At 64.9% G+C, this 181,742-nt stretch carries 181 protein-coding genes and 2 tRNA genes (1 of these 183 running past the window's edge); 76 read left to right on the top strand and 107 right to left on the bottom strand.

Features of this window, described 5'->3' with window-relative positions; all coding sequences use genetic code 11:
• Positions 1-146 precede the first annotated feature (146 nt).
• On the top strand, positions 147-623 hold the full coding sequence (locus tag GUI70_RS01760; protein ID WP_161880533.1) for a hypothetical protein: 477 nt from the start codon (positions 147-149) through the stop codon (positions 621-623).
• Between the two features lie 95 nt (positions 624-718).
• On the opposite strand, the gene GUI70_RS01755 is transcribed toward GUI70_RS01760, so the two are convergent.
• Together GUI70_RS01755 and pdxR are read right to left on the bottom strand one after the other, a co-directional pair.
• The gene (locus GUI70_RS01755) at positions 719-2,140 is read right to left on the bottom strand and encodes a phytoene desaturase family protein (protein ID WP_161880532.1); all 1,422 of its coding nucleotides are present in this window, start codon (positions 2,138-2,140) and stop codon (positions 719-721) included.
• A gap of 39 nt (positions 2,141-2,179) precedes the next feature.
• Complete coding sequence (gene pdxR / locus GUI70_RS01750) at positions 2,180-3,649, bottom strand: MocR-like pyridoxine biosynthesis transcription factor PdxR (protein WP_161880531.1); 1,470 nt, start codon at positions 3,647-3,649, stop codon at positions 2,180-2,182.
• Positions 3,650-3,678: 29 nt separating this feature from the next.
• Here pdxR and GUI70_RS01745 point away from each other — a divergent pair, with 29 nt between their 5' ends.
• From GUI70_RS01745 to dxs, 6 genes are all read left to right on the top strand, one after another.
• The gene (locus GUI70_RS01745; RefSeq protein ID WP_161880530.1) at positions 3,679-4,137 is read left to right on the top strand and encodes a hypothetical protein; all 459 of its coding nucleotides are present in this window, start codon (positions 3,679-3,681) and stop codon (positions 4,135-4,137) included.
• Positions 4,134-4,529: a cupin domain-containing protein gene (locus GUI70_RS01740; protein WP_161880529.1), complete on the top strand. Its 396-nt coding sequence runs from the start codon at positions 4,134-4,136 to the stop codon at positions 4,527-4,529. Before GUI70_RS01745 ends, GUI70_RS01740 begins: the two co-directional genes overlap by 4 nt.
• Positions 4,526-4,963 carry a GNAT family N-acetyltransferase gene (locus tag GUI70_RS01735; protein WP_161880528.1) on the top strand — a complete coding sequence of 146 codons (438 nt, stop codon included), beginning with the start codon at positions 4,526-4,528 and terminating at the stop codon, positions 4,961-4,963. Before GUI70_RS01740 ends, GUI70_RS01735 begins: the two co-directional genes overlap by 4 nt.
• Complete coding sequence (locus GUI70_RS01730) at positions 4,960-5,544, top strand: pyridoxamine 5'-phosphate oxidase family protein (RefSeq protein ID WP_161880527.1); 585 nt, start codon at positions 4,960-4,962, stop codon at positions 5,542-5,544. The genes GUI70_RS01735 and GUI70_RS01730 overlap by 4 nt, the downstream gene beginning before the upstream one ends.
• Before the next feature lie 112 nt (positions 5,545-5,656).
• Entirely contained in the window at positions 5,657-6,331 is a 675-nt protein-coding gene (locus GUI70_RS01725) for a hypothetical protein (protein ID WP_237724633.1), read from the top strand.
• Between the two features lie 113 nt (positions 6,332-6,444).
• Positions 6,445-8,364 (top strand): 1-deoxy-D-xylulose-5-phosphate synthase, encoded by a 1,920-nt coding sequence (gene dxs, locus GUI70_RS01720; protein WP_438503452.1) that lies wholly within the window; start codon positions 6,445-6,447, stop codon positions 8,362-8,364.
• Positions 8,365-8,478: 114 nt separating this feature from the next.
• Here the strand turns inward: dxs and infC are convergent, their stop codons facing one another.
• Positions 8,479-9,129 (bottom strand): translation initiation factor IF-3, encoded by a 651-nt coding sequence (gene infC, locus GUI70_RS01715; RefSeq protein WP_161880582.1) that lies wholly within the window; start codon positions 9,127-9,129, stop codon positions 8,479-8,481.
• A 243-nt stretch (positions 9,130-9,372) separates the two neighbouring features.
• On the opposite strand from infC, the gene GUI70_RS01710 reads away from it, so the two are divergent.
• The gene (locus GUI70_RS01710) at positions 9,373-11,916 is read left to right on the top strand and encodes an amylo-alpha-1,6-glucosidase (protein WP_161880526.1); all 2,544 of its coding nucleotides are present in this window, start codon (positions 9,373-9,375) and stop codon (positions 11,914-11,916) included.
• Positions 11,917-12,079: 163 nt separating this feature from the next.
• Positions 12,080-12,754 (top strand): NUDIX hydrolase, encoded by a 675-nt coding sequence (locus GUI70_RS01705; RefSeq protein ID WP_161880525.1) that lies wholly within the window; start codon positions 12,080-12,082, stop codon positions 12,752-12,754.
• A gap of 12 nt (positions 12,755-12,766) precedes the next feature.
• Here GUI70_RS01705 and GUI70_RS01700 read toward each other — a convergent pair whose 3' ends face one another.
• The 7 genes from GUI70_RS01700 to GUI70_RS01670 all read right to left on the bottom strand — a co-directional run bounded on the left by GUI70_RS01700 (position 12,767) and on the right by GUI70_RS01670 (position 20,502).
• A complete protein-coding gene (locus GUI70_RS01700) occupies positions 12,767-13,195 on the bottom strand; it encodes a CoA-binding protein (protein WP_161880524.1) in 429 nt (142 codons plus the stop codon).
• A complete protein-coding gene (hemL, locus tag GUI70_RS01695; protein ID WP_161880523.1) occupies positions 13,192-14,553 on the bottom strand; it encodes a glutamate-1-semialdehyde 2,1-aminomutase in 1,362 nt (453 codons plus the stop codon). The genes GUI70_RS01700 and hemL overlap by 4 nt, the downstream gene beginning before the upstream one ends.
• A 111-nt stretch (positions 14,554-14,664) precedes the next feature.
• Positions 14,665-17,100, bottom strand: coding sequence for a DNA polymerase III subunit gamma/tau (dnaX, locus tag GUI70_RS01690; RefSeq protein ID WP_161880522.1), 2,436 nt, complete (start codon positions 17,098-17,100; stop codon positions 14,665-14,667).
• 58 nt (positions 17,101-17,158) lie between these two features.
• Entirely contained in the window at positions 17,159-17,542 is a 384-nt protein-coding gene (locus GUI70_RS01685) for a hypothetical protein (protein WP_161880521.1), read from the bottom strand.
• A gap of 122 nt (positions 17,543-17,664) precedes the next feature.
• Entirely contained in the window at positions 17,665-18,690 is a 1,026-nt protein-coding gene (gene trmB, locus GUI70_RS01680; protein WP_161880520.1) for a tRNA (guanine(46)-N(7))-methyltransferase TrmB, read from the bottom strand.
• Positions 18,687-19,448 carry an FAD-dependent oxidoreductase gene (locus GUI70_RS01675; protein WP_161880519.1) on the bottom strand — a complete coding sequence of 254 codons (762 nt, stop codon included), beginning with the start codon at positions 19,446-19,448 and terminating at the stop codon, positions 18,687-18,689. The genes trmB and GUI70_RS01675 overlap by 4 nt, the downstream gene beginning before the upstream one ends.
• 166 nt (positions 19,449-19,614) lie before the next feature.
• Entirely contained in the window at positions 19,615-20,502 is an 888-nt protein-coding gene (locus GUI70_RS01670) for a peptidoglycan-binding domain-containing protein (RefSeq protein ID WP_237724632.1), read from the bottom strand.
• 285 nt (positions 20,503-20,787) lie between these two features.
• On the opposite strand from GUI70_RS01670, the gene GUI70_RS01665 reads away from it, so the two are divergent.
• The gene (locus tag GUI70_RS01665; RefSeq protein WP_161880518.1) at positions 20,788-21,219 is read left to right on the top strand and encodes an acyl-CoA thioesterase; all 432 of its coding nucleotides are present in this window, start codon (positions 20,788-20,790) and stop codon (positions 21,217-21,219) included.
• Positions 21,220-21,227: 8 nt separating this feature from the next.
• Here the strand turns inward: GUI70_RS01665 and GUI70_RS01660 are convergent, their stop codons facing one another.
• From GUI70_RS01660 to GUI70_RS01640, 5 genes are all read right to left on the bottom strand, one after another.
• Positions 21,228-22,073 carry a sulfurtransferase gene (locus GUI70_RS01660; RefSeq protein ID WP_161880517.1) on the bottom strand — a complete coding sequence of 282 codons (846 nt, stop codon included), beginning with the start codon at positions 22,071-22,073 and terminating at the stop codon, positions 21,228-21,230.
• Between the two features lie 9 nt (positions 22,074-22,082).
• Positions 22,083-22,718 (bottom strand): SDR family oxidoreductase, encoded by a 636-nt coding sequence (locus GUI70_RS01655; RefSeq protein ID WP_161880516.1) that lies wholly within the window; start codon positions 22,716-22,718, stop codon positions 22,083-22,085.
• A gap of 99 nt (positions 22,719-22,817) precedes the next feature.
• Entirely contained in the window at positions 22,818-23,477 is a 660-nt protein-coding gene (locus GUI70_RS01650; protein WP_161880515.1) for an LrgB family protein, read from the bottom strand.
• Positions 23,474-23,878 carry a CidA/LrgA family protein gene (locus GUI70_RS01645; protein ID WP_438503451.1) on the bottom strand — a complete coding sequence of 135 codons (405 nt, stop codon included), beginning with the start codon at positions 23,876-23,878 and terminating at the stop codon, positions 23,474-23,476. The genes GUI70_RS01650 and GUI70_RS01645 overlap by 4 nt, the downstream gene beginning before the upstream one ends.
• Positions 23,875-24,576: a 5'-methylthioadenosine/adenosylhomocysteine nucleosidase gene (locus tag GUI70_RS01640; RefSeq protein WP_161880514.1), complete on the bottom strand. Its 702-nt coding sequence runs from the start codon at positions 24,574-24,576 to the stop codon at positions 23,875-23,877. The genes GUI70_RS01645 and GUI70_RS01640 overlap by 4 nt, the downstream gene beginning before the upstream one ends.
• 100 nt (positions 24,577-24,676) lie before the next feature.
• Here GUI70_RS01640 and hspR point away from each other — a divergent pair, with 100 nt between their 5' ends.
• The 3 genes from hspR (at position 24,677) to GUI70_RS01625 (ending at position 26,891) form a co-directional block, all read left to right on the top strand.
• Entirely contained in the window at positions 24,677-25,396 is a 720-nt protein-coding gene (hspR, locus tag GUI70_RS01635) for a heat shock protein transcriptional repressor HspR, fused homodimer type (protein ID WP_161880513.1), read from the top strand.
• Positions 25,389-26,282: a metallophosphoesterase gene (locus GUI70_RS01630; RefSeq protein ID WP_237724631.1), complete on the top strand. Its 894-nt coding sequence runs from the start codon at positions 25,389-25,391 to the stop codon at positions 26,280-26,282. Before hspR ends, GUI70_RS01630 begins: the two co-directional genes overlap by 8 nt.
• 111 nt (positions 26,283-26,393) lie before the next feature.
• Positions 26,394-26,891 (top strand): hypothetical protein, encoded by a 498-nt coding sequence (locus GUI70_RS01625; protein WP_161880511.1) that lies wholly within the window; start codon positions 26,394-26,396, stop codon positions 26,889-26,891.
• A gap of 9 nt (positions 26,892-26,900) precedes the next feature.
• Here GUI70_RS01625 and lepB read toward each other — a convergent pair whose 3' ends face one another.
• Together lepB and GUI70_RS01615 are read right to left on the bottom strand one after the other, a co-directional pair.
• Positions 26,901-27,485, bottom strand: a complete 585-nt coding sequence (gene lepB, locus GUI70_RS01620; protein WP_161880510.1) for a signal peptidase I — start codon at positions 27,483-27,485, stop codon at positions 26,901-26,903.
• A 50-nt stretch (positions 27,486-27,535) separates the two neighbouring features.
• Positions 27,536-28,792, bottom strand: coding sequence for a TCR/Tet family MFS transporter (locus GUI70_RS01615; protein WP_161880509.1), 1,257 nt, complete (start codon positions 28,790-28,792; stop codon positions 27,536-27,538).
• Positions 28,793-28,945: 153 nt separating this feature from the next.
• On the opposite strand from GUI70_RS01615, the gene GUI70_RS01610 reads away from it, so the two are divergent.
• The 8 genes from GUI70_RS01610 (at position 28,946) to GUI70_RS23920 (ending at position 35,914) form a co-directional block, all read left to right on the top strand.
• Entirely contained in the window at positions 28,946-29,989 is a 1,044-nt protein-coding gene (locus tag GUI70_RS01610; protein ID WP_161880508.1) for a bifunctional nicotinamide-nucleotide adenylyltransferase/Nudix hydroxylase, read from the top strand.
• A gap of 43 nt (positions 29,990-30,032) precedes the next feature.
• Positions 30,033-31,046 carry an ADP-ribosylglycohydrolase family protein gene (locus GUI70_RS01605; RefSeq protein WP_161880507.1) on the top strand — a complete coding sequence of 338 codons (1,014 nt, stop codon included), beginning with the start codon at positions 30,033-30,035 and terminating at the stop codon, positions 31,044-31,046.
• Positions 31,043-31,609, top strand: a complete 567-nt coding sequence (locus GUI70_RS01600) for a cyclin-dependent kinase inhibitor 3 family protein (protein ID WP_161880506.1) — start codon at positions 31,043-31,045, stop codon at positions 31,607-31,609. The genes GUI70_RS01605 and GUI70_RS01600 overlap by 4 nt, the downstream gene beginning before the upstream one ends.
• A 35-nt stretch (positions 31,610-31,644) precedes the next feature.
• Positions 31,645-33,042 carry a nicotinate phosphoribosyltransferase gene (locus GUI70_RS01595; protein WP_161880505.1) on the top strand — a complete coding sequence of 466 codons (1,398 nt, stop codon included), beginning with the start codon at positions 31,645-31,647 and terminating at the stop codon, positions 33,040-33,042.
• Positions 33,039-33,707 (top strand): hypothetical protein, encoded by a 669-nt coding sequence (locus GUI70_RS01590; RefSeq protein ID WP_161880504.1) that lies wholly within the window; start codon positions 33,039-33,041, stop codon positions 33,705-33,707. Before GUI70_RS01595 ends, GUI70_RS01590 begins: the two co-directional genes overlap by 4 nt.
• Positions 33,704-34,297 (top strand): nicotinamide mononucleotide transporter family protein, encoded by a 594-nt coding sequence (locus GUI70_RS01585; protein ID WP_161880503.1) that lies wholly within the window; start codon positions 33,704-33,706, stop codon positions 34,295-34,297. Before GUI70_RS01590 ends, GUI70_RS01585 begins: the two co-directional genes overlap by 4 nt.
• The gene (locus tag GUI70_RS01580; protein ID WP_161880502.1) at positions 34,290-35,279 is read left to right on the top strand and encodes an AAA family ATPase; all 990 of its coding nucleotides are present in this window, start codon (positions 34,290-34,292) and stop codon (positions 35,277-35,279) included. The genes GUI70_RS01585 and GUI70_RS01580 overlap by 8 nt, the downstream gene beginning before the upstream one ends.
• A 68-nt stretch (positions 35,280-35,347) precedes the next feature.
• Entirely contained in the window at positions 35,348-35,914 is a 567-nt protein-coding gene (locus GUI70_RS23920; RefSeq protein ID WP_202630359.1) for a TM2 domain-containing protein, read from the top strand.
• Between the two features lie 66 nt (positions 35,915-35,980).
• On the opposite strand, the gene GUI70_RS01570 is transcribed toward GUI70_RS23920, so the two are convergent.
• Positions 35,981-36,268 (bottom strand): hypothetical protein, encoded by a 288-nt coding sequence (locus GUI70_RS01570; RefSeq protein WP_161880501.1) that lies wholly within the window; start codon positions 36,266-36,268, stop codon positions 35,981-35,983.
• A gap of 221 nt (positions 36,269-36,489) precedes the next feature.
• On the opposite strand from GUI70_RS01570, the gene GUI70_RS01565 reads away from it, so the two are divergent.
• Positions 36,490-37,491: a serine hydrolase domain-containing protein gene (locus GUI70_RS01565; protein WP_161880500.1), complete on the top strand. Its 1,002-nt coding sequence runs from the start codon at positions 36,490-36,492 to the stop codon at positions 37,489-37,491.
• Between the two features lie 42 nt (positions 37,492-37,533).
• Here the strand turns inward: GUI70_RS01565 and GUI70_RS01560 are convergent, their stop codons facing one another.
• Complete coding sequence (locus GUI70_RS01560; RefSeq protein WP_161880499.1) at positions 37,534-39,891, bottom strand: transglycosylase domain-containing protein; 2,358 nt, start codon at positions 39,889-39,891, stop codon at positions 37,534-37,536.
• 86 nt (positions 39,892-39,977) lie between these two features.
• Between GUI70_RS01560 and gcvT the strand changes: the two genes are divergently transcribed.
• The 5 genes from gcvT (at position 39,978) to GUI70_RS01535 (ending at position 46,696) form a co-directional block, all read left to right on the top strand.
• Positions 39,978-41,051 carry a glycine cleavage system aminomethyltransferase GcvT gene (gcvT, locus tag GUI70_RS01555; protein ID WP_161880498.1) on the top strand — a complete coding sequence of 358 codons (1,074 nt, stop codon included), beginning with the start codon at positions 39,978-39,980 and terminating at the stop codon, positions 41,049-41,051.
• An 86-nt stretch (positions 41,052-41,137) separates the two neighbouring features.
• On the top strand, positions 41,138-41,500 hold the full coding sequence (gcvH, locus tag GUI70_RS01550; RefSeq protein ID WP_161880497.1) for a glycine cleavage system protein GcvH: 363 nt from the start codon (positions 41,138-41,140) through the stop codon (positions 41,498-41,500).
• A 21-nt stretch (positions 41,501-41,521) separates the two neighbouring features.
• Positions 41,522-42,004 (top strand): AAA family ATPase, encoded by a 483-nt coding sequence (locus tag GUI70_RS01545; protein ID WP_202630358.1) that lies wholly within the window; start codon positions 41,522-41,524, stop codon positions 42,002-42,004.
• 23 nt (positions 42,005-42,027) lie between these two features.
• A complete protein-coding gene (gene gcvP / locus GUI70_RS01540) occupies positions 42,028-44,907 on the top strand; it encodes an aminomethyl-transferring glycine dehydrogenase (protein WP_161880496.1) in 2,880 nt (959 codons plus the stop codon).
• 601 nt (positions 44,908-45,508) lie between these two features.
• A complete protein-coding gene (locus GUI70_RS01535) occupies positions 45,509-46,696 on the top strand; it encodes a branched-chain amino acid ABC transporter substrate-binding protein (protein WP_161880495.1) in 1,188 nt (395 codons plus the stop codon).
• 313 nt (positions 46,697-47,009) lie between these two features.
• Here GUI70_RS01535 and GUI70_RS01530 read toward each other — a convergent pair whose 3' ends face one another.
• From GUI70_RS01530 to GUI70_RS01495, 8 genes are all read right to left on the bottom strand, one after another.
• Positions 47,010-47,369, bottom strand: coding sequence for a hypothetical protein (locus GUI70_RS01530; protein ID WP_161880494.1), 360 nt, complete (start codon positions 47,367-47,369; stop codon positions 47,010-47,012).
• 1 nt (position 47,370) lies between these two features.
• On the bottom strand, positions 47,371-49,227 hold the full coding sequence (locus GUI70_RS01525) for an APC family permease (RefSeq protein ID WP_237724630.1): 1,857 nt from the start codon (positions 49,225-49,227) through the stop codon (positions 47,371-47,373).
• A 330-nt stretch (positions 49,228-49,557) separates the two neighbouring features.
• Positions 49,558-50,262, bottom strand: a complete 705-nt coding sequence (locus GUI70_RS01520) for a DUF6766 family protein (RefSeq protein WP_161880492.1) — start codon at positions 50,260-50,262, stop codon at positions 49,558-49,560.
• A 485-nt stretch (positions 50,263-50,747) separates the two neighbouring features.
• Positions 50,748-51,557 carry an alpha/beta fold hydrolase gene (locus GUI70_RS01515; protein ID WP_237724629.1) on the bottom strand — a complete coding sequence of 270 codons (810 nt, stop codon included), beginning with the start codon at positions 51,555-51,557 and terminating at the stop codon, positions 50,748-50,750.
• 488 nt (positions 51,558-52,045) lie between these two features.
• Positions 52,046-53,209: an epoxide hydrolase family protein gene (locus GUI70_RS01510; RefSeq protein WP_161880490.1), complete on the bottom strand. Its 1,164-nt coding sequence runs from the start codon at positions 53,207-53,209 to the stop codon at positions 52,046-52,048.
• A 252-nt stretch (positions 53,210-53,461) separates the two neighbouring features.
• Positions 53,462-54,124, bottom strand: coding sequence for an NAD(P)H-dependent oxidoreductase (locus GUI70_RS01505; RefSeq protein WP_161880489.1), 663 nt, complete (start codon positions 54,122-54,124; stop codon positions 53,462-53,464).
• A 289-nt stretch (positions 54,125-54,413) separates the two neighbouring features.
• The gene (locus tag GUI70_RS01500) at positions 54,414-54,872 is read right to left on the bottom strand and encodes a hypothetical protein (protein WP_161880488.1); all 459 of its coding nucleotides are present in this window, start codon (positions 54,870-54,872) and stop codon (positions 54,414-54,416) included.
• A 263-nt stretch (positions 54,873-55,135) separates the two neighbouring features.
• Positions 55,136-56,371, bottom strand: a complete 1,236-nt coding sequence (locus tag GUI70_RS01495) for an MFS transporter (protein ID WP_161880487.1) — start codon at positions 56,369-56,371, stop codon at positions 55,136-55,138.
• Between the two features lie 561 nt (positions 56,372-56,932).
• Here GUI70_RS01495 and GUI70_RS01490 point away from each other — a divergent pair.
• The gene (locus GUI70_RS01490) at positions 56,933-58,774 is read left to right on the top strand and encodes an HD domain-containing phosphohydrolase (RefSeq protein WP_161880486.1); all 1,842 of its coding nucleotides are present in this window, start codon (positions 56,933-56,935) and stop codon (positions 58,772-58,774) included.
• A 27-nt stretch (positions 58,775-58,801) separates the two neighbouring features.
• Here the strand turns inward: GUI70_RS01490 and GUI70_RS01485 are convergent, their stop codons facing one another.
• Entirely contained in the window at positions 58,802-58,975 is a 174-nt protein-coding gene (locus GUI70_RS01485) for a hypothetical protein (protein WP_161880485.1), read from the bottom strand.
• Between the two features lie 191 nt (positions 58,976-59,166).
• Positions 59,167-59,817, bottom strand: a complete 651-nt coding sequence (locus GUI70_RS25185) for an MBL fold metallo-hydrolase (protein WP_161880484.1) — start codon at positions 59,815-59,817, stop codon at positions 59,167-59,169.
• On the opposite strand from GUI70_RS25185, the gene GUI70_RS01475 reads away from it, so the two are divergent.
• A complete protein-coding gene (locus GUI70_RS01475; RefSeq protein WP_202630367.1) occupies positions 59,716-60,498 on the top strand; it encodes a hypothetical protein in 783 nt (260 codons plus the stop codon). The genes GUI70_RS25185 and GUI70_RS01475 overlap by 102 nt on opposite strands.
• A gap of 261 nt (positions 60,499-60,759) precedes the next feature.
• Here GUI70_RS01475 and GUI70_RS01470 read toward each other — a convergent pair whose 3' ends face one another.
• Complete coding sequence (locus GUI70_RS01470) at positions 60,760-61,683, bottom strand: MBL fold metallo-hydrolase (RefSeq protein WP_161880482.1); 924 nt, start codon at positions 61,681-61,683, stop codon at positions 60,760-60,762.
• 628 nt (positions 61,684-62,311) lie between these two features.
• Here GUI70_RS01470 and GUI70_RS01465 point away from each other — a divergent pair.
• A complete protein-coding gene (locus GUI70_RS01465) occupies positions 62,312-64,126 on the top strand; it encodes an ATP-binding protein (RefSeq protein WP_161880481.1) in 1,815 nt (604 codons plus the stop codon).
• 432 nt (positions 64,127-64,558) lie between these two features.
• Here GUI70_RS01465 and GUI70_RS01460 read toward each other — a convergent pair.
• Positions 64,559-64,633, bottom strand: a tRNA-Val gene (locus tag GUI70_RS01460).
• 24 nt (positions 64,634-64,657) lie between these two features.
• Positions 64,658-64,733, bottom strand: a tRNA-Ile gene (locus GUI70_RS01455).
• A gap of 129 nt (positions 64,734-64,862) precedes the next feature.
• Here GUI70_RS01455 and GUI70_RS01450 point away from each other — a divergent pair.
• A complete protein-coding gene (locus GUI70_RS01450) occupies positions 64,863-65,189 on the top strand; it encodes a PadR family transcriptional regulator (RefSeq protein ID WP_161880480.1) in 327 nt (108 codons plus the stop codon).
• Between the two features lie 326 nt (positions 65,190-65,515).
• Here GUI70_RS01450 and GUI70_RS01445 read toward each other — a convergent pair whose 3' ends face one another.
• Complete coding sequence (locus GUI70_RS01445) at positions 65,516-65,977, bottom strand: hypothetical protein (RefSeq protein ID WP_161880479.1); 462 nt, start codon at positions 65,975-65,977, stop codon at positions 65,516-65,518.
• A gap of 137 nt (positions 65,978-66,114) precedes the next feature.
• Here GUI70_RS01445 and GUI70_RS01440 point away from each other — a divergent pair, with 137 nt between their 5' ends.
• Positions 66,115-66,471, top strand: a complete 357-nt coding sequence (locus tag GUI70_RS01440) for a hypothetical protein (RefSeq protein WP_161880478.1) — start codon at positions 66,115-66,117, stop codon at positions 66,469-66,471.
• Between the two features lie 59 nt (positions 66,472-66,530).
• Here the strand turns inward: GUI70_RS01440 and thrS are convergent, their stop codons facing one another.
• A complete protein-coding gene (thrS, locus tag GUI70_RS01435) occupies positions 66,531-68,480 on the bottom strand; it encodes a threonine--tRNA ligase (protein ID WP_161880477.1) in 1,950 nt (649 codons plus the stop codon).
• Positions 68,481-68,792: 312 nt separating this feature from the next.
• The gene (locus GUI70_RS01430) at positions 68,793-69,125 is read right to left on the bottom strand and encodes a hypothetical protein (protein ID WP_161880476.1); all 333 of its coding nucleotides are present in this window, start codon (positions 69,123-69,125) and stop codon (positions 68,793-68,795) included.
• A gap of 47 nt (positions 69,126-69,172) precedes the next feature.
• On the opposite strand from GUI70_RS01430, the gene GUI70_RS01425 reads away from it, so the two are divergent.
• Positions 69,173-69,799 carry a response regulator gene (locus GUI70_RS01425; protein ID WP_161880475.1) on the top strand — a complete coding sequence of 209 codons (627 nt, stop codon included), beginning with the start codon at positions 69,173-69,175 and terminating at the stop codon, positions 69,797-69,799.
• A 426-nt stretch (positions 69,800-70,225) separates the two neighbouring features.
• Here the strand turns inward: GUI70_RS01425 and GUI70_RS01420 are convergent, their stop codons facing one another.
• From GUI70_RS01420 to GUI70_RS01310, 24 genes are all read right to left on the bottom strand, one after another.
• On the bottom strand, positions 70,226-71,098 hold the full coding sequence (locus GUI70_RS01420) for a class I SAM-dependent methyltransferase family protein (protein ID WP_161880474.1): 873 nt from the start codon (positions 71,096-71,098) through the stop codon (positions 70,226-70,228).
• 88 nt (positions 71,099-71,186) lie between these two features.
• Positions 71,187-71,861: a lysophospholipid acyltransferase family protein gene (locus tag GUI70_RS01415; RefSeq protein ID WP_161880473.1), complete on the bottom strand. Its 675-nt coding sequence runs from the start codon at positions 71,859-71,861 to the stop codon at positions 71,187-71,189.
• A complete protein-coding gene (locus tag GUI70_RS01410; protein WP_161880577.1) occupies positions 71,861-72,805 on the bottom strand; it encodes a phosphatidate cytidylyltransferase in 945 nt (314 codons plus the stop codon). Before GUI70_RS01410 ends, GUI70_RS01415 begins: the two co-directional genes overlap by 1 nt.
• A 5-nt stretch (positions 72,806-72,810) precedes the next feature.
• Positions 72,811-73,413 (bottom strand): CDP-alcohol phosphatidyltransferase family protein, encoded by a 603-nt coding sequence (locus GUI70_RS01405; protein WP_161880472.1) that lies wholly within the window; start codon positions 73,411-73,413, stop codon positions 72,811-72,813.
• 52 nt (positions 73,414-73,465) lie between these two features.
• On the bottom strand, positions 73,466-73,768 hold the full coding sequence (locus GUI70_RS24920) for a cation:proton antiporter domain-containing protein (protein ID WP_272952762.1): 303 nt from the start codon (positions 73,766-73,768) through the stop codon (positions 73,466-73,468).
• A complete protein-coding gene (locus tag GUI70_RS01400) occupies positions 73,753-74,619 on the bottom strand; it encodes a cation:proton antiporter domain-containing protein (protein WP_272952761.1) in 867 nt (288 codons plus the stop codon). Before GUI70_RS01400 ends, GUI70_RS24920 begins: the two co-directional genes overlap by 16 nt.
• A gap of 102 nt (positions 74,620-74,721) precedes the next feature.
• Complete coding sequence (locus tag GUI70_RS01395) at positions 74,722-75,555, bottom strand: alpha/beta hydrolase (RefSeq protein ID WP_161880471.1); 834 nt, start codon at positions 75,553-75,555, stop codon at positions 74,722-74,724.
• Positions 75,552-75,986: a type II 3-dehydroquinate dehydratase gene (gene aroQ / locus GUI70_RS01390; RefSeq protein WP_161880470.1), complete on the bottom strand. Its 435-nt coding sequence runs from the start codon at positions 75,984-75,986 to the stop codon at positions 75,552-75,554. Before aroQ ends, GUI70_RS01395 begins: the two co-directional genes overlap by 4 nt.
• 79 nt (positions 75,987-76,065) lie before the next feature.
• Positions 76,066-77,112, bottom strand: a complete 1,047-nt coding sequence (gene aroB / locus GUI70_RS01385; protein WP_161880576.1) for a 3-dehydroquinate synthase — start codon at positions 77,110-77,112, stop codon at positions 76,066-76,068.
• A 4-nt stretch (positions 77,113-77,116) separates the two neighbouring features.
• Positions 77,117-77,884, bottom strand: coding sequence for a shikimate kinase (locus tag GUI70_RS01380; protein WP_438503450.1), 768 nt, complete (start codon positions 77,882-77,884; stop codon positions 77,117-77,119).
• Positions 77,885-77,918: 34 nt separating this feature from the next.
• On the bottom strand, positions 77,919-79,073 hold the full coding sequence (aroC, locus tag GUI70_RS01375) for a chorismate synthase (RefSeq protein WP_161880469.1): 1,155 nt from the start codon (positions 79,071-79,073) through the stop codon (positions 77,919-77,921).
• A gap of 132 nt (positions 79,074-79,205) precedes the next feature.
• A complete protein-coding gene (locus GUI70_RS01370; protein ID WP_237724627.1) occupies positions 79,206-81,647 on the bottom strand; it encodes a type II secretion system protein GspD in 2,442 nt (813 codons plus the stop codon).
• Between the two features lie 3 nt (positions 81,648-81,650).
• A complete protein-coding gene (locus GUI70_RS01365; RefSeq protein ID WP_161880468.1) occupies positions 81,651-83,480 on the bottom strand; it encodes a hypothetical protein in 1,830 nt (609 codons plus the stop codon).
• Positions 83,477-84,142: a GspMb/PilO family protein gene (locus tag GUI70_RS01360; RefSeq protein ID WP_161880467.1), complete on the bottom strand. Its 666-nt coding sequence runs from the start codon at positions 84,140-84,142 to the stop codon at positions 83,477-83,479. Before GUI70_RS01360 ends, GUI70_RS01365 begins: the two co-directional genes overlap by 4 nt.
• The gene (locus GUI70_RS01355) at positions 84,139-84,819 is read right to left on the bottom strand and encodes a fimbrial assembly protein (RefSeq protein ID WP_161880466.1); all 681 of its coding nucleotides are present in this window, start codon (positions 84,817-84,819) and stop codon (positions 84,139-84,141) included. The genes GUI70_RS01360 and GUI70_RS01355 overlap by 4 nt, the downstream gene beginning before the upstream one ends.
• Positions 84,812-85,990, bottom strand: a complete 1,179-nt coding sequence (gene pilM, locus GUI70_RS01350) for a type IV pilus assembly protein PilM (RefSeq protein WP_161880465.1) — start codon at positions 85,988-85,990, stop codon at positions 84,812-84,814. Before pilM ends, GUI70_RS01355 begins: the two co-directional genes overlap by 8 nt.
• 240 nt (positions 85,991-86,230) lie before the next feature.
• A complete protein-coding gene (locus GUI70_RS01345; protein WP_237724626.1) occupies positions 86,231-86,935 on the bottom strand; it encodes an SDR family oxidoreductase in 705 nt (234 codons plus the stop codon).
• A gap of 58 nt (positions 86,936-86,993) precedes the next feature.
• A complete protein-coding gene (locus GUI70_RS01340; RefSeq protein WP_161880464.1) occupies positions 86,994-88,424 on the bottom strand; it encodes an arabinose isomerase in 1,431 nt (476 codons plus the stop codon).
• A 199-nt stretch (positions 88,425-88,623) separates the two neighbouring features.
• The gene (gene rhaS, locus GUI70_RS01335; RefSeq protein WP_161880463.1) at positions 88,624-89,622 is read right to left on the bottom strand and encodes a rhamnose ABC transporter substrate-binding protein; all 999 of its coding nucleotides are present in this window, start codon (positions 89,620-89,622) and stop codon (positions 88,624-88,626) included.
• 35 nt (positions 89,623-89,657) lie between these two features.
• The gene (gene rhaS / locus GUI70_RS01330) at positions 89,658-90,662 is read right to left on the bottom strand and encodes a rhamnose ABC transporter substrate-binding protein (protein WP_161880462.1); all 1,005 of its coding nucleotides are present in this window, start codon (positions 90,660-90,662) and stop codon (positions 89,658-89,660) included.
• Positions 90,663-90,739: 77 nt separating this feature from the next.
• Positions 90,740-91,720: an ABC transporter permease gene (locus tag GUI70_RS01325; protein ID WP_237724625.1), complete on the bottom strand. Its 981-nt coding sequence runs from the start codon at positions 91,718-91,720 to the stop codon at positions 90,740-90,742.
• A complete protein-coding gene (locus GUI70_RS01320; protein WP_161880461.1) occupies positions 91,717-92,736 on the bottom strand; it encodes an ABC transporter permease in 1,020 nt (339 codons plus the stop codon). The genes GUI70_RS01325 and GUI70_RS01320 overlap by 4 nt, the downstream gene beginning before the upstream one ends.
• Positions 92,733-94,262 (bottom strand): sugar ABC transporter ATP-binding protein, encoded by a 1,530-nt coding sequence (locus GUI70_RS01315; protein WP_237724624.1) that lies wholly within the window; start codon positions 94,260-94,262, stop codon positions 92,733-92,735. The genes GUI70_RS01320 and GUI70_RS01315 overlap by 4 nt, the downstream gene beginning before the upstream one ends.
• The gene (locus tag GUI70_RS01310; RefSeq protein ID WP_161880460.1) at positions 94,255-94,584 is read right to left on the bottom strand and encodes an L-rhamnose mutarotase; all 330 of its coding nucleotides are present in this window, start codon (positions 94,582-94,584) and stop codon (positions 94,255-94,257) included. Before GUI70_RS01310 ends, GUI70_RS01315 begins: the two co-directional genes overlap by 8 nt.
• A gap of 133 nt (positions 94,585-94,717) precedes the next feature.
• Here GUI70_RS01310 and GUI70_RS01305 point away from each other — a divergent pair, with 133 nt between their 5' ends.
• The 7 genes from GUI70_RS01305 (at position 94,718) to GUI70_RS01275 (ending at position 103,144) form a co-directional block, all read left to right on the top strand.
• The gene (locus GUI70_RS01305) at positions 94,718-95,494 is read left to right on the top strand and encodes a DeoR/GlpR family DNA-binding transcription regulator (protein WP_161880459.1); all 777 of its coding nucleotides are present in this window, start codon (positions 94,718-94,720) and stop codon (positions 95,492-95,494) included.
• Positions 95,495-95,561: 67 nt separating this feature from the next.
• Complete coding sequence (gene rhaI / locus GUI70_RS01300) at positions 95,562-96,776, top strand: L-rhamnose isomerase (RefSeq protein WP_237724623.1); 1,215 nt, start codon at positions 95,562-95,564, stop codon at positions 96,774-96,776.
• A 54-nt stretch (positions 96,777-96,830) separates the two neighbouring features.
• Complete coding sequence (locus GUI70_RS01295) at positions 96,831-98,918, top strand: bifunctional aldolase/short-chain dehydrogenase (RefSeq protein ID WP_161880458.1); 2,088 nt, start codon at positions 96,831-96,833, stop codon at positions 98,916-98,918.
• Positions 98,919-98,927: 9 nt separating this feature from the next.
• Complete coding sequence (locus GUI70_RS01290; protein WP_237724622.1) at positions 98,928-100,331, top strand: rhamnulokinase; 1,404 nt, start codon at positions 98,928-98,930, stop codon at positions 100,329-100,331.
• Positions 100,328-101,119 (top strand): (Fe-S)-binding protein, encoded by a 792-nt coding sequence (locus GUI70_RS01285; protein ID WP_161880456.1) that lies wholly within the window; start codon positions 100,328-100,330, stop codon positions 101,117-101,119. The genes GUI70_RS01290 and GUI70_RS01285 overlap by 4 nt, the downstream gene beginning before the upstream one ends.
• Entirely contained in the window at positions 101,116-102,537 is a 1,422-nt protein-coding gene (locus tag GUI70_RS01280; RefSeq protein WP_202630356.1) for a lactate utilization protein B, read from the top strand. The genes GUI70_RS01285 and GUI70_RS01280 overlap by 4 nt, the downstream gene beginning before the upstream one ends.
• Positions 102,530-103,144, top strand: coding sequence for a LutC/YkgG family protein (locus tag GUI70_RS01275; RefSeq protein ID WP_161880455.1), 615 nt, complete (start codon positions 102,530-102,532; stop codon positions 103,142-103,144). The genes GUI70_RS01280 and GUI70_RS01275 overlap by 8 nt, the downstream gene beginning before the upstream one ends.
• Positions 103,145-103,155: 11 nt before the next feature.
• Here GUI70_RS01275 and GUI70_RS01270 read toward each other — a convergent pair whose 3' ends face one another.
• The 5 genes from GUI70_RS01270 to GUI70_RS01250 all read right to left on the bottom strand — a co-directional run bounded on the left by GUI70_RS01270 (position 103,156) and on the right by GUI70_RS01250 (position 106,717).
• Entirely contained in the window at positions 103,156-103,740 is a 585-nt protein-coding gene (locus tag GUI70_RS01270) for a cob(I)yrinic acid a,c-diamide adenosyltransferase (RefSeq protein WP_161880454.1), read from the bottom strand.
• A gap of 60 nt (positions 103,741-103,800) precedes the next feature.
• Positions 103,801-105,321, bottom strand: coding sequence for a 4-alpha-glucanotransferase (gene malQ, locus GUI70_RS01265; RefSeq protein WP_161880453.1), 1,521 nt, complete (start codon positions 105,319-105,321; stop codon positions 103,801-103,803).
• Positions 105,322-105,589: 268 nt separating this feature from the next.
• Positions 105,590-105,901, bottom strand: a complete 312-nt coding sequence (locus GUI70_RS01260; RefSeq protein WP_161880452.1) for a DUF503 domain-containing protein — start codon at positions 105,899-105,901, stop codon at positions 105,590-105,592.
• A 7-nt stretch (positions 105,902-105,908) separates the two neighbouring features.
• The gene (locus GUI70_RS01255) at positions 105,909-106,130 is read right to left on the bottom strand and encodes a heavy-metal-associated domain-containing protein (protein ID WP_161880451.1); all 222 of its coding nucleotides are present in this window, start codon (positions 106,128-106,130) and stop codon (positions 105,909-105,911) included.
• A 71-nt stretch (positions 106,131-106,201) separates the two neighbouring features.
• The gene (locus tag GUI70_RS01250; protein ID WP_161880450.1) at positions 106,202-106,717 is read right to left on the bottom strand and encodes a DUF1999 domain-containing protein; all 516 of its coding nucleotides are present in this window, start codon (positions 106,715-106,717) and stop codon (positions 106,202-106,204) included.
• A gap of 236 nt (positions 106,718-106,953) precedes the next feature.
• On the opposite strand from GUI70_RS01250, the gene GUI70_RS01245 reads away from it, so the two are divergent.
• The 13 genes from GUI70_RS01245 (at position 106,954) to GUI70_RS01185 (ending at position 119,122) form a co-directional block, all read left to right on the top strand.
• Complete coding sequence (locus GUI70_RS01245; RefSeq protein WP_161880449.1) at positions 106,954-107,358, top strand: hypothetical protein; 405 nt, start codon at positions 106,954-106,956, stop codon at positions 107,356-107,358.
• Positions 107,359-107,373: 15 nt separating this feature from the next.
• Positions 107,374-108,051 (top strand): aminoacyl-tRNA hydrolase, encoded by a 678-nt coding sequence (gene pth / locus GUI70_RS01240; protein ID WP_161880448.1) that lies wholly within the window; start codon positions 107,374-107,376, stop codon positions 108,049-108,051.
• 324 nt (positions 108,052-108,375) lie between these two features.
• Positions 108,376-108,750, top strand: a complete 375-nt coding sequence (locus GUI70_RS01235) for a P-II family nitrogen regulator (protein ID WP_161880447.1) — start codon at positions 108,376-108,378, stop codon at positions 108,748-108,750.
• A gap of 82 nt (positions 108,751-108,832) precedes the next feature.
• On the top strand, positions 108,833-110,152 hold the full coding sequence (locus tag GUI70_RS01230; protein ID WP_161880446.1) for an ammonium transporter: 1,320 nt from the start codon (positions 108,833-108,835) through the stop codon (positions 110,150-110,152).
• Positions 110,153-110,443: 291 nt separating this feature from the next.
• Positions 110,444-110,761: a V-type ATPase subunit subunit G family protein gene (locus GUI70_RS01225; RefSeq protein ID WP_161880445.1), complete on the top strand. Its 318-nt coding sequence runs from the start codon at positions 110,444-110,446 to the stop codon at positions 110,759-110,761.
• Positions 110,758-112,803, top strand: a complete 2,046-nt coding sequence (locus GUI70_RS01220) for a V-type ATP synthase subunit I (protein WP_161880444.1) — start codon at positions 110,758-110,760, stop codon at positions 112,801-112,803. The genes GUI70_RS01225 and GUI70_RS01220 overlap by 4 nt, the downstream gene beginning before the upstream one ends.
• Positions 112,804-112,856: 53 nt before the next feature.
• Positions 112,857-113,174 (top strand): ATP synthase subunit C-like protein, encoded by a 318-nt coding sequence (locus GUI70_RS01215; RefSeq protein ID WP_161880443.1) that lies wholly within the window; start codon positions 112,857-112,859, stop codon positions 113,172-113,174.
• A 3-nt stretch (positions 113,175-113,177) separates the two neighbouring features.
• Complete coding sequence (locus tag GUI70_RS01210; RefSeq protein WP_161880442.1) at positions 113,178-113,738, top strand: V-type ATP synthase subunit E; 561 nt, start codon at positions 113,178-113,180, stop codon at positions 113,736-113,738.
• A 10-nt stretch (positions 113,739-113,748) separates the two neighbouring features.
• On the top strand, positions 113,749-114,732 hold the full coding sequence (locus GUI70_RS01205) for a V-type ATPase subunit (RefSeq protein ID WP_161880441.1): 984 nt from the start codon (positions 113,749-113,751) through the stop codon (positions 114,730-114,732).
• Positions 114,729-115,091 carry a V-type ATP synthase subunit F gene (locus GUI70_RS01200; protein ID WP_161880440.1) on the top strand — a complete coding sequence of 121 codons (363 nt, stop codon included), beginning with the start codon at positions 114,729-114,731 and terminating at the stop codon, positions 115,089-115,091. Before GUI70_RS01205 ends, GUI70_RS01200 begins: the two co-directional genes overlap by 4 nt.
• A 123-nt stretch (positions 115,092-115,214) precedes the next feature.
• Positions 115,215-116,978, top strand: coding sequence for a V-type ATP synthase subunit A (locus tag GUI70_RS01195; RefSeq protein ID WP_161880439.1), 1,764 nt, complete (start codon positions 115,215-115,217; stop codon positions 116,976-116,978).
• Positions 116,975-118,384 carry a V-type ATP synthase subunit B gene (locus GUI70_RS01190; RefSeq protein WP_161880438.1) on the top strand — a complete coding sequence of 470 codons (1,410 nt, stop codon included), beginning with the start codon at positions 116,975-116,977 and terminating at the stop codon, positions 118,382-118,384. The genes GUI70_RS01195 and GUI70_RS01190 overlap by 4 nt, the downstream gene beginning before the upstream one ends.
• Positions 118,385-118,459: 75 nt before the next feature.
• Positions 118,460-119,122 carry a V-type ATP synthase subunit D gene (locus tag GUI70_RS01185; RefSeq protein ID WP_161880437.1) on the top strand — a complete coding sequence of 221 codons (663 nt, stop codon included), beginning with the start codon at positions 118,460-118,462 and terminating at the stop codon, positions 119,120-119,122.
• 49 nt (positions 119,123-119,171) lie between these two features.
• On the opposite strand, the gene GUI70_RS01180 is transcribed toward GUI70_RS01185, so the two are convergent.
• Positions 119,172-119,741, bottom strand: a complete 570-nt coding sequence (locus GUI70_RS01180) for an HD domain-containing protein (protein WP_161880436.1) — start codon at positions 119,739-119,741, stop codon at positions 119,172-119,174.
• The gene (locus GUI70_RS01175; RefSeq protein WP_161880435.1) at positions 119,738-120,670 is read right to left on the bottom strand and encodes a nucleoside hydrolase; all 933 of its coding nucleotides are present in this window, start codon (positions 120,668-120,670) and stop codon (positions 119,738-119,740) included. Before GUI70_RS01175 ends, GUI70_RS01180 begins: the two co-directional genes overlap by 4 nt.
• Before the next feature lie 147 nt (positions 120,671-120,817).
• On the opposite strand from GUI70_RS01175, the gene GUI70_RS01170 reads away from it, so the two are divergent.
• From GUI70_RS01170 to fabF, 6 genes are all read left to right on the top strand, one after another.
• Entirely contained in the window at positions 120,818-121,867 is a 1,050-nt protein-coding gene (locus GUI70_RS01170; protein ID WP_161880434.1) for a beta-ketoacyl-ACP synthase III, read from the top strand.
• Positions 121,864-122,769 carry an ACP S-malonyltransferase gene (gene fabD, locus GUI70_RS01165; protein ID WP_161880433.1) on the top strand — a complete coding sequence of 302 codons (906 nt, stop codon included), beginning with the start codon at positions 121,864-121,866 and terminating at the stop codon, positions 122,767-122,769. Before GUI70_RS01170 ends, fabD begins: the two co-directional genes overlap by 4 nt.
• Positions 122,770-122,822: 53 nt before the next feature.
• Positions 122,823-123,281, top strand: coding sequence for a hypothetical protein (locus tag GUI70_RS01160; protein WP_161880432.1), 459 nt, complete (start codon positions 122,823-122,825; stop codon positions 123,279-123,281).
• On the top strand, positions 123,278-124,033 hold the full coding sequence (fabG, locus tag GUI70_RS01155) for a 3-oxoacyl-[acyl-carrier-protein] reductase (RefSeq protein ID WP_161880431.1): 756 nt from the start codon (positions 123,278-123,280) through the stop codon (positions 124,031-124,033). The genes GUI70_RS01160 and fabG overlap by 4 nt, the downstream gene beginning before the upstream one ends.
• Positions 124,034-124,185: 152 nt before the next feature.
• Positions 124,186-124,416: an acyl carrier protein gene (gene acpP / locus GUI70_RS01150; RefSeq protein ID WP_161880430.1), complete on the top strand. Its 231-nt coding sequence runs from the start codon at positions 124,186-124,188 to the stop codon at positions 124,414-124,416.
• A 109-nt stretch (positions 124,417-124,525) separates the two neighbouring features.
• On the top strand, positions 124,526-125,779 hold the full coding sequence (gene fabF / locus GUI70_RS01145) for a beta-ketoacyl-ACP synthase II (protein ID WP_161880429.1): 1,254 nt from the start codon (positions 124,526-124,528) through the stop codon (positions 125,777-125,779).
• Positions 125,780-125,818: 39 nt separating this feature from the next.
• On the opposite strand, the gene GUI70_RS01140 is transcribed toward fabF, so the two are convergent.
• From GUI70_RS01140 to pstS, 5 genes are all read right to left on the bottom strand, one after another.
• On the bottom strand, positions 125,819-126,466 hold the full coding sequence (locus GUI70_RS01140; RefSeq protein ID WP_237724621.1) for a phosphate signaling complex PhoU family protein: 648 nt from the start codon (positions 126,464-126,466) through the stop codon (positions 125,819-125,821).
• 121 nt (positions 126,467-126,587) lie between these two features.
• Positions 126,588-127,346 (bottom strand): phosphate ABC transporter ATP-binding protein PstB, encoded by a 759-nt coding sequence (pstB, locus tag GUI70_RS01135; RefSeq protein ID WP_161880428.1) that lies wholly within the window; start codon positions 127,344-127,346, stop codon positions 126,588-126,590.
• Between the two features lie 29 nt (positions 127,347-127,375).
• Positions 127,376-128,245, bottom strand: a complete 870-nt coding sequence (pstA, locus tag GUI70_RS01130) for a phosphate ABC transporter permease PstA (protein WP_161880427.1) — start codon at positions 128,243-128,245, stop codon at positions 127,376-127,378.
• A 33-nt stretch (positions 128,246-128,278) separates the two neighbouring features.
• A complete protein-coding gene (pstC, locus tag GUI70_RS01125) occupies positions 128,279-129,274 on the bottom strand; it encodes a phosphate ABC transporter permease subunit PstC (protein WP_161880426.1) in 996 nt (331 codons plus the stop codon).
• 159 nt (positions 129,275-129,433) lie between these two features.
• Positions 129,434-130,465 carry a phosphate ABC transporter substrate-binding protein PstS gene (gene pstS, locus GUI70_RS01120; protein ID WP_161880425.1) on the bottom strand — a complete coding sequence of 344 codons (1,032 nt, stop codon included), beginning with the start codon at positions 130,463-130,465 and terminating at the stop codon, positions 129,434-129,436.
• A gap of 202 nt (positions 130,466-130,667) precedes the next feature.
• Between pstS and GUI70_RS01115 the strand changes: the two genes are divergently transcribed.
• Positions 130,668-131,642: an MBL fold metallo-hydrolase gene (locus tag GUI70_RS01115; RefSeq protein WP_161880424.1), complete on the top strand. Its 975-nt coding sequence runs from the start codon at positions 130,668-130,670 to the stop codon at positions 131,640-131,642.
• Positions 131,643-131,709: 67 nt separating this feature from the next.
• Here the strand turns inward: GUI70_RS01115 and secD are convergent, their stop codons facing one another.
• The 9 genes from secD to truD all read right to left on the bottom strand — a co-directional run bounded on the left by secD (position 131,710) and on the right by truD (position 141,958).
• The gene (gene secD / locus GUI70_RS01110) at positions 131,710-133,995 is read right to left on the bottom strand and encodes a protein translocase subunit SecD (protein ID WP_161880423.1); all 2,286 of its coding nucleotides are present in this window, start codon (positions 133,993-133,995) and stop codon (positions 131,710-131,712) included.
• 62 nt (positions 133,996-134,057) lie between these two features.
• Positions 134,058-134,396, bottom strand: a complete 339-nt coding sequence (locus GUI70_RS01105; RefSeq protein WP_161880422.1) for a hypothetical protein — start codon at positions 134,394-134,396, stop codon at positions 134,058-134,060.
• A 160-nt stretch (positions 134,397-134,556) separates the two neighbouring features.
• On the bottom strand, positions 134,557-135,408 hold the full coding sequence (locus tag GUI70_RS01100; RefSeq protein WP_161880421.1) for a carbohydrate ABC transporter permease: 852 nt from the start codon (positions 135,406-135,408) through the stop codon (positions 134,557-134,559).
• Between the two features lie 75 nt (positions 135,409-135,483).
• On the bottom strand, positions 135,484-136,410 hold the full coding sequence (locus GUI70_RS01095) for a carbohydrate ABC transporter permease (RefSeq protein ID WP_161880420.1): 927 nt from the start codon (positions 136,408-136,410) through the stop codon (positions 135,484-135,486).
• 197 nt (positions 136,411-136,607) lie between these two features.
• Positions 136,608-137,867 carry an ABC transporter substrate-binding protein gene (locus GUI70_RS01090; protein WP_161880419.1) on the bottom strand — a complete coding sequence of 420 codons (1,260 nt, stop codon included), beginning with the start codon at positions 137,865-137,867 and terminating at the stop codon, positions 136,608-136,610.
• A 314-nt stretch (positions 137,868-138,181) separates the two neighbouring features.
• Complete coding sequence (locus tag GUI70_RS01085) at positions 138,182-139,930, bottom strand: ATP-binding protein (RefSeq protein WP_161880418.1); 1,749 nt, start codon at positions 139,928-139,930, stop codon at positions 138,182-138,184.
• A gap of 60 nt (positions 139,931-139,990) precedes the next feature.
• Positions 139,991-140,464: a DUF3293 domain-containing protein gene (locus tag GUI70_RS01080; protein WP_237724620.1), complete on the bottom strand. Its 474-nt coding sequence runs from the start codon at positions 140,462-140,464 to the stop codon at positions 139,991-139,993.
• 22 nt (positions 140,465-140,486) lie between these two features.
• Positions 140,487-140,870, bottom strand: a complete 384-nt coding sequence (locus GUI70_RS01075; RefSeq protein WP_161880416.1) for a hypothetical protein — start codon at positions 140,868-140,870, stop codon at positions 140,487-140,489.
• Positions 140,867-141,958 (bottom strand): tRNA pseudouridine(13) synthase TruD, encoded by a 1,092-nt coding sequence (gene truD, locus GUI70_RS01070; RefSeq protein ID WP_161880415.1) that lies wholly within the window; start codon positions 141,956-141,958, stop codon positions 140,867-140,869. The genes GUI70_RS01075 and truD overlap by 4 nt, the downstream gene beginning before the upstream one ends.
• A gap of 442 nt (positions 141,959-142,400) precedes the next feature.
• On the opposite strand from truD, the gene GUI70_RS01065 reads away from it, so the two are divergent.
• Positions 142,401-142,970: a CAP domain-containing protein gene (locus GUI70_RS01065; RefSeq protein ID WP_161880414.1), complete on the top strand. Its 570-nt coding sequence runs from the start codon at positions 142,401-142,403 to the stop codon at positions 142,968-142,970.
• A 76-nt stretch (positions 142,971-143,046) separates the two neighbouring features.
• Here the strand turns inward: GUI70_RS01065 and GUI70_RS01060 are convergent, their stop codons facing one another.
• Positions 143,047-143,757: an ABC transporter ATP-binding protein gene (locus tag GUI70_RS01060; protein WP_161880413.1), complete on the bottom strand. Its 711-nt coding sequence runs from the start codon at positions 143,755-143,757 to the stop codon at positions 143,047-143,049.
• Between the two features lie 152 nt (positions 143,758-143,909).
• On the opposite strand from GUI70_RS01060, the gene GUI70_RS01055 reads away from it, so the two are divergent.
• Entirely contained in the window at positions 143,910-144,557 is a 648-nt protein-coding gene (locus tag GUI70_RS01055) for a GNAT family N-acetyltransferase (protein WP_161880412.1), read from the top strand.
• An 8-nt stretch (positions 144,558-144,565) separates the two neighbouring features.
• Here the strand turns inward: GUI70_RS01055 and GUI70_RS01050 are convergent, their stop codons facing one another.
• From GUI70_RS01050 to GUI70_RS01025, 6 genes are all read right to left on the bottom strand, one after another.
• Positions 144,566-145,360 carry an ABC transporter ATP-binding protein gene (locus GUI70_RS01050; protein ID WP_161880411.1) on the bottom strand — a complete coding sequence of 265 codons (795 nt, stop codon included), beginning with the start codon at positions 145,358-145,360 and terminating at the stop codon, positions 144,566-144,568.
• A 16-nt stretch (positions 145,361-145,376) separates the two neighbouring features.
• Positions 145,377-146,324: a branched-chain amino acid ABC transporter permease gene (locus tag GUI70_RS01045; RefSeq protein WP_161880410.1), complete on the bottom strand. Its 948-nt coding sequence runs from the start codon at positions 146,322-146,324 to the stop codon at positions 145,377-145,379.
• Positions 146,325-146,820: 496 nt separating this feature from the next.
• A complete protein-coding gene (locus GUI70_RS01040) occupies positions 146,821-147,795 on the bottom strand; it encodes a branched-chain amino acid ABC transporter permease (RefSeq protein ID WP_161880409.1) in 975 nt (324 codons plus the stop codon).
• Positions 147,796-147,881: 86 nt separating this feature from the next.
• Complete coding sequence (locus GUI70_RS01035) at positions 147,882-149,039, bottom strand: ABC transporter substrate-binding protein (protein ID WP_161880408.1); 1,158 nt, start codon at positions 149,037-149,039, stop codon at positions 147,882-147,884.
• Between the two features lie 108 nt (positions 149,040-149,147).
• Positions 149,148-150,848: a DNA polymerase/3'-5' exonuclease PolX gene (locus tag GUI70_RS01030; protein WP_161880407.1), complete on the bottom strand. Its 1,701-nt coding sequence runs from the start codon at positions 150,846-150,848 to the stop codon at positions 149,148-149,150.
• Between the two features lie 274 nt (positions 150,849-151,122).
• Positions 151,123-151,923, bottom strand: coding sequence for a histidinol-phosphatase (locus tag GUI70_RS01025; protein ID WP_161880406.1), 801 nt, complete (start codon positions 151,921-151,923; stop codon positions 151,123-151,125).
• A 143-nt stretch (positions 151,924-152,066) separates the two neighbouring features.
• Between GUI70_RS01025 and GUI70_RS01020 the strand changes: the two genes are divergently transcribed.
• Entirely contained in the window at positions 152,067-152,819 is a 753-nt protein-coding gene (locus tag GUI70_RS01020) for an AfsR/SARP family transcriptional regulator (RefSeq protein WP_161880405.1), read from the top strand.
• Positions 152,820-152,834: 15 nt separating this feature from the next.
• Here GUI70_RS01020 and GUI70_RS01015 read toward each other — a convergent pair whose 3' ends face one another.
• Positions 152,835-153,272: an acyl-CoA thioesterase gene (locus GUI70_RS01015; RefSeq protein WP_161880404.1), complete on the bottom strand. Its 438-nt coding sequence runs from the start codon at positions 153,270-153,272 to the stop codon at positions 152,835-152,837.
• A 455-nt stretch (positions 153,273-153,727) separates the two neighbouring features.
• Between GUI70_RS01015 and lon the strand changes: the two genes are divergently transcribed.
• The 7 genes from lon to GUI70_RS00980 all read left to right on the top strand — a co-directional run bounded on the left by lon (position 153,728) and on the right by GUI70_RS00980 (position 162,356).
• The gene (gene lon / locus GUI70_RS01010) at positions 153,728-156,223 is read left to right on the top strand and encodes an endopeptidase La (RefSeq protein WP_161880403.1); all 2,496 of its coding nucleotides are present in this window, start codon (positions 153,728-153,730) and stop codon (positions 156,221-156,223) included.
• 73 nt (positions 156,224-156,296) lie between these two features.
• Complete coding sequence (locus GUI70_RS01005) at positions 156,297-156,665, top strand: hypothetical protein (RefSeq protein ID WP_161880402.1); 369 nt, start codon at positions 156,297-156,299, stop codon at positions 156,663-156,665.
• Positions 156,666-156,754: 89 nt separating this feature from the next.
• Positions 156,755-158,794 (top strand): single-stranded-DNA-specific exonuclease RecJ, encoded by a 2,040-nt coding sequence (locus tag GUI70_RS01000; protein ID WP_161880567.1) that lies wholly within the window; start codon positions 156,755-156,757, stop codon positions 158,792-158,794.
• On the top strand, positions 158,779-159,474 hold the full coding sequence (locus GUI70_RS00995; protein ID WP_237724619.1) for a SanA/YdcF family protein: 696 nt from the start codon (positions 158,779-158,781) through the stop codon (positions 159,472-159,474). Before GUI70_RS01000 ends, GUI70_RS00995 begins: the two co-directional genes overlap by 16 nt.
• Positions 159,475-159,585: 111 nt before the next feature.
• Positions 159,586-160,329, top strand: coding sequence for a hypothetical protein (locus tag GUI70_RS00990; protein ID WP_161880401.1), 744 nt, complete (start codon positions 159,586-159,588; stop codon positions 160,327-160,329).
• Between the two features lie 103 nt (positions 160,330-160,432).
• Positions 160,433-161,662 (top strand): toxic anion resistance protein, encoded by a 1,230-nt coding sequence (locus tag GUI70_RS00985; RefSeq protein WP_161880400.1) that lies wholly within the window; start codon positions 160,433-160,435, stop codon positions 161,660-161,662.
• Between the two features lie 16 nt (positions 161,663-161,678).
• Positions 161,679-162,356, top strand: coding sequence for a trimeric intracellular cation channel family protein (locus GUI70_RS00980; RefSeq protein ID WP_237724618.1), 678 nt, complete (start codon positions 161,679-161,681; stop codon positions 162,354-162,356).
• Positions 162,357-162,423: 67 nt separating this feature from the next.
• On the opposite strand, the gene GUI70_RS00975 is transcribed toward GUI70_RS00980, so the two are convergent.
• The 6 genes from GUI70_RS00975 to GUI70_RS00950 all read right to left on the bottom strand — a co-directional run bounded on the left by GUI70_RS00975 (position 162,424) and on the right by GUI70_RS00950 (position 166,100).
• On the bottom strand, positions 162,424-162,615 hold the full coding sequence (locus tag GUI70_RS00975; RefSeq protein WP_161880399.1) for a hypothetical protein: 192 nt from the start codon (positions 162,613-162,615) through the stop codon (positions 162,424-162,426).
• A gap of 84 nt (positions 162,616-162,699) precedes the next feature.
• Positions 162,700-163,095: a nuclear transport factor 2 family protein gene (locus tag GUI70_RS00970; RefSeq protein ID WP_237724617.1), complete on the bottom strand. Its 396-nt coding sequence runs from the start codon at positions 163,093-163,095 to the stop codon at positions 162,700-162,702.
• A gap of 28 nt (positions 163,096-163,123) precedes the next feature.
• On the bottom strand, positions 163,124-164,251 hold the full coding sequence (gene mqnE / locus GUI70_RS00965; protein ID WP_161880398.1) for an aminofutalosine synthase MqnE: 1,128 nt from the start codon (positions 164,249-164,251) through the stop codon (positions 163,124-163,126).
• A gap of 58 nt (positions 164,252-164,309) precedes the next feature.
• A complete protein-coding gene (locus GUI70_RS00960; RefSeq protein WP_237724616.1) occupies positions 164,310-164,990 on the bottom strand; it encodes an SMI1/KNR4 family protein in 681 nt (226 codons plus the stop codon).
• A complete protein-coding gene (locus GUI70_RS00955; protein ID WP_161880397.1) occupies positions 164,987-165,538 on the bottom strand; it encodes a GNAT family N-acetyltransferase in 552 nt (183 codons plus the stop codon). Before GUI70_RS00955 ends, GUI70_RS00960 begins: the two co-directional genes overlap by 4 nt.
• Positions 165,539-165,557: 19 nt before the next feature.
• On the bottom strand, positions 165,558-166,100 hold the full coding sequence (locus tag GUI70_RS00950) for a hypothetical protein (protein ID WP_161880396.1): 543 nt from the start codon (positions 166,098-166,100) through the stop codon (positions 165,558-165,560).
• A gap of 82 nt (positions 166,101-166,182) precedes the next feature.
• Between GUI70_RS00950 and GUI70_RS00945 the strand changes: the two genes are divergently transcribed.
• Genes GUI70_RS00945 through GUI70_RS00935 form a run of 3 tightly spaced genes read left to right on the top strand, consistent with a single transcriptional unit; the run spans position 166,183 to position 168,645 of the window.
• Complete coding sequence (locus GUI70_RS00945; RefSeq protein ID WP_161880395.1) at positions 166,183-166,944, top strand: class I SAM-dependent DNA methyltransferase; 762 nt, start codon at positions 166,183-166,185, stop codon at positions 166,942-166,944.
• Entirely contained in the window at positions 166,941-167,924 is a 984-nt protein-coding gene (locus tag GUI70_RS00940; RefSeq protein ID WP_161880394.1) for an NAD(P)H-dependent glycerol-3-phosphate dehydrogenase, read from the top strand. The genes GUI70_RS00945 and GUI70_RS00940 overlap by 4 nt, the downstream gene beginning before the upstream one ends.
• Before the next feature lie 34 nt (positions 167,925-167,958).
• Positions 167,959-168,645 (top strand): hypothetical protein, encoded by a 687-nt coding sequence (locus tag GUI70_RS00935; RefSeq protein WP_161880393.1) that lies wholly within the window; start codon positions 167,959-167,961, stop codon positions 168,643-168,645.
• 34 nt (positions 168,646-168,679) lie between these two features.
• Here GUI70_RS00935 and wecB read toward each other — a convergent pair whose 3' ends face one another.
• From wecB to GUI70_RS00915, 4 genes are all read right to left on the bottom strand, one after another.
• Positions 168,680-169,813 carry a non-hydrolyzing UDP-N-acetylglucosamine 2-epimerase gene (gene wecB / locus GUI70_RS00930; protein ID WP_161880392.1) on the bottom strand — a complete coding sequence of 378 codons (1,134 nt, stop codon included), beginning with the start codon at positions 169,811-169,813 and terminating at the stop codon, positions 168,680-168,682.
• A 10-nt stretch (positions 169,814-169,823) separates the two neighbouring features.
• A complete protein-coding gene (locus GUI70_RS00925; RefSeq protein ID WP_161880391.1) occupies positions 169,824-170,966 on the bottom strand; it encodes an MraY family glycosyltransferase in 1,143 nt (380 codons plus the stop codon).
• A gap of 141 nt (positions 170,967-171,107) precedes the next feature.
• Positions 171,108-171,758 carry a uracil phosphoribosyltransferase gene (gene upp, locus GUI70_RS00920; protein ID WP_161880390.1) on the bottom strand — a complete coding sequence of 217 codons (651 nt, stop codon included), beginning with the start codon at positions 171,756-171,758 and terminating at the stop codon, positions 171,108-171,110.
• A gap of 205 nt (positions 171,759-171,963) precedes the next feature.
• Positions 171,964-172,218 carry a hypothetical protein gene (locus GUI70_RS00915; protein WP_202630354.1) on the bottom strand — a complete coding sequence of 85 codons (255 nt, stop codon included), beginning with the start codon at positions 172,216-172,218 and terminating at the stop codon, positions 171,964-171,966.
• A gap of 43 nt (positions 172,219-172,261) precedes the next feature.
• Here GUI70_RS00915 and GUI70_RS00910 point away from each other — a divergent pair, with 43 nt between their 5' ends.
• On the top strand, positions 172,262-172,630 hold the full coding sequence (locus GUI70_RS00910) for a hypothetical protein (protein ID WP_161880389.1): 369 nt from the start codon (positions 172,262-172,264) through the stop codon (positions 172,628-172,630).
• Between the two features lie 57 nt (positions 172,631-172,687).
• Here GUI70_RS00910 and GUI70_RS00905 read toward each other — a convergent pair whose 3' ends face one another.
• Together GUI70_RS00905 and GUI70_RS00900 are read right to left on the bottom strand one after the other, a co-directional pair.
• Positions 172,688-173,497 (bottom strand): phosphotransferase, encoded by an 810-nt coding sequence (locus tag GUI70_RS00905; protein ID WP_237724615.1) that lies wholly within the window; start codon positions 173,495-173,497, stop codon positions 172,688-172,690.
• A 94-nt stretch (positions 173,498-173,591) separates the two neighbouring features.
• Positions 173,592-174,635, bottom strand: a complete 1,044-nt coding sequence (locus GUI70_RS00900; protein ID WP_161880387.1) for an HD domain-containing phosphohydrolase — start codon at positions 174,633-174,635, stop codon at positions 173,592-173,594.
• Positions 174,636-174,794: 159 nt separating this feature from the next.
• Here GUI70_RS00900 and GUI70_RS00895 point away from each other — a divergent pair, with 159 nt between their 5' ends.
• The gene (locus GUI70_RS00895) at positions 174,795-175,883 is read left to right on the top strand and encodes a S1C family serine protease (protein WP_161880386.1); all 1,089 of its coding nucleotides are present in this window, start codon (positions 174,795-174,797) and stop codon (positions 175,881-175,883) included.
• A gap of 61 nt (positions 175,884-175,944) precedes the next feature.
• Here the strand turns inward: GUI70_RS00895 and GUI70_RS00890 are convergent, their stop codons facing one another.
• From GUI70_RS00890 to GUI70_RS00860, 7 genes are all read right to left on the bottom strand, one after another.
• The gene (locus GUI70_RS00890; RefSeq protein WP_237724614.1) at positions 175,945-176,757 is read right to left on the bottom strand and encodes a CAP domain-containing protein; all 813 of its coding nucleotides are present in this window, start codon (positions 176,755-176,757) and stop codon (positions 175,945-175,947) included.
• A gap of 165 nt (positions 176,758-176,922) precedes the next feature.
• On the bottom strand, positions 176,923-177,339 hold the full coding sequence (cdd, locus tag GUI70_RS00885; RefSeq protein WP_161880385.1) for a cytidine deaminase: 417 nt from the start codon (positions 177,337-177,339) through the stop codon (positions 176,923-176,925).
• Complete coding sequence (locus GUI70_RS00880; RefSeq protein WP_161880384.1) at positions 177,296-178,657, bottom strand: hemolysin family protein; 1,362 nt, start codon at positions 178,655-178,657, stop codon at positions 177,296-177,298. Before GUI70_RS00880 ends, cdd begins: the two co-directional genes overlap by 44 nt.
• Before the next feature lie 226 nt (positions 178,658-178,883).
• Complete coding sequence (locus GUI70_RS00875) at positions 178,884-179,273, bottom strand: diacylglycerol kinase (RefSeq protein WP_161880383.1); 390 nt, start codon at positions 179,271-179,273, stop codon at positions 178,884-178,886.
• Entirely contained in the window at positions 179,270-179,743 is a 474-nt protein-coding gene (gene ybeY, locus GUI70_RS00870; protein WP_161880382.1) for an rRNA maturation RNase YbeY, read from the bottom strand. Before ybeY ends, GUI70_RS00875 begins: the two co-directional genes overlap by 4 nt.
• A gap of 180 nt (positions 179,744-179,923) precedes the next feature.
• Complete coding sequence (locus GUI70_RS00865) at positions 179,924-180,469, bottom strand: hypothetical protein (RefSeq protein ID WP_161880381.1); 546 nt, start codon at positions 180,467-180,469, stop codon at positions 179,924-179,926.
• A 34-nt stretch (positions 180,470-180,503) separates the two neighbouring features.
• Complete coding sequence (locus GUI70_RS00860; protein WP_161880380.1) at positions 180,504-181,142, bottom strand: hypothetical protein; 639 nt, start codon at positions 181,140-181,142, stop codon at positions 180,504-180,506.
• Positions 181,143-181,279: 137 nt separating this feature from the next.
• Here GUI70_RS00860 and GUI70_RS00855 point away from each other — a divergent pair, with 137 nt between their 5' ends.
• Positions 181,280-181,742, top strand: partial view of an N-acetylmuramoyl-L-alanine amidase family protein gene (locus GUI70_RS00855; protein ID WP_237724613.1) — the start only. It continues 668 nt past the right edge of the window; only the first 463 of its 1,131 coding nucleotides appear in the window; the start codon lies at positions 181,280-181,282; its stop codon lies beyond the right edge, outside the window.

Below are 181,742 nucleotides of genomic sequence, written 5' to 3'. Positions count from 1 at the left end.
AGGCGACGTTCTTCGAGTTGAGCTCGGGTGAGGTGCGATGGGAGCCAACGGTCAGTCATCCAATCATTCTACCGTCGTTCACTTCAGCCGAGATCAATAAAGCTGGTCTGGTGAATTTATGCACGCCACGATTAAGCTGTGGACTGATGATCTTCTCTCCATCTGAACACCCGGCCCTGTGGTCTGCCCTCCTTGCCCTGCCCGTGAGCTGGGACGCACTGCCCAAGCAAGGTGTGACGCTGTCCGGGGGCGCTCACCTCTTGCGCCAGAACGCACCGGACGGCACGCTTTATCTGAACGTGACGTTCCACGAGTCCGAGGATTTTCAGGCGCTGCAAGACGGACGCGGCGACTATACCGAGGAGGAGCTCGACGACCCTGACGCTGTGATCGAGCAGCGCTGGGCCGAGGCGCGTGAGGTGATGTGGAACGTGATCGCCGAGGCGGCGCAGGTGCTGGGCGAGCCTGCTGAGGCCCAGGAGGACGCTCCGGGGCGAGTGAACTGGTTGCTGGCCGACCGGACGATTTCCGTGGGACTGTTCCAGGCCGACCGAGACTGCCCGGTTGAAGTCTGCTTATGGCTGCTGCCGCCTGGTCTCACTGCCGACAGCCTGGAACTCTAAGACAATCCTGCCTGGCACTCGGGCCGCAGGAGAAGAATGGGCCAAGCCTCACTCGCTTCCTGCGCCGTGTCCTCCGGTGACGCTTCCAGCTTGGTCTAGAGGCCCGCTTGCCCCTCTCTCAGGGCCAGCCGCGCCGCCCAGTACCCGGCCATGCCGTGAACGCCGCCGCCGGGCGGGGTACTGGCGCTGCACAGGTACACGCCCCTCAGCGGCGTGCGGTACGGCTGGGCACTCAGCACCGGGCGCGCGAGCAGTTGCCAGAAGTTGTTGGCTCCGCCGCTCACGTCGCCGCCGACCAGGTTGGGATTCCAGGCTTGCAGGGTGCCGGGGGTGCTGACGGTGCGCTTGAGGATCAGCCGTGAGAACCCGGGGGCCGCGCGCTCGATCTGCGCTTCGAGTTGCGGCAGGGCGTCCTCGCGGCTGGCGTTGGGCACGTGGGCGTAGGCCCAGACGGTGTGCTGACCCGCCGGAGCGCGGCTGGCATCGAAGAGAGTGTGCTGGGCCAGCAGCACATACGGCTCAGCCGCCACCCGGTTCTGTCCCGGTGCAGCCTCGGCACGAACAAGATCGGTCAACTTGCCACCGAGATGCACCGTTCCGGCGCGGCCCACCAGCGGATCGGTCCAGGGCAGCGGCCCGCTGAGGGCGTAGTCCACCTTGAAGGCTCCGGGGCCGTAGCGAAACCGGCGAAGCTGCCGGGCATAGTGTTCCGGCCAGTCGGCCATTTCCAGCAGCGCTCTCGGCCCCACGTCGAGCAAGGTGAGGTCCGCAGGTGGCAACTCGCGCAGGCGCCGGACAGGATGTGAGAGCATGACCTCGCCGCCGAGGAATTTGAAATACCCGCTCAGCGCGTCGGCGAGCGCCTGCGCGCCGCCTTGCGGAAACGGCCAGCCGCGTGCGTGGGCCGCGCCGCCCAGCATCAGTGCGAAAGCGCTGGAGGCCGGGCTGGTCAGCGGCCCGGCGCTGTGGGCCGCCAGCCCGCCCAGCAGGGAGCGGGCCTGCTGGGTCTGGAAGAGTCGCGCCAGCAGTGCCACGGGCGGGAGGGCGCGCAAACCGAAGCGGGCGAGCAGCACCGGGTGCTTGGGCAGGTGCGGCAGCGGCCTGAGAAACTCGCCCATCAGGTCGTCCCAGCGCTCGACCAGCGGTGTCATCAGGCGGCGGTACAGCCCGGCGTCTGCGCCCAGTCCCTCGGCTGTCTGCTCCAGGCTGCGGTGCAGCAGCGCGGCTCCGGCGGGCAAGGGGTGGGCCAGCGGCACCTCCGGATGAATCCAGCGCAGCCCGAAAGCGTGCAGTGGCAGCGTCTGAAAAAACGGACTGCTGACGGCCAGCGGATGCACGGCGCTGCCCAGGTCGTGCGTGAAGCCCGGCAGGGTCAGCGGGCCGCTGCGAACCGAGCCGCCCAGCGTGTCCGCGCCTTCCCAGAGGCGCACACGCAGCCCGGCCTGGGCCAGCAGGACGGCGGCGGCCAGGCCGTTGGGGCCACTGCCGACCACATTGACACGGGTCAGATGCGTCATACCCGATGATGACGAACCGGGCCGAACGGCGGGTGTAAGCTAGCCCGCTGCGGCCTTCTGAACTTGCTCATGGATCGCCCCCACGATCAAGGCCGCGCCGCGTTCCAGGTCGGCGCGACTCAGGCCGCCGTAGCCCAGCAGCAGCGCCTGCGCCTCAAAACTGCGGCTGTACTCGCCCAGGGTGGCGACTTCCACGCCGCGCCGCCGCAGGGCACGTTGGACCTCGGCGGCGTTCAGCGGCGCGGCCAGGTGCAAACAGGCGTGCAGTCCCGCTTCGATGCCGCCCAGCACGGCGGCAGGAGCCAGCGGTTGCAGGAGGGTGCCCAGTACCGAGCGCTGCGCGGCGTAGTGTCGCCGGACGCGCCGCAGATGCTGGTCGAGGTATCCGCCCAGCACGAAATTCGCCGCCGCCTGCTGCACCGCCCAGGGACTGCCCAGATCCGAGAAGCGTTTGGCCTGCACCACTGCATCAACCAGCGGCCTCGGCACGCCCAGATAGCCCAGCCGCAGTGAGGGGGTCAGCACCTTGCTGAGCGTGCCGAGATAAATGACCCGTCTGCCGCCCTCGGCTTCGTCCAGACTGGCCAGGGCGGGCAGCGGCGGCGCGTCGTAGCGAAATTCGCCGTCGTAGTCGTCTTCCAGAATCAGGGCGTCGTGCTGTTTGGCCCAGGCCAGAAGTTCCAGGCGTCTGGGCAAGCTCATCCGCACGCCGAGCGGATACTGGTGGCTGGGCGTCACGTAGATCAGGCGGGCGGCAGGATTCAGGGCGGCGACCTGCAAACCGTCGGCGTCAACTGGACAGGGCTGCACCTTCAGGCGGGCGCGTTCGAACACCTGGTACACCTGCGGATAGCCGGGGTCTTCGACGGCCACCCAGGCCCCCGGCGGCAGCAGCGAGGCCAGCAGGCCGAAACTCTGTGCCGCGCCGCTGGTAATGATGAGTTGCTCGGCGCTGAGGTGGTGGCCGCGTGTGCGGCCCACGAAGGCCGCGAGTGCGCCGCGCAGCCGGGCGTCGCCTGCCGGGTCGCCGTAGTCGCTGGGCGGCACTTGACGGGCCACGGCATTCCAGCACGAGCGCCAGGCCCGATTGTCGAGCAGCGAAAGGGTCGGTTGACCCAGCTCGAAGTGCAGGGCGCTCGGCGCGGCGACCGGTTTCAGGTCGACCTCGGGCCACCAGGCAGGCGCACCCGAAACGGCAGAGCGCGGCCTCATGACCCGCAGCCCGCCCGCCACCCGCGTGGCGCTGCCCACCGCCGCTTCCAGGGTGCCGTCGGCCAGCAGCTCGGCGTAGGCGTTGACGACTACGCCCCGCGCCACGCCGAGCTGCTGGGCCAGGGTGCGGCTGCCGGGAAGGTGGGTGCCCCCCGGCAAGCGGCCCGATAGAGCGGCCTGACGGAGCTGCTGGGCCAGCTGAGCGTGCAGCGCCGTTTCCGCGCCGCGCCGAAGGTCCAGCGAGAAAGGGAGGTCGGCAACTGGTCTCCTCGAATGCGCTGGAAGTGGTGCTTTCATACGGGCCACTTTACCGCTAGCCTGACTGCATGACCCAGCAAAGCAGCGATTTCGAGTTTCTGTACGGTCAGTGGCAGGTCCGGCACCGGCGCCTCAAAGAGCGGCTGGTGGGCTGTCAGGACTGGGAAGCATTCCGCTCGGTTTCTCGGGTGTACGGATTGATGGGTGGCCTGACCAACGTGGACGAGAGCCAGCGCTCGGACGGTCGGTGGGTGGGCATGAGCATCCGGCTTTTCGAACCCCTTTCGAAGCAGTGGAGCATTTACTGGGTCGGTCCCGACGGAGCGTTGCAGCCGCCCGTGATGGGCCGCTTCGAGGACGGCGTGGGCACCTTCTACGGCGACGAGGAAAGCGCGACCGGACGGCTGCGCTGCCGCTTTGTCTGGTCGCAGATCGGCACCGCCCATCCCCGCTGGGAACAAGCGCTCAGCCTGGATGACGGGCAAAGCTGGGAAACCAACTGGATCATGGAGCATACTCGGCTATGAGCAGGCCCCCACCAGAAGGATCCGCTTCAAGTGGCGTTTCCATCGCCCAGGCCCGGCAGGCGCTTGAACTCGCTTCGCCGCTCAGTGCGGAGGTGTTCCGGCGCGGTACTTTCAGCGCTGAACTGTATGCGCCGCGCGGCAGGGACCCGCAGACGCCGCACCTGCAAGATGAGGCGTATATCGTGGTCAGCGGCTGCGGCACGTACGTGTGTGGAGTCGAGCGCCTTGCTTTCGGGCCGGGTGATTTCCTGTTCGCCGCCGCCGGACAAGAACACCGCTTCGAGGCGTTCAGCGACGATTTTGCCGTGTGGGTCATCTTCTACGGCCCACACGGCGGTGAGCGGCCGGACAGCCGCTGGGTGCTGGGCCAGCAGATTCGGGAGCGAGCATGAAGATCCGTGAACTTCAGGGCAACGACATTGCGCTCGGCCACGCGGCCATGTTCGAGCTGCGTGGCCAGCGCCCGGCGCTCGCCTCGGCGCAAGCGTTTCAGGACTGGGTGACGCAGGCCGCGGCGCAGCAGGGCTACCGCCTGGCCGCCGCCTTCGACGACGCGGCCCAGGCCCAGGCGGTCTGCGGGTTCCGAGTGCTGGAGATGCTGTATTCGGGCCGCCAGCTCTACATCGACGATCTGAGTACCCTGCCCGCCGCACGGGGCCGGGGCCACGCCCGCGCCCTGCTCGAATGGGCTGAGGCCGAGGCGAGGCGGCTTGGCTGCGAGAGCCTGCACCTCGATTCGGGCGTGCAGCGCTTTCCGGCGCACCGGCTGTACCTCAAGGCGGGCATGGACATCACGGCGCACCATTTCGCCAAAGGGCTGAAATGACGTACTACGATCCGCGCAGCCGCAACCCCGCCACCAGCCGCCGCCCGCTCAACCGCCAAGGTGACGCCTGGATTCGTGACCTGCTGGCCCGGCTTCAGCTCTGCCGCATCAGCACGCTGTGGGTGGGCGAGGACGGTGAGGCCTTTCCCTTCATCAACCCGACCAGCTTCGTCTACCGTCCAGCAACGCACGACATCATCTACCACTCCAACCTGGCCGGACGGCTGCGGGCCAACACCGAGAACTCGGCCCGCGCCACCTTCGAGGCCTCCGAGATAGGCCGCTTTCTGCCGAGCAACGATCCGCTGGAATTCAGCGTGCAGTACCGCAGCGTCGTGGCCTTCGGCAGCTCGCGGCTGCTGGTCGGTGAGGAGGCCCGCGAGGCCCTCTATACCCTGTGCGCCCACATCTTTCCGCACGTTCGCCCCGGCGCCGAGATGCAGCCGATCGGTGACGAGCAACTGGCGCGCACCAGCGTCTACGCCCTGGCCGTCGAGCGCTGGAGCGGTAAGGAAAACTGGGCCGAGCAAGCTGAGCAGACCCCCGACTGGCCCGCCCTGCCGCCGGAACGGCTGACCTGAGGCCGGTTTCTTCCTGTTCCCCCTGACCGCGCTCCGCGTCGTCCCCTAACCTTTGGGAATATCTCAACAACCCTGACAAATGGCTGCCGCCACGCCCGCTATGCTAGAGGGCATGATGCGCCCACTCCTCTTCCTCCTCGCGCCACTTCTGACCGGGGCGCTGCTCGGCAGTTGCGCGCCCCGGCAGACGGTGGCGGCGGCTCCCATCACCGCTCAGACGCCTGTGAGCAGCGTGTCGTTTTACCCGAAGGAAACCGGGCTGGCCTGGAGCTACCTGCCGGAAGGCGAGAGCGGCGGCGTGCCGTATGTCCTCAAGGCGCTCGGCCCCACGGTGTTCGGTGACGCGCCGGTCTCGGCCTTCGAGCTGACCGGGCGCGGCGCGCAGCAGACTTCCTACCGCCAGATCGACGCCAGCGGCCAGAAGTTGCTGGGCTTTCGCAAACCCGGTCTGACCGTCACGCTCGCGCCCGCCTGGCAGGAGTGGCCCGCCGAGAGCGCCTGGAAGCTGGGCCTGAGCTGGAGCGGCACCACCACCGCCCGGCTGCGCTCGGACGACGGCAACGTCGACCAGTCCGGCACCATCACTTACCGCTACGAAGTGATTGACCAGCGCCAGGTGACGCTGGCGGGGCAGACCTACCGGGTCTGGGTGGTCAACCGCCAGATCAGCGACACGCTGGGCGGGCTGTTTCCGGCGTCCGAGACCATCTGGTTTACCCCCTACGTCGGCGATGTGCGAACCGCCGAGGCGCTGCTGCTCACCGGGCGCAACTTCAAGAACAACTGATGGCGGGCAGCCACAGGAGGGCCAAGATGAGCGCCAGGAAACCCGATTCCCAACAGATGTCGCCGCGTCCGCTGCCGGGTTTGGGCGTGAGTCGCGCCGAGCTGAACCGGGCGATGCCGGGAGCGCTGGCGATGGCCCGCCCGGCGGGCAGCGCTACCCCGCTGCTCGACCGGATCGACTCGCCCGCCGACCTCAAGCACCTTCAGATGGACCAGCTCCCGCAGCTCACCGCCGAACTCCGAGACGAGATTGTGCGGGTGTGCAGCGTGGGCGGGCTGCACCTGGCCTCCTCGCTGGGAGCCACCGATTTGATCGTGGCGCTGCATTACGTGCTCAACTCGCCGCGCGACAAACTGCTGTTCGATGTGGGCCACCAGGCGTATGCCCACAAGATCCTGACCGGACGCCGCCACCTGATGCATACCCTCAAGAAAGAGGGCGGGCTGTCGGGCTTTACCCGCGTGTCCGAGTCGCCGCACGATGCCATCACGGTGGGGCACGCCAGCACCAGCCTGGCCAACGCGCTGGGCATGGCGATGGCCCGTGACGCGCTGGGCCAGGACCACAAGGTGGCCGCCGTGATCGGTGACGGCGCGCTGACGGGTGGCATGGCGCTGGCAGCCCTCAACACCATCGGAGACAAACAGCCCGACATGCTGATCGTGCTCAATGACAACGAGATGAGCATCTCGGAAAACGTGGGGGCCATCAACCGTTTCATGCGCGGTTTGCAAGTCCAGAAGTGGTTTCAGGAGGGTGAGGGCGCGGGCAAGAAGGCGGTCAGCGCCATCAGCAAGCCGCTGGCCGAGCTGATGAGCCGCGCCAAGAGCAGCACCCGGCATTTCTTCGACCCGGCCAGTATCAATCCGTTTGCGGCGATGGGCCTGCGCTACGTGGGACCGGTCGACGGCCACGACGTGATCGAGATGGCCTGGCTGATGGAAAAGCTGCTCGACCTGAGCGGCCCGACGCTGCTGCACGTGGTGACCAAGAAGGGCAAGGGCCTGGACTTCGCCGAGGCCGATCCGATCAAGTGGCACGGCCCAGCCAAGTTCGACCCGGTGACGCACGAGTTCGCGGCAGGCAAGGCCACCTACTCGTGGAGCAACGCCTTCGGTGACGCCGTGACCGAGCTGGCCCGCCAGGACCCGCGCCTCTTCGTCATCACGCCGGCCATGCGCGAGGGATCGGGGCTGGTCGAGTACAGCAAGGCCCACCCCAAGCGCTACCTCGACGTGGGCATCGCCGAGGAAGTGGCGGTCACGGCGGCGGCGGGCATGGGTCTCCAGGGACTGCGGCCCATCGTGGCGATTTACTCCAGCTTCCTTCAGCGCGCCTACGATCAGGTCGTGCATGACGTGGCCATCGAGCACGTGCCGGTGATCTTCGCCATCGATCGGGCGGGCGTGGTCGGCGCAGACGGAGCCACCCACAACGGCGTGTTCGATCTGTCGTTTCTGCGCAGCATTCCCGGCATGAAGATCGGCCTGCCCAAAGACGCCTTTGAGCTGCGCGGCATGCTCAAGGAAGCGGTGCGGGTGGGCGGGCCGGTGGCGATCCGCTACCCGCGCGGCAACACCCCCCGCGTGCCGGAAGGAACTTGGCCCGATCTGGCCTGGGGCACCTGGGAGCGCCTCAAGGTCGGTCAGGGAGATGGTCAGGGCGTTGTCGTGCTGGCGGCGGGCAAGGGCCTGGAGTATGCCCAGGCGGCCCTCGAGGACCTGCCGGGCGTGGGCCTGATCAACGCCCGCTTCGTCAAGCCGCTCGACACGGCCATGCTGCGCGAGGTGGCCCAGTCGGCCCGCGCCCTGGTCACGGTGGAAGACAACAGCGTGGTCGGGGGGTTCGGCTCAGCGGTGCTCGAAGAACTCAGCCGTCTGAACCTCAGCGTGCCGGTGCGGGTGCTGGGCGTGCCCGACGAGTTTCAGGAACACGCCAGCGTGGAGCGGGTGCATGCGCTCTCCGGCATGGACGCCCAGGCCATTCGGACCGTGCTGGCCGAGCTGGGCGTGGACGTGCCGATAGAGGTCTAGCAGGACGAGGAAAGGGCCGGGGCAGTGGTTCTGTTCCGGCCTTTCGCTGTACCCAGACCACAAAAAAGTCCACCCCGCAGGATGGACTTCTCAGCGTTTACCTGCCCGTGTCGCTCAGGCGCTGGCGGGCGCTGGGCTGGTCGGCTCCGGCGCGGCCACGCTCTCGGCAGGCGCAGCGTTGACCGCAGCAGCGTCAGCACTCGCGGGAGCGGCGTGCTCCGACTCGTGGCCAGTGCTCTCACCAGCAGGTTTGCGGGGCGCTTTGGGAATCATGATCATGTTCATGTCCATGCCCATCATGTTGGGGGGGCTTTCCGGCTGCCCGACTTCCGCTAGGGTCTCGGCGACCCGGTGCAGAATGCGCTCGCCCAGCTCCGGGTGGGTGCGCTCGCGGCCACGGAACATGATGGTGACCTTGACCTTGTGGCCTTCCTCAAGGAAGCGCTTGACGTGGTTGGTTTTGGTCTTGAAATCGTTGGCGTCGATCTTGACCCGGAACTTGATGGCCTTGACTTCCTGCGAGCGCGCACGCTTGCGGGTGTCTTTTTCGTTTTGCTGCTGCTCGAAGCGGAAACGACCATAGTCGAGCAACTTGCAGACGGGCGGTACGGCCTGAGGACTGACCATCACCAGGTCTAAATTCTGCTCGCGCGCCATGGTCGCGGCTTCTCTGGTGTCGATGATGCCGATCTGCTCTCCCTCGGCTCCAATCAGGCGAATCTGGCGAACCCGGATCTGGTCGTTGACTTTATGATCTTTCGCTATAGCGCATCACCTCCGCCGCGCCCTGCTGAATCCGCGCTGTCTGCACGGCGAGCGGGGCGGCTTGTCTTGAAACGGTGGTCTCGTCGTGCAGGCGGCAGTTGGTCGCTGTCGCTGGGGCAGCCACGAAGATCCATCAGACCCCTCATTTTAGCACGGCGCTGCCGGGGCGCAGCGAGGTAGAGCACGCTTCAGCAACCGGCTCCGGCACCCGCCTGCTCCTTGCGCGCTACTCTGAAGCCACTAATGGCCGAACCCGTTCCCCGCTCCACCCACCGGCTGGGGCCACAAGCAGCCCGCGACCTCACGCGCGAGGTGCTGCTGCCCGACGGCCTCGGCGGATTTGCCCTCAGCAGTCCCGCCGGGGTGCCGACCCGCTGCTACTCGGGCCTGAGCGTCTCGCACCGTCCGCCGGGCGAGCGCCGGGTCATGTTCGTGACGGCCACCGAATGCCTGCAGGTCGGCCCCCAGCGCTGCGACCTGCACGCCTTCGAGGTGGCCCCGGGCACGCTGGAAGGCCAGGGCCTGAGTGTGCTCAGCGGCGTGACCCTGCGTGATTTGCTGCCCGAGCGTGAGCAGATGGCCCTGGGAATGAGCATCCGGCGGCGCAGTGTGGTGCCCCGGCACTCTGGCGCGCTGGTGCTGCTCTACGAGATCGACGCCCCGCACCTCAAAGCAGGCCAGCGTGCGACCCTGACGCTGGGCGGCGTGCTGGTCGACCGCGACATGCACCGGGTGCATCTCCAGACCCCCGAACTCAGCTTCGAGTGCCTGGAGCGCGAGGTGCGGGTGCGCGGCGAGTCGCACCAGGCCCGCCTGCGCCTGCACGCCGGGGACATGGCCATGACCTCCCTGGCTCCGCGCCCGCTGCCGCAGCGCCTGCACTTCCGGCTCGATACGGCGCGCGGCGCACCCGATACCGAGCGGGCAGTGCGCGCCGACTTCTGGGAGATCGAGCTGCGGCCCGGCCTCAACCAGCTGGCGCTGGTCGTGGAGGGGCTGGCGACCCGCATCGACGACCCCTGGGCCGCCTACGCCACCGAGGCCGCGCGCCGCGCCGGGCTGGTCGATCAGGCCTGGCAGGCCAGCGGCGTGCCCGACGACGTGGTGGCGACCCTGGCGGTGGCCGCCGACGCCTTCATGGTGCGCCGGGCCAGCACCGATAGCCTGAGCGTGATCGCCGGGTATCCCTGGTTCGCCGACTGGGGCCGCGACAGCTTGATCGCCCTGCCGGGATTGCTGCTCAGCACCGGGCGCATCGAGGAAGGGCTGGGGGTCATTGACACCTTCGCGGCGTCGCTGCGCGGTGGCCTGACCCCCAACAACTTCTTCGACGACGGGCAGGGAGCCGGGTACAACACCGTGGATGGCGCGTTGTGGCTGATCGTCAGCCTGGAGAAACTGGTGCGCCGCGCGGCCAGCGCCAACCTGACCCGGGTGGCGCTGGGCATCGTCCGCACGGTGGTGGGCGAGTATGCGCGCGGCACCGGGTACGGCATCGCGCTGGACCCGGCAGACGGTCTGTTGCGGGCGGGTCTGCCCGGTACCCAGCTCACATGGATGGACGTCAAGATTCACGACTGGGTGGTCACGCCCCGGCACGGCAAGGCCGTCGAGATTCAGGCGCTGTGGCTCTCGGCCCTCGGTGCGGAGTTGCGGCTGTCCCGCTCGCTGGGTGAGGTGGCCGAGTTCGGGGAGGTGCTGGCACTGGCCCGCACGTCGTTCTCGGCGTTCTGGAATCCCGAGAACGGCTACCTGTTCGACGTGCTCGACGCTGATTCGGGTGCCCAGGTGCGGCCCAACGCACTGATCGCCCTGGCCCTGCCCGATACCCCTGCCGATCCGTCGCAGGTGGACGCGGCGCTGGACGTGGCGGCCCGCGAACTGCTGACGCCCCTGGGCCTGCGCACCCTCAGCCCGCTCGATGCGGCCTACCTCGCCAACTACGGCGGCGACCAGCTGGTGCGCGACGCTGCCTACCACCAGGGCACCGTCTGGCCCTGGTTGATGGGGGCCTACACCGACCTGCTGCTGTCGCGGGGCCGGGTGGCTGAGGCCCGCGCTGCACTTGGCGGGCTGCGCGGCCACCTCTGGGAAGCGGGCCTGGGATCGGTCAGCGAGGTGATCAGTCCCGCCGACCTCACGCCGGGCGGCTGCTCTTTTCAGGCCTGGAGCGTGGCCGAGCTGCTGCGTGCCCACATCGCCGTCAGCCGGGCCGAGCGTGCCCTCAGCGCGCCCAGGGGCCTGAGCATGCTGGACGCGCCACCAGTGGCCGATTCTCCTGGGGTTGGTTTGGCCAGTCCGGGTCAGATCAGTGCCAACCTTGGCCGTACCAGTCCGGTCAGTCCAGGTCCAGCGAGTTTGCTGGCTGCGGCCACGCCGCGCCGCTCAGTTCGCATCGGCAGCGCACGGTCTCTCAGCTTGCCGCCGGACGGCATGATCGGCGGCTCCAACCTCGGTCCGTCTGGCCTGAGTGCCGGGTTGCTGGGGCTGGTCGGCTTGCCGGGAATGCTGCCGGAAGTGCAGGGCCTGAGCCTGGCCGCGCCAGAGCCAATGGATCCGGGTCCAGTCGAGCGCACCCCTGGCCCCACCACCGCAAGTGCAGGCGAGGACCGGGCCACGCCGCGCGAGCCGCAAGCTCCAGTGCCCGCCGATTCGCCCGTCCATGACGAGCTGATCATGCCTGCACTGACGGACTTCGACCTCCCGGCCCCGACTCCCAGTCCGCCGCTGACGCCCACCCCGGCGCTGAGTGTGGAGGACCCCGACGTGATCGAGCCGCTGACCTGAGCGGCAAGCGCGGGTTGGCTGGCCTGCAATCGACCGATCCGGTGCGGGTTCGGTTTGACGCGCCGCGTCCGGGCGTCTAAAGTGAAGGTGTCATGGATACACTTATCCCCGCTGCGCTGCTGGCCCGGTCCGCCGTTCGGTTCGCGCCGTCTTTGGGCGGGCCGTGACGCTGAGTCTGCCGCCGCAGGCCACCCAGGTTGGGCTGGCGGTGGATGTGGCGGCCTTCGCCATTCATGAGGGCTGCCTGCATGCCCTCTTGATCGAGCGTGCCACCCTGCCGCACCTGCAGACCTGGGCGCTGCCCGGCGGCTTCGTGCATGTCGGCGAGGAACTGCACGAGGCCGCCCTGCGCGAGTTGCGCGACGAGACCAGCATCGAGCTGGAGCCGCGCCACCTGGAGCAGTTCTACACTTTCGGGGCGATTGGTCGCGACCCGCGCGGGCGAATCGTCAGCGTGGCGCATCTGGCGGTGCTGCCGCACGGCACCGTGCATGTGATGGGCGGGGCCACTACCCTGCACGCCGACTGGTTTCCGGCGCACGCGCCGCCGCCCTTGGCCTTCGATCACGCCGTGATTCTGGGCCGGGCCATCAAGCGACTGCAACTGCGGCTCGAATACGCCAACCTGGCGCTGGAATTCTTGCCGGAAACCTTCACCCTGCCCGAGTTACAGGGCGTTCACGAAGCGATTCTCGACAAGGCGCTCGACAAGCGCAACTTCCGCAAGCGGCTGCTGGCCCAGGGCATCCTGACGCCCAGCGGCGAGCGCCGCAGTGGGGTGGGCCGCCCGGCGCAACTTTACCGCCGGGCCAAGGGCGCACGCACCGGACTGCTGTAACTTCGCGCCTGGCTACAAATACTGTCGGTGGTCGCTCAGCATGCAGCGGTCCTGAATCACCATGATGCCGCGCGCGCTCAGCTCGGCGGCCACCGCGTCGTCTCGGATGCCGAGCTGCAACCAGACCACCTTGGGCAGCGGATTCATGCCCAGAATGTCAGGCAGATGCTCGCGCACCCTGTTGCTGCGCCGGAACACCTCGACCACATCGATCGGCACGTTCAGTTCAGCGAGGCTGGCGACCACCGGGTGATTGAAGGCCGAAACGTGGCGCGAGGCCAGCGCCGGATTGACGCCGTACACCTTGTAGCCCTGCCGGTCCAGGTATTCCGGCACGTAGTGGGCGGCCTTGACCTCATCGGGGTGAAAGCCGATGACCGCCACCGACTTGCTGTCTTCGAGCACCTGCATGATGTCTTTGGGGTCGGTCAGGATAGTCATGCGGGCTCCTTGAGGTGGGCAAAGGCGCGCTGGGCGGCGCTGAGGGTAAAGTCGAGGTCGGCAGGGGTGTGGGCCGACGAGACGAAGATGCTCTCGAACTGCGAGGGGGCCCAGTAGACGCCCCCGGCGAGCATGGCCCTGAACCACTGGCCGAAGGCGGCGGTGTCGGCGCGCGCTGCCTGGCCGTAGTGCTGCACCTCGCCTTCCAGAAAAAAGGCGGTGAGCATGCTGCCGATGGTGTTGACAGTGAGCGGCACGCCCGCCTGGGACGCCAGATCGCTCAGCCCGGCTCCCAGCGCGGCGGTGTAGCGCTCCAGCCGTTTGTAGATGCTGGGGTCGCGCTCCAGCTCACTCAGGGTCGCCAGGCCCGCCGCCATCGCCAGCGGATTGCCGCTCAGCGTTCCGGCCTGGTACACCGGACCGAGGGGCGAAACGAAATCCATGATCTCGCTTCTGCCGCCGTATGCGCCCACCGGCAGGCCGCCGCCGATGATCTTGCCCCAGCAGGTCAGGTCGGGCTTGAGACCAAGCAGCCCCGTCGCCCCGCCGAGCGAAAGCCGGAAGCCGGTCATCACCTCGTCGGCGATCAGGAGCGCACCCGCCGCCTTGACCCGGTGCAGGGCTGCCAGAAAGTCGGCGTGGGGAATCAGCACGCCCGCGTTGCCGACCACCGGCTCGAAGATGACGGCGGCGATCTCATGGCCGCGCTGGGCCATCAGGTCGTCCAGACCCGCCGCGTCGTTGTATTCGGCCACCAGGGTCAGCGCGGCGTACTCGGGCGGCACCCCAGCGCTGCTCGGCGCGGCCCCGCCCAGCGCCGCTGCGTTGGTCATCAGCCCGCTGCCCGCTTCCACCAGCAGGGCGTCGGCGTGGCCGTGGTAGTTGCCCCGAAACTTGAGGGTGTACTTGCGGGCCGGTTCATGCTGGCCGACAAAGCCGCGCGCCAGCCGCAGGGCGCTCATGGTCGCCTCGGTGCCGCTGCTGACGAAGCGGACCTTCTCGGTGCCGGTCAGCCGGGTGACGAGTTCGGCCAGCAGCACCTCGCGCTCGTTGGGTGCGCCGAAGCTGGTGCCGAAGGGCAGGGCGTCCTGAATGGCCTGCCGCACGGCTGGGTGGTTGTGACCCAGGATCATCGGTCCCCAGGAGCCGATGTAATCGAGATACGTCTGACCGTCGGCGTCGGTGAATGTGGCCCCATCGGCGCGGGCGATGAAGCGCGGATTGCCGCCCACCGACTTGAAGGCTCTGACCGGCGAGTTGACCCCACCGGGAATGACCCGCTGGGCGCGCCCGAAGAGGGCGTCCGAGTGGGCCGTGAGAGAAGTGGCGGGGGCGGGCGACTCAGGCGGAAACGTCATGCCTCCACGGTACGACGCCGGGCCGTGAGGGAAGCGAGGGAAGCGCACACAAACCCGCCCAGACCAAGAGGAAATGAAGAGGAGGTTGAGGTGGACCAGTCGAGGGGTGTTTCAGGCCTGCGCCGCGCCGTCCACTTCATCCACCGTGTCTTCGCCCTCGCTGTCGGTTTCAGCCACCGCCACCTTCTTGACCTTGCCGATCTCCTTGACCCGCCCTGAAAAGAGCCGGGTGACTTCGAGGTAGTTGGGGTGGGCGCGCACGTCACCTGCCGGGGCGCTGGCCATCTTGGTGGGCGCGGTCTTCGGGCGGTTCGGCAGGGGGGCGCGTTCGGGCACGCTCTGGAGGCTCGCAACCGGCTGAGCTGTCTGTGCGGACTGAACCGCCTGATCTGGGGGGGCGGGTTGGCCGGTTGTTCTGGCCGCGCTGCTCAGCGCCACCGGGCCGCCCAGGTCGTCCCAATCGGGTTCCTGGCTGATCGGCTCCAGCGGAATGTAGAGTTCGCGCTCGTGAGACGTCGGCGGCGCCGTTTCCGGCAGGGGATTGGTGCTGGGCGGCGCGGCCACCGAGTCAGCAGCATGGCGCTGGGCGGGCCTGGCCCGGTCCGGCAGCGGCGCGGGTGCGGCGTCGTCCGGCGAGGGCGGAAAGGGTTCGGGACGGATCGGCTCAGGCCGGGCCGTTCCGGTGCTGGCGGGTGCGGGGCGCGGGGTGCGAACGGTCGGCTCGAAGTCGGGCAGATCGGGCACCGGGTCGGCCAGCACATCGGGCAGACTTGGCTCGGGCGCGGTCAGCGTGGCGCTGCGGGGGCTGGTGGCGGGGCTGCGGCGTCCGCTGGGCGCGAAGTCGGGGATCGCCTGAACGGGCTGGGCGGCGACCTGCGCGCCTCTCTGCCCAGAGAGGGCCTGAGCGGATACGGCCTGGGCTTCGGCAGGCGCAGGGCGGAGAGCGGGTTCAGCTGTGTGCGGGGCCTCAGACACGGGCGCGAAGCTGGCCCCCGCGCTGTCCGGCCCGCCCAGTTTCAGCTTGCGGTTGTGGTCGGGCGAGATCAGCTCGAAGACCACCGGGCCGAAGACCCGCAAGACCAGCGCGCCGACCTCGTCGAATTTCTGGTAGACCTGGGTGGCGTGAAACTTGCCGCGTGCGTCGTAGCTGAGGCTGACATACCCGGTTTCGGCGTGCATCCGGGCAGGCTTGAGAAAGGCCCGCATCTGCATCTTGGCGAGATTGATCACGTCGGCCCAGTTGCCGCTTGGGGCAGCGGCTGGAGCCGGGACGGAAGCACGCGGTACGGCAGCGCGTTCCGCCACCGGAGCTGGGGTGCCGGTCGAAGCGGAGGTACGGCTGCCCGGACTCGACTCGGCGGGGTCGGCCAGGGGTGCGCGGCTCCCGGTGCCTGCCCCAGCCGCTTGAAGTGCCCGGACGTCCTGTTCGAGTCGCGAGAGGCGCGCGGCGTCGGCAGCGCTGAGTCCCGCTGCGCCGCTTCTGGGCTGCGCGTGCGCGGCGGGTGCGCTGCCGACGCCCTCGCCCGCGATCAGGGCGTGGGTCAGGGCCAGCTCCAGGCTGAGCTGATCGGCTCCCCGGCTGAAGCGGGCTTCCTGAGCGTCAAGCGCGGCTTGTAAGCGCAGCAGACGGGGCACCTCGGCACCGTTGAGCTTCTCGCCTTCCAGCCCCAGCTCGGCGTGCAGCGCTTCGCCCAGTGCCGTGACCAGCCCCTCGACCACCGTGCGGGCCGCGTAGCCGTCGCGGTAAAGCGCTGCCGCCCCGGCCAGCAGCGGCCCGGCGTCGAGGTTGACCAGCGAGCGGGTCATCTCGCGCATCCGCTCGGAGGGCGGCAACCCCAGCGCCGCCTCGACGCCGCTGCGGGTGATGACCTGTCCGGCAGCCAGCATCCGCTCCAGCAGGCTCTCGCCGTCGCGCATGGCACCGTCGGCCAATCGCCCGATCAGGTTCAGGGCGTCCTCGTCGGCCTGCGCGCCTTCCTGCGTGACCAGCCCGGCCAGTTTTCCGGCGATCTCCGGAGCGGTCAGCCGCCGGAAGCGGTAGTGCTGGCAGCGCGACAGGATGGTCGGCAGGATCTTTTCAGGCTCGGTGGTCGCCAGAATAAAAATCACGTGTTCGGGCGGCTCTTCAAGCGTTTTCAGCAGCGCGTTGAAGGCGGCCCGCGACATCATGTGCGCCTCGTCCAGAATGTAGATTTTCTTGCCGCCGCGCATGGCCGACAAGCCCACCTTCTCGCGCAGATCGCGCACGTCGTCGACGCTGTTGTTGCTGGCTGCGTCGATTTCCAGCACGTCGGGGTGGTTTCCGGCGCGTACGCTCAGGCAGCTCTCGCACTCGCCGCAGGGCTTCTTGCCGGGCGACTGGCAGTTGGCGGTCATGGCGATCAAGCGGGCCGTGGTGGTCTTGCCCACGCCGCGCGGTCCCGAGAACAGGTAGGCGTGACCGACCCGGCCCGCCTCCAGCGCCGAGCGCAGCACGTCCTTGACATGTTCCTGGCCCACCACCTGTTCCCAGGTGATCGGTCTGGCCCGCTGATAAATGGCGCTCACGGCGTCAGTTTACGGCGCACGGGCCACGCGGCGCAGTGAGGGAGGGCAGACTCGGGCTTCACCGCGTGCCGGAAGCGGGTTGGCTGTGGGCGGCGGGCGCAGGATTCAGCTGCGCTTCGCCGCGCCACTGGTAGAGGGCGGCGGCCGCCGTGACCAGCAGCAGGGTCAGGCCCAGGCTCAGCCAGTCGCTCAGGCCAGGACCCGTCGCCGCGCGGCTGCGGCTGGCGGCACTGGAGCGGGCCGCTCTGGGCCGTGGACTCGTCGGGGAAGCCGGGCTGGTCGCCCTGGCGCTCTTCCCTCTGGCCGGGTCTCCTTGGGAGGGCGCGGGAGACGGAGCTGGGCCGCTTGGCTCCGCTACGGGCTTCGCCTCGGCCTGCTTGGCGCGGGGCCGGGCCGGGCGTTTGGGCGGGCGCTTGTCTCCGCCGACCTTGGCGTCGGTCATACGCCGCGCTCCCGACTGGGGCAGCAGGGGAGAATCGGTGAACTGGACGACGCTAAGCTGATCACAGAATCAGTATACCCGAATCTGGCCCAAACGAAACTGACCTGGACGGGAAGCCGAAGTCAATATCCCAGATGCCGCACCACGCTGCCGCGCTCGACGAGCCACTCGCTGAGCGCGCCCACCGCCGCCTTGACGCCCGGAGTGATGATTGGGCCGCCGAATTTGCCGAGCCGTACCAGCAGCGAGCCTTCAGCACGCAGCGTCACGTTGATCAGCACTTCCTGGGTCAGTTCGCCCTCCACCACGTGCGCCAGTACCGTGAACTCGTCGCGTCTGAGGCTGCGGTAGGCGTCGAGCAAAACGGCGGTGCCCGCAGCAGCGTCTGGGCCGGGAACGCGCACCGCCCGGCGCTCGAAGGCGTCGAACAGGGTGCTGAAGTCGGTGCCGGGAGGCAGGCTTTCCAGAATGGCGTGGGGCACGTGGGCGTCCTCCAGGGAAGAATGCTGAGCCGGCAGGGCGGCGGGAAAGTGGCTGAGGTCGCCGTGCGGCACAGCCGGTTGGGCCGTTGCCACGAAGCGCACATGCTGCGCTCTGAGGCCCAGCCCCTGCCACTTGAGGGCGTACTTGGTGTGCAGGGCGGCGGCGGGCGGCTCGCCCTGCTCCGGGCGCATCACGCCGCTGAGTTGGGCCTCCTGCAGCGCGAAGTCGAAATACTCGTCGTGGTCGGTGGTCAGCAGCACGGCCCCGCCGGGCTTCAGGCGGCTGGCGGCTAGGCGAAAGAACCCGGCGCGCAGCAGGCGGTGGTCCTGGTGCTCGGCCTTGGGCCAGGGATCGGGAAAGTTGACGACAATAGCGCTGAGCGCACCCGCCGGAACGACCTCGCGCAGCAGTGGCAGGGCGGGCAACTTGGTGAGGTGGGCGTTGCTGAGACCGGAGAGCCGCAGCCTCCGCGCCGCTTTCAGCAGGCTCTGGCCGCTGAGTTCGGCCCCCAGGTAGTTGGGTGCTTGCGGCTGGGTGCGGGCGTACTCGGGCCAGAAGCGCCCGTCACCGAAGCCGATTTCCAGCACCCAGGGCAAATCCGGCGTCTCAGGATACAGGCGGCGGGCCGTGTCGGGAAAATGGAACTCGCCCAGGCGCATGATCACGCTTCACTCTCCGGCAGTCCGCCTGCCAGCAACTCAGCGGCCAAACTCGCCGCGTCGGTGAGCACCGAGGCATACGTGTGGTCGCCCGGCGTGCAGCGGCCCAGCGCATACACGTTGTCCATGCGCCGCACCCGGAAGCCGTCCAGTTCTCCCGGCGCGAGAATCTGGAACCGCACCTCGTAGTCGGGCGCGTCGGCGCGGCTGTGGGCCTGGCCGGAAGCGTAGGTCAGGTAAAGACCGTGGGCGCTCAAATCGTCGGCCAGAAAGTCGTAGGCGACCTCACTGAGCCGCCCAGCTTCCTCCATCGTCTCGCCGATCAGGAGCCGGCCCTTCAGAAACGCGCCCACCGCCATCACCACCGCCCCGGCCCGCAGTGTCGGGCCCTCCCAGCTGGAGAGCTGCACCTCGCCCGGCAGTTCATTGAGTTCAGTCACACAGGATTGCAGCAGATGAATACCCGCCGTGCGCTCAATCTCGGCCTTGAGGCGGCAGTGAAACACCCAGCCGTCAGTGTCGGGGGCTATCTGCTGCTTGACCTGGGCCAGCAAGCTGCCCGCCGGAAAGTCGGCTCCGGCCACATCCGGCTGATACAGGTTGCCGAGGTGGTCGAGCGCCTGCGACACCAGCAGAACGTCCTGGCCCGCGCGGGCCAGCCGCCAGCTCAGTTCGCTGCCCGCCAGGCCCGCGCCGACGACGGCCACATCGTAGCGGTGGCCTGGCTGCGGCTGGCTGCGCGGAGAGGAGAGGGGTTTGAACATCGGATAGGGAGTGTAGCGCACGGGCCGGGCCGCTGTGTCCGCTCATACAGATTCCGGGTTTGCTCCTCCCGGTCCTGAGCACAGCAGACGCCCTTGAGTCCGCCTGCCCGCTCGGTCAGTTCTCACCCGTTCTCTGAAACGGTTCGAGTCGGCGTCCGTTCCAGGTTTATTTCTCCGCCCTGAACTTCCTGGCGTCCGGCGAGAAGAGGACATTCCAGGTGGCCCGGTCAATGACGCCCGTCACTTTGAGCTGGTTGGCACCTTGGAAGTCGCGCACCGTCTTGGCGGTGTTGGGGCCGTACCAGCCGTCGCCCTGACCGCCCGTGCCGCTGAGGGTCAGGGCGATCAAGCGGTTCTGGGCCGCGCGCACGTCGGGACCGTTGAGGCGCGGGGCCACCAGTTGCAGCGTGCGGCGGAAGGCCGGGCCGCTAATGGGGGGCGCTGGCACCGCCTTTCGGGGGGCGCTGCCGTTGGCGCTGGGCGAGGTCGCCTGAAAGGTGGAGGTTTTGGACACGGGCGGCGCGGCGGTGGCTACTTTGGCGGCGGGCGAACTGGCTGCTGGAGTCGTCGCCTGTGGGGTCGGCTGCTTGGTCGATTGGGGCGTCAGGGCGGCGGCAGGCACGGTGGGTGCGTCGAGGTACACCAGGCTGCGCCCGCTGGCCGCCTCGTCGCCGGCAACGCGCAGATACACCGTGCCGCTGGGCATCTTGAGCCAGTTGAACACCGTGCGCTGGTCGTCGCGGCTACGCCACACACCGTAGAGGTCCGCGCCCAGGGCCGCGCCGAGCTGAGCGCGCACCGTCTCCACCTCGCCCGCCACACCCACGCAGCGCTTGCCCGGCGTGCCGATGGGGGTGTAAGCGGCGGGGCAGTTTCGTAGCACGCCGTCGAGCGTCTCGGCCACCTTCAGGGCAGCGGCGTCGATGTCGGCGGGCGTCGGCACCCCGGAGAGCGGCGCGTCGCTGGCCGAGGTGGGCGGCAGGTTGGCGGCCAGCATGCCGGGCCACCAGCCGGTGATAAGCAGCAGGGCAGTCAGGAGGACGGGACGCTTCACCCTTCAGAAGTAGCACAACCGGCATGACCGGCAGTTCGAGACCGGGTGCAGACGGACCCTGCTGTTTTCTCACCCTGCTGTCAGAGACTGGAGCCGTTGACGATAAAGTTGCCTGTCGTTCACGTCCGGGCGGCGCAGCCAGGCCTGAGGGCAGTTGTCCAAAGAGACGCCTGAGCTGGAAGCACGCTCAACTCCTCCTTCTCTCCAATGCTTTACACGCACGCGCGGCGTCGGCTGGGCGCTTTTCTCGGGCAGCGCAACGAACAAACGCTCTAGACTTTCCGCATGTCACCTCGTCCACCGCCCAGTCGCGCCGACTACCGGGTGTTCACGGCCCTCCAGACCCGCTGGGCCGACAACGACGTGTACGGCCATGTCAACAACGCCACCTACTACAGCTACTTCGATACGGCGGTCAACGCCCATCTGATCGGGGCCGGGGTGCTCGATATCCAGGCCGGTGAGATGATCGGGCTGGTCGTGGAAACCGGCTGCGTCTACTTTCAGGCGGCGGCGTTTCCGGAGCCGCTCAGCGCGGGCCTGCGGGTCGCCCATCTGGGCCGCAGCAGTGTGCGCTATGAGCTGGCCATCTTCCGCGAGGGTGAGCAGACGGCCTCGGCAGCGGCCCATTTCGTGCATGTTTATGTGGACCGCCTGACCCGCCGCCCGGTGGAGGTGACCGGAGCGCTGCGGGCGCTGCTGGAAGGCTGGCAGTAAGAACGAACTCAATCCTCGCCGGTCGCCACCGGCCGGGCGTCGTCGCTGATCCAGTCGCTCCACGACCCGGCGTAGAGGCGCGTGGTCGGTCCCGGTATGCGCCCGGTGAGCGCCAGCGCCAGCAGATTGGCCGAGGCCGATACACCGCTGCCGCAGTAAAGCACCACGTCGCCCGCCGGAAAGCGCCCGGCCTGCTCGGCGGCAGCCTTGAATGTGCCGTCTGGGTTCAGCCCGCCCGCCCAGTCGAGGTTGACGGCACCGGGAATGTGCCCGGCTTTGCTGTCGATGGGTTCTGTCTCGCCCCGGTAGCGTGGGGCAGCGCGCGAGTCGAGCAGCGACACCGTGCCGGGCAGCGTGGCCACCTCGTCGGCACTCGCCAGCCAGTCCGCCTGTACCTGCGGCGTGAAGCTGGCGGGTGGGTGCGCGGCCTCCTCGGTACTCACCGCGCCGCCCGCCGCCAGGTAAGCAGGCCAGCCGCCGTCGAGCACCTGCACTCGCGTATGGCCCAGCCACCCCAGCAGCCACCAAGCGTGTGCGGCGTAAAAGCCCTGGCCGCTGCTGGGATCGTCGTAGATCACCACCCAGTGGTCGTCACCGATGCCCTGCGCGCCCAGCCAGCTCGCCAGCGTCTCGGGATCGGGCAGCGGGTGACGGCCCCCCGCGCCGTCCGGGCGCACCTCACCGCTGAGGTCGGTTTCCAGGTCGGCGAACACCGCGCCCGGCACATGTCCGCCCAGGTAGGCCAGCCGACCCGACAGCGGATCAGCCAACGCGTAGCGGGTGTCGAGCACGCGCAGATCGGGGTCGCCGAGGCACTGGAGCAGTTCAGGGGCGCTGATGAGTGGCGAGGACATACCCCCAGTCTAGGAGGAGACCGGCAGTGACGCCACCGCCTCGCCCACCGGAGTCGGGCCGAAGGTGATCTCGAAAGTCTGGCCGAGGCTGCCCGGCGCGTTTAGGCAGGCCACGACCACGCGGGCCACGTCCTCGCGGGGAATCTGGCCCCCCTGCACCTGGCGGCCCAGTGTGATCTGTCCGCTGCCCGGCTCGTTGCTCAGCCCGCCGGGGCGCACGATGGTGAAGTCCAGTCCGCTGTGCTGCACGTGGGCGTCCGAAACGGCCTTGACCTTGAGCACCTGTATCAGAAACGGCGGCATCTGTTCGGGACGGTCCACGCCCATGCTCGACACCACCACCAAGCGCCTAGGGCCCTGCTGAACCAGGGTGTCGGCCACCTTTACCAGGGCGTCGCCGTCGATGGCCTGAAAGTTGCCGCTCGTGCCCGCGCCCGCCGCCCACACCACCGCGTCCGCGCCGTCGAGGACCTGCGTCCACTCGCCCGTCAAATCGCCCATGATGGGATTTGCGCCGTGCAAGCTGAGCATATCGGCCTGTTCCTGGGTGCGGACCAGTGCCCGGATGTCATGGCCCGCCTGACTCAGTTGACTCACCACATGCCGCCCCACGCCGCCCGCCGCTCCGATCACTGCAATCTTCATGAGGCGTAAGGTAGTGCGCTCGCCCATCAGACCGGGTCCGGGAAAGATTGGAGGGGGGTAAAGGTCAGGCCAGGGCAAAGTCAGGTTCAGTGGTCCTCGTTACCGGCTCAGCAGCGCCACCAACACGCTGATCAGCAGCGCCGCCAGACCCATGCCGATGCTGCTGGCCACGCCCACCTGCTCGCCCTCCTCGCGGGCGCGGGCGGTGCCGATGCCGTGCGCCACGCTGCCCATGGCCAGGCCGCGTGCCAGCGGGCGGCGCACCCCGATGAAGGTCAGAAAGGGCGGCAGCACCACCGCGCCGATCAGCCCCGAGAGGACGGCCAGGGTCGCGGCCAGGGTGGGCGGCGCTCCGGTGTACTCGGCCAGAACCACCGCCACCCCGCTGGTCGCGGGCGCGGTGATCAGTGCGCGCTGCGCCTCGGTGCTCAGGTGCAGCATTCTGGGCAGCCAAGTGTCCAGCCCCACCGCCGTCAGGGTTCCGGCCAGGCTACCCACGATCAGGGCCGGTCCCTGGCGGGTCAGCAGCGCCCGCTGGCGGTAGAGCGGCACGGCCAGCGCCACCACTGCCGGAGACAGCAGCAGCGAGAGGGGACGCGCCTGCGCTGTGTACTCGGGATAGGGCGTGCGGCTCAGGAGCAGCGCCAGGGCAACGATCAAGGTGGCGATCAGGGTGGGGTTGATCAGCGGGCTGCGCCAGCGCGTCTGTGCCCACAACCCCAGCACGAAGGCCGTGATGGTCAGGGCCAGCCAGATCATGCCTGCTGCTCCGACTTGAGCCAGCGCGCGGCGATCAGCCCCGTGACGCCCGCCCCGGCCAGCAGCCCGGTGAGCATCACCAGCAGCCACAGCCCCCAGGCGGCCCCAGCGCTGAGGTAATCGGTAAAGCCCACCGTCGCGGGCACGAACAGCAGCCCCAGCACGCCCAGCAGGTGATCTGCCGCGCCCTCCAGCCAGCTCAGCCGCACCACCCCCAGCCCCAGCGCGAGCCACAGCAGCAGCAACCCCAGCACCGGGCCGGGCACCGGCACCCTGAGCAGCCGGGCCAGACCCTCGCCTAGTGCCGCGAAGCCCATCAGCAGCCCCAGCCCCAGCAACCAGGCGGCCAGCGGCGAAAGGGCCGCAGGTGGCCGCGAGGTGGGCAACGGCGAAGCGCTCAAGCGCTGGTCTGGTCGCTCAGGCGCGCGAGCATGCCGCGCACCACCTGCTTGGCGTGGCGGGCCACCAGTGGCATGAACTCGCGGTAATCCACCTGGGCGTCGTGGTCGGCGGTGTCGCTCACCGAGCGGATCACGACGAACGGCACGCCGTGCTTGGCGCAGACCTGGGCCACCGCCGCGCCCTCCATCTCGGCGCAGGCCGCCCCGAAGGTCTGCCACAGCCACTGCACCTTCTCGCGCGAGGCCACGAACTGATCGCCGCTGGCAATCCGCCCCTCCACCGCCCGGATGCCCTCCAGTTCGCGGGCGGCTTCCAGCGCCAGGTCGCGCAGCGCGCCGTCGGCTTCCCAGCTCAGCGACTCGCCCGGTACCACACCCAGTTCGTAGCCCAGCGCCGTCACGTCCACGTCGTGCTGGATACAATCGGTGCTCACCACGATGTCACCCACCCGCAACTCGGGATGCACCCCGCCCGCTACCCCGGTAAAGATGACCTGGGTCGCTCCCGCCGCGATGAGGGCCGCCGTGGTCATGGCCGCGTTGACCTTGCCGATGCCGCCCTCGGTGATCAGGACCGGGTGGCCGCCCAGCACGCCGCTGTGCAGGGTCACGCCCGGCGAGAGCTGCTGGCGGTGGTCTATGAGGTCGCCGATGAGCAGCGCCACTTCTTCTTGCATCGCGCCGATAATTCCGATCATCTGGGCAGTCTAGCGGCCCGGCCCGGCCCATACCCCCCAGCGGCAGATGACACACTTCGTCCCAATCACACAATCTGCCTGACGTATACTCAAGGAACCGATGGCCTCCGACACCAAGCAACGTCCCGTGTATGTGATCAGCATTGCCGCCGAACTGGTGGACATGCATCCGCAGACGTTGCGGCTCTACGAGCGCAAGGGCCTGATTCGTCCGGGGCGCAGCAGCGGCAAGACCCGGCTGTATTCCGAGCGCGATATCGAGCATCTGCGCGAGATCCGCCGCCTGACTCAGGAACTCGGTGTCAATCTGGCGGGTGTCGAGGAAGTCATGCGGTTGCAGCACGAACTCGACGACATGCAAGACGAGTTCGAGCAGGAGATCGAGCGCATCGAGAACGAGATCCGCGCCCAGGTGGCCCAGCCGCTGCCCGCGCCGGGCCAGCCGCTCAGCGCCCAGGACCGGCCTGTGTATGTGATCAGCATTGCCGCCGAACTGGTGGACATGCATCCGCAGACGTTGCGGCTCTACGAGCGCAAGGGCCTGATTCGTCCGGGGCGCAGCAGCGGCAAGACCCGGCTGTATTCCGAGCGCGATATCGAGCACCTGCGCGAGATCCGCCGCCTGACCCAGGAACTCGGCGTCAATCTGGCGGGCGTCGAGGAGATCATGCGGCTGAGGTTCGAACTCGACGCCAACCGGGGCCGTCTGGAGCACCGCATCGCCGACATTCAGCAGGACATCACCGATCGCATGACCCGCTGGCGTGAGTTGCCCGCGCCCCCCGAGGCCCCCGGCGGGCCGGAAGAGTTCCGTGATTAGCTCGCCTGGCAACGGACCAGCGCCCAGGCCCAGCGCGCCCCCGAACATCCTGCCGATGTCGGAGACCCTCTGGGTGGTGGGCGATATCCATGGTGCGCTGGGCAAGCTCAAGCTGCTGCTGCTGCGTGCGGGCCTCACCGATTTCGACGGCTCGTGGCGCGGCGGTGAGGCGCATCTGGTGTTTCTGGGCGATTACCTCGACCGGGGCGAGGACGGCGCGGGCGTGATGCGACTGGTGCGCACCTTGCAGCGCCAGGCCACGCTGGTGGGGGGGCGGGTCGATGCGCTGCTCGGCAACCACGAGGTGATGTTTCTGGCCGCGATGCTGTTTCGCCAGAAAGACCCCCGCGACGATCTGGGCTTTTACGAGTACTGGCACAGCAATGGCGGCCAGCCGCGCGACATGGCCCGCATCGAACCCGGTGACCTCGGCTGGCTCTCGGAGCGCCCAGCCATGCTGCGGGTCGGTCCCTGGCTGATGCAGCACGCCGACAGCGCCATGTACCTCAAGCTGGGCCGCAGCGTGCCGGAAGTCAACGCCAAGGTGGCGGCCAAACTCGCTTCCAGCGACCCCAAAGTCTGGCAGGAATTCCTGAGCGCCTTCGCCGCGCGCATGGCCTTTGCCAGTCCGGAGGGCGGGCCGCTCATCCGGCGAGTGATGGACACCTTCGGCAGCGAGCGGGTCGTTCACGGCCACACGCCCATCAATCTGCTGCTCGGCAGCCAGGGCGAGGAACCCGGCGCGCCGTTGCCCTACGCGGGTCGGCAGTGCCTCGACATCGACAGCGCCATGGCCTACATCCCCGGCGCGGGCTTTATCACCCGCCTCGACGCGCAGGGCATCGCCGAGGTCGTGACGTACCCGCCACTGAGCTTCGCCCGCTGAGGTGCCGCTGGTGCTGGCCGTGATGGATGCCTGCAAAGCGCGGGAAGACGATTCAGATTGACTTCAGACGCCGCGTGCCTACCGGGGCCAGAACGTTGTCAGACTGTGGGCATGGCAGAGTTCAACGGACGCATCGGCGGCCTGACCCAGGGCTACGACATTCACGCCGACTGGGACGGTGAGAGACTGCACGGACGCATCGGCGGCACCTTCAACGGCAAGGACATCGACGTGCGGCTCAGGGGCGATCAGGTCAGCGGGCGGATCGGCGGCCACTTCGGCGGCTTCGACGCGGACGGCGAGGTGAGCGACTCGCACGTGCAGGTGCGCCTCGGCGGGCGCATCGACGGCGACGACGTGCGCCTCGAGATCAGCGGCAACCGCGCCCAGGGCCGCTTCTCGGGCCGCCTGGACGGCAAGGACCTGAACCTGACGCTGGGCGGCCAGCACCTGACCGGGCGCATCGGCGGCACCTTCGACGGCAAGGACGTGAACATTCAGATCGGCGGGGTGCCGCTGGCCCTGGCTGTGCTGGCGGCGGCCTGCGCTTACAAGGCGCTGGAAGACGAACAGAACGACGCGGCGGCCAGTGCGGGCCACTCCAACTGAGCCCCTGGCTTACGGCCCGCCCACCCGCTCCGGCGGCCACAGGCTCAGATTGGCCGTGCCCGCCACGTCGCTGACGCTGACGGGGCCGTAGAAGCGCGAATCCACGCTCTCGGCCAGCAGGCGGTTGTCGCCCAGCACGTAGAGGGTGTTGGGTGGCACCTGCACAGCGGCCTCGTCCTGGGCGGCGGGGCCGCTGGCATGCGTATCGGCCACCGCCCGCCCATTGACCCGCAACTGGCCGCCGATGATTTCCACCGCATCGCCGGGCAGGCCCACCACCCGCTTGATGTTGTAAGGCCGGTGGCGCAGGCTCCAGCGTCCCAGCACGTCCAGCGTTTCCCAGGCGTACTCGCTTCCCGGCGGAGCCTTGAAGATCACCACGTCGCCGCGCCGGTAGGGCAGGGCCGTCAGCCGCCAGGCGTGGCCCCAGCGCGGAAATTTGAGCAGCAGCATGCCCTGGCCGGTGTGCAGCGTCGGATTCATGCTGTTGCCGTCCACGCGGGCGATCGTCAGGCCGAAGGTGGAGACGAGCCACAGGAGCAGCAGCGGCAAGGCGGCTTCCTTCCACAGCCGGGTGCGCCAGAAGCGGATCATCGGGGCTGAGTGTAGGGCGCGGGCGTGAGAAGCTGCCGCCCGGCCGGCCCTCACGCCGGATTGGCGGGCGCGGTTTCGGTGCTCACCGCTTCGGGCGGGGCGGGGAGGTGGCGCAGGGCATTCCAGGCCAGCAGCAGGCCGATCAGCGAGAAGAACGCGCCCATCAGAAACGCCGCGCCCGGCAGTTTGAAGGCCGCGCCGCCGCCGTTGAAGTAGGCGTAGACCCAGGTGGCCAGCAGCGGCCCGACCACGCCCACCAGACTGTTGACGGCGGTAAGTGCACCCTGCACCTTGCCCTGCTCGGACTCGCCGACCTGGCGGCTGATGATGCCCTGCAAGGTGGGACCGGCCAGTCCGCCGAGTGCGCCCGCCACCAGCGAGATGTACAGCAGCAGTGAGGTCTTGGCGAAGGCCAGCACCAGCATCTCGATCAGGCCCATCGTCAGACCCAGCACAATGGCCCGGCGCTCGCCCAGCCAGCGCACCGAGATGCTGATCAGGCCGCCCTGCACCACCGCTGTCATCAAGCCGAAGACTGCCAGCGCCAGACCGTTTTGCAGTGGGCTCCAGCCCAGCACGCCCTCGGTGTAGAGCACCCAGGTGGAGAAGATGGTCTGCCCAGCCAACCCCAGCGCGATCAAGGCACCGGCCATCTTCAGGATCAGCGGGTAGCGGGCCAGCGCCGCGAGCGGCTTGAAGGGATTGAGGTCCTGGCGGCTGAGGCGCACACCGCGCGATTCGGGCGGCAGCGATTCCGGCAGCACGAAGTAGCCGTAGAGCATGTTGAGCAGCGCCAGCCCGGCGGCGAACATGAACGGCACCCGCAGGCCGTAGTCACCCAGCAAGCCGCCCAGCGCCGGTCCCAGGATGAAGCCCACCCCGAAAGTCGCTCCCAGCTTGCCGAAGTTCTTGGCGCGGTCCTCGGGCGCGGAAACGTCGGCGATGTAGGCGTTGGCGACGGTCAGGCTGGCTCCGGTGATGCCCGCGACGACCCGCCCGAGAAACAGCCACCACAGCGTGGGCGCAAAGGCCAGCAGGAGGTAATCCAGCCCGATACCGAGCAGACTCAGCAGCAGCACCGGGCGGCGGCCATAGCGGTCTGACAACGTCCCCAGAATCGGCGCGAAGACAAATTGCATGACCGCGTAGATGGCGGTAAAGATGCCGATGTAGCGCGCCCCTGCCGCTGCCGACCCGGCCAGCTCCTTGATCAGCAGCGGCAGCACCGGGATGATCAGTCCGATGCCCATGATGTCGATCAGTGCGGTGATGAGGATGAAGGTCAGGGCGGCTCGGGGCCTTTGCATCCGATCAGGCTATCAAAATTAGGTCAGGGCAGAATCGGCCAGATGGCGGAGGATGGGGGATGGGTGAGTGGTGAGTGGATAGGCAGAAATCCGGGTGCGGATGTCACCTTTTGATCTCATTTAACTCATAAATAGTCATTTAGATTATGAGACATGAGTGATTCATCCTCCCCCCAACGTACCCGCAGACGCACCTTCGGGGTGTATATCGGACGCTTCGAGCCGCCACACGCCGCGCACCTTGAGGTGATGCAGGAAGCGCTGATGCAGGTGCAAAAGCTGATCGTGGTGATCGGCTCGGCGCGGGCAGCCCGCAACGCCAAGAACCCGTTTACCGCCGAGGAGCGCCAAGCGGTCATCGTGGAGTTGCTGCGTGAGGTGGGGATTCGGCCCAGCCGGGTGTTGTTCGTGCATGTGCGCGACTACTACTACAACGAGTCGCTGTGGCTCAGCGAGGTGCAGCGCGGCGTGGCGGCCCACACCCACGGCAGCAGCGACGTGGCGCTGATCGGGCACCTCAAGGACGAGAGCAGCTATTACCTGCGGTCGTTTCCGGCCTGGGAATTCCTGCCGACGCATGTGGTGAGCTCGCTGAGCGCCACTGAGGTGCGCCGCGCCTACTTCGAAGACGATCTGGAACGGGTACGGAGCATCGTGCCGCCCGCCGTGTGGGTGTTTCTGGAGCGCTTCCGGCAGACGCCCGACTTTGCCGAGTTGCAGGCCGAGTACCGCTACGTGCAGGACTACCGGGCAGCCTGGGCAGGCACGCCGTACCCGGTGGTGTTCGTGACCACCGACGCGGTGGTGATCCGCAGCGGACATGTGCTGGTGGTGCGGCGCGCCGAGCAACCTGGGCGCGGGCGGTTGGCGATGCCCGGCGGGTTTCTGGACACTGCTGAGACACTGCTGGCCTCCTGCATCCGCGAGGTGGTGGAGGAAACGGGCTTGCAGATCAGCGATCTGGCGGCGTACCAGCGTTCGCAGGCGGTGTTCGATTATCCGGGCCGCAGCCTGCGGGGACGCACCGTCTCGCACGCTTTCCAGTTCGATTTGGGCATCGGGCAACTGCCGGTACTCCGGCCCGGCAGTGACGCCGCTGACGCCTTCTGGTTGCCGCTGAGCGAGGCGCTCTCGTCGCCGGAGTTGTTCTTCGAAGACCACCACGCCATCATCGAGCACTTTCTGATGCGGGGTTGACAACAGTTTGCCTGGCAACCACGGCCCACCCAAAGGAGTTTCCATGCCCCATGTCTCCATCCCAGACCAGATCGGCGGCGTTCTCTTCGGCGCAGCTTACGGCGACGCACTGGCCGCACCCACCGAGTTCATGCTCAGCCTGGCGCATATCCGACAGTCGTTCGCGCCCAGCGGCCCCACCGACATTCACGCGGGCCGCGTCACTGACGACACCCAGATGATGTTGGCGGTGGCCCGCGCTCTGCTGGGCACGTCCGAACAGACGCCCGCCGCGCTGGAAACGGCGCTGAGGGCCGAGTTTATTGCCTGGCTCCATGATCCCGAGAACAACCGCGCTCCTGGCCACACCTGTCTGACCGCCTGCCATCACTTGCAGCACGGTGGGGCGTGGCAGACCGCCACCGTGACCGGGAGCAAGGGCTGCGGAGCCAACATGCGGGTGCAGCCGGTAGGATTTATTGCCGACGACCGGATTCGTGCGGGCGCGGCCCAGCTGCAAGCTGCCCTGACGCACGGCCATCCCACTGCCCTGGCCGCTGCCGACCTCACCGCGCAGACGATCTGGTTGCTGATCTCGGGGACTGCGCCCGCACAGCTGCCAGGGGCGCTGACGGCTTACGCGCAGGCTCAGCGCAAGGTCTACCACGCCGAATGGCTGGGCGATCTCTGGCAGCACTACGGGGCTTCCAGTCCTCAGGCCTACACCTCACAAGGTTGGGACGAGTGCCTGGGCGTGCTGGCCCGCCTGGACGCCGCGCTCACTTCCGGCATCTCTGACGACGCCGACCCCTGTGACTTTACCGGAGAAGGTTGGATCGCCGAGGAAGCGCTCGCCACCGGGCTGCTGTGCTTCCTGCTGACCCCGACGGACCCGCTGGAGAGTCTGCGCCGCGCCGCCGTCACGAAAGGCGACAGCGACTCGCTGGCCTGCCTCGCCGGGACGTTTGCCGGGGCGTACTTAGGGCTGGGGGCGTTTCCGGCGGAGTGGCAGACGCGAATCGAGTATGCGGGCGAGTTGCAGCGCTGCGCGACGGCGTTTGGAGGAGTGTGGCAATGAGCAGCGTACAGACCAGTCAGAACAACCCGATGCGGATCATCTGGATCGAGGACAAGACCGCCGCCCCGCTGTGGCCTGGACACCTGGGCCTGACGATTGCGCCGAGCAAGAAAGGCGCGTCACTCTTCAGCAGCGTGGTGCATCAGCGCGACCTTGCCATCGACTTCGCCGCGCTGAAAGCTGAGCAGGTAGACCTGCTGGTCAATCTGATGGAGGAGGATGAGGGAGAGCGCTACGGCATGGGCCAGTACGACGAGCTGGCCCGGCAAGCCGCTCTGACAGTGCGCCGCTACCCGATTGTGGATCAAAACGTGCCCAGCGACCCGACCACCTTCGCTGCCCTGGTAGACGAGCTGTACGCCGAGCTGCAAGCTGGAAAAACCATCGTGGTGCATTGTCTTGGCGGACTGGGGCGCTCCGGCACGCTGGCGGCCTGCTTACTTATTCGGGCTGGCCTGGGCGCTCAGCAGGCCATTGATCTCACCCGCAGTTGCCGTCCGGGGGCCATCGAAAACAGGCAACCGGAGTTCGTGAAGCAGTACGGCGCAGCGCAGCGCGGCTGATCGTCCTCTTCCACACCACAGACAAGGAGCACACCATGAATCCCCTCGCCGACAACAACATCATTCTCGACACCGACAGCTACAAGGCCAGCCACTTTCTTCAATACCCCAAAGGCACCCGCAAGCTGTTTTCCTACCTGGAATCGCGCGGCGGACGCTACCCGGCCACCCGATTCTTTGGCCTGCAGTACATCCTCAAGCGTTCCCTGAGCGTGCGCGTCACTGCCGAGATGGTGGAGGAAGCCAGAGCGCTGATCACCGCGCACGGCGAGCCGTTTCCCTATGACGGCTGGATGCACATCGTCAACAAGCACGGCGGCAAGCTCCCGCTGGAAATCCGCGCCGTGCCGGAGGGCATGCTCGTGCCCGTGCACAACGCCCTGATGACCGTCACCAACACCGACCCCGAAGTGTCCTGGCTGCCCGGCTGGTTCGAAACCATGCTGATGCGCGTCTGGTACACCACCACGGTCGCCACCCAGAGCTACTACCTGCGCGAGATTCTCAAGACCGCGCTGGAGCAAACCTCCGACCGGGCCGCCGAGGAACTGCCGTTCAAGCTGCACGACTTCGGCAGCCGGGGCGTATCAAGCCGCGAGAGCGCGGGCCTGGGCGGGCTGGCGCATCTCATTAACTTTCAGGGCAGTGACACGCTCGAAGCGCTGCGGACTGGGCGCAACTACTACGGGGCCGACATCGCCGCCTTCTCCATTCCCGCCGCCGAGCACAGCACCATTACCAGCTGGGGTAAGGAACACGAGGTCGACGCCTACCGCAACATGGTGGAGAAGTTCGGCAAGCCCGGCGGCGTCTACGCGGTGGTAAGCGACAGTTACGACCTCAAATACGCTATCAATACTCACTGGGGTGAAACGCTGCGCCAGCAGGTCATCGACAGCGGCGGAACCCTGGTGGTACGGCCCGACAGCGGAGATCCGGCGGCGATGGTGCGACTGGCCGTTCGCGCGCTGGCGGCCAAGTTCGGCACGACCACCAACAGCAAGGGCTTCATGCTGCTCAACCACGTGCGGGTCATTCAGGGCGACGGCGTGGACGAGGACTCAATCCGCGAGATTTTGCAGAACTTGATCGTGGACGGCTTCTCCACCGAAAATGTCACCTTCGGCATGGGCGGGGCGCTGCTGCAAAAAGTGGACCGCGACACCCAACGCTTTGCCTATAAGGCCAGCGCCGCGCTGATTGACGGTCCCGAGGGCGAGTACTTCCAGCCGATTTACAAAGACCCGGTGACCGACCCCGGCAAGCGCAGCAAGGACGGCGTGCTCGATCTGGTGCGCGAAGGCCAGCGCCTGGTGACGCGGCAGTATCAGACCTTCGACACCGCGTATCCGGACAGCGTGATGCGCGTGGTGTACCGCGACGGCGAAGTGCTGGTGGACGAGACGCTGGATGTGGTGAGGGGGCGGGCGTGAGCCAACACCTGGAGCGGCTTTTGCCAATCCTGTCGACCATTCCCGGCGTCAACATCCCCGTGACGGTTCTTCAAGGCGTCTACATCGCGGCCAGCCAACGAAAAATAGAGCAGCTTGAAGGTGCTCTGCAGTATGAAGTTGGTCTGCTCAACCAGAAAGTCATGGCTGGACAACTCACTCTGGACAGGGAATATGTCAAGTCCGATTCCTTTACAGCCAACGTGATTCAAGCTGTCAGGGCCGCAGAAGTTGCTGAGACGGAAAACAAACTTCACTTCATCGCCCGCGCTCTGGCTGGCTGCTCGCTGAGCTTTCCACGCCCTCAACTGGACAAGTTTCAAACGATGCGGATTATTGAGAGTATGTCGGACCGGGAATTACGAGTATTTGTCGAGTATTTCCAGATCCTTGATCCGATTGATCCTTACCAGGATTTTATTCCCAATGATTCCCAGGTATCAGTGCATGGTCTTTCACGGCAGGAATTTGTTGCTTCTCTGCTTGGGCTTGAGCAACTTGGACTCATTTCAAAGGAAAATTTGACGGACAGACAAGGAGAATGGGTGGACACCCCATATCAATCTGGGTCGGGTTTTGCTTGGAAATTGACGGCCCTGGCGCGGCAGGTTGCCATACTGAGCCGCGTGGGGTTTGAGGAACCATGAATATCAACTGGCTCACCAGTCTCCCGCCGCTCTTCCTCGACCTCTCCGGCGCGTTCGCCGTTCTCGTCTCCCTTTACTACCTGTTCGCCAAGGCGCGGGCGTACTGGCACTGGTCGAATGCCTCGCTGCTGCCGTACTTCCTGCTGTTTGTCGGCGGTGGTCAATGGATGCTGGCGGGCTTGCAAGTCACCTACCTGCTGTTCGGCATTCACGGCCTCTACCTCTGGCACCTGGAGGCGCGGCGCGACAGGGGGGAGCTGACCTTCAACGAGCCGCTGTGGTACGGCGTGACCTGGGTGGCGAGCCTTGCTATCTTCACCTACACCACCGTCGCCACCGACTTCTCGCAGTCCTGGAACTGGATGCAGTTCGCGGCGGTCACGCTGGCCCTCGTCGCCAACTTCGCTACTACCCGCAAATGGGCCTGGAGCTGGCCGGTGTGGGTCACGGTCAACGCGGTGCAGGCGGTCTACTTCTGGCACACGGCGTACTGGGCCTTGTTCGGCCTGCAATTTATTCTGGGGGCCATGAGCGTCTACGGCTACTTCGCCTGGAGAAAGGACGAGAGGCGCGTGGTCGAGTTTGCCTGAGCACTTCCAGCACGGCCTGATCGTCGGCAAGTTCGCTCCCCTGCACGCCGGACACGAGGCGCTGATCCGCTTTGCGCTTGCCCGGTGCCAGCGGGTCAGTGTGTGGGTCTACAGCCGCCCCGACTTCCCGAGTATGCCCTCGCCCCTGCGCCGGGGCTGGCTGCGCGAGGTCTTCCCGGCCCACCTGTTTCCGCAACTCACTCTGCTCCCCGACGCGCCCAACCCGCCGCTCAACGACGCCCCCGACGCCGAGCATCAGCAGTATGTCAAAGTCGTGCTGGACACCTGGAACGTGCGCCCGGATGTGGTCGTCACCAGCGAAGCCTATGGCTCCCCGCTGGCCGAGTGCCTGAACATCGCTCACCTGCCCTTCGACCCAGAGCGCCGCCAGACGCCGACCAGCGGCACGGCCATCCGCGCCGACGTTCACGCCTCGCGGCACTTCCTGAACCCGCTGGTCTACGCGCATTTCGTGGAGCGGGTGGCCCTGGTCGGCGCGGAGAGCACGGGCAAAAGCACCCTGGCGGCGGCGCTGGCAGGCGACTTCGGCAGCCACTTCGTTCGCGAGTATGGCCGCGACATCTACGAGCGCGAGGACGGCCACCTCACCCCCGAACACTTCCTGGAAATCGCCCTGGGCCACCGCGCCCTGGAAGATGAGGCCGTCCGCACGCCGGGCCAGGGCCGTTACCTGTTCGTGGACACCACCGCCGCCACCACCCTGATGTGGTCGTACCTGGTGTGCCGCACCGCCCTGCCCGAGTTGCACGCCCTGGCCGACGCTGCCAAGGGCCGTTACGCCCACACTTTTCTGTGCGCCGACGACTTCGGCCACCAGCAAGACGGCTGGCGCAGTAATACCGAGGTTCGCAGCGTGCAGCAGGCCTTCATCGTGCAGGACCTGGAAACGCGGGGCGTGCGCTTCCACAAAGTCGGGGGCGAGTTGGCCGCCCGCATCGGGCAGGTGCGCGCCACTCTCTAAGCTGCAACTTTGGATGGACGCGGGGCGCAGACGCTTCCACTAACCTTCTTTTCACAGGAGGCTCCACCATGACCCAGCCCGATTCCGAAGGGAGCAGTATCAACCTCAACAAGCCCGACCCGGCCAACGAACTGCGGATTGATCCGCCCCACACCCAGCCCGCATCGCACGACGTGCCGGGCTGGGTCAACGAGGCGACCCAGCAGGCCCAGCAGACCCACACGCCGCCGCAAGTGCCCCAGCCGCAGCCTGACTTCAACGCCCGCCAGCCCGCCGAGCGCCTGACTGGCGACGCCGCGCCCCTGAACATCGTGCCGCAGAGCGAGACCGGTACCCGCAAACTGGTGGCCGGGTTGCTGGCGATTTTCCTGGGCGCGTTCGGGGCGCACAAGTTCTACCTGGGCCGCACCACGCCGGGCCTGATCGTCTTGCTGGCCCACATCGGCGGCTGGTTCGTGACATTGGTGCTGAGCATCCTCACGCTGGGATTGGGCGCCATCATTCTGGTGCCGCTGATGGGCCTGGTGGCCTCAGCGCTGTGCATCGTCGGCCTGATCGAAGGCGTCGTGTACCTGACCCGCAGCGACGAGGAATTTGCCCAGATCTACCTGATCGGCAAGAAAGACTGGTTCTGAATCGGCTGGCCGTTTTGCTCAGTTGCCGCGCCGCGCTTCCGCTGAAGTGGGCGCGGTGTTTGCTGCTCAGAGCGCCGGAAAAAACAGCTTGGTGTCTTCCGGCACCCAGTAGGCGTGGGTCTCGTTGGTGCCAGGCACACAGAACATCACGGCCTCGAAGGGCAGGTCTTCGGACTGCACCACGCCGATGTTCCAGCGGCTGCGCTCCGATCCCCAGATGGCCACCCGGCCCAGCGAGGTCTCGCATTCGAGGTACTCGCCCTGTGCGGCGCGGCACACTGGCCCGACAGCGAGAACGGTCAGATGTCTGGGGTCGGCTTGCATGGTCCCAGCAGACCACAGTGGCTCTGACATGCGTCTCACACCGCTCAGGCCGCACCGTTTCCGAAACATGCAGTGCATAAATTTGACTTCGCCCTCATACTGCGCTATTATTTTCTTACCACCGCCAAAAAGGGCGGATTTTTTTGATCTGTGTCTGCCAGTCGGCGCTGGTCTTTAGCGCCGTTTATGCTAGAGGCATGGCCGACCGAACCTTGAACGCCCTTTTGCATCTGCTCGTCCGGGGCTGAGCGGTGTTTCGCCCGGACGAGGCCAGTCAGACGGCCCGGCAACTGACCCAGACGTTCCCTGATCTGGACGTCCACCGTCTGGCGGCGGCGCTGCGCCGGTTGCTGCGGCCTGGCGGGGTGGTGGCCGTCTCGCAGGGCACAGAGCGGGTGGTGCTGGGCCTGCATCAGCAGCCACAGCGCAGCTTCGAGATTGCCAGTGTCACCAAGCCGTTCACGGCGGCGCTGGCCTTCCAGTTGGCCGGGCAGGGCCCCCTCGATCTGGACCTTCCACTGGCGCGACAGCTCAGCCGCTTCCGGAGTTACCCACCGCACATCACGGCCCGCGCCCTGCTGACACATACGGCGGGACTGCCGCTGCACCCGCTGCGCGGCTCACTTGGCACCCTGCGCGACTTTCACGATCCGTATGGCCGCCTCAGCGCCGAGGCGGTGCTGGCCTCGGGCCGCCGCTGGAGCTGGCTGGGCCGTCAGCAGGCCGGGCGGCTGGCCTACTCCAATTTCGGCTACGGGCTGCTGGCCCTGGCGCTGGCCGAGGCAGCAGGGCTAACCTATCCGGCGGCGCTGCGAACCTGGGTACTTGAGCCGCTCCATCTGCACCGCACTGATTTCGCGCCGCTGACGCCGCTGGCCGCGCCACACGGCCTGCTGGGCAGTCGCCGGGTCAGCGGGTTTGGCGGCCTGACCGGAGCGGGCGGCTTGTACAGCACCGCCGACGATCTGCTGGGTTTTGCCGAAGCGCACCTGAGCAACCAGCTGAGCGGCTGGGCCAGCCTGAGCCGTCCGCCGGGGCTGCCACCCCATCTGGTGGGTGTGGCGGGCGGCTGGTTGGTGGCCCGCTGGCAGCGGGAAGCGGTGTGGTGGCACGACGGCGTGGCACGCGGCACCCGGGCGGCGCTGGGCTTCTCGCCCGACAGCGGCCGGGCGGCGGCGGTGCTCGTCGGCAGCGGGGTGCCGCTGCTGGGCGGGCGGGCTGGTCCGGCGGCGCTGCTGGAGGTGCTGCTGTGATTTCCCCGGCTCGGCAGCTCAGTGAGCGGGTCAGTCGGCACTTCAGTTAAAGGGCGGCGCTTCTGGCGGGGCAGGCTGGTCCTGGCTGGCCGGGCCGTTCTGGGATGGATCGTTTTGGGCTGGGTTACCTTGGCTCTGATCGTCCTGGGTCGGCGCTGTGTCGGGAAAGCTGGGTTCCGGCTGCGGCACGATCTGCACCTCGCCCTGATTGCCCTGAAAATCCACACTGGGATCAGCCGCGCCGTCCGGGGTCGCGGGTACCAGGTCTTCAGGCTGCGGGTAGGTTGGCTGGGTGGCCGGGTCGACCGCAGTGGCGGGGACAGGTGACTGGGTGACGGGGGATGAGATTGTGGGCGGCTGATTCGTAGACGCCTGATCCGCAGAAGGCTGGGGTTCAGACGAGGGAGGTTGCGGCTGGGCGTCCTGCTTGGTGACCGGTTGGATCCGGAAGGCCATGTTGACGCGCCGCACCACCGCGTACTCGATGCCCGGCGGCTCCTTGAATGCCGACGCCGGGGTGCCTTCCAGCGATCCGGCGACGGCCTGCTGCCAGATCGGCGCGGGAATGGTGCCGCTGTAGGCCCAGGCCGGGAGCGAGCCGCTCGCCTGCTTGCCCACCCAGACGGCTCCGGTCAGCGTGGGTGTGGTGCCAACAAACCACAAATCCTTGATGTCGTTGGTGGTGCCGGTCTTACCCGCCACCTGACGGCCCTCGATGCGGGCGTTGTAGCCCAGACCGCCCTGAAAGCGGTCGAGGTCGTCGACCACGCCCCGGATCATGTCGAGGCCCAGCCAGGCGGTCTGGGTGTCCCACACGCGCGTGGGTGTGGGCGCGGGCCGGGTATAGATCACCGCGCCGCGCGCGTCCTCCACCCGGCGTACCAGGCTCGGTGCGAAGTAGTTGCCGCCGTTGGCAAAGGGCGCGTAGGCGGCGGCCATTTGCAGCGGGCTGGACTCCAGCGTGCCGATGCTCAGCGAGAGTCCGGCATCGGCGGGCGGTGTCATGCCCAGTTCACGCAATTTGTCGGCGAATTTGTCCATGCCGACTTCCTGTCCCAGCCGCACGGTGGGCAGGTTCAGCGAGTGGTCGAGGGCGTACCGCAGGGTGACTTGCCGCCCGGTCCAGCGCCCGTCGTAGTTCTGCGGCTGATACTCGCCGGTCAGCGGCGAGTCGAGCACTGTGTCGGACTGCTTCCAGCCCTGCGAGAGCGCCAGCGTGTACAGGAGCGGTTTGATACTGCTGCCCACCTGCCGCCGCGCCTGCACCGCGTTGTTCCAATCCGTTGGGCGGCTGCCGGTCAGCTTCTGGCCCACCAGCGCCCGTACTTCGCCGTTACTCGGGTCGAGGAGGGCAATGCCCAATGTCGCGCCGTCAGGCAGCTGGGCGTTCAAGCTGGCGCGCTCGGCGGCCTGCTGGTCGGTGAGGTCCACGGTGGCGTACACCTTGCCGCCGCCGTAGAGCGCCTTGCGGCCAATCTGTCCGGCCAGAAACTGTTCGAGCGCCTGCATGAAGTGAAAGGCGCGGGGCTGCTGGGCCGCCGGAGTGTTGTCGAAGAGGCTCTGGGGCCGCTCCAGCTTGGCCGAGAGCACCTGGCCGTTCGCGCCCCAACCGACGCGCCAGCCGGAAGGGTAGATCGGTTGCCGCCACGCCGCGTCGGCCTGGGCCTGGGTGGCGCGGCCATCTTGCACCATACGCGCGAGCAGGTCTTTCATCAGCGGGCGGTAGCCCAGAAAATCTTTATAGCGGGTGTTGGGCGCGGGAATCAAGGTCGCTAAGTAAGCGCTCTCGGCCAGGTTGAGCTGCGAAGCACTCTTGCGAAAGTACGCCTGCGCCGCCGCCGAAATGCCGATGATGTCGCTCTTGCCGCCGTCGCCCCAGTAGATGACGTTGAGGTAGGCGTTGAGAATCTGGTCCTTTGTGAACTGGTTTTCGAGCTGGTAGGCCAGCACGGCTTCCTTGAACTTGCGCTCGGCGGTGCGCGCACTTTTGAGGTTACTCAGCAGGGTATTCTTGACCACCTGCTGGGTGATGCTCGAGCCGCCTTCCAGATCGTTCTGGAAGATGCCCTTGAGCAGCCCGCGCCCGATGCCGATGAGGTCCACGCCGCCGTGGTCGTAGAAGCGGCGGTCCTCGCTGGTCACGACAGCCCAGCGTGCCCACGAGCTGATCTGCGCGAGCGGCAGGAGGTCGCGGTTGACGCTCTGGCCGCTGGTGAGCGTGGGGGTCAGGGTGGCGACCAGTTTGTTCTGGCGGTCATAGACGCGGGTGGTGCCGCTGAATTCCAGCACGTCGAGGTCGTCCACGCTGGGCAGGTCGCGCCCCCAGGCGTACCACATCCCGGCTGCCGCCAGCCCGGTCAGCACCAGCAGCAGCAGCAGGATTCTGAAAAAGACGCGCATATGAAAAAGAGCATAGCGCCCGCCCCTGAACGTGGCCTAAGCCGCAGAGGTGATGGGGAGGCGGTGGGCGGCGCTAGCATAGCGTCATGGACAATGCTGATCAGACGCCCCTCAAGCGCACGCCCCTGCACGCCGCCCACCTGAGGGCCGGGGCCAGAATGGTGCCGTTCGGCGGCTGGGACATGCCGGTGCAGTACGCCGGGCTGAGGGCTGAGCATACGGCGGTGCGAGGTGGTGCGGGCATGTTCGACGTGTCGCACATGGGCGAATTCCGGGTGACGGGGCCGGACGCCGAGAAGTTCTTGCAGTTCGTGACAACCAACGACGTGAGCAAACTCAAACCCGGACGCGCTCAGTACAACTGGCTGCCAGGCGAGTCGGGTGGCTTGATCGACGACATCTACATCTACCGGGTGGCCGCCGAGGAGTTTTTGATGGTTGTCAACGCCTCCAACATCCAGAAGGACTGGGCGCACCTGCAAGCCCAACTCGGCCAGCACGATGCCCGGCTCAGCGACGAATCCGAACAGTGGGGATTGATCGCCGTGCAGGGGCCGCTGAGTGAGGAGAAGTTGCAGCCGCACACCGCTGCCGATTTGAGCGCCGCCAAGAAGAACAGTTACTTTGCCGCCCGACTGTTCGGCATGGACGTGTGGCTGGCCCGCACCGGCTACACCGGTGAGGACGGCTTCGAGGTATTCGTGGCGGCGGGCGAGGCCGAGCGGATGTGGGACAAGCTCCTGGGCATCGGCCTGGTCCCGGCGGGCCTGGGCGCACGCGACACCCTGCGGCTGGAAGCGGGCTTTCCGCTCTACGGGCACGAGTTTTCCGACAGCATCCACCCGCTGAGCAGCTCGTATACCTGGGTCGTCAAGGAGAAGACCCACCTGGGCCGGGCGCACATCAGCGCCGCGCCTGAGGTCAGGCTCATCGGGCTGGCGCTCGATAAGGTGCCGGTGCGCGAGGGCTATCCGGTGTTCGCGGGCGGCCAGCTGGTCGGCACGGTGACGAGCGGCAGCAGCAGCCCCACCCTGGGCCACCCGATCGCCATGGCGTTGGTGAACGCCGGGAGCGCCGACGCCGACGAATTCGAGGTGGAGGTGCGCGGCAAGCGTCACCCGGCGCGGCGAATGGGTCTGCCGTTTTACAAGCGGGGTTGAGCGCAGGGGCCAGCCCGAACCAGTCAGCTGCGGACAACTCGCTTTTCCCTACACATCCTCGCCTCAAATCAGGGAGAATAAAGCCCATGAACACTCCAACTGACCTCAAATACGCTGCCAGCCACGAGTGGCTTTCCCCCGACGGCACGGTGGGCATCTCCGACTTCGCGCAGGACCAGCTCGGCGACGTGGTGTACGTGGAATTGCCGGAAGTGGGCCGTGAGGTCAAGGCCGGGGAGACCATCGCGGTGGTGGAGAGCGTCAAGACAGCGTCCGACATCTACGCGCCCGCCAGCGGCACCATCACCGCCGTCAACGACGCGCTGGGCAACGCCCCCGAACTGGTCAACAGCGGCCCCTATGAGGACGGCTGGCTGTTCAAGCTGGACGTGAGTGAGGAAGGCGACGACCTGATGGACGCGGCGGCGTATGAGGCAGCCAACGGTTAAAGCGGGAAGTCGGCGTTGAAGGTGAAGCGCATCCTGATCACGGGCATGTCGGGTACGGGTAAATCCACTGTTGTCGGTCGGTTACAGGCACGCGGATTTGAGGCCGTCGATACCGATGAGGCCCAGTGGTCTGAATTCGCAGCTGCTCCCGGCGACATCGAACCGGGGTGGGTCTGGCGCGAAGAGAGGATGCGCAAATTTCTGGCTGTTCCGCGCTCGCAGTCCGTGTTCGTGAGCGGCTGCGTGTCCAATCAGGGAAAGTTTTACCCGGAATTCGATCATGTGGTGCTCTTCAGCGCACCCACCGAGATCATTCTCAAGCGGCTGGAAAGTCGCACCAACAACGCCTACGGAAAAGTCCCCGCCGAGCGAGAGGAGATTCTGGGCTATCTGGAAACCGTCGAGCCGCTTTTGCGGCGTGGGGCAGATCTAGAAATCAATACTGCCGAGTTCTCTGCTGAACAGATCACCGAAAAGCTGATTGCTCTGACACGTCAGTCCTAACAGTCATTTTGACAAGGAGTTTCATGCGTTCCCCCCAGTTGCGTACCCTCAGTGACCTGCTCCAGACCGACGACTTCGCCCGCCGCCACATCGGCCCCAGCCCCGCCGAGCAAGCCGAGATGCTGCGTGAGCTGGGCGCTGACACTCTGGAAGCGTTCATCGGCTCCGTCGTGCCTGCCGCCATCGTGCGTGAGGACGAGATGCAGGTGGGCGACCCGGTCACCGAGGCGCAGGCGATTGCCGATCTGAAGAAGGTGGCGAGTAAGAACAAGGTGTTCAGGAGTTACATAGGGATGGGCTACAGCGGCACGCACACGCCGCCCGTGGTGCTGCGCAATATTCTGGAGAATCCCGGCTGGTACACCGCCTACACGCCGTATCAGGCCGAGATTTCGCAGGGGCGGCTGGAAATGCTGCTCAACTTTCAGCAGATGGTGATGGACATGACTGGCATGGAGGTCGCCAACGCCAGTCTGCTTGACGAGGCTACCGCCGCCGCCGAAGCCATGACCCTCGCCAAGCGCACGGCCAAGGCCAAAGGCAACGTGTTTTTCGTGGCCGACGACGTGCATCCGCAGACGTTGGACGTGATTCGCACGCGGGCCGAGTACTTTGGGTACGAGGTGGTCGAAGGCGCGGCAAATGCCGAATTGCCGGAGGACACCTTCGCCGCACTGATCCAGACGCCCGGCACCTACGGCGACTTGCACGACCTGACCCCCATTGCCGAGAAGTTGCATGCGTCGCAGGCTGCCCTGATCGTCGCCACCGACCTGTTGGCCTGCGCCCTGGTGACGCCGCCGGGTGAGCAGGGGGCCGACATTGTCATCGGCAACTCGCAGCGCTTCGGCGTACCGATGGGCTTCGGCGGGCCGCACGCGGCATTCTTGGCTTGCCGCAGCAGCTATCAGCGCTCCATGCCGGGACGGGTGATTGGGGTCAGCAAGGACAGCAAGGGCAAGACCGCCCTCAGAATGGCGATGCAGACCCGCGAGCAGCACATCCGGCGCGAGAAGGCCACCAGCAACATCTGCACGGCCCAGGCACTCTTGGCGAACATGGCCGCCGCCTACGCGGTGTGGCACGGGCCGGAAGGCGTGAGGACGATTGCCGAGCGGGTGCATCTGCTGACGGGCATGCTGGCGAAGGCACTGCAAGGTGCGGGATTGAAGCCGAGCGAAACCTTCTTCGACACGCTCAGCTTTGAGGGCGATCAGGCGGCTATTCGGATGCGGGCCGAAGTGAAGGCGATCAACTTCCGGTACAGCGGTGGAAAAGTCGGCGTCAATCTGGATGAAACCGTTACCGTTCAAGACCTGGCGGACATCATCGAAGTCATTACGGGCGAGGCGGCGGATATGGCGGCGCTGGAAGCAGGTGCAACCGAGGGCATCCCCGCCAGCCTGCGGCGTACCTCTGATTTCCTGACGCACCCCACCTTCAGCGCCCATCACAGCGAACATGCCATGCTGCGCTACCTCAAGCTGCTGGAGAACAGGGATTACAGCTTGACGCACGGGATGATTCCGCTGGGCAGCTGCACCATGAAGCTCAACGCCACCACCGAGATGATTCCGGTGACGTGGCCGGAACTGGGGGGCATTCACCCATTCGCACCCACCGATCAGACCGAGGGCTACGCCGAGCTGCTCTCGGAGCTGGAAAGCTGGCTGGCCGACATCACCGGGTACGACGCCGTGAGCCTTCAGCCCAACAGCGGAGCGCAGGGCGAGTACGCGGGCCTGCTGACCATTCGCAAGTACCACCAGAGCCGGGGCGACTCGCACCGCACCATCTGCCTGATTCCTGCCAGCGCCCACGGCACCAATCCGGCGAGCGCGGCCATGATGGGCATGACGGTGGTGGTGGTCATGACCGACGCGGATGGCAACATCGACTTTGCAGATTTGAAGGAAAAGGCCGAGCAGCACAGCGAAAACCTGGGTGCACTGATGATCACCTATCCCAGCACGCACGGGGTATTCGAGGAGAACGTGCGCGAGGTCTGCGAGCTGATTCATCAGCACGGCGGGCAGGTCTACCTCGACGGAGCCAACATGAACGCGCAGGTAGGCCTCACCAGCCCCGGCTTCATCGGCTCGGACGTGAGCCACCTGAATTTGCACAAGACCTTTGCCATTCCGCACGGCGGCGGCGGGCCGGGCATGGGGCCGATTGGGGTGAGGGCACACCTAACGCCGTTTTTGCCGAACCACAGCATTCGCCCCACGTCGGACAGCCACACGGGGGCCGTCAGCGCCGCGCCGTATGGCAGCGCCAGCATTCTGCCGATCTCGTACCTGTACATCCGGTTGCTGGGGGCGGCGGGGCTGAAGCGCTCCAGCGAGGTCGCCATTCTGAACGCCAACTACATTGCCCACAAGCTGCGCGGCGCGTATCCGGTGCTGTATTCAGGCCAGGACCACGACGGCAAGGGCGGGCGGGTGGCGCACGAGTGCATCATCGACATCCGGCCCCTCAAGCAGGCCAGCGGGATTACCGAGGAAGACATTGCCAAGCGGCTGATGGACTACGGTTTTCACGCGCCCACCATGAGTTTTCCGGTGGCGGGAACCCTGATGATTGAACCAACCGAGAGCGAGCCGAAAGCCGAGCTGGACCGCTTCGTGGCTGCCATGCTGGGCATTCGCCGCGAGATTCAGGAAGTAGAAGACGGGTTGATTGCCGCCGAGGAAAGCCCACTAAGGCACGCGCCGCACACGCAGGATGATTTGATTGCTGGCGAGTGGAACCGGGCCTACAGCCGCGAGGTGGCAGCCTTTCCCGCGCCCGCGCAGAAGCACTGGAAATACTGGCCGAGCGTGAACCGCGTGGACAATGTGTACGGGGACAGGAATTTCGTGTGTAGCTGCCCGCCGATGGAGGCGTGGGTCGGGGTCTGATTTGACAGAGTGGAGCAACTTGGACTTTCCCTAGCCCTAGCCTCCGCTTTTGCTTGGTGGTGGGTGGGGGGTGGGGGCGAGAGGCGGTCTTCAGTACGAGGGCTAGTGCATGGTCAAACTTTTCGTGGCTGGTGCGGGCAGCTCTGACTTTCAAATATTCCTCGGTCATCAGCGTGGCGACTGTCTTGGTAACGATCAAAGAAACTAGCTGATTGATAAGATCGCTGTTTTGCGGCTTGAACGTGGCGTTATCCAGAACGCCACGATTCATTCGGCGTCCCTCGAAACCGGGACTCCGTTGATTGCGTAGACGATCTACTGGACGCTTCCTAGCGTAGAGTTGGCCTGAGCTTATGCATATAGTCGTGTGCGTGTCCGCGTTGGTGCGCAGGTTCGAATAGGCGGCGGTCATCAATCAGGCGGCCGGGGCCGTGCCCATCTGGAAATTCTCATGCGAACGGTGCGGTCCTCCCGTAAGTGCCGTGTGACACCTCAGCGCCGACACTACGGCCCAGAGTAGAAAGCGACTTCGTGGCGTCGCCCTGGATGATGCTGCTCCACTGGCCCCGCCCTGCCCGGACTGAGTTCTACGGAGAATCCGATGTCCATACCCCCCGCTGCTTTGCCGCTTGCCCTCCTGACCCTGGGTCTGCTGGGTACCCTCGCCAGCGCCGCGCCGCTCAAAATCGCCTCTGTCAGTCCACTCAGCGGCGGTCTGAGTGGTAGTGGCACCGAACTCAAGCGTGGCGCGGAACTCTCGGTCCAGCGTCACCTTCAGGAATTCAAAGAACTGGGCTACGAACTCAGTCTTGTCTCGTTCGACGACCAGGGATCGCCCATCGCCGCCAAACCGCTGGCCCAGCGTATCGCCAGCGATGCCAGCATCCTCGGTGTGGTCGGCGCGTACAACTCCAGCGTCTCCAATGTTCTGGGCGAGGCTTTCGCGCCCAGCAAACTGGCCATCGTCACCATCAGCACCAACGACAAGCTGACCACCAACAGCTGGCCGAACTTCAACCGGGTGGTGGCTCCCGACGGCGCGCAGAGCGTCGCGGCAGCCAGTGCCCTGATCGAGCGGCAACCGGGGTCTATCTACGTCATCTCCGATAACACCACCTACGGCAACGGCCTGACCAAGAGTCTGGTGCAACGGCTCAATGGCAGCAACGTCAAGGTGGCCTGGTACGGCGGCGTCAGCACCGACAGCGAGATTGCCAGGGTCGTTCAGCGGGTCAAGGGCAGTGGGGTGGGCACCGTCTACTTCGGCGGCACCGACGACGTGGGCGGGCGACTGGTCAACGCCTTCAGCGCGGCCAAGCTCAAGGTCAACCTGATGGGCAGCGACGGCATCGATTCGCCCAACTTCATCCGCCAGGTCTCGGGACGGGCCGCCAACATCTCCTACACCACGGTCTTCGGACCACTTTCACTGTTTTCCAACAGTGGGGATTTCAGCGCCCGCTACCAGGCACGCTACAAGGTGGCGGCCAGCGGCGTGGCCGCCTACGCTTACGACGCTGCCGAGGCGCTGCTGGGCGGACTGAAGGCCGCGGTCATCAGCGCCAAGGGTGTCCCGAGCCGCGTGCAGGTGAGCAGCGCCGTGCGGAACGTCAGCCTCCCGGCCTGCTTCGACATCGACAAAAGCGCCTGCAAGACCATCAGCGGGGCGATCTCGTTTAGCGCCACTGGAGAGCGGCAGAAATCGACGGTGCTGGTGATGAAGTACGACGACATGCTGCAAACGAAAATGACCAAGATTGCTTCGGTAAATGCCAGCGATTTGAAGTAGCTGCGAGTGTTCCTACCGCTGCGGAGCGCTGACGCTGGGCGTCTCTGGTCTGACTTATCGCCCTAACCCGGATCTGCGGATCAGGCGGTAGGGTACAGCTATATCGATGGGGCAAAAGGGCCGGTGCCAAGTGGCGCAGAAACGTTACCGACTGAAATGCGAAAATCCGCACTGTGCGGGTCTTTTTTGGTGGGCGGTATAGGACTTGAACCTACGACCTCTCGCGTGTGAAGCGGGCCAACAAGCCCAACCCACCGCCTACTTCCAGCCAGACCTATTTCGTTTTGTCTACTCTAAAGCGGTGTTTTGGGAATCATAGGACTTCGCGACTCTCAGCGATAAATCGCTTTGTCCTTGTTATGTACGTGAATCTCACGATCGCCCAGCCTGGTGTAATTAATTCATTTACATAAATCAAATGGCTCTTTTCGTTATTTACGAAGCAACCAAGACCAAGACCGGTAAGGCCGCCACCCACGTCCGCGAGTGGGATGCCGAGAAGATAGCCGCGTTCCTGCAGGAAGGTTTGGAGGTCTGGGCAGCGGATAAGTACCCGGACTTCGAGATGCGCAGGGCCGTCTCGTGCCAGGGGGAGATCCGCTTCGAGAACCGGAAGCCGGAGAAGAAGCATGCCGAGGAGCTGCGCGCTGAGATCGGTGAGGAGATCGGCCAAATCATGGAAGGCACCGAGCCAGAAGACTATCTGAGCGAATCAGCGGTCCACCACCCACATGGACAACAGGACGGCGCTTGGCATCTGGCTCTGCCTGGCGAAGAATTTCATGGGTGAGCGGTAGGATGTCACCCTCCCCGGCAATCAGAAAGCGTAGGGCATTTCGCACCGGTGGGTCCTGGTCCCACTCGAAGTAAACGTGTGGCGGTATGCCAACCAGGTCACAGACATGAAGTAAAAAGGCTGCCAGAGCATTTGGGACGCTGGCCCCACGCGCCCGTAAAATCTGGTGACTCCCGACCTGAACACCTTTGACCTCGACCACATCGCTGAACTCGCTGGCGTCATCAACCTGAACTTCGAGAAATAGCAGCCGATCACCGCTGGGCAGATGGGTAGCGTAGGCGACATCGAGCTCTTTGAGCTGGTACTCACTTATGTCGCCCGCATCCAGACGGTTGGCGATGAAGCGCAGTGGTTGCCCACCGTATTGGGTCAACATCATTCTGGCCGGTTCATCAAGGTCGATCCGTTCCGTGCGCAACTCGGTAGAACGCGAAATACGTGATGTGATACTGACCACCAAGACAGCCAGAATGAACAGCAGCGCGATATAGAGGCCCTCAGGCTGGCTGAGAACAGTCACAATACTGGTATAGATAAAAATGAGGCTGATCAAGCTGAACATCAATCCCAGAGCGCGTTCCCGCTGCCGAAAAGCTAAGAGGGTGACGGCCACCGCCTCTGAAGTCATCAGGGCCAGCACACCGGTGGCATATGCTCCAGCTTGAGCGTCCACATTGGCTTTGAAGGCCAGAGTCACCAGAAACGCAATACTGATGAACACCAGCACCAGTGGCCGGTTGGCGCTAGTCCAGTCGGGGACCATACCGTAGCGGGGCAGGGAGCGCGGCACGATATTCAGCAGCCCAGCCGTCGCCGAGGCACCTGCGAACCACAGAATCAAAATGGTGCTCACGTCGTAAACCGTGCCGAATGTTTCGCCGAATTGGGTGTGGGCCAAGAAGAAGAAGGCCGGAGCACGGCCACTCGCCTCGCCAGCCAGTTGAAAAGCTTTCGCGGGAATTAACAGGGTGGTGACCGAGCTGCTGAGCAAAAAGACAATCATGATCAGCGCGGCGCTGGTCAGCAGCTTCCTGGCATTCCGAATACGGCCGGTCGGCTGCGCCTCAGTGTCACTCGCTTCACCTTGCACCAGCGGCATGACTACCACCCCGGTCTCGAACCCCGACAGCCCCAGCGCCAATCTTGGGAAGACCAGCAGCGCTGCGCCGATCAGGGTCAGGGGATTAGCGTAGGTGTTTCCCAACGCAGCCCACCAATCGGTGAGGACATGCGGCTGGGCAAAGACGAGTTGCACGCCTTTACCCACGACGATCAAGGTCAATCCCAAATAGATCGTGACCAGAACCACCGCAATGCCGATCGCTTCTTTAAAGCCTTTCAGAAACACTGCGCCCAGCAAAGCGATCAGCGCCAGTGCCACCAAGACTTCCCTACCAGCAAACCAGGTTTTGAGCAGCGGGTTCTCGGTGAGGTGAGCAGCGGCGGCGGCTGAGAGAGTGATGGTAATAACAAAGCCGGTGGCTACAAAACCGATGAGGGCCAGCACAAGGAGCTTACTGGACCAGAAACTCAAGAGACGTTCGAGCATGCTGATCGAGCCGTCACCGTGGGGGCTCTCGCCTGCTACCCGGCGGTACATCGGCAGCGCGCCAAAGAGCGTCACCAGCACCAGTACCAGGGTGGCGAATGGCGATAAAGCGCCCGCCGCGAGAGCAGCAATGCCTGGCTGATAGCCGAGGGTTGAGAGGTAGTCAACCCCGGTCAGATACATCACTTTCCACCAGGGGTGGGTGTGGTGCCGCGCCTGCACTCCCTGCTCACGTTCATAGAAGCCCTCAGGCTCAGGTGTGCGTTGACTATCCTGGAGGAGCCAACGTCTCAAGGTTGAGGATTTCGGCTGAGGATTTGGAGTCAAGGTCATCGTTTTCCATTACGGGGTGGATGTCATGGAAGACACCGAAGCCTGAATTCACAACAAAAAGCTCCTGCTCCTGCTACTTGGCCGGGGCGGGCATTTCTTGAGCGACATCAAACCAAGATTGACAGGGCCTCAGGCAAGGCCGTACTCAGCTCAGCGTCCCGTGAAGTTCTCAAAGAACTGCTAATCCCCAGTCTGACGATGTGGCGCTTCCACCGCCTTGGACTGCGACGACCCGATTTGACGCAGGAATATAGTCAGGACCACCAGCGTCCCGATGGCCAGAAATTCGCTTTGCCAGTTCTGGAAGGATTGAAACCAGAAGTCCGGTTTCCCAAGAAAGGTGAGAAAGCTCACAGGGTGTTCGCCGTGCAGCTGCTGTTCATGGTTGAAGACATGGTGGCTGGCCACAGCATGGAGAAGCATCGCCCCCCCGAACAACGTGAGCAATGTCAGACTCAAAGAGTTGCGGTACAGGGCCAGAATCCAGCCACGACGCTTCACCGGTCCAGGAGCCTGAGCCGGATCAAGGGGTTTTTCGTCCGTATCTTCGTCAGGGTAGGGGTTGGAATCGGCTGAGCCACGCTGTTTGAGGTAAATGGTGAGGATGACATAGACCCCCATCTGAAGGAACTCGCTTTCCCAGTTTTCAGCCGTTGCTGACCAGAATTCGCTGCTCTTCAAGTACTGCAGGAAAGGAACGGCAGTTTGATGGTGCGGCAGTTGGTCTTCGTTGAAGTTTGCCCAACCTGTCAGTGCCTGAGCGAGCCAGAACAGCAGGAAGCAACTGAACACGACGATTGAGAGGGCATTCTCGGCCCAGAAGCGTCGGAGACCCTGTGGAGGCTTTCGTTCGTCTAAAGCCCCAGAAGATGGATTGGTGGACATGTTGAGAAGAGTGTAACTGGGTGGCGTGGCACTCACATCAGCGCGCCCCTGAAAAGGGCCTTGTCTCCTGTGCCGCTGTTATAGCAAGCGCCAGGATGTCTTTTACAGACTCGTCACCTTCTCCTTCGGCCAGATCTGCTCATCGTTGACCGATCTGATCGGTAATAGCTCACGGTCGACTCGGACTGAAGGTGGCAGGGTGGATGACGTGAGTGACGCCGACGAGCTGTAAGTCCGCTGGGCCGCTGCTCTCTTTGCGGAACTGGCGGCCGAGATGTTTACCCCTGAGCAGCATCGGCTGGCCCTCAGGACGCAATGGCTGATGTCGCTCCTGCGGGCGGTCCAACGCAGGGAGGGTCAACCTGATCTGGAAGCCGAGGAGGCTTCTAAATCGGCTGTGGCTGAGCTGACACCCATGAAAAAACGCTCCCTACACGACCGCCGAGGCGAGTGCAAGGAGCGCGCAACTTGAATAATCGTTCTGTTTAGTGAATCCCGCTGAGCCAGTTCACCATGGCGGCATTCACTTCGGCAGCCTTCTCGTAAGTCAGGGCATGGGCCGCACCGGGAATGATCACCAGGGTGGAGTTGGCGATGTTCTGCTGCATCTTTTCCGAGAACTCCGGCGGGTAGACCGTGTCCTCGCGGCCTTCCAGAATCAGGGTCGGCACCGTGATGGTTTTCAGGGTCGGCACCGAGTCGGGCCGGGTCGACAGCACGTTCGCGCCTGCCACGTCGCCCGCCACCGAAGCCTCCTTGACCAGGCCGCCGAGGAATAAGGCCTGGTCCGGCATCTTCTGGCGTGTTTCGCCGGTCAGCATGTCCTTGAGCAGTTCGCCCACCAGCGACTGCGGTCCGTAGGTGACGGCTTTCTGGGCCATGCCCTTCCAGATGTGCTGCTCGACGATGCCCGCTGGATTGGCGATGGTGTCGATCAGGATCATGCCACTGAAACGCTCCGGGGCCGTGCGGTACATCTCGAAAACGATCGGGCCGCCCATGCTCATTCCGCCGATGACGGCTTTAGGGACGTTCAAGGTATCAAGTACCGCCAGAGCGTCTTTGGCGTAGGTTTGGAGCGAGCCTGGATCTTCGGTGGGTGCTGTGCTTTTCCCAAAGCCGCGCAGATCGATGGTAATGACCTTGTGGCTTTGACTCAGGGCGTCACGATTCTTGGAGAACAATTCGCCACTGAGGGGATAGCCGTGGATCAAAAGAACCGGCGACCCCTGGCCCTGAACGACGTAGTGGATGCGGGCACCGTTGACGTCAGCGTAGCCATCCTGCATCGGCATTGAACCGGCACCACCTGCGAATGCTACCGAGATGGTCAGTAGAGTGGTGAGGATTGCAAGAGAGAATTTTGGTTGCATGCTGATCACTTTGGCTGGAGCGGCTGGGGAAAGCTATTGATGCAACGCCAACCGTATGTTGCTCGAACCTTAAGGAGCTGACGGGGGTGAAGGGCTACACCTTCAACCGGCATGACCTGCCTCCAGCATCGGCCAAGGCGGGGCTTGGACTTGCGGACTTGTGGCCTCACCTGAGTTCGCCTGTAACATTCGGTGGGGTTGCAGCCTCCGAAACCAACGAACATGGAGTGCCAATTATTGGCGCGCCGCCTAAGTCAGTGCGGTACGCACGACAGTCCGTTCAGAAAGCTGGGCCAAGGAGGAACAGTGTGCTGAGCCGACTAGGATCGCAGCGTTGGCAGTTGGAAGAGGAAAAGGCTTGCTGACGCGACCTTTCCTGTATTTGAACCCCATCGTCCGAAAACGCTGTTTCAGCGTGGCTCCCGCAAGGGCCGGAAGGCCGCACGAATGTCTGCGGCGAGCAGCTCTGGTTCTTCCATCGCCGCAAAATGTCCGCCCCGAGGCATGAGCGTCCAGCGGCGAACGTCATAGACGCGCTCAACCCAGCTTCTGGGCGGCATCGGCAACTCGCGCGGAAACACGGCGACACTCAGCGGTGGCCGTACACGCTGGCCGGGGGCAAAATGCACGGGCTGCCGCTGATTCTCGCGGTAAAGACGAACCGACGAGCCGATGGTATTGGTAAACCAGTACAGCGCGATGTTGGTCAGAAGTGCGTCCGGAGACACCCCCTGGCCGCCCAGGTCTGTCCAGGCACGGAATTTCTCAGCGATCCATGCGGCCAAGCCTACAGGTGAATCACTCAGGCCGTAAGCAAGCGTCTGTGGCCGGGTGCCCTGAAGATGTCCGTAGCCACCCTCCTCTTCAGTCCAGGCTGCAGCTCGCTTCAGAAAATCGGCTTCCTCGACCGTCTGGAGCGGCTCACCCTCGCCCAGCGGTGGTCGGTACGATCCGGGAATGTAATTCAGGTGCAGGCCGAGAACCTGCTCTGGATAATCAAACCCGAGCCAAGTCGAGACGCCCGCTCCAATGTCGCCCCCTTGTGCCCCGAAGCGGGCGTATCCAAGACCATCCATCAATTCGGCCCAGAGCGCCGCGATCTGCCGACTGCCCATGCCGGGTGCCTGGGGAGCGTCGGAAAAGCCGTATCCGGGCAAAGAGGGCGCGACCACATGAAAGGCGTCGTCCGGGTTGCCCCCCAAGCGCCCTGGGTCAGCGAGCAGTGGCACGAGGCGTTCCATCTCGGCGAATGAGCCGGGCCAGCCGTGGGTGAGTACCAGCGGCAGCGGTGCAGGGCCCGTTCCGGGCTGGTGGATGAAGTGAATATTCAGCCCGTTAATCAGGGCGTGGTACTGGGGCAGGAGGTTGAGCTGCGCCTCTCGCGCCCGCCAGTCGAACGTTTCCTGCCAGACCTGACTCAGATTCCGAACGAAGTCGATGTCGGCCCCGTAGTCCCAGCCCCCGTTGTCCTGATCACCAGCAAACGCTGCGGGCCAGCGTGTCGCCTGAAGGCGAGTCTTCAGCTCCGCGAGTTGCTGATCTGGAACGGCAATCACGAACGGGCGGATATCCATCGGTCATTCAATGTAACACTCGGATGGACGTGAAGCGGGGGCATGGTAGCCGTCTCAGTCGCTTCTCTTCAAGTGTCTTGAGCGCCTTCAGGTGTAGAAGTCCGCTGAACCTGTCACCTCTCGGAAGGCGAAAGTCAGCGGTGCAGTCACGTCCATAAGGAGAGAAGACTCCAATTTTCCTGGGAAGCGCCGAACCTCCTGTGAGGCATTGGTCAACACCGTGAAAAGCGTCCTTCTAACAGGTCACCCGTGTTATCCAAAAATGATCGGGCGTGTGTCCAGAGTACTCAACGCCAGGCGCACTTGACCGAGTTGCTGTTGCCGAGCTTCTGGCGTGCCGCGCACCGGAGCAAAACTGATCACCGGGGCGAGCACCTGAAAGCCGCAGAACCACAACATGCCGTGCTGAATATGAAACAGCAGCACGTCCAGCTCGCCGTCCCTTGCCCCCGGCCCAAAATGTTCTTCCAGGCTTCCAGTGGTGAATAGGAGCAAGGCACGTTTGCCCCGGAAGCCGCCCTCGGCGAACGTCCCTATGCGTCCGCCATACGCGGTACCACGCACGAAGACTCGGTCTACCCAGCCCTTGAGTAGGGCTGGCAGTGAGAACCACCACAGAGGAAAGGAAAACACCAGCAGATCGGCCCGCCTGAGCTTTTCAAGCTCGGCAGCAATGTCCGGCGCGAAGGTATTCGACTTTGATGCCTGCTCCTGCGCCAGGGGCGGTTTGAAGGGACCTTCAACGTCATGAGTAAAATCGTGACGATTCAGCTCTGCGTCCCAGTTCATGGCGTAGAGGTCGCTGACTTCCACGGTATAGCTTTGGGCTTGTAGCGCCCTTACGGCTTCGCTCATCTGAGCGTTGCAAAACGATTTTGCTTCTGGGTGGGCATGGACGATCAGGGCATGAGGCATACGAGCCAGATTGACACGGAAGGTTGAACGAAAAACGTCCCCACTCTCGGCGTTCGGCCACAGTGGGGGCGTTCATTGGTGGACGTATGAGGTCTCCGCTGGACGCCCGTGTCCTTCGAAATCAGCGAATACGAAGCCCCGTCAGGCCGCTGATCCCTCGCCTGGGCGACCAGTATCCCGCGACTCGGCAGGACGGACATCCGGCCAGCCAGCCTCCCCGACCCACCCCCTGCGGGAAAGCAGCAGAAAGTCCCCACATTGAGCAGGGACTGTGGGGAACAGCAGGCGTTTACTTGGCTTTACGCACAGCCTTTGCTGCCGCTTTCGGTGCAGCCTTGCGCCCAGCGCGGCTACTGCCCAGTTGCTGGCCCTTGTCATAGCTGGCCTGCATTTTCTGCCGGGTCTCGGCAGCCAGCGCCTTGAAGTCCACCAGGCCAGAGCTGATGTTTTCCACACTGGTCTTGATCTTGCCACCGGTACGGTTCGCGGCCAGACCACGGTTCACCTCTTCAAACCAGGTGTCGAACTCCGGGCTGGCCTCGAAAATCATTTCACGCACACTACGGCTGTACGTTTCATCGCTGTTGCGTCGGCTGAACGCTTTAGGCAGCTCGAAGCGTTCAGTATTCAGGTAGGCTGCTTCGAACTGTCCCTCGCGCACCGACTCCTTGAAGGCTTTGACAAAGCTGTCACTGCGCTGGGGATTGGCGAGTTTGGCGACCTGCTCACTGAGTTTCAAATAAGGCATGGCTTGGAGTGTAGCAGAGTCCATTCTGCTTATGGGTGAAGATATTTTGTGTTCGGGAGCACTGAGTCATTCATACTCTTTGCCTTTGGAGATACCTTGTTGCTGGAGAGGTTGCCTACCCTCATAGATAGCTGTCTCTGAGTGCTTGAAGTGTGGCAGTTTTCAAAAGTGTTCAAGCCACGTGACACAACAAGCAGGGCAGAGTTTGAAAATCCACGCAAGCGCTGTGCAGAGCGGATACTGGACTCCGCTCCGTTCTGTCTTCAGTCCGCGGCTTCTGCGTGCTGCGCCGTGTCTGGTGTGCGGCTGCAGGTCAGTACGGCCAGTGCCAGCACCACCACGACTGCACCCGCCGCAAACGTCGGGGTGCCGCCGAGCCGCGAATACAAGGTGCTGCCTGCCAGGGGTCCGGCCACCTGCGCCAGCGACTGTACACCCTGCGCGCCGCCCTGCACCCGCCCTTGCGCTTCATCTGGAGCTGAGGCTGAGAGCAGCGAGGCCAATGTCGCATTGAAGATGCCCTCACCCGACGCGAACAGAATCACACCCAGGTAGAGTAGCGGCGCAGATGCCGTCACCGGCACCAATGCCAGCAACGTCATGCCGACGATCCCCATCGAGAGGCCGAGCTGCGACACCCGACGGTCCCCAAAGCGCTTGAGCAAGATAGGGAGCAGCAGGCCCTGCGCCACGATGTCGCACACGCCCACCACCATGAACACCGTGCTGACCTGCCCTGGTCCCCAATGCAGACTGTCACGGGCCATCAAGGTGAGGACCACCTGCATCAGCGAGAAGGGCAGGATAAACAGCACGCTCACCGTCACCAGGCGGCGCACGATCGGCAGTTCCAGGGCGCCCCGCAGTTGGGTGAGCGGATTGAGATGCGAGGCGTCGAAGTGCTTGGTGCGGCGCGACGCGGGCAGGCTCTCCGGCAAAATGAAGTAACCCCACAGCAGGTTGAGTGCGCTGACAGCGGCAGCAGCGTAGAAGGGTGCGCTCAGGCCCAGATGGGAGAGCAGACCGCCGATGGCCGGGCCGATGATGAAGCCCGCACCGATGGTGGCACCGATCTGCCCGAAGACCTTGCCACGCTCTTCTTCTGGGGTGGTGTCGGCCACATAGCCGAAGAGGGTACTCAAGCCACCAGCGGTCAGGCCGTCGATACCCCGGCCCAGGAATAGCATGAACAGGCTGCCCCCGATGCCGAAGATGACGTAGCCGATGGCCGAGCCGAGGAGAGAGAGCATCAGGATGGGCCGCCGTCCGTAAGCGTCGCTCAGGGTGCCCAGGACTGGAGACGAGAAGAAGGTGAGGAACGCGTAGATGGCAGCCAGCCAGCCGATGACCGTGGCCTGCTGGTGGATATTAGGCACGTACTTGGCAACCACGAAGGGGAGCACCGGGAACACCAGCGAGAGGCCCATCGAGAAGAGGAAAGCCGTGAAGAGGAGAAAGAGGATCGGCGGACGCTTGGGAGCAGGGGAAATCTCGGTCATGGGCTCAGGGTAGACCGCCGACCCTGCCGGATGATTGTAGAAATGCGACATGCCCCAGTCCCACGCCGGAAAGGGGCAGGATCGGGAGTGGATTGTTGGTTGTGCGTTGCACAACGTTGAGGTGCGCCCAAAACTGCTCCGGGTCAGGATGGAGCCTCCGTCGGGTGTGAGGTTCGGACGGAAACTCCGGAAAGCGCTGGAGCTTGAGCAGCTGCCACCAACGACTGAAGTGCGGCATGTTGTGCAGTCGTTGGGGGAGGGCCACGAATCGGTGATTTTTTCGTGCGGATGCAGCAACTTTGAAGGGATATGAGCTGCTGCCGAGCCAGCGAGAAGGGTGACGGCGTCAGGCAGGGGCAGCAAAGATGCCATTGGGACATCACACAAACACCGTCCCAATGGCATCTTTGGCTTCCGAATCGATCCCCATCTGCGGTAATTAGATAATAAACTGGTTAACCTCAATTTGGTCTGGACCGTGATTGCGCGCTTAGAAGTTCAACACCTTCTCGACTTGCTCGCTGTCATGGCGTTGTAGGACATTTTGCCTTATGCTGAAAGGTGTCCAGCGTTCTCAATCCTCAGGCTTTCGATCTTGTTCAGGACGTCATGTACATTTTGGATGCTGCCAGATGCTTCATCTATGTGAATGCTTTCACGCTCAAGTCATGGAACGTCCAGCCGTATGAGATATTGGGTAAAACGCTTGAAGAGGGATTGCCCATGCGTCCGCCACAAGATGTCATCGACATCTATCAGCATGCCATCAATGCCCAGGAACGCACCGAGTTCGAAACCTTTGGTCATCGGCATGGTGGCTGGGTCGGCGTCATTCTGTATCCACATGAAGGTGGCGTGATCGTTCATGTCCGTCGTCTCCTCCAGGTTGCACCAACGAGTGACGCCTTAAAACACGATGCGCTTACGGGCTGCCTCACCCGGCAGGCCTTCCTGCAAGCCCAGGAATTTACTTCCTTACCGGCAGTTCTGGCGCTCATCGACCTGAATCGCCTCAAGGCAGTGAATTCACTCCGGGGACACAGTGGAGGCGATCGACACATCCGTCAGGTGACACACAGCATCTTGGAACGCCTACCGGAGGGTGCGCTCATGGGTCGGTGGGGGGGTGACGAGTTTATTATTCTGGTGCCGGGTGCTGACATCACTGCTTTGGAAGACCTCCTGGAGCAGATTGAAGAGAGTGTACCAACTCCCTTCCCAGGTGTACCCGCATTTAGTGCCGGTCTGACCATCTGGCATGCGGGCAACCCATACGAACGTGCCTTTGCCCTCGCCGATGAACGGTTGAACGAGCGCAAAGAGCGACTGAATGAAACAGTGCCGGGTGACTGGGAAGCACTGGCCTTCGTCGAGTTCTCCAAATACCTTGAAACGCTCCACGATCCGAATGATATTATTCAGCATTCACTTAAAAATCTGCTTCACTTACTGGATTTCGACCTTGCCTTAAGTACTTCCTGGGAAGAGGACGCCCAATATGTCACTCACCAAGCGAGGCGGTCCAATACTCCGGCATGGGATATTCCTCTTCACGTTCGGGAGCCTCTTTCTGGACTGGCCCGCGAGGTGCAGCGCACTCAGCAGACGGTCTGGAGTACGGACTATCCTTCAGAACCCGACAGTCGTCCAGCCCTGGTGAAACTTGGTGTCAAAAGCATCATCTTGACACCAGTACGCAGCCAGGGAAAGATCACCGCGATGTTGACGCTCCTGACGATGGACCGCTGGCAGACCATCACATCCCATATGCGAAAAGTAGTGGAATTAACGGCTCTACGTTTGGAGCATGCTTTGGAACTCCGTCGAGTGGTCCGCGAAGTTCACACGACGCTCGAAGCGGGTCTGCTGACACTTGGTCTCGTCTTGGAGGCGCGTGATCTCGAAACGCATGGTCATACCAAACGGGCAGTCAAGTGGGCGGCTCAGCTTGGTGTTGCCCTTGGACTTCATCCCGTGGACCTGAATTCTTTGCAGGCGGGTGCGTATTTGCATGATCTCGGGAAGCTCGTCATTCCGGACGCTATCCTCCAAAAACCTGGCGAGCTTACGCCAGAGGAGTGGGGCATTATGCAGACACACACAGTGAGAGGTTGGGAGCTGGCGTCGCGGCTGCCTGGTCTTTCAGCGGCAGTGCTGGCTGTGATTCGCTTCCACCATGAACGCTGGGACGGCACCGGTTACCCCGACAGCTTATCCGGTGAAGAGATACCGCTGGCGGCACGCATCTTTGCCGTTTGTGACGTGTACGATGCTCTGATCAGCAAGCGTCCTTATAAGGACTCCTGGCACCCTAGAGAAGCCATCCGAGAAATACAGAGGCAGTCTGGTCGGCACTTCGATCCTCAAGTGGTCAAAGCATTTTTGGCAGTTGCGTTAGGGTGATCTGACCTTCCCTCGTGCTCCCCACTCTCAGCTTCCCAGCCCTGTGGCGGCTGGCCACTGAACCGCGCGGTCTTCACCACCGGCAGGATCTGATTCAGCATCTGTACTGCCCAGCTTGACATTTCCCTTGGCACGGATGCTGGCCATGATTGCCAAGCGCTGATCCGGCATGAACGGCAGCTCTCTAGAGGTCGAATTCATCTCCTTGAAGCTCTCGCCGTAGCTGATGAGCGACTATAAGGTGTCCCTCCAGGGATGGGCGCATTGCCCTCCTGCTGTGCTGCATGGACGCGACGCTGAGGAAAGATGATCTGCTCAACATCGTCCACAAGCCATTCGAGAATTCCAGCTGCTCTCCCTCCAACAGGAGCCCACCCGTTGCTCAGACCACATTAGGTCAGCTGCTGAGCCAAGGCTTCAAGCTTCGCTGGACCATAGAGGGGCGGTCCATGACCGAACAGTGTGAGTGCTGGTGCCAGGGCTGCCACACGCTGGATACTCTGGCGATTCCGGGCCTGATCCGCAGTGAAGGCCCGGAGCGGCTCTCCCAACCGCTCACGACCCGTCCGAAGGTCCAGATTCATGAGCACATCACCTGCAAGCAGCACCCGGTCGCGTTGCCGCCAGAACCCCAAATGGCCGGGAGAGTGACCGGGCAGTTCCAACACCTCGAATCCGCCGACCTCATCACCTTCTCGCAGCCGCCGGACGACGGGATATGTAGGCCCACGCCAGAACCGTGCCTGAAGGTGATCGACGAGAGAGCGGGGGTGGTAAGGCTGTGCCATGACGTCTGCCTCAGCAGGGCTGGCCCACAACGGCAGGTCCAGCGCCAGGCACAGCGCAGCACTGGCACCCTGATGATCTGAATGCGCATGGGTCAAGGCGTGGGCCCGTAAGGAACGGCCACGCAGCTGCTGAGCCAGCCGAGTACTGGAGGATTGGATGCCAGCATCGATCAGTACGTCGCCGATCAGGTAAGCGTTGATGGTCCGGCCAAACCAGGCGGGCAGCAGAAAAACATCTGGAGCAACAGGAAGCATGACCCCAGGGTCGGGGTACGCTCAGGTGAAATGCAATCACTTCAATCACCTGTTCCTTCGCTCGTGCTGGAGGATCCTGCCGCGATTCGCCCGCTGTTCGACGCGCGGCAGCGCACAGCACTACTCCCGTTTCTGGGTCGAGGCTGCACCGTTGCTTCCGCTGCCAAGCAGACAGGTGAGCATGCCAATACCATGCTGGCCCGCGTACGCCGCTGGGAGCGCCTTGGTCTGGTGTTCGCGGTGGGTCGGGAACGGCATGCTCGGGGGATCCAGACTATCTACCGCTGCACCGCAGATACGTTTTTTGTGCCTCACCGATTCACTCAGGCCGAAGATCTGCCCGCCTTGGCCCAGAGCCTCCATACCCCTGATGTGGTGGCCTTATTCACGGCTTATGCGCAAGCCGCCTCAGCGTTCCCCGCTGATGCTGAGTGGGGCATTCACTTTGCTCGGCAGGGCGAGCGCTGGGCGATGCAGCCCCAGCGCTGCCCAGAGACCGATTGCGATCCACTGGATGATCACCTCCCCGCCGCACTGCTCCAGTACGCTGAACTGCGTCTACTTCCTGCGGAAGCCAAAGTGCTCCAGCATGAACTGGCAGCGCTTCTGCGCCGCTTCGAGACGACTCAGTCAAAGGAGAATCAGGGGAGAACCTACCATCTCTTTGTCGGCCTGGCCTAGCAGACTGTTGTGCTTCCCCTGTGAAAATCAGCACCTCAACCAACTGACGCGGCATCTCCTGCGGCCAGAAGGGCAACATGTCGCAGAGGTTGCTCAAGAAGTCAGTAGCGCCTGTGGGCCCCTTGTTTCAGTTCCCTGTAACAGCACTGCCACCTCTGTTGAGCGCCAGCGAACACGAAGTCCAGTCCGCTATCCCGTCGATGTGCTGAGGATGCTCCGCTGTTTCCCCGAGACAAGGTGCTCATCAAATACCCCGTGCCTTCAATTCGTCTCCAGGTCGAAACGCATCAAGTCGCGGCCTACAGTAATCCGGCCACTGAAGATCTCAGACATTCCTGTGATGTATGCCGTTTCAGCTTCTGAAGTCGCTTGAGGCACAGGAATATGGTGCGTGAGGACAAGATGCTGGACCTGGGCCTCCTGGGCAATTTTGGCGGCTTCCAAAGTCGTGGTGTGGTACTTGGCAGGATTGGTCACCTGAATAGCCTGATCCGGATTCTCTGACGCAATCTCAGTGAGCCACAGTTCATTGTAGGCGTCGTGAATCAGCAGGTCCGCTTCCCGGGCATGCGCAGCAGTGCTCGGCATGGGCCGAGTGTCTCCACTGATGACCACACGCTTACCCCGGTACTCGATGAGGTAACCCAAGGCGGGTTCGACTGGCCGGTGATCTACCGCGAACGCAGTCACCCTGACGCTGTTCTGGTCAAAGACAAGGCCACTATTCTTTTCGAAGAACTCAATATCGGCACCTGCCGCATCGGATTTGTTGTAGGCCACTCGGAGGCCAATATCATAAGCGAGGGCATCGTAGAACTTTCCGATGATTTCACGGGTCCGGGTAGGCCCATAAACGCGCATGGCCTGACTGCGGCCCGGAATGACACCGACGTGAGTCCGCCAGCTACTGATAAAGAGGTCAGGGAAACCAGCGTTGTGGTCATAGTGATGATGGGTAAAAAACACGTCACGCACGCGCTGGGGCATCAGTCCGGACGAAATGAGCTGACGCACCGTATCGCTGCCACAATCGAACAATAATACCTGTCCTCCTGCGGCCACGGCCACGGCAGGCTTGGCGGCTCCAGGATAGGCACGTGGGGTGCCGGTTCCCAGAAGAATGACACTCAGAAGACCTTCTGCTACTGGCGCGATGGGGGTGTCCTGGATGAATGGGTGAGGCATGGGACTCTCCTTTTAAGTAGACCGGAAGCTTTATAGGGGAAACAGGCAAAGCTGCGGCTGCACCTTGCCAGACAGGTCACTCACACGAATTCGCCTCTTCCGCCGATTGGCAGGGCATTCTGGCATGCTGGAAACCCACCTCGGTTAGCCGCTGTTGCCACGCGCCATTCTTGTGCGAGGTAAAGCCCGCTCACTTGAGCGGAGGGCTGGTGTGGGAAGGCGAGCTGCCCCCAGTCGAGGTCGGGTTTCTGAAGCACGATCAGTTGCCCTTAAGGTTCCTCGGTGATCGGTGCTTGACGCCTGGCTTCCGGGCGCTTAAGACGCTGCACTTCGACACGTCGACGCCTGATTTCGGCGCAGCTCGTAGGGAGACCCTGGCTAGCCGGAACAGCAGCCTTTGGGCAGGGCCAGGATCGGGCGGAGGCCAAAGAACGAAACGAGGGGACGCTGCCCGGTCTTATCTCCGCTCGTGTTCGCCACTTAAAGGCGGGATGAGAGTGGATTGGCTGGTTTTGGTGCGACACACCGAAGTGACACCGTTCTGTTAGAGCATGTGCAAACAGCTGATTGCACACGGCCTTAAGAGTCCGACAACAGCAACCTGAGGCCCGAGCGTTTATGTTGAGTCATGACTGCCCTGCCTGACATCGATCTCGATTCCTCTACCAACTTGGTGGAGTACCTGCAAGAGATCACTGAGGCGCTTGCCGCGACCAACACGCAACGGGAAGTGATCGAGATCGTCCTCACGCCGGCTGTTCAGGCGCTCAGAGCCGTCGCCGGGATCGTCCTTCTGGTGGACCAGGCCGACCAGCAGATGAAAATCGCCGGCAGCCAGGGCTACGAAGATGTCACGCTCACTGTCTGGCAAGAAGGGCCGCTCGAAGATCACCAGTTGATTTCGGACATCCTGCGTATGAACGAGGCGAGGTACTTCGAGCACGCGGGCGCATTGAAGGAGGCCTATCCAGAGGTCGAGAGCCGCACCAGCGTGCCCTCAGCAGTTGCCAACGCGGCGCTCCCCATGTTCCTGGATCATCGGCCACTTGGAATCATCGTGCTCGACTTTGAGGAACCGCACGAATTCACCGAAGCGGAAAGGCGCTTTCTGAAGATCCTGTCGGCCCAGTGTGCCGTCGCTCTTGGACGCGTAGAGGCAACCCGAATGTTGGAAACCCGTGTTGAAGAACGCACCCAGCAACTGGAGGACGAACGCGCAGCCCTGAATGCGTTTATGCATTTCACTGAGGTGGTCGGGAGCGAAACCAATGTCGAGGCCCTGGTCTGCCAGGCGATCACTCTGCTGGGCGCGACCTGTGATGTCGAAACCGCTTACTTTGAACGTGAGGGCGAGCTTTTCAAGGCCACACTCTGGGACCCCTCAGCCGATCCCAATCTCCTGCCATTATTGCGCCAGGGGTTCCAACTGGAGCACTCCAGTATCGCCAAAGTGCTCCGGCAGAACACCGCCGCCTTCGTCGACCACTGGAACGGCACCGGACTGTTGATCAGCGAGTCAGGAATCTACCAGGCTGTGGCTGGCTACCCCTACTTCGTGGCGGGGGAACTGCAGAGTGTGCTGATGATGGGCTACCGGACGTCGGATACCTGGGCTGAGCGTGAGAAGGGGATCTTCCGAGCAGTAGGGCACAGCCTGGACCTGGCACTGGACCGCGCTCAGCAGGCCCGGACGGTAACGGCCCAGCGAGACGCACTCGACTTACGGGCACAGGAGCTCATGAGCTTGACCCAAGACCTTGAGACCTTCTCGTACTCGGTGTCGCATGACCTGCGCACCCCAGTGCGGCACATGACCGGCTTTCTACAATTGGCTCGCACTTCGCTCGATGGCAAACTCGATGAGCGTAGCGCACGCTACCTCGACATGGTTGAGCAGGCTGGGCAGCAAATGAATACCCTGATCGACGCCCTGTTGCACCTGTCAAGCGCTGCCCAACAGACTCTGCGGCCGAGAGTCATCGACCTGAACGGACTTATGGCCCAGATCCAGACCACCCTGCTCCCAGATCAGCTGACCCGGAATGTTCGCTGGGAGGTAGCGCTCCTGCCGCAAGTGTGGGGAGACTGGAACGCTCTGACACAAGTGCTGACCCAGTTAACCGAGAACGCCTTGAAGTTCACCCAGACGCGTGATCCGGCCATCATCAGGGTCTGGGCGGAGGATCAGGGCGAGAGCTGGGGTGTGTTCGTACAAGACAATGGCCTGGGCTTCAATCCGCGCTACCAGGACCAGCTGTTTAACCTGTTTCAGCGGCTCCATAGCGCTCATGAAGTCAGTGGGACGGGTGTGGGGCTGGCAAGCGTGCGCCGCCTGATCCTTAAGCACGGGGGTCAGGTATTTGCCAAAGGGCAGGTGGGCCAGGGAGCCACCTTCGGCTTCACCCTACCCAAGGACGGTCCATCCCGGACACACCAGAGGTGACCCGAATGATCCATGACATCACTATAACTTCAAACACCAAGACGCAGTAATAGACCTCCTGCGAAAGTCACGGTTGACGGGCAATTGAGTGGTTACACAGGACCGCGATCAGAGTGGCATGTCAGGAAAAGCGTCGTCTGCGATGACGGTACACGTCCTTAAGCACGCGGAAGATCTTCAGACGCCGAATGACATGCTCCACTCGCAGGTGGGTGGAGGCCAGCACCCGGTTTTCCTAGCGCTCTTGAGGGGTTAGCGGGCTGCACTTCGTCTGCGACCCGGTACACCTCTTCCGTAATTCACGGCCCTTGCCTTGACCCAGTGCCGAGAGGGTCCAAAACTCAACGGTTGCAAACTCGGTTGCACAGCAGGAAAAGTGCGCCAAATGGGGGAGAGCTGAAATGCGAAAACCCGCACTGGGCGGGTCTTTTTTGGTGGGCGGTATAGGACTTGAACCTACGACCTCTCGCGTGTGAAGCGAATGCTCTACCACTGAGCTAACCGCCCGTTTTGCTTTGCCCTTACGTTTCTTGGTGGGCCTTGCCGGATTTGAACCGGCAACCAATCGGTTATGAGCCGACTGCTCTGACCGTTGAGCTAAAGGCCCAGATCGAAGCGAGGGGAATGATAGCAGCGCGCTGGGGGGTTGTCAAACCCGCGCTGAGGGAATTGCAAAGTCGCCCGGATTGCTCCGCTCTATAGGCAGACAAAGTAGTTCGTTTCCCAGGAGTGATTCATGGCTGCAGATAAATTACGTGGACACATTGACCTGATTTTGCTGACGACGTTGGAAGGCGGGCCGCTCTATGGTCTCAAGATCATTCAGGAAGTGCAGGCCCGCAACGGTGGCGCGTTCTTCTTCAAGGAAGGCACGCTCTATCCGGCGCTGCACAGGCTGGAAAAGCAGAAACTGATCGCGGTGAGTGCACAGCTCAGCGACATGGGTGGTCCGCCGCGCAAGGTCTACCGTCTCACCGAGAGCGGCGAGAAGCGGCTGCGCGAGGAGCAAACCGGATGGCGCAGCTTTTCGAACGCCATGCAGACGTTCGGTGGCAGTGCATGAGCGAGGTCGAACGCTACCTCAAGAGCGGGCCACGCGGGGGGCTGCCGCGTCAGCAGAGGAGGCCCATTCATGCTGAGAGCTGGAGAGTCATATTTTCGAACGGGTGCGCGCCCTCCAGACGCAAGGGCTGGCTCAGGAAGGAGCTACGACACGGGTGCTGCGCCATAGATCGTCATCGGGCAGTGCCAGATCCGCAGTTCACTAGGCTGGCGTTTCTTGAAGGAGACCCAGACCGGCGCTTTATTGACCCGGATATCAGCTTTCAAGCGAATGATCGGCTTGATCCCCAGACGTTTGAGCGTGCAAGACCGTCCTGGCCGATGAACTCACGATCCGCGAGCAGTCCCAGACGCTTGCCCTGCAGGAGCGGCATCACCTGACTTGAAAGCGCCGTTCGGGTGACGGTCTTGCTGTTGCCCCTGTGGGGCAACAACGTCCAGTCCATCGGAAAACTGAACGTTCTCCATCTCACGCTGAGGATCACGAAGTTCAGGTCGCGCTGCCTCCCATTTCCAGTGGGTTCGATCCATGATCAAGATCAACTCCGGCTCATGCTGAAGGTGATTGAGGATCAAGGCGGCGATCAGTTGTTGCTGCGCTGGCCAGTCGAACTGCACGAACCGCTTGAGACGCTGGTATAGCGTCTCCTCGCTGCCCGGTAAGCGGATTCGCGAGACCAATTGATCCAGGTAGACCGTGCGGCCCTCAGTCATGGCCAGAATCAACGCCGTCAGCACGGTGAGTCGGCGAGGGTCAATCGGAAAATGTGGTCCGAGCAGGGTGAACAAGTGATCTTGTGGGTGTTGGCTCTAGACTGTTCTCATCGCGGAAAACACCGTACCGGAGCCGACTTTTCTTGGCTACCCCTGACTTTTGACCCCTAGAGAGCGGCGTTGCTTCATCAAGAGGTAATGGAGAGTGGTTTATGGACTGGGAGCCGTTCTTCGAAACAAAAGGGCACAAAATTCTCCTCATTGTCCATGATTTGATTCCGCGAGAGATTTATACTCTGGCCATAAAGCGGCGAACTCCACAGAATCTCCTTACGTTTAAAGGCTTTTTCCTCAGCTCGTATATGACCCATGCTGATGCTTCTGGAACGTCAAAGTTTTTCAACTTCAGTGCCAGCGACAAACCAGGAATGAAAAACTTTCGTTTTGCCGATTCTGCAAAAGCGTGGGAGAAAGCTCCAAAGAATACGGCTATTCTTCTCAAGCTCAATCCGACGTTCAAACGCCCACCCGAGGTCATCCCAAGAACAGGAATTCTCACTACCAAATAAGTACAGATGAAAAGATCGCCGCTCACCCCTCAAAGGTTGGCGGCGGTTCTCTACCTACCTTACGCCCGCGTTTGGTACCTCTCCAGCAATTCGGCCTTGAGGTCGCCGAAGCCCACGCCCTTGCGCTCTTTGTGGCCTTCGGGGGTGCGCTCCCGCACGCTGACCGCCCGTTCCTCCTGCTCCTTGTCACCCACGATCAGCATCACCGGAATCTTGGACAGCTCGGCCTGGCGCACCTTGGCGTTCATCCGGTTGCTGGAGTCGTCCACCTCGGCCCGTAGCCCGGCGGCATGCAGCTCGGCGCGGAGTTCCTCGGCGTAGGCATTGTGCCGGTCGGCAATCGGAATGATGGCGATCTGGCGCGGAGCCAGCCACAGCGGGAAATCGCCGCCGTAGTGCTCGATCAGAATGCCGACAAAGCGCTCCAGCGAGCCGAATGGGGCGCGGTGAATCATCACTGGGCGGTGTTCCTGACCGTCCTCGCCGGTATAGCTGATGTCGAAGCGCTCGGGCAGGTTGTAGTCCACCTGAATGGTGCCGAGCTGCCACTCGCGCCCGATCACGTCGCGCACCACGAAGTCGAGCTTGGGGCCGTAAAAGGCTGCGTCGCCTGGCTCGATGCTGTACGGCAGACCTACCTCGCTCACTGCCTCGATGATCTGCGCCTCGGCGGCGCTCCAGTTCTCGTCGCTGCCCACATACTTGTCGCCCTCAGGATCACGGGTGCCCACCCGGAAGCGCACGTCGTTCATGCCGAAGGTTCGCAGCACCAGCACCGTCAAATCCAGCACGTCCAGAAACTCTTTCTTGAGCTGGTCCGGGCGGCAAAAGATATGGGCGTCGTCTTGGGTAAAGCCGCGCACTCGCGTCAGGCCGTTGAGTTCGCCAGATTGCTCGTAGCGGTAGACCGTGCCGAATTCGGCCAGCCGCACCGGCAGGTCGCGGTAGCTGCGCGGCTTGCTGGCATAAATGCGCACGTGGTGCGGGCAGTTCATCGGCTTGAGCATGTACATCTCGTCGTCCACGGTAATCGGCGAGAAGTTGGAGTCCGAGTAGTTCTGGTAATGCCCGCTGGTCTTGTACAGCTCCAGATTGCCGATGTTCGGCGTAATGACGCCCTGATACCCGCGTTGAAACTGCTGCTCGCGCAGGAAGCGGGTCAGTTCCTCGCGCAGCACCGTGCCGTTGGGCAGCCACAGCGGCAGGCCCTTGCCCACCAGGGGGTCAATGGTGAACAGCTCCAGCTCGCGGCCCAGTTTGCGGTGGTCACGCTTCCTGGCTTCTTCCAATCTTTCCAGGTAAGCGTCCAGCTCTTTCTGGGTCGCGAACGCCACCCCATAAACGCGCTGCATGATCGGGTTCTTCTCGCTGCCGCGCCAGTACGCGCCCGACGTGCTCGTCAGCTTGAAGGCGGCGGGCAGCTTGCCCGTGCTGGGAAAGTGCGGCCCCCGGCACAGGTCTACGTACTCGCCTTGGGTATAGAAGGTGATCGGCTGATCGTCCGGCAACTCCGAGATGAGTTCGACCTTGTAGGGGTCGTAGCCGAACTGTGCCAGCGCCGCTGCCTTGCCCACGTCCGAGCGCGTGATCTCCAAATTGCGCCCGATGATCTCGCGCATGATGGCCTCGATTTCCGGCAGGTCTTCCTCGCGCAGCGGCTCGGGCAAATCAAAATCCTGATAAAAGCCGTTCTCGATGCTCGGGCCCACCCCGCGTTTGACCGCTTCTTTGGGAAAGCCCTTGCGTTCGTAGTACTCGCCCACCGCCTGACTCATGGCGTGGGCCAGCGAGTGCCGAAACACGCTCTGGGCCTGCTCCGGATTCTTTTTGGTGATCAAGCTGATTTCGGCCCCTTCGGGCAGGGGCGTCACCAGATCGGTCAGCACCCCATTGGCGGTGGCGGCCAGGGCGTCCTGGGCCAGACGCGGGCCGATGGCCTTGGCGGCGTCCAGGGCGGTGGCGTGTTCGGGAAGATCTAACTGTTTACCGTCGGGTAAAAAAACGTGCATGGGAACTCCTGTGGGGCATGGGTTGAGGCTGGCCCGGTCTGGACGCAGGACAGAAGAACGCCCGAGAGCAGAAACTGGCTCTCAGGCGCTTCTAGTTCGGGTCAGCCGCAGGGCTATTTTTCGAGCAGGATTTGAAGACAGACCCGTGCCAGGCATCATCAGACCGGAATGATGGAGGAAGGGCCGCATGGATTCAGTCTAGCAGAGGAGATCACGCAGAGCGGCCACTGCTCCGAGCCGTTGGTAAAAGGTGTGGGGGAAAGGCTCGGGTCTCCTTTCCCTGCATCCGCTATGTTGAATGGACCGACGGTCTCAGGCCAGCTGAGGCTGGGTGGCGGGCTGAATCAGCTGGCCACGAACGGTCACCAGCGTGATGCGGGTCATGACCATCACCAGCGCCATCAGCACGAACCCTGCTCGCCAGGCTTCCGGCCCGGTGATCTGGTTGTGAATGCTGAAGTTCACGATCCAGGCCTGAACAGCCGGGTTGTACGTCGCTAGTTCGGCAAAGGCCACCCGCAGACCCGTCGCGGCCACCCAGATCGAGGCGTAAAGCCAGCCCGACTTGACCATCACCTTGTTGCCCTGACGAAAGACCTGAGAAGCGCTGCTGGCCAGCCCCCCGAAGATCACGCCCAGGGCCACGTGGCCCGCTTGCCCCGCGCCCTGACCTCTCCAAAGGCGGCTTCCCTATGACCATCACCCTCGCCATCGTTGACGATCAGCCGCTGATGCGCTTCGGCCTGCGCTCCCTCTTTGAAACCGACGACGACTTCGAAGTGATCGGTGAAGCGGGCAACGGCCTGGAAGCCCTGGGCCTGGTCGAGCGCCTCAACCCCGACGTGGTGCTGATGGATATTCAGATGCCGGAGCTGGACGGCGTCAAGACCACCGCCCGGCTGCACGAACTCGGCTCGGCAAGCCGGGTGCTGATCCTGACCACCTTCGACACTGAGAACTATGTGCTGGACGGAATTCGCGCCAGGGACAAAGGGTACTTGCTCAAAGATGTGCGGTCCCAGGAACTCTTCGACGTGGTGCGTCGGGTGGCGGCGGGCGAGGTATTCATTCAGCCGATCGTGGTCAGCAAGTATCTGCACCTGCTGACCACCCGCCAGCAGGAACTGGAGCACCTTAGCCCCCGGGAACTGGAAACGCTGCGTCTGCTGGCAAAAGGCCTGAGCAACAAGCAGATTGCCCGGGGCCTCGGGATCAGCGAGAGCACCGTCAAGAACCATGTTAAGAGTGTGCTGTCCAAGATGCAGGTCAAAAACAGGACCGAAGCGGCGCTCAATGCGGGGAAATGGACGGGAGAGTAGCGGACTCCCGCTGTGTTGCTCAGCTGAGTTGGCGGACCTCACCGCCTCCACTGAGGCATTCGCGCTAGCGGTCACTGAGGAACTTCAGGATCGAGGTACTCATTCTCAGCCATTCAGGCCCGCTGGCTGCGGCATAGAAGCTGCCGGATATCGAGCGATAATTTTTCGAGCAGCTTTTGCTAAGAATTCCGGTCAATCAGTGATGCAATCGCGCCGGGGAGCCTACCAGACAAGCTGATGCTAGCAGAGCCAGAGCCCCCGTGCTTCTGGAGCCTGGTTCGGGTCGTGCTGCCCATCACCGCCCACAGTTCCTCTAGGCCGCGAACAAGGTGCACTCAAGTCAAGACGTGGGCTGGAAGAAGGCAGCGCTCGAAAACACTTTTGGAGACGTACGCCATGAGTTCAAGCTTCCAGTTTGAACGGGACTCAAGCCGCCTTCCTCGCCAGCACCACTCCGAAAATGCCCTGCGGCTCCATCCACTTTGCTCTGGTCGTAAAGCCGCCCTCGCTGGCCCAGCCCTCGATCAGTTCGGCGCTTCTCAGGCGCATCACCCACATATCTCCGGTGTTGGACGGCAATGTGCGGGCGGTGAACTCCACCTGCGGGTGGGTCGGCTGCAAGGTGTAGATCAGCGTGCCGCCGAGTTTGAGCACCCCGCTCAGTTGCCTGAAGTGCTGATGAATCAGTTCGTCGTCGGCCAGAATCTCGTGCAAGCCCGACACGACGGCGATGTCCATCAGGCCGCCTTCGGTTGCTCGCTGCGAATCCGCGTCGCTGAAGGCGTCGGCCCGCTGGTACGTTACGCCACGCACCCCGAGCTGCTGGCCCAAGGCCTGGGCGCTGTCCACGTTCACCTGGGCGTAGTCGCGCAGAGTCGCTTGTACCGTCACGTCAGGGCGGCTCGCCTGAAACTCCTCCAAGACTTCCAGGTCGTATCTTCCGCCGCCGCAGGCCACGTCAAGCAGGCGCAGCGTGCCGCCCGCTGCTGGGGCCTGTTCGCGCAACGCCGCCCGCAGCGCGTCCTTGACCAGCCCGCCGCGTGCCCGGATACCAGTCCAGCCTGGCGCATTGAGGTAGATGCGGTCGATCAGCTTGCCGAGTGGCCCCGTGCCGGTGGGGATGTTCTGGTAGACGTGCTCCAGCATCACGCCCGAGTCGAAGCCGTGCTGAAAGCCGATGCTCAGGCCCCGGCTCAGCGGACTCGCCAGCTTCATGACGCGGCGCACTGCGCCGTAATACCAACGCTTGGGGCTGACGAGGTGCAGTGGACGGGCCAGCTCTTCGTAGGTTGGAGTCATGGCTGATGCTACCAACTGACAGAATGTCAGCAATTGAGGAGAAGGTGAAGGGAGCTTGGGACTTTCGTCCCGGTGGCGTGTGGGACGGCTAATCCCAAACGGAGGTCGGCAGTTCGGCGTCGAGCTTGTCGATGGCGGCCTCCACCGCTGCCGTGAAGGCGGGCTTGTTTCTCGGATCGGCTTGCACTGCCTCGCCCACCGCCGCGTACAAGTTCAGCGGCACCGGAATCCACTCGCCCTTTGGTAGCGCGTGGCCCAGCCCCCGCAGCGCCACCGGAATCACCGGCACGCCCGCGTGGCGGCGGGCCAGGTGGGCCAGCCCGGTCTTGAAGGCCTCGCGCACTTCCGGCTGGCCGCGCGTGCCCTCGGGAAACAGCAGCACGATCTCGCCGCGCTCCAGGGCAGCGCTCAGCGGCGCGAGCGGGTCGGCGCGGCGGCCTCCCTCGTGGTGGCGCTCGATCAGGATGGCCCCGATGAGATGCTGGGTGACCCAGCGCACCACGCCCGCCTTACCGAAATAGTCGGCAGCGGCGGCGGGCCGCACCCGCCCTAGCGTCGAGAGCCGGAACAGCGAGAGCAGGAGCAGGGTGTCGAGGTGACTGTTGTGGTTGGCGACCACGATGGCCGGACCCGTCTGCGGCAGGCGTTCGCGGTGGCGCATCCCCAGGCCGAAGCCGATCAGCAGCGCGGGCCGAACGATCGCCGCGAAAAACAGCGGGCGCACCCAGGTTGGCAGACCAGCTGGGTCGGCGGCGTCGGGCATCAGCGGTACGGCCCGTAGACGAAGTAGTAGATGAAGTGGAAGAACACCGGGGCCGTGAACATCAAGCTGTCGACCCGGTCCAGAATGCCGCCGTGACCGGGAATGAGGCTGGACGCGTCCTTGACGCCCAGATCGCGCTTGACCGCACTCATGGTCACGTCCCCGATAAAGCCGACGGCGGGCAGTAGCAGGCCCAGAATCAGCGCTTCCCAGCGGTTCAGCGGCGTGATGATGGGCGCGATCAGCACTGCCAGCACGGCGGTGGCCACCAGCCCACCCAGAAAGCCCTCCCAGGTTTTGCCGGGGCTCACCTGCGGCACGATCTTGCGCTTGCCGAAACTCTTGCCGCTGACATACTGCGCCACATCGTTGAACTGCGTCACCAGCACCACGTAGAGCAGCAGGCCCACCCCACCCGCTGGATGCAGGGGCGGCAAGACCAGCAGGTAGGCCAGGTGGCCCAGGCAGAACACCGTCAGCATCAGGCCCCAATGCAGCGTCGAACTGGCCCGCAGAAAGTTTTGGGTGATGCCGGTGAGCATCAGCCGGAAGGGGAGCAGCAAGAACAGGTACACCGGGAGGGTGATGATGAACATGCCGTAGCGCCCGGTGAAGACCCACAGGTACTGCAGCGGAATCGCCAGGTACACCCACAGCAGCACCTTGCGGTCGGCGCTGCGCTGCGGCACCAGGCTGAGATATTCCTTGAGGGCCAGATATGACAGCAGCATCACGAAGGCGATGCCCACCCGTTTGCCCACCAGCACCGCCAGCACGAACAGCCCGGCCATGACCCACCAGGCCCGCACCCGCGAGATCAGCTCAGGGCTGCCTGACCGGCCCCGCAGCCTCGGCACGACTTCCGAGATGAAGGTGGCGACGATCAAGAGCAGCAGAATGAAGCCCAGCACCGCGCCCACACCGCCGCGCAAGGTGTCCAGCATGGCGCTCACGCCGCTTCCCTGAGGGCGCGCCGAACCCGGTTGGCGATGGTCAGCGCCGCCAGGGCACACAGCACCAGCAGCACCCCGGTCAGCCACCGACCCGGCGCGAGGCCGAAGCCGAGCAGCAGCGCCAGCACGCTCAGCCACAGAGCGCGGTCACTCTTGCCCAGCGGCCCGTCGTAGCGGCGGCTGGCTCCATTGGACGGCCCCAGCGCTCCGGCCAGCTCGCCAGCGGCGCTGAGGGTCACTAGCACGGCGGCGGGCCAGCCGAACGGCAGCAGCGTGAACGGCAGATACAGCGCCGAATCGGACACCACGTCGCCGAGTTCGTTGAGGTACGCCCCCAGGCGGCTCACCTGCCCTTTCTCGCGGGCGATCAGGCCGTCGATGGCGTTGAGGGCCATCCGAATGAGCAAAAACAGGGGCAGCAAGAAGAATACCCAGCGCCCTCCGTGCGTGATATTGAGCGCCAGACCCGCGCCCAGCACCACCGATAGGAACATGGCACCCAGCGTCACGGTGTTGGCGCTGATCCCTGAGTCGGCCAGTCGGTAGGCCAGCGGGCGCAGCAGTTTCTGGAACGCGGGCTTGGCGGCGTACAGGGTCATGCATCTTCCTCCGGTGGGTGGTGCGGCCAGTCTAGGTCAGGCGTGGCCCAGTTCACGGCGCGTCGGCAGCCTGGGCCGCCGCATTGAGCCTGCCGGCCAGTCCTGGCAGCGTCAGCCCCTGCATTAGCATGCTGAACACCACCACCGCGTAGCTGAGCACCAGAAAAGTGCCGCGCAGTGGATTGTCGGGCAGATTGAAGGCCAGCGCCAGGGTCACGCCGCCGCGCAGGCCCGCCCAGATCATCACCCGGCGGGTATAGGGCGGGAAGTGCTCGCGCTTGTCGAGCAGCGTCACCGGCAGCCACACGCCCAGCGCCCGGGCCAGCAGGCTCAGCCCGATCACCGCCGCCGCCACAGTTGCAGCAGCGCCGAGAGCATCAGCCCGCTGGCCGCCACCGTGACCGGAGCGCTGATGCCCAGCCACTGGGCCAGGGCGTTGCCGCCCACCACCATCGCCAGCGTGATGGTCAGTCGGGTGTTCTCGTCGCGCGGCACGTTGCGGATCAGCACCATCGCCACCAATCCCAGGCATGCTCCCGCCAGCAGCCCGCCGAGCATCTCGCGCAAAAACAGCAACGCGGTGCTGAGCGCGGTGACGGTCTGCGCCGCTTCCCCGGCGGCGGGCAGGGCGGCGGCCACCAGCACCGTAAAGGCCACCACGCCCACGCCGTCGTTGAACAGACTCTCCCCGGCAATCAGGGTTTCGGTGGTCTTGGGCACGCGGGCGGCCTGCAACATCGGCAGCACCGCCACCGGGTCGGTGGGCGCGATGATGGCCCCGAACAGCAGCGCCAGCGGCCAGGTGATGGGCAGCCCGGCCCAGTGCAGCAGTCCGTAAAAGCCCGCACCCAGCAGCAGCATGGTAATCAGGGTGGTGATCAGGGTCATGGCGATGACGGCCAGGCGCTTGCGAAACAGCAGTTTCACGTCGATTTGCAGGGCGCTGGAAAACAGCAGGAAGCTCAGCAGCCAGTCGAAGACCAGCGTGCCGAAGGGAATCGACTCCACCAGCGCCCGGATGCGCCCGGCGGTGGGCCAGCCGAGCGAGTCGGCCAGCGCCACGCCGCCCGCGATGACCAGGCCGCTGATCAGCATGGCGATGGTGGGCGAGAGCTTCCAGAACCAGCTGTTGAGGTAAGAGAGCGCCGAGATCAGCACCATGAAGACGCCGAACAGCTCGCTGGAAGACAGGGCGGCGGGCGACATGCCCGCAGTCTAGGGTGTCAGACGGATTGGCCTAATTGCCGGGAACGCGCCGGATGGTTCTCTAGTTCGGTTCGTCGGATCCCACCTGTCAGATGAACCGGTTCAATCGGAGTCCATCCCGCCCAGCAAGAAGCGCAGTGCTTCCGGCAGCCGCACCTTCCAGGCCGTCTCGCGGTGAATGCCTTCCGGGTCGGCCTGAAAGCGCAGGCGTTCGCCCATGCCCTTTGCCAGCAGCAGATCGCGCATGGCGTGGGCGTCGTCCCAGTAGGCCTGCTCCTGCTCCGGGTGATCGGTGCCTTCCTTGCCGCCGATGTCGAGCCAGACCTTGCCCGCAATGGCTGGACTGCTGCGCACCCGCTCGAACGCCTCGCCCGCACAGGCCCAGAATGCCGGACTCATCACGCCAGCATTGCCGAACACCTTTGGACGAGTCAAGAGCGCGTGCAGACTGATCAGCCCGCCCATGCTGGAGCCGAGCAGCACCGTGTGGGCCGCGTCCGGCAGGGTCCGCAGATGATTGTCGGCCAGTGGCTTGACGGTATCGGTCAGGAAGTCGAGGTAGGCGTCGCCGCCCCCACCGCCCTGGACTTCCGGCGGAAAGCCGGGGTGGCGCACCGGGCTGTACTCGTGGTAGCGCCGCTCGTTGGCGTTGGGAATGGCGACGGCGATGGCTTCCAGGCCCTCCGCCGCCAGTGCGGTGAGCGTCTCGTCGGCCCCCCACTCGCTGAGGTTGTAGCTGGTGGCCGTGTCGAAGACGTTCTGACCGTCGTGGAGATACACCACCGGGTAGTGCTTGTCCGGTTGCGAGGCGTAGGAGGGTGGCAACCAGGCCAGGATGGTGCGCGGCGCGTGGTTGGCGTCGCCGACGCCCTCCCACCGAAGCAGGGTGCCGGTCACGGTGCTGCTTGGCAGGGCAGCATACGGCTCCCAGCTCACTGGCCCACCTCCTCGATCAGAAATTCCATGGCAAAGCGGTAGCCAGCAAAGCCCAGGCCGCTGATCTTGCCCTTGCAGACGGCGGCTGTGACGGACTTGTGGCGAAACTCCTCGCGGGCGTCCACGTTGCTGATATGCACTTCCACCACCGGCACGTTCTGCCCGGCGATGGCGTCGCGCAGAGCGTAGCTGTAATGGGTCAGCGCACCGGGGTTGATCACGATGCCGGTAAAACCGTGCTCCTCGGCGTCTTGAATCCATTCCAGCAGCTGGCCCTCGAAATTGCTCTGGCGGCAGGTGACGGTAGTGCTCAGCTCGCTGCCCCACAGCTCGCACTGCCGTTCGAGTTCTTCCAGGGTGAGAGTGCCGTAGACACCCGGTTCACGCTTGCCCAGGCGGTTGAGGTTGGGACCGTTGAGGACGAGTAGCATGGGGATACCTCGCTGTTGAGCGCCTCACCTTTGAGGGGGCGGGAAGCCGTGGCGTTGCAGGGTGGAGGAGTGAAACGAATTAAGCGCTTGACCTGACGTCCTCCACCCAGGCTTCAAACGCACCTCTCAGCACCGTTGAAGGCACCCGCGCCAAGTAGGGCCGCGCCAGATCATGCAGCAGCACGAAGCGTACCCCCTCGGCGTCGGCCTTCTTGTCGCGGGCCATGTAGGGCCAGACGTCTTCAAAACTCAGTGTGGGCAAGGCTTTGGGTTGCTGGTACTTCAGAAAGGCCAGGGTGTGCGGCGCCAAATCCTGGCCGCCCATCTCGCGTGACAGCAGTGCGGCGTAGTGCATGCCGTAGCCCACTGCCTCGCCGTGCGTCGCGGCCTGATGGGTTACGGCTTCCAGCGCGTGCGCCAACGTGTGCCCGAAGTTGAGGTGGGCACGCTCGCCCTGCTCGGTCAGGTCGCGGGTGACGACCCCGGCTTTGACGGCGATGGCGTCGGCGATGGTGTGCAGCAAACTGGTCTGGCCTGGCGCGAAGTCGGGCGAGAGCACCCGCGCCAGCAAGCTGGGATCGGCAATCAGGCCGTGCTTGTAGGCCTCGGCGGCACCCTCGCGGAAGGTGGCGGGCGGCAGGGTCGCCAGGGTGTCCACGTCGGCCCAGACCTGCCGGGGTGGCCAGAATGCGCCGACCAGATTCTTGCCTTCCGGCAAATTCACGCCGGTTTTGCCGCCCACCGCCGCGTCCACCATGCCCAGCAGGGTGGTGGGCACCGAGTAATACGCCACCCCGCGCAGGTAACTCGCCGCCGCAAAACCGGCCAGATCGGTGACGGCCCCACCGCCCAGGCCTACCACCGCGCACGCACGGGTCAGGTTGGCCTGGGCCAGTCTGGACAGCACGCCGGAGAGGACAGCGAGGGTCTTGCAGCCGTCGCGGGCGGGCACTTCGACCATCACGATGGGGGAGAGAGCGGCCTGCACCTGCTCAACGAACTGCGCAGGCAAGTCCGCTGGATAGATCAGAGCCACCTGCTTGTGCGGCACGCTGAGGCGGGGGAGCAGACCGGAGCCGACCTCCACGCTGTAGGATTGCGCGCCGCCGACCTCGATGCTCCGCACCTGGTCAGTCGCAGGCACGCTCCACCTCCATCAGTTCCAGGGCCTCGCGCTCGTCGTCGGCGTCCTGGCGGGCGACCTGCTGGGTTTCCTGCCACTCCCACAGCCGCTCCACGATCTCGGCCACGATCTCCTCGGAAGGCCGCCCGTCGCTATGAACGTGAATGGTGCCCTGCTGGTACGCGCCCTCGCGCTCCAGCATCAGCTCGGCGATGCGGGTCAGGGGATCGGGCACGTGCAGCAGCGGGCGGTCACTGTGCTTGGTGCGGGCGTACACGGTTTCGGGTGTGGCGGTCAGAACCACCACCGGGCCTCGGCGCAGCAGTTCGCGGCGGTTACTCTCGTGAACGAAGGTGCCGCCGCCCAGACTGACGACGGCGTGCTCCAGCCGGGTCACGCGGCGCACCACTTCCGATTCGCAGGCGCGGAAAAAGCCCTCGCCGCGTTCGGCGAACACCTCGGGAATGGTCTTGCCCACCACCTTGGAAATCAGTTTGTCGGTGTCCACGAAATGCAGCGAGAGTTCGCGTGAGAGTTCCCAGCCGATGCGGCTCTTGCCCGTGCCCATAAAGCCCGCGAGCGCCAACCAGCTCACGGGGCGGTCAATCAGGCTGGGCGGATTCATACGTTGCAGTCTAGACGATTGCGCCGCGCCCAGACCCAGAGCCTTCTCACCGTCTGGGTGCGGGGGGAGGCCGGCTGGCCCGGCCTGCGGCACGTCCTGGAGGTGGGCCAGCAGGCCCGCCTCCAGCGCTGCCTCGGACCACAGGCTCACCTCCCGCACCCGTCCAGCCGCGCCCAGGCGATCATCAGTACTGCTGCGCGTAGGCCCGCGCCGCCTCCAGGCGTTCTCGCAATTCCGGCAGGGTGTCGCCGCCGAACTTCTCCAGCACCGCGTCGGCCAGCACCCAGCCGATCACCGCATGCAGCACGATTCCGGCAGCGGGCACGGCGGAGGTGTCCGAGCGCTCCTTGGCGGCGTCGGCAGGTTGATGGCTTACCACGTCGACGGTGGGCAGCGATTTCATCAGGGTGGCGATCGGCTTCATGGCCGCCCGCACGATCAAATCTTCGCCGTTGGTCATGCCCGCTTCCAGGCCGCCCGCGCCGTTGGTTTCGCGGCGGTAGCCGTGGCCGCCCTCGCCCAAATACACCGCATCGTGAACCTTCGAGCCCGGCACGCGGGCGTTGGCAAAGCCGGTGCCGATCTCCACACCCTTGATGGCCTGGGTACCCATCACGGCGGCGGCGATGCGTCCGTCGAGCTTGCGGTCCCAGTGCACGTAGCTGCCCAGCCCCGGCGGCAGGCCCCGGAAGCGGATCTCGACGATGCCGCCGAGGGTATCGCCGTCCTTCTTGGCCTGGTCAATCCGCCCGCGCATCTGCTCCTCAGCGGTTTTGTCGAGCACCCGCAGGTCAGAGGCCTCGATCTCCGCCAACCGGTCCCAGCCGAAGTCACCGCCCGCGTCAAAGCCGCCCAGATGGGTCACGTAGCTTACGCCCTCGATGCCCAGTTCCGAGAGCAGTTTGAGGGCCACTGCGCCCACCGCCACCCGCGCCGTCGTCTCGCGGGCCGAGGCGCGTTCCAGCACGTCGCGCAGGTCCTTGTGGCGGTACTTGATGCCGCCGGTCAGGTCAGCGTGGCCGGGCCGGGCCTCGGTCAGCGCCTTCTTGCGCGGCTCGTTGCCAACTTCGGGCGACATGATCTCGGTCCAGTTGCGGTGGTCTTTATTTTCGATGACCAGCGTCACAGGTGCTCCGGTGGTGCGTCCGGCCCGCACGCCGCTCATCAGCTGGACCTCGTCGGTCTCGATCACCATCCGCCTCCCGCGTCCGTAGCCGCCCTGGCGCTTTCTGAGCATCGGGTCGATGTCGGCCTTGGTAAGCGGCAGTTGGGAGGGCAGACCCTCGATGATGGCCGTTAGTTGCGGTCCGTGCGATTCTCCGGCGGTCAAAAACCTCATGCCCTGACTGTAGCAGGGGCCGGGCAGGCGTTTGCGGGCGCTGAGCAGACGAGGAAGGGGCAGACGCGGCGGACCGCAAAAACAGACCCAGCGCACTAAAGCGGCTGGGTCTGAGAGGAGGTAAGGGGGAAGTTATTTGATGACGGTGCCTGTGATGACGACCATCAACTGGCTCTGGGTCTTGATGGTTTCCTTCTGTCCGAAAGCGGCACCGACGACCGGCAGACTCGACAGGAAGGGAACGCCCCGGTTAGTCGAGGTTTCGTTGGTGCCGAGCAGTCCGCTGAGCAGCAGGGTCTGACCCGACTTGAACGTCACGATGCTCTGCGCCTCGCTGTTGGAGAAGTCGAGAATATTGGGCAGCGAGGCGCCGGTGATGGCGGTTTTGGGCTGATTGATCTGGCCACGTACCCGCAGGGTGATGGTGCCGTCTGGGGCGACCTGCGGATCGAAGAAATCGAGATTGATACCGTAGTCGATCTGCTTGGTGATGTTGCCGCTGGCCGAGGGAATGTTGAGTTCCAGTCGCCCGCCGCTCTTGATGCTGGCCGCCGCTGTGCTGGAGGCGTTGGTGGTGCCACCTCCCCCTACCGTGCCCAGCGAGCGCTGACCGCTCTGCATGGTAATCGAGCCGTCGTAGATGCGCTTGGTCTGGGTCTGGGTCTCCAGGGCATTCAGGGTTGGCAGCAAGTTGAAGCCGCCGACCAGGGCGCGGGTGGGGTCGAACGAGGCGGCCAGACCGGTTGCCCCAGAGCTGATATTGAAGCCGCCGAAGCCTACCTTCCAGTTAAGGCCCAGGGTGCGGGCGGCGTCCTCGGTGATCTCCTGAATGCGGACCTGCACGTTGATCTGCGGCACCACTTGATCGAGGCTGGGGATGAGGGCCGCAACCTGTTCGACCTGCGCTGCTGTACCGCGCACGATCAGGGTGTTGGTCCGCTTGTCGGCAATGATGGTGGCGGCGTTGGGATTCTGGGGAGTGGTCGCGGGTTTGGTGGCTGTGGGTTGAGCGTTGGCTGCCGCGTTGGGTACTGAAACAACTGTCGAATTGCCGTTGGCATCCACTGCATTGACCGGGACATTGGGCAAGCTGCTGACATCGGTAGCAGAGGCTGTCAACGCGGTTTGCAGGGCGTTGTCCAGGACTGCCTTCAGCTCCTCTGCGCTGGCGTTGACCAACTGGAAGACCTTCTGCTGCACGGCAGGGCCACTCGCCACGGCTTTATCCACGCTGCCGAGCAGGGCGGTGGCGGCGTCGAGCTGATCCTGGGTGCCGTTGAGCACCAGCTGGCCGGTGGTGCCCACGGGCGTCACCTTAAGGGCGGGGAACTGGACGGTCAGCAGTGCGGCGATGTCTTTCTGGTCACCCTTGACGGCGTAGACCTGCTGGCGCACGTCTGGGTTGGCCTGCACCGAGGGCGCTTTATCGACCTGGCTGAGCAGCGCCAGGGCGGTGTCGAGCTGGCTTTTCTGACCGCTCAGCACCAGTTGGCCCGTCTGCCCGACGGGCGTCACCTTGAGTGCTGGAAACTGCGCAGTGAGCAGCGCGGAGACATCAGCCTGCACACCCTTGACGGTGTAGATCTGCTGCACGTCCGCCGCAGCCTGCACCGATACCGGTACCGGCACCGGCTTATCTACCTGTGCCAGCAGGGCCAGCGCAGCGTCAATCTGATTCTTCTGACCGCTCAGTACCAGTTGCCCGGTCTGCCCAACGGATGTGACGGTGATGGCCGGATACTGGGCGGCAATGACCCCAGCAGCGTCGGCCTGCGCGCCTTTGACGTTGTAGATGAACTGAATGACCGGGCTGACTGGCACGACCGCTTTTGCCAGTTCCGGCGGCTGAGAGGCGATGATCTGGTTGACCAGTGCCTCGACCTGCGCCACTTCCTGATTGTTGCCGCGCACGATCAGGCTGTTGGACGTGGGTTCGCCGACGATCTTGAGGGTGGGCGAGTCGAGCACGATGTCGCTGACGGTCGTGGTGGTCGGGGCCGAATTGGTCTGATTGGCGGTGTTGGTGGCCGTGCCCTGCGACTGAGCGGTGGTCTGGCGCGTGCCGAAGGCCAGCTTCACGCGCTCCTCGACTTTCGCGGCGTCGAGCGTCTTGGGCAGCAGCAAAATGCGCTGGATCGGGTTCTTGCCGACCCGCAGCACTTCGCTGGAGCCGAGCTTGACGACCTCGTAGTTCAGTCCGTAGACGTCCATCAAAAAGGGCCAGACCTGATTGAACGGTTTGCCGACAAAATCGTAGGTGAGCAGGGTCGAGGACGCGCCGGGCTGGGGGGCCTGGGGGGTGGCGGTGTCGCTGCTGACGGTGCCCGAGCCGCTCCCGACGCCGGGGGTGATCAAGCTGTCGAGGGCCGGGTCGAGAATCAGTTCGTAGCCCGCCGACTTGGCGATGGCCGTGAGCAGGGCCATCAAGCCGGTGCCGTCGCGCACGATCTTGAAGGTGACGGTGGCCTTCGACAACCGCGCGTCGGTGCTGACGGCGCTTCCGGTCGAGGCGCTCTGGGCGCTGGCCGCGCTGAGCGCGAGGGTCAAAAGCAGGATCAGGCTACGGTTCTTCATGGCTCACCTTTTGTCGAGTTGGAGGATTTTGGTGGTGTTGTCGAGGGCCAGCGTGGCGCTTGAAGCGCTCACTTCGCGCACAATGATGTTGGTATCGGGAATGTTCTGGCCCACCGAGACGACCACGAAGCCCCGGTCGGTTCTGAAGACGGCGGTGTTGAGCGGCCCCAGCACGGCTGAACTGAAGCTCAGGTTGCGCTCCTGGACATAGCGCTCCAGGGAAGTCGGGGCGCTGGGCGCGGCGGGCGCAGCGGCGACGGGAGCGGCGTTGTCGAGCTGGGTGATCACGCCGGGGGTGGCCGGATTGGTGCCGGGGGTGCTGGCGCTGCCCGCCGCGCCGCTGAGCGGGCTGGTATCGGTGGACAGGCCCGGCAGCCCGCTTACGCCCGGCACACTGATGCTTGCCTGGGCCTGAGCGCGCGCCTGGGCAGCCTGCAGATCGGCCTCGCGCTTGGCTTGCTGGGCAGCGGCGAGCTTGGCCTTGGCGTCGGCGACGGCCTGTGCTCTGGCGGCCTTGTCGGCTTCCGATTTCTGGGCGGCGGCGAGCTTGGCGGCGGCGGCCTGCTGCTCGCGCAGTGCCTTGGCCTGGGCCTGCTCAGCTTTGAGCTGGGCAGCCTGGGCCTGCCGGGCTTCGAGTTGCGCTTGTTTCTGGGCCTGCTGCTGGGCAGCGGCCTGCTGCGCGGCGTCGCGTTTGGCCTGAGCGGCGGCCTGCTCGGCGGCGGCCTGTTGCTGGGCCGCTTGCTGTTTGGCCTGCTGGGCTTGTTCGGCGGCGGCTTGCTGTGCGGCCTGGCGCTGGGCCAATTCCTGCTGTGCGGCTTGCTGCGCGGCCTGCTGAGTGGCCTGGCGCTGGGCCAGTTCCTGCTGCGCAGCTTGCTGCTGATCTGCCTTTGCCTGTGCTGCTTGTGCTCGTGCTGCCTGAGCTTGGTCTGCCGTGGGCGCGCCACTCTGGATGTTGGGCGGCGGCAGAATGCCGCTGATGCGCGGGCCACTGCTGGGCGCGTTGTCTGCGCTGGCCGCACTGCTGTTGCCGCTGGGTCGGGACGCGCTGTCGGCCACCACGATGGGCGCACTGGGCAGCACCCCGGCAGTCCGCACCGGCGGCGTGATCTCGGCGGTGGGCGTCGCGGCAGGCGTGGACGGGGTCGCGGCGACCGGCGCGGCAGGGGTGGCGGCCGAGTTGGCGTCAGGCACCACCGTCAGTGGGCTGAAGGGATTGACCACCGGCACGGCGGCCAGCGGCTCGTCCGGGTTGATGCCCACCGGAGGACGCTGCACTTCCGCATTGGTCTCGCTGCCGGGAACATCGGTGACCACTGAAGGGCTGCCGGGGGCCGCAGGCGTGCCCGAACCGTTGGTTGCCGGGGTGGTGTCCCCGCTGCTCAGCGGCGGAATGACCAGCACGGCACTGGTGCGCGCAGGCGTCACGCCGCTGGTCACGGCCGTGCCGGGAGCGTCCGAGCTGGTCTGGGTGGGGCTGGCCTGGCTGGGTGCGGCGTTGTTCGGAGCCTGGGTGAGCGTGCCGGACAGCGGGGCGCGGGCGGTGGGCGTCTGCGGTGCAGTGCTCGGGGAACCCGTGGCCGACCCTGACGTCTTCGGACCGGTGCTGGCCGAAGTGGTGCTGGGCTGGCTGGCCTGGGCGCTGCTGCCGACCTGGGGTGCTTTGGTCTGGGCTGGATTGGTCTGTACCGGGCTGCTCTGGGTCTCGACGGCCTGGGCCTGCGCGCCCGCTTCGCGTCCGGTGTTCCAGGTGTACCAGCCGCCCACCAGGGCCACCAGCACCAGCACCGTCAGCAAAATCCGCATTTCCGGCGAGAGCTTGAGGGGAGCTTTCACGATTTGCCTCCGGTGGTCGGCGCGGCGGGGGCGGCGGGCGCAGGTGTGCCCGGTGTCGTACCGGAAGCCGGATTGGCTGGAGCGGGCTGGGCCGCCGAGGGGTCAAAGGTGTAGACCGTCATGTTGACCACGCCGTTGAGCAGCGGATCCGTGGCGTTGGGCGCAGGCAGGGTCATGTTGACGCTGGTGACCTTGGAGAAGCGGCCCATCGTTTCCACCGAGCGCAGGGTGCGAAAGATCGGCGCGAACTGGCCCTGCAAGCTGACGTTGAGGTTGACCGCCTGCACGCCCGGCGGCAGGTTGGTTTCGGTGCCGCCCTGCACGGTCACACCGTCGAGCTTGCCGCCCGCTGCGCCCACGCTGTCCTGAATGTCGCGGATGACCTGCCCCATCCGCACGGTGCTGGGCAGCGCCCGCACGAACACATCCTGCTTGTCTTCGAGCGCCCGCACATCGGCGCGCAGGCCCGGCAACTGGCTTTGCTTGGTTTGCAGGTCGCTGAGCTGGGTGCTGCTGGTGTCGAGGTTGCTCTGCAGCTCCTGGATGTTTTGCTGGCGGGCCTGAAACCGTGTGAAGTACCAGAGCACCAGCACCAACAGGCACAGACCCAGGACGATAAAGAACACGTCGCGGGGCTTGAGTTTGGGCAATTGCGCGTTCATTGTTTGACTCCGTTTGCCGGAGTGGCGCTGGGCGCGGCAGGCGCGGCGCTGCCGGGGGCTGCCGCGGGCGCAGTGGTGGCCGCTGCGCTCACGGGCGTGCCGGAGAGCTGCCCCACGGTGGCCGAGAAGGCGAAGTCGCTGGTGTCCGCGTTGCGCTGGGTGTTCTTGAAGTTCACGCCGTAGTTGTCCTGGTCGTAGGCGTTGAGGAAGTTGACCAGGGCGCTGGTGCTCAGTGCGGTGCCGCTCAGGTCGTATTCCTTGTCGGCGGGCTTGCCGTTGTAGAGACTGGCTGCGCCGTTGGCCGTCTGGTGCATGCTGAGGCTACTGAGCGCCACGCCGCCGGCCTGGGGCAGCTGCGCCACGAAGCGCGCCAGATCAGTCGACCAGTAGGTTTTGCCAGTGCTCAGGCTCTGGGCCGTCTGGCTGATGGCGGTGAGCCGGGTCTTGTCGGCGGTCAGGCTGCGGTACTCCGGAGCCACTGATGACTGCAAGGCGCTGATCTGGCCGTTCTGGTCATCGAGCTTGTTTTGCAGGTTGCCGACCTGGGTGCCCACCACGATCTCGGGAATGGCGATCGCCAGCAGGGTCACAGCCGCAGCGGCAGCTGAAGCGTACATCCAGACGTTGGGTTCGGTGCGGCGGCGGTACTGCGGCGGAAGGAGGTTGATCTCAACCACGCGAATTCACCCCCCGGAGGGCCAGGCCCAGCGGCACGGTGAATTCCGGTGCGTTGGTCTGGAGGTAGCCGGTGTCCACGCTGGCCTGGTCGGTCTGCACGGTCAGCCAGGGGCTGGCGACCTCCACCCGGAAGCCCAGCGCGTCGCTGATGGCGGCGGCCAGGCCGCGCAGCTTGGCTCCGCCCCCGGCCAGGAAGGTCCGGTCGATGACGATGTCGCCCGACTGCACCCGGTAGAACTCCATTGAGCGCCGCACCTCGGTGATCAGTTCGCCCAGCACCGGGCGCACCACCTCGAAGACGCGCGCCGGGCTGTACTGCTCTCTGGCATTGTCGAAGTTGAGCAGGTCTTCCTCATCCTCGGTCGGGGTGGTGGCGGTGGCATAGCCGATCTTGACCTCCTCGGCCGAAGCGAAATCGAGGTCGAAGGCTTTCTGCAGGGCGGTGGTGAAATCGTCGGCGGCCACGTTGATGTTGCGGGCCATCAGGACCCTATCGCCGCGCACCAGACTGATGACACTGCTGCTCGCGCCGATTTCCATGACCAGCGCCACCTCGCCGCCCTCGGTGTAGTTGGTGCCGGTGAGGGTGCTCTTGGTGAGGTGCTCGCCAAGCAGGTTGCCGCGTAGGGCGCGCAGGGTGCAAAACGACTTGAGGTCGATGACGGTGGGTTCCAGGCCCGCCAGCCGCAGGACTTCCACCTGCCGGGCAATTGCCTCGGTGGGAGCCGCCGCGATCACCACTTCCATCTGGCCGTCGTCGCTGGCACCGGGAATGTCGCCCAGCACATCGAAGTCAAGACTCACCTCGTCGATCGGGTAGGGGATGTAGCGCTCGGCCTCCCACTTGATGGCTTCTTTGAGTTCCTTGGGGTCCATGCGCGGCACCATGATGTTGCGGGTCACGGCCTGCTGGTTGGGCACCGCCGTCACGACGTGCTTGGTGGTGATGCGGTGCTGCGCGAGCAAGCGCTTGAGTTCGCTGGCGACAGCCTGCGGCTCGATCACCAGGCCGTCGCGCATGCTGCCAATCGGGGTCGGAGTCATGACCGCGTGTTGCAACACCGGGGGCGAACCGGGCTTGAGAACCACCACTTTGATGGAACTCGTCCCGATCTCGACCCCGATGGCCACCGGTTTTGGATTGATGAGCCGTTGTAGAAAACTCGACATGCTGCCTCCAGGAGTTGCGTTGATTTTACCATTTCCTCACGAATGTTCATGTGGAAGGGCCACTCCTGCATCTGGTGAAAGAGAGCGGAAGGGGGCGCGACGTGGGCATCAGATCATGTTCGCGCTTTCAATTTTCTGACAGCCGCGAAAAAGCTGCCGGGGCCGTCTGGAAGCCCAAAAAGCCGCGCTCCTGGCCGCAAGGTGGGCCGGAGCGCGCAGAGAGGAGCAGTGGAGCGGGTTTTACTTGCGTGGCGGCTGGGCGGGGCGCACCTCGACGCGGCTGGGCAGCGTGCGGGCGGGCATTTTCACCAGGTCCATCACGATCTGGGCGATGTCTTCGGGCTGAATTTTCCAGGCATCCTGTTCGGAAGGGGTGTGACCGCCGAAATGGGTCGCCACCGAGCCGGGCATGATCTGGGTGACCTTAATGTTCAGGGGGCGTAGGTCGAGCATCATCACTTCCGACAGACCGTTGAGACCGAATTTGGAAGCGTTATAGGCTCCGCCGCCCGCGAAAGGATTTTTGCCCGCCAGGCTCGAGAGGGTGATTACGTAGCCGTGCGACTCCTTGAGGTAGGGAATGGCCGCCTTGACCGTGAAGAAGGCACCGGTCAGATTGGTATCGATAACGGCCTGCCAGTCCTCGGCGCTGAGGTCCTGAATCGGAGCGAAGTGGCCCACCCCGGCATTGACGAACAGCACGTCCAGCCCACCGAACGCCTCGGCGTGGGCTTTGGTGACCTGCTCGACGCTGGCGAGGTCGCGCACATCGCACACCACGCCGCGCGTGCCCTCGCCGAGCTTCTGGGCCGCCGCCTCGATCTCAGTTTGGTCACGGCTGGTGATGGTGACGCGGTAGCCTTCCTGCACCAGCGCCTCGGCGGTGGCGTAGCCGATGCCCTTGCTGCCGCCGGTAATCAGCGCACTTTTCATCTTGGAGGTCATGGCCGAAATCTAACACGCGGGGGGCGCTGTTCTACAGGGTTCTCCAGGCCGCAGCCGCTCAGCACACCTGCACCACCTCCAGCCCCAGCAGTGCGCCGAGCTTGTGCAGTTGCCCGGCCAGATGCCCCACCCCGACCGCGCAGTGGTGGGCGGGTCCCTGGGTGTTCCAGGCTTCCACGAAGCGCCGCGCGCCCACGGAGAAGCGGTAGCGGCTGTTGGTGTTGCCGATTTCCAGAATCGGTCCCGCCATGCTCTCGCCCTCAGCCACCAGGAGTTTGAGGCGGCTGCCGCTCTCCACCACCGACAGCAGCGTCACCGGGCCGCGCTGCACCGACATCTCCACGCTCAGGCCGCGCCCGACCTTGCCGTGATACACCTCCAGCGGGCGCACCCGGGTCTTGCCCTGGGCGATACCGATGTGGCCGGGTCCGTCGTGCCCCATCAGCACCACGTCATCGTTGAAGTCCAGCGCGTAGTACTCGGTGAACGAACCGCCCGCGCCGAGGGCGTCCATGATCTTCATGGCCTGGACATTCTTGATTTCAAACTCTCCGGCCACCGGAATGCCGCGCGCGGTCAGCAGCGAGCAGCCCAGAATCACCGAGCTGATCACGTCCTCGTTCTCGTGGCCCGGCACCGACTCGGCGAAGTAGGCCAGCGAACCGAGGTCGTGGCGTTCCACCAGGCGGTCGAGCGCCACACTGGTCCGGGCAGCGCGAATCAGTTCGGCCGGGTCGCAGTCCGGTTGAATCTCAAATTCATGCTGGAACAGGGCCACCCGCTCGCCCGCCTCAGCCTCGCTCACGTTCCGCCGCAGGACCGCGAGTTCGTCGAGTTCCACCATTTCCAGGTGGGTGCCGAAGGTAATGGCCTGCAAGGTGGGGTCCGAGTAGATGTCGAGCATGCCGTTGTAGTAGCGGCCCATCAGCCCCAGGCGGGTGTGGGCCATGATGTGCGCCACGCGCGCCGCCGCCAGCCAGCCGTCCACCTCGCTCCAGACGTGCGCGTCGCCTTCCAGTACGCCGGTCACCTGAAAAAAGGGCAGCCCGGCGCGGGTCAGCACGTTGGCGATTTCCGGCACCGGGCAGGCCGAGCAGTAAGCCAGCCACTCGCCGGTCATTTTCGTGCGGTCGCCCAGCGCGTTGAAGCGGGCATAGTCGATGGCCGCCGTGGGTTGCAGATTGAGAATGATCACCGGCACGCCCGCCCGCCGGAGCACCGGCAGCACGGTGGAAGAGAGCGCGTAGGTCGTGACGTATAGAAACAGAAGGTCCACGTCGCCCTGCCGGAAAGTGTGACCAGCGGCCAGCGCTTTTTCGGGCGAGTCGATCAGGCCGAGGTTGACCACTTCCACGCCGGGGCGCGTGAGGTGGTCGGCCACCTGCGAGACGTAACCCCTGAGCCGGTCTTCTAATCCTTCGAACTGCGGCCAGTAGGCTTCCAGACCGATGCCGAAGAGGCCGACCTTGAGCGGATAGGTGGGGGGCATGAGACTCCTTGTCATCGCTGCTTGTGGCCTATGAACACAGCGGGAGAGGGCAGGCGGGCATACGGCGGCCGCCGCAGAGAGCAAAGGAACGTCGGAAAGCAAAACCGCCTTCGCCCGGTGGGGAGCGTTGGCGGTTCAAAAGGCAGGGCTGGGTCAGGTGTGCGGTGCGCTTTTTCCCACGCCCCACTGCCCACGGGCCTCAGAAATCGAACTTGTCGATGTTGGCCTTGTCGAAGGTGTAGGGCGGCCCCAGCACGATCTCGCCGTTCTTGCCGACGGTGTACTTGCCGAGTTTGCCCGCCGTGAACGTCTCGCCCTGCTTGCCGGTGATCTGGCCGCTGGCCAGTGCCGCCGCCGCATAGGTGGCGAGGTAGCCCACGTCGCCGGGGTTCCACAGCTGAAAGGCCGAAACGGTGCCGTCCTTGACAAACGAGCGCATCTGGTTGGGGGTGCCCAGGCCAGTCAGCATGACCTTGCCCTTTTGCGCGCTGGTCGAGAGGTAACGCGCGCCCGCCGAGATGCCCACCGTCGTCGGCGAGATGACGCCCTTGAGGTTCGGGTAGGCCTGAATCAGGCCCTGCATCTCGGTGAAGGACTTCTGGTCGTCGTCGTTGCCGTAAGCAATCTTGACCAGCTTCATGTCCTTGTACTTGGGCAGCTTGAGTTCTTCCTGCATCCACTTGATCCAGGTGTTCTGGTTGGTGGCGTTGGGCGTGGCCGACAGAACGGCGATGTCGCCCTTGTAGTTGATCAGCTTGCCGAGCAGTTGCACCTGGGCGCGGCCAATGCCTTCCGAGTTGGCCTGGTTGATAAAGAGGGTGCGGCCCTCGGGAGTGGTGTCGGAGTCCATCGTAACGACTTTCATGCCGCTCTGCATGGCCCGCTTGAGGTAGGGAATCAGGGCGTTGGCGTCGTTGGCCGCCAGAATCAGGGCGTCCTGGCGCTGGGCGATGGCGGTGTTGATGTAGCTGACCTGAGAACTCGCGCCCGCGTCGGAGGGGCCCACCACCTTGGCGCTGGCCCCGATCTCCTTGGCCGCGTCCAGGCCGCCCTTGGTCTCGATGACGTTGTAGGGGTTGTTGATGTTCTTGGGCAGCAGGGTGATCTTGAGGCCTTTCTTGAGGGCGGGGGTCTGGGCCAGGGCCAGCGTGCTGAGGCCGAGGGCCAGGGCGGACAGGAGCAGGGTGCGCTGTTTCATAAAACCTCCGGAACACATGAATCTGAAAAGAGAGATCAGAAATTGAACTTGTCGATGTTGCTCTTGTCGAAGGTGGTGGGCGGTCCCAGCACCACTTCGCCGTTCTTGCCGACGGTGTACTTGCCGAGCTTGCCCGCCGTGAAGGTCTCGCCCTCTTTGCCGGTGATCATGCCGCTGGCGAGCGACCCGGCGGCGTAGGCGGCCAGGTAGCCCAGATCGCCGGGGTTCCAGAGTTGGAAGGCCGTCACGGTGCCGTCCTTGACAAACGAGCGCATCTGGTTGGGGGTGCCCAGGCCGGTCAGCATGACCTTGCCTTTCTTGGGGCTGGTAGAGAGGTAGCGTGCCGCCGCCGCCACGCCCACGGTGGTCGGCGAGATCACACCCTTGAGGTTGGGGTAGGCCTGGAGGAGGCCCTGCATCTCGGTGAAGGACTTCTGATCCTCGTCGTTGCCGTAGGCGATCTTGACCAGCTTCATGTCCTTGTAGGCGGGCTTCTTGAGTTCATCCTGCATGATGGCGATCCAGGCGTTCTGGTTGGTGGCGTTGGGCGTGGCCGAGAGAATAGCGAACTCGCCCTTGCCGCCCATCAGCTTGGACATCAGCTCGATCTGCCCCTTGGCGATGCCGTCACTCTTGGCCTGGTTGATGAAGATGTTGCGTCCGTCTGGCGCGACGTCCGAATCGAAGGTGACGACCTTGATGCCCTGGGCCATGGCCCGCTTGAGGGAGGGCACCAGCGCGTTGGCGTCGTTGGCGGCCAGCACGATGGCGTCCTGGCGCTGGGCGATCAGGGTGTTGATGTAGCTGACCTGCGAGCTGGCCCCGCCGTCCGACGGCCCCACCGCCTTGCCGACGCCGCCGAACTCCTTGATGGCCGCCAGGCCACCGTTGTCGGTGGTGGTGAAGTAGGGAATGTTGATGATCTTGGGCAGAAAGGCGATCTTGAGATTCTTCTTGAGGCTGCCGGTCTGGGCCAGGCCTACGGCGCTGAGCAGGCCGAGGCTGAGGGTCAGGGCGGACACGGTAAGGCGCTTGTTCATACTTCCTCCAGGGCGTGTTGGGAGCCGGGTAAGGGGCAAAAGTAGGTTGAATCAGGGTGCGGTCAGGCCGCCTGGCGCTAGCTCACGGCTCTCCCCCTGGCCCGGCGCTCACGGGCCGAGCGCACCCGGGCGAGCAGGTTGGGCAGCAGCACCGAGAAGATCAGCAGCAGGCCCGTCACGATGGTCAGAATCTCGTTGGACACGTCCACGATGGTCAGTGCGCCGTTGATGATGCCGATCAGAAAGACGGCGGCCACCGTGCCCACGACGCTGCCCTTGCCGCCGAAGATGCTGACCCCGCCGAGCAGCACCGCCGCGATGACGCTGAGTTCGAAGCCCGAAGCGTTGTCGGCCCGCGCACTGGCAAAGCGGAAGGTGTAAACCGTTCCGGCCAGCGCCGACATCAGGCCCGAGAGGACGAACAGGCTCAGCTTGACCCGCGTGACCTGGAGTCCGGCGAAACGGGCGGCGATCTCGTTGGCCCCGATGGCGTAGAGGCTTCTTCCGAAAGCCGTGCCGTGCAGCACAATGGCGGTGATGACCGCCAGCACCGCGAACAGCGCCATCGGTATGGGAATCTGGGTGCCGGGGATACTGCCGAAGCCCAGGTTGGTATAGAAGGCCGGAAAGTCGGCGATGGCCTTGTCGCCCAGCACCACGTAGGCCAGCCCCCGGTAGAGCGCCAGCGTGCCGATGGTGACGGCCAGCGAGGGCAGCCCCAGCCGGGTGACCAAGAGACCGTTGAACAGCCCGGCCAGCCCGCCGACTCCGAAGGCCGCCAGAATTGCCAGCGGCATCGGCCAACCCGCCGCGAAGAGTGCGCCCAGCACCGCACTGCACAGTCCCAGGATGGACGCTACCGAGAGATCGATCTCGGCCACCAGAATGATCAGGGTCATGGTCAGCGACATCAAAGCGACCTCGCTGAAATTGGCGGTCAGGAACGACAGATTCGAGGCGGTCAGAAAGTCGGGTGAGAGAAGTGCGCCGCCGAACAGGGCCACGAACACCAGCACGATAACGCTCAGTTCCCAGCCGAGCAGACCGCGCCGCTTCACGATTGCCTGCCCTTGGCCGCCCGCCGCGCCGCACTGCGCGAGGCCAGCATGTCGAAGCTGATGGCCGCCAAGAGGAGTGCGCCCTGAATGGCCTGCTGGTAAAAGCCCGGTGCCCGCAGCGTGACCAGGGCGCTGCCCATCACGCCGAGGAGCAGCGCTCCGACGCCCGCACCGAAGAGGGTGCCCACGCCGCCGTTGATGCTGACGCCGCCGACCACCGCCGCCGCGATGACCTGAAGTTCCAGGCCGGTTCCGGCAGTGGCGTCCACCGTACCGAAGCGGGCCAGATACAGCACCCCGGCCAGCCCGGCAATCGCGCCGCTGAGGGCGAAGCCGATCATGGTGCGGCGCTTGACGTTGATGCCCGCCAGCACCGCCGCCTCCGCGTTGGACCCCAGTGCGTAGTACTCGCGTCCGCCCCGGTAGTTGCCCAGATAGATGCCGAAGCCGAGCATGACCACCAAGACCAGCAGCACCAGATTGGGAATGCCCAGCACGCTGCCGGTGGCAAAACCCAGGAAGGCGGGCGGCAGGTTGGAGGCGTTGATCTGCCCGCCGTGCACCACCGCGTAGGTGACGCCCCTGAAGACATACAGTGTACCGAGCGTGGCGACCAGCGCCGGGACTTTGCCGTAGGCGACCAGCAGGCCGTTGACGCTGCCCAGCACTGCGCCCAGCAGCAGTCCGAACACGAAGGCCAGCGGCAGTGGCAACCCCGGAAAGGCCACGAACAGCGAGCCGGAGAGGAAAGCGCTGAGGCCCACCACGCTGCTGACGCTCAGATCGACGTGCTTCATCAGCAAGATGATGGTCTCGCCCACGACCACCAAAGCGATGATGGCGACGTTGAGAAACAGGTCCTTGAGGCTGCCGAAACTCAGGAACAGCGGGTTGATGGCCGCCGTGCCGAGCGTGACGATCAGCAGCAGCGCCACCAGACTGACCTCACGCACCCGCAGGAGCCGAGCAAACCAGTTCTGGGACGGAGCGAGCGTGGGGGCGGCGCGTCCGGTCATGCCGCTCCCTCCTGGCGTTTGTGCTGCCCGGTCGCCAGGTACATCACGGCCTCCTCGCTGGCCTGGGCGCGGCTGACCTCGCCCACCAGTTCGCCCTCACGCATCACCAGAATGCGCCCCGCCATACCCAGCACTTCCGGCAGATCGCTGGAAATCATCAGCACCGCCAGTCCTGACGCGGCCAGCTCCGACAAGGTTCGATGCACCTCGGCCTTCGCGCCCACGTCGATGCCGCGCGTCGGCTCGTCCACGATCAGCACGCTGGGATTCGTCGCCAGCCACTTGGCCAGCACCACCTTCTGCTGGTTGCCGCCCGACAAGCTGCTGGCCGGGTCGGACAAACTGTGCGCCTTGAGCCGCAGCTTCTCGGTCCACTGGCGGGCATTGTCGGCCTCGGCGGCGCGGTCCATCAGCCAGCCCTTGCGAAGCCGGTTCAGGATGGCGAGGTTGGCATTTCTCTCGATGCTCATGTCCATTACCAGTCCTTGCTGGCGGCGGTCTTCCGGCACCAGGCCGAGGCCTGCGGCCATGGTCGTCTGCGGGCTGAGCGGCGTGAGGACATGCCCGTTCACTTTCACCTCGCCCGCCTCGCGCGGATCGATGCCGAAGATGGCCCGCGCCACCTCGCTGCGCCCGGCCCCGACCAGCCCCGCCAGCCCGACGATCTCGCCCCGGCGCACTTCAAAACTGATGTTCCTGAAGACACCCGGCTGAGTGAGGCCGCGCACCGAGAGTGCCACCTCGCCGAGCTGTGCCTCGCCGTGCGGGTACAGTTCGCCCAGATCACGCCCGACCATCTGCCGCACGACTTTATCGGTGTCGTACTCGGCAATGGGGCCGCTCGACACCCACATTCCGTCGCGCATGATGGTGACGCGCTGGCACTCGGCGAAGACCTCCTCCAATCGGTGGGTGATGAACAGCACCGCCGCGCCGCGTGCCCGCAGGCTTCGGACCACCTTGAACAGGCGTTCGGTTTCCGACAAGGTCAGCGCCGCCGTCGGCTCGTCCATGATCAGAATGTTGGCGTTCAGGGACAGCGCCTTGGCAATCTCGACGAGTTGCTGATCGGCGATGCTCAGGCCGCGCACCCGCCGGGCCGGGTCGAGGTTGACGCCCAGCTCGCTCAGAATCTTCGCCACCTGCTGGCGCATGGTCGCCCGGTCAATCCGGCCCAGACCTGCCAGCGGTTGCCGCCCCATCAGCACGTTCTCAGCCACGCTGAGGTCGGGAAAGAGGGTCGGTTCCTGATAAATGATGGCGATGCCCGCCGCCGTCGCCTCGCCGGGCGAGTGGAAATTGGCGTCCTGCCCGCCGACTTGCAGTGCGCCACTGTCGCGGCGGTGAACTCCGGCCAGAATCTTGACGAAGGTGGATTTGCCCGCCCCGTTCTCGCCGAGCAGGGCGTGCGCTTCGCCGGGAAACAGCTCGATGCTCACGTCCGAGAGCGCCTGCACCGGGCCGAAGGCTTTGCTGGCATGGCTGAGGGTCAGCAGCGGCGGTGTGCTCGTCGGCGTCTCAGTCAAGGTGAAACACCTCGTTCAACTGCAAAAAGCCCTGATCGGGCGTGCCTTCGAGGTCCACGAAGAAGGAAGCCATCTCGGCTTGCCAGCGGGCGTTGACCTCTGTCTTCGCCATGCCGGACTGCGCCGCTGCCAGATCGGGTGTTTCAAAGTAGCCGACGAGCAGGCCGTCATCCTTCAAGAAGAGGGAGTAGTTGTGCCATCCCGTTTCCGAGAGGGCCGCGAGCATGTCGGGCCAGACCGATTGGTGGCGGGTTTTGTATTCGTCCAGACGCTCCGGGCGCACCTGGAGCAGAAAGCAGACTCGGTGATGCGGTGTCGACATAAGCTCCCAGAACGCAAAGAGACGTGGGGTGGCAAACGGGTGGGTCAACTGTGAACTGGCCCCATTCAACACCACTTCACAAAAGATTGCAAGAGCTTGTTATTTTTTGTGCCTTTGATGTTAGGATATGACTATGCCAAGCGACAATGTGGCTCCCTTGCCGGGGAGGCAGCAAGACATCCTGCGCCGCGCCCTGAGCGAGAAGGTGGTGCGGATCAAGGATCTGGCCGCCGAGTTTGGCGTACATGAAATGACGGTGCGCCGCGACCTCGATGCGCTGTGCGAGCAGGGTAAGCTGCTGCGGGTTCACGGCGGCGCGCAACTGCTCGACAAGACCAGCGAGGAACTCTCGCAGTCGATGCGGGCCGCGCAGAACGTGGACGCCAAGGAGCGCATCGCCAGAGCAGCCCTGGGCCTGATCCACGACGGTGACACGTTGGCGCTTGACGCCAGCACGACCTCGCTGGCGCTGGCCCGCTTGCTGCCCGCCCGCAAGGTGCAGGCCATCGCCTGTAGCCTCGACGCTGCCAACGTCCTTTCCGCCGCTGGCGTGCCATTTCTGATGGTCGGCGGGAACTTTCATGCCCCTGCCCGCTCGTTCGTCGGGGCGTTTTTCACCGACGCCATGCAGCGCCTTCATCCCGACCTGGTGTTTTTTTCGGCCAAGGGCTACGCGCCGGGGGCAGGGTTCACCGACCCGCACCTGCCGGAAGTCGGAGCCAAGCAGGCCCTGATTCGCAGCGGCAGCAGCGTGGTGGCGCTGCTCGACAGCAGCAAGCTGGGCCGCCGGGCGCTGGCGACGATTGCCACCCACGCCGATATCAACACCCTGATCACCGAGGCCGAGCCGACGCCCGACCTGCGCCGCCAGCTCGATGAGGACGACATTCAGCTGATCGTGGCCGAGTGATAAGAAAGCCCTTGAGTCAGCCCATCAGACCCGATCTCATTTCCGCTTCCCTGCCCAAAGGAGCCACATGACCCCCGCCCGCCTGACTCCCGATCTCCTGCAAGCTCTCAAAAGCCAGCGCATTGAGACCCCCTCGTGGGGCTACGGCAACTCTGGCACCCGCTTCAAGACCTTCGCCGCTCCCGGTGCGGCCCGCGACATCTGGGAGAAGCTCGACGACGCTGCCGAGGTCCAGCGCCTGACCGGTATCGCGCCCGGCGTGGCGCTGCACATCCCCTGGGACGAGGTCGAGGACTACGGTGAGCTGGTCAGGTACGCGGCCCAGCGCGGCCTGACCCTCGGCGCAATCAATCCCAATGTCTTTCAGGACGAGGCCTACCGGCTCGGCAGCGTCACCAATCCGGATGAAGCGGTGCGCGAACAGGCCATCGCGCATCTGCTCGATTGTGTTGAGGTGATGAAGAAGACCGGCAGCCGCGACCTCTCACTGTGGTTTGCCGACGGCACCAACTACGCCGGGCAGGACGATCTGCGCGCCAGAAAGCACCGGATGCGCGCAGCTCTGAAGCGCGTTCACGACGCCCTGCCCGAAGGCACACGGATGCTCATCGAGTACAAGCTGTTCGAACCGGCCTTCTACGCCACCGATCTGTTCGACTGGGGCGCGTCGTATGCCCACTGCCTCGCTATCGGCGACAAGGCCCAGGTGCTGGTCGATCTCGGGCACCACGCACAGGGCGTCAACATCGAGCAGATCGTGTCTTTTCTGCTCGACGAGGGGCGGCTGGGGGGATTCCACTTCAACGCCCGCCGCTACGGCGACGACGACCTGATCGTGGGCACGTCCAACCCGTTCGAGCTGTTCTGCATTTACGCTGAGCTGGTCTTCGCCGCGCAATCAGCCGACGACCTGACCTGCCGCACCGCCCAGAACCTGGCTTACATGATCGACCAGAGTCACAACATCGAGCCGAAGGTGGAAGCCATGCTGCAAAGTGTGCTGAATTGCCAGGAAGCCTACGCCAAGGCGCTGCTGATCGACCGGGACCTGCTGAAAGAAGCGCAGGGCCAGGGTGATGTGCTGGCCGCCCACCGCGTGATGATGGACGCTTTCAAGACCGACGTGCGCCCACTCTTGATGGAACTCCGCGCCGAAATGGGCCTCAACCCTGAGCCGATTCAGGCGCACCGGGCGGGCGGTTATCAGGAAAAAGTTGCTCGTGAGCGCGGCATCCAGACCGGCGGCGGCGGCTATCCGGTCAAGGAACAAGTCAGAAGCTAACCCGCTGGTCTGTGCCATCACCCACGTTCTAAAACCCAATCTGCAAGGAGCCTTATGACCGACACCCAGCCGCGTTCAACCCTGATCGAAAACCGCTGGAACGACGCCGACGCGCCCAACTCGGACGGCCTCACCTCGCTTTCCTACCGCTCCAACCTGCTCGGCTCGGACCGCACCCTGGTCAATATCTACGGCGGCAACACCAGCACCAAGAGCGTGGAGAAAGACCACCTGGGCCGCGACGTGACGGTGCTGTGGGTCAAGGGGTCGGGGTCGGACATCGCCACCATCACCCCAGCAGGCTTTGCTGGACTCAAGCTCGACGAGGTGCTGCCCCTGTTCGACCGCGCCGAGATGACCGACGAGGAGATGACGGCTTACCTCGACCGTACCGCCTTCAAGGTGGGCCGCCCGCGCCAGAGCATCGAGACGCTGCTGCACGCCTTCGTTCCGGCCAAACACGTCGACCACACCCACCCCGACGCCCTCATTGCCATCGCCTGCACACCCAACGGCCCCGACGTGATGCGCGAGATCTACGGCGACAGGGCCGCCTGGGTGGACTACATCCGGCCCGGCTTTACCTTATCGCAGCAGATCGGCGCAGCGGTGCGCGGCAATCCCAAGCTGGAAGCTGTCGTGATGGGCAAGCACGGTCTGGTCACCTGGGGCGACACGTCCAAAGCGAGTTATGAGAAGACCTTGCAGATCATCGGTGAGGCCCAGGCCTACCTCGACGCCCATGCCGAGGCCCAGCCGTTCGGCGGTGCGAAGGTTCAGAGCGTGCCGGACGATCAGAGAAATGCGCTGCTGACAGCGGTGCTGCCGCTGCTGCGCGGCGCGATGAAAGGAGCGCGTCCGGTGATTCTGGACGTGGACACCTCGCCGAACATTCTGGAATTCGTCAACTCCAATGCCGCTGCTGGACTCTCGCAGGTGGGCGCGGCCTGCCCGGATCATCTCGTGCACACCAAGCGGGTGCCGCTGTACCTCGCCTGGACGCCGGAGCAAGGACTTGACGGCCTCAAAGCCGCAGTACAGGACGGCGTACAGCGCTTCAAGACCGAGTACGCCGCCTACTTCGACGCCAACAAGTCGGAGGGCGACGTGATGTTCACGCCCTCACCGCGCGTGGTGCTGATTCCGGGGCTGGGCATGGTGACCAGCGGTCCCGACGCCCAGGGAGCCGACGTCTCGCGTCAGCTGTATACCCGCGCCATTCAGGTCATGAAGTCGGCCAGCAGCCTCAGCGGCTTCGTGAGCCTGTCGGCGGCCGAGAGCTACGCCATCGAATACTGGCCGATGGAACTCTACAAACTCAGCCTCAAACCCGCGCCCAAAGCGCTGGAAGGCCACGTGGCGCTGATCACGGGCGCGGCCAGCGGTATCGGGCGGGCGATTGCCCACCGGCTGGCGGCGGACGGCGCGCATATCGTCGTCGCTGACTTGAACGCGGACGGCGGCCAGACGGTGGCGGAAGAAGTGACCAAGCAGCGCGGTTACCGCCGCGCCACCAGCGTCGGCATGAATGTGACCGAGGAGGAGCAAGTCATCCACGCGTACCGCCACGCCGTGCTGACCTACGGCGGCGTGGACATTGCCGTCAACAACGCGGGCATCGCTTCCAGCGCCCCGATCGAGGACACCTCGCTGGAGATGTGGAACCGCAACCAGAGCATTCTCTCCACCGGTTACTTTCTGGTGGCCCGCGAGGCGTTCCGGCTGATGAAATCGCAGGGCACGGGCGGCAATCTGGTGTTCATCGGCAGCAAGAATTCGGTGGCGGCGGGCAAGAACGCGGCGGCTTACAGCGCGGCCAAGGCCGCTGAGTTGCACCTGGCCCGCTGTCTGGCCGAGGAGGGGGGTGCTGCGGGCATCCGGGTCAATTCGGTGCTCCCCGACGGCATCCTCGCCGGGAGCAGCATCTGGGACGGCAAATGGCGGGCCGAGCGGGCGGCGACCTACGGCATTGAACCCGACAAGCTCGAAGAGTTCTACCGCAACCGCACCACCCTCAAGGTGAATGTGCTGCCTGAGGACATCGCCGAGGCGACCTACTGGTTGACCTCGCCCGCTGCCGCCAAAACGACCGGCGGCGTGATCACGGTGGACGGCGGGGTGCCGACGGCGTATGTGCGCTGAGGACACGTGGTGACTTCCCGCTCCTCCCGCCACATTGCCATTGACCTGGGAGCCTCCAGTGGTCGGGTTGCCCTGGGGACCATCGAAGGCGGCAAGCTCCAGGTCAAGATCCTTCATCGCTTTCCCAACGGCGGCGTCCCGGTGCGCGGACAGCTCTATTGGGACATTCTGGGCCTGTGGCGCGAGATTCTGCACGGCCTTAAGCTGGCGTCAAATCACGGTCAGATTGCCAGCGTGGGCGTCAACTCCTGGGCGGTGGATTACGGCCTGATCGATCAAGGCGGTACCCTGCTCGGTCAAGTTCACCATTACCGCAGCTCGCGCCTCAGCGGTGTCATGGAGAGGGTGCGGGCGCAGCTCTCCGATGAGGCCATCTACAGCGACACCGGCATTCAGTTTCTGCCGTTCAACACGCTCTATCAGCTGGCCGCCGAAGCGCCTGAGACACTGGAGCGGGCCAACAAGTTACTGATGATTCCCGATCTGTTGCACTTCTGGCTGTGCGGGTTGGCTGTCACCGAGCGCACCAACGCCAGCAGCACGCAGTTCTACAACCCTCAGACTGGAGGCTGGGCCGCCGGGTTGCTGGACGGCCTGGGCATCCCCACCCAACTGTTGCCGGAAATCGCGGAATCCGGCACGGCGCTGGGCCAGCTAACCCCGGAGGTGGAGCGCGAAACCGGGCTGAGCGGCGTTCAAGTGATCTTGCCCGCCACCCACGACACCGCCTCGGCAGTGGCGGCGGTTCCAGCGCAAGGCCAGCGCTGGGCCTACGTGTCCAGCGGCACCTGGAGCCTGGTCGGCATCGAGACGCCCCGGCCCATCATCAGTGAGCGAAGCCTGGCCGAGAACCTGACCAATGAGGCGGGCGTGGGCGGCCGCACCCGCCTGCTCAAGAATCTGATGGGGCTGTGGATCATCCAGCAGTGCAACGAGGTCTGGAAGCTGGACTACGCCGACCTCTACGCTCAGGCCGCCGAAGTCGAGCGCGGCCCAACCATCAATCCTGACGACGCCCGCTTTCTGCCGCCCGGCGCGGATATGCCTGAGCGGGTGCGGACCGCGTGTGCCCAGAGTGGCCAGACCCCGCCCCAGACCCCCGCCGAGATCACCCGCTGCGTCCTCGGCAGCCTGGCATTCAAGACAGCCCAGATTCTCAGCACGTTGGAAGAAGTCAGCGGCCAGCAGATCGACACCGTGCACGTGGTCGGCGGCGGCTCGCAGATCACGCTGCTCAACCAGTTGATCGCCGATGCCAGTGGCAAAACCGTGATCGCAGGCCCGGTGGAGGCCACCCTGATGGGCAACCTGCTGATTCAGGCGGGCCTGGCCCCCAGTGATTTGCGCCGCACCGTGCGAGACTCGTGCGAGTTGCAGACCTTCTCGCCAAATGCGGCTCCGGTTCAATCATGAACATAGACCTCTTCATCACCTGCCTCAACGACGCCCTGTTTCCCCAGACCGGGCTGGCGACGGCGCGGCTGCTGCGGCGACTGGGGCACACCGTCCATTTTAACGAGGCCCAGACCTGCTGCGGCCAGATGCATTTCAACACTGGCTACCAGAAAGAGGCCCTGCCGCTGATTCGCAAATTCGTCAACGATTTCCGCGACTCGGAAGTGATCGTGGCCCCCAGCGGTTCCTGTGTGGCCTTCGTGCGCGATCTTTACCCCAGGGCGGCGGAGTGGGCCGGGGATGACGGGCTTTTACAAGAAGTCACCGAACTGGGCAAGCGCACCTACGAACTCAGCGAGTTTCTGGTCAGGGTGCTGGGGGTGGAGGATGTCGGCGCGTACTACCCGCACCGCGTCACCTACCACCCGACCTGCCACGCGGCGCGGCTGCTGCGGGTGGGCGACGCGCCGCTGAAATTGCTGCGTAAGGTGCGCGGCCTGACCTTGATTGAGCTGCCTGCCAGCGATCAGTGCTGCGGCTTCGGCGGCACCTTCAGCGTCAAGAATCCGGAAACCAGCACGGCGATGCTGGCCGACAAGGTGCAGAACGTGTTGGGCACCGGGGCCGAGTTGTGTACGGCGGGCGACAACTCCTGCCTGATGCATATCGGCGGCGGCCTGAGTCGCCTCCAGAGCGGCGCGGGCGTGGTGCATCTGGCCGAGATTCTGGCGAGTACCGAGTCAATGGGTGCTGGAAACTCGGAAACCATCGGCGCGATGCAGGTCAGCGCGGAGGCCCTGCTGTGAGCGCCGGAGGCATTCGCCCGCCGCGCCCGTTTCCCGATGCGGCCCGCGAAACCTTGCAGGACACCCAGATGCGGCGCAACCTCAAGCACGCCACCACCACGATTCGTGAAAAGCGCCTGCGGGCGGTGGCTGAGCTGCCCGATTGGGAAGAGATTCGCACACGCGGCGCAGCGCTCAAGGATGTCGCCCTGGCCGACCTGGCCGAGCACCTGCTGATGCTGGAGGCCAGCGTGAAGCGGCGGGGCGGGCAGGTGCACTGGGCCCGGGACGGGAAGGAAGCCCGCCGTATCGTGGCCGACCTCGCCGCCGCGCACGGCGCGAAGGAAATCATCAAGGTCAAGAGCATCAGTAGCGACGAGATCGAGCTGAACGCCGAGCTGGAAGCGCGGGGCATTCACGCCGTCGAGACTGATCTGGCCGAGCTGATCGTACAACTCGCTGGGGACACACCCAGCCATATCCTCGTTCCGGCCATTCACAAGAACCGGGCAGAGATCCGTGAGCTGTTCCGGCGCGAACTCGGTGCCGACTTGCCCACCGACGAGCCGAAGGTGCTGGCTGAGGCGGCTCGGCTGTACCTGAGAGAGAAATTCCTGACCACCAAGGTGGCCGTCTCCGGCGCGAATTTCGCCATTGCTGCCACCGGAACAGTCTGCATCGTGGAATCGGAGGGCAACGGGCGGATGTGCCTGACCCTGCCGGACGTGCTGATCTCGGTGATGGGCATCGAGAAGGTGCTGCCCGAGTGGGCCGACATCGCGCCGTTCATGCAACTGCTGCCGCGCAGTTCGACCGCCGAGCGCATGAATCCCTACACCAGTTTCTGGAGCGGCGTGACGCCCGGCGACGGCCCGCAGGAATTCCATCTGGTCCTGCTCGATAATGGGCGTACAGACGTGCTGGCCGACAAAGTGGGCCGGGAAACCCTGCGCTGCATCCGCTGTTCGGCCTGTCTGAACGTCTGCCCAGTGTACGAGCGGGCGGGCGGCCACGCTTACGGCAGCGTCTACCCCGGCCCCATCGGCGCGATTCTGACGCCGCAACTGCTGCAACTGGAAGACGACAACGCCAACTCGCTGCCCTGGGCCAGCAGTCTGTGCGGGGCCTGTTATGACGCTTGCCCGGTCAAGATCAACATTCCCGAAATCCTGATTTACCTGCGCGGACAGATCACGCCGCACAAAACACCAAATGCGGAGAGTATCGCTATGAAGACGGCGGCCTGGATTTTCAACGAGCCGTTCCGCTTCGAGGGCGCGCTCAAACTGGCCCGCATCGGTCAGGGACCACTGGTGCAGCACGGCGCAATTCACGCCCTCCCCGGTCTGCTCGGCGGCTGGACGAGTTCGCGCAACCTGCCCGCCTTTCCGGCCAAGTCCTTCCGCGAACTGTGGCGCGAAGAAGGCCAACATGGGTAACGAGGCCCGTCTGGAGATTCTGACCCGCATCAACCGGGCAACCGCAGCGGGGGAGAGGCCCCAGGTTGAGCGAACCGCCGTTCCTGCTTCTGTCCGCCCCCACGCCGAGATCGTGGCCCAGTTTGCCGAGTACGCCGCCGAGTACCGCGCCGAGGTTCACCGCGTTTCCGAAGCTGAGCTGGCTGCTCTCCTCACCAAGTTGCTGGCCGCACAGAACGTGCTGGTTCCCGAGGGGTTTCCCGCTCAGGTTCTCCTACAACTCACGCCCCGCAAACCGCAGGCCACCCACGCCGACCTCGCCGCCTACGACGCTGTGCTGACCACCTGCGCCGTCGCTATTGCTGAAACCGGCACCGTTGTTCTTGATCACGGTCCCGGCCAGGGGCGGCGGGCGCTGACCCTGATTCCGGACCGGCACATCTGCGTGGTGCGCTCCGAGCAGGTCGTCGAGAGCGTGCCGCAGGCGGTGGCTGCTTTGCAAGCGGCAGTGGAAGCTGGGCGGCCTCTGACCTGGATCAGCGGGCCGAGCGCGACGAGCGACATCGAACTCAGCCGTGTGGAGGGCGTTCACGGCCCGAGGCGACTGGAGATCGTGCTGGTGGAGTAAGCGCTCGGCTCTTACTCCGCCGCCTTGCGCCTCGGCTTGACCTTCCAGGCTTCCTCGCTTAGCCCAGCGCGGGCGTTCACGGCGCGGGCCATCACGAACAGCAGATCCGAAACCCGGTTGAGGTAGATCTGGGCCTGAAGGTTGGCTTCCTCCACGTCCATCAGCCGCAGCACATCGCGCTCGGCCCGCCTCGTCACGCTGCGGGCCACGTGTAGGCTGGCTCCCACGGGTGTGCCGCTGGGGTGAATGAAGTGCGTCAGCGGGGCCACGCCGTCCTGGTAGCGGTCGATCACCGTTTCCAGGTAAGCCACGTCCTGCTCGTCCATGCGGGCGATGTTCTTGGCGTAGGGACTGTCCTGGCGGGTGGCGAGGTCGGCGCCCAGGTCGAACAGGGCGTTTTGCAGGTATTCGAGATCGGTTTCCGCGTCGGCCTGCGGCGTGTGAGAGCGGGCGTTGTGGGCGCGCGCCAGGCCCAGCACGCTATTGAGTTCGTCCACCGTGCCGTAGGCCTCCACGCGGGGGTGGGCTTTGCTCACGCGGTCTGCGCCGTAGAGTCCGGTCTGGCCGCCGTCGCCGGTGCGGGTGTAGAGTTTCATGCCGTCAGGGTAGAGCAAACGGCCCACCTGACTCTGAACGAACGCCCACGACTTTTCGCTCTAGATTTTGCGCCCGGTCCGCTCGGTCAGGTCGCGGAGCTGTCCGGCCAGTTCGTGAGTCACCACGCCGCTGCGGTAGCGCCAGGTCCAGTTCTCGGGGCCGGTGCTGCCCGGCAGGTTCATGCGGTCCTCACTGCCCAGGTTGAGCAGGTCTTGCAGCGGCACCACCGCCAGGTTGGCTTTCGACCCGAAGGCGATCTCGGTCAGCATCCAGGCGAAATCCTCCTCGCTGGGGTCGCTGTGGGTATACACCCGGAAGGTATGACGCTCGTCCTCGCCCGCGTTGCGCCACCAGCCGCGCGTGGTGTCGTTGTCGTGGGTGCCGGTGTAGACGACCTGGTTTTCTTTGAGGTTGTGCGGCAGGAAGGCGTTCACGGCGAAGTCGCCGCCGCCGAAGGCGAATTGCAGCACCGCCATGCCCGGCAGGCCGTAGTCGTCGCGCAGCGCTTCCACGTCCGGCGTGATGACGCCCAGGTCCTCGGCGATGATCGGGAGGTCGCCCAGCGCTTCCTGCACGGCCTTGAACATCGGATGGCCCAGTGCGGGCTTCCACTCGCCGATCATGGCCGTCTCAGCGGGGTACGGAATTTCCCAGTACCCGGCAAACCCCCGGAAGTGGTCGACCCGGATCAAATCGTAGAGTTTCAGGCTGGCCTGAAAGCGGCGAATCCACCACCGGAATTTGTCTTTCTGCATGGCGTCCCAGTCATAGAGCGGATTGCCCCACAGCTGGCCGGTGTCGCTGAAGTAGTCCGGCGGCACGCCCGCCACCACCGTTGGCTGGCCCTCGTCGTCAAAGAAGAACTGCTCGGGGTTGGCCCAGGCGTCCGAGGAATCCATCGCCACGAAAATGGGAATGTCGCCGATGACCTGCACACCCTGGTCGGCGGCATAACTGCGAATGGCCGTCCACTGCTGGAAAAACAGGAACTGCTGGAAGGAGTAGCGCTCGATTTCGCGGTTCAACCGGGTGCGGGCCTCGGTCATGGCCCCAGCCTCGCGTCTGCGAATCGGCAGCGGCCAGGTGTTCCAGGGCAAGCCGCCCTGCTCGTTTTTCAGCGCCATGAACAGGGCGTAGTCTTCCAGCCAGTGCTGCTCGCTGGCCTTGAAGGTGCCGAACTCGGCGTCGAGTTCGCCCATCTCGCCCTCGGCCCGGCCCGCCTCGAAGTGTGAGAAGGCCCGGCTGAGCATCTGGTTGCGCCAGATGTACTGCAAGCCGAAATCCACCCGGTCCTTGCCGAAGTCCGGCACGGCGTCAAAGTCCACGTCGAGTAACAATTCCTGCTCGCGCAGGGTATCGAGGCACACCAGATAGGGGTTGCCCGCGAAGGCCGAGAACGCCTGGTAGGGGCTGTCGCCGTAGCCGGTGGGGCCGAGCGGCATGACTTGCCAGTAGTGCTGCCCGGCAGCCGAGAGCCAGTCGACCCAGCGCCGGGCCTCCTCGCCGAGTTCACCGATGCCGTAAGGGCCGGGCAGGCTGGTGGGGTGCAACAAAACGCCACTGGAACGGGAAATACTCATGCAGTCTCCTTGACTGGAAGCGTCGCCCCTCGCGCTCTAACGTGCGCGTCGCGGTGGGGCTGGAACCACTTCCACTGATAGCCGGGATTGTAGCAAGGCGGCGGCGCGCGCAAAGATACACCCCAGGACAACGGGCCTTAAGGAAACGGCGCTCCGGAAAAATGGCCCCCAGCACCACGTGGGTGCAGGAGGCTGGAAGGTCTCTGGAGGTTCTTGACGGGTGGACTGAGGTCAGTGGCAAACTTTGCCTGACTCCGGACCGCGCCCCTCAGTCCATCACGTCTTCAATCGGTACGATGCCCCGCTCCTCACTGGTCACCCGGTATTCGCCCTGGGCAACCACGAAGTCGGCGGCGAGTTGCAACGTCTCCTCGACCCACTGGTGGTCGTTGCTGACCGTCACCACCCCGATGATTTCCCAGTCGTGGGCGTCCAGACCGTCGAGGCGGGCCACCGTCACCGGAAAGCGGGCCTTGAGCCGCTCGACGACGGGCCGCACCAGCGCGCGCTTTTCCTTGAGGTTGCTGACCCAGGGCATTTCCAGGCGCAGGGTCAGGCTGCCGATGTAGCCCAGGCTCACCGGAGCCTCAGAGCATCCCGGCCAGAAAGCCCTGCTTGCGAATGGCCCGCAGCAGATCCATCACGGTGAGGGCCGTGGGGTCGTACTGCACCGCGATCTGGGCCTGGTCCGGCTGGGCCTGGGTTACGCCGGGCATGCTGAGCAGCACCTTCGAGATGCGCTCGCCCGCTTCCTTGTCCATACCGCGCACGCCGATCAGCACGCGGGCCTTGTTGGTTGCTTGTGTCATTTCCTTTCCTCCCTGACCATTCTTTTATTGTGAAGGTTGATCAACGCGGCTGCCTACCTGTTTTTCGCCTTTCAAGTGTTCGGTACATTGGGGGCCGTCGGGGGGGGCGTCAGGCGTTCGCCGGGGGCGCTGGCGTGGCGGCTGCCCAGGTGGCGCACCGCGTAGCGGCCCAGCACATGCGCTTCCTCGGTGTGGGCGGCGGCTTCGAGTTCCGGCGTCAGCGGAAAATGCACCTCGTAGACGGCGGTGTCGTAGGCGCTCTTGACGCAGGCGTGCAGCAGCCCGCTGGCCGTTTCGGGCGGCGCGTCGTGGGCCAGCAGCACCTGCACCACCAGCACCACCGGCCTATCACCCTGCCATACCGGTTGGGCCAGCAGCAGCCCCAGAACCTTCCCATCCTCCTCGGCCACAAAACTGTGTTCGCTGCGCTCGAAGAATTTCAGCGCGGGCAGCGACGTGCGCAGCCGCCCCTCGCGCTCGCGCTCCTCAAGCGTATCGAACGTGGGGTCGAGGCGGCGCTGCACGTCCAGGTCAAGCGCCTCAAGGGCCACGAAGTCGTCGGCTGAAAAGATCCGGTAGCGCAACATGCCTTCAAGCTAGCGCCTGCCAGGCATCGAGAATGAGGCGGAGACGAACCTGAGCGGGCGGGCGTTCTCGAAGGAACCCGCAGCGCTGCGAAGCCGCTCTACACGCGTGCTGCCCACGACGACTGCCTGTTCACGACGTCGGCTACCCTCGCTATTGCTTTTCCAACTGAAGGTTAAAAGCCAAGCGGGTGCGTCCGGCTGGCCGCGCTTGGTCAGCGTGTGGCACACTGCTGGGCATGACTGCCGAACCCGTCCGTGCCCGCCTGGATGACCTGGCCGCCGCCCTGCGTCAGTTTCACTCGGCCCTGCTCGCTGTCGCCAAGAGCGAATACGAATTCATGCACGGCCCGATTGCCTCGCCGTACACCTTCTTCAATCTGGTGACCGGCGACCCGGCCTTTCAGTGGCTGCGTCCGCTCTCGGGCCTGATGTCCACGTTAGACGAGGTGATCGACCAGAAAAATGTGGTGCTGACCGAGCGGCAGTTTACCGACGCGAGCCAAGCGTACGGCCTGCTGCTGAGCAGTGCCGACACCCGTTTCGCCGAGTTTCGCAGCGGCTATCAGCGGGCCAGACATGACCCCCAGGTGCAGGCCGCCGAGGCGCAGGTGCGTCAGGTGCTGGACGGTCATGTCGCCTGAGCCGAGCCTGGGCGTATGAAGCTGATCGTGGCCCTGGGCAATCCCGGCTTGCAGTACGCCCAGACCCGCCACAACATCGGCTGGCGGGTGGCCGACGAACTCGTGCGTCAACAGGGCGTGGGCTGGCGCTCCGGTGACCACGCCGAGCAGGCCGAGTTCCGGGTCGTCGGCGAGAAGGTCATTGTCGTCAAGCCGCAGACCTTCATGAACGCGTCCGGCAAGGCCGTATTGCCGCCGATGCAGTTCTATAAACTCAGCCCCGACGCCCTACTGGTCATGCAGGACGACCTCGACAGTCCCTTCGGGCTGCTGCGGCTGCGCGTCGGCGGGCGGCACGGCGGTCAGAACGGGGTGCGCGACATCATCCGGGTGCTGGGCACCGAGCAGTTTGCCCGCCTCAAACTGGGCATCTCGCGTCCGCCTGCAGGCCGCGACCCCGCCGACTGGGTGCTGAGCAAGTGGACGGAGGCTGAGCAGCCCACCCTGGACGAACTGGTGAGGCTCGGCGTGCTGGCGGCCCTCAAGTGGATCACGGCGGGTCCCAAAGAAACCCAGGCCGCCTACAACAGCACCGATCTGCGGCCCAAACCGCCCACTCCCGAGGTACCTGCTCCCCAGTCGCCCGCTCCCGAGTCGTCGGGTTCTGGTCCGAACCGTGCCGCAGCCGTGTCAGAGCTGGAGTCATTGGACTGAGCTGTACCACAAACGATCCTTCGAAGCCGGTCGGCGCCCAGCGCCGACCGGCTTCGACATGTTGCCACGGGAAAACGGCCAGCGCCCCGCAAGAGTCACTTTCAGGGCGTGATCAAAAAAGTAGACACTCTGCAATTCTGACTCCATAAAATGCTATTTAGCTATCTAAGTAATACAGATTGTTCGTAGCTATCTGGACATCTGGCCATTTTGGCGTTGACAGTCTGCACATCTGCCCTTAACCTGCTTTTAAGTTGGGTTGCCAAACCGGTCCCCACCCCCTCGTTTCCCGGTGCACCAGGCCAACAGACTTGAAGGAGCGGCATGAAACTGATTACCGCAGTGATACGGCCCGAACGGGTGCAGCAGGTCAAGGAAGCGCTGTTTCAGGCGGGCATCAGCGGCCTGACGCTCAGCCGGGTCAGCGGGCACGGCGGCGAGCAGGAGATCATCGAGCACTACCGGGGCACCCGCGTGATGGTGGAGTTCAGAGACAAGGTGGAGGTCAAAATGGCCGTCAGCGAGCCGTTCGTGGACGCCGCCATCGAGGCCATCTGCAAAAGCGCGCGCACCGGTGAGGTCGGTGACGGCAAGATTTTCGTGCAGCCGCTCGAACGGGTGATTCGTATCCGCACCGGCGAGGAAGACAACAGCGCCCTGACCCCCATCAACGAAAAGAAGCTCGCGCCGGTCTCGTGACGCCGCTCTCTTCTGTTTCCTCTGTCCTTCTTCGCCGCACCGCCGCTTCCCGGCCTACGGGCCACCCTTTGAAAGGAGAATCATGCTGCTGACTCCACCTCTGCTCAGGCGCTCGCTGCCGCTGCTGACCTTGCTCGGCGCGGGCGCGGCGCTGGCCCAGGCCGCCAAGGCCCCCGCCTTCAACACCGGTGATACCGCCTGGATGATCGTGGCCGCCGCATTGGTGCTGTTCATGACGCCGGGCCTGGCCTTCTTCTACGGCGGCCTGACGCGCTCGCAGAGTGTCCTCAACACCATGATGATGAGCTTCGTGTCGATCGGCATCGTGCTGGTGCTGTGGATGCTGGGCGGCTACAGCATCGCCTTCGCACCGGGCAACGCCTTCTTCGGCAACTTGAGTGCGGCAGGCTTCAATGGTCTGGACAATGCGGTCAACGGCACCATCCCCTCCTACGTCTTCGCGGCGTTTCAGGCCATGTTCGCCGTCATTGCCCTGGCGCTGATCTCCGGCGCGGTGGTCGAGCGCATGCGCTTTGGGGCCTTCTTGCTGTTCGGCGGGCTGTGGAGCCTGCTGATCTATTCGCCGCTGGCCCATATGGTCTGGGGCGGCGGCTGGCTGGGCGTGCGCGGGGCGCTGGATTTCGCAGGCGGCACCGTCATTCACATCGCAGCGGGGGTCAGCGCCCTGGTCGCCGCCTTCGTGCTGGGGCCGCGTATCGGGCATGGCCGCACCGCCCACGTGCCGCACAACGTGCCGTTCGTGCTGCTGGGCGCGGCGATCCTGTGGTTCGGCTGGATCGGCTTCAACGCGGGCAGCGCCCTGGGCGCCAACCAGTCGGCGGCCCTGGCCTTCATGACTACCTGCGTCGCCACCGCCGCTGCCATGCTCACCTGGCTGGTCTGGGAAAGCGTGCGCGGCGGCAAGCCCACTGCCGTCGGCGCGGCCACCGGCCTGGTTGTCGGTTTGGTTGCCATCACCCCGGCCTGCGGCTTCGTCTCGCCCTGGGCCTCGCTGGTCGTCGGCATCGCCGGAGCCACCGCCAGCTTCTGGGTCGTGCAGTTCAAGCAGTCGCTGCGGGCTGACGACGCCCTTGATGTGTTCGCCTGCCACGGCGTGGCGGGCATCGTGGGAGCTTTGCTGACTGGCGCACTGGCCTGGACCACCGGGCAGGGCAAGCCCGTGGGCGAGCAGCTGCTGATTCAGACCGAGGCGGTGCTGTTTACGGTGGTCTTCTGCGGCGTCGGCAGCTTCATCCTGCTGAAATTGGTGGGGCTGGTTACGGCGCTGCGTGTCACGCCGGGCCAGGAGATCAGCGGCATCGACATCTCCTCGCATAGCGAGCAGGGCTACGCCGAGTCCGAGTCGGGCCTCAGCGCCCCGGTGATGATCGGCGGCGACTGAAGTTCCTGCCAGTTTCTCCTCCGTAATCCAATTCCTGACCTCCGGTCCCGGCGCAGCTTGCCGGGGCCTTCATGTGGCTGTTATCTTTTTGGACTGAGGCCAACGACACCCCCGCTCCCAAACCGGGATTGATGTCCTTAAAAGTGGCTGGGGACGCTGTGATAAGATTTTCGCTGAGCTTGACAGTTCAAGGAAGTCGGGCCAGATCAATGCATGTCTGACCTCACCGCAGCCACTCCAGGGGGCGGGGGGTCATGTGCCACGAACCGCACCACAAGAAGGAGGGAAGATTTGGACGCCTCAAGTCGGGTTTTAAGTGAACTTGCCAGTCGTGAGCAGGCGCTCGATGCACAAATCGAGTCGGCCCGCCAGGACGCCGCGCGTGAGATTGAGGCCGCCGAAGCTCAAGCCGCGCGCATTTTGCGGGAAGCCGGGGAGCAGATCAAAGCGCTCACCGCCCAGCGCGAGCAGGAGATGGAGGCCGAGTCGCAGCGCATTCATGCCGAGGCCCAGGCCCAGGCCAAGGAGGAGGTGCTGACGATCCACACCTGCTCGAACGCCAAGATGGGGCAGGCGGTGGAAACCATCTTGCGGGCGGTGCTGCCGTGATCAACACCATGCAGCAGATCGTCATCGCGACCCGCAAACGCGGCAGCCGTGACGTGATCGAGGCGCTTCAGGACGTGGGCGTGCTGCACCTGGTGCCGGTGCAGGGCAGCGGTGTGCTGAGCGCTGGCCCGCTGACCGGCGAGGATGCCGAGTTCCGGCGTGAGAGCGAGCGGCTGCTGGCCCGCGCCGAAACCACCCTCACCGAACTCGGCGCGGTGCGGCGCGTGCCAGGCAGCGCCCCGGCTGAGACGCAGTGGCCCGCCCTGCTCGAAGAGGTCGCTGGTCCCGCCGCCGAGCTGTCGCGGCGTCGGCAGGCGCTCGACGGCGATCTGGATGTGGCGCGCACCTATGGCCCCGCCGTCAAGGCGCTCAGCGAACTGTCCGGCGGCTTAGATCGCAGCCGCCGGGTCAGCCTGGTGCCGTTCCTTTACCAGAAGCCAGAGGACCTCGGCGCACTTCAGGCCGCCTTGCAGGGCAGCCTCGACGGGCGTTTCGAGGTGGCAACCCGCCCGCTTTCAGCCAGCGGCTTCGTGGGTGCGGTGGCGACCCTCGGCATCGACCGTGACGCGGCCCGCGCCGCTCTCGGCAAGGCCCGGCTGGGCGAGCTAAGATTGCCGGGCCGCTTCGACGGCCAGCCGATCAGCGACGTCGATGCCGAGCTGAGCCGCATTCAGCGCGAGGGCGCGTCCCAGCGTGACGCCCTGGAGCGCGAGCGGGTCAGCCTGGCTGAGCGCTTCGGCCCCACACTGTTCGCCGTGCGCGACGCCCTGAGCGATCAGGTCGCCATTCACGACGTGCAGGGCATGAGCGCGCGCGGCAAGTACAGCCTGGTGATGCAGGGCTTCGTGCCCGATGACCGGATTTATGGCCTCAAGTCGGCGCTCGACCGTTTCGGCGACGCCGTGAGTTACGAGTTGCACCCGCTCGACTCGCACCACACCGCCAGCGTTCCGGTCGAACTCAAGAACACACCCTACAGCAAGAATTTTGAGCTGATTCTGGGGATGTTGCCGCTGCCGCGCTACGGCAACTTCGATCCCACTGGTATCATCTCGTTTTTCTTCCCGCTGTTTTTCGGCTTCATCATTGCCGACATCGGCTACGGGTTGCTGTTCTTTATTGTCGGCACCTGGTTTGCGACCAAGGCCAAGCGGGGCGAGGGCGTCAATCTCGCCGCCATGAACTCGTACCTCTCGCCCGACGTGATGGGCAAGCTCGGCGTGATTATTCGCACCATGAGCACCTGGGCCATTTTCTGGGGATTCCTCACCGGCGAGTTCTTCGGCAATCTGGCCGAGCACCTCCACATCTTCTATGTCAACCATGCCTGGATTCAGAGCATCTGGGGCATTACTGTGCCCGGCGAACAGGAAAGCGGTCTCTTGCCAATTGTCTTCCCGCGTCTGGCTTCTTATTTCACCAACACCGCGCTCATCAGCACCTTGCTGATCGGCATGGCCATGGTGCTGTGGGCCTGGCTGATCCGGGTGCAACTCGCCAGCCGTCACGGCGACAAGAACCACCTCTGGGAAGCCATCGGCATGCTCGGCGGTCTCGTCGGGCTGATCAGCCTGGGCTTTCTGTCCAAGGGCGGCAACCAACTGGTCAACGCCGCCATCTACAAGGACTTCAGCAGTCCGTTGCTGATCGTCATGTACATCGGCTTCGCGGTGTTCCTGCTGGGCATGATCATGTCGCGCGTCTTCCTGATGATCATCGAGATTCTCTCGCAGGGCGGCAACATCATCAGCTTCGCCCGTCTGTTCGCCGTCGGCGTGGCCGGAGCCATTCTCGCCAACCTCGCCACCGATCTGGGCTGGGGCCTGTACGAGAAGATCGGTATCCTCGGCATCATCGTCGGGGTGGTGCTGGCCTTGCTGGTTCACGCCTTCGCGCTGGCGATCACCATCATCGGTCACGTCTTGCAGCCGATCCGTTTGCACTTCGTCGAATTCCTGACGCCCACCGGCTACCACAACGAGTCCGGCGTGCCGTACAACCCGCTGCGCCGCCTTTCGCCGGCCAGCCTCAGCAAGAAATGACCTTCGATCTTTCCGCCCCGTTCCAGATGACCCCCACTCAAAGGAGTAACCGCATGACCAAGACCAACAAGATCGCCCTCGCTGCCCTCGTCTTCGCCCTCGCCAGCACCGGCTTTGCTCAGGAAGCTGCGGCCCCGGCGACCACCGCTGCCAACGCCAACGGCGGTTTGATTGCCGTCGGCGCAGGCCTGGCCCTGGGCCTGGGAGCCATCGGTACCGGCCTCGCGCAGGGCCGGATCGGTGCTGCCGCTGCGGGTGTGACCGCCGAGAACCCGGGCCGACTGGGCCTGATGCTCCTGTGGTTCGCTATCCCCGAAACCCTGGTGATCTTTGGTCTGGTGGGTTTCTTCATCCTCTCAGGCAAGATCTAAGCGATGGCGCTCGATAAACTGCTCGAAAACGAGGCGCAGTCGGAGATCGAGCGCATCCGCGCTGAGGCGCGTGACCGCGCTGGAGCCATCGTCCGGGGCGCGCAAGAACAGGCCCAGACCCTGATCGAGAGCCGCACCCGGGCGCTGGAAACCCAGATGCAGGCGTCTTTGACCCGCGCGCGCTCCTCGGCGGATCTGGAGCGCAGCGCCTCGCGGCTCAACGCGGGCGAGAGCGGCATGAGCCGGGCCTTTCAGACGGCCCAGCACGAACTGCTGGCCGTGACCCGCGCGCCCGAGTACAGGGACATTCTCTCGCGGCTGATCGCTGAGGCCCGTGCTGTGGTGCCCAACGCCGAGGCAATTGAGGTTCACCCGAACGAAGCCCACGTGGCCCGCGAACTCGTCACCGATCTGGAAATCCGCGAGAACTACGCGGTGCAGGGCGGCGTGCGGGTGGTCGCCAACGGCGGCAAGAGCGGTGTCACCAATACCCTGCAAGGCCGTCTGGAGAGACTGCGCGACTCGCTGGCCCCGCAGGTCAGCCGCCTGCTCTCGGAGAGCTGAGGAGGGCGCTATGGCCGACGATTACGGCTACATCAATGCCCGCATTAAAATGATGCGGACCCAGCTGCTGGGTGAGCGGGCGCTCGACGCCGCGCTCGGCGCGCAGAGCTACCCCGAATTCCTGCGGCTGTTGAGCGAGTCCGAGCTGTCGGGCGACCTCGCGGCGGCAACGGCTCAGGGCGCGGGTCTGCCGGAACTCGACCAGGGATTGTCCAAGAACTTCTTCGAAAATGTGGAGAAAGTTTACCGGCTGGCCGACGGCGACGCCAAAACCGAGATCGGCGTGCTGCTGCAAAAGTGGGACCTGGTCAACCTCAAGTCGATTGCCCGTGGCCTGACCAGCGGGCGCAGCGGCGAGCAGCTCTCGGCCAGCCTGATTCCCGGCGGCACCATTCCGATGACCACCTTGCAGACCGCCTTGCAGGGCGGCGACCTCTCGGCGGCGGCCACTGCGCTGACCCTCACCGGTCATCCGCTGGCTCCGGCCTTCCGCGAGGGTGTTTCGGCCTACAGCGCCAGTAACAAGCTGCTCGATCTGGAAGTCGCGCTCGATCAGGCGTATTACCGCTACGCGCTGCGGGTCTCGCGAAACACCTCACTACGTCGGTATTTGTCGCAGGAAGTGGACGTCACCAATGCGCTGACCTCGCGCTCGCTGCGGGGTTCAGGAGCCAACCCGGCCCTGTTCGTGGAAGGCGGGCGCAACATCGACGCGGGAACCTTTGCTCGCCTCACCGAGGGTGACCCCAGCGGTGCGGGTGAGATGGCCCCGATTCTGGAAGCAGCGGGGCCTGCCGAGGCCGAACGCGCCGCGCGCGACGTGCTCGACAACGCGGCCCGCAACGCCGCGGCGGGCGATCCGCTGGGCGTGGGCGTGGCCATTGATTACCTGCGCCGCAAGGAACAGGAAATCGCCAAGCTCCGTCTCATCGGGCGCGGCAAGTTCTACAACGTGCCCAGCGAGCAGATTCGTCAGGAGGTGGCGCAAGCATGACCCAGGCGACTGCAAAAGCAACCACCGGGACCAGCCAGAGAATCGTGGTGCTGGCCGACAACGAGACCGCCACCGGCTACCGTCTGGCTGGGGCACAGGTCGTGGAGGCCACCCCGGCTGACGCCCAGGCCAAGCTCGAAGATCTGATCGTCAGCGGCCGCTACGGTCTGGTGGCGGTGGACACCGGCCTGATTGCCGACCCGGCCACCAGCACCGCCCGGATCATGCGCGGGCGCGATCTGCCGATCATCTTGCCGATTCCCAGTCTCAGCGACGCCTTTTCCACCGAACAGGTGGACGCCAAGGCCTACATGGGCAAACTGGTGCGCGAAACCATCGGCTTTGACATCAAGCTGTAAACAGACAGCCATAAACAGGGCCAAGGGTCGGAAGGTCTGCGGTGTTCGGTTACTGAAGTCCTTCCGATCTTCCCGTAGACTTTCAGACCCTTTGACCTCTAGACCTCTTTTTAAGGAGTAACCATGACGCAACACAAGCAAGGCGTCATCGAGCGCATCGCCGGACCGGCCGTGATTGGCCGGAACATGTACGGCGCGAAGATGTTTGACATCGTTCGCGTCGGCGACGAGCGCTTGGTGGGCGAGATCATCCGGCTGGACGGCGACACCGCCTTCGTGCAGGTCTACGAGGACACCTCGGGCCTGACCGTCGGCGAGCCGATTGTTTCGACCGGCTTGCCGCTCTCCGTCGAACTCGGGCCGGGGATGCTCAACGGCATCTACGACGGCATTCAGCGCCCGCTCGACAAGATCCGTGAGCAGTCCGGCGACTTCATCGCGCGCGGCATCGAGGTCAGCTCACTCGACCGCACCAAGAAGTGGGCCTTCACGCCCAGCGTGCAGGTGGGTGACGAGGTCGGCGGCAGCGCCATCCTCGGCACGGTGCCGGAGTTCTCCTTTACCCACAAGATCCTGACGCCGCCCGACAAGAAGGGCCGCATCAGGAGCATCGTGGCGGCGGGCGACTACACCATCGACGACACCATTGCCGAACTCGAAGACGGCACCGCGCTGCGACTGGCCCACTACTGGCCGGTGCGGGCGGCGCGTCCGGTGGCCCTCAAGAAAGACCCCAGCCTGCCGTTTTTGACCGGCATGCGGATTCTGGACGTGCTGTTTCCGCTGGTGATGGGCGGCGCGGCGGCGATTCCCGGTCCCTTCGGCTCAGGCAAGACCGTGACCCAGCAGTCGGTCGCCAAGTACGGCAACGCCGACATCGTGGTGTACGTGGGCTGCGGTGAGCGCGGCAACGAGATGACCGACGTGCTGGTCGAGTTCCCCGAACTCGAAGACCCCAAGACCGGCGGGCCTTTGATGCACCGCACCATCCTGATCGCCAACACCTCCAACATGCCGGTGGCGGCGCGTGAGGCCTCGGTCTACACCGGCATCACCCTGGCCGAGTACTTCCGTGATCAGGGTTACTCGGTGTCACTGATGGCCGACAGCACCTCCCGCTGGGCCGAGGCGCTGCGCGAGATCAGCTCGCGCCTGGAAGAAATGCCCGCCGAAGAAGGCTACCCGCCGTACCTCTCGGCGCGTCTGGCTGCCTTCTACGAACGGGCCGGCGCGGTGCGCACCCTGGCGGGCGAGGACGGCGCGGTCAGCGTGATCGGTGCGGTTTCGCCGGCGGGCGGCGACATGTCCGAACCCGTGACCCAGGCCACCTTGCGCATCACCGGCGCGTTCTGGCGACTCGACGCGGGCCTGGCCCGCCGCCGCCACTTCCCGGCCATCAACTGGAACGGCAGCTACAGCCTGTTCACCCCGATTCTCGACAGCTGGTACCGCGCGAACGTGGCCGAGGATTTCCCCGAACTGCGTCAGCGCATTCAGAACATCCTCCAGCAGGAAGCCAGCCTTCAGGAAGTCGTGCAGCTCGTCGGCCCCGACGCCCTGCAAGACAGCGAGCGTCTGGTCATCGAGGCGGGCCGCATGCTCCGGCAGGACTTCCTCCAGCAGAACGGCTTCGACCCGGTGGACGCCTCGGCTTCCATGCCCAAGAACTATGGCCTGATGAAGACCATGCTCAAGTTCTACGACGAGGCCGACGCCAGCCTGAAAAACGGTGCCACCATCGACGAGATCATTCAGAATCCGGTGATCGAGAAGCTCAGCCGCGCCCGCTACGTCGCCGAGGCCGACTTCATGGCCTACGCCGAGGGACTGATGGATGAGCTGGACATCACTTTCAAAGCCAAACCGGCCCAAGGAGTCAACGCGTGACCCTGCTCCAGAAGGAATACAACGACGTCGCCTATATCTCCGGGCCACTTCTGTTCGTCAACGCGGCGTCCGACCTGGCCTACAACGCCATCGTCAACATCAAGGACGGCAACGGGCGTATTCGCGGCGGACAGGTCATCGAAGTGTCCGACGAGCACGCCGTCATCCAGATTTTCGAGGACACGCGCGGCTTGGATTTGGCCACCGCCTCGGTGAGTTTAGTCGAAGACGTGGCCCGTCTGGGCGTCTCCAAAGACATGATCGGACGCCGCTTCGACGGCCTGGGCCGCCCCATCGACGGCCTGCCCAACGTGATCGCCGACGAGCGCCGCAGCATCAACGGTCAGGCCATGAACCCAGCCTCGCGCGCCAAGCCCGAGGAGTTCATCCAAACCGGCATCAGCACCATCGACATCAACACCTCGCTCATTCGCGGCCAGAAGCTGCCGATCTTCAGCGGAAGCGGCTTGCCGCACAACGAGCTGGCCGCCCAGATCGCCCGTCAGGCCAAGGTGCCCGGTTCGGAAGAGCCGTTCGCGGTGGTCTTCGCGGCCATGGGCCTGACCCAGCGCGAGGTCAGCTTCTTCACCCAGGAATTCGAGCGCACCGGGGCACTCGCCCGCGCCGTGCTGTTTCTCAACAAGGCCGACGACCCCACCGTCGAGCGCATTCTGACCCCGCGCATGGCCCTGACCACCGCCGAGTACCTGGCTTTCGAGCACGGCTACCACGTGCTGGTGATCCTGACCGACTTGACCAATTACTGCGAAGCTTTGCGCGAGATCGGCGGCGCACGCGAGGAAATTCCCGGACGGCGCGGCTTCCCCGGCTACATGTACACCGATCTGGCCTCGCTGTACGAGCGCGCGGGCGTCATTCAGGGCAAGCCCGGCTCGGTGACCCAGTTGCCGATCCTTTCGATGCCCGATGACGACATCACCCACCCGATTCCTGACCTGACCGGCTACATCACCGAAGGGCAGATCGTGGTGGACCGCACGCTCAACAGCAAGGGCATCTTCCCGCCGATCAATCCGCTGCCCAGCCTGTCGCGCTTGATGGGCAACGGCATCGGCAAGGGCAAGACGCGTGCCGACCACAAGAACGTTTCCGATCAGCTGTTTGCCGCCTACGCCAACGGCCTTGATCTGCGCAAGCTCGTTGCTATCACCGGTGAGGACGCGCTGACCGAGAACGACAAGCTGTTTTTGCGCTTTGCCGAGGATTTCGAGAACTACTTCATCGGCCAGGGTGGACAGGACCGCAGCATCGAGGACTCGATGACGGTGGCCTGGGGCATTCTGAGCAAGTTGCCGCAGTCGCAGCTGACGCGGATCGGCAAGGATTCCATCGACAAGTACTACGGCACCAAGGTCGACGAGATGTGGAAGGGCAACCGGATGTAAAGCGCTCGGCTGGGGGATGCAGGGCTACGCTCTGCCTGAATTCCCCAGCCCACACCCCGAAGAGGAGGTGAATGTATGGCAGATATCAGTCCTACCCGTAGCGCCCTGCTGGCCGCCAAAGCCAGCTTGAAAACCGCCACCAGCGGTGCAGATTTGCTCAAGCGCAAGCGCGACGCCCTGATCGGCGAATTCTTCGCGCTGGTCAAGGACGCGCTGGCCGCCCGCGAGGAATTGTCGGGCGTTAGCAAGGGCGCGTATGTCTCGCTGTTCTCGGCCAAAGCCTGGGACAGCCCCGAGGCCGTCGAGAGCCTGAGCTTGGCGCAGGGCAGCGAGTACAGCGTCAATATGGAAATCGAGAGCATCTACGGCGTGAAAGTGCCGAAAATGCAGATTCCTGAGCGCAGCACCGCCGCCGCCTTCAGCCCCATCAACGTCGGCTCGCGCACCATCCAGGCCGCCACCGACTTTCAGACAGTGATGGGCGCGCTGGTGAAGGTAGCTGCCACCGAGACCAAGCTGCGGCGCATCGGCGAGGAGATCAAGAAGACCTCGCGCCGTGTCAACGCGCTGGAACAGGTGGTCATTCCCGGCGTGCTGAACGACATCCGCTTCATTCGCGGCGTGCTCGATCAGCGCGAACGCGAGGAGAGCTTCCGCTTGAAGAAGATCAAGGCCAAGCTGGAGCGTGAGGCCGCCGCCGATAAGAAAGCGGCCAAGGAAGCGCAGGCCGCCGACTGAGCGTTGCTTTATAACGAAACCGCCGTTTCCTGATGGGGACGGCGGCTTTTCATTCCTCCGGCGAGTCGGCCAACTTGAGGGCGGCGGCTCGCAGGTGTGTCTGTGCTGCCGCTTCCAGCCCAGTGAATTCTGGGGTGCTGTAGATCCGCTCGCGGCCCAGAAAGTGCTGCAAGACGGCTTGCCGCCCGCTGCGGTAAGCGGGCCAGGGTACGAACGCATATTCCTGCCGGATGGCCCGCTCATATTCCCAGAACTCGGCCTCAGAAGCGCCGAACACCGCCAGGTCGGCGTCCACGAGGAGGGTGGCAGCGGCTGAGCCTGGGGGTTGGTCGTGTTTGGTCGCCAGAATCAGCGCCTCGACTTCCCGCTGAAGTTCCTCCGTTGTGTCCTGTTCCGCCAACCACTTCCCGAACGCCTGTGCGCTGCGGGCCTCGTTGTCATTCCGGGCCGGATCGTAAATCAGATCATGCCCCCAGACGGCCAGTTCCAGTGCTGGCGTCAGGGCGCGGCGCTCCTCGAGGGCGCTCAGCATGGCTTCCACGTGCCGAAGGGTGTGGTAGGCGCGGTGAGGCTCGGCGTAGAACGGCGTGCAGAAGGCCCGCAGCGCCGCTACGTTCACGGGAGCTGTTCCAGCGCCTGGGCGATCAAGGCATAAATTCCGTTCTCGTCGGCCTGCGTCACCAGTTGTACGTTCGGCTCGCCGTCTGCCCGTACCGTTTCGCCAAGCCCTTCGCCGCTGTCGGTCAGGATTGCCACGCGGGCCGCCTCCCACCCGAACAGCTCAGGAGCGAGCATCAGCGCCGCCGTGCAGGGGTCATGCAGTGCACCGACGCTCTGGCCCAGCTTGCCGATGCGGTCGAGGTAATCGTCGAGCAGCGCGGCGCAGGTCTGGGCAGCGGCGGTGCCGACCGTGGCGAGTTGACGCGCCCGTGCCCGCGTGACCTGCACCTGCCGGGTCAGGTTCAGCCCGAGCAGCCAGAGGTTCGCCCCGGCCTTCAGGACCACGTCGAAGGCGTGGGGATCGGCGTAGGCGTTGAACTCGGCGCGGGGAGTGGTATTGCCGAGTTTGGGTGCGCCGCTCTCCAAGCTGCCGCCCATCACGATGATCTGCCGGGCTTCCTTCAGCACGCCGGGTCTGAGCCGCTCGGCCAGCGCCAGATTGGTCAGCGGTCCGGTGGCCAGCAGGGTCAGCTCGCCGGGCTGGGCGCACAGCTGCCGGACCAGGGCCAGGGCAGCATGCTCGGCTTTGACGGGCCTGGCCGGCTCGGGTAGCGGCACGCCTCCCAGCCCGCCGACGCCGTGGATCTGCGGCGCGTACACCGGCTCGCGCACCAGCGGACCGAGCGCTCCGGCGTAGACCGGCACCTCGTCCCGGCCTGCCAGCGTCAGCAGGGCGCGGGCATTGTGGGTGGTGGCGCTCAGCGGCGCGTTGCCGTGCGTCGTGGAGACGCCCAGCAGCTGCACGTCACGGCGGCCCAGCAGGGCCAGCAGGGTGATGGCGTCGTCGCTGCCGGGGTCGCAATCGTGGAGCGTCGGGAAGGAAGTCATGGAGCTTATTATCGGCGGTTGATGACTGTTGTGGCGACTCGGGGATTGGCTTGTGGCTGCCGCACCGTCCACGCCCTGTTTTCACGACTCTGCAATTCATTGAACAGCTGTTCAAAGAATGCTAGGGTAGTTGGCGGAGGATCTACCATGTCGCAGCCTGCTGCTCCAAGATCAATGCCGTCCATCGGCATCACCGCCGTGGGAGCCTACGCCCCCGACAAGATCGTGACTAACGATGATTTCGCCGCCCGGCTGGAGACCAACGACGAGTGGATCGTCTCGCACACCGGCATCCGCGAACGGCGCTTTGTCAGTGAGGGCGAGTACAGCTCGGTGCTGGGCGTGCGGGCCGTGCAAAATCTGCTGGAGCGATTCCCCGACGCGCTCGCGGGGGTGGACGCGGTGGTGTGCGCCACGGCCACCCCCGACGCGCTGTTTCCCTCGACGGCGGCGCTGATCGCCGGGCAGCTCGGATTGCGCGGCGCGGCGGCCTTCGACGTGTCGGCGGCGTGCAGCGGCTTCGTCTACGGCTGCTCAGTGGCGCACGGCCTGATCCTGGCGGGCGCAGCCAGCAAGGTGCTGATGGTCGGCTCCGACACCCTTAGCCGGGTCGTGGATCAGGATGACCGGGGCACCGCCATTCTGTTCGGCGACGGCGCGGGCGCGGTGGTCATCGGCGAGGTGCCGCCGGGTTACGGCTTCGAGTCGTTCGTGCTAGGAGCCGACAGCTCGGGTGCTGACAGCCTTTATATTCGCTGCATGGCGACCGAGCTGCCCAGCGGTCTGAAGATGGGTGAATTCACCGGCATGAATGGCCGCGAGGTGTTCAAGTTCGCGGTGCGCGTGATGGTGGACAGCAGCAAGGCGGCCATGCACAAGGCCGGACTGAGTGCCAGCGACGTGGACTGGCTGATTCCCCACCAGGCCAACATCCGCATCATCCAACCGGCCTGTGATCGCCTGGGCATTCCACTCAGCAAAACGGTGGTCAATCTGGAGCGCTACGGCAACACCTCCGCCGGGTCGGTGCCGCTGGCCCTGGCTGAGGCCGTTCAGGACAGGCGCATCAAAGACGGCCAGCAGGTGCTGATGGTGGCTTTCGGCGGCGGCCTGAGCTGGGGCGCGGGGACGTTCAGGTGGTATGACAGCACCAAGCATCAGGCAGCCAGAGCAGTGCCCGCCGAGGTGACGACATGAAGATCGCGGCCCTCTTCCCGGGTCAGGGATCGCACGCTGTCGGCATGAGCGCCGACTTGCTGACTGACTTTCCCACTGCCCGCGACGTCTTCGGGGCAGCCGAGACGACGCTGCCGGGCCTGTCTGCCCTGATTGAGGCGGGGCCGCTCGATGCCCTGACCTTGACGGCCAACCAGCAGCCCGCCCTGGTGACGGCCAGCCTCGCCGCTTACCGGGCCTGGCAAGCGCACACGGGCCTTACGCCCTTCGCGGCGGCGGGGCACAGCCTGGGCGAGTACAGCGCCCACGTTGCCGCCGGGACCCTGAGTCTGGAAGCGGCCCTGCGGCTGACCCGCAGGCGCGGCGAGCTGATGCAGGAAGCCGTGCCGGTTGGCGTCGGTGCGATGGCCGCCATCATGGGCGACCCGGGGGCGGTGGAGGAAGTCTGCGCAGGGCTGGAAGGCGTGCAACCCGCCAATTACAACGCGCCCACCCAGACCGTCATTTCCGGCGAGAAGGCGGCGGTGGATGAGGCGGCGGCCCAGCTCAAGGCACGCGGTCTCAAGGCCATTCTGCTCAAGGTCAGCGCCCCTTTTCATTGCGCGCTGATGCAGCCCGCCGCCGAGGCGCTGGCCCCCGACCTGCGGGCCGCTCAACTCGGCCAGATGGCCTTTCCGGTGGTGGCCAACGTGAATGCCGAGGCTGTCAGCGATTCTTCAATCGTGCCGGAGCTCCTCATCGACCAGATCACCGGCAGCGTGCATTGGGTGCAGAGTATTCGCCAGCTTGCCGAGCTGGGCGCGGACGTGTTCGTGGAGTTCGGCCCAGGCACGGTCCTGACCGGCTTGGTCAAACGGATTTTGCCCGAAGCTCGGGTGATGAATTTGGGCACGCTGGCGCAGGTGCAGGCATTCGAGCTGTGAGCGCTGTGCTTGAGCTTGTGGCGTGGCCAGTCATCAGAGACAATGCATCCACCGTGAAAAAACTTGTCCCGGCGATTCCGGTGGCTGGAGCGGCCACCGCGTGCAGCCGGGAAGTCGGGTTCAAACCGGTTCCCGTTTCCTTTGCCGCCCATCCCAGCGTGCTGCGCGGAGCGTGGAGCGCTGACGTCTCGGCCAGCCAGGCATTGAAGCTGCAACTGACCGCCACCGACGACACGACCCGTCAGTACCAGGTGTCGGGAACCGGCAGTCTGGGCAGCGAGGCGCTGACGGTGTCGGGCAGCGTGGCGGGCGGGTCATATCATAGCTACTTGAAAGCTCAGCTCATGCCGGCTCCGGAAATGGCGCAACTGACGTTGCAGCGCTCGGGCCTGGCCGACTTGAAGTTGAGGTGTTTCGCCTACGGCAACGACGCGGTTTCTTTTCGCTGGGCCTGGCAGTGCTCGTTTCCAGACACATCTACCTCATTCAAGCTCACCAAAGAGGCCTCATGACCAACCTCCATTCCACCCAACGCGTCGCCCTTGTCACCGGAGCCGGGCGGGGTCTCGGCAAAGCGATGGCCCTCAAGCTGGCCGGTGACGGCTTTGCGGTGGCTGTCCACTACGGGCGCAGCAGCCAGGAAGCCGAGGCCCTCGCCAGTCAGATTCGCGTTTCGGGCGGCGTTGCCCAGACTTTCATGGCCGACCTCTCGCTGCCGGCCAACGCGGGCAAACTGGTCGAAGACGTGGCGGCCCAGATGGGCGGGCTGCATGTGCTGGTCAACAACGCCGGAATCACCCGTGACGGCCTGGCCATCCGTATGAAAGACGAGGACTGGGACGCCGTGATTCAGACCAATCTCAGCAGCGCTTTTGCCGCCTGCCGGGCCGCCATCAAGATCATGATGCGCGCCCGTGCTGGGCGCATCATTAACGTGTCCAGCGTGGTAGGGCTGATGGGCAACCCCGGTCAGGCCAACTACGTGGCCAGCAAGGCAGGCCTGATCGGGCTGACCAAGGCGCTCGCCAAGGAGTACGGCGGGCGCAACATCACCGTGAACGCCCTGGCCCCCGGCTTCATCGCCTCCGACATGACCAATGCCTTGAGTGAAACGCAGAAAGCGGGCTATGTGGCCGCCATTCCGCTGGGCCGCCTGGGACAGCCGGAAGACGTGGCCGCGCTGGTGGGCTTCCTCGCCTCCGACGCGGCGGGCTACATCACCGGGCAGGTCATCGGGGTGGACGGCGGGCTGTACCCGCACTGAACCTGTACCCGCATTTTGCAGGGAGGCAGCCCGCATAATGGGCAACTCCAGGCTTCTTCTCTGATTTAGACTCGGCGCTGGCTTCTTCCTCCGGTTGCCCGGCCCGTGTAGACTGTCGCAAGCTGAAAGCACACCACTCTGGAGGAACTAGCATGGATACTTACGAACAAGTCAAGAACGTGATTGTGGACAAGCTCGGCGTTGAGGCCGACAAGGTCACCCCCGAGGCCCGCTTCGTCGAGGACCTCGGCGCGGACAGCCTGGAGACCGTCGAGCTGATCATGGGCCTGGAAGACCAGTTCGGCGTGACCATCAGTGACGAGGCCGCCGAGAACATCCGCACGGTGCAGGCCGCCGTGGACTACATCGGCAGCCAGCAGTAAGGCTGAGGCCACACACCCCGGGCCGGGGGAAATCGGGGGCGGATGCGGAGAGCCGCGTTCGCCCCCGATTCTGGTTCACCCCGGTAAGCGGGCAGCAAGGTTGGAGGACATGACGATGGACATCAAACGAGTGGTCATCACCGGACTGGGACCGGTCAGCCCGATTGGCCTGGGGGCCAGCACCTTCGCCGCGGCGCAGCGGGCGGGCAAGAGCGGCGTCGGCCCGATTACCCATTTCGACGCCAGCATGTGCCGGGCGCAGATCGCTGGAGAGGTTCACGACGACCTCAGTCCCTACATCGAGGCGCGGGAAGGCAAGAAGCTCGACCGCTATGTGCAACTGGCGCTGGCTGCCGCTGAGCTGGCCGTGAAGGATAGCGGTTTCAGCAAGGAAGATCTGGCAGGCGAGCGCACCGGCACGCTGGTTGGCAGCGGCATCGGCGGCATGAAGACCTTCGAGGACCAGGCCAAGCTGATGGTGGAGCGCGGTCCCTCGCGCATCAGCCCGCTGTTCATTCCGATGATGATTGCCAACATGGCCACCGGGCACGTCGCCATGCGCTTCGGTGCCACCGGGCCGAGTAGCACGGTGGTCACCGCCTGCGCCACCGGCTCGGGCGCGATCGGCGACGCCTCGCGCATCATTCAGCTCGGCCTGGCCGACGTGATGCTGGCGGGCGGCGCGGAAGCGGCCATCACGGGACTGAGCATTGGCGGCTTTGGCAACATGCATGCCCTGACCGCCTCGCACAACAATGATCCCGAGCGCGCCAGCCGACCGTTTGCCGCTAGCCGAGACGGCTTCGTGCTGGGCGAGGGCGGCGCGGTGGTGGTGCTCGAAGAACTGGAACACGCCAAGAAGCGCGGCGCGACCATTTATGCCGAGGTGGTCGGCTACGGCACGTCCGCCGACGCCTACCACATCACCATGCCCGCGCCGGAAGGCCGGGGCGCGCAGATCGCCATGCGTCAGGCGCTCAAGTCGGGCGGCGTGAACCCCGAGCAGGTCGGCTACATCAATGCGCACGGCACCTCCACTCCGGCCAACGACCTCAATGAGACGCTGGCGATCAAGAGCGTTTACGGCGACCATGCCTACAAGCTGGCGATCAGCAGCACCAAGTCCATGACCGGGCACCTGCTGGGCGCGGCAGGAGCGATGGAAGCCATTGCGGTGGCCCAGGCGCTGCACGACGGTATTCTGCCGCCGACCATCAATCTGGCGGGCGACCTCGACCCCGAACTCGATCTGGACTTCATTCCCGAGGGGGCCAGGGAGCAGCGGGTGGACTACGCCATGAGCAACTCATTTGCCTTCGGCGGCCAGAACGCGGTGCTGGTGTTCAAGCGCTGGGCCGAGTAAAAATCGATTCGGGAGCAGGCCAGGGCGACCAGGTTTGGTTCAGTCCCCGGCCTGCAACATGTTGGCTTCCAGCCGCTCGGCCACGTTGACCACATGGTCACCCAGCCGCTCCAGGCTGCGGGCCATCCGGGTGGCGGTCAGCGCCGCGCCGATGTCTTCCGGGTTTTCCAGAATGCGCGTCAGTGAGGCGCGTTGAAGTTGCTCGTAGAGGGCGTCGACCTGCTCGGAGTCGAGCCGCATCACATCCCTGACTCCGGCCAGGTCACGCTCGGCGAAGGCGTAGGCCAGCCGCTCCAACATGCTGCTGAGCAAGCGCGCCATCGGCAACACGTCTTGCAGCGCCGCCGTCTGGGCCAGCGGTTCGAGCGCTTCCAGATCGCGTCCGACCTGCCGCCCGTAGTCGCCGACCCGCTCCAGATCGGCCAGGCTGCGAAACACCATCACGTAAAAGTGCAGCTCGGTCTCGGTCAGGGGCCGGGCCAGGGCGCTGAGGCACAGTTCCTCGAGTTCGTCTTCCAGCAGGTCGGTCTCGCGCTCCAGTTCGGCGGTGCGGCTCGCCAGGCCCGCGAACGCGCCACGACTCACCGCGCCCTGCAAGAGTGACATCTGCTCGAGCGTGATGCTGAGCATCCGCAGAAAGCGGGCAGTGAGTTGCGCCCGGGTGGGGGTGTGGGGGCTGATGGTCATGAAACTCAGTCTGCCTTGCCTGGGTGAAGGGGATGTCATGAACGGGCGGCGAGGTGGTTTAGAAACCGGCAAGAAGAGCGAGGCCAAATGGTCTCGCTCCAGAGGAAGACTGCGGTTCAGTTTAGCCGAAGCGGCCCGTGACATACGCCTCGGTGCGCTCGTCGCGCGGCGAGGTGAAGATCTGGTCAGTCTGGCCGTGCTCGACGAGGTCGCCGTTGAGGAAGAAGCTGGTGGTGTCCGAGACGCGGGCGGCCTGGTGCATGTTGTGGGTCACGATGATGATGGTTGTGACCTTTTTGAGTTCGGTCATCAGGTCCTCGATCTTGGCGGTGCTGGCCGGGTCGAGTGCCGAGGTCGGCTCGTCCATCAGCAGGATTTCCGGCTCGACGGCCAGGGCGCGGGCGATGCACAGCCGCTGCTGCTGCCCACCCGACAGCCCGGTGGCGGGCGACTTGAGGCGGTCTTTGACCTCGTCCCACAGCGCCCCGCCGCGCAAGGAGCGCTCGGCGATTTCCATCAGGGCCCGCTGATCGCGCATTCCGGCCAGCTTGAGGCCGCTCACCACGTTGTCGAAGACGCTCATGGTGGGAAAGGGATTGGGTTTTTGAAACACCATGCCCACTCGGCGGCGCACCTCCACCGGATCGATGCCGCTGGAATAGATGTCTTGGCCGTCGAGCAGAATCTGGCCTTCCACCCGTGCGCCGGGCGTCAAATCATGCATCCGGTTGATGGCGCGCAGGAAGGTGGTCTTGCCGCAGCCCGAAGGGCCAATCAGGGCGTTGACGCTGCCCTTTTCGACGTTCAGGTTGACCTGTTTGACAGCCTGTTTGCTGCCGTAATAGATATCGACGTTGCTGGCGGTGAGAAGCTGGGTCATGGAGAGTCCTCTGGGGGGAGCTTTGAGGGCTAGCGGCGCGGCCGGTTGGCGAAGCGCGCCAGCAGCGAGGTCACGAAGATAAGGGTGATCAGCAAGAGCGCTCCGGCCTGGGCCAGCCGCTGGTTTTCGTCGTAGGCGCTGGTGGCCCCGATGTAGATTTGCAGCGGCAGGGCGCTGGTGGGTTGCAATGGATTGAGGTTGACCAGATTGCTGCCAAACGCTGTGAACAGTAGCGGGGCAGCCTCACCCGCCACGCGGGCCAGCGCCAGCATCAGCCCGGTGATGATGCCGCCACTGGCGGCGGGCAGCACGATGCTCAGAATGACTTTCCACTGCGGCAGGCCGAGCGCCAGCCCCGCCTCGCGCACCGAGAGCGGTACCAGCTTGAGCACTTCCTCGGTGGTCCGCACGACAATCGGCACCATCAGCAGACCCAGCGCGATGCCGCCCGCCATGGCGCTGAAATGCCCCATTGGTTTGACCACCAGCGCATACACGACCAGGCCCATCACGATGGCGGGAATGCCGCTGAGCACGTCGCTGAGCATCCGGATGGTGGGCATCAGGCGGTGACGCGGGAACTCGGCCAGGAAGATGCCGCCCGCCACGCCCACCACGACGCCCAGCACAGCGGCCATCGCCAGAATCAGCAGCGAGCCGGTAATGGCGTTGGCCCAGCCGCCCCCTGCCTCGCCCTCGGGGGCGGGGTTCTTGAGAAAGAAATCGAGGTTGAGTGCTCCGACGCCCTTGATCAGCAGAAAACCGAAAATCAGGATCAGCGGGGCCACCACCAGGGCCGTGCCGAGGCCGATCATGACGCCCATCAGGGCATTCTTGGATTTGCGGCCACGGCTCAGGCCGCCTCGGGTCAGTTGCGGGGTCAGGTGTGACACGGCCATCTCACGAACTCCTTTTCAGTAGTGGCGTGGGCATCACAGCCCCTTCGGCGTCATCCGCAAGATGATGCTGCGGGCAATCAGGTTCACAAACACGCTGACGAAGAAGAGGGTCAGGCCCAGGCCCACCACGCTGGCGCGCTGCAACCCTTCGCGGGCGTCGCCGAACTGGTTGGCGATCATCGAGGCCATCGTCGCGGTCGGCGACCAGATGCTCTTGATGATCTCGGGGGTGTTGCCGATGACCATCGCCACCGCCAATGTTTCGCCCAGCGCCCGACCCAGCGCCAGAATGACCCCGCCCATAATGCCCGCGCGGGCATACGGCAAGATCGCCAGGCTGATGACTTCCCATTTGGTCGCGCCCAGCGCATACATGGCCTCGCGCTGATCGGCAGGCACCAGCCGGATGACGTCGCGGGCCACCGAGGCGGTGAACGGCAAAATCATGATGGCGAGAATGGTGACAGCCAGCAAAAAGCCCAGGCCAGTGGGCACCTGCGGCATGAAGAAGCAGGGCAGTGAGGTTTTATTACTGTTGAACAGCTCGATGCAGTGGCCAGTCAGGTCCGGGTTGCTGGTATACAGCCACAGCTGCACCTGCTGAAACAGCGGCTTGAGTGCAAAGAGCGCCCACAACCCGTAGACCACGCTCGGTACGGCGGCCAGCAGTTCAACCAGGTAGCCCACCGGATTCGCCAGCCACTTGGGGGCGTACTCGGCCACGAAGAGGGCCGAGGCAATCGCCAGCGGCACACTGATCAGCAGGGCCAGAAAGCTGGTCAGCAGTGTGCCCATCACCAGGCTCAGCGCGCCGTACTCGCTGGTCACCGGGTTCCAGACGTTGGTGGTCAGAAAGCCCAGGCCGAACTCCTGGATGGCGGGCCACGACTGCTGGCCCAGCAGCACGATGCTCAGCACGAAGGTCAGGGCGATGATCAGTGACAGGCCGATGATGACCGTGCGGAAGATGCCGTCACCTCTGGAACTGAGACGCGGCAGCTTCACTTTTCTGGGGAGCGTTTCATTCATGCGTGGCCTTTGAGGCGCGTGGTAAGGGCGCGTGAAAGTATTTCACCTGCTGGGTGTCAGGGCCAGGTCAGCTTGAGCAAAAAGTCACGGTCTGGTGGCCCCGTCAAAATCGGAGCGCCCCGAAAAGAGCGCCCCGCGTGGAAGGTCAGGTGATTGAGATCAGAGCTTCGCGCCGCCGTAGGTCACGCTGTTCAGAATGGTCTTGGCTTTATTGACCACATTGGCGGGCAGCTTGGCGTAATCGAGCGGCTCGTTGTACTGCTGCCCCGCCCCGACCATCCAGTTCAGCAGGTTCTTGAACTCTTTGGCCTGGGCCTGGGTGCGGTTGCCGTACTTCTGGTCCTGGTAGAAGATGACGTAGGTGAAGCTGGAGATCGGGTACGCGCCCGCGTTGGCGCTGTTGGTGATGCTGACGCGGGTGTCGGCGGGAATGACTACACCCTGGGCGGCCAGCGCGGCGGGGCCGTTGTCGGGCACGATGAACTTGCCCGCGTGGTTTTGTACCGAGCCGAACAGCAGCTTGTTCTGCTTGGCGTAGGTCAGTTCGACGTAGCCGATGGAGCCGGGGGTGCTTTTCACGATTCCGGCCACGCCGTCGTTGCCCTTGCCACCCACCCCTACCGGCCACTGCACGCTGTTGGCGCTGCCGACCTTGGTCTTCCACTCGGTGCTGATCTTGCTGAGGTAATCGGTAAACACGGCGGTGGTGCCGGAGCCGTCGGAGCGGCGGGCCACCGTGATCGGCAGCGCGGGCAGCGTGACGTCGGGGTTGAGCTTCTTGATGGCCGGATCGTTCCACAGCTTGACTTTGCCCAGGTAGATGTCGGCCAGCAGCGGGCCGGTGAACTGGAGCTGGGTGGTCACGCCGGGGACGTTGTAGGAGGCCACCACTGCGCCGATGGCGGTGGGAATGTGCAGCAGCTTGCCCGGAGCGGTCTTCATGGTCTCGTCGCTCATGGGGTTGTCGCTGGCTCCGAAGTCCACGGTGCGGGCGATGATCTGCTGCTGGCCCGCGCCGGAGCCGACGGACTGGTAGTTCACGTCGGTGTTGTTGGTCTTCTTGTACTCGGCGAACATCTTGGTGTAGAGCGGGTAGACGAACGAGCTGCCCGCGCCGGTAATCGTTTCGGCAGAGGCGGCAGCGGCGGTCAGGGTCACCAGGCCGAGGCCCAGGGTCAGGAGCTTCTTCATGCCTCACACTCTGCTGGCCATTTGTCAGCCCCAGGTCACTGGCGGGTCATGGTTTTGTCAGCTCATGACGAGGGTGCTGCTTTGCCCAAGAGCGGGAAGAGGAAAATGGGTTCGGTCGGTGTCGTGTCAGGCCTGGGCACAATTCGGGCAGGGGCGCCCAGCAATTTTGCACCGGGTCCAAGAAGGAGTGCTAGCCTGGGTCATGACCACTGCCGCCCACCCGCCCGCGCTGCATCACCTGGGCGGCACCCTCTACGCCGCCCAGATTCCGATTCCTCTGCCGATGAAAACCGTGACGGTGCTGATTGACCTCGCGCCGCCCGTGACCCTGATTGACACCAGCATCCACACGCCTGAGGCCCAGCAAGCGCTGGAAGGCGCGCTCAGCGAACTGGGACTGCACTGGCCCGACATCGAGCGCGTCATCGTGACCCATATTCACCCGGACCACTACGGTCTGGCCGGGCTGATCGAGGAGCGCAGCGGCGCGTCGGTGCAGCTGCTGGAGCAGTCCATTCAGCAAGAATGGCTCTGGTCAGACTGGAACACGCATTTGCCCGCTCAGCACCGCTTCTTTGCGGAGCATGGGGCGCCGCCGGAGTTCGGTGTCGGTGAAGCGCAGACCGCCGAGTGGGTGCGCCCCGCCGTCCGCCTGATGCCGTTGCTGGAAGGGCAATCGGTGCCGCTGTCGGGAGCCGAGTGGCAGGTGCTGTGGTTGCCGGGGCACGCTGACGGCCATCTGGGGCTGTGGCAACCCGAAACGCAAACGCTGATTGCGGGCGACGCCATTTTGCCGCGCATCACCCCCAACATTGGCTTGTACGTGGACGGGCGGCCCGATCCGCTGGGCGACTACTTCGCCACGCTCGAAAAGCTGCAGGCACTCAACCCGGTGCGAGCGGTGGTGGGCCACCACGGGCCGGTGATGGAGGGCGTGGCGGCGCGGGCGCGGGACATCAGCGAGCACCACCTGGAGCGCCTGGACGAGTTGCTGGCCGCCGTGCGCGAGCGGCCACGCCACGCTTACGATCTGAGCTTCGTGCTGTTTGCCCGCGAGTTGCCGCTCACGGGTCGGCGTTTCGCCGTGGCCGAGACGCTGGCCCACGCCGAGTATCTGCGGCTGGGCGGCGCGATTGACCGCAGCCTGGAAAACGGTGTCTGGGTGTATCACGCCTGAAGCGCCGGAGCAGGCAGCAGAAAAGGCGGGCCAGCTTTTCAGCCGCCCGCCTTGAATTTGAGGAGGTTTACTTCGTGGTCGGTGTCGCTGCGCCGGCCACGGCCTTCTTGCCCATGCGCTCTTCGAGCAGTACCACCATCGGGGCCACGATGTAGATGCTGGAATAGGTGCCGATCAGGATGCCCACGATCAAGGCAATCGAGAAGTCGCGCAGCACCGGGCCGCCGAAGATCAGCAAGCTGAACAGCGGCAGCATGGTGCTCACCGAGGTCATGACCGTGCGTGAGAGCGTCTGGTTGATCGAGATGTTGACGATCTCGCGGTAGCTCTTGCCGCGCAGCAGCTTCAGGTTCTCGCGGATGCGGTCCGAGACGATGATCGAATCGTTGAGCGAGTAACCGATGAGGGTCAGGAGTGCGGCCACCGAGGCAATATTGAATTCCAGCCGGGCGACGGCGTACAGGCCCATCACGATGGCCACGTCGTGCAGCACGGCGATGATGGAACCGAAGCCCATCACGAAGTCGAAGCGGAACCACACGTACACCAGAATCAGACCCAGGCCCACCAGCACGGCGTAGATGGTCTGCTGGGTGAGGTCTGCGCCCACCGACGGTGACACCGTCTCGGTCTGCCCGACCTGGCCGCCCGGCAGCGCATTGATCTTGGCGCTGATGGCCTTGACCTGATCGCTGTCGAGCTGCGGCACCTTGATGGTGTAGGTGACGCCGCTGGTGGTGGCGCTGAGTTCGCGCTGAATGCTGGTGCTCTGCCCGGTCACAGTGGGCACCCCTGCGCTGGTCACAGCAGTCCGCATCTGCTCGGTAGTGGTGCTGGGCGCGGCCTTGGCGGTGATGCTGGTGCCGGAAACGAAATCGACGCCGAAGTTCAGGCCCTTGACACCCACGAAAATCGCGCCCGCGATGGCCAGCAGAATGCTTGCGGTGGTGATGTAAGGAGCCGCCTTGATGAAGTCCACTCTGGGCACGCCGATGCGAAACGGCGCTTTGAAGTCGCGCTTGTTGGCCAGCGCGTAGAGCATCCACTTGGCGAACACCAGATTGGAAAAGGCCGAGGCCACCACGCCGATGATGAGCGTGACGGCAAAGCCCTTGACCGGTCCCGAGGCGTAGTTGTAAAGCGCCAGCGCCGAGAGCAAGTGCGAGGCGTTCACGTCCAGAATGGTGAGGGTGGAGTGCTCGTAACCCACGTTGATGGCGTTTTTCAGGCCCTTGCCCCGGCCCATTTCCTCCTTGATGCGCTCGAAGGAAATCACGTTGCCGTCGACCGCCGCGCCGATGGTCAGCACCAGTCCGGCGATGCCCGGCAGGGTCAGGGTGGCCCCGAAGCCGCCGAGCAGGCCCAGGATGGTCACCGAGCTGAACAGCAAGCCCAGCGCCCCGACCAGCCCGAACCAGAAGCCGTAGTAGAAAAACAGCATGCAGAAGACGGCGGCAATCCCCACCAGTGCAGCAATCGCGCCGCTGCGGATGGCGTCTGCGCCCAGCGTCGGCCCGATGGCGCGCTCCTCGTCGACCTTGATCTTGATCGGCAGTGAGCCGGACTTGAGGACCAGCGCCAGGTTGGTGGCATCCTCAGAGGTGAAGCTGCCGGTGATCTGGAAGTTGTTGTAGAGCGCCGACTGGATGGTCGCCACCGATTTGATCTGGCCGTCGAGCACCACCGCCATCGACTTCTGGACGTTGCGGCCCGTGAAGTCGCCAAAGGACTTGGCGTCCTTGGGGTTGACGTTGACATTGACCTGCCAGACGCTGGGCCGCTGCTGATCAATGCCCGCCGTCGCGCCCGAGACGATGCCGCCGGTGGCCTCGACGGGGCCTAGGTCGGAGAGCTTGTAGCCGAGCGACGCCGGGTTGCGCTGCAATTCTGCCGGGTCCTGCTTGGCTCCCGGCTTGACGATATGAAAGTCGAGCTTGGCCTGCTGCTTGACGATCTGACGGGCGCTGTCTTGCACGGCGGGGGTGGCTCCGGGAATTTCCACGACCACCCGTTTGCCGCCCGACACCGTCACGGTGGGTTCGGTGACGCCCAGCGTATTGATGCGGTTTTCGATGATGGTCTTGACCTGCTCGAGCTGGTCTTTGGTGGCGACGCCCGTTTCCGGCGAGAGCGACATCCGCAGCCCGCCTTCGAGGTCGAGGCCCAGGGTAATGAACTTGAAGTTGCTGCCCCACAACTCGCCGGGATGCTCGCGGTGCTGCCAGGGCCGCCAGATAAAGGCGATACTCAGCAGCAGCACGGCGAAGATGGCGAGGGTGGTAGTCAGGGCGTTGCGCCGCTGCGGCGCGGCCTTCTTGCGGCGCACAGGCCGTTTGGGGGTGTTGAATGTCATGCAGGCTCCGGAAACATTAGGAAAGGGCACAGGAGAACGGGGGCAGCGGGCGGTGTGGGCGCTCAGCCACCGTCGGTCTGCTGCCGCCCCAGCGCCGTCAGGTCCGGCGTCCCTGCTGGCCGCTGCGCGCCTCCCAGCAGCACTTCCGTGCGCCGAAGTACTGGCAGGGCCACCTCCGGCACCGCATCCGGCGCGCTCAGCAGGCCCGGCCCCGGCGTGGGCGCGGGCATGGCCCGCAGTTCCGGCAGCGCCGTCTGCCCCGCCGACATCAGGGTGCGCGGTCCTTCCGGATGCGTGACCTGATTGCCCCACACCGCCATCAGCGAGAAGGCGGCGATCAGCCCCGGCCACAGCTTCAGGAAGCGGGCCAGCACGGGGGAGAGGAGCAGGGTCTTCTTCATCTTCTTAATGGTCGGTCAGCAGATTACTATAGCAGCGCTGAGCTGACGCTGTTCTGGCGCAGGTGACCAAGTCGCCGGACAATTCAGCGGGGAAATCTAGCCGCCGCAAAAAGGAGCCGAGCACTTGGCCCGGCTCCTGCAAGGTGCAGCTTCTCTGGCGTTAGCCCTTGACCGCGCCTGCCGTGAGGCCCGAGACGATGTTGCGCTGGAACACCAGCACCAGGATGATCAGCGGCACCGTCACCACGATGCTGGCGGCCATGATCTGGCCCCAGGGCTGATCGAACTGGGTGGCTCCCGAGTAGTTGGCGATGACCACCGGCACCGTGCGCTTGGTGCTGGTGAAGGTCAGGGCGAACAGGTACTCGTTCCAGGCGTTGATGAAGGCCAGCAGGCCGGTCGTGACCAGGGCAGGCATCATCACCGGAAACAGCACCCGGAACAAAGTCTGGAGCGGCGAGGCCCCATCGACCAGTGCGGCTTCTTCCAGCTCGCCGGGAATGTCGCGCACGAAGGAGGTCAGCACCCACACCGTGAAGGGAATGGTGAAGATCAGGTAGCTGAGAATCAGGCCGCCGGGGTTGTTGTAGAGATTCAGCGAATTGATCAGGGTATACAGACCGCCGAGCACCGCGATCTGCGGAAAGACGCTGACCGCCAGCACGATGTAGAGAATGGCCGACTTGAACTTGAACTTGAATCTTCCCAGCGCGTAGGCAGCGAAACTGCCAAACAGCAGGGCGATGGCCACCGCGCCGACGGCGGTGATGAGACTGTAGAGCAGACCCAGCCGGAAGTTGGGATTGGCGAACACGTCGGCGTAGTTGCCCAGCGTGGACGGCGCGGTCATGAACTGGAGCGGCTGCAAGAACAGATCGCCCGCTTTGCGAAAGCTGGTCAGCACCGCCCACAAAAACGGCACGAGCAGATACAGTGTGATCACGACCACCAGCACGTAAAAGCCGACGCGCTGGAGGTAATACAAAGTCGGGTTGGTGCGTTTCAGATACATGGCTGCTCCCCTCTGCTCAGTCGTCCGGTGTACAGTTGCCCGTTATTCAATCGAACTCGGCCAAACGAAATCGGCTCAGTCGAACTTCACGCGGAAGGCGGTCACGTAAACGACCACGATCACCATGATGATGATGAAGATGGCAATCGAGACGGCGCTGCCCAGGCCGAGCAACTGGTTGTCGATCAGCGCCTGCCGGGCGTAGGCGGTCATCGAGAGCCGCGCCGCCGAGACGTTGCCGACCATCACCGACATGATGTCGAAAACGCGCAGGGCGTCCAGGCTGCGAAACACCAGTGCCACCAGCAGCGCCGGGCGTAGCAGCGGCAGGGTCATACGCCAGAACTGCGTCCACTTGCTCGCGCCGTCCATGTCGGCGGCCTCGTACATGTCGCTCGGCAGGCTTTGCAGACCCGCCAGAATCAGCAGTGCCATGAACGAGGTGGTTTTCCAGACGTCCACCGCGATCATGGCCCAGATCGAACTGGTGGGATTGGCCAGCAGCGCCGTGCCGCCCAGCAGGCCGCGCCCGATCAGCCCGAACGAATCGTTGTACATGTAGGCCCACATCTGTGCCGAGACGACAGTCGGAATGGCCCAGGGCACCAGCATGGCGGTTCTGAGAAAGGCCCGGCCCGGGAAAGCGCTGTTGACCACCAGCGCGATGATCATGCCGAAGACCGTTTCCAGGAACACCGACACCACGGTAAACAGCAGCGTGTTCGACACCGCGCCCCACCATTTGGGGTCTTGTAAAAAGCCCAGCGCCACGCCCTCGTCGGTGGTAAACCAGAAATTGCCCAGCCCCAGGAAGGTGCGCTGATCCGGCGAGGTGAGGTTGGCATCGAACATCGAGAAGAAGATGGTGCGGTACAGGGGATACCCGGCGACCAGCACGATGGCGATCATGGTGGGTAAGATCAGCCAGATGGCCTGCCGGGCACGCGCGGCCTCGATGCCTCGCTGCCGGACCGGCGCTGCCGTGGTCTTGATGGTGGTCATGTGGGGCCTCCTGTGGAAATCGTGGAGCGGTGCTTGCCGGGGGGCAGGTGCGGGCGAGCCGTCTGAGCGCTGGAAGATGTCTGGGAGGCTCAGTCTAGCGTCAGTTGGGCATCAGGTTGCCAAACCAAAAAGTGGGGAACGTCCACGAATTCTGGACGTTCCCCATCAGACCCAGCGGCAGGGGTCTGGGTGAACGCTTACCAGCCGCGACCCTTGATGCGGGCCAGGTCGGTGCTCAGCTGCGCCACGGCGGCGGTGCCGGTCATCTTCTTGTTCAGCACGTCGCTGACGGCGGTGCTGAACGCCTGCGAGACCTGGTTGTACTTGCCTTTGGTGGGGCCGGAGGGACGTGCCACAGCGTTGGTAAAGACGCTCAGCAGGCTGCCGAAGAAGGGGTTGGCCTTCAGGATGTCCTTGTCCTGGTACAGCGCGCTGATGGTGGGGTTGTAGGCCCCCTCGATGGCGCGGATCTTCTGCTCGGCGGGGCCGGTTAGGTAGCGCACCAATTCGATGGACGCGGCCTGATTCTTGGAGTACATACTGACGCCGAGCTGCCAGCCGCCGAGGGTCGCGGCGGGGCTGCCACCGGGGCCTGCAGGCAGCGGGGCCACGCCGATATTGCCCTTGACCTTGCTGTCCTCACCCTGACCGAGCGCCCAGGCGTAGGGCCAGTTGCGCATGAAGGCGGCGTTGCCCGACTGGAAGATGCCGCGAGCGGGTTCCTCGTCGTAGGTGGTGACGCCCTTGGGGCTGACGGTGCCGACCCAGCTCGCCGCAGCGTTGAGTGCAGCGGCCGCACGGGGGTTGTTGATGGTGATCTTGCCCGCGTCGTCCACGATCGCGCCGCCGCCGAACGAGGCGACCCATTCCAGCGCGTCGCAGGTCAGGCCCTCGTAGTTCTTGCCCTGGAAGACGTAGCCGGCAAAGGCCTTGTTGGTCTTCTGCTCACCGGCCTGGATCTTGCTGGCCATGGCGGCCAGTTCAGCCCAGGTCTTGGGGGCAGCCGAGTAGCCGTACTTCTTCATCAGGTCGGTGCGGTAGTACAGCAGGCCCGCGTCGGTAAACCAGGGCATGGCCACCAGCTTGCCGTTGACGGTATCGGCGGCGATGATGCCCTTGAAGTTGGCATTGACCTCGGCGGCAGGGATCTTGCCCTTGAGGTCCACGAAGTGCTGCGAGAGCAGGCCGGGCCACACCACGTCGAGCTGGTAGACGTCGATGTCGCTGCTCTTGGCGGCGAGCTGCTGCTGGTAGAGGCCCAGGCGGTCGTTGGTCAGGTTGGGGCTTTCGAAGACCTTGACGGTGTTGCCGGTCTTCTTGGCCCAGCGCGCCGCGCCGTCTTTGCAAAGCTGGAGTTCCTGACCGACGGAGCCGCAGGCGAGCGTGACGGTGACGGCCTGCGCCGATCCGAAGGCGGCGACAGTGGTAAGGGCGAGCAACATGGCGGGTTTCTTCATGTATTCCTCCGTGTGGAGTCGCCACCTTTGCAGAGCCTGCCTGGGAAGGTCATGGTCTGTGTGCGGAAGCGCTTCCACGTTTGAGCGTTTGGTAGAGGAAGAGTACACCCCAGGCTCCGGCTTGTCAATGTGATGAGCGCCGCTGGGGCGCGTTCGGCACGGTGTTGAGGGCACAGTGAGAGGTAGGGTCAGGAGGCCATCAGGAGGCAGCGGACCCGGCGCTGGGTGAAGAGAAACTTAAGACTGACCCTGGCCCGTTGCGCCCGCCGTGCGAGTGTTTGCCCTCAGTGCAGGGCGGCTCGAACCGGAGTGCTTTACATTTCGGGGAGGTGGTAGCGGACGCGCGGTCCCCGGCCCACCTTGCGAAGCTGCCCGGCCAGACTCAGGCGGCGCAGCACCCGCCAGGCACTCTGGGCGTTCAGATCGCCCTCGTTACGCAGATCGCGGTTGCACACGCCTTCCGGACGGCAGGCCAGGGCCAGGGCCAGCTGCTCCAGCGCGGCCCGGCTCAGGGCCGCCTGTCGCATCACCGGCGCTGGCTCCGGCCCAGACCTGGAGGCTGGTCTGGACGACCTGGAGAGGGCTGCCGACTCCGGCCCGCTTTGCTCCGCTCCGAAGTTGCTGGGCCTGGAGCGGCCCGGTTGTTGCTCGCGTAGCGCGGCCAGCGACCGCGCCGAGAGGCGGTTGATGCGCTCCCGGCCCATGCGTTCCGAGACGATCAAACCGCGCTCCTCCATCATGCCGAGAAGCCTCGGCGTACGGTCTTCAGGCAGTTGCAGAGCGCGGGCGAGCTGGGCGCGGCTGGCCTGGCCTTCTCGCCCCAGCAGCGAGAGCACGATCAGCATGTCCAGCGACAGGGTCTGCATCTCCTCTTGCTTGCGGGCCACGAAACGCACGAACGGCGCGTTGAAGCCGGGGTTGTGCAGGCTCAGGCTCACCGCGTCGGGGTAGGTCAGGTACTCGGGCGGCTCCTTGCCGCAGCGCAGCATCATGGCGTACATCTTGTCCACCCCCACCCCGGCCCGTTCGACCAGGCCGAGCCGGGCCAACGCCTCGGCTAGCAGCGGATTGCGGCGCTTGGGTTGGTGGCGCAGGATATTGGCCGCCGTGATGCCGCCACTCAGGCCGCCGGGATTCATGATGTCCAGCCGGTCTGGGTAATGGTGCACATGCACCACGTCGCGCAACTGGTAATCGCGGTGGGTCAGGGCATTGAGCAGCGCCTCGCGGTAGACCGCCTCGTCATGGTCCCAGACTTCGATCCGAAAGAGGCCCACCTGCACCGGTGTGAAGCTGTTGCGCGCCTGAATCAGCTCCGATAAGCGGGCCAGCGCCGCCGTGAGCGGGCGCAGCAGGTCCTCTCTGAACTGAAATTCCACGTCGCTCTCGGCGTGGTGGTAGTAGCAGACCTCGGCTTGCGGCAGGTGCGCCCGCAGCGCGCGCTCAGTTCCGGCCAGTAGAATCCCGGCGATGGTGGGGCGCAGTTCCTGAGCCGCGCCGCTCGGCACGATCAGCCCCAGTGCCTGGAGAAAATCGAGATCGGCCAGTTGCGAGAGTGCGCCCCGGTGCGAGATCGAGCGCAGCCGGGCCACTTCCAACGGATCGAGGTCGGCCAGGCTGGCCGTCACCGGCACGCTGGCGGTGTAATCCTGCTGGGCGCTGATCGGAGCCTCGGCAGGCGAGACCGGCACGAAGGTCTGACCGTTCCAGCCGCTGACCGAGCCATCGGGGGCCGAAAGCAGGTAGAGCGCCTGCGGCACATAGATGCTCAGCGCCGCTTGACCCGCGTCGGTCTGGGCGCGCTCCACGTTGACGCTCAGCCGCCCGCCACTGAGGGCGAAAATGGCGTGGGTGACCTGCAGGGGGTGCAGTTCGGCGCTGCCCTCGCCCGCCTCGACTTGAATGACGCCGCCGCGTGTATTGGCCAGTGCCACTGCGTAGCGCGCCAACTCGTCGGGCGTCACCCCGGCGCTGAGGTGAATCTGTGCTGGGAGGGGCTGGGCTGACACCGGCTGGGCTGGCAGGCTCTCCGGGACCGCAGCGGGCGGGGTGGGCGGGGTCATGGGCGAGCAGTATACCCGCACCGTCCAGTTTGCTGACGTGCCGGGTCGGCGGCAATCGGCTCAGGGTGGTCCACTCGGCCGATCAGGGACCAGCCAGCGTCGCTCCAGGCGCAGGCCCGCGCCGCTGCTCAAGTCGCTCTTGAGATCACCCTCACACCACACCAGCGCGGCCCGCTGGCCGACGCCCCACAGCACGGCTGCCTGCCCAAAGAGCTGGCCCAGCCGGGCAGCCCGCCGCAGCCCCAGTCCCGGCACGATCAGGCTCGGCTCAGCCCACTTGCCCTCGCCGTTGACCCCCTCCACTAGCGGCCAATCCGTCAGGGCAGCACGCAGCAGCAGCTGCGCTTCGGCGTTGCTGGCCGGGTCTCGCCGCTGGCCCTGTGGATTCCAGGCGGTCAGAATGGCCCAGCGCTGCCCCGGTGCGGTCCATGACGGTCCCGGTCCTGGCCGTTGGCGCAGGCGCAGGCGCTCACCAGCGGTGCCGTAACGGGTGTCCAGAAAGGCCCGGCGCAGCGCCGGATTGGGGTGGGCCACCACCTTCAAGTCTGGCGGAAGCTCAGCGGGTCGCTGCCGTCACCATGGCGTCCACGGCGATCAGGTCGGTCTGCCCGAAGCGCAGCAGTACCTTGACGCGCTTGCCCGGCTTGAAGGTGCCGCCCAGCACCACCCGGTAGGCGCTGCTCTGCGAGATGGTCATTGGCCCGCTCAGCGGAATCTCCTTGACCACCTGGCAGCGTGGCGCGCACCGCAGCAACTTGGCGTGTCCCGCGTCCGCCCAGACGCCGGTGAGGCTCGGCGCGTTGCCCGGCAGCAGGTGGGCTTCGAGCAGCACGCCGCCGAAGGTGGGCCGCAGGGTGGCCGAGTCGGCGCTGGGCGCGGCAACGCTCCAGCTGCCCAGCACGCCACCGAGCAGCAGCGCGCGCAGGAGGGGAGGTTTCACCCGGCGTCTCCAGCATTGTCTTCGTCGCTGGGGTCAGTCTCGTCGGGGTCGTCTGCTAGGCCCGGCGCGTCCACGTCCGTCTTCATCAGTTCGCGCAGCACCGAGGTCGCGAAGCTGCCCTTGGGCAGGGCGAAACTGACCGTGTAGCCGTCGTCTTCGGGCTGCAGCTGGGCGTCTTCCATGAAGATGCGGATGAGACGGCGGTCGCCCTTGCGAGACGCAAAGACTTCAGGCGTCAAACCGAACTCGCCCAGCACTTCCAGTTCCAGCGCGCCCGCGTCCAGGGTCAGCGGCTTGGTTTTGCGGCCGAACAGCGTGCCGGTGGCGCTGACCTCGCCCCGCTCGGCACGCGGCGACTCGGCCTGGGCATCTTCGACCAGAAAGACCCCGCCGGTATCGCGCTTCTTGGCCATATCGCCGCTGAGCAGTTGATCAAACAGCCCGCGCTCCAGCCGCAGACTGACCGTGCGGTTGAACACTGCGCTCTGCACGCTGCTGCTCAGAAAGCGCCGCACCTGGGGATCGCGCAGTTCCGATTCGCCGCGCAGCACTTTCAAGCCCTCCTCGGCATTCAGTCCGCCGAGGCCGAAGCGCTGCGGGCCGAAGTAGTTGGGCAGCCCCAGGCGGCCCAGCAGGTCCAGGGTGGCCTGCGCCTGCCCGGCTGTGCCTGCCGCGCCGCGCACCCTCACCGTGAAGCGGTTGCCACGCAGGTGGCCCAGCCCCAGCTTGTTGGTGTGGCGGCTGGCCTTCAGAATCCGCACGCCCTCCAGCTGGAAGTCACCCAGCCGCGACTCGAACTTGGCCGGGAGGCTGATCCACTGCCGGGTCACGGCGTGGCGGTCTTTGAGGCCCGCGATGCCCAGATCCCTGGTCTTGACGCCGAGTTGCCGGGTGAGTTCGCGGGCCAGATGGGCGGTCGTGTGGCCGACTTTCTCCAAGTGCAGGTAGAGGTGATCGCCGCTGCCGGAGGGCAGATAGGTGGGGCGCTCCTCGACCACGAAATCCTCGGGCCGCGAGCGCAGCACGCCGCCGCTGCCGGGGGTGGGAGTCAAGGCGCGCAGGGCTGCCCAGGAAAAGATCAGGTTCACAAGATCTCCACCATACTCCCGACCGGCATGAGAGGCGCGAGGTGAGGGTCAATCGGCTCGGCAGATGAGGCCAGCGCTACAACTCTTACAAAGTCTGAAAAGCTGCTCTGGGCGCAGTAAAACCCACTCGAAAACGGCGCTCTGTCTTTCCCCAGAAATCTCAGACTCGATGAGAAATCACTCATAAACCGATATGAAAGCGAATTTTTCGGCTCGCCACCTTCACCTTTGGCCTGCTGTCGTCTTCTTCGCCACGTTTGGCAAGTCTGCCGCTACCGTGCTGGACGGCGTCGTCATGGCATTGATCACCACCTGGTGCACGAAGGCCACTGCATCTCACCGAAAGGTGAGGGAGCCGCAAGGGACGAATTTCTACTCTAGGACCAAGAACAGTCCCGCTTTCCTCTTCTTTCTTCCTCGTTGCCCCCTCTGGAGATATCCCATGACGCGTCCTTTAATGGTTCTGACCCTCGGCTTTTTCGCCCTCGCCCTGACCGCCTGCGGAGGAGCCAATCTGCCCGCCGCGCTGGGCAGCAACGAGGTGTCGGGCGGCCTGACGGCCAGCAGCAACAAGGACGCCGGACCGCAGGACATGACGGCAGAAGAGCGCATGGTGCTGGAGCAGACCAACCAGGCCCGCGCCAAAGCCCGCACCTGCGGCGATCAGTCGTTCGCGGCAGCAGGTCCGCTGACCTGGAACGGCTACCTCGCCAAGTCGGCCCGCGCCCACTCGCAGGACATGGCCAGCAAGTCGTACTTCAGCCACGTCGGTCCGGACGGCAGCACCCTGGTCACGCGCAACGAGGCAGCGGGCTACGGCAGCTGGCAGGAACTCGGTGAGAACATCGCGGCGGGCTACGCCATCGCCGCCGTCGTGCAGGGCTGGATCGACAGCCCCTCGCACTGCAAGACCCTGATGGACCCCAAGTACAAGGAACTCGGTGCGGGCTACATCTACCAGCAGGGTGCTCAATACGGCACCTACTGGACCCAGGAGTTCGGCACGCGCTGAAGCATTGAGAGGGGCAGGGCAGCGCGGGGGCCAGGGATAGTTTCTTCCCTGGCCCCCGTGCTCGATCTGTCAAGCGTCAGCCGCCCAGGTAGGCGTGCAGCACCCGCTCGTCGCCCACCAGATCGCTCGACAGCCCGCTGAAGGTCACCTGTCCGGCTTCCATGACGTAAGTACGGTGGCTACTTTGCATCGCCAGCCGGGCGTTTTGCTCGACCAGCAAGATGGTGACGCCCTGGGCGTTGAGTTCCTTGATGATGGCGAAGATTTCCAGGACGATAATCGGTGCGAGGCCTAGGCTCGGTTCGTCGAGCAACAGCAGCTTGGGGCGGCTCATCAGTGCCCGGGCGATGGCCAGCATCTGCTGCTCACCGCCCGACAGCGTGCCCGCCAGCTGGTTGCGCCGCTCGCCCAGACGCGGGAAGCGCTCGAACATCCGCCTGACGTCGGCCTGAATGCTTGCCGTATCCTTACGGATGTACGCGCCGAGTTCGAGATTGTCGGCGATGCTTTGGCGCGCGAGCACCTGCCGACCTTCGGGACTCTGGGCGATGCCGTAGCGCACCACCGCGTCGGGCGCGGCGCGCGTCAGGTCGTGGCCGTCGAACATCAGGCTACCGCTGCGGGCCTTGAGCATCCTTGAGATGGCCCGCAGGGTGGTGGTCTTGCCCGCGCCGTTCGCGCCGATGAGGGTGACGATCTCACCGGCCTCGACGGTCAAGGACAGATCGCGCACGGCCTGAATCGCGCCGTAGTTGACGCTGAGGTTGATCAGTTCTAGGAGAGGCAAGGGAAGGCTCCTTTCGGGTGGGCGTGTGGAGAAGACGGAGGGGAGGGGACGGGTTCTTCGCGCTGCCTGCGGAGGGCTAACCGCGTACTGAAGGCTGTGATACGCCGTTTGACGCATGGCTTGTCTGGACTTCCCCGTGTTCTGATGCTGTCATGTCCACCACGCTCTACCCACCGCTCAATCTCAGGATCATCACGCCCAAGCTGGAGCTGCATGGAGCGACCGACGAACTGCTGGCCCAGCTGCTTCCCATCGTTCGTAAGGGCGTGGTCGCAGGGCCACTTGATCCGTTCGATGATCCCATGTCTTTATACGAGGACAATCCGGTGCGTGAAAGGAAGTGGCTCCAGGCCATCTGGCGCGGGCGCGGCACTGTCAGTCCCGGTTCCTGGCGCTTGTACTTTGTGGTCATGCTGGACGGACAGGCCGTGGGCATGCAGGACTTAATAGGCGTGGATTTCGACACCTGCCGAACCGTCGCCAGCTTTTCCTGGCTGGCTCCGGGCATTCGGCGACAAGGTCTGGGGCGTGAGATGCGCGCGGCTATTCTTCACCTCGCTTTCGAAGGCCTCGGAGCGGCGGAAGCGGCCAGTGAAGCGTTCTTCGATAACCCGGCGTCCAACCGCGTGTCCGGGAGCATGGGCTACCAACCGAACGGCAGCAACTGGGCCACCCGGCGCGGCGAGCCAGCCGTGTTGAACCGCTGGCGTCTCGGGCGAGGCGACTGGGCACAGAATCGCCGCAGCGATATCGAACTGATCGGTGTGGAGGCCTGCAAAGCCGTGTTGTACATCAAATAAACCCATGCTCACGACCCCAGGTACGCCTCGATCACCTTGGGGTCGCGCTGCACGCTGGCCGGGTCGCCCACCGCGATCAGCTCGCCGAAATTGAGCACCGCCACCCGGTCACACAGATTCATGACCAGTGGAACGTGGTGCTCGATGACCATCACGGTGAGGTCGAAGCGGTCGCGCACTTCGCGGATGAAGCTGGTCAGGGCGCTTTTCTCGGCGGTGTTCATGCCCGCCGCCGGTTCGTCGAGCAAGAGGGCGCGCGGCTGGGTCGCCAGGGCGCGGGCAATTTCGAGCCGCCGCTGGTCGCCGTAGCTGAAATTGGCCGCCTGCTCGCCTGCCCGGTCACTCAGGCCCACCAGATCGAGCAGTTCCCAGGCGCGCAGATTGACCCGGCGCTCCTCGGCCCGGTCGCGGCCAAACACCCCGGCCCACAATCCGGCGCGGGTGCGGGCGTGCTGGGCGATTTTGACGTTTTCGAGCGCCGAGAGCGGCCCGAACAGCCGGATGTTCTGGAAGGTGCGACTGATGCCCGACTCGGCGATCTGGTGCGGCGCGAGGCCGGTCATCGTCTGGTCGCCGAAGCGCAGCGAGCCGCTGCTCGGCGGGGTCAGGCCGGTCATCAGGTTAAACAGGGTGGTCTTGCCCGCGCCGTTGGGGCCGATCAATCCGAAGATCTCGCCACGGCGCACCTGAAACGATACGTCGCCCACCGCCACCAGACCGCCGAACCTGCGGGTCAGGTGCTGGGCGTCGAGCAGCACCGGGGCGTCTTGCGCCGCGTTCTTGGGGGGAGCAGAGTCGCTCATGTGGTCTCCATAGTGTTCACGTCGTCTCCGACGTGTACGGCGGCCCGGACGGTCCCTCGCTGAGTGGTGGGGGGGTGGGCCGGGTCGGGGGCCGGGGTTTGGGGCTGAGGCTGCCCACGATGCCCTGCGGCAGATACAAGCTGACCACCACCAGCACCAGCCCGTTGATGACCAGCCGCCAGTCCGCGAGGCCGCGCAGCACTTCCGGCAGTGCCGAGAGCAGCGCGCCGCCCACCAGCGGTCCCCACATGCTGCGGCTGCCGCCGATCAGCACGTAGGCCAGGTAGGCGATCGAGGCGTCGAAGGTGCCCTGCTTGGCGTTCCAGACATTGAGAAACGGCGCACTCATCGAACCGACGATACCCGCCAGCACCGCGCCGATGACGAAGGCCAGCACCTTGTAGCGCGTTGGCGACACGCCCATCGCCCCCGCCGCCAGTTCGTCCTCGCGGATGGCCCGGAACGCCCGGCCCGTGCGCGACTTGGAGAGCTGCCGGAAGAAGATCAGCGTGACCACGAGGAGCGGCAAGAACAACCACAAATATTGCCAGCGGTCCACGAAGCCGAAACTCTGCGGAATGCCAAAGATGCCCGTCGCGCCGCCGGTGATGCTCAGGTTGAGTGATAGCACCCGCAGAATCTCGACGAAGGCGATAGTCGCCAGCGCCAGATAAATGCCGCGCAGCCGCAGCGCGGGCACACCTACGATGACGCCCAGCAGTGCACAGGCCAGTGCCGCGAGCAGCCAGGTCAGTGGGTAGATGCCGTAGCCGAGCGTATCTCGCCAACTGGCGAAGGCCGGATTGGTCAGCATGATGGCGGCGATGTAGCCGCCCAGCGCATAAAAGCCCGGACTCGCCAGCGAGAGCTGCCCGGCCATCAGCGGCGCGTACAGGCTCAGGCCCAGCAGCCCTTGCTGAAGCATGGTGGCGATGAGAAAGCCGTACTGTTGCAGAAATTCCATGCAAGTCCTTTGAGGAACTGGAAGGTAGGGAGTGGGCAAGGGGATCGTCAGGTAGTCAGACGTGTGAGGTTTTAGAATGAACGTTCTGTTTTACTTTTCGGTACAAGCCATCCCTACTGGCCAATCATCTAAAATGAAAAAAGCGTACTACTCTCTAACGTGCAACGCTATTGGATTTCTCCTGTGTTGCCTGGATATCAAGCAAGTGCCTCAATTCATCCAAAGCCTATTGACCGTCGTATTATCCTTTACTACTCTGATCATCAATAAAAATCGAAATGGGACAGTGGATCTAGGGAGTGACTCGAAGTCTGCTAAAGTCCAATCTCTATTTTACTCGATATTGCAACATTACTGCTCCTCGAGTATAGTAATGCTGGGTTAGCCAATTTTATTTCGACTTGGGTCATTGGTAATGGAATTGGGCTGGTGCTGATCGGTATAATCGGAAAGTTGAAAATTAGGCGGCTTCAATAATTTGCCGTAATCAACATCCTTATACCTTCTGAATCTGTGCCCGGCCCAGGAGACCCTGGGGACGCACCAGCAAGATGATAAACAGCAGCGCGAAGGCCACCGCTTCCTTGTAAGCGCTGTACTCGGCGGGCACGAAAGCCTCGGCCAGCCCGATGACCAGCCCGCCCACCACCGCGCCGGGAATGCTGCCCAGCCCGCCCAGCACGATCACGGCCAGTCCCTTGAGGCCGTAGGTGACGCCGAAGTACGGCCCGGCGATCCCAAACGAACTGCCCACCAAAGTGCCGGCCAGCCCGCCCAACAGTCCTGCCAGAAAGAAGGTGATGACGATGAACCTGTCCACGCTGATGCCCAGCAAGGACGCCGTGCCGGGGTTCTCGGCCACCGCCCGCAGCGCCTTGCCGATACGGGTGCGCCCGATGACGAGGCCCAGGATCAGCAGCAAGACCATGCTGACGGCGAAGATAATGACCTGTACGGTGCGGATGATGATGACTTTGTCGCCCAGGTGAAACAGGAGCGCGGACGGTAGGTCGCCGTAGATGCCTTCGGGAAACGAGTAGCTCTCCGCGCCCACCAGAATCTGAATCAGGTTGACGATGACCAGCGCCACGCCCAGCGAGCTGACCAGCGCCAGCAGCGGATCGGCCCCGCGCGTTCGCATGGGCCGGAAGGCCAGCCGCTCGATGATCACCCCCACCACCCCCGCCAGCAGCGAGCCGATCAGAGCTGAGAGGGCAAACCCCCAGGCGCTTCCGGCCAGCGGCGAGCCGTTCGGAAAGAGGTTGAGACCGCGCAGCAGGCCGTTATTCTCGAACTGCCCGGAGATCAGGGTGTAGGTGAAATACGCTCCCAGCGTGAACACGGCTCCGTGCGCGAAATTGATGATGCCCAGAATCGAGAAGATGAGGGTGTAGCCCAGCGCGAAGATGGCGTAGACGCTGCCGATCGCCAGGCCGTTGAGAATATTTTGCAACAAGCTGCTCAGTTCCAAGGCGAAGCACTCCTCTGCGTCAAAAAATCGAGAAAGGACCAGCCGCGTGGGACAAAGCGGGCGGCTGATCCTTTCGGGTTCAGGGTTTACTTCAAAAAGACGAAGCTGCCGTTCTTGGCGTCTTGCATCTTGATCTGCGCCACGTAGAAGTCCTTCTGGTTGACCTCGCCTTCCTTGTCAAAGGAGATTGCGCCGAGCGGCGTGTTGTACTTGCCCACCAGCACCTGCTTGTTGAGTTCGATACGCAGGTCGCTGAGGTTCCACTCGCCGATCTTCTTCTTGCGGTCGATGACCTTCAGTGCGTCCACGAACACCTGCACGCCGGTATACGCCTGGGCGGCGAACTGGGGCGGGTCTTTCTTGTACTGGGCCTTGTATTCCTTGACGAACACCTGGTTGGCCGCGCTCGGCTGGGCGGGGCTGTAGGCCTGGGCGATGATCACGCCGTCGCAGTACTTCTGGCATACCGGGAAGATGTTGGAGGTGTTCAGGCCGTTGCCGCCGATGATCAGGCCCTTGTAGCCGAGCTGGCGCAGCTGCTTGACCAGGTTGCCGCCGTCGTTGGCCAGGCCCGAGATGATTACCAGATCAACGCTCGCGCCCAGCACTGCCGTCACCTGGGTGGTGAAGTCGTTGTCGGTGGTCTGGAATTTTTGCACCGTCGAGACGGTCAGACCGAGGTCCTTGGCGGTCTGCTGGAAGGTGCCGGTTTCGGACGTCGAGAACACGTCGTCCTGGGCAAACAGCACCGCGACCTTCTTGATCTTGGAATCGAGCTTGAGGGCCTGCTTGATGGCGTTGGGGGCCACCACGGCCACCGGGGCCGAGACGCGGGCCACGAAGTCGCCGATCTGCGGAATGCCCTTGGCGGTGTTGCTCGGCCCCAGCACCGGCACCTTGGCGCGGTCGGCGATGGGATCGGCGGCAAACGCCTGGGTCGAGAGCGTCGGCCCCACGATGCCCACCACGTTGTCCTTGCTCACCAGGTTCTGAAAGGCGTTGATGGCCCCAGCCACATCGCCGCCGGTGTCTTGAAACACCAGCTTGATCGGCGTGCCGTTGACGCCGCCGCGCGCGTTGATCAGCTTCTCGGCAAATTTCGCGCCGATGACTTCTTCCTGACCCAGGAGGGCGGTGTTGCTGGTCTGGGCCACGGCGATGCCCAGCGGGATGGGCGTGGCGACCTTCTGGGCGGAGGCGAGGGTGAGCGAGGAGAGCAGGAGTAAGCTGAGGGTTCGTTTCATATGGCCTCCAGACCCCGGTTGCCGGGATCAAGTGTGTTAAGAATGGCTTTATCTTGCCACGTCAGATTGTCATGTCAAGCGAATGGACGCTGCACTCCACGCGGGGATTTACCTGCGCCCGGCCCGCTGCGCGGCCACGAAGGCCAGAAACCCGGCTTGCGGGAGGGTATTCACCACGTCGGCGGGCCGAAGACCGGCCTTGCGGGCGATGAGCGCGCCGTACGTCGTATCGCCCAGCCCGTGAACGGCGTGTGCATCGGTGTTGACGGCGAACTTGAGGCGGTCCCGGTAGCGCAGGGCAAATCGCCAGTCGATGTCCAGTCGGTAGGGGCTGGCATTGATCTCGACCACCGTGCGGTGAACCTGGCAGGCGTCCAGCACGGCGTCCAGATTGACCGGGTAGCTGGGACGGCGCAGCAGCACTCGGCCGGTGGGGTGGCCCAGCACGGTGATCAGCGGGTGCGAAGCGGCCCTGATCAGGCGCTCGGTCTGGGCTGCCTCGCCCAGCGTGAAGTGACTATGCACCGAGGCCACCACGTAATCGAGTTCCGAGAGCAGATCGTCACCGAAATCCAGTGAGCCGTCCTCCAGAATGTCCACCTCGCTGCCCGCGATGATCGGCAGTCCCGCGCGCTGCAACTCGCGCACTTCCCTGAGTTGTTCGCGCAGCCGCTGCGGCGAGAGGCCGTTGGCGTAGAAAGCACTTTGTGAGTGGTCGGCGCTGCCCAGGTAGCCGCCGAGTGCCTGCGCCGCCTCGGCCATCTCGCGCAGGCTGGCCGCGCCGTCGCTCCAGGTGGAATGGGTGTGAATCAGGCCTTTGATCTGCTCAGCCGTAATGAGTTCGGCGGGCGGCGGCAGCTGCTGCCAGACCTCGTCGTGCTCGGGTTCGCGGTACTCGGCGGGGCGCAAGGGGAGCTGCAGCGCGTCCAGCACGTCCTGCTCGGTGGGCGTGTGGAGCGTCTCGCCACTGCCCTGTTTGCCCTTATGCAGGCCGCGCCCATTCAGATCAAACCCCTGCCTTGCCGCCTCGGCCCGCACCCCCTCGCGGTACGGGCGGCTGCCGCCCATCATCAAGTCGAGTGCGCCGCGCACCTCAGCGGCAGCGTAGGCAATCTCGATCGGCACGCCTTCCCAGCGTCCGGCCAGCACCGGGCGCTTGTCCACCTGTTCCAGCGTCACGTCCGCCAGCACGGCCCGAATCTGCTCCGGCGCAGCGCTCACCGTCACCCGCACGCTGCGGGCCGTTTCCAGATTCCGGCGCACGTCGCCACTGAAGCGGGCATCCAGGTGTGAGAGCCGCCGCACCAGTTCGCCCGCCAGGTCGCGGGCGGTATTCATCCGCTGCCGGCCCTGCGAGGCCAGCACGAACTCCACCGCCTCCAGCAAGGTCGCCGCCGTCTTCGCGCCGAAGCCCTTGAGGGCGGTCACGCCGCCGTCATTCAGCCCTTCTCGCAGCGCTTCGAGCGAATCGAATCCGGCCTGCCACAGCGAGCGCACCTTCTTCGGCCCCAGGCCGCGCACCTGGAGCAGATCAACCACACCGGGCGGCACCTGGGCGGCGGCCTCATCCAGCGGCTCGAAGCGCCCGGTCTGCATGGCGTCCACGAGTGCTCCGGCCAGCGCCGCGCCGACCTTGGGAATACCCTTGAAGTCGCTCTGGGCGGCGGCAGGCCAGTCGGTCAGCGTCTCGATGCTGCGGGCCGCCGAGCGGTACGCCTGCGCCCGGAACGCGTCTGCGCCCAGCACGTCGAGCAGATCGGCGGTGGTTTCCAGCGCGGCAGCGGCGGCCTTTTTGTCGAAGGAGGACATGGGGGTAGGCTAGCTCACCGGGTGGGGGTTTTTGGGCTTTTGCCGCTGCCTTTCCCCTGGATCCTCGCCGGGGGAGAGGAGAGCTTGCCGATGCGCCAAAGCCCTCAGGATGGAAGGCAGTCTTCGTTTGCTTCTTGCTTGCGGCTGCTTGTCCCAGCTCCTGGGACCTGGCGGCCTCAAGACACCGGGACAGCGCCGCTCGCACACTGTGGGGCAGAGGTGAATCTCCATGCCCACTTGCCGCGCCAAGCGTGACGCCCGCCAACTTGCTGCTTCAGCCCGCGCTCTGCCGCTCGCGCCCGGCGTAAGTCACCACCTCGCCGCCGACATCGTGAATCTCCTTGAGGGCGTCTTGAAAGCGCCAGCCCACCTCGCCCGGCGTATGGGCGTCGCTGCCCAGCACGAAGGGGATGCCGCGCGTGGCCGCCGCCCGCACCAGATCAGGGGCCGGGTACGCCTCGGCCACCGGCTTGCGCCAGCCCGCCGTGTTGAAGTCGAGCGCGAGGCCCTGCGCGGCGATCACGTCCAGCGCGTGCAGGGCGCTCATGCCGTCCGGGTCGAGATGCCCGAACTTCTTGGGCAGATCGAGGTGGCCGATGGCGTCGAACAATCCGCTGCGCGCCGCACCCTCCACCAGCGCGTAATAATCGCGGTACAGGTTGGTCAGGTCGCGCCGCTGGTACTCGTCGACGAACTCGGGGTTGTCAAAGCCCCACGCGCCGAGGTAGTGGACGCTGCCGATCACGTAGTCCCAGGGGTGCGCCTCCAGCACCTCCCGCACGTAGGCTTCGGTGCCGGGGTGAAAGTCGGCTTCCAGACCCAGCCGCACGCTCAGGCGGCCTTTGAACTCCTCTTGCACGGCCAGCACCGTCTGCACATACTCGCCGAGCTGCGCGCGTTTCATGCGCCAGGGAGCGTCGTACCAGGCGGGCATCGGCACGTGGTCGGTAAAGCAGAGTCCGGCCAGGCCGAGGTCGAGCGCCGCCTGCGCGTACTCGCGCGGATGACCGGTGGCGTGGCCGCACAGCGGCGTGTGCAGGTGCGAGTCGTAAAGGTGCGCAGGCAACGGGGTCATTGGCACAGCCTAGCTTGGCTGGCCCGCGCCCGGCGTGAGGTGCCCGTCACGTGCTCGTCACGGCTGTGTTACGCCCTATACGCACAATGATGTCAAGCCGAATTACGTTGAGCGTCCACTCACGCCGTCAGGGGGAAGAAACGATGCCGAATGCCGAACCAGCCAATGCCGAACCGATGAGCGCCGTGCAAATCAGGGTGATGGGAGCGCCGTCGGTGCAAATCGGCCCCCGGATCGCCCCCTTCAAGACCCGCAAGGCGCTGGCGCTGGCGCTGTATCTGGCGCTGGAAGGCCCGCAGCCGCAAGACACCCTGCTCGAACTGCTGTGGCCCGATGCGCCCAACAGCGGCTCGCTGCGCACGGCGGCGCTGCATGTCAGGCAGGCGCTGGGCCAGGAAGCCGGGCGGCTCCAGACCCACTGGTGCGGGCTGTCGCTCGATCTCAGCGGCGCGCAGCTCGATGTGTCCGTGCTGGGCCGCCTCGACACGCAGGCGGCGCTGGCCTGGCCCCACAGCGCATTTCTGGCGGGCCTGTACCTGCGGGGCAACGCTGCCTGGGACACTTACCTGACCTGGCGCGGCGAGCTCCTGCGCGACGCGTACGATCAGCGTCTGGCTGAATTGTTCGCAGCGGCCATGCAGGCGGGTGACTTCGCCCAGGCCAGCGCGCTGGCGAGTCGCCGCTGCGATCTTGATCCGCTCTCCGAGACGGCCTGCTCGCAGTGGGCCTCGGCCCTGCACGCTGCCGGACTGCGCCGCCGTGCCCAGGACGTGCTGGAGGCTTTCGCGCGGCGCTTCGAACAGATGTTCGGCCCGAATGCGCTGCCCACCCGGCCTGCCGAGGTGCTGAACATCCAGCCCCCCGCCCGCTGGCTCGTCGGCGCGGCGCGGGCCTGAAGCGCCGGTCATCAGCTAGTTGCGGGCGCTGCCGCCCGGTGGCGGGGTCAGGGGCGGCACCGCCACCGGGCGGCCATCCAGGTCCACCGCCACGAACACGAAGGTGCCATTGGTCGCCAGCTGCTGCTCGCCGCTCGTCAGGTTCTCGCGGAACACGTCCACCCGCACGGTCATGGAAGTGCGCCCCACCCGGATGACCTGGGCTTCCAGGGCCAGTGCGTCCCCGACCCGCACCGGCAGATGAAAATCCACCGCGTCCATGCGGGCGGTCACCACGTGGTGCTTGGAGTGGCGCACGGCGGCCACCGAGGCGGCCTTGTCCATCAAGGACAGCACGAAGCCGCCGAAGGCCGTGCCGTGATAATTGGTGTCCTTGGGAAACACCAGCTCGAGCATGCGCGCTCCGCTTTGCGGTTGGCCGGGCAGGGGAGGAGGAAAGTCGTCGCGGCTCATGCCGGGCAGTCTAGAGCATCCATCGTAAAAATTTTAGGACCGAGCAAACTTGTAAAGCTGCGCAGCAGAGCGAGTGGAGGACGTGCCAGAGCAGGTGAAAGTGGAGTGGGGTTTATTTCCCGGTACACGGAAGAGACAGATGCTCTAGCGGGTGCGGGCAGGCGCTTGCCCTGGCCAACCGCAAAGCCTAAACCCTGCGTCAGCTTCGGGTGAGGGTTATGTCAGGCCCGCCAAGTTAAAATAACAACGTGTCAGGCAGCATTGTCTCTCTTTGGCACGGCGGCACTCACCAGTGGTCCGGTTGGCGCTTCCCACTTGTAATCGCTGCGCTTACTTGATAGCATAGCACTCAAGTTATCTGCGCTATTGAGATGGCCGGACAGCCGCCGCATTCAGTGGAACGGTTGCGAGATGATCCACAGTAGCGTGTTTTTCACGGAAGAAAGGAGCCTTTCATGCCGACCGACAAAAGCCCGACCCCCATCATTCCCTTCAATATCCCCGTCTGCCCGGTTCGCGGCAGCGTGATCTACCCGACGATGGTGCAGCATATTGACGCCAGCCGCGCCATCAGCATCGCCGCTATCGAGGCCGCGATGGAAGAAGAAAAAGTCATCTTGATCGTCTCGCAGCGTGACAAGGACGTGGACGACCCGACCGGCGAGGACCTCTACGACGTAGGGACGGCCTGTAACGTGCTGCGCGTGCGCAAGAACCCCGACGGCACGGTGCAGATGCTGGTCACAGCCCTGGCGCGCGTGCGGGTGGCCCGCTACACCCAGACCGAGTACCTGCGCGCCGATGTGCAGGAAATCGTCAGCAAGCCCGGCAAGCCGGTGGAACTCAAGGCACTGACCCGCGAACTGAGCGAGAAGTTCGAGAGCGTCATCCAGGGCGGCAAGGGCCTGACGCCCGACGCCGTGCAAGCTATTCAGAGTAAGGATGATCCCAGCGAACTGGCCGACTTTATCGCCTTCCACCTCGATTTCCGATTGGAAGACAAACAGGCCGTGCTGGAGGAAGCCACCCTCACCGGACGGCTCAAGAAGGTGCTGACGCTGCTCGACGCCGAGCAGGAAGTCATGGCCGTACAGCAAAAGATCCGTGCCCAGGTCAAGGAAGAAATCGACCGCAACCAGCGTGAGTACTACCTGCGCGAGCAGATGAAGGTCATCCAGAAGGAACTCCACGGCGGTGAGGACGGCGAAACCGACGAGACCGAGGAGTTGAGGACCAAGATCGAGGCGCTGGGCCTGAATCCGGACGTGAAAAAGGAAATCGACCGCGAGCTGAACCGCTTGTCGCGGATGCACCCCGACGCCGCCGAGGCCAGCGTGATCCGCACCTACCTGACCTGGGTGACCGAGTTGCCCTGGAACGTGCGCAGCGACGATCAGCTCGACGTGAACGAGGCCGCCCGCATTCTCGACGACGACCACTACGGCCTGGAGAAGGTCAAGGACCGGGTGCTGGAGTACCTGGCGGTGCGCCAGCTGCGCAAGTCGCGCGCCGAGCGCGGCGAGATTGACGCCAGTGACGTCAACAAGGGACCGATTCTGGTCTTCACCGGCCCTCCCGGCGTTGGCAAGACCTCGATCGCCCAGAGCATCGCCAAGGCGCTGGGGCGTAAGTACGTCCGTATCGCCCTGGGCGGCGCGCGCGACGAGTCCGACATCCGGGGCCACCGCCGCACCTATATCGGCGCGATGCCCGGTCGCCTGATTCAGGGCCTGCGCACGGCAGGAACCAAGAATCCGGTGGTCTTGCTCGACGAGGTCGACAAGCTCGGCAGCGGCCACCAGGGCGATCCCAGCTCGGCGCTGCTGGAAGTGCTCGACCCGGCCCAGAACTTCAACTTCACCGACCACTACCTGGGCGTGCCGTTCGACCTCAGTGAGGTCATGTTCATCGCCACCGCCAACTACCCCGAGCAGATTCCGCCCGCGCTGATGGACCGTATGGAAGTCATCGACTTTTCGAGCTACATCGAGGCCGAGAAGCTCGAAATTGCCAAGCGCTACCTGATGCCGCGTCAGCTCAATCAAAACGGGCTGAAGGGCAACCAGATCCAGATCACCGACGCGGCCCTGGAAAGATTGATCTCGAACTACACCCGCGAGGCCGGAGTCCGCAATCTGGAGCGCGAGATCGGCACGGTGGCCCGCAAGGTGGCCCGCAGACTCGCAGGCGGCGACGCCAAGCGCGTGAAGGTCACCGACAAGGAACTCGACCGCTACCTGGGCCAGAGCCGCTACACCCCCGAAACCGAGGCCCGTGAGGACACCGTCGGGCTGGCGACCGGGATGTTCTACACGCCTGTCGGCGGCGACATCCTGTTCATCGAGACCTCGGTCAGCCCCGGCAAGGGCCTGCTGCTCACCGGGCAGATCGGCGACGTGATGAAGGAATCGGCCAGAGCGGCCCTCACCTACATCAAGACCAATGCCGAGCGCTTCCACATCGACAAGGACAAGATCGACAACTCGGAGATTCACGTTCACTTCCCGGCGGGTGCGATTCCCAAGGAAGGCCCCAGCGCGGGCGGCGCGATTGCCACCAGCTTGATCAGCGCCCTGTCGGGCATTCCGGCGCGGCACGACGTGGCCATGACCGGCGAGATCACCCTGACGGGCCGTTACCTGCCGATCGGCGGCCTCAAGGAGAAGGTGCTGGGCGCGCGCCGGGCGGGCATCAAGCACATCATTATGCCCAAGTCCAACGAGCCTGATCTGCGCGACATCCCGCTGCACCTGCGCTCCTCGATGGCCTTTCACCCCGCCGAGAACCTCGATCAGGTGCTGGACGTCTCGATCGTCGGCGGCCTGGCGGCCCTGGAACGCGGGGTGCAGGCCGCGCCGAGCGGCGGCGAGGGGGGTGGCGAGAGCGGCGAGCCGGTCAAGCGTGCGCCGCGCCGCAAGCGCAACGTCGGTGAGGCTCCGGCCTCGGCCTGAATTCAACCCCTCTGCAGCTTTCGCCCCCGCTTCTACGGGGGTTTTTGCTGTCAGGGGGCGCTAGACTCCGGCCATGCGTTTCGTGCAGTTTCTCCAAGTGCTACTGCTTTTGCTGCTCGGCGGCTACCTGCTGCTGGTGTCGCTGGAAAATCCGGGGAGGGTGAGATTGCCGCTGCCGTTTGCCGACGGCGAGGTGCTGCTGCCCACCGGCCTGGCACTGGGGCTGGCGCTGCTGCTGGGGGCGGTGTACTGTGCGCTGCTGCTGCTGCCGCCGCTGGCCCGACTCCGGCAGCGGCGGCAGGCCGACATCCGCCGCCGCCGCCAGGCCGAGGAGCGGCTGCAACTGACCCTGCGCTCCCGCCTGGGCGAGGCTGCGCCGCTGGCGGTTCAGCCCTTCTCAAGCCCGCCCACCCTCTCCGTTCCTGCCGAGGCCCAACCTTGAATTCCACCCCGAAGTCTGCTGCTGCCCACCTTCCTGACCCCCACTGGCTCCTCAGTCCGCCCGCCAGTCGCGCCGAGCTGCTGCGGGTCATGGCCGAGTTCGAGGTTTCTCCCATGCTGGGGCAGGTGCTCTCGGCCAGGGGGCTGAGCCGCGCCCACCTGACACCGGAGCTGACCCTGACGCCCAATCCAGGGTTGCTGGAGGCGGCCGAGCGGCTGGTGCAGGCGGTCAAGGCCGGAAAGCGCATCCGCATTCACGGCGACTACGACGCCGATGGGGTGAGCGCCACGGCGACGCTGGTCTGGGGCCTGCGCGAGGTGGGCGCGAACGTTCACGGCTTCATCCCGCACCGGCTCAACGAGGGCTACGGCGTGCACCCCGACCGGGTGGCCGAGCACGCCGAGGCCGCCGACCTGCTCGTTACGGTGGACTGTGGGGTGACCAATCTGGAGGAAGTCAAAAGTCTGCTCTCAATGGGCGTGGAGGTCATCGTCACCGATCACCACTCGCCGGGGCCGGACTTCCCGAGTTGCCTGGTGGTGCACCCCAAACTGACGCGCGACTACGACCCGGCCATTCACAACCTGACCGGAGCGGGCGTGGCCTACCACCTGCTGTGGGCGGTGTACCGGCAGCTCGGCCTGCCCGCACCCCTTCACCTGACGCCGCTGGCGACCCTTGGCACGGTGGCCGACGTGGCCCCGCTGGTGGGTGAGAACCGGGCGCTGGTGGTGGCAGGCCTCTCTGAATTCGGGCGCACCGAACTGCCCGGCCTGCGGGCGCTGATGAACGGCAAGAAGACCGTTACTGCCCGCGACGTGGGCTTCGTGCTGGCCCCGCGCATCAACGCGGCGGGCCGGATGGGCGAGGCCGACGTGGCGCTCTCGCTGCTGACCACCACCCACAAGCTCGAGGCCGAGAAGCTCAGCACCTACCTGGACATCAAGAACGGTGAGCGGCGGGTGCTGCAAGACCGGATGTTCAAGGAGGCCCTGCAACTGGCCGATCCCGAAGACCCGGCCCTGGTGATCACCAAAGACGACTGGCACCCCGGCGTGATGGGGATCGTGGCCAGTAAGCTGCTCGAAACGTATTACCGGCCGGTGTATATCGCGGCGCAGGGCAAGGGGTCGGTACGCAGCACGCCGGGCATCTCGGCGGTGGCGGGCCTCTATGCCTCGGCCGATCTACTCAAGCGTTTTGGCGGGCATCCTGGCGCGGCGGGCTTCTCGCTGGACATGAACCGGTTCGCCGCGTTCCGGGGCCGCATTCACGACTATGCCCGGCAGTTTCCGCGCCCGCTGCCGACAGTGGCGCTCGACGCGCTGCTGCCCGCCGGGTGCGCCGACTTCGAGTTGCTCAGCGAGATCGAGCGCTTCGAGCCGTTTGGAGAAGGCCACCGCGCGCCGCTGTGGCACCTGCGCGGCCCGCTGGAAGCCGCCAAGCTGATCGGCCAGGACAAAGGGACCCTCAGCTTCACGGCGCTTGGGGTGCGCGGCGTCAAGTACCGCGAGGGCCGCACCCGCTCCGGTGCCCACGACTTCGCCCTGCACTTGCAGCGCAACAGCTGGAACGGGCGCGAGAAGGCCGAGTTTCTGGGCGAGGCGCTGCGCGCTCCCGAAGCGCTCGGCCTCGCCGGAGACGCGGACGTAGGTGGTGTGCTGCCCCGACTCGATCCCAAAACGGCCATGCAGCACCTCCGGGACGGCGCGTCTGTCTACGCCGAGGGCGCGGTGGCCGCCTACCTTCGAAGCCACATTCCCGGCGTGACCCTGCTGAAGGCCGACGCCGACCTCAGCGGCGAGGTGGTGCTCTACGCCCTGCCGCCCGAGGACGCGCTGATCCGCTGGCTGACTCAGGGTCAAGTGTCGTTCGCCTGGGGACCCAAGACCCTGACCGAGCTGGACGGTCAGACGCTGGGCCGCCGCGCCGTGCTGAGCGGACTGGACTATGCGCAGGCGGCCACGCGGGAACAAGCCGCCGACACCTACCGCCGACTTCAGTGGGCGCACTTTTACCGCGCGCTCGACGACGCAGGCTTTGCGCGGGCGGTGCGGGCCATGCTGGGGCTTGAGCGTCCAGAGGCGGCCTTCAGAGACAGCCGGGAAAAGATGTGGGCCGCCGACTGACCCAGGTAAAGGTATGGAGCTGGCGCAAACCGCTGATCGCCTGCAGCCTGACGCTGGGTATCGTCGCCGCGCTGACGATAGTGCTGGTGCTGATCGTCAACCAGCGGGTGATGATCAGCGCTGAGGGACGGCTCTACAGCAACGTGGAGGCGGTGCCGGCCCGGCAGGTGGGCGTGCTGCTGGGCACCAGCAAATACCTCAGCGGCGGCGGCCTCAATCCGTACTACCGCTACCGCATTGAGGCGGCGCTCGCGCTGTACCGGGCCGGGAAGATCAGCGACCTGATCTTGTCGGGCGACAATGCCCACCGCAGCTACGACGAACCCACCACCATGCGCGCCGATCTGCTCTTCGGGGGCATTCCGGCAGCGCACCTCTACCGCGACTACGCAGGATTTCGCACCCTCGACTCGGTGGTGCGGGCCAGCAAGGTGTTCGGTCAGGGCCGCTTCACGGTCATTTCCGAGCGTTTCCACAATGAGCGGGCAATTTATCTGGCGCAGGCGTACGGCCTGGACGCGATCGGCTTCGATGCCCGAGACGTGACCGGGGCGGCGGGCAGGCGGGTGCAGGGCCGCGAGTGGCTGGCCCGCGTCTCGGCGATGACAGACGTGTGGCGCGGCACCCAGCCGAGATTTCTGGGTGCGCCCGAATTGATTGGTCACTCGCCTGAGCAGTAATAGATCCCGGTATCGGTAGGGTGTGACGTTTCTCATATATGACGCGAAGTGAGAGAAATCCGACCAAAGCCGGACTAGTTGGTGAGGACAGGTGAGCGCCATCATAGGCTTATGACACAATTCATTCCCTCCTCACCGCAACCTCAAGTCCGGCCTGCCTCCGCCTTCAAAAAGCCCGCTGCGGCGCTGGCCCTACTTGGTACTACGCTGATGCTGGGCGCTTGCAGCGGCAACGGAACGGTCAAGCCGCCTGCAGCCACCCAGCCGACGGTGATTTCGGGCATGCTGGTGCCGTTTACGGCGAGTTCAGCCGACACCATCCAGGAGCAATTGACTGGATTGAGTGCGCCGATCGCCTCAAACGGAAACTTTGATCTGAACTTGCCGAGCACTGCCACCATGAACAGCACCTACGGCAACCTGCTCAACAGCAAAGACGACACCTTTGGGCTGTGCACCACCACCAATGTGACTGCGCCTAGCGGCTTTAAGTCGATCGTCTTCAGTACGCTCAACAGTATGAAGGGCACGACCTTCGTGGCCGAGAATGTTAGCCCGCTGCCCGGTGGGAACGCCGTCTCCTATAAGGTGTGGTGGTTCGCTACTGTTGCTGGCACAGTGACTGTCAACAATACGGGCTGTCTAGGCTACGGCACTGTCAATCAGAGCTTGGTCTTCAAGCAGGGCTGGAACGTGATGGACGTGACCGTGAACGGCGCGAGTACGACTATCACGCGGGCTGCTAACCAGACGCCTGGCCGTCTGACCTGGAAGAACAAGAACTCGGTGCAGTCGCTTGAATCGCAGGCGCTTAACCCATACCTGTTCAACCCCTGGGCCGCGCTGCGTAAGTAAGCGCACCCACCTCATTTCTCCCGCTTGCTCCGTGCAAGCGGGTGTTTTTTTATCTCCCCCCGCTTGCCGCAACCCTCCTCACCCTGGCCGCGTACTCTAAGCCATGAGTGATGCCGATCTCGACACCCTGACCCCGCCCGAAACCCTCAAGGCCCCCAAAGCGGTGCCCAGCATCGGCCCCGACCAGGGCCGCGACATGACCCCGCTGAGCGGTGAGGATAAGACCCGCCTCGACGAGATGGCCCGTGCCTTCGTGCAGGACGTGACCCGGCTTGACGCGCATGGTGAGGGCTTCAAGCGCAAGCTCGATTCGGTGCACGCGCTGGGCATGGAGGAGCAGCGCAGCGCGGCGCAGGTCAGTAACCGGATGCTGGAGCGGCCCCTGCGCGCCACCAAGGCGGGCGTGTTCGACGAGGGGTCGAGCATCATCAAGGGTCTGACCGATCTGCGCCACACTGTCGAGGAACTCGATCCCTCGCGCGGCACCCCGGCCCGGCGCTTTTTCGGCATGCTGCCCGGCGGCAAGAAGGTGCAGAGTTACATGGAGCGCTACGCCAGCGCCCAGGACCATCTCAACGCCATTCTGGACACCCTTTACCGGTCGCAGGACGAACTCAGGAAGGACAACGCCTCAATTGAGACCGAGAAGGTGGCGCTGTGGACCGTGATGCAAAAGCTGCGTCAGTACGCCTACGTGGGCCAGGCAGTGGACGACGCCCTGACCGAGCGCCTGACCCAGCTCGAACAGACCGACCCCGAGAAGGCCCGGATGGTGCGCGAGGAACTGCTGTTCGCCGTCCGGCAGCGCATCACCGATCTGCTGACGCAACTGGCCGTCAGCGTGCAGGGCTACCTGGCGCTCGATCTGGTCCGCAAGAACAACCTGGAACTGGTCAAGGGCGTGGACCGCGCCACCACGACCACCATCAGCGCCCTGAGAACCGCCGTGCTGGTGTCGCAAGCACTCGGCACCCAGCAGATGGTGCTCGAACAGGTCACGGCGCTCAACACCACCACCGGCAACATGATCGAGAGCACCTCCAATCTGCTGCGCACCCAGTCGGCCCGCATTCAGGAAGGCGCGGGCAGCGCCACCGTCAACGTCGAGCAGCTTCAGACGGCCTTCAAGAACGTTTACGCGGCGCTCGACGCCATCAGCGAGTACAAGGTGCGGGCGCTGGAGAACTTCCGCCAGACCACCCAGATTCTGGCCAAGGAAGTCGGCACCGCCCAGACTTACCTCGATAAGGAGCGCCAGCAGGCCTCACAGGAACTCGCCAGCGAGCTGAACGTGAGTGACGCGGTGGTGCGGGAAGGTGAGCTGAAACTCTAAGCACTAAGCTGGCCTTGTGTCCGACGGCTCTCCCTTTCCCTACGTTGATCCTGCCACCATTCGCACCGGGCTGCACTACCTCGACCTGGCCGGAATTTTCGCCTTCTCGATGTCGGGGGCGCTGGCGGCGGTGCGGCGGCGTTTCGATATTTTCGGAGTGCTGGTGCTGGGCGGGGTCACGGCGGTGGGCGGCGGCAGCATCCGCGACACCCTTACCGGCAACACCCCGCCTCTGTTTCTCAAAGACGAGACCTATTTGTGGGTTGCCATCCTGGGCGCGTTGCTGGCCTTCGCCTTTGGAGAGCGGCTGGCCCGCTTCGAGCGCACCCTGAGCTTCTTTGACACCATTGGCCTCTCGCTGTTCGCGGCCAGCGGCGCGTTGCTGGGGGTGCAGCTGGGTCTGGGACCGCTGAGTGTCACCTTCGTGGGCATGCTCAGCGGCGTGGGCGGCGGCGTCATTCGCGATCTGTTGGCCGCCCAGGTACCGGAAGTGATGTACCGCAACGACCAGCTCTACGCCACCGCCGCCGCGCTGGGGGCGATCACGGTGTATTTCATTCACCCGTATTTCCCCGATTTGGAAACCCAACTGCTGGCCGCTGCGGTGGTGGTGGCGGCCCGCTGGCTCTCGCGCCGGGGCTGGGTGCGTCTGCCAGTGCGCCGATTGCCGGAATCAGAACAGTCGGAGCGCTGAGGGCGGGGGCGTCGAAAAACCCCGCTGCCAGGAGCGGGGTTAGTGCTGAGCGGTCGTCGGGTGCGGCTTACTCGTCTGCGCCGTACTCCGCGCCCAGGTTTTCCTTCAGTTCTTCGATCTTGCCTTCCGACTCGAAACCGGGGGCCAGACCGTTGGCGTCCATCTCGCCGGTGCCGCCCTGCATGGCCTCGCCAATCACCTCGTTCGGCGTGGTGTCGCTCTCGCCGGTGTAGCCGTCCTTCAATCCTTCCTGCGTCATGCCTCATGCTGGAGACCCGGCGTGAGAGCGCTGGCCCAGGCGCTTCAACTGATCTTTACGTTCTGGCCTGTTCCCTCGGGGTTGTTAAGGGATGACCTGTACCGCCACGGCTTGCCAGCGTCCGGCGCGGCGGGCGTAGACGCGCAAAAACCCCTGGGTGTGCACGCCGTTGGCGCTGAGCTGCCCGCGTGTGAAGGCGGTGTCGCCGCACACCTGGGCCGCCTGCCGCTCGAACACCAGCACCTCGTCGGGGTAAGCGGCGATGGCCCGCAGCAGTGCCGTCTTGCCCACCGCCGCGCCGTCGGGTAAGAAGCCCAGCCAGTCGTCGGCGATCACTTCCGCCAGCGCTCCCGTGTCGCGGCTGGTATAGGCCGCGTTCCAGGCGTCGTCCAGAATCAGCACGGCGTTGAGCGCCAGAAAGTCGTCGAGGCCAGCGATGCTCAATTCGTCCTGTCCCGGTTGGTCCTGGGGCGCACTCACAGTCGGGCCGATTTGGTGTGTGGCAGGTTCAATCCGCTGCCTCGACGTGGGCCGGGTAGATTTCCAGCTCGTTGTAGTAGGCGTCACGCAGCACCGGCAGCCTTCCAGCCTGTTGAATCATCCGGATCATCCGCTCCTTGCTCAGGCCTAACGGGCTGGTCGCGCCCGCCGCGTGGGCGATGTGCTCATCCACGATGGTGCCGTCCACGTCTGAGACGCCCCAGTCGAGGCTCACCTGGGTGAGTTCACTGCCGATCATGACCCAGTAGCCCTTGATGTGCGGGAAGTTGTCGAGGTAAATGCGCGACACAGCCAGGTTGCGCAGATCGTCGAGGCCCGTCGTGTAATCGGTCTTGCCCAGGTTTTGCGCCAGGGTGTTGCCCATCGGCTGAAACGCCAGCGGAATGAAGGCGTGGAATCCGCCAGTTTCGTCTTGCAGGTTGCGCAGCCGGTCCATGTGGTCGAGCCGTTCTTCCAGCGTCTCGATGTGGCCGTAGAGCATGGTGGCGTTGGTCCGCATGCCGAGCGAGTGCGCCTCGCGGTGAATCTGAATCCACTTCTCGGCCTTGACCTTGTTCTTGGCGACTTGCTTGCGCACCCGGTCGGCAAAGATCTCCGCACCGCCGCCGGGCATGGCGCTCAGGCCCGCCGCTTGGAGCTCGCGCAGCACCTCCAGGGTGGGTTTCTTGCTGATCTTGGAGAGGTGCTCGATCTCGGCGGCGGTGAAGGCCTTGACCTGCAGCTCGGGGAAGTTGGCCTTGAGCTTGCTGACCATCTCCGGATAAAAGCTCCAGGGGCGGTTGGGGTGGTGGCCGCTGGACATGTGCAGCTCGGTGAGGCCGGGTTCGTACTTGGCGCGCACGTGCTCGACCACCGCGTCGGCGTCGTAGTCCCAGGCCCGCTCCTCGCCCTTGTGGGCGGCGAAGGCGCAGAAGGTGCAGCCGACATAGCAGATGTTGGTGAATTCCAGCCGCATCGAATGGACGAAGTAGGTCTTGTCGCCGTGCTGGCGCTCGCGCACCAGATTGGCCAGGCGCATCAGGGCGTTCACGTCGGGCGTGTCGAACAGCACCATGCCTTCCTCGAAGGTCAGGCGCTGGCCCGCGACCACCTTGGCAACGATGGGCACGAGCGCGGGGTCACGGGTCTTGATCATGAACTCAGTTTACGCCTGCCGGGGCGAGGAAAACGTCCTGATGGCAACAGATCGGCGTTCAACGGGTGAACCGTTCGGGTGCTGCGCCGAAGCCGGGGAACACATCGGCCAGCCCACCGTAGTCTTCCTGGTGATGGCCTGAAGCGTCGTGGAGTTGCACACTCCAGACTTCGTCCGCGAAACCGGACAGACGAACCGCCGTAACCCGTCCCGCTTCCAGCCGCGCCAAGTACTCACGAAAAAAAGTGTCCAGCGAGTCGGCCAGCACAGACTTGTTTTCCTCGTCGCGCCCGAAGGTGATGACTTGCCCCAGCGTTCCGGCGGGGCCGGGGTTCAGGTCCAGGCCCACCGAATTGCCGCTGCCGTCTGTCAGGAAGCCCAGCCAGCCCGTATTGATGTAGCGTTCGGTGATGGCTCCCGGCGGGTGTGAGGCATGGTTCTCCGTCTCGTTCCCGAAGTCCGGTTCCAGTTCTTTCCAGGTCTCCCATTCATGCTGCACGCCCTCCAGCGACTCGAAACCCAGCCCGAACACTCCACCTGCCGACCAATTCTGCCCGTCGTGCCAGCGGTAGAGCGTGCGGAAGGCTGACGGCAGTTGCAGCCCCGTTGCTTCTTCCAGCGCGTCCAGCTCGGCATCGCTGGTGCCGGGGCGCAGGGTGGCGTGAAGAGCGGGGACGTTCTCCGAGTACCAGGCCTCTATTCTTGCCAGGACCTCACCCAGCGGCAGGTTCGTGCTCACCTTCCCGCCTCCAATCTGGCCTTCACCCCCGGCCACTCGTCGTCCGTGATGCTGAACATCACTGTGTCGCGCTCACTTCCGTCGGTCCGGACCATGTGCTTTCGCAGCACGCCCTCGCGCACTGCGCCCAGCGCCGCGATCGCCGTCTGCGAGCGCTCGTTGATCAAGTCGGTCTTGATCTCCACCCGCCGCATGAGCATCACCTCGAAGGCGTGGGCGAGCAGCAGACGCTTGAAGGCGCGGTTGGCGGGGCTGCGCTGATACGCCGGGGCCAGCCAGGTGCTGCCGATTTCCAGCCGCCGGTGCTCGGGGCGCATCTCCATGTAGCGGGTGCTGCCCGCATACTTGCCGCCCACCAGCGACACGAACGGCCTCTGATCGGGCGCGGCCAGAGCGGTGGTGTGGTAGCTGAGCTGAACCGGCGAGGTGCCCATCTGAACGTACTCGCCGGGGTGCTCGGCAGCCAGCGCCATCAACGGGGCAATATCGGCCTCGGTCAGCGGGCGCAGGGCAAAGGGGCCGTCCGAGAGGATCAGGTCGTGGCGCATGGTTGCTTAGAATAGCGGCTTAAAAATCCACCGTCGCCAGCACCTGATCGAATGTTCTGCTCAGGCGCTCGAAGGCATTGCTCGGCACCGTCAGCTGAAAGCTGTAGAAGTTCTTTGCGCCGTTGCCGAACCACACCCGCATGACCAGCGTGTCATTTTTGCTGGTGATGACGTACTGGCGCATCAATCCCGAGACGCCGCCGTAGTTGGCAGGCTTCTCGCCCTTGAACGTCAGCGCCGAGCCGCTCTCCTTGACCGCCTTCTCGAAGCTGCTGAACTCGGTCTTGAGGTCGATCGTTTTGCCATTCTTGGGAATGAACAGCAGCCGGATCAGCGCGGCGGGCGGCTGCGCCTGAGACGCTACGGTGATGCCGCCCAGACCGTCTTTGAGGTTGAGGCCCACCCAGCCTTTGGGCAGGCTGACCGTGAACGGCAACTTGGCGTCGCTGACTTTGACCAGCGGCGCGGCGGCCTGTGCCTGAGTGGTCTGGGCCTGAGCAACCTGGACCAGCGCCGAAGCGCCCAGCACGGCGGCGAGAAGAAGTGGAGGAGTGGCCTTCATGCCGCTCATGCTAGCCCACCCCGACATGAGGAGCACAACCGGGAGCCGGACCGGAGGCCGGGCGCGGTCTATCATCGGCCGTATGGAGCACGCCCCCTTCACCGCCCTCGCCCGCGTTTACGACGCCATCATGGCCGATATCGAATATGACGCCTGGGCCGACTTCATTCTCAGCTACGCCGCCGACGTGGACGTGAAGGTGAGCAGCGCGCTCGATCTGGCCTGCGGCACCGGCAACCTGACCCGGCAGCTCAGCGTCCAGGGCCTGAGCGTCACCGGGCTGGACGGCAGCGCCGAGATGCTGGCGGTGGCCGCCGGGCAGGTGCCGGGCGTGACCTGGGTGCAGGGCGATCTGCGGACCTTCGACCTGGCCCGGACTTTCGACCTGATCACCTGCGTCTTCGACAGTCTCAACAATCTGGTGGCCGAGGGTGATTTGCTGGCGGCCCTGAAGCGCGCTCAGGCCCACCTCGCGCCGGGCGGCCTGCTCGCCTTCGACGTCAATACCCGCCTGGGCGTGCGAGAGCTGTGGGAGGGCGACAGCATCGAGGGGCTGGAAGCCCTGCCGGACGGCTCGGAGGTGCATTATCACTGGTCGCACCGCTACGACGCCGCCGCGAAGCTGGGGGTGGTGCAGGCCTTCTGCCGCTTGCTCGGCGGCGAGCACGACGGCGAGGAGTTCGTGGAGACCCACCATGAGCGCGGCTACGACCCTGCCGAACTGGAGGATGCCCTGCGGGAAGCGGGGTTCGCGAGCTGGGAGATTCTGGAATACCCCGATTATGCGCCGCCTCAAGCTGACAGTCCCCGCGTCTGGGTGTTCGCCCGCCGGGGGCCGAAGTGAGGGCCACGGGACCGAGCGATCCCCGTCTGGCCGTGCTGGGCGCGGGCGGCTGGGGCACGGCGCTGGCCCGCAGTCTGGCCCCGATGCACCCGGGGGTGACCCTCTGGGCACGGCGCGAGGTGCTGGCCGACGAATTGCGGCGCAGCCGCGTCAACGCCGCCTACCTGCCGGGCGTGAAGCTGCCCGCAGCGGTGAACATCACCAGCGACCTGAGCGCTGCCGTTGCCGGGGCCAACTTCGCCTTGCTGGTGGTGCCGAGCGTGGGGATGAGCGAGCTGCTCAGTGCCCTGCCGCCCCGACTCGGCGTGGTGCTGTGTGCCAAGGGGCTGGCTCCCGGCGGGCAGCGCCTCAGTGAGCTGGCCGCCTCGCTGGGCTTCGGGCGGGTGGCGGTGCTGAGCGGTCCCAACCATGCCGAGGAGATCGGACTGGGGCTGCCTGCCGCGACGGTGGTGGCGAGTGCGGATGCCGAATTTGCCCGAACGGTGCAGGCCGAGCTGATGACGCCCCATCTGCGGGTCTACACCAGCGCGGACGTGCCGGGCGTCGAACTCGGCGGCGTGCTCAAGAATGTGGTGGCGGTGGCGGCGGGCCTGGGCGACGGTCTGGAACTGGGCGACAATGCCCGCGCCAGCGTCATCACGCGGGGCCTGCGCGAGATGGCGCGTTACCTCACCACCCAGGGCGCGCAGGAAGACACCGTCTACGGCCTGAGCGGGCTGGGCGATCTGGTCGCCACCGCCACCAGTCGCCACTCGCGCAACCGCGCTGCCGGGGAAGCGTTGGCACGCGGCCTGTCTCCGGAGCAGGACGGCAAGGTGGTAGAGGGACTGCGCACGGCGCGGCTGCTCTCGGCCTGGGCAGAGGCCAATGGCGCGGAATTGCCCATCGTGCAGGCGGTGGCCGCCGTCTCGGAAGGCCGCCTGTCGCCGCAGGAAGCCCTCTCGGTGCTGATGCAGCGGGAAGCCCGGGCTGAGGGATAACGCTGCGTCTGGGCCGCGTGACAGAATAAACGGCATGTCGCGTTCCCCGCTCATGGTTGCTGAAGTGCTGCTCGGCCTCACCCTGACTGCTGTGCCTGCCCAGGCCGCGAAGATTCCCTGCACGGTGGCCGTGACGCTCGACCCGAGGACCTACGATCTGCTGGCGCTCGGCACCCAGGTCAACGAAGCCGCCGCCGATCAGAGCAGTCTCGATTACGCCGGGTGTCAGGCAGCCCGGCTCGGCACTCAACTGGCCAGGTCGCCGCAACTGCGAGAGCGACTTGGGCAACTGCGGACGCTCTACCGGCAACTGAGGGCCGAGGAGGGTGGCCTGGCCTATGTCATGGCGGGCGGCGGCACCCTTCACAGCCACGCTGTGCTGCGCAGCTACCCGGCCCTGGAGCAGACGCTCGCCAGTCTGGGAGCGCTGGCGTCCAGCAGGCTCGGCGCGCAGACAGGACCGCAGTACACTGACAGCCTGGCCTTCTCGCGCACGGCCTTCAATGACCGCCTGACGGCGCTGAAAGCCTGGAAGCCCAAAGACCCGGCCTCGACCAGCTTCTACGATGCCAGGACGTTTCAGGCTGACGTGACTGCCTACGCCCAGACCGGCGCGGCGATCATGCGGCTCCTGGGCAGCACAGGGAACGCCGCCACCGCCGCCGGGTACCTGCCGCTGCAATCGGCCCTCTTTGTGGATGAGTACCTGAACGCATTCTGAGGCCCCAGCCGCGCTCCAGCTTGGGTCGGCCCGCTCACTCGCTCCAGTTCTCAGGCCGCTCGGCCAGCCCGAAGTGCCAGGCCACCGCCTGCGCGATGCGGCCCGCCGCCTGCCCGTCGCCGTAGGGATTGCGTGCTGCCCGCATCCGCGCCAGCGTCCCTGGGCTGCCCAGCAACTCCAGCAAGGTCTGTTTGACCTGTGCGCCGTCGTTTCCGGCCAGCTTCAGCACGCCTGCCGCCAGGCCCTCGGGCCGCTCGGTGACGTTTCTGAGTACCGCCACCGGCACTCCCAGCGCCGCGCCCTCCTCCTGCAAACCGCCCGAATCGGTGGCCAGCAGCACCGAGGCGGCCATCAGGGGGGCCATGTCCTGGTAGTCCAGCGGGTCGGTGAGTTCCACGTTGGAAAGGCCGCCCAGCGCAGGCCGCACCGCTTCCTGCACGGCGGGGTTGAGGTGCACTGGATACACGAAATGCAGCTCCGGGTGGGCGCGGGCCACCTCGGCCAGGGCGCGGGCCAGCTCAGGCATCACCGGCAGGTTCTCGCGGCGGTGCATAGTGATGGTCACGAGCTGTTGCCCGGCGTCGAGTCGGGCCTGCCACCCGGCCCTCAGCGCTGCCCGTCCGGCGATGATCCGCACCGCGTCCACGGCAGTCTGCCCGGTGACGAAGAGGCCCGCCTCGGCTTTGCCCTCGCGCCGCAAGTTGTTGGCGGCCCCGCCTGTCGGTGAGAAATCGAGGGTACTCAGCACCCCAGTCAGGCGGCGGTTGGCTTCCTCGGGAAACGGTTCCTGCATGTTGCTGCTGCGCAGGCCCGCTTCCACGTGGCCCACCGGCACGCCCTCGTAAAACGCGCTCAGGGCCACGCAGAAGGTGGTGGAGGTGTCACCGTGAACCAGCACCATGTCGGCCCCCAGCTCGCGCAGCTTCTTGCCCGCCTGCGGCACGATCTTGCCGGTCAGATCGGCCAGCGTCTGGCGCTCGGTCATCACGTTGAGGTCGGCGTCAGGGGTCAGGCCAAAGGCGGCGAGTGCGCCGTCGAGTTGCTGGCGCTGCTGCCCGGTTGAGAGAATCAGCGGGGTCAGGCCATGTTGGGCCAGTAGGGCCGTATAGACGGGGGCCATCTTGGTAGCTTCCGGGCGCGTTCCGAAGGCGAGCACGATTTTTTTCATGACATGTCCTTCAATTGAGTTCCTTGCGCCCCTGCGTGGCCTCGATCATCTGGGCGCGCATGCGGCGGGCAGCCACGAACCACAGGCAGCCACCAATCAAGAGCGCCGTGAGCAGCACCGTGTCTGCGCCGATGCCCTGGGCAAACATCCCCGCCACGCCGCAGATCAGCGCCACGCCCCACAGCGCCACCGAGGTGCGCCGGGCGTTGCCGGTGCGGGCCAGCACCCGGTGGTGTAGGTGGGTCTTGTCGGGATGTGCCAGCGGATTGCGAATGCCGCGTGCCAGGCGGCCCACGACCACCTGGGTGGTGTCCAGAATCGGCAGGGCCATGATCAAGAGCGGCACCAGCAGACTCGCGCCCGCGCTGATTTTCAAAGTCCCGAGCAAACTGACGGCGGCCAGGGTGTACCCGAACAGGGTCGATCCGGCGTCACCCATGATGATGCGGCTGGGGTTGAAATTGTGGCGCAGGTAGCCGAGAGCTGCGCCTGCCAGGCCCGCCAGCAAGATGACGGCGGCGGCCCGGTCGGTGAACTGCGCCGCCGTAACCAGCAGCACCGCGCTGGCGATAAAGGCCACGCCGCCCACGACCCCATCAACCCCGTCGAGCAGGTTCATGGCGTTGGTCAGGCCGACCACCCATACGATAGTCAAAATGATGCTCAGGACGTTGGCCACCTCGCCGTTGATGCTCGGCAGAAAGGGAATGGCGTTGAAATCGATTCTGAGGCCGTTGACCAGCAGCAACACCGCCGAAAGCACCTGCACGCCCAGCCGGAACACCGGAGTCAGGCCGAATTGATCGTCAATGAAGCCCACCAGCACCAGCAGCGTCGCGCCCAGCAAGATCGCCAGCACCTGAATGTTGACCTGCTCGATGACGATGGGCCGCAGGGCCCAGCCCACCACCACGCTGATGACGAAGCCCGCGAAGATCGCCAACCCGCCCGCGTTGGGCACCGGCACGGTGTTGAGGCGGCGCTCGTTGGGCACGTCGGCCCAGCCTACCTTGAGCGCGAAGTCGCGCACCGGCGGAATGAAGCGCCAGGTGATGATGGCCGCCGTGACAAAGGTGAGTAGCACGGCCAGAAAGCCGCGCCCGAAAAGATCGGCGACGCCGAGGTGCTGAGCGAAGGTGCGAAGTTGGTCCATAAGCTAGCGGTCAGTCTACGCGGGACGGAGGCGTGGGGAGAGCGGGAGGGGGTGCGCGCTGAAGGTGTGGTAGAGAAGCTGCGAGTGCCACCCCTCGGGACGTTTGCACACTTTGACTTCCCAGTCCCCAGTGCCCACACCCTACTTCGTGCCGTAAATCCGGTCACCCGCGTCGCCCAGGCCCGGCACGATGTAACCGTGGTCGTTGAGGCCCACATCGATAGTGGCGGTCACGATCTCCACGTCCGGGTGGGCGGCCTGCACCACCGCGATACCCTCCGGCACGCTCAGAATGGTCATCAGCTTGATGCTTTGCGCGCCCGCGTCCTTCAGGGTCTGGATGGCGGCCACCGCTGAGCCGCCGGTCGCCAGCATCGGATCGGTGACGAACACCCGGCGCTCGGCGATGTCCTGCGGCAACTTGGAATAGTAGGCCACCGGCTTGAGTGTCTCGGGGTCGCGGTAGAGACCAATGTGGCCGACCTTGGCTGCCGGAACCAGTCGCACCATCGCGTCGGCCATGATCAGCCCGGCGCGCAAAATGGCCACCAGCGCCAACTTCTTGCCGCTGAGCATCGGGAATTCGGTGGTTTGCAGCGGCGTGGTGAGGGTTTCGGGCGTCGTTTCCAGGTCGCGCATGGCCTCGTAGGCCAGCAGCAAGCTGATTTCTCCGGCGAGTTCCCGAAACTCCTTGACACCAGTCTGCACGTCGCGCATCAGCGACAACTTGTGCAGAATCAGGGGATGGTCGGCCACCGTGACTTTGGCGGGGCTGGACTTGGGTGTGGTCATGGCGTTCAGGGTAGCGTAGCAGACGGGGCGACCTGCAGCTGGTCAGTGTGCTTTGGGCTTTGATCATGAGCTTCGGAGTGGTCAAGGCCAGTGTGCTTTGCCGCCGGCTCACCCAACAAGGACAAAGATTGGGTAACTTGAACTTCATGCGATACTTCTACCTCTCTGTTGCGCTGGTGGCTGCCCTGACATCTTGCAGCTCAGGTCATGTTCCGGCAGTACGCACGGGGGGAGCAGGGTCGCCCGCTCCCGCTGGGAGTGCCGCGCCCGTGACGCCTCCGCCGGTCACGCCCGTGCCGCCTGCGCCCGTGACGCCTCCGCCGGTCACGCCTCCACCGGTCACGCCCGTGCCGCCTGCGCCCGTGACGCCTCCGCCGGTCACGCCCGTGCCGCCTGCGCCCGTGACGCCTCCGCCGGTCACGCCCGTGCCGCCTGCGCCCGTGACGCCTCCGCCGGTCACGCCTGTGCCGCCTGCGCCTGTAGAACCAGCACCAGTTAAACCCGTGCCCACGCCGGGACCCACGCCGGAGCCCGCTCCTGCTCAGCTCTCGATGGTTGGCGTCTGGAAGGGAAGCTTTTACAGCTCGCGCGCGCGCGCCAACGCCAGTCCATTCACCCTGACCATCAGTGGGCAAGATGGTGGGGGCAACTTCAATGGGAAAGTCGCGAATGCGGCGCTAGGACCGTTCACCCTGAGCGTCAGCGGTAAGATCAATGGCAATCAGGTCACGCTGAGTTACCAGACCGCCATGGGGGTCTGCAACGGCACCTTCACGGAGGAAAACGGCCACACCCGCTACCAGGCCGATTGTCTGACGCGGGACGGCAACGGCCCGGAGAGCAGCAACTTCCTCGATATGACCCGCCAGTAACTGACGGAGTTCAGCAAACCGGTTCCGGACAGCACAACTTCTGGAACCGGTTTGCTGCTATTCCGGCAGATGCGCCAGGGCATGCCGTGCCCGCTGCATCTTCACGGCCCGCTGCGCCTCGAACTCGTATGGCTCGTTCATCAGAAACCAGTAGAGGTCATGCAGGTAGCTGTGGGCCAGATACGCCCGGAAACGGACGCGCGAACTCTCGTCGGGCGGCACGATTTCCAGAGCGGCTTCCACGCTCGCCAGGCGCGGCAGCAGGTCCAGGGTGCCGGTCTTGAGCAGGGCTAGGTCGCGCATCGGATCATCCCAGGCGGCCTTGGTCCAGTCGATGACCAGCACCTCGCCGCTCACGTCATTGATCAGGATGTTGTCTTGCCACAAGTCCAGGTGACAGAACGCGGCGGCCACATCGAGCGCTCCGCGCGCGAGTGGCTCCTCGATGGCGGCGAACACGTCGTCGAGCGGATAGGGGGCCAGGGCGCTGCGAAAGCGCTTGAGCCGTTCGCGCAGCCGGGACAAGTCCACCTGCCCCCGGCGCTCTCCGTGCAGCGCCGCCAGAATCCGGCGCAACTGCGGCAGGGCGCGCTGCACATCTCGTTCGAGCAGCGGGTGGCCCTCGAAACGGCGCATCACCAGCGCCTCCACGCCGTCGGCCTCATGAACGTCCAGCACCCACTCGCCCATGTCGGCACGGCGCATGTTGGCGGCCTCGGTGCGGTGCTCGCCCTGCTGGTTGCGGTACACCTTGACCACCCGTTCGCGCGAGGCGTCGGTGTAGACCCGGCTCTGCATCCCCGAATCGAGGGGCGTCAGCGGACCGTAGAGACGCTCCAGCGTCGGGAAGAGGATGGTCCGCTGCACGGCGCACATGATAGCGGGCGCGGCGCGCGTTGAAGTGGGCCAGGTTCGCTTGTCAGGAGAGTCCGCGGCTCAGGCCGCCAGACCGCGTCCGAAGTTACTGGACGCTGCGCTCTAGCAACCCGACCAGCCGTGCGTCGAGCGCCTTGCCTGCCTGGCCGCGCAGCACGTCGAGGTCGCCGGTCCGCACGTAGGCGTTGGCGACGGCCAGAATCCGGGCGTAGAGCGGAATGTCCTCGCCGACCAGTTTGTCGGGGGTGCCCTGGCCGTCCCAGCGCTCGTGGTGGTGGCGCACTGCCAGCTGGGCCTGCCCCAGACTGCTCACCCCGTGCAGCACGTTGGCGCTGACCTGGGCGTGATCCTCCTCGCCGAGAAGCTTGCCCACGTCGTGCAGGGTGGCGGCGAACCACACCTCGTCGAGTTCGCGCTCGACTAGGCCCAGGCTGCGGCCCAGCCGCACTGCCACGTCGGCCACCGATTGGGCGTGGCCCACCGAATCGAAATCCAGGCTCTCGGTCATCTCGGCCACCGCCGAGGCGATGGTGCGGGCGGTGGCGCGGGCCTCTTCGCGGGCGTCCATCAGGCCCAGCAGCGGTCCCACCACCCCAGCGAGCTTCTGGGCGCTGTCTTGCTGCTCCTGGCTAAATCCCCCCTTGAGGCGGTCGAGCACCAGCGCACCGAGGCTGCGGCCCTTGTCGGCAATCGGCAGCACCAGCGAGGCACTGACCTGGTTCATGCCCGCCTCGTCGAATTGTGGGTGTAGCATCTCGTCGTTCATGGCGTAGAGTTCGCCGGTGCCGCTGTTGATCAGGCGTGGGCGGGCTGCCGTCCAGGGACCGGCCAGGCTCAGGCCCACCAGTCGGCGCGGGTAGAGCAGCACCGCCACCACCCGGTCCTGGCCCCGGCGCAGCACGGCGTAGCCTTTCACATCGCCGCCCACCCGCTCGGCCAGTTGCGAGAGGGCATTTTCCAGCAGACCTTCCGGGCCGGGCCGCGACAGCAGCTCTGCGAGCAGTTTGCCGGTATCGGGTTCCTGGTAAACGCTGGGCGCCCCGGCCACCGCCTGGGGCGCGAGTTCCACTGCTGCCGCTGGGGCAGTGGCTGGTGGGGCCGGGGTCTGGGGACGCGGGCGTCTGAACATGCCCCCAGTATAGAAAGAGCCTCGTGCAAACTCCTGACAGTGGGTGTACCCCCGTTTCCGTTCCCTGTTCTGGCGCCGGACCGGGGCGCACCGTGCGACGCGGCACGCTTGGGTCACCCGCTGCGGCGCTAGAGTTGACCGAGCGATGAAAGTCCAGCCATGAAAATCTCTCCCTGGCCCGCCACCCTGCTGCTGATCGCCGGAGCAGCGTATTTCCTGCCGCAGCAGACGCCAGGCGCACTGGGGCGCTTCGCCGCGCCGCCCGAGGCCCAGACCCAGGTTGCACCGCTGGCCGATCCACTGCCGCAGGCCACCCGCGCCCTGTTCGGGCAATCGCGCCCGGCCACCGTGCAGATTGATCAGCTCAGCCCCTCGCGCAGCGGCGGCTTGGAGGGTGGCCTCGGCACCGGCTTTCTGATTTCCGGCGACGGCGAGGTGATGACCGCCTACCATGTGGTCGACGGCGCGCAGCTCATCCGGGTCAAAACCCTCAGCGGGCAGGTCTACCGCGCCCGTGTCACGGCCTTCGACAACGCTGCCGACGTGGCGCTGCTCAAGATCGACGTCCGCCGCCCGCTGCCGTTTCTCAAACTGGCCGCCAGTTCGCCGCGCATCGGTGAGGGCGTGCTGGCCATCGGCAACAGCGGCGGCGACTTTCTCCAGGCCCGCATCGGCAGACTGCTGAGGCTGGGCGCGCGCGCCGGTCAGGCCGACTTTCCCCAGAACACCCTGGAAATGAGCGCGCCGCTGGCTCCCGGCGACAGTGGCGGCCCGATCCTGAATGCCCAGGGTGAGGTCATGGGCGTGGTCAGCTACGTGCGGGTCAACGACGAGGGCAAGACCATCACTTCCTACGCCGTACCGGTGACCCGCACCGGGCCACTGGTGCAGGCCCTCGAAGCGGGCCAGAAGCGCGACGTTCCGGCCGTGGGGCTGGTGTTCGACGGCCAGCACGATGGAGCGACCTCGCCCTCCGGCGGTGTGGTCTCGGCGGTGGTGCCAGGCGGCCCGGCGGCGGCAGCAGGCGTGCGCGGGGCCGCCTACGACGCCAAGAATCAGCTCACCGCTCTGGGCGACACCATCACTGCCGTGGACGGCATTCGCACCCGCAGCAGCAACGACGTGATCTTTGAGCTGCGCCGCCGACAGGTCGGTGAGCGGGTCAAGCTGACCCTCAGCAACGGCGGTAAGAGCCGGGAAGTCGATCTGGGGCTGGTGGCCAAGGGCAGCATCAACTACAACCAGTGAGGCGCTCCGCGAATCCGGGGAGCGCCCCACCGTTCAAGTCGAGCAGGTCAGTTCGCTCTGCTCAGCGCGGCTTACCGAAATCCTGCACCCAGTACGCGCCGTAGCTGCCGCCCGCCGCGTAGCCCAGGCCCATCTGAGTAAAGCGCGCGCTCATCAGGTTGGTGCAGTGGCCCGGCGAACTGAGCCATCCGGCCACCACCGCTTCGGGCGTGGGCTGCCCAGCGGCGATGTTCTCGCCCACCGAACTCCACAAGTATCCGGCGGCGCTGATGCGCTGATCGAAAGTGCGCCCGTCCTGGCTGGTGTGGCTGAAATAATTCAGGTTGGCCATGTCGCTGGCGTGGGCCTGCGAGGCCGCCGTGAGCTGCGAACTCAGGCTCAGGGCAGGCACGGCGGGTGCGCTGACACTACCGCAGGTGCGCGCGGTGGCGCGTGCGGCGTTGGTGAGGGCCAGCACCCGTTGGGCGTAGGCGCTGCTGGTCGACGTTGGGGCCGGAGTGTTGGCTGCCGTTACCGTTACCGGGAAATCGATGAAGGCCGACGGCGACCCGGTGAGTGCGGCCCGCACGGTGGCGCTGCCCGCACTGATCGCCCTGGCAGTGCCGCCCTGGGTCACGCTGACGACGCCCGCGTTGCTGGTCGTCCAGGTGAGCTGACCAGGGGTGGCCGGTTGGCTCCCCACGTACACGCTGAAGGTCTTGCTCTGGCCTACGATCAGGGTGCTGCTGGCGGCCAGTCCCAGCGAGCCGACTCTGGTCGGGCCGCCAGTCAGACTCGGCATGCTGGCGTGCGGGGTGGGCAGGGTGCTGCAGGCGGCCAAGCTGAAGGCCAGCGTGAGCAGCGCAGCGCAGCGTTGAAAGGTGGGGTTCGACATGCCTCTATTTGAGCAAGCCTTCATGTGGAGATGAGTGTTTGAACAGCACCCAATCCTCACTTTTCAGAGAGTGCGTTCCAAACGGAGAAAAACGGCTCTTTGTGAATTAATTCCCCACATGAATCTCTCATATAATCTTTATCTAATTTCTGGCTTTCAGCCCTTTTAGAGCTGAAAGGCGTGCGGCAGAAAGTCAGCCACCGCGTGGCTGAGCACCTGACCCTGAGCATTCACGCAAAACACCTGGGCGGCGGGGCTGAACTCGAACAGGACCTGGCGGCAGGCTCCGCAGGGCGTGGCGGGCGTGGGGGCGTCGGCGTAGACCACCAGTTCGGTAAACCCGCGCTCGCCTGCGCTCGCCATCGCCTGAATGGCCGACTGCTCGGCACAGCGGCCCAGGCCGTAGCTGGCGTTCTCGACATTGGCCCCAGCGAACACCTGGCCGTCAGTGCAGCGCAGCGCCGCGCCCACCTTAAAGTGGCTGTAGGGCGCGTAGGCCCGCTCAAAGGCGGCTTTCGCGGCGGCCAGCAGTTCAGGATCAGGGTGCGGATTTGTGGACGGCTTCTTTATGGACTGGGTCATGATTCTCCTCGGACAGCTCGCTTGTGGCACGGCTCACTCGCACCTTCGAAACGCGGCGCTCGTCGGCTTCCTCGACGGCAAACAGCCAGCCCTGATGAACGAATTCGGCCCCCACCTCGGGAATGTCGCCGAAGTGGTTGGTAATGAAGCCAGCCAGTGTCTCGAACTCGCCTTCCTCGTCTTCCAGGGCGTCGCCCAGGTAGGTTTCGGCCTGGTCCACCGTCAGAGAAGCGTCCATCAGGTAGACATTTTCGGCGAGCTGCTGCACCAGCGGTTCTTCTTCCTCGTCGGTCTCATCGTAGATCTCGCCCACGATCTCTTCCAGGGCGTCTTCCAGCGTGACCAGGCCCGAGGTGCCGCCGAACTCGTCCACCACAATCGCCAGGTGAGACTTGCGCTGGCGCATCTTGGTGAGGAGATCCTTGATGCTCATGCTCTCGGGCACATAGAAGGTGGGGCGCATCAGTTCGGCCACCGTCATCTGGTCGAGGTCTTCGAGGTGCTGGAGCACGTCATTGGTGTGCGCGACCCCCACGATGTTGTCGGGATTGTCCTGATAGACCGGCACCCGCGAGTAGCCGTGCTCGGTGTTGAGTTCGAGCAAGCGCCGGATGGGGGCCGCGCCGTCGGCGACGATCATCTCGCCGCGCGGGGTCAGCACGCTGCGCACCACCGTGTCCGAGAGATCGAAGACGTTGTAGACCAGATCGCGCTCGTCGTCTTCGAGCACGCCTTCCTGCGAGCTGGCCGAGACGATCATGCGGATTTCCTCTTCCGAGTAGCTGGTGTGGTGCCCGGCTACCGGGTGAAAGCCGAAGGTCCGCAGCACCACCCGCCCGAAGGCGTTGAGCACGAAAATCACCGGCCTGAAGACGGTGGTGAAGGCCACCAGCGGCGGTGCGAACAGCATCGCTACCCGTTCGCTGCGCTGCAAGGCTGCTGACTTGGGAAACAGTTCGCCGAAGACGATGTGCAGGGTGGTCGAGATGATGAAGGCCAGCCCGAACGAGAACGGTGTGAGCCACCGCTCCGGCACGCCCAGCCCCGTGAACAGCGGGTGCGACAGGTGCTCGATGGCCGGTTCGGCGATAAAGCCGATGAGGAGGCTCATCATGCTGACGCCGAGCTGCACCGCTGCGATGTACTGGTCGAGGTGGGTGAGCACCTGCTGCACCGTGCGCGCCGCCGCCGAGCCGTCCTCGGCCAGCTGGTCGATACGGGTGCGCCGCACACTGACCAGCGCGTATTCGACGGCCACAAAAAACCCGTTGAGCAGCACCAGCAGCACCAGGGCACCGACTCCAATCCAATCATTCATCTGTGCGGCGCTCCCAGCGCCTCAGCCGACACGGGCACAAAGACTCCGGGCGTATCAGCTGTTGTTTGCGTTCTGAACCGTTCCTTTCTGTTCGCCAGGCGGCCACTTAAGGCGACCACGACGGGAAAGTTCGTCCATCTGAGACGGAGTATAGCACGTGCTTAGAGTGCCTATCAGACATGCGCTGACAAGAAGCGTCGCGGCCACTCAGCCCACCGTGCCTGGATCAGGGCAGCCAGATTAAGGTAATCAGCGGCGGCAGCAGCACCGCTGCGCCCACCAGCACGCTTCCGATACTGGCGACCAGGACCGCGCCCGCCGCCGCGTCCTTGGCGGCTTCGGCCAGCGGGTGTGGCCCGGGGCTGATCAGGTCGGTGAGCGCCTCAGCGGCCGTGTTGACGAGTTCGAGACTCAGCACCAGTGCGCAGCACAGCAGCACCGGGGCAGGGGAGACACGCAGCGCCAGACACAGTCCGCTGGCCAGCATTCCCAGCCACACCTCGATTCTGAAATTCGGCTGGGTCTGCCAGGTGCGGCGTATTCCCGCCCAGGCAAAACCCGCTGAGCGCCACCAGCGCCGCCAGCTCAGTGCCGAGGCGGAAGGTGCGGGCTTCACAGGGTCAGGTCGGCCTCCAGCACCGTCTGCGCCGCTTGCCAGGCGTCGTGAAACACCTGCCACTCGGCTCCCTGGGCACCCTCCTCGAAGCCCAGCCCCTCGGCGTGCGGATGATCATAACCGACCAGATGGGTCAGGCCGTGACTCGCCAGCAGCGCCACCTCACGGCTCAAGCTGTGGCCGCGTGCGTCGGCCTGGCGCTGGGCGGTGTCGAGGCTGATGATGATGTCGCCCAGGTGCGGCGGCACGAACGGATCACCCGGCTCCCAGGTCGGGAAACTCAGCACGTCGGTGGCGGCGTCTTCGCCCCAGTGCTCCAGTTTCAGTGCCCGGATGGCCCGGTCCGAGACCAGCACCACCGTCACTTCCTTCTCCGCCATTCCGAAATGGTGCAGGGTGGCCATCAGCCCCGCCCGCAGGACTGGCCGCAGGCCCGCAGGCGGCTTCTTCCGAATCACCAGGTCAATCACGGCATTCAGTTTAGGGCACGGGGGTAGTTGTCCGAATGAACAAGCGAGCCGCGAGCACGCTCAGTCGTCCGTCCTCCCAACTTCGTACGCTCATTCACTCTCTCGGTTCCTGGGCACAACGGCACGCTCAGGTCTGCCCGCTCGGTCAAACAAGAAGCGCTTTTTTGACCGCTGCTCTCCTCAGGGAATCCGGGGCGGGCGCAGCGTCATCCGGCTTTTGAGCTGGGTAGGGGTCTTGTTGCTGAACAGCACTCGCACCTTGAACGGCTGGGCGGCCTCGCTGCCAGTCATGGCCTTGCCGTTCAGGGTGAAGGTAAAACTGCTGGTGCCGGGTTGGGTGCTGTTCCACAGCAGTTTCCAGGTATTGAGCGCGGGCTTCAGCGCACCGCCCGGCACCGGCGAGAGAGCGAAGGGGCCGACGAAACGGGTGGTGGCGCTGCCTGAGGCGGTGGTCAGCGTATCGCTGTACTTAGCTGCCGAGACGCTGAGCTTGAAGGTTACCTGTTTGAGTCCGGCAGGCAGCTCGGTCAGGGCCAGCGCCGAGTTGCCCCGCGAGACGACCAGGGTTTTGGCCCCAGCGGGCACGGCGAGACGGTAGCGGCCTTGCCGGGTGGCAGCTGGCTGGGCTAGGGTGCCGCCCGTCAATACGGCCGCCAGCAGCAAGGGCAGTGCGCTGGTGGGTTTCCCTAATCTGGGCGCACCAGGTCTGGAGAGGAGAACGTGCATGCCCGCAGCTTAGCCGGATATCCTGACAGGCCGCTCACCGCAGGTAGGGCGTGAACGGAGCCAAGGCGTTCTGGCTGGCCTCGGTCTGGGCCTGGCCCGTCACCAGATTGAGCAGGATGCTCTCGCCACTGATCGCCTGGCCGAGCGTGTTGACCTTGGCCGCGCCGCGCAGCAGGATGGCCGACTTGGTGGGCAGCGCCACCATCTGCGCGGCAGTGGCTGCCGGGGTGCTGGTGCTGACCGTGCCCACCGCCGTCACCGCGCCGCTGCGGGTACTCACGTAGATGGTCTGGGCGCTGAGGTTCTTGACCCGGTTATCGGAATAGTTCAGCGCGCCGGTGGCCGTGACCAGCCCGGCTTTCTGGTTGTAAGTGATTTGCTGGGCGTGCAGGGTGCCGCCCTGGCGGGTGGTCACCACGGCACTGGTGGCACTCAGGCTCTCGCCGGTCTTAATACTGATGAACCCGGCCACCACCTTGATTCCAGCGCTGTTGTCACGCACCGTGCCGCCCTGAGGTAGATCGGTGGTGCCGGTGGCGAGGTTGAGGTTCTGGCCGCCGCGCGGCGTGATTTGCAGCCCGAAGGCTGAGGTGCCCGAATTGCTCTGGGCCAAACTGGGCGCGGTGAGGGCGGGAATCAGGGAGAGGGCCGACACGAGAAGGGCGCGTTTCATGCCCGTTACCTTAAAGCCTGCGGCTGACGGGGGATTGATCTGCTTGCCCCGGTTCAGTTCAGCACGCCGGGGCAAGCAGCGCTTGAGGCCGTGCGGAGCGCGGGTTTCAGGTTCACCTTTCATGAGAAGGCGCTAAAGTGGCCCTTCTTGTGAAGCGCTTGCTGGTGATTCTCCTTTTGCTCTGCAGCGGCCCGCTGCTCTCACTGGCCGCTGCGGCGGCTCCCCGAATCGGCAGCCACTCGGGCTACACCCGTCTGGTCTTCGATCTGCCTGCCCTCACCACCGCCCAGGGCCAGCTCAGCGGACAGAGCTACACGGTTCAACTCGGCCGCGCGCTGCCCAGCGAATCTGGCAAGCTGAACGTGCCTGGTCTGAACCGCTACCAGATCAGCGGCCGCCGCCTGACCTTGACGCTCAGCGGCCCGGTCCCTGGCGCAGCCAGGCCCAGGGTGCAGGTGCTGCCCGCCAGCGGTACGCAACCGGCCCGGCTGGTGGTGGACGTACCGCTGGGGGTGGCCAAGACGCCCGCCGCCAAGAAAGTGTCGGTGCCTGCCGCGCCCCTCAGCCGCCCCGCCAAAGGCAACTCACCCGTGACGGTGG

Origin of the sequence: Deinococcus alpinitundrae, assembly GCF_009982895.1 — a bacterium.
Taxonomy (GTDB): Bacteria; Deinococcota; Deinococci; order Deinococcales; family Deinococcaceae; genus Deinococcus; species Deinococcus alpinitundrae.
This window is presented reverse-complemented; position numbering and strand designations above follow the sequence as displayed.

Bases quoted from the DNA above. Each gene is read 5' to 3' on its own strand.
- GUI70_RS01760 (WP_161880533.1), top strand. From the start codon at position 147: ATGATCTTCTCTCCATCTGAACACCCGGCCCTGTGGTCTGCCCTCCTT.
- GUI70_RS01755 (WP_161880532.1), bottom strand. From the start codon at position 2,140: ATGACGCATCTGACCCGTGTCAATGTGGTCGGCAGTGGCCCCAACGGC.
- pdxR (WP_161880531.1), bottom strand. From the start codon at position 3,649: ATGAAAGCACCACTTCCAGCGCATTCGAGGAGACCAGTTGCCGACCTC.
- GUI70_RS01745 (WP_161880530.1), top strand. From the start codon at position 3,679: ATGACCCAGCAAAGCAGCGATTTCGAGTTTCTGTACGGTCAGTGGCAG.
- GUI70_RS01740 (WP_161880529.1), top strand. From the start codon at position 4,134: ATGAGCAGGCCCCCACCAGAAGGATCCGCTTCAAGTGGCGTTTCCATC.
- GUI70_RS01735 (WP_161880528.1), top strand. From the start codon at position 4,526: ATGAAGATCCGTGAACTTCAGGGCAACGACATTGCGCTCGGCCACGCG.
- GUI70_RS01730 (WP_161880527.1), top strand. From the start codon at position 4,960: ATGACGTACTACGATCCGCGCAGCCGCAACCCCGCCACCAGCCGCCGC.
- GUI70_RS01725 (WP_237724633.1), top strand. From the start codon at position 5,657: ATGATGCGCCCACTCCTCTTCCTCCTCGCGCCACTTCTGACCGGGGCG.
- dxs (WP_438503452.1), top strand. From the start codon at position 6,445: ATGCCGGGAGCGCTGGCGATGGCCCGCCCGGCGGGCAGCGCTACCCCG.
- GUI70_RS01710 (WP_161880526.1), top strand. From the start codon at position 9,373: ATGGCCGAACCCGTTCCCCGCTCCACCCACCGGCTGGGGCCACAAGCA.
- GUI70_RS01700 (WP_161880524.1), bottom strand. From the start codon at position 13,195: ATGACTATCCTGACCGACCCCAAAGACATCATGCAGGTGCTCGAAGAC.
- hemL (WP_161880523.1), bottom strand. From the start codon at position 14,553: ATGACGTTTCCGCCTGAGTCGCCCGCCCCCGCCACTTCTCTCACGGCC.
- GUI70_RS01685 (WP_161880521.1), bottom strand. From the start codon at position 17,542: ATGACCGACGCCAAGGTCGGCGGAGACAAGCGCCCGCCCAAACGCCCG.
- GUI70_RS01675 (WP_161880519.1), bottom strand. From the start codon at position 19,448: ATGTTCAAACCCCTCTCCTCTCCGCGCAGCCAGCCGCAGCCAGGCCAC.
- GUI70_RS01665 (WP_161880518.1), top strand. From the start codon at position 20,788: ATGTCACCTCGTCCACCGCCCAGTCGCGCCGACTACCGGGTGTTCACG.
- GUI70_RS01660 (WP_161880517.1), bottom strand. From the start codon at position 22,073: ATGTCCTCGCCACTCATCAGCGCCCCTGAACTGCTCCAGTGCCTCGGC.
- GUI70_RS01655 (WP_161880516.1), bottom strand. From the start codon at position 22,718: ATGAAGATTGCAGTGATCGGAGCGGCGGGCGGCGTGGGGCGGCATGTG.
- GUI70_RS01650 (WP_161880515.1), bottom strand. From the start codon at position 23,477: ATGATCTGGCTGGCCCTGACCATCACGGCCTTCGTGCTGGGGTTGTGG.
- GUI70_RS01640 (WP_161880514.1), bottom strand. From the start codon at position 24,576: ATGATCGGAATTATCGGCGCGATGCAAGAAGAAGTGGCGCTGCTCATC.
- hspR (WP_161880513.1), top strand. From the start codon at position 24,677: ATGGCCTCCGACACCAAGCAACGTCCCGTGTATGTGATCAGCATTGCC.
- GUI70_RS01625 (WP_161880511.1), top strand. From the start codon at position 26,394: ATGGCAGAGTTCAACGGACGCATCGGCGGCCTGACCCAGGGCTACGAC.
- lepB (WP_161880510.1), bottom strand. From the start codon at position 27,485: ATGATCCGCTTCTGGCGCACCCGGCTGTGGAAGGAAGCCGCCTTGCCG.
- GUI70_RS01615 (WP_161880509.1), bottom strand. From the start codon at position 28,792: ATGCAAAGGCCCCGAGCCGCCCTGACCTTCATCCTCATCACCGCACTG.
- GUI70_RS01610 (WP_161880508.1), top strand. From the start codon at position 28,946: ATGAGTGATTCATCCTCCCCCCAACGTACCCGCAGACGCACCTTCGGG.
- GUI70_RS01605 (WP_161880507.1), top strand. From the start codon at position 30,033: ATGCCCCATGTCTCCATCCCAGACCAGATCGGCGGCGTTCTCTTCGGC.
- GUI70_RS01600 (WP_161880506.1), top strand. From the start codon at position 31,043: ATGAGCAGCGTACAGACCAGTCAGAACAACCCGATGCGGATCATCTGG.
- GUI70_RS01595 (WP_161880505.1), top strand. From the start codon at position 31,645: ATGAATCCCCTCGCCGACAACAACATCATTCTCGACACCGACAGCTAC.
- GUI70_RS01585 (WP_161880503.1), top strand. From the start codon at position 33,704: ATGAATATCAACTGGCTCACCAGTCTCCCGCCGCTCTTCCTCGACCTC.
- GUI70_RS23920 (WP_202630359.1), top strand. From the start codon at position 35,348: ATGACCCAGCCCGATTCCGAAGGGAGCAGTATCAACCTCAACAAGCCC.
- GUI70_RS01570 (WP_161880501.1), bottom strand. From the start codon at position 36,268: ATGTCAGAGCCACTGTGGTCTGCTGGGACCATGCAAGCCGACCCCAGA.
- GUI70_RS01560 (WP_161880499.1), bottom strand. From the start codon at position 39,891: ATGCGCGTCTTTTTCAGAATCCTGCTGCTGCTGCTGGTGCTGACCGGG.
- gcvT (WP_161880498.1), top strand. From the start codon at position 39,978: ATGGACAATGCTGATCAGACGCCCCTCAAGCGCACGCCCCTGCACGCC.
- gcvH (WP_161880497.1), top strand. From the start codon at position 41,138: ATGAACACTCCAACTGACCTCAAATACGCTGCCAGCCACGAGTGGCTT.
- gcvP (WP_161880496.1), top strand. From the start codon at position 42,028: ATGCGTTCCCCCCAGTTGCGTACCCTCAGTGACCTGCTCCAGACCGAC.
- GUI70_RS01535 (WP_161880495.1), top strand. From the start codon at position 45,509: ATGTCCATACCCCCCGCTGCTTTGCCGCTTGCCCTCCTGACCCTGGGT.
- GUI70_RS01525 (WP_237724630.1), bottom strand. From the start codon at position 49,227: ATGTATCTGACCGGGGTTGACTACCTCTCAACCCTCGGCTATCAGCCA.
- GUI70_RS01520 (WP_161880492.1), bottom strand. From the start codon at position 50,262: ATGTCCACCAATCCATCTTCTGGGGCTTTAGACGAACGAAAGCCTCCA.
- GUI70_RS01515 (WP_237724629.1), bottom strand. From the start codon at position 51,557: ATGCCGATGCAGGATGGCTACGCTGACGTCAACGGTGCCCGCATCCAC.
- GUI70_RS01510 (WP_161880490.1), bottom strand. From the start codon at position 53,209: ATGGATATCCGCCCGTTCGTGATTGCCGTTCCAGATCAGCAACTCGCG.
- GUI70_RS01505 (WP_161880489.1), bottom strand. From the start codon at position 54,124: ATGCCTCATGCCCTGATCGTCCATGCCCACCCAGAAGCAAAATCGTTT.
- GUI70_RS01500 (WP_161880488.1), bottom strand. From the start codon at position 54,872: ATGCCTTATTTGAAACTCAGTGAGCAGGTCGCCAAACTCGCCAATCCC.
- GUI70_RS01495 (WP_161880487.1), bottom strand. From the start codon at position 56,371: ATGACCGAGATTTCCCCTGCTCCCAAGCGTCCGCCGATCCTCTTTCTC.
- GUI70_RS01485 (WP_161880485.1), bottom strand. From the start codon at position 58,975: ATGAATTCGACCTCTAGAGAGCTGCCGTTCATGCCGGATCAGCGCTTG.
- GUI70_RS25185 (WP_161880484.1), bottom strand. From the start codon at position 59,817: ATGCTTCCTGTTGCTCCAGATGTTTTTCTGCTGCCCGCCTGGTTTGGC.
- GUI70_RS01470 (WP_161880482.1), bottom strand. From the start codon at position 61,683: ATGCCTCACCCATTCATCCAGGACACCCCCATCGCGCCAGTAGCAGAA.
- GUI70_RS01465 (WP_161880481.1), top strand. From the start codon at position 62,312: ATGACTGCCCTGCCTGACATCGATCTCGATTCCTCTACCAACTTGGTG.
- GUI70_RS01450 (WP_161880480.1), top strand. From the start codon at position 64,863: ATGGCTGCAGATAAATTACGTGGACACATTGACCTGATTTTGCTGACG.
- GUI70_RS01440 (WP_161880478.1), top strand. From the start codon at position 66,115: ATGGACTGGGAGCCGTTCTTCGAAACAAAAGGGCACAAAATTCTCCTC.
- thrS (WP_161880477.1), bottom strand. From the start codon at position 68,480: ATGCACGTTTTTTTACCCGACGGTAAACAGTTAGATCTTCCCGAACAC.
- GUI70_RS01425 (WP_161880475.1), top strand. From the start codon at position 69,173: ATGACCATCACCCTCGCCATCGTTGACGATCAGCCGCTGATGCGCTTC.
- GUI70_RS01420 (WP_161880474.1), bottom strand. From the start codon at position 71,098: ATGACTCCAACCTACGAAGAGCTGGCCCGTCCACTGCACCTCGTCAGC.
- GUI70_RS01415 (WP_161880473.1), bottom strand. From the start codon at position 71,861: ATGCCCGACGCCGCCGACCCAGCTGGTCTGCCAACCTGGGTGCGCCCG.
- GUI70_RS01410 (WP_161880577.1), bottom strand. From the start codon at position 72,805: ATGCTGGACACCTTGCGCGGCGGTGTGGGCGCGGTGCTGGGCTTCATT.
- GUI70_RS01405 (WP_161880472.1), bottom strand. From the start codon at position 73,413: ATGACCCTGTACGCCGCCAAGCCCGCGTTCCAGAAACTGCTGCGCCCG.
- GUI70_RS01400 (WP_272952761.1), bottom strand. From the start codon at position 74,619: ATGTCGCCCGCCGCCCTGTCTTCCAGCGAGCTGTTCGGCGTCTTCATG.
- aroQ (WP_161880470.1), bottom strand. From the start codon at position 75,986: ATGCTACTCGTCCTCAACGGTCCCAACCTCAACCGCCTGGGCAAGCGT.
- aroC (WP_161880469.1), bottom strand. From the start codon at position 79,073: ATGAGGTTTTTGACCGCCGGAGAATCGCACGGACCGCAACTAACGGCC.
- GUI70_RS01370 (WP_237724627.1), bottom strand. From the start codon at position 81,647: ATGAAGAACCGTAGCCTGATCCTGCTTTTGACCCTCGCGCTCAGCGCG.
- GUI70_RS01360 (WP_161880467.1), bottom strand. From the start codon at position 84,142: ATGAACGCGCAATTGCCCAAACTCAAGCCCCGCGACGTGTTCTTTATC.
- pilM (WP_161880465.1), bottom strand. From the start codon at position 85,990: ATGTCGAGTTTTCTACAACGGCTCATCAATCCAAAACCGGTGGCCATC.
- GUI70_RS01345 (WP_237724626.1), bottom strand. From the start codon at position 86,935: ATGACCTCCAAGATGAAAAGTGCGCTGATTACCGGCGGCAGCAAGGGC.
- GUI70_RS01340 (WP_161880464.1), bottom strand. From the start codon at position 88,424: ATGCCCCCCACCTATCCGCTCAAGGTCGGCCTCTTCGGCATCGGTCTG.
- rhaS (WP_161880463.1), bottom strand. From the start codon at position 89,622: ATGAAACAGCGCACCCTGCTCCTGTCCGCCCTGGCCCTCGGCCTCAGC.
- rhaS (WP_161880462.1), bottom strand. From the start codon at position 90,662: ATGAACAAGCGCCTTACCGTGTCCGCCCTGACCCTCAGCCTCGGCCTG.
- GUI70_RS01320 (WP_161880461.1), bottom strand. From the start codon at position 92,736: ATGACCGGACGCGCCGCCCCCACGCTCGCTCCGTCCCAGAACTGGTTT.
- GUI70_RS01310 (WP_161880460.1), bottom strand. From the start codon at position 94,584: ATGTCGACACCGCATCACCGAGTCTGCTTTCTGCTCCAGGTGCGCCCG.
- GUI70_RS01305 (WP_161880459.1), top strand. From the start codon at position 94,718: ATGCCAAGCGACAATGTGGCTCCCTTGCCGGGGAGGCAGCAAGACATC.
- rhaI (WP_237724623.1), top strand. From the start codon at position 95,562: ATGACCCCCGCCCGCCTGACTCCCGATCTCCTGCAAGCTCTCAAAAGC.
- GUI70_RS01295 (WP_161880458.1), top strand. From the start codon at position 96,831: ATGACCGACACCCAGCCGCGTTCAACCCTGATCGAAAACCGCTGGAAC.
- GUI70_RS01285 (WP_161880456.1), top strand. From the start codon at position 100,328: ATGAACATAGACCTCTTCATCACCTGCCTCAACGACGCCCTGTTTCCC.
- GUI70_RS01275 (WP_161880455.1), top strand. From the start codon at position 102,530: ATGGGTAACGAGGCCCGTCTGGAGATTCTGACCCGCATCAACCGGGCA.
- GUI70_RS01270 (WP_161880454.1), bottom strand. From the start codon at position 103,740: ATGAAACTCTACACCCGCACCGGCGACGGCGGCCAGACCGGACTCTAC.
- malQ (WP_161880453.1), bottom strand. From the start codon at position 105,321: ATGAGTATTTCCCGTTCCAGTGGCGTTTTGTTGCACCCCACCAGCCTG.
- GUI70_RS01255 (WP_161880451.1), bottom strand. From the start codon at position 106,130: ATGACACAAGCAACCAACAAGGCCCGCGTGCTGATCGGCGTGCGCGGT.
- GUI70_RS01250 (WP_161880450.1), bottom strand. From the start codon at position 106,717: ATGTTGCGCTACCGGATCTTTTCAGCCGACGACTTCGTGGCCCTTGAG.
- GUI70_RS01245 (WP_161880449.1), top strand. From the start codon at position 106,954: ATGACTGCCGAACCCGTCCGTGCCCGCCTGGATGACCTGGCCGCCGCC.
- pth (WP_161880448.1), top strand. From the start codon at position 107,374: ATGAAGCTGATCGTGGCCCTGGGCAATCCCGGCTTGCAGTACGCCCAG.
- GUI70_RS01235 (WP_161880447.1), top strand. From the start codon at position 108,376: ATGAAACTGATTACCGCAGTGATACGGCCCGAACGGGTGCAGCAGGTC.
- GUI70_RS01230 (WP_161880446.1), top strand. From the start codon at position 108,833: ATGCTGCTGACTCCACCTCTGCTCAGGCGCTCGCTGCCGCTGCTGACC.
- GUI70_RS01215 (WP_161880443.1), top strand. From the start codon at position 112,857: ATGACCAAGACCAACAAGATCGCCCTCGCTGCCCTCGTCTTCGCCCTC.
- GUI70_RS01210 (WP_161880442.1), top strand. From the start codon at position 113,178: ATGGCGCTCGATAAACTGCTCGAAAACGAGGCGCAGTCGGAGATCGAG.
- GUI70_RS01205 (WP_161880441.1), top strand. From the start codon at position 113,749: ATGGCCGACGATTACGGCTACATCAATGCCCGCATTAAAATGATGCGG.
- GUI70_RS01200 (WP_161880440.1), top strand. From the start codon at position 114,729: ATGACCCAGGCGACTGCAAAAGCAACCACCGGGACCAGCCAGAGAATC.
- GUI70_RS01195 (WP_161880439.1), top strand. From the start codon at position 115,215: ATGACGCAACACAAGCAAGGCGTCATCGAGCGCATCGCCGGACCGGCC.
- GUI70_RS01185 (WP_161880437.1), top strand. From the start codon at position 118,460: ATGGCAGATATCAGTCCTACCCGTAGCGCCCTGCTGGCCGCCAAAGCC.
- GUI70_RS01175 (WP_161880435.1), bottom strand. From the start codon at position 120,670: ATGACTTCCTTCCCGACGCTCCACGATTGCGACCCCGGCAGCGACGAC.
- GUI70_RS01170 (WP_161880434.1), top strand. From the start codon at position 120,818: ATGTCGCAGCCTGCTGCTCCAAGATCAATGCCGTCCATCGGCATCACC.
- fabD (WP_161880433.1), top strand. From the start codon at position 121,864: ATGAAGATCGCGGCCCTCTTCCCGGGTCAGGGATCGCACGCTGTCGGC.
- fabG (WP_161880431.1), top strand. From the start codon at position 123,278: ATGACCAACCTCCATTCCACCCAACGCGTCGCCCTTGTCACCGGAGCC.
- acpP (WP_161880430.1), top strand. From the start codon at position 124,186: ATGGATACTTACGAACAAGTCAAGAACGTGATTGTGGACAAGCTCGGC.
- fabF (WP_161880429.1), top strand. From the start codon at position 124,526: ATGACGATGGACATCAAACGAGTGGTCATCACCGGACTGGGACCGGTC.
- GUI70_RS01140 (WP_237724621.1), bottom strand. From the start codon at position 126,466: ATGACCATCAGCCCCCACACCCCCACCCGGGCGCAACTCACTGCCCGC.
- pstB (WP_161880428.1), bottom strand. From the start codon at position 127,346: ATGACCCAGCTTCTCACCGCCAGCAACGTCGATATCTATTACGGCAGC.
- pstA (WP_161880427.1), bottom strand. From the start codon at position 128,245: ATGGCCGTGTCACACCTGACCCCGCAACTGACCCGAGGCGGCCTGAGC.
- pstC (WP_161880426.1), bottom strand. From the start codon at position 129,274: ATGAATGAAACGCTCCCCAGAAAAGTGAAGCTGCCGCGTCTCAGTTCC.
- pstS (WP_161880425.1), bottom strand. From the start codon at position 130,465: ATGAAGAAGCTCCTGACCCTGGGCCTCGGCCTGGTGACCCTGACCGCC.
- GUI70_RS01115 (WP_161880424.1), top strand. From the start codon at position 130,668: ATGACCACTGCCGCCCACCCGCCCGCGCTGCATCACCTGGGCGGCACC.
- secD (WP_161880423.1), bottom strand. From the start codon at position 133,995: ATGACATTCAACACCCCCAAACGGCCTGTGCGCCGCAAGAAGGCCGCG.
- GUI70_RS01105 (WP_161880422.1), bottom strand. From the start codon at position 134,396: ATGAAGAAGACCCTGCTCCTCTCCCCCGTGCTGGCCCGCTTCCTGAAG.
- GUI70_RS01100 (WP_161880421.1), bottom strand. From the start codon at position 135,408: ATGTATCTGAAACGCACCAACCCGACTTTGTATTACCTCCAGCGCGTC.
- GUI70_RS01095 (WP_161880420.1), bottom strand. From the start codon at position 136,410: ATGACCACCATCAAGACCACGGCAGCGCCGGTCCGGCAGCGAGGCATC.
- GUI70_RS01090 (WP_161880419.1), bottom strand. From the start codon at position 137,867: ATGAAGAAACCCGCCATGTTGCTCGCCCTTACCACTGTCGCCGCCTTC.
- GUI70_RS01085 (WP_161880418.1), bottom strand. From the start codon at position 139,930: ATGACCCCGCCCACCCCGCCCGCTGCGGTCCCGGAGAGCCTGCCAGCC.
- GUI70_RS01065 (WP_161880414.1), top strand. From the start codon at position 142,401: ATGACGCGTCCTTTAATGGTTCTGACCCTCGGCTTTTTCGCCCTCGCC.
- GUI70_RS01055 (WP_161880412.1), top strand. From the start codon at position 143,910: ATGTCCACCACGCTCTACCCACCGCTCAATCTCAGGATCATCACGCCC.
- GUI70_RS01050 (WP_161880411.1), bottom strand. From the start codon at position 145,360: ATGAGCGACTCTGCTCCCCCCAAGAACGCGGCGCAAGACGCCCCGGTG.
- GUI70_RS01045 (WP_161880410.1), bottom strand. From the start codon at position 146,324: ATGGAATTTCTGCAACAGTACGGCTTTCTCATCGCCACCATGCTTCAG.
- GUI70_RS01035 (WP_161880408.1), bottom strand. From the start codon at position 149,039: ATGAAACGAACCCTCAGCTTACTCCTGCTCTCCTCGCTCACCCTCGCC.
- GUI70_RS01030 (WP_161880407.1), bottom strand. From the start codon at position 150,848: ATGTCCTCCTTCGACAAAAAGGCCGCCGCTGCCGCGCTGGAAACCACC.
- GUI70_RS01025 (WP_161880406.1), bottom strand. From the start codon at position 151,923: ATGACCCCGTTGCCTGCGCACCTTTACGACTCGCACCTGCACACGCCG.
- GUI70_RS01020 (WP_161880405.1), top strand. From the start codon at position 152,067: ATGCCGAATGCCGAACCAGCCAATGCCGAACCGATGAGCGCCGTGCAA.
- GUI70_RS01015 (WP_161880404.1), bottom strand. From the start codon at position 153,272: ATGAGCCGCGACGACTTTCCTCCTCCCCTGCCCGGCCAACCGCAAAGC.
- lon (WP_161880403.1), top strand. From the start codon at position 153,728: ATGCCGACCGACAAAAGCCCGACCCCCATCATTCCCTTCAATATCCCC.
- GUI70_RS01005 (WP_161880402.1), top strand. From the start codon at position 156,297: ATGCGTTTCGTGCAGTTTCTCCAAGTGCTACTGCTTTTGCTGCTCGGC.
- GUI70_RS01000 (WP_161880567.1), top strand. From the start codon at position 156,755: ATGGCCGAGTTCGAGGTTTCTCCCATGCTGGGGCAGGTGCTCTCGGCC.
- GUI70_RS00990 (WP_161880401.1), top strand. From the start codon at position 159,586: ATGACACAATTCATTCCCTCCTCACCGCAACCTCAAGTCCGGCCTGCC.
- GUI70_RS00985 (WP_161880400.1), top strand. From the start codon at position 160,433: ATGAGTGATGCCGATCTCGACACCCTGACCCCGCCCGAAACCCTCAAG.
- GUI70_RS00975 (WP_161880399.1), bottom strand. From the start codon at position 162,615: ATGACGCAGGAAGGATTGAAGGACGGCTACACCGGCGAGAGCGACACC.
- mqnE (WP_161880398.1), bottom strand. From the start codon at position 164,251: ATGATCAAGACCCGTGACCCCGCGCTCGTGCCCATCGTTGCCAAGGTG.
- GUI70_RS00955 (WP_161880397.1), bottom strand. From the start codon at position 165,538: ATGCGCCACGACCTGATCCTCTCGGACGGCCCCTTTGCCCTGCGCCCG.
- GUI70_RS00950 (WP_161880396.1), bottom strand. From the start codon at position 166,100: ATGAAGGCCACTCCTCCACTTCTTCTCGCCGCCGTGCTGGGCGCTTCG.
- GUI70_RS00945 (WP_161880395.1), top strand. From the start codon at position 166,183: ATGGAGCACGCCCCCTTCACCGCCCTCGCCCGCGTTTACGACGCCATC.
- GUI70_RS00935 (WP_161880393.1), top strand. From the start codon at position 167,959: ATGTCGCGTTCCCCGCTCATGGTTGCTGAAGTGCTGCTCGGCCTCACC.
- wecB (WP_161880392.1), bottom strand. From the start codon at position 169,813: ATGAAAAAAATCGTGCTCGCCTTCGGAACGCGCCCGGAAGCTACCAAG.
- GUI70_RS00925 (WP_161880391.1), bottom strand. From the start codon at position 170,966: ATGGACCAACTTCGCACCTTCGCTCAGCACCTCGGCGTCGCCGATCTT.
- upp (WP_161880390.1), bottom strand. From the start codon at position 171,758: ATGACCACACCCAAGTCCAGCCCCGCCAAAGTCACGGTGGCCGACCAT.
- GUI70_RS00900 (WP_161880387.1), bottom strand. From the start codon at position 174,635: ATGTTCAGACGCCCGCGTCCCCAGACCCCGGCCCCACCAGCCACTGCC.
- GUI70_RS00895 (WP_161880386.1), top strand. From the start codon at position 174,795: ATGAAAATCTCTCCCTGGCCCGCCACCCTGCTGCTGATCGCCGGAGCA.
- GUI70_RS00890 (WP_237724614.1), bottom strand. From the start codon at position 176,757: ATGTCGAACCCCACCTTTCAACGCTGCGCTGCGCTGCTCACGCTGGCC.
- cdd (WP_161880385.1), bottom strand. From the start codon at position 177,339: ATGACCCAGTCCATAAAGAAGCCGTCCACAAATCCGCACCCTGATCCT.
- GUI70_RS00880 (WP_161880384.1), bottom strand. From the start codon at position 178,657: ATGAATGATTGGATTGGAGTCGGTGCCCTGGTGCTGCTGGTGCTGCTC.
- GUI70_RS00865 (WP_161880381.1), bottom strand. From the start codon at position 180,469: ATGCACGTTCTCCTCTCCAGACCTGGTGCGCCCAGATTAGGGAAACCC.
- GUI70_RS00860 (WP_161880380.1), bottom strand. From the start codon at position 181,142: ATGAAACGCGCCCTTCTCGTGTCGGCCCTCTCCCTGATTCCCGCCCTC.